This window comes from Enterococcus sp. DIV1411a (assembly GCF_050531945.1).
Classification (GTDB): Bacteria; Bacillota; Bacilli; order Lactobacillales; family Enterococcaceae; genus Enterococcus_B; species Enterococcus_B faecium.
In genome coordinates this window covers 1-230686 of record NZ_CP172892.1, presented here as the reverse complement: position 1 = coordinate 230686, position 230686 = coordinate 1, and the positions used below count along the sequence as shown (strand labels likewise).

The following is a 230686-nucleotide window of genomic DNA, read 5'->3' as shown; positions in this document are numbered from 1 at the left end:
TCTAAACTATTTGGGATAATCATTCTTTGTCCTCTACTTTCTGTTTATGTATTTTTCAATTAAATTATACACCTTTCTTTCGAACTAACAAACATTGATCCTCTTTTTATAAAAAAAATCTGGCAAAAGCAATCTTTTGCCAGATTTTATAGTTTCACTATCGCATTATTTTCCGTATACGATCGTATTCACTGTTGATTTATCCAAACCTTTCAGTGTTTGAATCAACATTTCTCGTGCAGCTTCAAAATCGCGAATACTGAACATCGTTTGATGCGTATGGATATAACGTCCCACTACGCCAATCACTGTACTTGGGATTCCTTCGTTTTGTGTATGAGCAGCACCTGCATCTGTACCGCCTTTTGAAACAAAGTATTGATAAGGGATATTGTTTGTTTCAGCGATATCCAGCAAGTACTCGCGCAAACGAGGAAGCATGATCAAACCTGGATCTTGGATACGCATCAATGTACCTTCTCCTAAATGTCCGAATGTGCCATTTTTCGTCACTGTATCATCTGCTGCAGAGCAGTCTACTGCAAAGAACAGATCTGGCTTGAATTTATTGACAGAAGCTTTAGAACCACGCAAGCCTACTTCTTCCTGGACATTCGCGCCTGCAATCAATGTATGACCTAATGTTTCATTTTGCAACGCTTCTAAAGCTTCTAATACCATTGTACAGCCATAGCGGTTGTCCCATGATTTGCTGATGATATTCTTTCCGTTGGCTGTTTTGATCGTTTCAGCGTAAGGAACGATTGTGTCTCCTGGAAGGACACCGTAACTCATTGCCTCTTCTCTTGATTCAAACCCAGCATCGAACAAAATATCGGTTACTTCTACTGATTTTTGTCCGCTTGTTCCTCGCAATAAATGCGGGGGAACGGAAGAAGAAATACATGGATAATTCTTACCAGTAGAGGTTTTAAGTGTAAAACGCTGTGCAGAAACAACGTAAGGATTCCAGCCGCCTAGAGGTACGACTTTAAAAAGCCCGTTTTCTTGGATTTGTGTCAGCATGAATCCGACTTCATCCATATGTGCTGCGACCATTACACGGGGTGCATCCGCTTCTTCATGATGGCGCAGACCAAAAATGCCGCCCAAACCATCTAACTGTAACTCATCTACCAGCGGTTCCATATGACTTTCCATATAAGCGCGAACATCTTGTTCAAAACCGCTTGTTCCTTGTAATTCTGTTAACTCTTTGATTCGTTGAAATGTTTTTTCTTCCATATGCTATTCGTCTAAATTTCAGACTAAACTCCTCTCAGACTTATATTGATCTGCGGATAAAATATGATTTTTTCTGCAGACCGATCGTATTTATTATAGCTTATTTTTTCTGGTAGCGGTTATTTATTTCAAAGAAAATATGAGAGTGTGGTAAAATAAGCACAAGGAGTAACAAGTGAGAAGAAGGAGGTATGTCCACATGTATGAAGAAAGCGAACTAAGCTATTTTAAAGGCGGGTTAGCAGTTGGAATCGGTCTAGGATTATTGAGCGGGGTAGCTTCAACGATTTGGTATCATCGCAAAAAAGTATTGTCAGCAGACCAAGTACTTGAAAATATCAAGTCATCTTTTCTAAAAGAAGGTGCAATCGAAGGTTCTTGGATCTCTTTTGAAAAGGAACCTATTAGGAAATTCGCCGTTCGGTCGAGTGCTTATCGGGGAGGTCTTTCTCGAATAGAAGATGGCGAAACTGTTTATTATGAATTTTTAGCAGATGCTCATACAGGAACCGTATTAGAAATTTCAAGAAAAAAAGGTGCAACAGATTAATACGTCAAAAAAGTGAGAGAACGAATACGCACCCACTATTCAAAAGAGAGGTATCATGTCCTTCTTTTGTAGTGGGTGGTTTTTTAGATAGAGCTTTCCAAACATATATTCCAGTATTTTCTTTTTAAATACGCGAATTGTAAAATTAAGTTAGAAAAATAAAAAGGCATTTATGGTACACTCAAATTGTATTTCCGACGAAAGAAAACAAAGGAGTGTAACCATAAATGACCTACAAACATCTTACCATAGACGAACTGACAATGATAGAATCATATTATCTTCAACATAATAAGCCGGTTGAAATCGCTAACCGAATGGGACGTGCTATACAAACTATTTATAATGTAGTCAATAAGTTCAAGCAAGGCAAGACTGCTCTTGATTATTGGCACCAGTATAAAGAAAATAAGAAAAAATGTGGTAGAAAAGTCATTCAATTACCTGCTCATGAAGTAGATTACATTAAAGAGAAAGTCACTCTTGGTTGGACGCCTGACGTCATTATCGGGCGAAAAGAAAGGTCTGTTTCATGCGGTATGAGAACACTTTATCGTTTATTTTCTAAAGGAATATTTGATATTGACACACTACCGATGAAAGGTAAAAGAAAACCCAATGGCCATCAGGAAAAACGGGGAAAACAACAGTATCAGCGCTCAATCCATGATCGACCTGATAATTATCCTGATTTCAATTCTGAGTTTGGTCACCTTGAAGGTGATACGATCGTTGGCATTCATCATAAAAGTGCCGTCATTACTTTAGTTGAAAGATTATCTAAAGTCATTATCACGATTAAACCCAACGGCCGTAAGGCATTAGATATTGAAACTGCCCTTAATCAATGGTTTTCTCGCTTCCCTAAAAACTTCTTTAAATCTATTACGTTTGACTGTGGAAAGGAATTTTCTAACTGGAAAGCCATTAGTAACCAACATGATATTGATATATATTTTGCGGACCCTGGAACACCTTCTCAACGCCCATTAAACGAGAATTCTAACGGGATTCTGCGTCGTAATGGACTGCCGAAATCAATGGATTTTAGAAAAGTGAATCAGACATTTATTTCCAGTGTCAGCAATCAACGTAATCATATTCCAAGAAAATCATTGAATTACAGAACACCAATCGAAATATTTTTGAGCTATGTACAAGAAGCATTTTATTCTAGCTTAATTTGACAAATCATAATAAATGATATTTAGCGGGAAAAACTAGCATTTCCTTTGATTATGAGGTATTTTTAATTTAGCTTTTGTTTTCTATAGTTAAGGAGAGTGAAAAATGGAACAACAAGAAAAAATTGCTGTTCTGATTCCTTGTTACAATGAGGAAGCAACAATTTCAACAGTCATTGCAGACTTTAAACGAGAATTACCAGAAGCAGATATTTATGTCTATGATAATAATTCGACCGATCGAACATACGAATTGGCCGTTCAAGGTGGAGCAATCGTAAAAAAAGAACCTCGTCAAGGAAAAGGAAATGTGATCCGCCAAATGTTCTTTGATATCGATGCCGACTATTATTTAATGGTAGATGGCGATGATACTTATCCTGCAGAAGCTGTACATGGTTTGCTCGAGAAATTACGTTCTGGTGAAGCAGATATGGTCATTGGTGATCGCCTATCAAATGGAACCTACTTTGATGAGAATAAGAGACCTTTCCACGATTTTGGAAATAACCTTGTTAGAAATACAATTACTAGAATGTATAAAACAAAAATTCTTGATGTCATGACCGGCTATCGAGGATTCAATCGTATCTTTGTCAAAAGTTTTCCTATTATGAGTTCTGGTTTTCAAATCGAAACGGAATTGACGATCCATGCTCTAGATAAAAAATTCAAGTTCGTTGAGATCCCAATCGATTATCGTGATCGTCCTGAAGGCAGCGAATCAAAATTGAATACATTCTCTGACGGATTCAAAGTGATCATGATGATTATTAAAATGTTTAAAGATTATAAACCTTTGCTTTTCTTTGGGATTTGGACCATCTTCTTCTTTTTATTTGGATTGGTCACGGGGATTCCTGTGATTCGCGAATATATGCTGACAAGCTTTATTACACGCATCCCTTCTGCGATTTTAAGTACTGGATTGATGACTTTAGCACTTCTTTCATTAGTAACAGGGTTGATTTTGGATACAGTCGTCACGAACGCTAAGAAAGAATATGAATTGAATCTATATCATGTTTATCATGAATACCACAGTAGAAAGTAAAAAAAGGATCAAGACTGCAAAAATAATTTGCAATTCTTGATCCTCTTTTTAATTAATTATTTTGCCAAACGATAGATGGCATCTGCATAGATTGCTGTTGCTCTGAACAAGTCATCAAGACTCATAAATTCGTTTGCTTGGTGCATTGTATCAGTATATCCTGGGAACATCGCTCCATAAGCAACGCCACGTTTCAACAAACGTCCGTAAGTTCCGCCACCGATGATTTGTTCGTAGCCTTTTTCTCCAGTGTGGTCTTCATAGACTTGCAATAATGTAGCCACCAATGGATCATCCATTGGTACGTAATGTGGTTCCATTACGCGAGCACCTCGAGTAACTGTTGCGCCTTCTTGCCCCACTGTTTGTTCGATGTCACTTTGCAATCCGTCTACTGTTACACCTTTTGGAAAACGGAAATTCATATTGATGAAGTTCGCTTCCTCTGTACCATTTTCTTCAAAAGCAAATAGTCCAGCATTCATTGTCAATTTGCCCATTTTTTCATCTTCATAAGCGACTCCTAGTTTTTCTCCATAAAAATCTTCATGGACATAAGCAGCTGCTACATGGATAAATTGTTTAGCAGATCCTAGGAATTCATAGTTATCTAAGAACAATGCCAAGAAAGAACCTGCATTGATACCAGATTGTGGGCTTGCACCATGTGCGCCTTTACCAACTAATTCGATTTTTACATACGTATTGTCTGCTTCAATCGTTCCGCTTACTGGATTTGCTTCGATGAATTGGTAAAATGCTTCTTCCATCGCGATAGCTGCATCTGCACTTGGTACTTGAAGTGCTGCAGTTGCTGTTCCTGGCACCATATTTTCGCGAAGTCCGGAAACAAAAGATTTCAAGACATAATCTCCTGCATTGTCGCCTTTGAAGCGTAAAGCTAAAGAAACATTTCCTTTTTCACCATTGATGATTGGGAATTCAGCATCTGGTGAGAAACCAAAATCTGGTTCTTCTTCATGTTCGAAATAATAAGCCATATCGCCCCAGCCGCTTTCTTCATCGCTGCCGACTACGAAGCGAACTTTTTTTGATAGTTTCAAGTCAAGTTCTTTAATGATCTTCATCGCATAGTAAGCTGCCATACTTGGACCTTTGTCATCGCTTGATCCGCGTGCAAAGATCTTTCCATCCTTGATTACTGGTTCATAAGGATCTGTGTCCCAGCCATCTCCTGCAGGAACGACATCCATGTGTCCAAATATCCCTAGCGTTTCGTCTCCTTCGCCAAGATCAATATGCCCTGCATAGTTATCGACATTTTTTACTTTAAATCCATCACGTTCGCCATAAGCTAACATATGTTTCAATGCGTCGCGAGGTCCAGGTCCAAATGGTGCATCTGGTGTTACTTTTGAGTCATCGCGCTCGCTGTTGACACGTAAAAGATTTTTCAAGTCTTCAAGCAAGTCTTCTTTACGTGCTTCTACTTCTTTTTGCCAATCAATTGTCATAAAGTTAATCCTCCACTTATTTAAGTCTTCGTGTTCATGATACCACAAATTACAGAAAAAAATAGTTCAAAAAATCTGACAATTCCTTTTCTTATCTGTTTTTCTCTAAAAAAAATATACGCTATAATGAGTAAAAGGAGGTTTTTCGATGCTGATAAACGAACAACTAGTGAAAAGAGTCATCACACCTCGTCCAAAAATTTCACATAAAGGAACATTTGGACGTATCGTTTTGATTGGCGGCAATGAACAATATGGCGGAGCAATCATTATGAGTGCTTTAGCTGCCGTACACAGCGGAGCGGGTCTCACGACTGTAGTAACTGATGAAAAAAATCGGAGTGCTCTTCACAGTCATCTGCCAGAAGCAATGATTGTAGATTGGACGGATACTGACCAGTTTCTTTCCGTAATAAAGCAAGCAGATGTACTCTTGATTGGTCCCGGATTGGGTACTTCTTCTAAGAGTTTGGAACGTTTCAAACAAGTACTAGAAAACCAATCAAAAGAACAATGGCTGGTGATTGATGGCTCTGCTTTAAGTTTACTTGCTGCTAATCATCTTTTGCTACCCTATCCCGAACAAACTGTACTTACACCTCATCAAATGGAGTGGCAACGGTTGAGTTCTCTACCGATACAAGAACAACGGGATAAAGAAAACAAAAAGAAGCAACAGGAAATCGGTGCTGTGCTCGTTTTGAAAAGTCATGAGACAAAAATTTATGGTCACCAGCACTTCTACACCAATCCTTTAGGTTCTGCTGCTATGGCAACAGGCGGCATGGGTGACACTTTAGCTGGGATGATCACAGGATTTTTAGCCCAGTTTCCTCAAAATGACCAAACGATTGCAGCAGCTGTTTATCTTCATAGTTTCATTGGAGACCAGCTGGCAAAAGAACAATATATTGTTTTGCCGACACAAATCAGCGAAGCACTTCCGAAATGGATGAATTATTTTTGTAAAAAATCAATGGAAAACGAGGCATGAGTCATGGAGAAATTTACAGGTTATGTGCGAGAACCTTTTTATTATGAAACAGATCAAATGGGGATTATTCATCACAGCAATTATATCCGCTGGTTTGAAGAGGCTCGGGTAGCCTTATTGGTACATCTAGGGTTTCCCTATAAAAAAATCGAAGAATCTGGGATCATCATCCCCGTTCTGGAAGTAAATTGTAGCTATAAAGAAATGATCCATTACGGAGAAAAAGTGAGCATCCATCCAACTATCCAAAAGTATACGGGGACACGGTTGGATTTTAGCTACGAAATTGTGGGAACTGAAGACAAAAAATTAAAAACTACTGGCAGTAGTAAACACTGTTTTTTACTTTCTGATTCGCAGCGATTAGTGAAGCTGAGCAAAGTCAATCCGGAGTTAGATCAGTTATTCCAAGCGTACGCTTCTTTGGATGATGTAAATTCTTAATAAAGACCGTCTAAGCATTTTTCTTGTATTGTGTCGAGTAGTTCGTATAATGAAAAGAAAAAAGCAGGTGATCCCCATGTATGTCGTTAAAGTAATGCACGGTTACATCGATAAAACTGGCTGTCGCACTCGGGAAAAAAACTTAGACAATCTGCTCATTTTCAAAGACAAAAAAGAATCCGAAGCTTTTGCTAAAAGAATCGGCGGTCGTGTCAAACCGATCCAAGAGGTACGACCAGATTGATTCAATATTTTTCTTTTCGAGGCTCTAATAGGCATGCCTATCAGGGCTTTTTTTGCAGACTGTGTTTTTATGCCCACACGATTTGTAAGCGATTTATGTTATAATAGATTATATCTGCATAGAAAGGAAGGTTAAATGGTTATCAATAATTTGCAACAGCAAGCTTATGAATCTATACGTAAACAAATCATTTATTCCGAGTTAGCACCTGGAAGTAAAATCTCCGATAAAGTGTTAGAAGAACAACTAGCTATCGGGCGTACACCGATTCGAGAAGCACTGATCCAACTGCGCAATCAAGAGCTTGTAAAAACCATTCCACAGTCCGGCACTTATGTTTCAAAAATCGATATCCGATCTGCTTCATTAGCCCGTTATACGCGGGAAAAGTTGGAAAAACCGATCCTGCAAGAATGCAGTGCGAAAATGACCAAGCAAGATCAAGCTAAACTAGAAAAAATACTAGAACAAACCGATCAGGCAGTGATCGCTCAAAATAAAAAAGCTTTTTTTGATTTGGATACTGATTTTCACCGAACTTGTTATGAAATTGCTGGAAAACGAGAAATTTGGGATTGGCTAGAAAGTTATAGTACGCACTTGAACCGTTTCAGATGGTTACGTTTGACGATTTCAGAATTAGACTGGGGTCGAGTATTAGATGAACATCAGACAATGCTTCAATCAATGATTGATCATAACTTTGATGAAGTCGGATTTCTTTGCACGATGCATTTACATATGATTATCGAGGAGCAAGAATACGTGATTCATAATTACCCCGATTATTTTGAAGATATTCAGGACAGACCCATCAAATAAGAGGTTTTGGAATCAGCGTTTTGACCTGAGTATTAGAGAAAGAAACGGCAAAATAGTTCCTCATATTTTGCCGTTTTTTTTGAGCTAATACCGAGGGTCAGCTGATTGCACACCGTTTATTGAGAGGTTGTGAAAAAGCTGCCCTGCATCAAGTAATAAGAACAGCCAAGTAAAAATAGCTTCTTATGTTTTTAACTTGGCTGGACTTACTACCGCAGATGCAAGCTTTTGAACACCGTTTTCCAAGAGGTCGTGAGCCTGCCGTTCATCTCCGAGTCACAAGGAACAATTTCAAAAAACAGCTTCTCATGTTTGTTGAATATTTTGACTTGTGACCGAGGAGTTGACAGGAGAACACCGTTTATTCGGAAAAAAAGGACTGTGACACGACTTTTGTCACAGTCTCTTTATTTGTAATCTAAATCATACTCCGTACATCTTTTTTCTATTTTTTTTATTTCTTCTAAGATCCCTTGGCTACGAATTTCATTATATGGCCAAAGTAAGACTGCCTCTAATACATAAGGCGAAAAATCGCTTTGATTCATCTCTTTTGAAAAACTCATCGCTGCTATCTCGCTCAATGCACGAATGTTTGATTGATGTGTATAAAAAGGCAACCGCCACAGCACAATTTTTTCGCTTTGCGTATAAATTCCCTTAACAGAAGCTTCGATGTGGTGAAATAGTTCATGTCCAATAATCAAAGCTTGCGCTGTTTCTTTAGAGATCGAAGCTAGTCCTGAACATTTTAATTTTTCTAACGGCTCCGTCATCAATCGGATCCCTTCATCTTCTGCATAAGTTGCAAAAGTGATTCGTTCGTTTATTTGCTCTGATTCACAGGAAACGATTGGAACAGCCATTTGTTCACAAATTTCTCCTACATCGGCAAAAGGGTACTTTTTTTTGATGCTACATGCCGTTTCGATACCACAATCGATTGATTGTTGTATAAGAATTTTCTGCTTGGACAAAGGAATCTTTTTCCAAAATAAATCTCGCCGAAACTGGTAGAATCCCCAAATTTCTTCGGGGATCTGTTGTAATTCGTTTAGTAACTCTTCTAACTTATGTTTGTTTGATATTTCCGGCAACGACGATCACTTCTTCCTCCGGTTCCATAGTAGATACTTCCAGATCCATCAAAAGCTGTAGTTGTTCCAGATCCGTCGCTGTAAAATCAGAGACTCTTGCTCCTAAGCAGAGATAAAATTCTGGTCGGGCAATCAATTCAGTTTGATAAACTGCCATATCTTCCCAAAGTTGTTCGACAGCTGTCATATAATTGGCTGCAGTTGTTTTCATACATGAAGCATGTCCACGTTGGACCTTGATAAATCCTTTTTGATCGATGATCCGAAGACTTCCAGCATTTTTTGAACGATTCTGTTCGCCACATACATAAAAGAAAGGTGTATTTTCCAATAAGCAAACTTCATTTTTATTTAATCGCATATCCTCTGCAGCAAGCTCTAGTGCTTCTTCTGTTGTGATCTCCTTGGTTAGATCGGTTGCTTTCACTTCCGTAGAACCAGTAGCGATAGCCGTTACTTTTGAAGTCTGTGGATCGATTTCTACGTGGACTTCGATCGATTCTGGTGTAGCGCCTGATTCAATCGCTTTATTCATTGCTTCATTTTTCAACGATCGTATATCTTCTTTACTTGGCGAAGGGATGATACGTTCTACAACATCTCAGACCATTGCAAGTGCTACACCAATAGAAGAAATCACTTCGGCGTTTTCAGGAATCGAATATTTCACACCCATTTTATTACTAAAGTAAGTAATCAATGAGGCAGCGCCGCCCCCTACACCTACAAGAGAAATCTGATCTTTCTCCAAGTGATACTTGTCTGCCAATTCTAAAATCACCGGTTCAATCTTAGCATAGGATTTTTCCATGATCTGCTCTGCGATGTCTTCAACCGTCGTATGACAATAGTCTGCTAATGCCTGTATGGCTTTTCGTGCAGATGGGACATTTCCATAAGAAAAATGTTCTTCTTGCACTAATCCAAGGACATTGGCTGCACATGTATTTGTAATAGTCACTTCTTCTCCGTCTTCCATCACTACCTTGACGTAATCAGCAGGGTCTCCTTCTTTAGGAGAGAAAAATTCAACCTTAGGACCTTTGATTTTTTCTGTCTCCGCAAATACTGCATAATCTAGACCGGCAATATGTGCAGAACGTGGACCGACATCGATGATTCCTGACTGATTAGCCCGTACCATCGAACCGCCTGCCACACCTAGAACCCGAACATCTAATGAAGAGATATATGTTGGGTGGCCACCTACAATTGAATAATCGATTGCTGGACGTCCATTTTTAATGACCCCGATATTGGTTGTTGTTCCGCCTACTTCAAAATAAACACCATTAGACGCTCTCAAGTACATCAAAGAGCCCATGACTGATGCAGCAGTACCGGAAAGCATGGTTAAAACAGGTCGTTTTTTCATTTCATTGATTTCCATTACTCCGCCGTCTCCGCGCATAATCATCAAAGAAACATTGACCCCTGCTTCTCGTACGGAATCTTCTGTAGAGGTTGCCGTATCTAGCATTTTTGGTAAAATAGATGCATTGATTGCTGCTGTCCGAGTTCTTCTTGTCAATCCATATAATTTCGTAATGTCAGAAGCCATCGTTGTAGGGATCGCTTTCACAGATGCTGCTTCATAAACAACTCGTTCTGGTTCCCCATTATCTACTCCAAATGCCATAGAAAAAACCAAGACCTCCGCTCTTTCTCTTTCTAAAGAAGAAATCGTTTCTGAAACACGGTCTACATTTAAGTGTTTGACAGGTAAGAATGCATTGACAATCTCTATTTTTTTCTTATTCCCTAAATCGATATCGTTCAATCTAGTTTGTCGTTTTGCTAAAAAACCTTCTAATCCACCTTTTGCCATCCCGATTACGCCGACTTTTGCTACGTCTCCTTCAATCAGTGCATTAGTCGCTTGTGTGGTAGAATGTGCAACAAACACAACATCTTCTGGACTGATATTATTTTCCCGCAAACAATTTTGAAAAGACTGAACGACACCTGCGGCTACTCCACGGACATCATCGTGGGTTGTTTTCACTGAAGATTTTCCGATGATTTCGTGCGTCGCATTATCGATTGCGACTGCTTTCGTATGTGTACCGCCAACATCAATTCCCATTCGCACAAAACGTTTCATTTTCTTTTCCTCCATTCATCTAATCGTTTTTATCGACGTTTTGTTTACTAGGCGTTTCCGTACAATAAGAACGTGATCAGGCATAAGATCGCACCGATGATCCAACCAGTTGGGATGGATTTCTTCATATCTTCTCGAGAAGTTACTTTTGTATAACCTAATCCCCAAGCAACCCAAGATTGTGTAATATCTAAATGCTGAGGAGCAATCGTTGTGATTGCAAATAACGGGAACAAAAAGGCTGGCGACATCGTTGGATTAACAGCTAACACGACAGCTAAAATAGCTGAGCCTGAACCGACTAGATTCATTGGACCGCGGAAAAATCCTAGTGGTGTCAATATAGCAAATACGATTGCCAAGACTAATGGTGATTGCGGTATCCAATCTCCAAAAATAGCTGAAAAATAAGGAGAAGCATACGCAGCTGAATTATTGAACATCGCTAAGGTCATCAAGAAACCAACCATTGGTGCAACATCTACTGCGCCATCTGTAAATAATTTCGCAAACTGACGACAGATTTCTTTATAACCTCCGCGCAATTTTCCAGTAAACAGCAATGCCCAGATACCTGCTAGAATAAAACCTAAGATGATTGGAAGATCTAAAAGAACGACCCCTAAAACTGGTAATAATACGGCTAACCATGAGATCATTGGTGCGTCGCCACCTTCAGCTGGTACGTTTGCTGCCATTGCATAGCGTTTCTTTTTGTTCATTGATATATTAGCGACCGTTAGTAACACAACTAAGCTTACAATCATCCCAATCATACCAATTTGGAAATAGTCATTATAAGTATAGCTTTCAGCCGCTGGATTGAAACCAGCATAAATCGTTTGATATTGTTTGAAATTGACGATATTAGCAAATATTCCAGCCATAATCGAGCCCACAAATGAGAACAGTGCAACCGGTACTGAAATACCTAATGACATCAAGATCGGCAATACAATAACTGCAATAGAAATCACTGGTCCGATTCCTGTCATCGACATGAATATAACAGCGGTTACAATACATAGTAAGCTCATCGTGATTCTTGGCTTGTCCCCTCCAAGTTCAACTACCTTTCGAATCAGGGTAGCTGCGATTCCGCTATCTACTAGAACACGCCCGAAAAAGGCACCAAAGAAGACATTTACCAAGATCGATTTGGCGTACTCAGCTGGCCCCGTCGTATAGATATGCGTCAACACATCAATTACTCCTTGCCCTTCCATCGCCGGGTTTGGTGAAAACGTGTTTCCGACTAGCGCTAATCCCATCCATACAGTAGCCATGATGGCAAAGCCGACCATCAAGTTATAGCCTTTTACACAGTACCAGACCATGAAAAAGAATGAGATAACTAACAAAATACCAATAATAATATCACTCATGTTATTCCTCCGTCCATTTTGTTTTTCTGATAAGCAAACTAATATATCAGTCGAACTCATTCTAACTTATGTAGTTAGCGCTTTCATTAAAGGATGACCATAAATGTTCGGATTTCAATTAAAAAACCTTAATTATGTTATTTTAGACTTATACGTTGTTATCCCGTTTTATATGGTGAAGAATTGTAAACAAAAAAAGGGATCTGTGACAACAGTCGTGTCACAGTCCCCTTTTTCCGAATAAACGGTGTTCAAAAGGAAACAAACTTATGAAAAGATGTCTCAGTAACCTTATCTTAATAAAGTTACTTCTTCATTAACTATGCCAATGTTTACAGAATCCAAGATCTTTCCATCATTAGATAGAACAACTATATTGATTCCAGGTTTATTCCGTGAAATTGCTATCCCGTCAATGTTAATATATCCAAACTGCTGATCTTCGTAAGCCGTATAGCTAGTTCGAACAGTAATTTCTTTTCTAGCCACATCTTTACTGAAAATATTGTAATTTTGTTTTTGTGATAAAATTGCTTCTTTTTTATCTAGAATCATTCCTGAAAAGTTCCAGTGTTGTTTAAAAATCTCTGGATCTAAGCTAGGGAAAAATTTTATCATGTCATTTATCAACGTTTCATTTATCTGTGTGACATCACCAAATCCAGCAACAATGAGTGGATTTTCAGAGTCCGCTAGTTTTTTTAGATAATCCTGAGCATTCCATATATTCATCAGTTTAGAATCGCCGTTTTTATAGATATTTTTCCAGTCCTCTTCAGTTATAGAACGGACACTTTGTAAATCAAAATACTTTGCGTTAGCTCTGTTTACTTGCGCATCAACATCCCCTTTTATATGCGAAAGTGCGCTGGAATAGGCAGGATAACTCGTATTATTATACGAATGGAATTCACTTACAACAGGATTCAAATTACCTTGTTGCTTTTGAGCTTTCAAGTAATCGTATTGTTCTTCAATATTACGATATGAACGTGCAATATCAATGGATCCTAAGGCAAACGAAAATAGAAATTGGACTAGCAAAATAGAGCTGATTACACTGTAAACAATCTTTGGCGCAATTTTTTCAATTTTATCGGGCCATTCTATCATCATTGCAATAAGAATATATAATACTCCGCCAAAAAAAGAACGCCCCCATCCAAGACCTGCAGGTGATATTGCTAATACATAAATAGTTGCCAATCCTGCTATTATATAAATATAAGATAGACGTAACCACTCTTTTCTGTGATCAAAAATTATTCCCAATGACAGTAATATTGCACATAAAATAAATAACTGTAATCCATTTTCTTGTAGAGTTTGGGTAATATCTACAATTCCTGAAAACAATTTATGAGGTAAAGACCATGTACTACGTTCAAAGTAAGTTGCTCTAATCGCATTTCCTGGAGCTGATGCCATCATAAACAACCCAAAAATAGTACCAACCAAGCCTGAGAACATCCATAATTGTAATGGCTTTTTCTTACGGTAAGTTATATAGATATAACCTAAAATAATTAAAACAGCACCTCCAGATGTGTTCTCATTACACCAACCTGCGGCGACACCTAAAATTGCCATAATTATAAGGTTTCCTACTGATTTAAAAGGGAGTAATCTATCGGCATAACAATAACGATGGTAAATAAACAGAACGCTAGTTATAATTATTCCCCCCCATAAATAATTTGCAGCGCCTGTTTCCCACAAAATCGTCTGTCCAAATGTGGGAATGAATAGCCATATAACGACATTTATCATCAAATATTTAAAAGCATGAAACTCTGTTTTATCTTTTGTCGTTATCTTGTAAATCAAAATGGTTAACAACACATAAATTAATGGATTGACTAAATTGAAAACCATTTTAGGCATCAATAAAAACACACGAGCGATGATATGCACCACGGATCTTCCAGTCCACGTCATATACTGATGATATTCGTCTTGTAGTATAGTTGAAAAATCCGTAGTTTTATACATGTATTCAATATCATCAGCAATTAAAGGTGTTAAAAAATTTAATACAACCATTATTAAATAAGTACATAACAACATGGCTATTCTTTTATTCTTGTCTATATTTTCTTTTAACCAATTCACTTTTTTCCCTCTTTCGTTATATTTTGTTTAAGAAAAGTTAGCTAAATAATATCCTTTTCTCTTAAAAATTATAGCATCTATTCTATTTTAATGCGCGATGAATCCAATAATCTGCAGGATGAAATAATGATTACTAAATTTCTCTTACTGTTTTGTTTAATTATGTATATTACAACACTAAAAAAGAGGAAAGAACATAACTTTTCGTTATCTTCTTTCCTCTTTATAATTGTTTAGCTTATTTAGCCAAAGCGTCTTTTGCTTGGTCAGCCAATGCAGTAAATGCTGCTGCATCGTTTACAGCCAAGTCAGCTAACATTTTGCGGTTGATGTCGATTTCAGCAACTTTCAAACCGTGCATTAATTTTGAGTAGCTCAAGCCATTCATACGAGCTGCTGCGTTGATACGAGCAATCCACAATTTACGGAAGTCGCGTTTCTTTTGACGACGATCGCGATATGCGTAGTTGTATGAATTCATTACTTGTTCTTTTGCTGTTTTAAATAAAGTGTGTTTTGAACCGTAGTAACCTTTTGCTAATTTTAGCACTCTTTTACGACGTTTACGAGTTACTGTTCCACCTTTAACACGTGCCATGTATAATTCCTCCTAATAAAAATAAATCTTCAAATTCTGTTATTTGTACTTCTTATTTCATTTTTGCTAGTTGTTGGCGAATACGTTTGAAGTCGCCACTAGAAACCATGCTTGCTTTACGCAATTGACGGCGTTGTTTTTTTGTTTTGCCGTGGAAACGGTGACTTGTAAACGCGCGGAAGCGTTTCAATCCGCCTTTACCAGTACGTTTGAAACGTTTTGCTGATCCGCGGTGTGTTTTTTGTTTTGGCATGACTATATTTCCTCCTCAAAATCTTTCGTTATCCGACTATCGGCTGTCCAACAGCCAGTTAGTCATTCAAATTACTTACTGTCGTTTTTCGGTGCCAGCGTCAAGAACATGCTGCGTCCGTCCATTTTCGCTTTTTGTTCCACTGTTGCAATATCCGCAGTTTCTTCAGCTAAGCGATTCAAGACTTTTTGACCAATTTCTTTATGGGTAATGGCACGGCCTTTGAAACGGATAGAAGCTTTCACTTTATCGCCCTTTTCCAAGAACTTACGTGCATTACGAAGTTTTGTATTGAAGTCATTCAAGTCGATCGTAGGACTTAAGCGAACTTCTTTTACATTGATCACTTTTTGTTTTTTACGCGCTTCGCGGTCTTTCTTTTGTTGTTCGAAACGGTATTTACCGTAGTCCATGATTCGCGCAACTGGTGGTTTCGCACCAGGGGCAACTAACACAAGATCCAAGTTTGCTTGTTCTGCAATATTCAATGCTTCTGCTTTTGACTTAACTCCTAATTGCTCACCATCTGAACCGATCAATCGTAACTCTCGTGCACGAATGCCGTCGTTAACCATCATATCCTTTGCTATGGTCATTCACCTCCAAATATTATGAGAGAAAGAAAAGCTTACCGAATAAACGGCAATAAAAAAACGAGTTCTCTTACAGAACCCGCGCGTACTTCACCTAATAGAACCAGTGAAAACTATCTAGCCCAGTGACATTATCAACTAAGGCGAGAAGCGGGTGCTTCTGCTTTTATTTCTCAACCATCATAGTATAGCAAAAACTAATCTTTTTGTCAATGTTTTTCATACAGTTTGTCTTCCTTTTCTGAAAATGATTAGATTAGCAGACTTTCTAGCAGTGATTCCCGTTTCTTTGCTATACTAAAGAAAAACGAGGTGAACCCACATGAAAAAAATCGAACCTATTCCACCTTCTCTTCCTCTTCTTACAAAGGGAGAGTTTTATTTAGAAGATGAGGAGATCTTCTCTGGTCTTCTGATCAACGGGGGTGACCAAAGCTATCTCGATGCCAAAAATATGGTATTAAGAGAGAGTCATATCCAAAAACTTACGATGCAAAAAACAGTTTTACGTCATTTTGAATGCAGTAATGTCATTTTTGAAAAATGTGATTTTTCCAATCTGGAGTGGATTGGTGGCAGTTTCCACCAAGTCGTGTTTCATCAATGTAAATTAACAGGTACGAATTTTGCCGAAAGTTATCTTCGAGACTGTACTTTCACTGATTGTATTGCTTCGATGGCTTCCTTTAGTAGTACAAACTTGAAAGCTGTCTCCTTCGATCATTGTCAATTAGAAGACAGCGAATTTTATGAGGTCACTTGGAAAAACCTTTTTTTGTCTGACAATCAGTTAACCGGTTCGAACTGGTTTCGAACTTCTCTGAAGGGATTAGACTTTACGACTAATTTCTTCACAGCAATCGCTTTATCTCAAGATTCTTTGGCGGGACTAATCGTCAACCAAGAGCAAGCACTTGTGATCGCCCAAGCCCTTGGTTTGCAGATCAAAGACTAGATCAACGAATCCGCCGCCACAGTGCAATAAGCATCCAAATAGATAAGACCAAACTGATGATCAAGGCGATTCCCCATCCGAAAACGGAATGGGTAAAGGGTAACTGGAGATTCATTCCGAAGAATCCTGTCACAATAGTTGGAACGGTCAAGATCAGCGACCAGACCGTCAAAAATTTCATCGTGTCATTCAAGTTGTTATTCAGCAAATTATTATAAGTGCCAGAGAGCTGGTCTAAAATCTGCGAAGCTAAGTTCGTCATTTCAACTGCTTGTCGTGCTTCGATCAGTGCATCGTCCAACTCTTCTTTTTGCTTTTCTGACAACTTGCGATAAATAGCCAATGCCTTGATTTGTTCTAAAAGTACTACATTTTGTTTTGTTCCTGTAACTAAGTAAACCAAACCGATCTCTAAATCTGAAAGTTGCAGCAGATTCTTGTTCGTTGTTTTTTCTCTTAATTTCAGATTAAGCCGCTGACGTTCACTATTCACTTCCTCGATTAAAGGAAAAAAGGAATCAGAAATCAAAAACAATGTACGAAACAATAAACTGTATACACTCATGTCTGGCATTCGTTCCAAAAGCGATCTAATTAGTCGAATCACGTACTCGGTATTCGGCGTGGTAAATGTAAACAAACCGTCTTCTTTTAAAATAAAAGCGATAGGACTAGTTTCATAATGATTATCGACTTTTTGCTGGTGCGGAACATTTGATACAAGCAGTAACGCTTCATCAAAAGAATCGTACTCTACGCGCGCCCGTTCATTTTTATCTAGAGAATAAGTCAGCATCTCGTCACTAATGCCATATTCTTCTTTTAAGTTTTTAACAGCTAGCACATCGTTTTGCTGTACATTGATCCAAAAATTACGGTCTTGATTAAAATAGTGTTTTTCCCGCATACTCTATCCTCCTGACATTTGTTTCCAGTATAAAGAAAAAAGTCGCTCAAATAAAGGTTTACCCTTTATTTGAGCAACTGTAAATCAAATGGCTACTTTGGTTTGGCGAATCTCTGCTAATTTTTCTTCGATCATTTTCAAGACTTCTTCTTTTGCTTGAGGATCTTCCACAAAATTATAGCGGTCTCCATCGATTTGGATTTTTGGACTTTCTTTGTATTCTTCATACCATTGATCGTAACGTCTGTTCAATTCTTTGTAATAATCGTATAGACTTGGATCAAAGGACAATTGTTCATACGAACGTCCACGTTTTTCGATACGCTCCAACATCGTATCAAAAGATACACGAATATGAACTAATAAATCCGGGTGTTTTTTATGGGCAGCATAGGGCAGTTCTTCCATCATGTTTTCCAGCAGTTCATCATACACACGAACTTCTGTTTCTGTTGCTCTTCCTAGATCTGCATTTAGATGGAAAAGCAGTGAATCTTCATAAATCGAACGGTCCAATACATTATTGTCATCTTTCATTGCTTGTTTGATGCTTGCAAAACGTTTATTCAAAAAATAAATTTGCAGCAAAAAAGCATACTGTTCAGGGTTTGCATAAAATAAGGGCAAGACTTCATTATCATCAATCGATTCATAAAATGCCTGACTATCAAAGTGTTCAGCCATCATTTCTGTTAAACTTGATTTTCCGGCACCAATTGTACCTGCTAAAACGATCACGCTCATTTACCTCCAGCTCACTTCATCACTAAATATTGTGTTTAACTCCAACCTTTTTAAATATACCCCCAATATCTAGTAGTGTCAATTGTATTTTTTTCTAGTCAAAGAAGAAAAAAAGTCAAAAAATTCTTAAGAAAAAAGTGTTTTTTCTTTAGAAAACGTATTCTTAGTTTTACTTCTGAGATGGTTTTAGTAAAATAAAGGAGGAATGTTTTTTGAGACCCTTAGTGGACAAAAAAATTCGTGAAGCAGCGCAACTCGTTTTGGGCGCTTTATTTTTTGCTTAAAAATCACTTTTACGTGAGAAGGAGTTAGATTATGGCAAACTATGGCCAAGGAGAATCAAGCGGAAAGATCATATTGATGGGCGAGCACGCGGTTGTTTATGGAGAACCAGCGATTGCCTTTCCTTTCTATGCAACAAAAGTCACCGCATTCCTTGAAGAGCTGGATGCAATGGACGATCAACTGGTTTCTTCCTACTATTCAGGAAATTTAGCCGAAGCTCCTCATGCATTAAAAAATATCAAAAAATTATTCATTCACTTAAAAAAACAGCATGACATCCAAAAAAACTTGCAACTGACCATTGAAAGCACGATTCCTGCTGAACGTGGAATGGGATCAAGCGCTGCAGTCGCCACAGCAGTCACTCGTGCTTTTTATGATTACTTAGCATTTCCTTTGTCTCGTGAAATACTATTAGAAAATGTCCAGCTTTCGGAAAAAATCGCCCACGGTAATCCTAGTGGAATCGATGCAGCCGCTACTAGCAGCTTGCAGCCGATTTATTTTACAAAAGGGCATCCTTTTGACTACTTTTCTTTGAACATCGATGCTTTTTTGATTGTCGCTGATACAGGAATCAAAGGACAAACAAGAGAAGCCGTCAAAGATGTCGCTCACCTCTTTGAAACCCAGCCTCATGAAACTGGACAAATGATCCAAAAATTAGGATACTTGACGAAGCAAGCAAAACAAGCAATCATTGAAAATTCACCAGAAACGTTGGCACAGACAATGGATGAATCACAATCACTTCTGGAAAAGCTGACAATCAGCAATGATTTTCTTAATCTATTGATCCAAACAGCAAAAGATACCGGGGCATTGGGTGCCAAATTAACTGGCGGTGGACGCGGTGGCTGTATGATTGCATTAGCACAAACAAAAACAAAAGCCCAAGAAATCAGTCAAGCACTTGAAGATGCGGGTGCTGCTGAAACTTGGATACAAGGATTAGGAGTACATACCTATGTTTAAAGGCAAAGCACGCGCATATACCAACATTGCTCTAATCAAATATTGGGGTAAGAAAAATGAAGAACTCATCCTTCCAATGAACAACAGCCTTTCGTTAACATTGGATGCATTTTATACAGAGACAGAAGTCATCTTTTCTGATAGCTATATGGTAGATGAATTTTATCTAGATGGCACCTTGCAAGACGAAAAAGCAACAAAAAAAGTCAGTCAGTTTCTTGACCTTTTTCGTAAAGAAGCCGGCCTCTCACTAAAAGCTTCAGTAATCAGTCAGAATTTCGTTCCTACCGCAGCTGGATTAGCCTCCTCTGCCAGCGGGCTAGCTGCTTTAGCAGGAGCTTGCAATACTGCTCTTAAGCTTGGATTAGATGATCTCTCTCTTTCAAGATTTGCTCGACGCGGGTCTGGTTCAGCTTGCCGAAGTATTTTCGGTGGTTTCGTCGAATGGGAAAAAGGCCATGACGACTTAAGTTCTTACGCTAAGCCAGTCCCTTCCGATTCTTTCGAAGACGATTTAGCAATGGTTTTCGTTTTGATCAACGACCAGAAAAAAGAAGTGTCCAGCAGAAATGGGATGCGTCGGACAGTCGAAACATCCAGTTTTTATCAAGGCTGGTTAGATTCCGTTGAAGGGGATCTATATCAATTGAAACAAGCAATCAAAACAAAAGATTTCCAACTTCTCGGAGAAACGATGGAAAGAAACGGACTAAAAATGCATGGAACGACTTTAGCTGCCCAGCCTCCATTCACTTACTGGTCTCCTGACAGCTTAAAAGCGATGGATGCGGTGCGGCAATTGAGAAAAAAAGGCATTCCATGCTACTTTACGATGGATGCTGGCCCTAATGTCAAAGTTTTAGTGGAAAACAGCCATTTATCTGAGGTACAAGAAACATTTACCAAATTATTTAGCAAAGAACAAGTAATTACTGCCCATGCTGGTCCAGGAATTGCGATTATTGAATAAAGGGAGATTTTTATGATTGAAGTATCTGCACCAGGCAAACTCTATATTGCCGGAGAATATGCAGTTGTTGAAACAGGCCATCCAGCAGTTATCGCTGCAGTCGATCAATTCGTAACAGTCACTGTAGAATCCGCACGAAAAGTCGGAAGTATCCAATCTGCACAATATAGTGGGATGCCTGTACGTTGGACAAGACGCAACGGAGAATTAGTTTTAGATATTCGGGAAAATCCTTTTCATTATATCCTTGCTGCTATTCGTTTGACTGAAAAGTATGCACAAGAAAAAAACATTCTTTTATCCTTTTATGATCTGAAAGTAACAAGTGAGTTAGACAGTTCAAATGGCCGGAAATATGGATTGGGTTCTAGCGGTGCCGTGACCGTTGCAACGGTCAAAGCCTTGAATGTTTTTTACGCGTTGAATTTATCTCAGTTGGAGATTTTCAAGATTGCAGCACTAGCCAATTTAGCAGTTCAAGATAATGGTTCCTGCGGCGACATCGCTGCTAGCTGTTATGGTGGCTGGATCGCTTTCTCAACCTTCGACCATCCTTGGCTCCAAGAACAAGAAACTCAGCATTCTATCAGTGAGTTACTTGCCCTGGATTGGCCAGGTCTATCCATTGAGCCATTGATTGCTCCTGAAGATTTACGTTTATTGATTGGTTGGACGGGTAGCCCTGCCTCTACTTCTGATTTGGTCGATCAAGTTCACCGTTCGAGAGAAGACAAAATGGTGGCTTATCAGCTTTTCTTAAAAAACAGTACAGAATGTGTCAACGAAATGATCAAAGGGTTTAAAGAAAATAATGTAACGTTGATCCAACAGATGATTCGAAAAAACCGACAATTACTGCATGATTTATCTGCAATCACTGGGGTCGTCATCGAAACGCCTGCTTTGAACAAATTGTGTAATTTAGCTGAACAGTATGAAGGAGCCGCAAAATCTTCTGGTGCAGGTGGTGGCGATTGCGGAATCGTAATTGTTGACCAGAAATCTGGCATCCTTCCTTTAATGAGTGCATGGGAAAAAGCAGAAATCACTCCACTGCCGTTACATGTCTATAGCGATCAAAGAAAGGAAAACCGATGAATCGAAAAGACGAACATGTTTCACTAGCTAAAGCCTTTCATGATAAACAAAAAAACGAATTTGACTTCGTACGGATCATCCATAACCCTTTGCCGCAAATAGCAGTTTCTGATGTCGATCTAAGTACACAGGCAGTTGGGTTTACACTAAGCAGCCCATTTTATATCAATGCGATGACTGGCGGAAGCGAAAAAACAAAAAAAATCAACCAAGATCTTGCAATCGTCGCAAGAGAAGCAGATTTGATGATTGCCACTGGTTCAGTCAGCGCTGCCTTGAAAGACCCTTCTTTAGCCGATACTTATACGATTATGCGACAAGAATATCCTCACGGGAAAATCATTGCCAACATCGGTGCAGGGACTTCTGTCGAAAGAGCCCAAGAAGCTATCCGATTGTTTCACGCAGATGCCTTACAGATTCATTTGAATGCACCTCAAGAGTTGGTTATGCCTGAGGGAGACCGTGATTTTACCAATTGGAAAGTACTTATTCAAGAGACTCAAACAGCCATTGACGTCCCCCTCATCGTAAAAGAAGTCGGTTTTGGCATGACAAGAGAAACGCTCAATGATCTAGCTGCTTTAGGAGTTCATACAGTTGATATCAGCGGTCGAAGCGGAACAAGCTTCACCCAGATCGAAAACGCCCGTCGCTCCAAGCGGGAACTGAGTTATTTAGCTGACTGGGGGCAATCGACAGTCTCTTCATTGCTTGAAGCAAATGAAGCAGACACTTCTATGGAAATCCTAGCCTCCGGAGGTATCCGCAATGCCTATGACATATTTAAAGCCCTTTGTCTCGGCGCAAATGCAGTGGGTACTTCAGGAACCGTACTGACGCATCTGATGAATCACGGCGTAGAAGAAACTATTATACTGATGAAGCAATGGCAAGAAGAGCTTCGTCTGCTTTATACTATGGTCGGCGCAACGAATACCGCGGCCCTACACCAACAATCACTGATCTTTTCCGGACCAGTGAAGGATTGGTGCGAAGCAAGAGGGATCGACTTAGTGAAGTATGGAAGACGCACAGAAAAGAGCGTGGGACAAAAGTAAAGAACACTTTTGTCCCACGCTCTAAACACGTATAAACGGCGGAAGCAAAAGCAACTCCTTCGGAAATAAGCTGAAATTCACAAAAATTTGAAAAGCAATTTTCGTGAATTCCTTCTTATTTCTTGGAGTTAAACGCTTCTGTCCCAGCCTCTTTTTTCGAATAAATGATGTTTAATCAGCTGTCCTTCGGTATTCGTTCAAGCCGCTGATTTCACAACCTCTCCACTAAACGGTGTACTAAAGCTCTTTTAAGGTTGTTTTCCGATATAGGCAAGTATGCCTCCGTCCACATACAAGACATGGCCGTTAACGAAATCAGATGCGCTAGAAGCCAAGAAGACAGATGGTCCAGCCAAATCGATTGGCTCGCCCCAGCGTGCTGCTGGCGTACGTCCAACGATAAATTGATCGAATGGATGACGTTCACCGTTTTCTTGTGTTTCGCGTAATGGAGCAGTTTGCGGTGTAGCAATATAACCTGGTCCAATTCCATTACATTGGATATTGTATTGACCGTATTCAGAAGCGATGTTTTTCGTCAGCATTTTTAATCCGCCTTTTGCCGCAGCATAAGCACTGACCGTTTCGCGTCCTAATTCACTCATCATGGAGCAGATATTGATGATTTTACCGCCGCCTTTTTCGATCATATCCGGAATAACTGCTTTTGAAACGATGAATGGGGCATTTAAATCCACGTCGATTACTTGGCGGAAGTCTGCCGCATCCATTTCGATCATCGGTGTCCGTTTGATGATCCCTGCATTGTTGACTAGAATATCAACTGAACCTACATCTTCTTTGATCTGTTGAACCATCGCTTGAACCGCTTCTTCATCGGTCACATCGCAGACATAACCTTTTGCATCGATGCCTGCTTCTTTATAATGCGCTATACCTTCATCAACTGATTCTTGATTCAAGTTATTAAATACGATTTTTGCTCCTGCTGTAGCTAAAGAGCGTGCAATCTCAAATCCAATACCATAGACAGCACCGGTGACTAATGCTACTTTTCCATCTAAACGAAACATATCCATACTAAATTCCATCATTTTCTCTCCCTTATGCTTATTTTAATTGATCCATTTGCACCATATCCATGTCTGTATAGGTGATATTTTCTCCGCACATTGCCCAGATGAATGAGTAATTGCTTGTACCTACACCTGAATGGATCGACCAGCTTGGCGAAATAATGGCTTGTTCATTGTCTACGACTAAATGTTTTGTTTCATCTGGTTTGCCCATCATATGGAACACACGTGTATCTTCATTGGCATAATCAAAATAGACATAAGCTTCCATACGACGTTCATGTGTATGACAAGGCATCGTATTCCAAGCACTTCCTGGTTCTAAAATCGTATAACCCATTTGTAAATGACAGCTATCGCTGAAGCTTCTACTGCTGTAAATATCCCCGTCAAGATACCACCGATAATGATGACAATCAATAGAAGGCTAGGAATCGCCTCTTTTATTATTTTTCCAGCATGAGCCATCTGTCCTTTTTCGACAACAGGGTATTTATTCTTTTTAGCAACGATGAATGCTACTAGCATGATTCCTAGCGCCCACAAAGCGCCTACGAGATAACCTCCCATAAACAAAGCAGAGATCGAAGCACCACCAGCAACAAGTGAATACATGATAAAAGCAGTACTTGGAGGAATGACCATACCTGTCGGAGCTGACGCGATATTGACCGCTGTCGCAAACTTCCGGTCATATCCTTCTTCCACTTGCTGAGGGATCAACACTCCACCAATCGCGGTAGAAGCGGCAATGGCCGAGCTAGAGATGGAACCAAATAAAGCATTCCCTAACACATTCGTATGAGCCAAAGCCCCCGGCACGCGCCCGACGAACAACATCGCAAAATCCACTAGTTTCTTAGCTATCCCTCCATTATTCATGATAATGCCCGAGAGAACGAAAAACGGAATAGCGATCAGCGAAAAACTATTGATACTTCCCACCATTTTTTGAGCTGAACTAAAAGCAGAAACATCAAACGGTATAACTAACAATAAAGTCATCATCGATGAGAATGCAATACTTATAGCAATCGGCATCCCTAATACAAGCAACACAACAAATACAAAAAATAACACTAATCCGGCTTCTATTGCCATTTTATTCCTCCATTTTTATATTTTTTCTTGAATTGCTGGCTTGTTGCTTAATGTATCGATTAGATTGATCAGGCTATAGATAATGATGAGTACCCCCGATACAGGTACTGACAGATAAACATATCCCATAGGAATACTTAAAGAAGGCGAGATCTGCCCCATTGTCAATGTGACAGCATTCCATCCGCCATACACCATGATCATCGCAGCAAATACCAGAAATAAACTTTGAACAACAACTTCTAAAATTTTACTTTTTTTGCCAGTTAATTTTTCACTTAAAACCGTTACGGCTAAATGTGCTTTTTGTCCCACAACATACGCGGAAGACAACATGGCAAACCAGACAAGACCGAATCGAACAAGCTCTTCCGTGACCGTATTTGGATTTCCTAAAACCGTTCTGGAAAATACTTGCCATAAAACAACAGCGACCATCCCAACAAGCAAAACAGCTCCCAGGATCTCTAATACCTTGTTTAAAATCATTTTCATCACAGCTACGCTCCTTGCTCTTGGATCTTTTGATAAAGGTCTTTGTAGGTAGGATCGTTTTTGAATATATCATGAAGTGGGGCAACTGCCTCTCGAAACGGTGTATTATCTACATCATTGAATTGGACTCCATGTTCTTCTTGTGCTAAAGCTTTTTCTTCTTCAATTGCTTTTGCAAAAGCTTCAATTTCAAAAACCGTTGATTCTTTCGCTGCTTCTTCAATGGCTTTTTCCTGTTCATCAGTTAGCTGTTCTTTGATGGCATCATTCATGATGATGATATCTGGCACACGTGTATGCTCATCATAGGAATAGTATTTAGCTACCCCGCCATGTCCAGCTGTATACAAGACAAATTCATTGTTTTCTGATCCGTTGATCAAATTGGATTGAAGAGACGTGTACACTTCATCACTTCCCATAGGTACGGGCGAACCGCCTAAAAGCTCTACCATTTTGATAGCGGTTTCGCTTTGCATCACACGGATCTTCTTTCCCTTCAAATCTTCCGGCGTATGGATCGGACCGTCTACCATATAAAAGCTGCGCTGACCAGAATCATAATAGGTCAATCCGGTAAATCCTAAATTTTTGGTCGATTGGTAGATTGGCTCCATTATTTCTTCATTATCCATCACCTTAAAGAAATGTTCTTCATCATTGAATAGATAAGGAACGGAAAAAATCGAATAATCTTTAGAGAAACTTTCCAACGCTGAGGCACTTACTTTTGTGAAATCTACTGCTCCTGACTGTGTCAATTCGATCAGTTCACGTTCTCCACCCAGTTGTCCATCTGGGAAATACTGGATCTGTACGGAACCATCTGTTTTTTCTTTTACTAAACGCCCAAATTCATTCATTGCATCAATTACTGGCTGGCTGTTGCTTGCATAAGCAAAGCGCAAGGTAACTATCTCATTTACGTCTGCATCTGCGACAGTTGCCACACTAGAATTATTTCCGCAGCCGCTTAGACCTAGCAGACCTAGGCTAAGCGAACTTGCTGCAAACAGCAGTGATGTTTTTTTCATATGGGTTTCCTTTCTTTTAACAATAAGAGACGAGCAATTCTGTCAAACAAAGCACCGTTAACGACTGTCCATAAGGCATTGCTGTGATTCCGATATTCCGATAAAAATCTAAACTGTCCCCCATTCCTGTCCCGATTGAAACGTTTTGAACTTCTCCTTTTTCATCGATTTGTTCAAGCAATCCTTGGATAGCACGATAAGCGACTTCTTTATATTCTTGTGGTAAATAACGTTTATGGACCGCTTTCAAAATACCGTAAGCAAATCCTGCAGTTGCAGAAGATTCTACGTAAGAAGAAGGATCATCCAACAACGTATGCCATAAACCGCTTTCAGACTGATAAGTTTTTAATGCACGCACTTGTGCTTCAAGTGTTTCGATCAATAATTTGCGCAATGCATCTTCTTTCGATAATTCTAAGATTTCAATGATCTCTGGAATAGCAATCGTCAACCAGCAGTTTCCACGAGCCCAAAATGCTTCGGCATAGTTATGATTTCCTTCAAACGTCCAGCCGTGATACCACAATCCTGTTCGTTTATCCATCAAGTATTTGATATGGATCATAAACTGGTAACGAGCTTCTTCTAAATATTCTGGGCGATTCAACAGTTTCCCGATTTTTGCCAAAGGAAGCACTGTCATCATCAATGTATCGTCCCACAACTGATTCTTATTTTCCGGTCCATATGTGGCATGCTGTAACCCGTCTTCATTTGTCCGAGGCATGTCATTCATGACCCATTCTGCCCATTGTTCTAAATAAGGCAAATAGCGTGAATCTTTCGTGTCTTCATACAAGTAAGCCATAGTCAATAGCGGTGCCATTGTATTGACGTTTTTGGGCGGAGCGCCTTCTTCCATACGATCCTCAAACCATTCATTGACCACTTGATAAGCGCGAGGATTTTTTGTCATCTGGTAATTTTTATAAATACCATATAGACCGACACCTTGTGGCCAATTCCACACTGTCCAGCTCTTGTCATCTACTTTCAGTCCATCAAAGCCCAACAAAAATTCACCATTATCGTCTTTGATCGTTGTCAGGTTTTCAACGAGCAGGTCAATTTTTTCTTTCACTAATTCTTTAGGTACAAAAATCTCTTCTTTAATAATCATCTTTACGCCACCTTTTTAAACGCTTTCATTTTATATCCTTAATATATCAGTAATACCGTCCACTATAAATATCGCTTTTTGAACAAAAACTGTCTAAAATTGACCTAAATGTTAAATAACAAAAGTAACTTTCAGTTACTTGGAAATTAAAAAAAGAACTTGGAGAAACAACGTTTTCCAAGTTCTTTTTCATCTATTTTCTTATCTTTTTTCTACGCTTTCTTTTGCTTATCCGTTGTAAGCATCAATGATGATCTGTTTCAATTCAGAGATCAATGGTTCTTTCGGATTAGCTGTCGTACATTGGTCTTCGTAAGCTAATTCAGCCATACGGTCTACGGTTGTATCTAGTGTTTCTTGTGTGACTCCTTGAGCTTTTAGACTCATGTTGATGCCGACAGATTTTCCTAATTCATAAACAGCCGTTGCTAAAGCTTCGACTAATTCCTCTGTTGTTTCGCCTTTCAGACCTAAGAATTTTGCAATATCTGCGTAATCTGTATCTGCACGAAAATAGTCATATTTAGGGAACATCGCATGTTTTTGTGGATCTTTTGCATTATAGCGGATAATATGCGGTAAAAGAATCGCATTTGTCCGTCCATGAGGGATCCCGTATTCCCCGCCGATTTTATGTGCGACTGAGTGACAAATACCTAGGAATGCGTTAGCAAACGCCATACCAGCCATTGTAGAAGCGTTGTGCATTTTTTCACGTGATTCCATATCAGGTGTTTTTACTGATTTTTCTAAATAGTCAAAGACTAACTTGATTGCTTGTAGGCTCAATCCACGTGTATAATCTGAAGCCATGACTGAAACATAGGATTCGATTGCATGTGTTAACACATCCATCCCGGTATCTGCTGTGACAGATGCTGGAACTGACATGACGAATTGAGGATCGACGATTGCGACATCTGGCGTCAATGCATAATCTGCTAACGGATATTTCACATGTGTTTCACTGTCAGTGATGACCGCAAATGGCGTTACTTCAGAACCAGTCCCTGATGTTGTCGGGATACATATGAATTGTGTTTTTTCTGGTTTGTCGATCTTATATGTCCGTTTACGGATATCCAAGAATTTTTGTTTTGCACCAAAGAAAGATGTGTCTGGGTGTTCATAGAACATCCACATTCCCTTAGCTGCGTCCATTGCAGAACCACCTCCAAGAGCGATTACTGTATCTGGCTTGAAGTCTGCCATCAGTTTCGTTCCTGCGTATACGGTATTTGTCGATGGGTTCGGTTCAACATCTGAGAAGACTTCGATCTTCACATCATTTTTACGTCGTGCCAATACTTCACGAACTGTATCGCAGTAACCGAATTGGACCATACCAGGGTCACAAACGATCATGACACGTTCAACGTTTTCCATTTTCTCTAAGTACAATAGAGAGTTCTTTTCAAAGAAGATTTTTGGCGGTAATTTGAACCATTGCATGTTATTTCTCCGTTTCGCTACAGTTTTGACATTGATTAAGTTTACAGCAGAGACGTTACGAGAAACAGAGTTCTTACCATAAGAACCGCATCCCAAAGTCAATGACGGAATCATTTCGTTATAGATATCACCGATGCCGCCTTCTGCAGATGGTGTATTCACTAAAATACGACAAGCTTTCATTCGAAGACCGAATTTGACATGCAACTCTTCGTTTTCTGAATGGATAACTGCTGTATGTCCTAATCCTCCAAGATTCAACATACCTTCACACAAATCAAACGCATGGTCCGTGTTGTTAGCTTTGATCATGGCAAGAACTGGAGAAAGTTTTTCTCTTGATAGCGGATAATCTGGGCCTACGCCTTCCAATTCAGCAATCAGCATTTTCGTTCCTTTTGGTACACTGATTCCTGCCAATTTTGCGATTTCCATCGCAGAATGTCCAACGATTGATGGATTGACCGCATATTTTCCTTCGTTCATCACTGCATCTTCTAATTTTTGCAATTCATCTGGTTTTACGATATAAACTTGGTGTGCTTGGAATTCTGCTTTTACTGCTGCATAGATTTCTTTATCCACGATCACAGCTTGTTCAGAAGCACAAATCATTCCATTATCAAATGTTTTCGAAACGATCAAATCGTTCACTGCACGTTTAATTTTTGCTGTTTTTTCAATATAAGCTGGTACGTTACCTGGACCTACACCTAAAGCTGGTTTTCCTGTAGAGTAAGCAGACTTGACCATTCCAGCTCCACCTGTCGCTAAGACGATCGCGATACCTGGATGGTTCATTAGCATAGAAGTCGCTTCGATCGAAGGATGTTCGATCCATTGGATACAATTTTCAGGAGCTCCGGCAGCGATAGCAGCATCACGTACTACTCGTGCTGCTTCTGCAGAAGATTTTTGGGCACTTGGATGGAAAGCAAAAACGATCGGATTTCTTGTTTTCAACGCGATCATTGATTTGAAAATCGTTGTGGAAGTCGGATTCGTTGTTGGAGTTACTCCGCAAACCACACCGACTGGTTCAGCAATTTCAATCAATCCTTTTTGGACATCTTCATTGATCACACCAACTGTTTTATCATGTTTGATATTATGCCAAATATATTCGGACGCATACATATTTTTGATTGCTTTATCTTCGTAAACACCGCGGCCTGTTTCCTCTACAGCCATCTTCGCTAATGGCATATGTTGATCTAAAGCTGCCATTGCCATTTCATGCACGATATGGTCCACTTTTTCTTGATCAAAGCTTTCCATTTCTTTCAATGCTGCATTTGCTTTTTCTGCCAAATCATCAATCATTGCTTGTACGTCAATTGTCTTCGTTTTTTCTTTTTCCATTACTTTAGCCATCATTATCCTCCTAATGGGTCATGGTTATTTGTTAAATCATTCACATGTATATCATACAATATTTGTTTTTCTATGTAAACACTTTTTTGTGATTTTTTTCACAGTTATTTTTAAATATAAAATTGCTTTATTTACAGGTGTTTGTATAGAAAAATATATAAAGTTATTTATTATTATTTATATGACACACCCGATTATTCAATATTGAGCAATATATCCTATACTCTTATCTCTTTCTTTTTTGAATAAAAAATGAGGTAGGACATCTTTCTGCCCTACCTCGTCTTTAAATAAGCTTTGATACTTATTTTTCTTTCTTCTCTTCTGTCTCTTCCAGCGTTTCTGTTGTTTCAGTTTTTACTTCAACTGTCTCAGCTGGTTCTTCTGTTGTTTCAACAGTAGTCGTTGCATCATTTGTTACGACAGTCCCTGGTTTGACCGTTTTGATTGCTGCACGATCGTACTCAAGGAAGATCCCTTCGCAGTCTAAAACAACTGTCCGTTTGTCATTGTCGATTTCTGAAACAACTCCATGTAATCCGCCGATAGTTACGACTGAATCACCTGGTTTCATGCTATCCAACAAGTTTTGACGTTCTTGCTGTTGTTTTTTTTGCGAACGTGACATAAAAAACCACATTGCTAATAGCGCGATAAACATCACAAGCATTGGTAATGTTCCCATTTTTTTCACCTCACTAATTCTGTATCTACAAAAAACACTTTAGCAGAAAAATGCTGCTAACACTAGTTTTTTACTTAATTTTTAAAAGATTTTCCTTTAGAAGCTTTTTGCGTTTTCTTTATTAAACCCGTATTCTTCAAAAAAGGCTTCTCTAAATTCAAGCAAATTATCATCCATGATTGCTTGACGTACTTGTTTCATTAGATTCAACAAGAAGTATAAATTGTGGTAAGAAGTCAAACGAATCCCAAATGTTTCATCACATTTGATCAAATGGCGGATATAGGCACGTGTATAGTTTTTACATGTATAACAATCACATTTCTCATCAATTGGACGGAAATCATGGGCATATTTCGCATTTTTCACTACTAGACGGCCTTGAGAAGTCATACATGTGCCATTTCGAGCGATTCGAGTAGGCAAGACACAGTCAAACATGTCTACTCCACGGATAACACCATCGATCAATGAATCAGCAGCACCGACACCCATCAAGTAACGTGGTTTGTTTTCGGGGATCAACGGTGTAGTGAATTCTAATACACGATTCATTTCTGATTTAGGTTCCCCGACAGATAACCCGCCGATTGAGTAACCAGGGAAATCCATCCCGACTAGATCTTTCGCGCTTTGACGACGAAGATCTTCAAATCCTGCTCCTTGGATGATTCCAAATAATCCTTGACGGTCTGGGTTAGCATGAGCTTTCAATCCTCGTTCTGCCCATCGAGACGTACGTTCTACTGATTTTTTCACGTAGTCGTAACTTTCATCGAATGGTGGACATTCGTCAAAACTCATCATGATATCAGAGCCCAATTTATTTTGGATGTTGATTGCTTTTTCTGGTGATAAAAACATACGCGAACCGTTCAAGTGATTTTTGAAATGCACGCCTTCTTCTTCGATATTCCGCATATCACTTAATGAAAAAACTTGAAAGCCGCCTGAATCTGTTAAAATCGGTTGATCCCAGTTCATAAATTTATGCAGTCCGCCAGCTTCTTCTACTAAGTCTTCACCAGGGCGTAGCCATAAATGATATGTATTACTTAAAATAACGCCAGCACCCATTTCTTTCAACTCTTCTGGGGACATTGTTTTTACTGTAGCTAATGTTCCTACTGGCATGAACATTGGTGTGGGGAAAGTTCCGTGTGGCGTGATCAATTCCCCTAAACGCGCGCCAGTATGTTTTTCTTTCTTGATTAAACGATAGCGAATGGCAGGTTGCGTCATTCATTTCCCTACTTTCTATATAAAATATCTTGACAACTCCCACCATCATAATCGTTTCAAGTGCTTTTTGCAAGTTCCCTCGGCTTCCTTCTATTTTATTTAATATTCTTTTTTTTATCCTTTTTTTATGAATAACAAAAAAAGAAAAACATTATGACAGAAATATTTTTTGATACATGGTATATTGGTGTTATTAAAGAAAAGGAGGGAAAAATCATGCAATCTTCTGCAGAATTAAAACGCCAAGCAAAAGAGAGTCTAAAAGGACGTTGGGGACAAGCTGTTTTACTAAATCTAATCCCTACATTGATTGGTATTGCTGCTATTCTTCTTATTATGATTCCTATTATCTTATTTGCCACCACCATATATGATGGATCAGCGAGCGTCTCAGATGCGACAACTTCAGGAGGCGGTAGTTCAGGAGGCGGTGGCGGAATTATTTCCAGCATCATTAGCGCTTTGTTCATGAGCGGTATTTCTTGGACTTATCTTGATATTTTACGTGGACAAAAAGATCAGATCGAACCATTCAAAGATGCATTTCGTGGATTCAAAGGTTTGTTTATCGGCGGAGTGATCGGCTTAGCTGTGCTGATCTCGATCTTTACAACATTATGGGGTTTGCTATTAGTTATTCCTGGAATCATTAAAAGCTATTCTTATTCTCAAAGCTATTTTATCTACTACGATATCGTCCAAGAAACAGGACAAACACCTAAAGTACTGGATACGATCACTGCAAGTCGAAAATTGATGGATGGTTATAAAGGACAACTTTTCTGGTTAGATCTTTCATTTATCGGCTGGCATATCTTAGCATTAGCAACTGCTGGTATTGGTTATCTATGGCTCAGCCCATACATTTCTGCAACAAAAGCAGCATTTTATGAACAATTGCCAAAAGATATTTAAAAGAGAGTGTGACTTGTGACCGAGGGGTTGGCAGGAGAACACCGTTTATCGAGAGGCAGTAAAAGAAACATTCAGCCCATTAGCAAAAAGGAGGTGTGACAACATTCATGTCACACCTCCTTTTTGTATAGTTCCAGTAAAAAGAAAATCAACTTAGAAACAGTTAATCATTCCTCTTCTTCTGCTTCCGGTAATCGATGGAACTTGATCAGTTCATTCACCGCGATTGGTACGATAGACAAAATCCCTACCAAGAACCAGTGATTCAAACTGATGTGTACTAGGCCGAATAGTTCTTGCGTAAACGGCAGCAAAGCAACAGCCGTTGTAATAGCTAATGCCAGTAACGCCATTTCTACCAAAGCTTTATTGGTTGCTAAATTGACTTTGAAGATCGATTGGCTGCTGCGTACATTGAACACATGCAAAATCGATGAATAAGCTAAGATCAAGAATGCAACAGTTTGACCGACATGCTGACTTGCATCTACCCATGGGCTAATAGTATCGACATAACTACCTAAATAGTAACCAAACAGCGTTACGATGGTGAAGACTCCTGCGTTTATGGCGATTTTTTGCAACAAGCCTCGAGCAAAGATCCCTTCGTTTTTCGGAATAGGAGGCTGATCCATGATGCCGTGTTCTGCTGGTTCTCTTCCCAAAGCAAATCCTGGAAGACCATCGGCAACTACATTGACAAACAGTAGTTGCACAGCTGTGAATGGCGCTCCCCAGCCTAACAGCATCGCAATCAAAACAATAAAGATCTCCGAAATATTACAGCTTAGCAAAAAGTTGATAGCTTTACGAATATTCTGATAAACCGAACGTCCTTGACTGACAGCGTCTACGATCGTCGCAAAGTTGTCATCCGTCAAAATCATATCTGCGGCACTTTGCGCCACATCTGTCCCTGTGATCCCCATGGCACACCCAACGTTACTTGCTTTCAACGCTGGTGCATCATTCACACCATCCCCAGTCATCGCTACGACTGCACCCGTACGTTGCCAAGATTTGACGATCCGGATCTTGTCTTCTGGCGTTACCCGAGCATAGACAGAGAGAGCTTTGACACGCGCATCTAATTCTTCATCTGATAATTGATGCAGTTCTGATCCTGAGAGTGCTTCTGACGGATCATTCAAGATACCTAATTCTTTCGCTATGGCACTGGCAGTTACCACATGATCTCCAGTGATCATGACTGTTTTGATGCCAGCCTTTTTCGCTCGCTTGATTGCTCCTTTACTTTCTGGACGTGGTGGATCGATCATTCCGATCAGACCAATCAAACGTAAGTCTTTTTCCAGTGCTTCAGAAGAAATATCTTGCGGTTCTTCGTCATAAGTAACATAACCAACAGCAATCACTCTCAGTGCCCGTTTACCAAAGCGATCATTGACGATAGCTGCTTGTTCTACATCGCCTGAACTAAAGCGCGGAGCCAGAACATCGAATGCTCCTTTGGTGATTGAGATGTATTTTTCGCCCATTTGGTGAACTGTTGTCATCATTTTTCGTTCAGAATCAAAAGGAAGCTCGTTTACTCGTGGATATTTTTCTTCTAATTCTGCTTTTGTATGATAATTCTCTTCAACAGCCCTAACGATGGCTACTTCTGTTGGATTACCTTTGATAACAAGGTCGTCATCTTCTTGCTCGACCGTCACATCTGTACATAGTGCAGCCATTTTCAATATTTCCATCGCGCTGTTCGTCATTGAGTCTTCGATATTCGTTACTTCATCTTCTTTGCTCCATACCCGGCGGACGCGCATTTCATTTTGTGTCAGCGTTCCTGTTTTGTCTGAGCAGATAACATTAGCGGTTCCTAGCGTTTCAACTGCTGGCAACTGTCGGATGATCGCATGTTTCCTCGCCATCTTCTGCACACCGTATGCAAGTGTCAACGTAACAATAACAGTCAAGGTTTCCGGTACAGCTGCAACAGCCAAGGAAATCGAAGTCATGAACATCTCAAGGAGTGGTTCTCCTTGCAGTTCACCAATCACAAATACTAAAGCCGCAGCCGCTAAAGCGATCATACTGATTCGTTTGCCTAGCTGATTCAATCGGACCTGTAAAGGTGTTTTTTGCATAGTATTTTCGTTCAAAAGATCCGCGATCTTACCCATTTCTGTAGCCATACCAATGGCAGTGACGATCGCTTTCCCACGACCTGCAGCAACCGTACATCCTTTAAATACCATATTAAGTTGGTCACCTAATGACTCATCTTCTTCAGCAATAAATGCTGCATCTTTTTCAACTGCTTCACTTTCTCCAGTCAACGCCGATTCTTCTACACGTAATTGTGATGCTTCGATCAAACGGGCATCGGCAGAAATAGCATCACCGGACTCTAAAACAAGAATATCACCCACTACCAGTTGCTCTGACTCAACAGTGGTCACTTTGCCGTCTCGTATGACAGTTGCCGTTTGTTTATTCATATCTTGCAAGGATTCCAGTGCTTTTTCTGCGTTTCCTTCTTGGACAATCGCCAATACCGAGTTGATCACAACGATAGCGATGATCAGCAGTCCTTCAAATAAATCCCCATGTTCTGTAGCAAATGCGGTATAAAAGGAAATCACCGCTGCTACAAGAAGGATGATCGTTGTAAAATCGGACAAGCTTCGAAAGAATTTTTTGATCATCGATTCTTTCGGCGCCTCATCGAATTTATTCAATCCCTGCTTTTTTCGCCGTTCATCCACTTCTTGTGAAGACAACCCAGTATCTGGATCTGCTTCTGTTACCTTCTTTACTTCTTCTATTGTCTGCTTGTATTCTTCCATCCTATTCCTCCTTTAAAATCTTCGTACAAAAAAAGGTACTTCTTTTACTATAACATCCTTTTTTTATTTACTTCAAATAAAGGGCTTATCGATTATTTGTTAAGAAAGCGTAAAATTTAAAGTGCTTATATTTGCAAACGCTACCAAAGAATGCTATTATATAGATGTAAGGAAGGAGGATACCATCAAATAGACAGAAGAATTTCTCGATAGAACAGTGTAAGCAAATAAAGTTGTTAGAAGTACAGGTTTCACCCAGACATGCGTGTAGAGTACAAACCTATAAATAGTGAATGCGTATGGATGTTTGGATCACGAAGTATCCGAAACAAGAAGTAATGCGATACGTAACAATTGAATAACGTAAACGTCTGAAAATTGAATAGGAACAAGAGATGTTTCAAATGTTGAAGATGTAACGAAAACAAAATTTTTGTTTAACATGAAGAAATTCAACACCGTGCTTTGCATGTATGATGGAAAGTTACAATCATTTCTGTTTATTTGAATCCTTCCGAGGTACAAGAAAGCCGAGCTTATCGAGAGCTCGGCTTTTTCTTTGTCATAAAATCTTTGTAAAGCTTTTTTGTTATTCAAAACTAGCGGCTTTTCATAACCTTATTTCACGAACATCGCATCTCCAAAACTAAAGAAACGATAGCGCTCTTCAATCGCATGCTGGTAAGCAGATAAAGTCAATTCTCTTCCTGCAAAGGCACTAACTAACATGACTAAAGTCGATTTTGGCAAATGGAAATTAGTTGAGAAAGCTTCTACCACTTTGAATTCATAGCCAGGCGTAATGAAAATATCAGTCCATCCGCTGTCTGCTTTGATTTCTCCATTAAATTTCGTTCCAATCGTTTCTAATGTTCGAATTGAAGTTGTTCCGACAGCCACGATTTTCCCGCCATTTTTACGTACTTGGTTCAATCGCTCAGCTGCTTCTTCCGTCAAACGGTAGAATTCACTATGCATATGGTGTTCTTCAATTTTATCTACGCTGACAGGTCGGAATGTACCTAACCCTACATGTAGTGTCAGATAGACTAATTCAACACCCTTTGCTTCGATCTCATCAAGTAATTCTTTCGTAAAATGCAATCCAGCTGTTGGCGCTGCAGCAGAACCATTTTCTTTCGCATAGACAGTTTGATAGCGATCTGGGTCTTCCAGACGTTCTTTGATATATGGAGGCAATGGCATTTCTCCCAATGATTCAAGAATCTCTAGAAAAATTCCTTCATACTCAAAGTCAATGATCCGTCCGCCGTGTTCCAATTCTTCTTTCACTACCGCTTGCAATCTGCCATCACCAAAAGAGATTCTTGTCCCAACTTTGGCACGTTTCGCAGGTTTTATCAATGTCTCCCACGTATCTCCTTGTGTATTCGTTAGAAGAAGGACTTCTAAATGCGCACCAGTATCTGGTTTTTCTCCATATAAACGAGCAGGCAGAACTCGTGTATTATTCATAACTAGCGCATCACCAGGCTGTAACTCTTCAATGATTTCATGGAAATGTTTATCTTCCATCTCTCCAGTTTTCCGATCCAAAACAAGTAAACGAGAATGATCGCGGTCTTTTAATGGTGTTTGTGCGATCAACTCTTCCGGCAAGTCAAAATCAAAATCTTCTGTTGTTAACATATCGTCACTCACTTTCTATCATGTGCTTCATCATTCTATCATGTTTTTCATTCTGTTGGCAAAATCAGCACTTTTTCACTTCTATTTTTTGTTTTCCTAAATAAAAAAACTACCCTATTTGTATTTTTTCATTGTTTTAGGCATACTAGTAATAGATAGTTCTTCATTGAAAATAGAAAAAGAGGTGGCACCATGATTGAATTTCAAAATGTGTCAAAAATTTATAAAGGTGGAAAAGTCGCTGTAGAGGACGTCAATCTTTCATTTGAAAAGGGTGAGTTCATTTGTTTTATCGGTACGAGCGGAAGCGGAAAAACGACGACGATGCGGATGATCAACCGAATGACTGATCCAACACAAGGGAAAATTTTGATTGATGGAAAATCCATCCAAGAAATTGATCCAGTGGAATTGCGACGTCAGATCGGCTATGTTATCCAAAGTATTGGATTGATGCCTCACATGACGATCCGTGAAAATATCACTCTTGTCCAAAAATTGTTGAAAGTCAGTCAAGAAGAACGGAATAAAACAGCTGAAAAAATGATTGATCTTGTGGAATTGCCCCGTGAGATGTTAGATCGCTACCCACATGAATTATCTGGTGGGCAGCAGCAGCGTATTGGAGTCGTTCGTGCCCTTGCAGCGAATCAAGATATCATCTTGATGGACGAGCCATTCGGTGCGCTTGATCCCATCACTCGTGATTCTTTGCAAGACCTTGTCAAAGATTTACAAGAGCGCTTGGGAAAAACGATCGTATTTGTAACCCATGACATGGATGAAGCGATTAAGCTAGCAAGCCGTATCGCCATCATGAGTGAAGGCCGTGTGATCCAATTTGATACACCAGAAAATATCTTACGTCATCCTGCAAACGATTTCGTAGAAGAGTTGATTGGAGAAGATCGCCTACTACAAGCCAAGCCAAATGCGACAAGAGTCGGAGAAGTTATGCTAAATACAGCAATCACGATTACACCGGAAAAATCATTACAAGAAGCAATCAAACTGATGAGGGAAAAACGTGTAGATACGTTGTTAGTTACCGATAATTCGAATGTATTAAAAGGATTTATCGATGTAGAAACGTTGAATAAAAAGCGAGGAAAAGTATCCAGTGTCGGCGACATATTAAATAAACATGTTTTTTACGTAAAAGAATCCGCCTATCTTCGTGATACCTTGCAACGCATTTTAAAACGCGGACTGAAATACGTGCCGGTCGTTGATGAACAGAACAAAGTCGTAGGTATCCTGACTCGTGCATCATTAGTGGATATCGTCTACGATGTGATTTGGGGAGAAGATCCCGCAACTACTGATGTTGCAGAGTCAGCTACTCCTGAAGAATCTAAGGAGGTCTGACCTATGCAGCAGTTTTTTCATCAGCACGGTTCAGAAATTCTCTCAAAAGGTTTTGAACATCTTTATATTTCGGGACTTGCTTTGATCATTGGTATCATCATTGCTGTACCGCTTGGTGTCTTACTGACACGTTTTCCAAAAGCTGCCACGATTGTGATTGGCTTAACCAGTGCCTTGCAGACAATCCCTTCTCTTGCTTTATTGGCATTGATGATCCCGCTATTTGGCGTAGGTAAATTACCTGCGATTATCGCACTCTTTATTTATTCATTATTGCCGATTTTACGTAATACGTACATTGGGATGAAAAATGTCGATTGGAATTATCGGGATGTGGCAAAAGGCATGGGGATGACTGAGTTCCAATCCATTTTTTCCGTTGAATTGCCCATTGCTATGCCAACGATCATGGCTGGTATTCGTTTAGCTGCCGTTTACGTGATTGCATGGGCTACACTTGCCTCTTATATCGGCGCTGGTGGTTTAGGCGATTTGATTTTTAGTGGACTGAATAATTACCAACCAGATCTCATTTTGGCAGGTACGATCCCTGTAACGATTTTAGCACTATTGGCTGATTGGCTTCTAGGTCTCTTGGAACACCGGCTGACACCGATCGCACTTAGAGAGGAGAATGAAGAATGAAACGTATACTAAAAATGACCATGGTTCTTTTCTCTCTTCTTATACTTGCGAGTTGTTCTTTCCCTGGTCTTGCCAGCAATACAGATGAAGACACCATTTCGATCACAGGTGGAATCACTTCAGAAGCACAGATCTTAGCAAGCCTAGTTGCCGGAATGGTTGAACATTATACAGATAAAAATACCGCAATCATCAACAATCTGGCTACCACAACTATCAACCATCAAGCGATGATGAACGGAGATGCTTCAATTTCAGCGGCTCGCTACACAGGAACAGATTTAACGACTACATTGAACCTTCCTCCTGAAAAAGATCCGAAAAAAGCGTTTGCTACCGTGAAAGATGAATTTGAGAAAAGATACGATCAAACGTGGTTCCCGTCCTATGGTTTTGAAAATACGTATGTCTTTCTTGTTCGAAAAGACACCGCACAAAAATACCATTTATCTAAAGTCAGCGATCTGAAAAATGTAGCGGATGAATTAGTAGCTGGTGTAGATACTTCTTGGATCAATCGTAAAGGAGACGGTTATGACGGCTTCCAAGAAACTTATGGCTTCTCCTTCAATTCGATATTACCTATGCAGATTGGACTTGTTTATGACGCAGTCGAAGCAGGAAAAATGGATATTGTTCTTGGCTACTCTACGGATGGACGGATCGCCAGTTATGATCTAGTCATGTTGGAAGATGATCGTCAATTCTTCCCACCATATGATGCTGCTCCAGTTGTAAACAACAAAATATTAGCTGATACGCCTCATTTAAAAGAAGCCTTAAATAAGTTAGGTCATACCATCAGTACGGAAAAAATGCAGGAATTGAACTACGAAGCAGATAATAATCTAGTGGAACCATCAGTAGTAGCACAACGTTTCTTACAAGAAAACCACTATTTTGAAGGGAAGTGAAGCAATTGGATAAAATGAATGTCTTTCAACAATTTTTCTATTATTTCCAGGAAAATGGCTCCTATATCTTTGCACAATTTATCCGTCACTTCCTGATTTCTATCTATGGTGTCCTCTTTGCAGCAGTTGTCGGGATTCCGGTTGGGATCATGATTTCTAGGAGACGTAAATTAGCAAACTGGGTGATTCGTTTGGCGAATATCATCCAGACGATCCCTTCTCTAGCCATGATCTCCATTTTAATCATTGGATTAGGCCTGGGAGTCAATGTCGTGATTGTTACTGTATTTTTGTATTCCCTCTTACCGATCATCAAGAATACGTATACCGGGATGATCCAAGTAGACAAAAACATCCTTGATGTCGGCAAAGGCATGGGGATGACTGCTAGACAACGACTATTCATGGTAGAGTTACCACTCTCTGTTTCTGTTATCATGGCAGGCATAAGAAACGCGTTAGTTGTTGCCATCGGGATAACCGCGATCGGTGCATTCGTCGGTGCTGGTGGTCTTGGAGATATCATTATCCGAGGAACCAATGCAACAGATGGCACATCGATTATTTTAGCAGGTGCATTGCCAACTGCATTAATGGCGATTATCACGGACTGGCTTTTAGGTATTTTGGAAAGACGGCTAGATCCAGCCAGCCGTACATCACGCTGATGTTATTGTAAAAAACAAAAGCTTCTGCGACCATTTGTTGGTCGCAAAGGCTTTTTTAGTTCTGTCATTTTTTAAGGCAATAATCCACTCTGATTCTTCCCTCCTTATGGGCAAAGAGTTGCTTTTCTTAGCTATTTATCCATTCCGTATACTCCAACTTCATACTGCCAACGGGTTCATCTCTGCATCCACCGACTAAGTTTTTTTCTTATCCGCTAAGGCATTTTGCCAATCCATTTTCCCATCACTCGTCATGGAATTCATACCACATGATCTCTAAATACTCGTCTGCTTGTTCTTTGAATTGGGCATCAATTCTTACATCCTTTGGCGTGGCTTTCATTTAAGCCTTTTCCATCAGTCCTCGATTGTTCGATGCCTTCAGCTACATCATCAAAACTGGTGACTGCCGTATCGGTAACTTCGATCATCTTTTATACAATCGGGAACTTGCCATCCTCATCCTTGGCTAAAAACATATCTAGCCATTCCAGCTTCTCGCCATGGGAGGTTTGCGGTTCCTAAAACCGGTACACGATTCTTATGGACTGCATCCGTCGCAACTAGACTTGGCGGTACGATGATCCTTCACCAGAAGAGCACCCCCGTAAACCAATTGATCGATATATTGCCAATAAGAAAAGACATTGGCGTAAAAGATATCGATCCCTCGTGATGCATTGCCGTTGATACTGCTATTCATGGCCGAAAGCGCCACGACTTTGACTTCTTCCGTTTGAGTGACATTCATGTTCGGCAATGTCGCTTTGGATACCCGCTCTGCTAAAGAAACGACACTGGTATTGTATTTCGTATCTGTATCTTTTCCAAAAGACCATGCCAACGAATCCTCTGGGAACCAATAAGACGACTCCGGTTGATTGTCCATTGCTTTTTTCAACATACTTTTGGCTGTTTCTCGATAAACGACATTTCCAATTGTCTTCGCCTCACTTTGGCGATAATCGATGGTCGTTGCCACTGCCAACACTAACAACGATGCTCCAATTTTACTGATTTTCCTTGTCACACTTCTTCCTCCTTGTTTTACATAAACCCGTCAACATTCCATTCCTAAACTCAAACAATGACCCTTCAAAGGTGGAGATATAGGAACAAATTAAAGAAATCATGCAATAAATCCAAGAAGGTTGGTTTTAGAACAAAAAAAGAGTCTCCTTTTTGGGGAGACTCTTTGTTAACTATCTAAAAAGGTTGGCTCTTCTCACTTCACTCATAATGTGTCCAGGCAGAATAAATTTCCACAACTTTATTTTCCTCATCAACTTTGTAAACCACTCGGTGCTGTCTATTCAGCCTGCGTGAGTATCTGCCTTCATGTGTAGGTCTCAGCTTTTCAAAAGACTGCGTGGGCATATATGGATCTTCCTTCAATGTCTGAATCACTTCTTCAAATTGTTTCTTTAAATTCGATTGCTTGATTTTTCTTAAATCCACTTTCGCAGAGTTTTTGATTGCGACTGTATAGTTACTCATCAAAGAGCTTCCCAATCAATATTATCGATATTCGTAAAGCCACTGTCGTCTTTTTCGCGGTCTCGTACTTTATCTAAAGTACCTGTTTGCTCAAGAAAAAGGGTTTCTTGAATCGCTCTCCAGTCTTCTAGCCCAATCAATACAGCATTGTTTCCACTACGATCACTAATAATCTCGATTTCAGTATGATTTTCATTTACCTCTTTCAATAACTGATAAAAATTTTTACGAGCTGTGCTAGGATTCATCGTTGTATTAGCCATTGTCTCTCCTCCTTTTTCTGATATAATTATAACGTACTTGATTAAGTACGTCAAAAAATACAATAAAGCACTTAAATTCAGCAAACTTTTCCTCTTTTTTACATAGAGAAAAAGACCCCTTTTTAGGGAGGATCTTTGTCCACGCTCACTTCTTACTCCTTTACGACTAGCGGTAGCCAAACGTAAAGTAATTGGTAACAACGTATCATCTTTAGCAAAGGTCAAATCCAAAGCCTGTGAGTCTATGCAACAACACCAATACACGAAGGTTCCTCGTTGCAGTGTGACTTGATTGATATCTTGAATAACCTGAGGATACGCACGAAAGATTTGTAACGGTTATTCAAAACTGATTTTGGCCGTCAAGTCTTCTACTGCCTCAAAAATGATTGCCTCTTTCGTCTCCTGTCATTCATGTTCACTATCGATTTGATACTTGCTTAGACCGTTGGGTTTGTGAATCACCAATTAAAAATGGCACTGAGTTATGGTAACAAAAAATGGTCACTTGACGAGGCTGAGATTTCTACTTATGAAGACACATGGCACTTAAGAGTCGAGGTAAAGGAAGAAGCTGAAAATATAGGAGGCTGTACATTATTTGGCAAAGGATTCGGAAATTATGATCAAGACATCAAAATCAAAATGTTTTACAGCTAAATAGGAAGAATAATAACATTTCATACGCTGTTCCCATCTTTAATGGCTTATAGAGGGCACCTTTAGCTGAGAATAAGACAAAACAGACCCTCTAGCTTCAATTAAGAGCTAGAGGGTCTGTTTTTGATTTTAAAACTTGGTTTATTTCTTCAAATGGTAGCTATAGGTGCTGACAACGATATTTTCACGCCAAGACAATCGCAATCTTAACCGCAAACTTGTTTGGTTATGGAGAATATTCTGCCAGCGTCTGTTTGGTACAAATTGAGGAATCAACACAGTAGTTGTATAGTTTTGTTTCGCTGCATTTTTACTTACGATATCTACATAACGGATAATTGGATTTTCAATCGAGCGATAAGAAGAGTGGACGATTGAAAAACGGACATCTGGGAAATGCTTTTTAAATTCTGCTTCGATTTCTTTTTCTTTTTCGACATCTTCGTCTAGCGAAACATGCATCGCAACGACATAATCACCGATCGAACGTGCGTAATTCAACGCACCGATATTTACCCGTGTCACATTCCCGACTAATACAAGAACGGTATTCCCGTCATAATCATGTAGTTTTGCATCATTTTCTAAACGAAGCTGTTCTGCTACTTTTTTATAATGATCATGGATCTTATAAAAAATGAACATAACGATTGGCATAATGATGAAGAAAGGCCAAATGTCCCCTAACCGATAGACAAACAAAATCGCAATGATTGCATATGAGATGAACGCACCTGTAATATTGGCAATCGATTTGCTTAACCATCTTTTTCCTTCTTTTTTCCATTTGACGACCATCCCTGTTTGAGATAAAGCAAATGGAATGAACACGCCGATAGAGTATAACGGAATCAAGCGTTCTGTTGAGCCATGGAAAATAAACAGCAATACGATCGAACCTAGCGCTAGTGTGATAATCCCATTGGAATAGCCTAGTCGATCCCCACGATCTTGATACATGTGAGGCATGAATTTATCTTTTGCCAGATTGTATGCAAGAACTGGAAAAGCAGAAAAACCGGTGTTAGCAGCAACTGCTAAAATCAGCGCTGTAGCAAATTGAAGGACGTAATACAAAATACCATGTCCAAAGACAGCTTTACCAATTTGAGACAAAACAGTGACTTCTTTTTCAGGAACGATCCCATACCAATAGTTGATAAATGTGATCCCCACGAAGAAGAAACCTAAGATCAATGCCATCATCGTCAATGTAGCAGCGGCATTTTTTGCTCTTGGCTTCTTAAAGAATGGTACAGCATTACTAATCGCCTCCACCCCAGTTAAAGAGGAAGAACCAGAAGAAAATGCTCGTAAAATCAAAGCGATAGAAACACCCGGCACAGCCGCTCCTGGAAGTGCAGTAGCTTGCAATGGCACAGCACCTGTCACGATATTATATAAACCAACAACGATCAGTAACGAGATCACAAGGATAAATGTGTACACCGGAAATAATAGGAACGATGCAGATTCCCTCAGCCCACGAAGATTCAGCATCATCAGTAGCAAAACGATTGTCACAGAAATAGCGACTTGATGACCGTAGAGTGCTGGCACCGCTGATGTGATCGCTTCAGCACCTGCTGAGACAGATACTGCTACTGTCAACATGTAGTCGATCAATAAAGAGCCACCGGAAATCAAGCCAGCATTCTTTCCAAGATTCTCACTGCTGACGACATATGCTCCCCCGCCATGAGGATAAGCATGGATGATTTGACGATATGATAGCGTTAATGAAATCAATAAAATAATAACAAAAGCGGCAATGGGTAGCGAATACCAGATGGCTGCAGCAGACAAAGCGACTAAAACGACAACGATTTGTTCCGTACCATATGCAATAGATGATAACGCATCAGACGACAATAATGCCAAAGCAGCAAATCGGGTTAATTTGTGCTCATCATTTTCAGCAGATTTTAAAGGCTTACCTACTAACAACCTTTTTAAGTAATCCAATTTCTAAACTCCTTTACACACAATTTTACTTCAAGTTTTATAGTCGAAAATTTATAGTAAACAAGATGTTATAGTACGCTCACTGACCTTAAAAGTCAATAAACTTTAAGAAAATAATTGGAAAAAAACAGAAAAATATCAAGCGCTTTTTCAAACGCTTTAATACAGCAAAAATCTAACATTTTTTTATGGGCTTTTTCTTTGAATTCTATAATAAAAGGATAGAACTTGACTTAGAAAATCAAGTTCTATCCTTTTTGATATCTTAACTTTTGAAAGAGAGATGTAAGGTTGCTTTCTACCCATCATTCTTACTACTCGAAGCATAGCGCAGTTGTCACAACCTCTTGATAAACGGTGTTTAAAAGCTTGCATCTGCGGTAATAAGCCCAACCAAATTAAAAACATAAGAAGCTGTTTTTATTTGGTCGTTCTTATTACTTGATGCAGAGCAGATTTTTTACAACCTCTTGGTACACGGTGTTCAATCAGCTGACCCTCGGCATTAGCTCAAAAAACGGCAAAATATGAGGAACTATTTTTCCATTTTTTCTCTAATACTCAGGTCAAAACGCTGATTTCACAACCTCTTTTTTTAATGAAAAATATGGCTCTCATGCGCCGCTTCTTTGAATTTCGTCATTTTTTCTTCGATGAACGGATAGATTGCCGTTCCTACGATTCCAAAGACAACAAACAAACCGATCATGATCCAGATTGCTTTCGTAGCATTTGGCCAGTAAATGCCTCCTGCAGATTCCCGCAACAAGTTTACCGCATGCGTAAATGGCAAGAACGGATTGATCATTTGGAAGAATTTCCCTGAGACTTGGATCGGATAGTTCCCGCCTCCGCCAGAGATCGACAGTACTAAGATGATAATAGCGATCCCTTTACCGACATTATCGAATAATGCAGCCAAGACATAGACGATCATCATGAACGCTAAGGCGATCAAGACAGCAAATGACACGCTGTAGACCGGATTTTGGACATCTACTCCTAGTAAGAAAATATTCCCTAATGTAACGATCAAGCTTTGCGCAATCGCCATTGTCAAAAATGTCAGCATACGAGCAACGAATTGTTCTCGTTTCGTAAAATTGTTTCGGTCTTTCTTTCCTAAATAGTATTCTGTCGTAGCAACACTTGAAAGAAGAACAGCGCCGACCCACAGACATAGTGCAGTATAAAACGGGGTGCTAGCTGAACCGTTATTTGCGATTGGATAAAGCGCATTGGTTTGTAGCTCAACAGGTTGTGTAAAGAAGTCACTTTCTTTTGTTGCATCTAGTTTCAATAATTTGATGACTTCGCCTAGATCGACTTCTTGTTCGCCTTTTCGGATCGCGTCTGCTGCTTTTTGGATGCCAGCTTTGATATTTGGCCAGTCATTGTTGATCAAGTCCGCAGCAGCGTTCACAGCTGTTTCGACCTCTGGCATTTTTTCATTTACTGTTGTCAATGTACCGGTGATTTCATTTTTTAGTGTTGGCCAATCATTTTGGATAAAATCAGCGGCCAATCCTAATTTTTGCTGAAGGATCGGTAATTCATTGTTGTATAGGTCTGCCCCTTCATTGATGCCATTGACGATGGTATCCATATTTCCATTCAGCATTGTATTGGCATCATGGATTTCTTGTCCAATTGCAGGCATTTCTTTTTGATATTTTTCTAAAATTGCCACTGCATTCGTTACAGTTGCTTTCGTTGAGCTTAGCAGAGATTCAAAATCGATCTGGTCCGCTTTGCTTAGCACCCCTTGTGCAGTCCCAATCGTATCGATGACTTGGTCTAGTAGAGAAGTGACAGTGGAACTGATTTGACCTGTATTGATACCAGCAATGATGCCATTGATATTATTAACAACGGCCTCAATTTGATCTAGCAATTCATCAATAGCCTTCGTGTCTTCATTTTGAACAGCTGTGTTCAAAGCAGATAGGCGGTTTTGCAGATTGCTTAGCAAGGGTTTTAATTGATTTAGCTGATCAATAATTGGCTGCAATTTCGTATTTCCAGCACTTGTTTGCAATTTAGTCAGGAACTCGACCAGTTTATCGATTGCATTTTGTTGTTGAGATATTCCGTCAATAAAGCCGTTCAATACATTGCTGATGTTTTTCTTTTCATCATCAGTCAGCTTACCATCTTCAATAGCTGTTCTTACAGTATCTATTAACGAACCTGTCGTTGTTGCCACTTGTCCAATTGACTTCAATGTAACATCTACACTGTTTGTGATGCTTGGTATCGCATCTTTCAGCTGAGAGGCACCTGATTTTGTTTGGTTTGCTAGATCACTTGCCTGATTTTCTAAATTTTTCACATCTGGCAAGATATCTTGTACTTGTTGGATGATCGTCAAGCCTTGTTTTGCTTCATCGATTCCTTGGTTCATTGTCTCTTGGATCGAAGCAAAATCGCCGTCGATCTCTGCTAGTTGCTTACCGGCATTTTGGATCTCTGGGATTTTTTCTTGCAAATCAAGGATGATTTTTGCTTGATCTTTCAACTCAGGCATTTTGTCATTCAATGCAACGACTTTTTCACCCATCTCATCTACTTTAGGGATGTAATCCACGAATTCATTTGCTTTATTCAGTTTTTCCTTGATTTCAGGTAGTTGACTTTGTAATTCGAGGACTTGTTTTGTGTAGCCGTCGATCGTGTCCAAATTTTCATCTGTTGATAAAATCATATCTTTAACTTTATTGATACTTACTAGGTTCGTATCGATGTCGTAACCTATCTCATTGAATACTTTCAATAAAGTCGAACTGGCTGTTTTGATAAATTCATTTGTGATTTGCGATTGGATCGAACTTGCTCCTTTATCGGTGATTTTCGGTGCAATCGCATTGATTTTTTCATTTACCGTATATTCGATTTTTGGTTTCTTGATATCACCACTAGTAAAACTCAGCAGATTTTCTGAGAAATCCTTTGGCAAGTAAATACCTGCGTAATACTTTCCGGAACGGACTCCGTCTTCTAATTGTTCTTTTGAATCAACGAATTGCCATCCTAATTGTTTATTTTTATGAAGCGATTCGATGACTTGCTCCCCAATGGCCACTTCTTTACCTTGAAACTCTGCTGGCTTGTCTGCACTGTAAACAGCAATTGGCAGCTCTCCAGTATTTCCATATGGATCCCATAATGCTTTGATGTTAAACCACGCATATAGCGAAGGGATGATCATGATCGCGATGATCAGAAGTGTTGCAATCGGGTTTTTGAAAATCCGTTTCCAGTCAAGCAAATATAATCGAAGCGTATTTTTGATTGACTGCATAGTTCTCCCCCTTCTTCTTTTTTCAGCTGAATTACTTTACCATGTATTTCATACTTTTTTCAATCGGCTTTTTTCAAAAAAGTCGAATTTTTGGACATATCACGGCAATTGTCTCATTGTAATCTCTTACATATTGAGAAATAATTAAGGATTACAGCCTTTACTTTATCATGAAATAAAAGGGAAAGATAATTTTATGCCAAAGTTTTTATCTATTATACGTATACGCAAAAAAGCTAAAGCATTTTTTGTCTTTGCCCCTACAAAAATGTTTCAGCTTTTTTCGTTTTTTATTCCTGTATTTCTTATTTTTCGAATGACAGGATGATTTTCCCAGCAGGAGGATGTCCTTCAACTAGCTGATGTGCTTGGATGACATGCTTAAGTGAAGCAGACAGATTCATTGAAATAAAAACATGAAAGGCTCCTTTTTGGTAGGCTTTGATTATGCCAGCAAAGGCTTCTGCATCTAGATATTCCTTTCTTGGAACAAACGATTCATAAAAGCCTTCCTTTTTTTGCCGCAAATCTAGATCTGGGAGGTCATTTAATGCAACATACCTGCCGCCTGGTTTCATGATCTGGATGCCGGTTTCTCCTTTGATACTTCCTTTCGTCGCATCGATTACAAGGTCTGCCTGATCAGCAAATTGCAGACCTGGATTTGTTTTATCATAAGCAGCAAATGCTGAAGCTCCTAATTTTTTTACCTTTTCCTCATTTTTACTGGATGCACTGGTTAAGATTCGGATTCCCTTTTCATGGAGAAGCTGGATCAGACTTGACCCGACCGCACCTGATGCTCCTAGTATCATTACAGTATCTGTCGGCTGGATTTCCGTCAAATGGTTGATTAGATTATAAGCCGTAATTCCTGGCGTGACCATTCCGGCTGCTTCTTCCCAACTCATTTTATCTGGAATTTTTGCTACTTTTGCTGATGGCAACACGACTTCTTCTCCGTAAGTCCCGCCGACTGCATGGACAGCTACTCGATCACCTACATGAACAGTTGTGACATCTGAACCAATCTCTGTCACAATACCAGCGCCATCATTACCTGGTACATAAGGGAATTTCAATGTTCGTATCTCTTTCATTTCTCCTAAACGCAAGGCAACATCATAAGGATTCACACTGAATGCTTTTATTTCTACACGAACATGTCCAGAACCGACTTCTCTGGGATGAGCATCGATTTCTTCAAAAACATCTTGTGCTTCTCCGTAACCTTTAATTGCAAATCTTCGCATGGTCACCATCTCCCTTTTTCTTTAAGTTTACGTTTATGCCTTTATTTTGACAAAAAAAATGTCTTTTCGTTTTGGCGCATGATTCAAAACAAAATAATTGTCTTTTTTCGCGAAACGTGTTAAATTATTTATCTAAAAGCGTAAAGATTACGATTTACGCTAATAAAAAATAATTGGAGGAATTTGTTGATGGCTAAAAAATCAAAGATTGCCAAAGCAAAAAAACAGCAAGAAACGATTGAACGCTATGCTGCTTTACGCCAGGAATTAAAAGCGCAAAAAGATTACGAAGGCTTGCGCAAACTTCCTTTAGATGCTCGTCCAGAACGATTGAAAAATCGTGATTTAATCGATGGACGCCCTCGCGGATACATGCGTAAATTCGGGATGTCCCGTATAAAATTCCGTGAATTAGCACATAAAGGTTTGATTCCAGGAGTAAAAAAAGCCAGCTGGTAATCCAAGTCTGGCTGTAATGTAAAGGAGGAGGGCGCATGGACCACTCCTTGGATCATCAAAAAAGATACGTTCGCTTCTTCTAGCAGAAATGCTGGTACTAGAAGCAGACGTATCTTTTTTTACGCACAGCTGGTCCTTTTTTATATGTAAAGGCTGCATGGTTACTTCGCTATATTTATTTAGTAACAGGAGTCAGTGCTTCGATACCCACACTAATTTTCAATGCTCGGTCAACTTCTGCCATAATGGGTCGATCCAAATGGCAGACCTTTTCTTTCAATCTTGATTTATCGATCGTTCTGATCTGCTCCAACAGGATAACGGAGTCTCTTTCTATTCCTGTTCCAGTAGCTTTGATCCCAATGTGAGTCGGAAGCTTAGGTTTAGCCATTTTTGCCGTTATGGCCGCAACAATGATCGTCGGGCTAAAATGGTTACCTAGATTATTTTGAATAACCAAAACTGGGCGTGTTCCGCCTTGCTCCGATCCCACGACTGGAGAAAGATCAGCAAAATAAATATCTCCTCTTTTTACCATAGGATCCTCCTTATTCTTGATATTCTCTTGGTATCCGCTGTCCTAATCCGCAAGCCACTTCATAGTGGATCGTACCTAATTGATCTGCTATATCCTGCATAGTGATTTCTTTGTCTGCATTTTTGCCGATAAGCGTCACTTTTGTTCCGACAGGAAATTCTTGAGGCAATCGGATCATCAGTTGATCCATACATACACGCCCAATCGTTTCACAGTAGTTCCCTTCTACCAATAGAGAAAAACCCTGCATCTTTCGTGGCCAGCCATCTGCATAACCGATCGGTATCGTTCCGATCCACTCTGCTTCAGAAGTGATATATGTTTCTCCATAGCCGATTCCTTCACCTGCTGGGAGTTTTTTGATTTGAATCAATTCAGAAACCAGCTCAAGTGCTGGCTGCAATGGATAAACTTCCGGTAGTGCGTGCCCAGAGGGATTCAGTCCGTACATTGCTACTCCATAACGAATCATATTGCCGATTGTTTCATCATGCCATAAAGCCGTTGCACTATTGCTGACATGTACATATCGAGGAAGTTCGGGAAGTTTTTTTAGCACTTCTATAAAGCGTTCTTTTTGCAGATTCCAATATGTATCATCTGCCTGATCTGCTGTAGAAAAATGGGTAAATAAACCTTCCCATTCTAATACACGACTTTCTTTGATGAATGCAGCTGCCTCTTTTACTTCTTCAGGTGTACAAAATCCGATACGACCCATCCCAGTGTCTGCTTTTAGATGAATCGAAAGAGGCGTCTCTAGCTTACTTTTCTCTAAAACAGCAGCTGCTGCCTGCAACCATTCCCGTGTACCTGCAGTTACTGATAAATCATGAGCAACAGCTACAGTCAGTGCGTCGTAAGGAACCATATTCAAGATAAGGATGGGCTGAGTAAATCCAGCTTCTCTCAACTCGACTCCTTCATCTAAATTTGAAACACAAAAGCCCGAAGCTCCACCTGCAACTGCTGCCTCAGCTGTTTCAATAGCTCCATGACCGTATCCGTTTGCTTTTACTACTGCAAACAATTCTTTTCCTTGCGGAAGTCTTGCAACTTCATTTGCTACATTTTCAGTTATAGCTTTTTTATGTATCACTGCTTTCGTTGGGCGGTGCCAAGCGACAACCATCGTTTTTCCTTCTTTCTAGTCTTCCAAAATAATTTGTGCAAAAGCTGTTTCATTTGTATGAGTAATACTGACCCATACATTGCCTTCATGAGGTGAACGCGTCACAACAGGCTGACCGTTTTCATTTTTTAAAATCTCGACATCTTGAAAGGTAACTTTTCCGATCCCAGTTCCCCAAGCTTTAGAGAAAGCCTCTTTGCAAGCGTAACGCCCGCCTAAAAATTCTACTTGGCGATGAAAAGGCAAGGACTGGAATAGTTTCATTTCATCAGAGGTCAAGATTCGTGCAATGAATTTTGGTTTTTCTTCGATCAGCCGAGTGATCCTAGGAAGTTCGACTGCATCGATCCCAATTCCTTTTATCATATGCTTTTCTCTTTTCAATAAATTTAGAACACTCTCATTCTACCAAATTATAACCATTTTGCCACAAATAAGTCCACAAATAACAAAAATGAAAGTTTCTCTTAAAAAAGAGAAACTTTCATTTTATGTTTAATCGTTATTTGAACGGATTACAAATCCGCGTTTTTTATCATTGTGACGTTTACCGCCATCTTTTTGGCTGTTATTATTTTTGCTATAACCGCCTTTTGATTTGTTTCCACGATAATTACCGCCGTCACGACGATTACGGTTGTTTCCGCCACCACGTTTGCCATTTTTATTGTATCCTTTTTTCTGCATTGGCAATGGGCGTTCTGGTGTGATCTTCACTGGCACTGCATCAGCTGGATCTTTTGCTGTCGTTTTTAGCAAAAGTGCAACTAAATCTTGTGCAGAATATTCTTCTAATAATTTATCTGCTGTTTGCAGGTATTTATCTAGACCATTTTCTGCAAGTTTTGTTTCGATTTGTTCAACTGCAGCACCTAATTGACCTTTGAATGCTTCTTTTTCGGTTGGTGGACGTAAAGTCGTCATCCGTTTTTTCGTCAAGTTTTCAATCACATGCAAGTAGTCCATTTCATTTGGTGTAACGAAAGTCACAGACATACCGCCTTTTCCGGCACGGCCTGTACGTCCGATACGGTGAACGTAGCTTTCTGGATCTTGAGGGATATCATAGTTGTACACATGAGTGACACCTGAAATATCTAATCCACGTGCAGCAACGTCTGTCGCTACAAGGATATCTAAATGACCGCTCTTAAATGAACGCAATACGCTCATTCGTTTTTGTTGAGACAAATCGCCATGGATTCCTTCTGCACGGTAACCGCGTGCTTCTAATCCGCGTGCCAATTCGTCTACACGGCGTTTTGTACGTCCGAAGACGATTGTTAGTTCAGGTGTTTGAACATCAAACAAGCGAGTCATGATATCGAATTTTTCGTATTCTTTTGCGCGGACATAGTATTGATCGATCAAGTCAGCTGTCATTTCTTTCGCTTTGATCTTCACATGATGTGGATTTTTCATGAATTTAACGCCAATATTCTTGATAGCTGGCGGCATCGTTGCTGAGAAAAGTAATGTTTGTCTTTGATCAGGAACTTGTGAAATGATTTTTTCGATATCTTCCAAGAAGCCCATATTCAACATTTCATCTGCTTCATCCAAAACTAATGTTTGAACGGTTCCAAGTTTCAATGTGTGGCGGTTGATGTGGTCAAGCATACGTCCTGGTGTACCCACAACGATATGTGGACGATCTTTCAAGCCACGGATCTGACGGCCAATATCTGCTCCGCCGTAAACGGCTTGTACACGTACTTTTTTGTCGCGCCCTAAACGATATAATTCTTCTTGTGTTTGGATAGCTAACTCACGTGTTGGTGCGATAACTAAACCTTGTAATTCGTGACGATCTGGATCGATTTTTTCTAACATCGGTAATCCAAATGCAGCTGTTTTCCCTGTACCTGTCTGTGCTTGTCCAATAACGTCTTTTCCAGCTAATGCTAGTGGAATCGTTTCTGATTGGATAGGTGTTGCTTCTTCAAAACCAGCGCGTTCGACTGATTTCAACAATTCTGGTGATAATTCTAGTTCTTTAAATTTCAAATGAATCCTCCTATATGGTTGTTAACTGAGGATGTAGCTTTTTTGCTACCCCGTCGATTTGTTCGGTCAAAGTGTATTGTTTCTTTTTGACAGTGGCCACGCACGTTTTTATCCATTCTTAGCCCCTGTGGCACCACCGAAAAATCACTTTGCGAAGTTTAGGCATTAGAAAAGCCAAACGGGTCGCGTTCAGCTTTATCATTATTATGACATCTGGCTTCAACAAGTTGTTTCTATGGCAAAACCAGTCCAATTTCTCTTCATCTTTCGGCAATAGGTTATTCTAACATAGTTTTTCGTTTTCTGCAAGTTTACAGATTTTTATTTCATTTGCTGAAGCTGTTCTACCACTTCAAATAAGCCCATGCTGTTGCTGCCTTTTAGCATAATACTATCTGTTGCTTCAAGATTTTGTTTTACAGCATCAATCAATTTATTCTTTTCTTTTTCAAAATAGAACACAGGTAGTTGGGGGTATTTTTGGTTCAATTCTTCTTTTAGTGCATGCATTTGTTCCCCATAAAGGAAAATCATGGCGAATTTCTCAGGATCGATATGTTCACTCATTTGCGCATGCATATTTAAAGACTCTTTCCCTAATTCCAGCATATCTGCTAACACAGCGATTCTGCGTCCTTTTGTTGGTAGATTTTTAAAAGTATCTAATACCAGTCCCATGGCTGTTGGATTTGCATTATAGACATCGCTCAAAATAGCTGCACCATTTCCTGCCGTTAGCCATTCGGTTCTGTTTTGAGTGATAGAAACATGGGCGAGCCCTTGGCGTATCTCAGGTATGGACAGTCCAAAGAAGCGCCCGATCGTATACGCAATCAAAGCATTCGTTACATTATAACTTCCAGGCAGCGGGATCGTAAATGTTTCTCCTTCTACTACAAAATCGGTTTGTGCTTTTCCTTTTGCTGTCACTTCCGCATGAACATCGCCATTTCCAATACCGAATGTTGTGACTGTTTGTACTAATGTTGCCGTTAAAGGTGTCAGCAACGGTTCATCTGCGGGCACAACGAGTAATCCGTCTGGTACAAGTCCGTCAGTGATTTCCATTTTGGCTTTAGCGATTCCTTCTCGCGACCCAAGATTTTCTATGTGTGCTTCACCGATCATTGTGATTGCTGCAGCTTTTGGTTGAGCCATAAGTGAAAGTTCCGTGATTTCATTGGCGTGATCCATGCCCATTTCCAAGACGATCTTTTCTGTATCTTGGGGCATGTGCAAAATCGTGTAAGGAAGACCAATATTATTGTTGTAATTTCCTTGCGTCTTATATGTTTTGTATTTTTCAGACAAGACAGACGCGGTTAGATCTTTCGTGGTGGTTTTACCATTGCTTCCTGTAATTGCAACGACTTCTGCGCCTACTTTTTCCAAGTAATAGGTTGCCAATTGCTGCATGGCTTTCAAAGGATCTGCTACAGGAATAACTGGAAAATCTTTTGGAGCTTGTTCAACAGGCAAGCTCCAAAATGAAGCAGATGCTCCGTTTGTGATCGCTTGCTGGATAAATTCATGTCCATCTCGCGTACCAGCAAGAGGAACGAATAAACTTCCTTCGGTTATCTTCCGGCTGTCAAATTCGACATTGGTAATCTTTGTCAGTGCAGAGCATTCGCTGCCCACGGCTTGTGCAATTTCTTGTATTGTTAGATTCATTGAGATCTCTCCTAAAAAAGGTTGTGAAAAAAGCGTTTGGCCTAAACGGCGGGTTCGCATGACTCTCACTTCCAAGTAAATTTCTCTATTCGTATTTAGAAGCTAGAATGAACGCGGTTACGCAATCACTCCAGCTTCTTCTTTATTTCTCTTTATTCATTTTTTTCAAAAAAAGATTGACGCTGATGGTATCGATTCATTCCTAATTGAATCAGTTCTTCAATCAAATCACCGTATTTCAAGCCCATATTTTCCCATAAGAGTGGGTACATACTGAACTCCGTAAATCCTGGCATAGAATTTAATTCATTCAGGAATAATTCATTTTTATTTGTCAAAAAGAAATCACACCGGCTCAATCCGCTTCCGCCTAACATCGTGTAAGCTAACTTCGCGTACTCTTGTGCTTTTTGATAAACTTCTTCTGGCACTTCGGCTGGAATCTGCATTTCGATTTTATTATTGATATATTTTGCTTCATAATCATAGAATGCTACGTCTTTTACGACTTCACCAGGCAAAGTCGTCCGAACGTCTTCATTTCCTAATACAGCAACTTCGATTTCGCGCGCTTCAATTCCTTGTTCAACGATTGCTCGAGAATCATACTGATAGGCTGTTGCTAAAGCATTTTGCAGCTCTTCTCGGTTTTCTGCTTTTGTAATGCCGACACTAGAACCCATATTCGCCGGTTTGACAAACATCGGATAAAGCAAAGAACCTTCACATTGATCAAATACTTTTTTAGGATTTTCTTTCCATTGATTCTTAAGTACTGGTACATAAGGAACTTGCGGCACACCAGCAGCTTGTAAAATATACTTGGTCATGATTTTATCCATGGCACATGCACTGGTCAATACGCCTGCGCCGACATAAGGCATATTCAATGTCTCTAAGAAGCCTTGGATCGTTCCATCTTCCCCGTTTGGCCCATGTAAAACTGGAAAAACGATGGCTCCTTCTTCTTTGATTTCGCCCGGATTGATCACTTTTCCTGTAAAGCCTTCCTCCGTCTGTCCACTTGGGTCCCATGAAAGATGCAAGACATCTTTGCTTGCAGGTTTTTCTGTTAGTAATGGACCTTTGACCCATTGTCCTTCTTTTGTAATAAATATGAGTTGAACTTGGTAATAATTATAATAAATGGCATTTAAAACTGAAAATGCGGAAAGAATGGACACTTCATGCTCTGCGCTGCGTCCGCCATATAGTAAAGTAATCTTCAAAAGATTGTCCTCCTGTATTCTAAATCGTTCAGTGATTTACTCTCATATTTTAGCACAAAACAAAAATAAACGAATAACTTATTTATAAAAAAACGAGTTGGTTTCTAAAAGAACAAACGTCATTTATTTTTTATCAGCTAGATTATTTGTCCCGTTTTTTATAAAAAGTTATGATAAAGAAAAGGAGGGATGATGATGGCGCAAACAAATCCACGCAGCCGCTTGGCAGAAATCATTCGAGTGTTCATCAATTACAATGTAGTACCAAACTTTGTACAGCAAAAAAATCCCGAACAGGTAAAAAAAGCCTTTGAAGAACTAGGCCCCACCTTCATCAAGATAGGACAGATGCTTTCTGTTCGAGAAGATTTGCTTTCTTCTGCCTTCACTCAAACATTCAAAACATTACAAGATAGTGTACCTAGCGACACATTTTCAACGGTCAAAAAGACGATCGAAACAGAACTTTCTCTTTCATTATCAGATATATTCGATGATTTTTCCAAATCGCCTTTTGCCTCTGCTTCTATGGGGCAGGCTCATCGTGCCAAGCTGAAGAACGGTGACTCGGTCGTCGTTAAGATCCAACACCCTAACATCGCCGAAGAGATTCGACTTGATCTTCAACTATTTGAACGAGCGATCCCTTTGATCAAATACATTCCTGAAACTAGCGTAGTTGATCTAAAAGGGGTACTCCAAGAAGTGAAACGTTCCTTGATCAATGAAATGGACTTCTTAAAAGAAAGTCAAAATGGCGAACAATTCTATCAAAAGAACAATGGCTGGAAAGAGATCCGCATCCCCAAAATTTATGACGCTTTTTGTTCGAAAAAAGTGATCGTGATGGAAGAAATGTCTGGTAAAAACTTGAATCATTTGATGAATGCCAAAAACGGAACAGAAACTTTTATCACCGGTATTCAAAACAAGCAGCTGAAACAAGAAGTTGCAAAGCTTTTAGTTGAGAACTTTATGAAACAGGTATTTGATGATGGTTTTTTCCATGCTGATCCTCATCCAGGGAATCTGCTATTCCATGTACTAACAAAAGAAGAACAGACACGAGCTAGCCAAAAAACTGAAACAGTCCATGAAAAAGAGTTCGGTTCCTTTACTTTTCGAGCCTCTACTTCTACAGAAGACCCTGTTGCGCCATATACCGTCAACTACATCGATTTTGGTATGATGGGGCATCTTTCTGCAGGGCTTAGGCAAAAACTCACACAAGCCGTTTTAGCGCTGTATACGAAAGATGCTTATCGAATCGAAAAAGCGGTCTTGCGACTTTGTCAGCAAGAAGGCGTGTTTGATGAAAGTCGGTTCCACCAAGAACTGACAAGTTTTCTTGAACAGTATTATGATTCTCCTATTGATGAAATCAACTTGCAAGAAGTATTCACACACGTCGTGACGATTTGTCATCAAAATAATCTGCAGTTCGATCGTGATATCACGCTTTTGCTGAAAGCATTCGGGACATTAGAAGGGGTGATCCGTGTCCTTGACCCTGAAGTTTCCCTCATGGAAGTCGCTTCGCCTTTTGCCCAACATTATTTTCTCACTCATCTGGATGTAGAAGATACATTGAAACAAAGCGGATTAGACTTATTGGAAGGGATGAAGGCTGCGCCTAAGATCCCTCAACAGCTCCACCATCTATTAGAAATGTGGTCTTCGGGACAAGGAAAAGTCAATTTGGAATTGAAAAAGCAAGACAAATTATTGAGCAGGATCGAAAGTATGATCAATCGGCTTGTTTTCGGTATGATTTTAGCTGCATTGATCGTAGGGTCCTCCCTGCTTGTCCAAGCAGCACCTGTAGAAAACGCAGAGGTCGTTTCCTTATTAGGGATATTTACGTATGCTATTGCCGCATTCGTCATTATTTTTTTGGCAATCGATGCATTGATCCAAATGTATAAGAAGAGGAAAAAGTAGAAAAAGGTTGTGACAGAAAGAATCAGCTTCAAGAAATAAGAAGGGGTTTTACATAAATTATTTCTCAAATTTTTGTGAAAATTCGGCTTATTTTTCGAAGAGGCTACTTCTGAAACACCGAGAATAAAAAATGTGAAAAAGCTGTTCTGCACCCAGTAATAAGAACAATCAAAAAGGAACAAGGAATCCATTTATCCTGTTTCCCTGTTCCTTTTTTGGTGTATTCGAGCATAAATAAAATACCTTCGTTACCTACTATCTTCTGTACTTGGTAAACCTTGGTCAATTGCCTTTTTTAACGCTTGACGAAAAGACATATGATCTTTCTCCGTAAAGGGTTTTGGACCCTTTGTCCTTATGCCAGCTTTTCTTAACTTTCCACTATGATAACGTTGTTCTAGAAGCGTGCCGATATTCGCTTCGTCAAATTCTTTTCCAGAGTGATGGAACACTCGGAGGCCCTTCGGCAATACAAGTGAAGCTAAACCATAATCTTGCGTGATCAAAAAGTCATTCTTCTTAACCATACCGACGATTTTATAATCCGCACTATCAGCTCCGCGGTCTACGTAGACGATTTGGACATGATTAGCGTATTCTTTGGTCGTATAATGGTCCACACTGGTTACGATAATCACGTCGAGACCATAGGATTCTCCTAATTTTATGACATCTTCTTTTACTGGAGAACCATCTCCATCAATGAATAGCCTCATTCTTTTTCGCCTTCTTCCATAAATGATAAACAGTTACTAATCCGCTCAGTAAAAGACCAACATTGATCCATTTTGCCAAGATAAGCAGTTGTACACTTTCTATCGGCACTGATTCACGGTTCAGCGTGATCAATAATAGATGGATTGGCTCTCCCATTTCTTTTGCTAAAATAAACAAAAGCGTCATCAATAAAAACTGGTGGATCACACTCCCTTTATTTTGAGTAGTATACTTGACAACGATCCGGCGATCCATTGGAATAGCTGCATCAGTTTGATAATATTCCTTATTTAGCCAGCTGCCTGTTACTACGTGCCAGAAACTAAGCAGAAAGACACCTATCGCAAAACCATTTGGAATCAAGAGGACCAATAAAGAAGAACTCAGTCCAAGCAATTGCATAGCCAATGGAGACCATGATAAACGTTTCAAAATCCATGGTCCGACTATTTTTGCTGCAATCAAGCCTGCTGCATAAGGCAAATACATAAAAATCGAAAGTTTTTCTAATCCGTACAGTATGCCAACATAAAAACTGCTAAACAAAAAAAGGAAATTCCCTAGCATTCCATTTAGAAAAGTAAACAAATTTAGCCAGCTTGGCAACTTCCATTCCTTCTTCTGGTGTCCTAAAACAAACACGAACAAGATGAACAGCAGCAAGAAACCATAAATAGCAAGATCAAAAAGCCTTTCATCGAATAACAATCGGGCATTTCTCAAAAGAAACAATAAGCCAAAGAATATCAAAAATAAAACAAGCTCTCGCGTAGCTACCAGATTTCTTTTGATGTCTTTGAAATCCAGTTCGTAACGCGGATAATGACTAACCGTATGGTAGGCCATAACGTAAAAAAGTGTATAAATAGTAAAGCTTGCTGCAATCTGAGTCGGTGCAGGCAACTCAATCGCTTGATACAGGAGAAATAGCCAGATAGCTGCAAATAAGTACTTTTTCCCATCCATATTGATAAAACCTTGCGTCTTTTCGTGAAAATTGACCGTGGTATTAGCAGGTACAAGCCATGCTGCACTCAGCCCTAGCAAAACACTTGAAAAATAAAATAAAGGAAAATAAAATACGCCTAATATTCCAAGCAATGAACCCGCACCACCAATCAGCAGAGCGATCATCAGCAACGTGTAACTATCTAGACCAAATCGTAGACTGTTGACTAAAAATAGTCCAGTCATCCGAAAGGCATAAAACAGCGTAAATGGCAAAATCGTCAGCCAATTATGCGAGTCTGTTAGTCCCAAAAATAAAAGATAAGGAATAAAAATAACCGTGTTACTTAAGATAAAGGGCGTTGTTTGTGTAAAATTACGCCCAAATCGTTTGAGTTTTTCGAACATGACAATGGCTCCCTTAAACAGTCTTATAACTAATCTGCTCTTCGATTTTAGCATTAAAGGGGAAATAAACCAATTTTACAGAATATATTCTTGTAAAAAAAAAATACAGAAAGAAGCATAAGCTTCTTTCTGTATTTTTACGGTACTTGATTACTCAAGCAGACAAGCCCTTCTCCACAAAAGTCTTGTCCGACACCCCTGCATCCGGCAGGTGATAAAGATAGAAATCAATTATCCTGTGCCTCCAAAATCAATTAGGAACTCTGTAAACCAGAGTCCTTCTCGACCCGTCGCATAAATTTACTTTAACACAGTTCCTATGTTTATGCGAGAGCTTTTTTCATTTTATAATCAACCATCTGGAATCCTTGACCGATATCTGAAATAAGTTCTTCTGTAATCTCAAACCCTTCATGCTTATAAACCTCGATTGCTTGATGATTTCCCTGGTTCACTCGCAAAAAGATCTCTCTTTCCTTTGTTTGCGCAGCAAGTTCTTCATACCAGCGAAAAACCGAAGAAGTCAATCCTTGGCCACGTACTTTATTTAGCAAATATAATTTACTTAAATAAATTTTTCCATTTATCTCTTCATAAGCAGTGTAACCGACCGTCTTTTCTTCGCTTTTTAATAAAAAGTAGGACACACCTTCTGTCAGTTCTTTTTGAATCTGTTTTTTTGACTGATAAGTTTTCAGCATGTAATCCACTTGTTTTTGACCAATGATCGGCACAAAAGCTTCCGGCCATACTTCTTGTATGACTGCCATCAGCTCATCCAGTTCATTTTCTGTTACTTTTATTTTTTCCATACACCCACGTCCTTTTTTACATTATAAATGACCTTGCGCTTGATGGAATAAAAAGAGCATGATCATGCTATACACACCTACCGACCATGGTTTCAAGAAAATCACAATCTGCATAAATTCCCTAAAAGATAATTTCGTCAAACCAGCTACTAGACAGATCAAGTCGTCTGGCGCAAAGGGGAGCAGCAAGGTAACGACTAGTACTTTTTTGATATCTTTCGTTTTTCTTGTCAGCAATTCATCAAATTTCTGATACTTTTTTGGCGATAAAATAAGCTGGACAAAGGCTACGCCATAGTAACGGACAAGTAAAAATCCGATTGCTTCCCCAATCACTAGGCCAATACAACTATATAAAAGCCCAAATCCATTGCCAAACATCAGCATGCCCGCTACTGAGGAGATCCCTCCCGGCAAAATAGGAATGATCACTTGGATCACTTGCAGCAGAACAAATATCATCACTGCATACTTGCCAAATTGCTGGATAAACACTTGCAAAGACGTGCTCGATCGAAAAATCCCATGATGATAAGCATAAAGAATCAACACAAAGAAAAACAACAGACCAATAACGGGCATGATCTGAAGACATTTTTGTAAAACTGATCCTTTTTTAGACATCTATATTCCCCACATCTTTTTTCATTTATTAAAACTGCCTCCTTAGGGGGTGCGACAAAAGAGCTTCTTCAAAAAAATAAGTCGAAATCTCACACAAATTCGAGAAATAATTTTCGTAAGTTTCTTCTTATTTATTGGATCTGACCACTTCTGTTACAACCTCTCGTTAAACGGTGTTCAAAAGCTTGCATCTACGATAATAAGTCCAACCCAACGAAAAACGTGAGGAGCTGTTTTATTTGGATGCTCTTATCGCTTAATGCAAAGACAGCTTTTTTACAACCTCTACTTCACGGTGCTCAATCAGCTGACCTTCGGTATTAGCTCAAAAAACGGTAAAATATAAACAGCTATTTTCCGTTTCTTCTTTTAATACTCAGGTCAAGATGCTGTTTTCACAACCTCTTGTTATAAATAAAAAAACAGTTGGCTGGTGACTGTTCAAAAAGCAGAATCCTTGCTTTTCAAACGGTCGCAGTCCGTTCAACTGTTTCGCTGCGCACTATTTATGGTTTAAGAAACTAGCTACTTTTGTTGTAATCAAATCAATAGCAACGTGGTTTTCTCCGCCTTCTGGAACAATGATATCCGCATAGCGCTTCGTTGGTTCGATAAATTGATGATACATCGGTTTAACAACTGTCAAATATTGTTCGATCACGGAGTCCAATGTGCGTCCCCGTTCTTCCATATCCCGTTTGATACGACGAATGATACGAATGTCATCATCTGTATCTACGTATACTTTGATATCCATCAAGTCACGCAGACGTTCGTCTTCTAAAATCAGGATTCCTTCTAGAATGATCACTTCTTTTGGTTCCTGAATGATCGTTGCCTGACTTCTTGTATGCGCTACATAGTCATACACGGGTTTTTCAATGGCTTTATAGTTCAGTAAGTCGCCTACATGCTGAATCAGCAGATCATTATCAAAGGCAAATGGGTGATCGTAATTTGTGTTCAATCGTTCTTCAAAACTCAAATGGCTCTGATCCTTGTAATAAGAATCTTGTTCAAGCATCATGATGGAATGGTCCGGGAAGTTGTTGAAAATCGCACGGCTGACACTTGTCTTTCCGCTTCCGGATCCACCCGTCACACCAATGATAATTGGCTTGCTTTTTGTCATTGACTAAAACCTCTTTCGTATCCGTTTTTTCATTCTAATCTATTATAGCGAAAAAACACGAAAATGCTATATTTTTCTGAAAATTAATCCTTTTCAATTTCCAATAATGAATAAAGTTCCTCTAATGAATCGATTCGATAAGTAGGCTGGATTTCTTCGATTTCTGGTAATTTATTTCTATTGAACCAAATCGTATCGATCCCTGCCATATTTCCTCCTTTGATATCAGAAGTCAAAGAATCACCAATGATCACAGTTTGCTTTTTATCAAAATTAGGAATGTGGGAAAAGACATGATCAAAAAATTCTTTCATCGGCTTTTGCGCTCCGACAGCTTCTGAGACAAAGATATCCTTGAAGTAATCAAGCATTCCTGCATCTGTTAATCGCCGATGTTGCGTGTGCGACACACCGTTCGTCACAATATAAAGTTCAGCATGCGGATGGACCTTTTTCAGGATTTCTAGACTTCCTGGAACAAGATCATGACCTTGGTTCAAGTAGTGGCGGTAGCGTTTTTCCATTTGATCACTATCTACTGTTTTCCCAAATTGCTGGAAAAGTAACCCAAAACGACTGCCTATTATTTCTTCTCGTGATAGTCTGCCTTTTTCAAACTCCTGCCATAAATGATGATTCAAAGCCTTATAGCTGGTTTCGATTTCTGGTGTCAATGTGATTCCTTGTTCTGCAAACAAAGCACTTAAAGCATTGGCTTCAGTTAATTGAAAATCTAACAATGTATCATCTACATCGAACAATAAAGTTTTATATTTCATCTTTTTGACCTCCTATTTAAAATAAATACTTAACTTTTTCATCTCTGCTAATGTCAACGATCGATACTCGCCTACTCCTAGCTGTTCATCTAATTCCAATGGTCCCATGCTTAGCCGTTTCAATGCGGTCACTTTCTTTCCTTGGGCTAAGAACATCTTTTTGACTTGATGGAATTTTCCTTCTTGGATCGTCAATAAAACCGTACTTTGGTGCTTGTCTGCTTTGAGTATTTTTAAATCAGCCGGCTTACATTGATACCCATCAGCGAATACGATTCCATTTTCAAATGCTGTTACGTCTGCCGGTGTCACCCTTTCGTTCACAACTACTTGATAAGTCTTTGAAACCTTTTTTTCTGGAAGTAGCATTTCATATCCCAATTGTCCATTCGAAGTGATCAGCAATAGTCCTGTTGTATCTCTATCTAGTCTTCCCACTGGATATAATGGTTGGAAACGATCGGCACTTGCAATCAGATCGATTACTGTCGTCTTTTCTGGATCTGATACAGCTGTAACAGCTTTTTCAGGTTTATTGAGAAGATAATAGGACTCATTTGTTTCTAAGTGTTCACCTGCTACTTCGATTTGATGCAGTAAACTATCTACATTTCGATTTTGTCGAAATTCGACTGTGCCATCTATCATCACTTGCTTCAAAGCAAACAGCCGCTTCATTTCCTTGCGTGTCGTTTCTAATTTTTCTTCTATTAATTTATCTAAACGCATGCTGTTTCCTTTCTTATTACTACTAATTAATTATACCTTGAATATTCTTGCTTGCAAATACATCATCATAGTTATTCCTTGACTTAATTAACAGTTCACGTTACGGTTAAATAGTAAAGTGAATTGGATTTCTCATACACAGCGTAATGACCTGGTGGAGAAAAGTTGAATCCTGACTTTCTAAGGGGAGATGCGCGCATCTCTCCTTTTGCGCTTTTTTAAGCGCCCTGCCTTCGATGATGTGCACGAGATTAGCCTTTAGAATTCACTTAAATAAAATCTGTCCGTTACCAAAGCAGACAGTCACATTTTAAGGAGGAATTTTGGTTATGTCAGTATCATTAGAAGTAAGTAAAAGAGAAGTACGTCCCCGTTCATTAAGAAACAAACTTCGTCACGAAGGGAAAGTTCCAGCTGTTGTTTATGGGTATAAAGTAGAAAGTACCCCTATCTCATTCGATGGTTTGACACTAAGCAAATTGTTGCGTGAGCATGGAGCGAACACAGTCATCACGATGGACATCGATGGACAAAAAGTCAATACATTGGTTCACAAGATCCAAACGAACACTTTTACCAATCATTTCGAACATGCAGAATTTCTATCTGTAAACATGTCGGAAGAAACAGAAGTCGAAACAGAAGTCGTTCTTGTTGGCGAATCAGTGGGTGCTAAATCTGGTGGAGTGTTAGCTCAAAACTTGTATACAGTAGTCGTATCTGCTACACCAGACAAATTGCCTGAACGAATTGAAGTTGACGTGACAAACTTGGAATTAGGTGATTCTATTACAGTAGCCGATCTTCCAAAAAACGACGATTACAAATTCGTGACCGACAGTGAAGAGCAAATCGCTGCTGTAGTCGCTCAAAGTGAAGAAGAAGAAAGCACAGGTGAAGGTGGCGAACCAGAAGTAATCGGTTCAACAGAAGAATAATACTGAAACAATCAGGTGGTGTTAGAAGCGGCGGGTCAGCAGCTTTTAACACGCCTTTTTTTCTTTCTAATCGTTTATTTTCATATGAGGCTTCCACTTTTACAAATAGCTTTGCAAACGAAAAATCCTAATTTACCAAGCTTTTCCTCGCATACTTTTATCGTACCTTTATAAAAATTTATACTTTGAAAAAAAGTATTCAATTATTGTTGCATTTTTCCTGATTCTTTATTAGAATGAACCCTCGTTGAAGTAAGTATTTCTAGTTTATCCTAGGATTAATTATAAAAATAAAACATTCGTTGATTCGAAGGAGGTTAAACAGATGTTTGAAAGTTTTGATAGCAGCCGCAACCGTTACGCTTCAGTTGGTGTAGTATCAAGTTTGCCAGATGAATTGATTGACAGTATATGGTTTATTATTGACCTAGATCTTAAGGGAGTCATTCCATTAGAAAATATATTAACCTTTGATTTGATCGAAAATCGTGGAAAAGTGACGATGCATTTTTCTCAAGCAGGAAGCAATGTGGAAATGGATATTGATTTGCCGTTTGCCTATTCGAACCAATTTCCTGCTCAAGTATACGCCTATGATGACGGTACGAGAGAAACGATCCTTTTACCAAGTGAGATCAGACAATATTAAGGTGATAGATAAACGTGGATGTCCCTTATTTTACAGACCAGGCCAAGTTGTTGATTCTTTGACTCAATTCTTGGCTTCTTTTTATGGAGTTTCATAAATTATCATTGATTTCTAATTGGTATTCTCAGGATAAACGCTATATACTACTAACTAAATTTTAAAGATATAAGGAGTTTAAAAGATGCGCGATTTAACAAAAGGAAGCCCCGCTAAACTGATTTTGATGTTCACTGTTCCTTTACTGATCGGAAATGTTTTTCAGCAGTTCTACAATATGATCGATATGATCATCGTGGGTCAGACGCTAGGTAAAAATGCGCTGGCAGCGGTTGGTGCAACTGGAAGCCTGACATTTTTGATCATTGGCTTTGCCCAAGGTTTAACAGCTGGTTTAGCCATTATTACCGCACAACGTTACGGTGCAAAAGATTATCGGGGTCTGAAGAAAAGTTTTGCTGCTAGTGTTGTCATTAGTCTTGTCGTCACTGTGATTTTAACTGTCCTAAGTCTCCTGTTTATTCGTCCGATGCTTCAATTGATGCAAACTCCTCCTGAAATACTTGATCAAGCACAAACATTTATTTCAATTATTTTATTAGGGATCTTTGCATCAGTCAGTTTCAATTTGCTTTCTAATGTCATTCGCGCACTTGGTGACAGCCGCACACCACTATTCTTTCTGATCATTGCGGTCATCATCAACGTCGTACTTGATTTGATCTTTATTATCTATTTTGGCATGGGTGTGGAAGGTGCAGCTATTGCTACAGTAATCGCACAAGTTTCTTCCAGCGTACTGTGTCTAGTGTATATCAAGAAAAAAATGCCTTTGTTACAGTTACGCAAAAAAGATTTCAAATTTGAAAAAGAAGAGTTTGCTGTACACCTAAACGCTGCTTTGCCAATGGCGTTTCAATCTTCGATCATCGCTGTTGGTGCTATCGTGTTACAAGCAGCACTAAATAGTCTAGGGACAGATGTCGTAGCTGCTCAAGCCGCTGCTGGTCGTATCGACCAATTTGCAAATCAGCCGATGATGTCATTTGGTATTGCAATGGCAACTTTCACTGCACAAAACTATGGTGCGAAAGAATATGGCCGAATCTTGCAAGGGGTACGTCAAACTTTATTGATGAGTGTCGGATTTAGTCTCTTAGCAGGTGCTATCGTCATTTTCTTCGGTCATTTCTTTGTTCAATTGTTTGTTAGCCCATCAGAAACACGTGTATTTGAATTAGCACAAACCTACTTCAATATCAATGGGTCTCTTTACTGGATCTTAGCAGTCCTGTTCATTTTACGTTACACACTTCAAGGGCTTGGACAAAGCAAGATCCCTACGATCGCCGGTATGATGGAATTGCTTATGCGTTCTTTTGCAGCTATCGTTCTTACAGGAATGTGGGGATACCCAGGAGCAGCAGCAGCTTCTCCTTTAGCTTGGATCGGTTCTGTTGCCGTGTTGCTTTACTCTTATATGCGTTCGATGAAACAATTGAAACACATGGGTGAAGAGGAACATTTCACATTAGAACATGCAGAAGCAAGATAGCCTTGATTAAAAGAAATCGTTGCGGCTAAAAATGAAAACTTTTATTGAAAATATCTTCTTCGTTTACCGAAAACAGGTTTTTTAGATAACAAAAAGGCTGTGACAAAAAATGTCACAGCCTTTTTTCTTTTATTCTGTTTTTCTTTCCGTGGACTCTACTTTGAAATAATCGATATGTGCATGCTGGTATTCTAATACCGTGAAACGGAATGATGCAATCTCAATGATTGTTCCTGCTTTTATTTCTTTATATCGGCTAGAAGCAAAGCCCGCAAGTGTAGTAAAATTCGTTTCTTCAAACTCTGGAATCTCTACATGAAAATAACGCTGGAAATCATCTAATGTTAGTTTGCCGGAGATGATATAAGAGCCATCTGACTGTTCCGCTATCAATGCTTCGTCCAAATCTGTCTCATCTCGGATTTCGCCGACGATTTCTTCTAAAATATCTTCAATCGTCACTAAGCCGCTTGTCCCTCCGTATTCATCTTTTAAGATAGCAATATGCTTTCCCTTTTTTCGCATGATCGTCAATAATTTTTTTATAGGGATCGTTTCAGTTGTTACGATCGGCTCTTCAATCAACTGTTCTACTGTCAGCTGGTCATCTTTATAAGATTGCTTGATCAAATCTGGCAAGGTGACATAACCTAAAACATTGTCTTTTGATTCTAAGATAACCGGATAGCGAGTATGTCCTTGTTCAATCGAAGCTTTTATCGCTTCTTTGACGGTTTCTGAAGCTTCGAATACTTGCATGGACGTACGGTCTACTTGTATATCTTTTGCCAAGGTATCATCAAATTCAAACACGTTTTCCAAATAATGATATTCTTCTTTGGTCAACTCTCCTTTTTCATAAGAATTCAATGCGACTAATGTCAGCTCTTCTTGAGACAATGTCTCTTCTCCTTCAGATACGAGACGCACACCTAATAGCTTCCCTAGCCCTGCAGCTGAATGATTCAATACCCAAATAAAAGGAAACATTACTTTATAAAAATAATGAAGTGGTTTAACTACGAACAAGACGACCTTCTCCGTATTGACGATACTATAGCTCTTAGGAAGCAGTTCGCCAATAACCACATCAATATACGTAACTAAAATAAATCCCAGCGCCACAGAGATTGTACTGCTAATAGCCGAACTAAAAGGTAGTTTACCGATCACTGGTTCTAGTAAAGCCGCGACAGATCCTTCACCGACCCACCCGATGATCAAACCGGTTAGCGTAATTCCTAATTGACTAGCTGATAAATAGTTATCTAAATGGTGTGTAACATGAAGAGCTAGCTTGGCGTTCTTTACATTTTCCTTTTCTAGTTGTTCCAATCTTGATCGTCTGATTTTCACTAAAGCAAATTCACTTGCTACAAAAAATGAAGTAATTGCAATCATCAAAAATAAAATAATGAAATTGATAACCATATTCTCCCGCCTTTCTCTTTTTCTATTGTACCCTTTTTCTACAAAAAGATTGAAAATAATGCGTATTCATATTTAGGAATAAAAAAGGAGATGCGGCATTTTTCAGCCACATCTCCTTATCACTTCAAAATCATTGCGTTACTTGTTGCTAAACAGCTTTTTCATGACCTCTGATAAAAACGGTATTCAAAAGCTTGCATCTGCGGCATTAAGCCCAAACAGATGAAAAACATGAGAAGTTGTTTTTATCTGCTCGTTCTTACTGCTTGTTGCAGTACAGCTTTTTCATGACCTCTGATAAACGGTGTTCAAGTAGCTGACATTCGACATTAATTCAGGTCAAAGCGCTACTTTCACAACCGCTCTTTCAACCATGTTTTCCGAGTATTTCCAATGATAAGCGGAACAGTTTCATGTTTTACTTCGCTGTACTCTAGCCCAAACCATGTTTCTGGCGAGGTAGCGATTTTTTTGATTGCCAGTTTTGCCTGCATGATTTGACGTTGCCATTTTCCTAGAGTTGTCACATTGGAAACTACTTCATCAATCAGGACAAATTGGAAATCGCCAACTTCTCGCCCTGGTGTCAGAGAGTATCTTTGTGGCTGTTTTGGCAAACGGCCTTGTTTCATCAAATCATGGATGACTTGGCGAACATATACGTTGATTTCCTGTTGGACCCTGAAACCTAAGAACAGATTCACTTGGACAATAAAATCAGTGTCCATCATATCTACTTGATATTCTTTCGTATATGGCTCATCCGTCACTTCCACATGAACAAACCAATAGACTCGTGCTCTTTTAGGCCGTTTATCTAAAATCGAATAGATGAACTGTCGGCCAACTTTATCTTCAGCCATATCAGGAACCAAGAAGACCACATTTGTCTGATAGATTGGTAAAGAAGTATCATCACGTAATTCTCTAAGCTGCGGGATATAATCTCTCAAAGACACATCCTCGGTTGACGATTCGCGAATAATGTTCCCTTGTTCCCAAATAAACATCACGACTAAGATGATCAAACCAATCAGAACGGCTACAAAACCGCCTCGGAAGAATTTGACAACACTTGAGATAAAGAAAACGACTTCTATCGCACCGAAGAAAAAGGTAACTAAATATGCAAGCCAACGAGAATGCCCATTTTGGATAAGATAAAAGTAAAGCAGTGCTGTTGTCATCAACATCGTCACAGTGATCGATAGACCGTAAGCAGCTTCCATATGATGAGACGTTCGGAATGTGACAACCACTAGAGAACAGGCGATCCATAAAATCAGATTGACTGCTGGGATATACATTTGCCCGATACTGTTCCCAGGATACATGATCTTTAACCGAGGCAGCAGTTTCAACTTGATTGCTTCTGAAACTAGCGTAAACGAACCTGTAATCAATGCTTGCGAAGCAATGACTGCAGCGACTGTTGCAAAAGCAACGCCGATCACGATCCAACTTTGAGGCATCATTTGGAAGAATGGATTCAGGTTCTTGATTTGCTGTGCTTCAGGGTTTTGATAAACATTCAACAACCACGCAGCCTGCCCAAAATAATTGATAACCAAACAAATTTTGACGTAAGGCCAGCTCAGACGAATATTTCGTTTGCCGACATGTCCAAGATCGGAATAAAGCGCCTCTGCACCTGTCGTAGCCAGGAAAATATTTCCAAGAATGAACAAGCCTAATTTGTTATCTGCACTAAAAAGCAGCTGGATAGCATAATAAGGATTCAGTGCACGGATAACTGTCCAGTCTTGACTGAAGTTCATTAATCCCATTACGCCTAAAAAAGTAAACCAAGCGAACATGATTGGTCCGAATGCTTTTCCGACAATATCTGTACCAAAGCGTTGGACCATGAATAAAACAAAAATAATAACTAAAGTGATAATGACGATCACGTTCTGGTTATTACCGAACCGGTCAAAAAACTGCGGAATTCCTCGCAAGCCTTCAATCGCAGTCGTTACCGTCACAGCAGGGGTCAATACCCCATCTGCTAGTAAGGCAGCTCCTCCGATCATTGCAGGAATGATCAAATATTTCCCACCTTTTCGGACAAGTGTGTAGAGTGAGAAAATTCCACCTTCACCATGGTTATCTGCATTCAATGCAATCACGACATATTTGATTGTTGTCAGTAGAGTCAATGTCCAAAAAATCAATGAGACTGATCCGATAACAAAATCAGGATTGATTCCTGACAATCCGCCATTATCTTCAACAATCGATTTCATAACGTAAAGCGGACTTGTCCCGATGTCTCCGTAGACGACTCCCATCGCTACAAGCAGGCCAGCCATTGATATCTTTTTGGTATTGTGCGTTGTTGCCACGTTTTTCCCTCATTTCTTGTTATATGGATATCCTTTAGGTAAGCTTGAATGATAGATGATATTCTTATCCATGACACCCGCTTTCCTAAATTGCTTCTAATTATCCAAGTAACACACTGAAGTGTCAACTTATTTGAATAAAATTATTCTTTCTTTGGACGTTCTCTGATACGTCTTGCCACAAATGAATAAAGAGCAAGGCAAAAAATTGCACCCAATAATGCTGGTATCAAATAAAAACCGCCGAGTTCCGGTCCCAGTGGTCCTAGTAAAAATTCGCCGAGCCAACTACCTAAAAAACCGATAATGATATTTCCAGATACGCCTCCCGGGACTTCCTTTCCTAAAATTGCGCCAGCTATCAAACCTAATATACCGCCGATAAATAACGACCATAAAAAATTCAGCATCTCCTTTCCCTCCTTTATCCATATTTCTCACTTTTATTTTACGCTTTATTCAGAAGGACTCCAAAAATATGCGCCAAGAAACTCCAGAAAAAAAGAAGTTGTAACAAAAGTGTTCAGCTTATTTCCGTAGAAGCTGCTTCTGGAACACCGTGAATCAGAGGTTGTGAAATCAGCGGTTTGACCTGAGTATTAGAGAAACAAACGGAAAAATAGTTCCTCATATTTTGCCGTTTTTTTTGAGCTAATATCGAGGGACAGCTGATTGAACATCGTTTATTGGAGAGGTTGTAAAAAAGCTGTTCTGCATCAAGTAATAAGAACAGCCAAGTAAAAACAGCTCCTAATGTTTTTAACTTGGCTGGACTTATTACTTGATGCAAGCTTTTGAACGCCGTTTATTCGAAAAAAAAGGACTGTGACACGGCTTTTGTCACAGTCCCCTTTTTTCGAATAATTATTGTCCCCCTGTCACCTTCACGATCACAAGTACATTATTCCTATGAATTAAATTATTTTTCTTCATTTTTCGTTGAACCATCTTCGTTCAACATTGCTTTTCTTGACAGATTTACGCGTCCTTGTTTATCGATTTCAGTTACTTTCACAAGGATCTCATCACCTAGTTTAACAACATCTTCGACTTTATTGACACGATCGTTTGCTAATTGGGAAATATGGACAAGTCCATCTTTTCCTTTGAACAAGTTGACGAATGCACCGAATTTTTCGATACGGACAACTTTCCCTAGATAAACTTCACCAACTTTGACTTCTTTGGTCAAATCTTCGATGATCTTGATAGCTTTTTTGATCATTTCTGCATCAGCTGAAGCAATACTTACTTTTCCATCTTGATCGATATCGATTTTCACACCAGTTTCATCGATGATTCCGTTGATCGTATCGCCGCCTTTACCGATAACATCTTTGATTTTAGCAGGTTCGATCTGGATCATTTCGATTTTTGGTGCATATTGGCTTAATTCTTCACGTGGAGCAGCAATCGTTGAAGTCAATTCTTCTAAGATTTCCATACGTGCTTGTTTTGCTTGAGTTAATGCTTCAGTTAGGATTTGTTCTGTGATTCCTTGAATCTTGATATCCATCTGTAAAGCAGTGATACCATCTTTTGTACCGGCAACTTTAAAGTCCATATCGCCAAGATGATCTTCCAGCCCTTGGATATCAGTTAGGATCGTATAGTTTTCACCATCAGAAACAAGTCCCATCGCAATACCGGCGACTGGTGCTTTGATTGGTACACCTGCATCCATCAATGCTAATGTGCCAGCACAGATACTTGCTTGGGAAGAAGAACCATTTGATTCCAATACTTCTGCTACTAAACGGATCGTATAAGGAAATTCTTCTTCTGAAGGGATTACTTGTGCTAACGCACGTTCACCTAATGCGCCATGTCCGATTTCCCGACGCCCTGGAGAGCCTGCACGTCCTGTAGAACCAACAGAAAATTGAGGGAAATTGTAGTGGTGGATGAATCGTTTGCTGACTTCCACCCCTAAACCATCAATGATTTGGTGCTCTCCTAGAGGTGCGAGTGTACAAGCTGATAAAGCTTGTGTTTGTCCTCGTGTGAACAAACCTGATCCATGTACACGTGGCAATAAGCTGACCTCTGATGACAATGGACGGATTTCATCCAATTTACGCCCGTCAGGACGGATCTTATCGATGGTGATCAATTCACGTACGACATCTTTTTCAAGATCTTCTGTGATTTGTTTAACTTCTTTCAACAAGTGATCTTCATCTTCATGACCTGCAAATTTCTCAGCATAAGCTTCGCGGATATCGATCTTCACTTGCTCGATATTATCTTCGCGAGCAAGTTTTTCTTCAGTCATTACTGCTGCTTTCATTGTAGCGTAAGAAGCATCAAAGATTTCTTTTTTCAATACTTCATCAACTTGCAGTAAAGTCACTTCCATTTTTTCTTTCCCTACTGCTTGAACGATTTCTTCTTGGAAAGCAACTAACTCTTTGATAGCGTCAAAACCAAACAGCAATGCACCAAGCATGTCTTCTTCTGAAACTTCTTTCGCGCCGCTTTCAACCATATTGATGGCTTGTTTCGTTCCGGCAACAGTCAATTCGATATCTGTTTGTTCTGCTTGTTCTACTGTTGGATTCAAGACGTACTCGCCATTTACACGACCAACTTCTACGCCTGCAATTGGGCCGTCAAATGGGATATCTGAGATTGATAGTGCTAAAGAAGAACCTAGCATTGCTGCCATAGCTGGCGAGCAGTCTGTTTCTACACTCATCACGATGTTCGTTACTTGGACTTCATTACGGAAGCCTTCTGCAAACATCGGGCGAATTGGACGGTCGATCAAACGGGCAGTCAATGTTGCTTCCGTACTTGGACGGCCTTCTCGTTTGATGAAACCTCCAGGGATTTTCCCTGCTGCATACATTTTTTCTTCATAATTGATCGTTAATGGGAAAAAGTCTGTATCTTTTGCTTCTTTAGAGGCCACAGCTGCACTTAAGACTACTGTATCTCCATAACGGACTAAAACGGCTCCGTTTGCTTGTTTTGCTAGCTGACCGACTTCGATTTGTAAGGGACGGCCGCCCCATGTCGTTTTGAATACTTGTTTTTCTGACATAACTTCTCCTTTTCCTTCTCGTGAAAGCAAGACGCTACTAAACAAATGAAAACTGCCGAAAGCCGTCTTTTGAGCAGCTTTCATTTGGTTAGTAGGAGTCCATCTAGCTTGATCACGGAATTTTACTTAATTGATATACGAGTAAAAAAAGTGAGATTCATGTGAATCCCACTCTTTTTGACTACAATTAACGACGCAAGCCTAAACGTTTGATCAATTCGCGGTAACGTTGAACGTCAGTTTTACGTAAGTAAGCTAACAAGTTACGGCGGTGACCAACTTTTTTCATTAGGCCGCGGTATGAATGATGGTCTTTTTTATGCACGCGTGCATGTTCATTCAAGTGGTTGATTTCTTCAGTTAATACAGCGATTTGTACTTCTGGAGAACCAGTATCCCCTTCATGGCGAGCGTATTCGTTGATGATTTCATTCTTGCGTTCTTTTGAAATTGCCATTTCTTTCACCTCTTTCGATTATTCCCCTGCGACTGAGTAAAACGTTGGTGATTCGCTTAACCAAGTGGCAGGTCATGTGCCTAGAGCACACAGCTATACTTTACCTGAAACCGGGTTGAAAATCAAGTAGTTAATCATTAAGAAAAGGTAGTTTTCAAACAATCTTACTACTACTTTTCCATTTTTGTGGTAAACTATAATGCGAAAATAGACTTGAAACACAGTCTTTTAAGAAAGGGGTACATATTCCATGATTACAATGGATGATATCATTCGTGAAGGAAATCCGACCTTACGCGAAGTTGCAAAAGAAGTTTCTCTTCCATTAAGCGAAGAAGATATCTCTTTAGGAAAAGAGATGCTTGAGTTCTTAAAAAACAGCCAAGATCCAATCAAAGCTGAAGAACTACACTTACGAGGCGGTGTTGGCTTAGCTGCTCCTCAATTAGATATTTCTAAAAGAATCATTGCTGTTCACGTACCAAGTCCTGACCCAGAGGCAGATGGACCTTCTCTAAGTACTGTTATGTATAATCCTAAAATTTTGAGCCATTCTGTTCAAGATGCTTGTTTAGGGGAAGGTGAAGGCTGTTTATCTGTTGATCGAGAAGTACCAGGATATGTTGTTCGCCATGCCAAAATCACTGTGTCTTATTATGATATGAATGGTGAAAAACACAAGATTCGTTTGAAGAATTATGAATCGATCGTCGTTCAACATGAAATCGACCATATCAACGGTGTGATGTTCTATGACCACATCAACGATCAAAATCCATTTGCACTAAAAGAAGGCGTATTGGTAATCGAGTAGAGAATTGGCAGGTTCCTTCGATACTATGCTACAAGAAAGCTTTATAAAAAAGGGGAGTGCTCAAAAGCTGCACTTCCCTTTTTTATGTTTCTCCACTAATCGAAATTTAGATAGACATCTAGAAATCGCAATTCCAAAAAATTCTGTGTATTGGATACGCATCTTTTCTTATTTTTTCCATATGGGTGTTTATCTCAGAGATGATAGAATAGTTTCTAGGATAAAAAGTAGCAGCTACGATGTTATCCTTCGTAGAGGATTCCTGCTTCAGCTAGTTTTTGTTTGATGTTTTTCAGCATATGCTTTTCTGGGTAGCGGATCGTATGCAGATGGATGCCGCCTGTTAATTCGGATAACAAAGTAGCATTACTTTTTTGATAACGTCTCATAAAGGAATCGATATCTTGTGGCGTTTTGATGTGCAAAGTTCCTGCTAACTCACCGTAAAGGGGATGTTCCACAATTACATCAATGATTTCTCCACCATTTTCAACGATTAGTCTCAGTTCTTCTTCTGTTTGATCTTTTCCATGCTGGACAGCGATTTTACTGATGTGCCCAGTATTGGTTTCTTCTGTTTCGAGGATATAACCTCTTGCTGTTGCCACGATACTTTTACCTGCAGCTCGTAGTAAAGCAATATCGCCTACAATGATCTGACGGCTGACTCCAAAAGTTTTCGCAAACTTGCTAGCACTCACTGGTTTTTCTGTATTTGCCAAGGTTTGCATGATTTGTTTTCGCCGTGTCTCTCCTTCGATCACACTTATTCCTCCTTCATTTTGTTTTGGTATTCGCGCGAGTGTTTCATCAAATCAACATACGTGTCTGTTATTGTTTCCTTATATCCCTTATTTTTCAGAAGACTAACAACTTTATCCAATACTTGCTGCTCTCTTTTTGCATCATAAACTGCTTGGTTTTCTTCTTTTTTCACTTGTCCTATTTTAGTTACCGTATCCATTCTTTTTTCTAATAAAGCAACCAACTCTCGATCGATCATATCGATCTTATGACGTAATGTTTCAAGAGACTCTTCTGTTAGTTCTTCCTCTACTGTCTTGATGATACGAGCAGGATTTCCTGCAATCACTACATTGTCGGGAAAAGATTTGGTCACAACCGAACCTGCGCCGACTACTACGTTGTCCCCTAGAGTGACACCCGGCGTGACGATAACTCCTCCGCCTAACCAAACATTATTACCGATTTTAATGGGTTTTGCGTACTCCAGACCGCTGTTACGTTTCACTGGATGTAGTGGATGCGTCGCCGTGTAAAGCTGGACATTCGGAGCGAACATGCAGTTATCACCGATTTCAATCGTGCTGACATCTAAAAATGTACAATTGAAATTTGCATAAAAATTCTCCCCAACAAATATATTATATCCGTAATCAAAATTGATAACTGGCTCCATATAGATTTTTTTCCCTGTACGGCCAAAAGTCTCTTTCAACAATTGGGATCGCAGTTCCGCTGATTCTGCTTGGTTGATGATTTGGCTTTGACTTCTTGCAAACATACGGTCGGCAACCAGCTCAGGATCATTGGCAAAATAAAGCTCGCCTGCAATCATTTTTTCTTTTTCGGTTTTGAATTCAGTCATAATCTGCTCCTAATTCTTGTATTTTTTTGAAAACAACCGCTCCGTCTTCTTGAATAAACGTATAAGGCTCCGCTAAATAAACAGGCGTTTGATTGATTACTAAGATTTTGGCTGACGGCTGGCGAAACTGTACCAGATCACAAAACGGATGAACTTGAAAACTCGTTCCAACAATGACGATCAGCTCTGCTTGGCTGACGGCATAAGCCGCCTGCTCCATGACTCCATCTTGAAACCCTTCACCATATAACACGATGTCTGGGCGTATTTGTCCTCCGCAAGCTTGATGTTTGTCGCTGTGAAGATATTCTTTCCAGTCTACCGTTTGTTGACACTTTCGACAATGACATTGATACAGACTCCCATGAAAATTGACGAGTTGCGGGCTTTTAGCCTTTGCGTGCAAACCGTCGATGTTTTGGGAAACAACCCAAACATTTTTTTCTTTCGCTAGATGTGCTATTTCCAAATGAATGATATTGGGTTTTGCTTCAGGATGATAAATCTTTTTGACAAATTGATAGAATTTATCCGGTTCATTCACCATTGCTTGATGACTCAGCAAGTATTCCGGCTGCTCCATCCCGTGGTAGATTCCTGACAAAGATCGATAGTCTGGCACTCCAGAAGGTGTGGATACCCCTGCACCGGTCAAAAATGTAATTTGCTGATAAGCTAATATCTCTTTTGCTGCTTCGTCTACTGTTAATTGTTTCATGTTTTGTCACCTCACTTTCCATTATAGCCCATACTCGAACAAATTTATTGTTGAAAAGTCAGAAAAATGGGAATAAAAAAGTGTTATGGGCATTTGAGCAATTCATCACAATGTTCACTGACAAAAGAATGAAAACGTGTTACAATACTGCTGTATAAAAGTGAGGTGAATCGATATGTTACCATTCTTTATTTATTGGGGCGTTATTCTGGCTTGTATCGCCTGGTTAGCGTTAAGCGTTTATTTCTCTGTTTTTTATCTTGTACGCAAAGAAAATGGAAATCTTTGGGCTTTTGCTTTATTCAACGTGATTGCCGCAATTGTTTTAGCCATTACATTAGCCGTATATCGAACATGGGGCTGGGGAATCACCCAATACTCAAGTTTGATTTATCTAATATTAGCCATTTATGGCGTCGTTGTTCTTTTGCAAGCGATCCTAGGACGTGAGCCAAAGAAAGCGGCAGCTTAAATGATCGAGATGGAACTGGACACAGGAAATTTTCTGTTCTAGTTCTTTTTTTATTGCATTACATACATTTTTGTGTATAATTATACTATCGTTTACAATGGATAGATGATTCACATTTTGATTGTTTTTTCGGTAAAAGTAAAGATTTCTATATTTATCAGTATTTTTTCAAAAAACAGCAGTTATAGATTGACAAAGCCTCTCGAGTATCGTAAACTTTTTTTGTATAAATAACTGAATACGAGATGCCTCAATCAATGAGGTAGAGGTCGCGAGAATCATTAACCCTGTGGAGTGAAGCAAACATGGAGAAGCAGGAATAGGGAGGATCGCCGAAATGTGCACTTTTTTGCTTGGAGTGTATGTTGGGACGCAAGTTAAGAGCTTGCGGACTGTCTTAGCAGTGATGCTAAGTTGCGCTATGTTTTGTGAGAGGTTTATCACCTTATGGAATTTTAGCGGCCTTTTTATATCTATAAATCGGTCGCTTTTTATTTTTTCAGATAAAGCTTTACCGCATTTCATCTAGACCGCTCGTGTATCATATAATCAGAAAGGGAGAAAAAAATGAAAAAAAATATGGTTTCAGTTGCCGTACTATTTGCTTTTGTCTTCTCACTATTCAGCGTGGGATCTCTGGCAAATGCAGATGAAAAAACACCGAGCGATGAGTTTCGCGTAGGTATGGAGGCTGGGTATGCACCCTTCAACTGGTCTCAACAAACAGATGAGAATAATGCCTTGCCAATTCAAGGCCAAAATAGTTACGCCGGCGGTTATGATGTTCAAATCGCTAAAAAAGTAGCAGATGGTTTAGGGAAAAAATTAGTCATCGTCCAAACGAAATGGGATGGTCTGGCTCCTGCCCTTCAATCAGGCAAGATCGACGCGATCATCGCCGGAATGAGCCCTACTGCTGAACGACGAAAAGAAATTGATTTTACCGATCCTTATTACGAATCACAATTAGTAGTAGTAGTTCAAAAAGATAGCAAATATGCAAAAGCAAAAAGTTTAGCAGATCTTTCTGGAGCAAAGATCACTGCTCAGTTAAATACATTCCACTATACTGTGATCGATCAGATACCAGATGTGCAGAAACAACAAGCAATGGATAATTTCTCAGCAATGAGAACAGCTTTAGCTTCTGGAATGATCGATGGTTATGTCAGCGAACGTCCGGAAGGTGTAACGGCAACTAGTGTGAACAAAGACTTGGAAATGCTTGAATTCAGCGGTGCAGATGGTTTCCAGACAAACCCGGAAGATGTTCAGATTTCTGTTGGTATGCGTAAAGGCGACCCGGATATCCAAAAAGTAAACCAGATTCTTTCTGGCATCTCTAACGATGAACGAACCAAAATTATGGACCAAGCAGTCAAAGATCAGCCTGCTGCAACTGATAGTGAAGAAAAACCTGGCATCATTTCTGATTTCACTACGATTTGGAAACAATACGGCAATATGTTCTTACGAGGTGCTGGACTTACCTTGTTCATCGCATTGATCGGGACAGTTGTCGGTACTACACTTGGATTACTGATTGGTGTCTTCCGTTCGGTACCTGAATCAGGAAATGCACTGACTCGCTTCTTCCAAAAAATCGGAAATGCACTTCTTTCTATCTATGTCGAAGTATTCCGCGGAACACCGATGATGGTACAAGCAATGGTCATCTTCTACGGTCTGGCACTCGCTTTTGGCATTTCATTGAACCGAACGATTGCCGCTTTGTTTATTGTCTCTCTCAATACTGGAGCTTACATGACAGAGATCGTTCGTGGGGGGATTTTTGCAGTAGATGAAGGGCAGTTCGAAGCTGCGCAAGCCATTGGTATGACCCATGGCCAAACGATGAGAAAAGTTGTTATTCCACAGGTTTTACGGAATATCTTGCCAGCAACAGGAAATGAGTTTGTTATCAATATCAAAGATACAGCAGTTTTAAGTGTAATCGGCGTAGCTGATTTGTTCTTCCAAGGAAACTCTGCTTCCGGTGCGAATTTCCAATTCTTCCAAACATTTACGATCGTCGGGATCATCTACTTAGTCATGACCTTTACGATCACCAGAATCCTGCGGGCGGTAGAAAAGAAAATCGATGGTCCTTCAGCTTATACCAAGCTTGAAGAAATCGACAATTCAAATTTGCAGGAATAAGGAGGAAGAATCATGAATGAAAAAATTATTGAAATCAATCATCTAAGAAAAAGCTTCGGTGAAAATGAAGTATTGAAAGATATCAGCGTAACAGTCAATAAAGGTGAAGTTGTGACGATCATCGGTTCTTCCGGTTCTGGTAAATCTACTTTCTTGCGCTGTATCAATTTACTGGAAAAACCAACAGGCGGCGAGATCATTTATAATGGAGAAAATGTATTAGCTCCTAAATATAATTTACCTAAATATCGAACGAATCTAGGTATGGTTTTCCAATCCTTCAACCTGTTCAACAATATGAATGTCTTGGAAAACTGTATGTCTGGTCAAACAACTGTCCTGAAACGTGATAAAGAAACTGCCAAAAAAGTAGCAATCGAAAATCTGGAAAAAGTTGGTATGGATCGTTATATTGAAGCCAAACCAGCACAATTATCTGGTGGACAGAAACAGCGTGTCGCAATTGCTCGGGCATTATCAATGAATCCAGATGTATTGCTATTCGACGAACCTACTTCGGCGTTAGACCCTGAAATGGTTGGTGAAGTGCTTAATACGATCAAAGACTTAGCACATACTGGCTTGACGATGCTTATTGTAACGCATGAAATGGAATTTGCAAAAGATGTATCTGACCGTGTCATTTTTATGGATAAAGGTGTGATTGCAGAAGAAGGTACACCAGAAGATATCTTTGTCCATCCGAAAGAAGAACGTACAAAAGAATTCCTTTCACGTATTTTAAATGCTTAGGATCAATAGCTGATCGAGACAGGGAGCTGCGGTGTTTACCGCAGTTCTTTTTTATGAATTACTCATAAAAGGTAAATTTCTGAAAATTTTGGAATCTTAGTTGTGTTTTTCAGAAAACTCTCTTAATATGGAAGTAATTAAACTTTTTTAGTTAGGATGATTTAAAAATGAATGAAGATCAAGAACTGCAGCGTGGACTGAAAAATAGACATGTCCAACTGATTTCTATTGGCGGAGCGATTGGAACGGGGTTGTTTTTAGGTTCCGGAAAGTCTATCCAGCTAGCTGGCCCTTCGATATTGCTCGCCTATCTTATTACTGGATGCATCTGTTTTTTCATTATGCGTGCGTTAGGCGAACTTCTGTTATCAAACACCAATAACCATTCTTTTCTGGATTTTGTTGCAGAATATCTTGGCAAAAAAGCGGCTTTCATCACTGGCTGGACGTATTGGTTCTGCTGGGTATCGATTGCAATGGCCGATTTAACAGCCATCGGAATGTATGTACGCTACTGGGCGCCTGGTGTTCCTCAGTGGCTTCCTGAACTGATTGCATTAGGTCTTCTTCTTTGCTTGAATATGGTGGCTGTCTCATTGTTTGGTGAGTTAGAGTTTTGGTTTGCATTGATCAAAGTTGTAGCGATCATTGCCTTTATCCTCGTAGGAGCTTATATGATCCTCACCCACTATACGACAGATATTGGCACAGCCAGTATCACGAATCTATGGTCTCATGGCGGATTCTTTCCAACTGGTGCAAAAGGATTTATCTTAGCTTTCCAAATGGTAACCTTTGCTTTTGCTGGGATAGAATTAGTTGGATTAGTCGCTGGAGAAACAGAAAATCCTGAAAAAGTGTTGCCGGAAGCTATCAATAATATTCCTATCAGGATCATCTTATTTTACTTAGGATCTCTTTTTGTCATTATGGCAATCTATCCATGGAACAGCTTGAATCCAGATAACAGTCCATTTGTAGAAGTATTTTCGGAAATTGGGATCACGATTGCTGCTTCCTTGATCAATTTAGTCGTATTAAGTGCAGCAGCTTCTGCCTGCAACAGTGCAATATATAGTACAGGACGTATGCTTCGTTCTTTAGCGCAAGAAGGCAGTGCCCCTAAAAAATTCAAAAAGTTAACAACACATCATGTGCCAGGGAATGCTTTGACATTTTCTACTATCGTCATTTTCATTTCTGTTATCTTGAATTACGTGATGCCTAGTGAAGTATTCACACTAGTAAGCAGTATTGCCACTACTTGTTTCTTGTTTATCTGGAGTATGCTTGTCTACACGCACATGAAATATCGTAAAAGTATCCTCGGCAAAAAAGCTCATTCATTTAAAATGCCGTTGTACCCATTTAGTAATTATCTGGTATTTCTTTACATGGCCTTTGTGTGTGTCGTCTTGTTCCTAGGAAAAGATACGAGAATCGCTTTATTACTAACACCTGTGTGGTTCTTGCTTCTATTACTGATCTATCATATGAAATATGAACGTAAGAAGTAAGAAAGTAGTTGTGACAGAAGTGGTCAGCTTCGAGAAATAAGAAGGAATTTACGAAAATTGCTTCTTAAATTTTTGTGAAATTTCGGCTTATTTCTTGGAGTTAAACGCTTCTGTCCCAGCCTCTTTTCTATTTCCCCGGAAACAACCGCTGATAATAGGCATCTGCTTTTTTATAGGAAAAAATCCAAATACCAGATACAAAAAAACGTCCGAATAACCCGATCAACGGTACAAAAAAGACACCGGCAATCAAGCATAAGTTAATCATCATGGAGATAAGACTTCGACGGTCCTTTGACAAAACTCTCACGACATGGGAATCTGGTTTATTTGCTTTCATGATTTGCCTCATCAAGATACCAAAAGAAAAACTCCACATCGTGTATACTAAGACATAAGCCATCTCAGGCCAAAAAGCTTCAGGGTTACGCCCGACCCAACTAGTAACAGAAGGACATAAAGTCAGCCAGAAGAGCCAAAAGATATTCGACCAGACCACTCGGTAATTAATTCGTTCTGCCATCTGAAATATACGATGATGGTTCACCCAGATCACCGCAACAAATATAAAGCTGATGGTATAAGCTAATAATGTATTTCGGATGACCCATAAAGAATGAAAGCTAGATGTATTAGGGATCTTGATCTCTAATACAAGAACTGTCAAAACAATGGCTACCACTCCATCAGTAAATGCTTCTAATCTCGACTTTGTCACGATGATTCCTCCTCAGATGATTCAGCGCTTTTATTTTATCACTTACGTTATTAAATAACCATCGTTTTATATAGGAAATTTTCTGAAAATTGTTGCATATTTTTCGAAATTTTGTTACTTTTAAAAAAACCGTAAAGGAGTTATGTATGACAAAAAAATTATCATTTAAAGACTATCTTTTTATAGGCTCCATGCTTTTCGGTCTATTTTTTGGTGCTGGAAATCTTATCTTTCCCGTTCATTTGGGTCAAGAAGCAGGCGCTGCTACCTTTTGGGCGAATCTAGGTTTCTTGGTTACCGGTATCGGTCTTCCCTTCTTAGGGGTGATTGCCATTGGTGTATCGAAAAGCTCAGGTGTATATGAATTAGCAAAACGGATAAATCAAACATATGCGATGGTTTTTACCATCTTGCTTTACTTAGTTATCGGACCGTTTTTTGCTTTACCTCGCCTTGCAACCACATCTTTCGAGATTGGTTTAGCACCATTTATCGATCCTAGCAGACAGACGCTATATCTAGCAATTTTCAGTATTGTATTTTTTGTGCTGGCTTGGTGGTTTTCAAGAAAACCGACAAAGATATTAGATTATGTTGGAAAGTTCCTGAATCCTGCATTTTTGGTTTTATTAGGTGCTTTGCTTCTCCTTGCTTTTTTGAATCCACTAGGTTCTGTAAATCAAGCGCCTATTCAGCCAAATTATCAAGAGCATGCTTTTTTCACAGGGTTTACTCAAGGATATAACACATTAGATGCGCTTGCTGCTTTAGCATTTGGGATCATCATTGTCACAACAATCCAAAACATGGGTGTAACAAAACCTGCTGAAATCGCTAAAGACACGATCAAATCTGGTGCGATCAGCATTATATTGATGGGAATCATTTATACTTTGCTCGCTTATTTAGGTGCTATGAGCTTAGGTAGCTTTGCTCTAAGTGAAAATGGCGGGATCACGCTGGCTCAGATTGCTGATCATTATTTAGGTACTTATGGCAGTATCTTATTAGCATTTATCGTTATATTAGCTTGTTTGAAGACCGGTATTGGTTTGATTACAGCTTTTGCAGAAACATTCACAGATTTGTTTCCGCAAAGAAATTACGCATTCTTTGTTGCACTTGCTAGTATCCTTCCTTGTTTAGCTGCAAACGTAGGCTTGACGAATATCATTCAATTTTCGTTGCCTGTTTTGATGTTCATCTATCCATTAGCAATGACACTGATTTTACTAGTGTTAGTTGGTCCTTTGTTTAAGCAGCGTACGGCTGTTTATCGAATGACTACTTATTTTACATTGATTGCTTCGATTTTTGATGGGTTGAACGCTTGCCCAGAAACTATCAAACAAACACCTATTGTTCAAAATCTTTTACATGTTGCGGAAAGCTACTTGCCGTTTTTCAAATTGGGGATGGGGTGGATCGTACCAGCAGTTATCGGTTTTGTTATCGGACTGATTTGGAGTTTCGCTAAGAAAGAAGAAGTAGCAGATTGATAAAAGAGGTTGTGAAAGAGACGTTCAGCCTTGAGCAATAAAAAGTAATTTTGAAAAATAGCTTCTCATATTTTACAAAATTGTGCCTTATTGCCGATAGGCTGTCTCTTGAACACCGTTTATTGAGCGTCTATAAACTGACCTGAGTATTAGAGAAACAAAACGGCAAAGTAGCTCCATATACTTTGCCGTTTTGTTTTGAACTAATACCGAAGAGAAGCTGATCAAACAACATTTCTTTTATAACGCCGTTTGTATAATTAAGCGAGACAAATAAAAAAGCCATTTATGTTACACTCAAATTGTAATACCCGCTAAAGCATACAAGGAGAGTGAACATAAATGACTTATACCCATCTTACACCAAACGAGCTTGTAATGATAGAAGCATATTTTCATCAAGAAACTCCGGTTGCTATCGTTGCGAAGCAGCTTAAACGTGGACGCCAAACAATTTACAATGTCTATAACTTTCTCAAATGTGGTGGAACAGCACTTGAATACTTTGAACAATACAAAGAAAATAAGCGACGTTGTGGGAGAACCGAAATCATTTTTCCTGCTGAGGAAAAAGAATACATTGCAAAAAGATCAACTGAAGGTTGGACCCCAGACGTCATTATTGGCCGTGCAGAGCGAACCTTCTCTTGTTCAGTAAGTACCCTCTATCGCCGGTTTAAGACGGGAGAATTCAATGTTTTACATTTACCGATGCAAGGAAAACGAAAACCAAATGGTTATAAGGAAAAACGTGGAAAACAGGCATTCAAAAGAAATATTTCTGAACGTAAAAAAGATTATGTCGTTTTCGAAGAAGAATTTGGACATTTAGAGGATGATACGATTGTCGGCATCCACCATAAAAGTGCCGTCATCACACTCGTTGAGCGACTTTCAAAAGCCATTATCGTCTTGAAACCAGAAGGCCGTAAGGCAGTTGATATTGAAAATTCGATTAATGAATGGCTTCAATCCGTACCCAAAAATCTTTTCAAATCAATTACCTTTGATTGTGGAAAAGAATTCTCTAATTGGAAAAGTATTAGTAATACGAATGATATTGATATTTATTTCGCAGACCCAGGAACGCCTTCCCAACGGGGATTAAATGAACATTCAAACGGACTCCTCCGAAAAGATGGACTACCAAAAGAAATGGACTTCAACCAAGTCAATCAAGGATTCATCTCATCCGTTGCGTCCAAAAGAAACCATATCCCTAGAAAATCACTAAATTACCAAACACCATTAGAAGTTTTTTTGAGTTACGTAAATGGAAAGTTTTGTCTCGCTTAATTTGACAAATAATATAATATAGATTTTAGACATATATATGATATGATTTGTCAAATTAAGCTAGAATAAAATGCTTCTTGTACATAGCTCAAAAATATTTCGATTGGTGTTCTGTAATTCAATGATTTTCTTGGAATATGATTACGTTGATTGCTGACACTGGAAATAAATGTCTGATTCACTTCTCTAAAATCCATTGATTTCGGCAGTCCATTACGACGCAGAATCCCGTTAGAATTCTCGTTTAATGGGCGTTGAGAAGGTGTTCCAGGGTCCGCAAAATATATATCAATATCATGTTGGTTACTAATGGCTTTCCAGTTAGAAAATTCTTTTCCACAGTCAAACGTAATAGATTTAAAGAAGTTTTTAGGGAAGCGAGAAAACCATTGATTAAGGGCAGTTTCAATATCTAATGCCTTACGGCCGTTGGGTTTAATCGTGATAATGACTTTAGATAATCTTTCAACTAAAGTAATGACGGCACTTTTATGATGAATGCCAACGATCGTATCACCTTCAAGGTGACCAAACTCAGAATTGAAATTAGGATAATTATCAGGTCGATCATGGATTGAGCGCTGATACTGTTGTTTTCCCCGTTTTTCCTGATGGCCATTGGGTTTTCTTTTACCTTTCATCGGTAGTGTGTCAATATCAAATATTCCTTTAGAAAATAAACGATAAAGTGTTCTCATACCGCATGAAACAGGCCTTTCTTTTCGCCCGATAATGACGTCAGGCGTCCAACCAAGAGTGACTTTCTCTTTAATGTAATCTACTTCATGAGCAGGTAATTGAATGACTTTTCTACCACATTTTTTCTTATTTTCTTTATACTGGTGCCAATAATCAAGAGCAGTCTTGCCTTGCTTGAACTTATTGACTACATTATAAATAGTTTGTATAGCACGTCCCATTCGGTTAGCGATTTCAACCGGCTTATTATGTTGAAGATAATATGATTCTATCATTGTCAGTTCGTCTATGGTAAGATGTTTGTAGGTCATTTATGGTTACACTCCTTTGTTTTCTTTCGTCGGAAATACAATTTGAGTGTACCATAAATGCCTTTTTATTTTTCTAACTTAATTTTACAATTCGCGTGATATAAAAATAGTTTTCGCAAAAAAACTTAACAACTTTCGAAAACTTTCGTCACAAAATATTCACAACTAATGACTATTATATAAGCATACCAACAAACAACCCTAACAACACTTTTTCATTTTTAACTCCTTATCCTGCTAGCTCCCCGGCTAGCAGGACCTTTTTTTATCAAAAAAACTTGTCCCATACAATCGATTCAACTAATCAACCGAATGCTGTCATGCTGTGATACTCATCTTAAAACGCTCCGTTTTACCGATATCCGTTTAAAGCATTCGGTTATTTTTGATTAGTAATGATTGATGGTACAAGCTCATACGTGCTTTTCTATCTGGTATACATTATTTTGATAACCGTTCCTGTTCTCCTGCTGGCGAAAGGATTGTTATTTTTTCAATTTGTTCTACGGGAACCATGCGGATCTGCTGCTCTTCGTTTTGTAGGCGGATCATTACTCGGTCTTTTTCGACCGTTTTTGTCGCCACCCAACCTGAGATTGTTTCATACTTGCTACTCAAACGATTCGCTCTTACTTGTAAGATAACTAAACTATGTTCAGTCGCAGCTTTTTTCAGCTCAAGAATAAACTTTCCTTGCAATCGTACATTCTTAGCATGTTCTTCAGTGTCATTTACAAAAGAATCAAAAAGTTGATACGAAGTATGAGTAACTAACTTCGTAAGCTTCTTCATTGGTGATACTGTCTCTTCGTTCATCGAATGCACTCCTCCTTTAGCTAAGAAAGTGTTACTTAATTAATTTTATTTTACCTAACATTTTACAAAAAAACAAGGAAATGCTCTAACATCGCCTTAAAAAGAAAGCGTTAACTTTACAAATTGTTCGTTATTTTATTTTCGTCAATCCAAATATTCCACCAATGATTCAGGCCTTCTGTGATCAAGTGATATGTCTCATCAAAGTTATTGGTATAGTATGGGTCGGGAACATTTTCTTTTTCTTTTCCAGGAATGCTACTTAAAAACAAATGGATTTTCCCCTGCGCTGAGCGTGGTGCTCTTCGTTTCAGTTCTTCTACATTTTCTTGATCCATGCCAATGATCCAATCAAAAGTTTCAAAATCGTGGGGTGTGATTTGCCGAGCAACCATATTCGTCATATCTACTTTTTCTTGGTTTAATATTTTTTTCGTTCCAGGGTGCGGTGTCTTTCCAACTTCATACGTGCTTGTAGCAGCAGAATCCACAAAAAATTCTGCTTCCCTTCCTTCTAATGCTATTCGTTTTCTCAGCAAGCCTTCTGCCATCGGTGAACGGCAAATATTTCCCAAACAAACAAATAAAATTTTTGTCATTTCCCCATCTCCTTTTAGCGATCATTGCTTTTCCAACAAAAAATTTTTCTATTACTGTTCTTCCAACTCTTCTTTTGCATAAAGACGATAAGAATATAATTCCGTATCCTTGGCTAAACGGAAAAGCTGCATAGCGATTTCCATCGGTGTTTCTTCATATTCATTCGTGATCCAATTGACTAATACACCACTGCAACCGTAAGAAAAAAAACGAGCATAAAATAGTTTGTCTCTTGCAGAAAGTTGTCTTTCTTCATCCATTTGTTCAAAAATCTTGATAAATGATTTTTGGATCAGTTGAGAAAACTCTTTTTGTAAAATTTCTGGGTCAGAAAGCACAGTATTTGCATAAAATTCTTTCTTCTCAGCAATTGCTTTCAGCATTTTCAATGCTTGCTCTTCCCAATTATCAAGTGAAAGACATTGTGGATCTAAATAATGCAATGCATCCTCACAATAGACCCAACGAAGCAAATCGTATTTATCTGTAAAATGATAATAAAATGTTTGTCGATTGATTTTTGCTTCATTTGCGATTTTTTGGACGCTGATTTTTCGAAAAGATTGCGTTTGGCACAAATCAATCAATACGTTTTTGATCAATTGTTTCGTACGTGTTGTATCACTCATTCATTTTCCTCCAATCTAAAAGCAAAAATCATATATGATAGTCGTAACCAAAATGTTCATAGGCATAAGCAGTAGCAATTCGCCCTCTAGGTGTACGCTTTAAAAATCCTTTTTGGATCAGATACGGTTCATACATATCTTCTACCGTCTCACGCTCTTCTCCTATGTTTACTGAAAGCGTACTTAACCCTACTGGTCCGCCGCCATATAACTCGATCATTGTTCGCAACAATTTCTGGTCAACATAATCCAATCCAGCCTGATCGACCTGTAGCAAAGTAAGTGCCTGATCCGCTATAGGACGATCGATTTTCCCGTCTCCTTGGACTTGCGCAAAATCACGAACCCGTTTGAGCAAGCGATTAGCAATTCTAGGCGTTCCTCGTGATCGGCGAGCAATTTCCAATGCCCCTTCTTCAATGATCTCTGTTTGAAAAATATCCGAAGAACGTAAAACGATCTCCTGCAGATCCTGTTCGTCATAATATTCCATATGAGAAATGATGCCAAATCGATCTCGTAAAGGTGCAGAAAGCATACCTGCCCGTGTCGTCGCGCCAATCAAAGTAAAGGGAGGAAGAGGGAAATGAACCGGATGTGCGGTTGGCCCTTGTCCTACCATGATATCTACATAGAAATCTTCCATAGCTGAATAAAGCATCTCTTCTACCACTCTAGGTAATCGATGGATCTCATCGATAAACAGGACATCCCCTGCTTCCAGTTCATTCAAGATTGCTACTAAGTCACCCGGACGTTCGATAGCAGGGCCACTCGTCGTACGAATATTTACGGTCATCTCATTAGCAATGACCATGGCCATCGTCGTTTTTCCTAATCCAGGAGGCCCGTACAACAGAACATGATCTAAAGGTTCTTCCCGATTTCTGGCAGCTTCGATGTAAATCTGAAGTTCTTGTTTGACTTTTCTCTGTCCGATATATTGAGAAAGCAGCTGTGGTCGAAGAGATTTTTCCAAACTCAGTTCATTTTCGCCAGATTCTGGTGATAACAAGTATTCATCTGTCATTTGGTCTCCTCCTTATTTTTTCATCATTAGCTTGAGTGCTTGGCGTAGATACTCATCCGTTGTCTGATTATCGACTTCTTTTAATTGTTTTTCTACACGTTTGATTTCTCGATCACTGTAACCAAGAGCCGAGAGAGCTTCCATTGCTTCAGATAGAGCTGTAGCGTCTTTTGTGTTTGCTTCATCAAATAGACTAAAAGGTGTATCGATACTCAGCTCACCGAATTTTCCTTTTAGATCCAAGATCATTTGTTGTGCTGTCTTCTTCCCTACTCCTGGAAATTTCGTCAAATAAGTGACATCACTGGATTCTACTGCTTGAATCAAACCGGAGTGGTCTTCGCTTGCCATGATTGCAAGGGCACTTTTCGGACCGATTCCTGAAACACTTACTAATCGCAAAAACAGTTGCTTTTCTTCTAGCGAATCAAATCCATACAGAAGATGCGCATCTTCACGTATCACCTGATGGACATAAATTTTTATTTTTTGATTTAGTTTGCTACTGTAGCGGTAAGGATTTCCTAGTGCGATTTGGTAGCCGATACTATTGGTTTCTACTACTATGTAATAGGGGTTGATAAAGGTAACCACACCTGTCAGATATTCATACATATTCTAGTCCTCTTTCTTTTGCACACATACGTTCCCTTTATTGTAGCACATTTCACCTTGTGAAAAAAGGAGTCTGGGGAGCGTTTCTTTCAAATAGCAATCGCTTGAATAAAAAAAGAGCGGACGATCGAGTAAATCCCCGTATTGTACCGCTCTTTGTGTATTTCCATTATTCTACAAGTGATTTGAATTCCCCATAACCTAATTCATCCATCTTTTCATATGGAATGAATTTCAGTGAGGCAGAATTGATGCAGTAACGTAGACCACCTTGACCTACTGGTCCATCGGTAAACACATGTCCGAGATGAGAATCTGCTTCTTTGCTTCGAACTTCTATTCGATGCATGCCATGAGAAAAATCGGCTTTTTCGCGCACTTGTCTTTTCGTTATTGGTTTGCTGAATGATGGCCAGCCACAACCTGCATCATATTTTTCTGCAGAGCTGAATAACGGTTCACCGCTGACGATATCTACATAGATCCCCTTTTCGTAAAAATCATCATATTTCCCGCTAAATGGTCGTTCTGTTGCATTTTCTTGTGTGACTGCATAAGCCATGGGTGATAACTTTTCTTTCAGTTCTTCTTTTTCTGGTCTTATTGGTTTATCCATTAAAAATGCCCCCTTTGTGATCCTATCATAGCGCCAAAGTGGACAGATGCCAACAATTTGCTTTCTTTTGAACTATTTACACTTTTCGGCGTCGGGCAAACTCAACGAAACGGAATTTATCTAATCGGTGAACCGACTCAGAATACTCGAAACAGCGGGTATCTTCCAGATGAACGAGGCTTCTGACTACTACTGCATAAGTGTCATCGTGAAGATCCATCGCTGTTTTCATGATTTCCGTTACTTCTTCTACTGTGATCTCCTTTTGCGCGTAAGCAATCGTCAAAGAAAGCTCATTTTCAAAATATTCATAGATCGATCCTTGTGCTTGTGCTGGAGTTAAAATAGGAACGATTTCCTTTAATAGATAATCGGTGTCTAATATAACTACTTCGCCATTGATTTTTCTTTCGCGTATCAAATGCCAAACAGGCGCACCGATCTCCCAGCCAGTGATCTCGTTCAATGCTTTTGTCACTTCTGTTTCTTCTAACGTATGGATGATCGTTTCACTTGGAATACGTTGGGTCTCCTGTAGCTCTTTATAGCTAGTCAATCCAGAAATAGGAAAGTCGAAGCGATTCCGATCCAGTACGATCGAACCTTTTCCTTGTTTTTTTTGAATATAACCTTCCGTAGTCAAAAGATTCAGCGCTTTTCTAATTGTTTCTCGTGAAACACCATAAATTTTGATCAATTGGTTCTCACTGGGTAAAAGCGAATGCGGAGGATATTCTTTCGCTAAAATTTTCTGTTCCAAATCTAAAAAAATTTCATTGAACTTATTCATGTTTTTTCCCTCACTCGTTCTTCCATCATTTCTTCACTATACTACAGCTCTTTTTGTATTTCAATGTTCCTATTTTTAAGAAAAGCTTATTTCCTGAATAATTCATACTTTGACTTCAAACCGTCTGAAACTGCCTAACAGCAGTCTTCATTTACTTTTTCATTTTCACCTGTTAAGTGATGCAAAAAGAACCCCATTCTGATATGGTAAAGGTGTCGAAACCAACCATAAGAAAGGAGTTCTTCTCATGACTAGCTTACACAAAAACCAGGTAAAATTCAATTCAAATTTGACTATTTCACATACAGGTGGTCGCTTATCGAGTGATTCGGGTTTGGTCTTAGTTAAAGAGGTGATGAATACCTTCGACTTTTCACACGTAGCTAAACAGTGGCTCCATATTAAAGACAAACGTGTTTACTTCACACATGATAACTTAGCGATATTAGAACAACTCATTATGCAGTTAATTGCTGGGTACTCGGCAGACTCATCAGCTAATCTATTAAGACAGGATCCAGTCTTTCAAGCTGTACTCGGTAAAAAAGAGTTGGCCTCACAATCGTCAATCTCACGGTTTTTAGATCGTTTCACCGAGGAGAACATGGATCAACTCCAAGCATTAAATCAGTCGCTGATTGATAAAGCGCGTTTGATTCGCAATGACACCGAGTTAATCATTGATGTCGATTCCACACATTTGGATACCTTTGGACGCCAAGAACAAACAGATTATAATGCCCATTATCAAACCTACGGCTATCACCCATTAGTTGCATTTGACGGATTGACCGGAGATTTCCTAAAAGCTGAACTGCGTTCAGGCAATCAGTACACGTCTAAAGGGGTAAAAGCCTTTATCGACCCGCTGTTACACCACTACAAGAGCACGTTACCTCATACCGAGATATTGGTTCGGGGTGACAGCGGCTTCGCCACACCAGAGGTGTATGAATCTTGTGAAGCAACTGAAAGCCAGTACGTTATCCGATTAAAGAGCAATCGGAGGTTAAGTCAGTTAGCTGAACACTCTGTTCTTTATGGGGATAATAAAAAATGGGAAGACCGAGAAATACAGTATTTTTCACTCCCTTATCAAGCACAATCCTGGTCAAAACCCCGTCGCGTTTGTATTCGATCAATCCGTGAAGCAGGAGAGCTTCTTTTTCACCACGCATTCATTGTGACGAATCTATCCGATAATGTCTCGCCTGAAGTCATATTCTCTCTTTACGGCAAGCGTGGAACAATGGAAAATTTCATCAAAGAAGCGAAATCAGGCTTTTATTTTGACAAAACAGATAGTCCGCGTTTCCTGGAAAATCATGTCAGAATGATGATCAGTGTCCTGGCTTACAACCTCGTCAATTTTTTAAAGACCATTGGATTTGAACAAGTGAATCGGGGGATGACGATTCATTCTATACGATTGACATTGCTTAAAGTTGCCGGAAAACTCGTTAAAACAGGTAGACAAGTCTATCTCAAACTGTCGAGTTATCATGTGTATCAAACTGAATTTTATAAGGTTTTTGAACGCCTACGGCGATCTAGGCAATGGATTTAGGCTAGTTATCGTAAAAATTTTTAACCTATTTTTCCAAGGGGTCAGTCTGCCCTTAAATAGACAAATAATTTTTATTATAGCCTTCTTCCGTATATATCCTGTTCGAAAACACATTATTTTGGAAGAATGTATCTGCCTAATTTAAATGTAGGCACTTTGTTCAAAAAAATAGCTTAAATTTAGAGCTATGAATTATTCAGGTATTTTAAGCTTTTTAAAACGATATCATTTTCTCTCGTACTTTTTAATAAAACGCTTGCAATTCTCTCCGAAAAAAAGTATAGTAAATGAAGAAACAACTTGCATAGACAAGTTAAGAGAAAGGGGTTTATTGATATGGCAAAATATCAAGCAGATGCCGAGAAGCTGTTACATGATATCGGCGGAAAAGAAAATATTGCTGCAGTTAGTCATTGTGCGACTCGTATGCGTTTTGTCCTGAATGATCCAGGAAAAGCGGACGAAAAAGCGATCGAAGATATACCTAGCGTAAAAGGGATGTTCACGAATGCAGGACAGTTCCAAGTCATCATAGGAAACGATGTTTCTACTTTTTATAACGACTTCGTTGCAGTATCTGGAGTTGAAGGGGTTTCCAAAGAACAAGGAAAAGCAGCTGCAAAACAAAACCTTCATCCCGTTCAACGTGCTATTGCCGTTTTAGCAGAAATCTTTACACCACTGATTCCTGCAATCATTGTCGGTGGATTGATCCTTGGATTCAGAAATGTACTTGAAGGTATCCAGTTTGAAAGTCTTGGTGGAACAATCGTTGAACACTCAAAGTTTTGGAATGGTGTCAATGCCTTTTTGTGGTTACCGGGTGAAGCAATTTTCCATTTTCTTCCAGTAGGTATCACTTGGAGTATTGCAAAAAAGATGGGTACTACACAAATATTAGGAATCGTTTTAGGAATTACGTTAGTTTCTCCGCAATTATTAAATGCTTATAGTGTAGCTTCCACAGCCGCAGCAGATATTCCATTTTGGGATTTTGGTTTTGCTCAAGTCCAGATGATTGGTTATCAAGCGCAAGTTATTCCAGCCATGCTGGCAGGGTTTATGTTAGCGTATCTAGAAATCTTCTTCCGCAAGTATATCCCTCAGTCGATCTCGATGATTTTTGTTCCATTGTTTTCATTGTTACCAACTGTTTTAGCTGCACACGTTATTTTAGGTCCTATCGGCTGGACAGTCGGAAGCTGGATCTCAAATATCGTAAATACTGGATTGACGTCTTCTATCAGCTGGTTGTTTAGTGCCGTATTCGGATTCCTGTATGCTCCTTTAGTGATTACTGGTCTCCACCATATGACCAATGCCATCGATATGCAGCTGATTGCAGATTTCGGATCAACGAATTTATGGCCGATGATTGCTTTATCAAATATCGCCCAAGGCTCTGCAGTCTTAGCCATCATCTTCTTACATCGTGGGAATAAAAAAGAAGAACAAATCTCGATTCCAGCAATGATTTCTTGTTACTTAGGCGTAACTGAACCTGCTATGTTCGGAATCAATTTGAAATACGTCTATCCTTTCGTCGCTGCAATGGTCGGCTCTGGATTAGCTGGCATGTTTGCTAACTTGATGGGTGTTCGAGCTAACGCGATCGGAGTAGGTGGTTTGCCAGGAATACTAGCTATCCAAGCAGAAACATGGGTACCTTTCATCATCGCAATGATCATTGCTGTCATCATTCCATTTGGTTTGACGATCATCTTTAGACGTCAGGGAATTTTGAATAAGATTGATCCTGCTGTTCCTGAAAATGCTGCTGATGTACAACTTCAAACAGCAAATGGCGCAACAGCAACGCCACAGTCTTTCGAACCTGTTTCAGCAACTGGTACGGCAGTTGCAACAAAAGAACCATTATTCGCAGTCGCTGCAGGGACCATCAAAGAAATAACGGAAGTAAATGACCCAGTTTTCTCACAAAAAATGATGGGTGACGGTTATGCTGTCGAACCGTCAAACGGCAAAGTCTATGCACCAGTAAACGGTAAAGTGACGAGTGTCTTTGAAACAAAACATGCCATTGGTATTCTTTCTAATGAGGGGCTGGAAGTACTTGTTCACATGGGATTAGATACTGTTGAACTAAAGGGTGTTCCTTTCAATGTATTCGTGAAAGAAGGAGACCTTGTCACACCAGAGACCCTGATTGCTGAAATGGATTTGCCAGAAATAGAACAAGCTGGCAAGAAAACTGACATTATTGTTGCTTTGACCAATAATGAAAAAGTTGCAGGGCTTTCTCTTGACCAATCAGGACTTGTTCGCCCGGGCGAAGCAGTCGGTAAAGCTGAAGTAAAATCTTAGTCAGAGTAGATAAGTAATCTTTTCAATAAAAAAAACGGGCTATCATGGATTTTCAATCGAAAATCAGATAGTCCGCTTTTTTGTTTAAATGAATGTTTTCAGTGCCTGATTGACAGCACCAATCGGAAATCCTACGATACTGTAATAATCTCCAGAAATTTCTTTGACGAATACACTCGCAGCATTTTGGATGCCGTATGCCCCTGCCTTATCCGCATAATCCCCCGTCTCCAAGTAGCGTTTGATCTCTTCGTCTGTCAAAGGATAAAAAGTGACATGTGCTTCTGCTAGTATCCGTTCTTCTCGTTCCTTTGTTTTTAAAACAACAGCTGTATATACAGTATGTGTTTCCCCGCTTAGTTTTTTCAGCATGAATTCAGCCTCAGCCAGATCTTCTGGTTTACCCATGATCTCTTGATTGAGAACAACAGTCGTGTCACTGGCAATCACTAAATGGTCTTCTTTTTCATCTTGTTCCCAGACAGTTCGTGCTTTTTCTTCAGCCATTCTACGAACATAATCGACGGGCTGTTCGTCTGGAAATGGCGTTTCATCGATATCAGCAGGTTCAATCTCGAATTCTGAAACGATATGAGCCAATAACTCTTTTCTTCTTGGTGATTGGGATGCTAATACAATCTTCATGTTTTCCCTCTTCTCTTTGACTTAATGCGGGTCTTGGATTCGTTTGAACATCCTTTCCATATCCGAATTGGTAAAGTGAATCAATACTGGACGGCCATGGGGACAATTGAAAGGATTTTCGCATCGTGCCAGATCCTTCAGCAGCACACGTGCTTGTGCTTCATTCAAATAATGGTTGGCTTTAATCGATCGTTTGCAACTCATCATGATTGCTGTTGCTTCACGGAATTTTTTTACACTCACACTTCCAGTTGTCAGCAGCATATCGATCATCTCCCGAATAATCGATTCTTCTTCTCCATTGGGATACCAAGTAGGATGGGCCCGTACAATAAAGCTGTTTTGACCAAATTCTTCTAAATAAATCCCTGCATCTTCTAGCAAGTGTTTTTGCTCTTTTAATTTCAAAGCATCACTGTTTGGATAGTCTAACACAAATGGAACAAGCAATTCTTGCAGATCATCAGATACTTCCCCAATTTTTTCCCGGAAATATTCATACTTAATGCGCTCTTGGGCAGCATGCTGATCGATGATGTACAATCCGTCGCTACTTTGGGCAAAAAGATACGTTCCGTGCATCTGTCCAAAATATTCCAATTGAGGAAAACGTTGAACTGGTTTTTCCGTTTCTAGTTTCTTGATCGCTTGTTCTAATGTTTTGTCGTTTCCTTGAGTGAAATCAAATTCAGGGTGGAGTGTCAATTCTTCCTCGTAAATCTTTTCATCCTCTTCTACGGATTTATCTGCTTGTTCTTCATTTGTTTTCTCCATGTTATCCACAATGGGAAATTCTTTCTTTTCAGATTTTTCCACTGTTTTTTCTACAAAGTTATCAACATTTTCACCAAGCTTATCCACCGTTTTCGCTGTTTTTTCTGGATAACTGGTGTTTTCTTCAGAAAAACCAGAAAAGTTTTCAACATTTTCCACAGACTTATCAACAATCCTGTCAACAAATGTGTTCTTTGGTTCTTCTACAAAAAAGGTTCCTGTCTCTCGGTCAAAATTCAAACTACTTGGCTTTTTAGGTTTTTCTTCTTCAAAAGCGTAGGACAAATCGATTTCGATTTGTTCTGTTTTAGGCTGATCGGGTACTTTTTTCTTAAACCGTAGATTATCCGCTGCACTTGGAATCAGATTTTCTTGAGACAATGCTTTTTGAATGGCGTTACTAATTAGCTCTGTTAGTTCTTTTTCCTTCGACAGCCGGACTTCCTGCTTCGTAGGATGAACATTTACATCTACTAAAAGCGGGTCCATTTTGATTTCCAATACAGCAATAGGGAAACGACCGACCATTAATTTTGACCCATAACCTGCAACGATTGCTTTATTCAAGGAAAAGTTCTTGATAAAACGTCCATTGATGATCGTCGATAAGTAATTCCTACTGGCACGAGTCACCTCAGGCAATGAAACATAGCCAAATAACTCAAAATCTAGATCTTTTCCTTCGATTTTCAGCATTTTTTTTGCGGTAGATAATCCGTAGATTCCCGCAATTGTTTGTTTCAGATCGCCATTTCCAGCAGTTGCCAGCATTTTGTTTCCATCATGTACTAAACGAAAAGCAATCGATGGATGACTCAATGCCAGTCGATTGACGATGTCCCCGATGTTCGCTAATTCTGTGTGCAGTGTTTTCACGTATTTCAAGCGGGCTGGCGTATTGAAAAACAGATTGCTGACGGTAATCTTCGTTCCTTGACGCAGTGGTGCTGGTCGATGCTCAATAACTTCTCCGCCTTTCAGCGACAGATAGGTGCCTTGTTTTTCTTCCTGATTTGCCGTTTCCAGAGTCATTTCAGAAACCGAGGCAATACTTGGCAAAGCTTCCCCGCGAAATCCAAGCGTTCGTATGCGGAAAAGATCGTCGCGATTATGGATCTTACTTGTCGCATGCCGCTTGAAGGCATTCTCTACGTCGTCTGCCAAAATGCCTTCTCCGTTATCAATCACTTGGATCGTCCGCAGTCCCGCTTCTTCAACTAAGATATCAATCTGAGTACTGCCGGCGTCAATTGCATTTTCCACTAATTCTTTCACAACGGAAGCTGGTCGCTCCACTACTTCTCCCGCAGCGATCTGATTAGCTAAACGTTCAGATAATTCTTGGATTTTGGCCATCGATATCCGCCTTCTTCCTACAGTTGTTTTTGTAATTCATATAATGTGTTTAGTGCATCCATTGGCGTCATTTCTAGTAAATTTATTTGCTTCAGTGATTCAATGACTTCTGTTTCATTTTCGGATAATTCACTGAATAAAGAAAGCTGTTGGTTTTCTTCTTTTACACGGTCTTGTATATGGTCTTGATTTACTTTTTCTGCAGGTGGTTTTATTTGCTCCTGTTTGGCTGTTTTAGTTTTCTCTTCTACTTCAGCTGGAACAGTATGGTGTCCGTTATCACCATTTTCTAGCGTATGCAGGATATCTGCTGCTCGTTCTAGTAGATTGGAAGGCAATCCTGCGATCTTTGCCACATGTATGCCATAGCTTTTATCCGCAGGTCCATCCATCATTTTATGCAAGAAGACAACTTCTCCGTCTTTTTCAACGGCTCCAACATGGACATTTTTAAGCTGCGGAAGTTCTTTCTCAAGTACCGTCAGTTCATGATAATGGGTAGAAAAGAGTGTTTTTGCTTGTACATGACGATGGATATACTCGATGATTGCTTGGGCCAATGCCATTCCGTCATATGTTGCTGTTCCTCGCCCGAGTTCGTCAAACAAAATCAAACTGTTTGGCGTAGCATAACGCAGGGCTTGATTGGCTTCCATCATTTCTACCATAAAAGTACTTTGTCCAGCGATTAAGTCGTCACTTGCACCGATTCGGGTAAAAATCCAATCAAAAATAGGTAAAACTGCTTGTTTTGCCGGAACGAAACAGCCCATTTGCGCCATCAGAACAGTTAATGCCAACTGTCGCATATACGTACTTTTACCAGACATATTCGGTCCTGTAATCAGCAAGATCATTTCGTCTTCTGCCATTTCTACGCTGTTAGGGATATATTCCTGATGTCCTAATACTTTTTCTACTACAGGATGTCGTCCGTCTTTGATCAGAAGCTGATGCTTGTCACTGACAAGTTCTGGCCGAACATACTGATAGCGTTCGCTGATCGTTGCAAAACTTTGTAGCACATCTGCTGCGCTGATTGCTTTTGCAAGTACTTGTAGCGGCTGGATAGCCTTTTTGACTTCTTCTCTCACAGCTAAAAACAACTGATATTCTAAATCAACAGATTTTTCTTCTGCTTCGAGGATTTGTGTCTCCAATTCTTTTAGTTCTGGTGTGATGAAACGCTCTGCATTTGCTAAAGTTTGTTTTCGTTCATACTTCTCCAGTTCTGCATTTCCAAGATTTGCTTTTGTAATTTCTATATAATAACCGAAAACGCGGTTAAATCCGATTTTTAAGTTCTTGATTCCTGTTTCTTGACGCTCTTTTGCTTCAAGTTCTGCCAACCATTTCTTTCCGTTTCTCATAGCAGAACGGTACATATCGAGCTGCTCATTGAATCCATCTTTGATGATGTTTCCTTCCGTTATTTGTAACGGCGGATCATCTTGGATAGCTTGGTCGATCAATTGGACGAGATGGTCCATCGGCTGCATTTCTGAAAGCAGACTTTGCCATTGACCTTGATCGATTCCTTCAATCAACCCTCTGATCATTGGCACTTGTTCTAAAGAAGTTTTCAGCTGGATCAAGTCTCGCCCATTGACATTACCGAAAGCTACTCGACCTGCTAGGCGTTCCAGATCATAGACTTTCGTTAATGCTGACTGCAAATCGATACGTTCAAAATAGCTGTCTAGCAAAGAAGCGACCATTTCTTGTCTTGCTTTAATTTGTTTTGCCTGGATAAGCGGACGGTCTAGCCATTGTTTTAGTAAACGGCCACCCATTGCTGTTTTTGTTTCATCTAACAACCATAGAAGAGTGCCGTGCTTTTTCCCAGTCCGAATAGATTGGCTTAATTCTAGGTTGAATTTTGAATAATAATCCATTTTCAAAAAATGATCTGGTTGGTATTCTACTGCTTTTTGGATATGAGCTAAACTCCGCTTTTGTGTCACCGATAAATAAGTCAATAGTTTGCCGGTTGCTTCTTTTTCCAGCGGATCGACTAGTTCGCTTGTCAAAAAGCTAAATTCCGCGTTTTCTTCCATCTCATTTTGTTGAGAAAAGACTAGCCCTAAACGCCCGCTTAGCTGTTCACGAAGGGTATCAGTGATCTCACTGCCTAATACGAGTTCTTTTGTCTGCAATGCAGAGGCTTCATTTAAAACAGCTTCTTCATCATGCAACCGAGCCGTCTTCAATTCTCCCGTACTTAAATCGGCATAAGCAAAGCCAAATTCATTTCCTTGACTAACTACAGCTGTTAAAAAATTGTTGTCTTTTGCCGACAATCCTTTGCTGTCCATGACTGTACCAGGAGTGACTAGCTGGATCACTTCGCGCTTGACCATCCCTTTAGTCGTCTTTGGATCTTCTACCTGCTCGCAAATCGCTACTTTATAGCCTTTTTCAATCAAGGCATCGATATATCCTTGTGCTGCATGGTGAGGTACACCGCACATAGGAATAGGTTCTTCTGCATTTCGATTTCTGCTCGTCAACGTTAATTCCAAAAGCTGTGACGCTTTGATCGCATCTTCGTAAAATAGTTCATAAAAGTCTCCTAAACGATAGAACAAAAAAGCATCTTGGTATTGGGCCTTGATGCTTAGATATTGTTCCATCATAGGAGTATTTTTAGTTTTTTGAGGCATGTTTTTCCTCCTCTATTTGTCCATTGATTTCTTCTTGTATCATAGTTGTTAAATGATGAAGCAGATCATCTGCTTCCAACAGCTGTTTTCTATAAGCTACAACAAGCGGATGCTGATCAAATTCTTGCATGAATTGATCCGCTTGTTTGATTGCTTCTTGTTCTGCTGCTGGTTTGTCATAGTGGGCAAAATGAACAGCATCTTTTTGCGCTTGTTTGATTTTTTCTCTCAACTCAGCTAAATACTGGTTTTGCTGGATCTTTTCTTCAAGTTCTTTGTAGCGAATGATCGTTTCATTCTCTCTTAAAAGTTTTGTCAGTTTCCTTACTTCTTTTTGAATTTCCGGCTCCTGCTGCAAAAAACTGCCTCTCTTTCTACTCCATGAACGGTCGATCATCGTTGATCTGAATCAGCTGGATCTCTTTTGCATGGCCTGTCGTATCATCCAATTCCAAGATACAGCCGCTTAAAATCGCTCGGCCTTGTTCCACAACTTCAAAACGTTTTGGTAATGCGGTCAGAAACTTTTCGATTACAGGTTCTCTGCGCATACCCAAAATACCATCATAGGGACCTGTCATCCCAACGTCTGTCAGATACGCTGTTCCTCTTGGCAAAATTCGCGCATCATTTGTCTGAACGTGTGTATGTGTACCGACCACTGCTGAAACTTTCCCATCTAAAAACCAGCCCATTGCTTGTTTTTCACTTGTTGTTTCTCCATGAAAATCTACAAAAATGATCGGCGTACGTTTTCTGGCTTCTTCTACCAGCTTATTCATTTTACGAAAAGGATCATCCAAGTCCACCATAAAAGAACGAGCCTGCATGTTGATCACTGCCAGTTCGACTTGGTTCACTTTGACAAAGACCATCCCTTGTCCAGGCGTCCCTTCCGGAAAATTTGCCGGACGAACCATCTTTTTAGCTTCATTTACAAACTCAAAGATTCCGCGGTTGTCCCACGTATGATTCCCCATCGTCACGACATCTACGCCGTCTTGCAAAAATTTTTTATAGATTTTTTCTGTGATTCCACGTCCAGAAGCGGCATTCTCACCATTTACAATCGTTACTTGCGGACGGTACTTCTTCTTCAATCTAGGAAGATATTCAGTAATCATCTCTCGTCCCATTGAACCTACTACATCACCAATAAACAATACCCGCACACTAAATTCCTCTTCTCTTTTAACATCACTCTATATTATAGTTGTTTTCAATAAGAAAGAAAAGGTCAAACAAAAGGAACTCTTTCCTGGTATTTCTTAGTTTTGAAAAATAAAATAAAAAAATGGGACTATGACAAACATCTTGTCACAGTCCCATTTCCCGAATAAACGTTGTTTCATCTACTTCTTCAGAAATAAGCCGTAATTTTACAAAAATTTGAGAAGCAATTTTCGTAAATCCCTTCTTATTTCTTGAAACTGACCACTTCTGTCACGACCTCTTCCTTAAACGGTGTTCAAAAGCTTGCATCTGCGGTAATAAGCCCAGAAAAACGAAAAATAGGAGGAGCTATTTTTGTTTGGCTGGGCTTATTACTTGATGCAGAACAGCTTTTTCACAACCTCTTTTAAATCACGCTTAACTCTTTCAATGCCTTCCAAATTCCATCCTGATCGTTTGTATCAGTGACCATCTTAGCTTCTGCTTGTACTTCTGGCACAGCATTCCCCATAGCTATCCCAATTCCTGACATGCGCAACATTTCACGGTCGTTTTGTCCATCGCCAAAGCTGATGATGTCTTTATGAGGGATGCCTACTTGTTCTGCTAAGTGCAGAATTGTCGCTGCTTTAGAACCATTTTTAGGTACGACATCTACACTGTTCTCATGCCAGCGGACAAATCGAATTTTATCATATGAAGAGAACTTCCCATCATATGTTTGATCGAAAAATGCTAACGCTTGGTATATTTCTTGTTCCTCTGCAAAAAACTGATCTAATTCAGGCAAGACAGCACCGAAAGAATGCATCGCTTCTTCCATCACCGTTACATCATTGGAAGAAGAACGCTTGATATTGTCTAAGCTGACAAAAGCTGTATCGATCTGCTCATGATGCGCTTCTTGAACGAACGCATCCAACTGGTCGCGATCTAGTAAATTCTTATATACTTGTTCATGGTCTAAAAAACCGGCCGCTCCATTACATAAAATGTAGTTCGTAAAATCAAGATCGCGAATGATCTCTTGCGCATGAAATCGGCTCCGCCCTGTAGCAATCGTGACCAGATGACCGGCTTTGCGTAATTTTTCCAATGCTTCTCTCGTGCTATCTAAAGCTTGTTTGTTTGAATCTAACAACGTTCCATCAATATCAAAAGCAAATAATTTGCGTCTCATCTCTTGTCGTCTCGCTTTCTTATAAATACTTACTTGCCTCTCGAACAGCTAACTTACTCAAATCTGTTGTCAGCTGTCTTTTTACCCAATCGGCATCGGTCTTACTGTAATCGCGTAATGCCCAACCAATTGCTTTTTGGATAAAGAATTCCTTTGTTTGACGATCTTCGTCTATTGCTCGGATCAATAGTCCTGTGTCTGTTTGCTGTTTATAACCTAATTGCAACGTGATTGCTATTCGACGTAGCCAAAAATCTTCCTTTTTTTCAAACAATTGAAAGACTTCTTCACGCTGCTCTGGGTAGGCTTTACACCATGTGCTGTATACTTTTCTCCAAGAGTCGATGCTGTCCCACCATTCTTTTTTCTGAACTAGTGGCAACAATACGACTAAGTCTTCAAATGTAAGCCGTTTGATGTTTTTCTGGACTAAATCGATCGCTACATACTGATACTCTCTTTCGATTTGTTCATAATAATAATGAACAAAAGCTAAAACTTCAGAAATAGATAAATTTTTGCTCTCATCCAGTAACGGTTGTTGTAAAAGAGCGCGTTCCGGCTTAGGTACTCCAGCAAAGGAAAAAAGATTTTTCATGTACTTTTCCATTTGTAACGCTTTTTCCTCATTTTTTGGAAAAACTAAAACTTCCATGGCACTTCCCCTTTAATGAACGACTTTTTAGTCCACATAGGATGATTTTGACTGATTCAGCCAAGCATATCCCAGTCCCATTACTAAACCGCCACCAATATAATTTCCTGCCAAAGCAAAAAACAAATTATGTAACACATTGCTGACTGTCATTCCATCCATCTGTCCTTGAGAAGCAAAGTAAGCAAGCGTAAAGGCAGGAAAATTCGCTATCACGTGTTCATATCCTAAAAAAGCAAAAATGAAAATGATGAATACGACTGTGATCACTTTCCCGGCATCCTCTTTCATCCGCATGCTGATCAGTACAGCGGTATTGACAACGATATTCGCAAACATCCCTTCCACCAAAATCGTTGCTGCAGGTTTTGCTAGTTTTACTGCTATTGATTCTAACATAAAGTTGTCCAACGTTAAATCTTGAAATGGCGTAGTCATAGAAATTAGAAATCCACATAATATACCGCCAATCATATTGAAAAAAATACAGGCAAATAGAATCTTGGCTGCCTTACTTAAAGCAAGTCTCTGCCGAAAAACACCCACGGTCATATAAAGCATATTCGATGTTCCTAATTCGGCGTTCATGTATAGAATCATGACCAGACCCCAGCTGAACATAAATGCGTATAAAATCTTTCCTAGACCATGCGCGATATCTTCCCCCTTCATCGCGATCGCAAATGCCACAGCCGTTCCTAAAGTCAAAAACAAACAGGCGAGAACCGCTCGAACAGCGTAACGTGAAAAGCTGTTTTCAAAAAGATTCGCCTTCTTTTCAATTGAAGCATCGATTTTCTCAAATAATGGTGATACCGGATTCATTGATTTTCTCCTTAAACTTCCTTCGCTTTTTTCCATTTGCACATACCCTCCCATTTTATAAAGACAGCCTAGGTTTGTAAAGCGTTTTTATGTACTAATTATCTTGACATTCATGGATGATCTATCATATACTGTAGTTTGTGTAAAATAATGCAGCAGAAAAATAATAACTCATCCCTAGTTTGTTGCCCCGTCTCGGGTTCGATTGTGTAACCGCGGCTGCAAAGGTGAAGATTGAAGAACAAACTATATGATTATGAATTTTTCAACGGATTATTTTACTCCAAAAACTTATATTCATTGGAGGAAATTTTAATGTCTCGTTATACAGGACCATCATGGAAAATTTCTCGTCGCTTAGGCATCTCATTGTCAGGCACAGGAAAAGAATTAGCACGTCGCCCTTACGCACCAGGTCAACATGGACCTAACAGCCGTGGCAAACAATCAGAATACGGCATGCAATTAACTGAAAAACAAAAACTTCGTCACATGTACGGAATGAACGAACGTCAATTCCGTAACTTGTTCGTAAAAGCTAGCAAAATCAAAGAAGGTAAACATGGTGTTAACTTCATGATCTTACTAGAACAACGTTTAGACAATGTTGTTTACCGTTTAGGACTTGCAACGACTCGTCGTCAAGCACGTCAATTAGTTAACCATGGTCACATTTTAGTTGATGGCAAACGCGTTGATATCCCTTCATACCACGTAGAAGTGGGTCAAGTGATCTCAGTTCGTGAAAAATCACAAAACATCGTAACAGTAAAAGAAGCTGTAGAAGCAACTGTTGGACGCCCAGCATTCGTAAGCTTTGACGCTGAAAAATTGGAAGGTTCATTGACTCGTTTACCAGAACGTGACGAACTATATCCAGAAATCGACGAAGCTCTTGTCGTTGAATACTACAACCAAAGCTTATAATTTCAAAAGCTTTCTTGAAAAAGACCGCTATCTATTGGATAGCTGGTCTTTTTTTATATTTTCTATTTACAAAGTAATCACTTTGTTTTACAATTTCGTTAACCAAATAAAAATATTAAGTTAACGAAAAGAGGGCGTTATGAACCGAACATTGAAAGAATTGATACTTGCTGCGGAATTTGCCGCGATTATTTCTGTCCTTTCTCAGATGACCATTCCTTTTGGTTTGGTTCCTTTGACAGGGCAAACATTTGCTATTGGATTAACAGCAACTTTTCTCGGAAGAAAACTAGGATTGATATCTGTTGGAGTTTATCTTTTACTTGGCTTGATTGGTCTTCCTGTATTTTCAGGGATGACTGGAGGTATAGCTGTTTTATTTGGGCCAACTGGCGGATATTTGATTGGATTTCTCTTACAAACGTGGATAACTGGTTGGATGATCGAAAGAACGGATGCTCATTACTTATATGCAATCTTTGCCAATCTAATGGGCTCTCTTGCTGCATTGATCTGCGGAACGATCTGGCTGAAAATAAGTGGTGATCTTACTTTTACAACTGCATTTGCCAGTGGACTACTGCCGTTTTTACTGCCGGAAGCAATCAAGGCAACTGGAGCAGCTTATATCGGTATCTTGATGAAAAAACGGCTAAATCGATTTCTTCATACAAATTAATCAAAAAAGCAGCATGGAAGAAGACTCAACATTCAGTCTCTTCCATGCTGCCCTATTTTAAATTAAACAGATCTTTATTTTGACAAATCCACTTTTTTACCGATCCAATAAATAATTATCCCACCGACAATCATTGATGCCAATTCTCCTAAAGCAATCACCCACCAATTCAAGAAAAAAGGTAGTTGATATAAAATCGTTAGCTGACCAGCTACTGTAAACATGGAAAAAGCAAATACGCATGCTGTCACGGCCATTTTGATTTTCATGTTTTTGATGCGACTAGTGATTTTATAGTTGATAAGCAATACAAGCAGCGTGCTGACGCTTCCTACTACAACATCTATCAGTCCAAGAGGAGAAGCAATATTAGCCAAAGCTACTCCCGCTGTTACCGCGACGATGTATCTTTTGTTATACAAGGACAGATAGTTGAACATCTCCGAGAGACGAATCTGAATCACTCCAAAGCTAAAGACAGACAAAACCAGCGTCACTGCCACATATAAACCAGTGACTAGCGCCATCCGAGTCACATCTGTCGTTGTCCAGCGTTTGGCTGAACGGGTATTATTTTTTTCCATGTTCTATTTCTCCTTTGCAAGATAATTTTATCTTGGTAATGACCGCGACCAAAGGATGGGAAGAAAATTCCAACTGAAGTGTCGCAGAAGGTAGTGAAAAAGCTGCCCTGCAACAAGTAATAAGAATGGTCAAATAAAAATAGCTCCTTATATTTTTCATTTGGCTGGACTTGTTACCGCAGTTGCAAGCTTTTGAATAACGTTTATATCAAGAGGTCGTGAAAAGCCGCTTAGTTTCGAATATTAACGATTAGTGAACTACTCACCACTTAGCTAAACCTGACGGTTCTTAACGCTTGAAGTGGGAGCTTCTTGGGAATAGAGCATACTTGATAGCGTATTTCTTTACTAACAGCGGTGTCTCTTATTTACCAAGCTATCCCCGTAGTTCCTACGGTTCTTGATGATTGGATCTAAGCCAATCCCATAGAATGTAGTCTTAGACCTTCGGTCAGAATATTGATACTAGCATTGATATCACGATCATGATGAGTATGACAAACAGGACAAGTCCATTCTCGAATTTCAAGAGATTTCTTGCCATCTTTATGTCCGCACTCTGAACAAATCTGACTAGACGGAAACCATTTATCTACTTTGATGATTTTTCGTCCATACCAGTCAGCCTTGTATTGTAATTTAGTCACAAACTTTGACCAAGAAACATCAGAAATACTTTTAGCTAATTTATGATTTCGCAACATACCTTTTGTGTTTAAGTCTTCAATACAGATAATATCGTGATTTTTGATCATTTCTGTACTCAACTTATTCAGAAAATCAGTACGTTGATTCATTACTTTTTCATGCAATCTAGCTACTTTGCGTTTTTGTTTTTGATAATTTTTAGCTTCAAATAGATTGGTACCTTTATTTTTAGCCAATAAAGCACGCCTAGACAATTTGCGTTGTTCACGCTTTAGTTTCTTTTCCATTTTGGACGTGAATTTATTATTATCAATTTTTTGTCCATCAGAAAGAATCGCAAAGTCCATAATACCTAAGTCAATACCAATTGTGGAATTAGTTTTAGGTAATTCGATAATTTCTTCTTTACACAACAAAGAAATATAGTATTTACCGCTAGAATGACGTGATATTGTAGCAGATTTGATAATCCCTTTTGGTTGTCTATGAAGCTTAATTCTTACTAATGACTTCAATTTAGGAACTTTGATGAATTTACTATCAATCAAAGCAACTGTACCATTTTGATTATTCGTTGTATAACTCTGAACAGGATTTTTCTTACTTTTGAAACGTGGAAATCCAACGGATTTATCCCGAAAAAAATTCTTGTATGCTTTATCTAAATTAAGTTGGGCATTGGCTAAAGCAAGGCTATCAATTTCTTTCAAAAACGGAAATTCTTTCTTGTATTTAGCTGGTGTCGGAAAAGTCATTTTTTTAGAAGAATCATTTTTAACTTCTTCATACGCCTTTTTTCGGTCATCAAGCATTAGATTGTAGACCTTACGGACACAACCAAAAGATTTGGCAAAGAAGATTTCTTGTTCCTCTGTTGGATAGATTCTGAATTTGTATGCTTTTAGTTGTTCCATAAAGTTCACCTACTTTCTATTTATGATTGTTTCCTTGATTTTGGATATACTTCTTAATCACATCAATTGGTGCGCCACCAGTTGTCAGAAGACAAAAGCTTTTAGACCAGAACATTTCTTTCCAAAGAAATTGTTTGACTCTTGGAAAGTCACGTTTTATCAATCTTGAGCTGGCACTTTTATAGGCATTGATGAATTTTGTCAATTCTGTTTTAGGTTGAGCTTTGAACATAATATGAACGTGGTCTTTATCATGATTCCACTCCACTAAAGTAATGTGATACGATTCTGAAATTCTTTCAAAAGTAGTTTTGGCATAATCAGATATTTCATCATCAATCACTTGTCTACGATATTTCGTTACTAAAACAAGGTGGTAATAAAGAAGAAATACTGAATGATTATTTGTATCTAATTCCATGTTATATCAACTCATTTCTTGTATAGACTGATTGTAACATGGGACAAAATAAAAAGGCAATACGCCTTAGTTGTCGGTCTTCGAGTTACCAACGGTAACCCTCATACCGAACGGCATTCATCACCCACCTATAGAGGATGGGCGACTTCTGCCTAATTCTGTTAAAAAGAATTTTTTGAACTGGCTGTTCGGCATCGAATGTCGGGAACAGTCATCGACTTTTTTTATCATCAACCGTTGTTTCTCTCTTTAGTTTTATCATACAGAAGCTTGAAAAAAACACAAGGTTATTTTAACAACCATCCGCCGTCGATTGGGATGATCGTTCCTTGTATGTAGCTTGCTTGAGGAGAGGCAAGAAATAACGTCAGCTCAGCTACTTCTTCCGGCTGTGCCCATCGCTTGACTGGTGTTTCATTTGCCACCCACTCTGCCATCTCACCTTTCCCTTCAAAATCAGCCGCATTCATTGGTGTTTGGATGGCTCCTGGAGCAATTCCTTTTACTCGGATACCCTGTCCTGCGTAATCCAGAGCGAGTTGTTTGGTAAATCCGACAATCGCATGTTTCGCGCTTGTATAAGCGATCCCACCTCCACCAGCAATCAAGCCAGCAATCGAAGCCATATTGATGATCGTTCCGCTTTTTTGGCGGATCATATCAGGAAGGATGATTTTTGTCAGCTGATACATGCTTTTCACATTCGTCTCATAAATAAGATCCCACAGCGATTCGTCAGTTTCCATCAAGGGTTTGTAGGCATCCAATATCCCCGCTGTATTCAGTAAAATCGTAACTTCACCAAAATGATTTTGGCATTTCGATACCGCTTGTTGGAGTTCTTTCATTTGTCGAACATCACCTAGTGCGTAGGCAAAAGTTTCAGGAAATCGCAAAGAAAGTTCTTCCATTTTACCGAACTTTTGATCTAATCCAAATACAAAAGCATCTTGTTCAAGAAACGCTCGGGCTTGCGCAGCACCAATTCCAGAAGCAGCTCCTGTGATAAATACAACCTGTTTAGCTAGATCTGGATACTGGTTTTTCATTCTACGATCGCCCAATCATCTGCTAAAATATCACAAACTGTAGGAGCGAAGCTGGAAAAACCTTCGTCACTTGTTTTGATCAATAAGTACGGCGTCACCGGACAGCCATCAAATTCATCATCGGATACGAGAACAACATAAAGTTCAAATCCACTCCATCCTTTACGAATAATCTTTGCACCTTTTTTCAATTCTGGTAAAATTTCTTCAAATGTCATCTTTTTTCTCCTTCTTTGTTATTGTTTTAATAGTTTTTGTTTTTGAATCATTTCAAATTTTTGAGATAGTTGGATGTAATCAATTAATTTTAGTTCTTCAGTCACAATAAAATAGTCAAGATCCGCCCATGGTTTGCGGTGGACTTTACTTGTCGAAATCAGAAGATCAACTTCTCTCCCCCGATAATCTGTTGGCAGAAAAATCAGCTGATACTCATTACGGAAAAATGTCCGTAATCCCTCCTCTAACAGTTGCTCTTCAAATAATGGGAAATCTGTCATTAAAAGGATCGTGATCTTTGGAAGCTGTGGAGTAAAGGCTCCTAATGTTTTAAACACAGTCAGATACCGACCCATCAAAAACGCATGATTTTTAAATGCCAGATGATTGGGATGTTTGTGTCTACTTTCAAAAAAATGTACGAGCCATTGTTTCAATTCCTTGTTTTCAATAACTAAATGATTAATAAAATCACTACTATTGCCATCAATCGTTTCTTTCGCATTAGGAAAAAGATAGGCGAAAAAATGACTGCTGAATAAATAGTTTTCTGCCTCGAAGGTTAGATTTTCTGCTAGCAGCCCCTGCTCTTCCTGATAAAGAGAAAGAGCGGCTTTTGCTTCTGAAAGGGCTGTAAAGGGCGGTGTTTTTGCTTGTTGATGAAAATCAAAAATTTTCTTCCGTATCTTAGGATCACTATAATATTCTTCACGAGTCATCAGTACAAGAAATAATGCGCCTAACTCGTCTTCTACTTGAAAATAATTAGGAAATACCGGCTCCATGACTTGGCAAAATCGCTGGAACAACAGATTGTCAGAAATCAGCCGTCTTTTTTTCTCATTCAATACAACATAATGCTTCTGTGATTTTCTTAAAAAAAAGGCACCTAGCATGTATTCCAATCGTCTTTTTTTGATCTCGTTCAGACGAACATTAAAAAAAGCCATGATATGTTCTGCCATATTCTTTACGTCCATTTGAGAAATCGTTTCAAATGGCCAGATTTTCCCTCGAAACAACTGCCAGAATGTCATATGCAAGTAAAGTCGAATGATTTCTTCTTCGCCTTGAGCGATATATGTACCTCGTTGCAGCCGAATTCCGTAAGTTTGCAGTTGCTGTTTCCATTCATTGATTTTTCGATGAGCAGTAGATTCACTAATGTAATGCTTTTGCGCAAATTGGTACATTGTATGGAATTCTTCAAAAAAAATGTCGTGCAGCAACTGGAATTTCAGCGTACTTTGCACGAGATAGATCAAAAAACGCTCATGTTCAATTGAATCGAGCGTATCATAAAAGTTATAACCAGAACGGTGATTTTTTGTAAACAAAGGGTGTGTCTTACCGCTAAACTGCTGATAGTTTTTAGACAGCTCGTTCAGATATTTCGACACGCTGCGGGCATCCAGCTGAACAACTTGCGCTAATTGTGCAGCGGTATGCCAAGCTTGATCCTCAAAACTTTCTAGGAGGAGAATCTTATAATATAGATCTTTATCAAATTGTTTAAGATACTCGGAAGACAAATACACGTCTTTCCCTCCTTTTTTATGCTCGAACGTTTTGGTTATTGTAGCATAAAATAGTGGTTTTCGCATCAAAACAAGCCAGCAAAAGGCTGAAAGAATAACGGTAGCAATAAAACGGTCAATATTCCGTTGACGCATATCGCAAGTCCGGAAATGATTCCTTCTATTTCGCCAATCTCGATTGCTTTTGCTGTACCAATAGCATGAGAAGTACTTCCTAACGCCACACCGCGAGCAACTGGACTTTCGATCTTGAATAGGCGGAAAATATGAGTGGCGATCAGCGAACCAAAAATACCTGTAGAGACAACAATAGCAAGTGTCACGGCATTCACCCCGCCCATCGTATGAGATAAATCGACAGAAATAGCCGTCGTTACAGATTTAGGTAGTAATGAGATCACCATCTCTTTATGAAGAGAGAAGAAGTAACCGAACCCTACACTAACCAAGCAATTTGCGACTATTCCTGCTAAAATCGCAGCCATTACAGGATAAAAATTCTCTTTCAGTAAACGGAAGTTTTTATAAAGAGGGATGGCAAGTGCCACTGTCGCAGGAGTAATCAGCATAGTCAAAAAATTGCCCCCGATATTATAGTCTTTATAGCTGATCCCAGAAAAATGCAAAAATAAGATAATAACAACAATCGATAATACGAGAGGATTCAAAACAGGCAGTTTATATTTCCGCAAAAATTTATCAGATAATACATACACTCCTAAAGTCAAACTTAAGCCAAATAGTGGATTCACAAAAAACTCAGTCAATTTGATTTTCCTCCATTTCGTTTACAGATACCCTTCCTGCTTTTTTCTTACGGACATAGCCCAGCAAAGCTTCTACACCTTCTGCCGTTTTTCCCGCTGCAACCATCGTGACGATGGAACACACGACGACTGCTCCCAGTAAAACAGGCCATATCGAAGCAATATCATCAAAATATTCCAATAAACCTACACCAGCAGGAACAAATAAAATAGCTAGATTATTCAATAAAAAATCACCAGTTGCTCCGATTTTTTCAGGATCAACAAGATGCATTTCAAATGCTAAAAATAAAAAAAGAATACCTAAGATACTTCCAGGAATAGGTAAATGAGCAAAAATCCGTATGCCTTCTCCTAATACAGAAAAGAAAATAATAATGAAAAACTCTTGAAAAAATTTCATCAAACAACACTCCTTACGTATAGCTTTCATTTTACTAACAAACCTTTTCTGAAAGTTTCAAAACATGCTGTTTCTAAGATACAATTTTTGAGAAAAAAAACGTTTTTTTTTTGGTATATTTATAGTTAAGCTTGGTGATTTGTGGAGAACTTTTAAAAAGAGTTGGAGTTTTACTGTTGGTCTGGTTTCTTATAAGTAATGGAATTCATTTTTTTATTCACATTTGTTAAGACTGCAGAAATCCTTCCGACACGAAACACTGCACCGATGCTTTTCGTGTTGATGTTTCTTTTTTTTTGCATTTTTATAACTTTTGGAGGTATTTATGGATTACTCACTAATGACCCGTCTTGCGGCGGAAATGATTGGTACAGCATTACTAATCGTTCTAGGTAACGGTGCTGTAGCAAACGTAGATTTAAAAGGTACAAAAGGATATGGCAGTGACTGGATGCTGATTGCTGTCGGGTATGGATTCGGGGTTATGATGCCAGCAATGATTTTTGGTGGAATCAGCGGTAACCACATCAACCCAGCATTTACAATTGCTTTAGCATCTAATGGTCTATTCCCTTGGGCTGAAGTTGTTCCTTATATCATTGCACAATTGATTGGTGCAGCGATTGGACAATTGATCGTAGTAGCTTGTTACAAACCTTACTACGACCAAACAGAAGACGTGAACCATGTGTTAGGTACATTCTCAACAATCAACAGCGTTGGTTCTAAATTCAATGGTTTCGTCAATGAATTCTTTGGTTCATTCGTTTTATTCTTTGGTGCCCTAGGTATTACAAAAGCACCATTCTTCCAAGATAATCTTGGTACAGCTCACTTAGCACTTGGTTTCCTTGTATGGACATTAGTTGCTTCACTTGGTGGTCCTACAGGTCCTGGACTAAACCCAGCCCGCGACTTTGCTCCACGTCTTGTACACGCACTTCTTCCATTGAAACATAAAGGTTCTTCTCAATGGGGATATGCATGGGTACCAGTTGTAGCACCTATCTGTGCTGGTGTCGTAGCAGTATTCTTATATAAATTATTATTTATGGCTTAATCAAAAGCTAAATAAAAAAACTTGGTACAGCGATTGCGTACCAAGTTTTTTTATTTTTAGAAAAAGCAGTCGGACTTTCTAAAAGAAGTTCACTATTCGATCCTGTCGATGATTTCTTCAGGAAAATCGTCTATTTGCTTGTCAATTTTGCTGTCTTTGTATTTCTCTTCTTGGATAGTCAACAAAATCTTTGTAAGATTCCCCCAGTCTACTGCTCTTGGCGGATCGAGCCAAACCACTACTTGAGATGCACTTTCTTCATATAGATTATTCCTATTCGTGATTATAACATCCGGGAACTCAGGCTTTCCTGCCTCTATCACTTCCGTGTTCAGATTAACGTACAAGCTTAAATTTTTCTTGATAAATTGATTATAGGCAGCACCATAAGAAAAATCGATGATGATCTTTACTGGTTCAGAAATCAGTTGAATGGGTATGTGATTGATCAATAATAATAAATAACTGAAAAAAAGAAAAAATTTATCTTGAAGCAACTCTTTGCGTTTTGACGTTAGATCATTTATATACTCTATCAAATAGCAATAAAATGCTGGATAGTTTTCTCTAAAAAAAGAAACATCAAGTGGAAATTCATCAGCTTTATTAATAGTGTAATGCAAAAGTTTAAAATGTATTTTGGTTAACTCTCTTCGGATCAATTGGCTCGTCTCTTCTCGCAACAGATTAAACTGATTTTCAAAACTTTCAATGAATCGTTCATTCAACCATTCGATTGTTTCATCTTCATTTTTTCTCAAGTATTTTTGATCCAATTTATCATGAAGATAAAGCCAAGAGAGTGTCTTATTGATAAAAATAACGGATTTTTCTCCTAATACTCCTTTTAAGTGGTAAAATCCTATATCCGAAAAAAATAGCGACTGATTGCTAGCAATATCTAAAGAATCAGCTTGTTCAGCCAACAGGTTGATTGCTAAAAAGTGGAATAATTTCTTTTTTTCATAAGCAGACAGAGGATAATACTGTTTTAAATCTTTTAACATTTTTTCTGTTTTTATAATTATAGGTAGCGTATACAATTCCACAAAACTGATAAAGTCCATATAATTGTGTAAAAGATAAAAGGCCATGTAACAGCCCTTTTACGGTACAATGTTTTTAACCACAAAAACATACCCAGGAGGACGTTACATGACCCAAGTACATTTTACACTGAACAACGAAGAGGTTCAAAGTATTATTGAACATTCGGTAAAAGATAATGTTTCTAAAAATATTTTAACCACTGTTTTCAACCAATTGATGGAAAATCAACGAACAGAATATATTCAAGCCGATGACTATGAACGTTCAGAAAGTCGTCAGAGTCAAAGAAATGGCTATTATGAGCGAGACTTTACGACTCGTGTGGGTACACTCGAATTAAAAGTGCCTAGAACACGTGATGGTGAATTTTCACCGACGGTGTTTGAGCGTTATCAGCGAAATGAAAAGGCACTGCTCGCTTCAATGCTTGAGATGTATGTTTCGGGCGTTTCGACACGTAAAGTTTCAAAGATTGTTGAAGAGCTATGTGGAAAATCTGTATCGAAATCTTTTGTTTCTAGCCTGACTGAGCAGTTAGACCCGATGGTCAACGAATGGCAGAACCGTTCACTCTCAGGTACGAATTATCCTTATCTGATGACTGATGTTCTCTACATAAAAGTCCGTGAGGACCATCGAGTGCTTTCTAAAAGCTGCCATATTGCGATCGGGATAACAGAAGGTGGCGACCGTGAAATCATTGGCTTCATGATTCAAAATGAAGAAAGTGATGACACATGGTCCATCTTCTTTGAATACTTAAAAGAACGCGGCCTAAAGGGGACAGAACTCATCATTTCTGATGCCCATAAAGGCCTAGTGTCTGCGATTCGTAAGTCATTTACCAACGCAAGTTGGCAGAGATGCCAGGTCCATTTTTTAAGAAACATCTTCAGTTCCATTCCAAAAAAGAATTCAAAACCGTTTAGAGAAGCAGTAAAAGCGATCTTTAAGTTTACGGATATTGAACTCGCTCGAACAGCTAAGAATGCCTTAGTCGGTGAATATATCGACCAGCCTAAATATACAAAAGCCTGCGAAATATTGGATAATGGCTTCGAAGATGCCTTTCAATACACGGTTATCGGAAATAGTCATAATCGGCTAAAAAGCACCAACCTTCTTGAACGACTGAACCAGGAAGTCCGCAGAAGAGAAAAGATTATTCGGATTTTTCCCAACCGAACGTCTGCCAATCGATTAATTGGAGCTGTCCTTATGGACCTTCATGACGAATGGCTCAGTTCTACAAGAAAATATATTAAGTTTGATCAATGAGAGACCGGTAAAACATTGTATAGTATTTTACACAGGATTATGGACTTGACTACAAAACTTATCTCTGTTGAGTTAAAAAGATTATATAAAAAAAGCCGAATGTTTTTAGGATTCCCTGTCAACTTTCTCTTTTCAAAAAAAATTTGATATTTTTTTAGATTTCTTTTTAGTCTTTGTAATACTTTATAAGCCACAGAATAACTCACGTGATGCTGTTTAGCAAAATTTTCTACTGAGATATATTTTTCCTGAAAGAAAGCCAATACCATTTTCATAGATAAAGAATCCGTTATATAACGAGATAACAGAGCTTTGCTAGAACATTTTCCATTAATTTCCAGACATATATCCAATTCACTGACGGTTACTCGCAAATTTTTCTCTAGATCGAACTTTTGTAAATCATGTTTCAGCTTATCGATCGTTTTTTTCAAGAGAAATGTCGATAGCGACAACTCTTCTTGAACATTCGATATTGACTCTGATAAATTTGAGCTTGCTTCTAAATATTTAAGTAATGAATAACTTCTGTGATCTTCTTTGCTTAAAAAAAACTCATAATTCATTAGTCATCAGCTCTTTCTACGTATATTACTTTCCATGCATTCACCAACTAGCTGGGGATAAAACTGATTTCCTGGATCCGAGTCACTGTTGTCAGCGATTCTTGTTTGTATAATATACATCGTCCTGTCTTTCTTTAACATTTTGGAGAGCGTTTTATTTGGCCTTTCTCGCGATCAAACCTGTTATAAGAATTATATCATTTACTAGTATGCATTTTTATTAATAAAATGGTATATTTTATATTATTATAAAAAGAGCCCAACAACCATAGTCAAGTCCATAATCCTGTGTAAAATACTATACAATGTTTTACCGGTCTCTCATTGATCAAACTTAATATATTTTCTTGTAGAACTGAGCCATTCGTCATGAAGGTCCATAAGGACAGCTCCAATTAATCGATTGGCAGACGTTCGGTTGGGAAAAATCCGAATAATCTTTTCTCTTCTGCGGACTTCCTGGTTCAGTCGTTCAAGAAGGTTGGTGCTTTTTAGCCGATTATGACTATTTCCGATAACCGTGTATTGAAAGGCATCTTCGAAGCCATTATCCAATATTTCGCAGGCTTTTGTATATTTAGGCTGGTCGATATATTCACCGACTAAGGCATTCTTAGCTGTTCGAGCGAGTTCAATATCCGTAAACTTAAAGATCGCTTTTACTGCTTCTCTAAACGGTTTTGAATTCTTTTTTGGAATGGAACTGAAGATGTTTCTTAAAAAATGGACCTGGCATCTCTGCCAACTTGCGTTGGTAAATGACTTACGAATCGCAGACACTAGGCCTTTATGGGCATCAGAAATGATGAGTTCTGTCCCCTTTAGGCCGCGTTCTTTTAAGTATTCAAAGAAGATGGACCATGTGTCATCACTTTCTTCATTTTGAATCATGAAGCCAATGATTTCACGGTCGCCACCTTCTGTTATCCCGATCGCAATATGGCAGCTTTTAGAAAGCACTCGATGGTCCTCACGGACTTTTATGTAGAGAACATCAGTCATCAGATAAGGATAATTCGTACCTGAGAGTGAACGGTTCTGCCATTCGTTGACCATCGGGTCTAACTGCTCAGTCAGGCTAGAAACAAAAGATTTCGATACAGATTTTCCACATAGCTCTTCAACAATCTTTGAAACTTTACGTGTCGAAACGCCCGAAACATACATCTCAAGCATTGAAGCGATCAGTGCCTTTTCATTTCGCTGATAACGCTCAAACACCGTCGGTGAAAATTCACCATCACGTGTTCTAGGCACTTTTAATTCGAGTGTACCCACACGAGTCGTAAAGTCTCGCTCATAATAGCCATTTCTTTGACTCTGACGACTTTCTGAACGTTCATAGTCATCGGCTTGAATATATTCTGTTCGTTGATTTTCCATCAATTGGTTGAAAACAGTGGTTAAAATATTTTTAGAAACATCATCTTTTACCGAATGTTCAATAATACTTTGAACCTCTTCGTTGTTCAGTGTAAAATGTACTTGGGTCATGTAACGTCCTCCTGGGTATGTTTTTGTGGTTAAAAACATTGTACCGTAAAAGGGCTGTTACATGGCCTTTTATCTTTTACACAATTATATGGACTTTATCTTCTAATGTCCAAACTAATTTAGTGGAATATTGTTGCGCTAACTTGACAGATTTACCGGGTACCGAAAGCTGTACCGCATCTTGATTTTCATTTTCATTTGCACCAAATCGATAGACCCAAGTCCCCACACCTGTTCCTGATTTAGCATTAATTGCTAACGTATTGTTTCCTCCCGGTGTCAACGTTAATTCAGAATTCACCGTTTGCGGCGTATATGTTGGATCAACCAAAGAAACAGCCTGCCCTTTCGTAAATTTCAGCTGTGCTCCAACTAGTTCATCCCCACTGGCAGTTTTAAACTGTTCTGGTTGAGAGACACTTAATTTCCACCCAGATAAGGTACCTCTCCTATCTGTCACTTGGACATATGTCGGTTTTCTAGACCCATCGTTCATCACATCAGCAGCTGCATAATACGTTTTATCCGCAGTAGAAATTTTTTGAGTCCCAAATTTGAATTTTGATCCATAATCAATCGATAATGCCCCTCCTGTTCCAGGGCTTGGAGGATCTGATGGATCGACAGGTTTATTGGGATCAGGATTCTCTGGATCAACAGGAGGAGTTACACCCTCATCTCCTGCTTCAAATGTAATCGTTCCTTCTGTGTTATATTCCTTTGGGTATACTTCAGTTGCAGAAACAAAAGTCGTACTTGCTACCATGCTGAATAACATCGTTGTTGCTGTTAATACGATTTCTTTTTTCATCATTGACATTCCTCTTTCTTTATTTACTAAACATATCAGTCGATTGGATTAATCCATAGCAAAATTCTGTTTTACGATACTTATGAAATAAAAGAACATAGACCTATATTTGGTCCTATGTATCGATTAGTTATAAATGATTATCAGCCCGATTTGATTTCTAGTTTTTATTGCAACTTGATGCAAACACAATCTAGAAATACAGCTGTCATAGCCTTTAAAATAATTCGTAAGTCCCCCTCCTATCTATCAAAATGTGACTTGACTGCCTAGACTTCAATCAATATTAATTATAATTAAATAAACCTGAATAATTCATAGCTCTAAATTTAAGCTATTTTTTTGAACAAAGTGCCTACATTTAAATTAGGCAGATACATTCTTCCAAAATAATGTGTTTTCGAACAGGATATATACGGAAGAAGGCTATAATAAAAATTATTTGTCTATTTAAGGGCAGACTGACCCCTTGGAAAAATAGGTTAAAAATTTTTACGATAACTAGCCTAAATCCATTGCCTAGATCGCCGTAGGCGTTCAAAAACCTTATAAAATTCAGTTTGATACACATGATAACTCGACAGTTTGAGATAGACTTGTCTACCTGTTTTAACGAGTTTTCCGGCAACTTTAAGCAATGTCAATCGTATAGAATGAATCGTCATCCCCCGATTCACTTGTTCAAATCCAATGGTCTTTAAAAAATTGACGAGGTTGTAAGCCAGGACACTGATCATCATTCTGACATGATTTTCCAGGAAACGCGGACTATCTGTTTTGTCAAAATAAAAGCCTGATTTCGCTTCTTTGATGAAATTTTCCATTGTTCCACGCTTGCCGTAAAGAGAGAATATGACTTCAGGCGAGACATTATCGGATAGATTCGTCACAATGAATGCGTGGTGAAAAAGAAGCTCTCCTGCTTCACGGATTGATCGAATACAAACGCGACGGGGTTTTGACCAGGATTGTGCTTGATAAGGGAGTGAAAAATACTGTATTTCTCGGTCTTCCCATTTTTTATTATCCCCATAAAGAACAGAGTGTTCAGCTAACTGACTTAACCTCCGATTGCTCTTTAATCGGATAACGTACTGGCTTTCAGTTGCTTCACAAGATTCATACACCTCTGGTGTGGCGAAGCCGCTGTCACCCCGAACCAATATCTCGGTATGAGGTAACGTGCTCTTGTAGTGGTGTAACAGCGGGTCGATAAAGGCTTTTACCCCTTTAGACGTGTACTGATTGCCTGAACGCAGTTCAGCTTTTAGGAAATCTCCGGTCAATCCGTCAAATGCAACTAATGGGTGATAGCCGTAGGTTTGATAATGGGCATTATAATCTGTTTGTTCTTGGCGTCCAAAGGTATCCAAATGTGTGGAATCGACATCAATGATTAACTCGGTGTCATTGCGAATCAAACGCGCTTTATCAATCAGCGACTGATTTAATGCTTGGAGTTGATCCATGTTCTCCTCGGTGAAACGATCTAAAAACCGTGAGATTGACGATTGTGAGGCCAACTCTTTTTTACCGAGTACAGCTTGAAAGACTGGATCCTGTCTTAATAGATTAGCTGATGAGTCTGCCGAGTACCCAGCAATTAACTGCATAATGAGTTGTTCTAATATCGCTAAGTTATCATGTGTGAAGTAAACACGTTTGTCTTTAATATGGAGCCACTGTTTAGCTACGTGTGAAAAGTCGAAGGTATTCATCACCTCTTTAACTAAGACCAAACCCGAATCACTCGATAAGCGACCACCTGTATGTGAAATAGTCAAATTTGAATTGAATTTTACCTGGTTTTTGTGTAAGCTAGTCATGAGAAGAACTCCTTTCTTATGGTTGGTTTCGACACCTTTACCATATCAGAATGGGGTTCTTTTTGCATCACTTAACAGGTGAAAATGAAAAAGTAAATGAAGACTGCTGTTAGGCAGTTTCAGACGGTTTGAAGTCAAAGTATGAATTATTCAGGAATAAAAAATGTATATTATATTTTTTTTTGTGATTATCGTTCAAAAAAAGAATAAACGCTTGCATCTAGTACTCTGCGAGTTACAAATCATCCGATCAAATAAACATTCGCTGATTATTTTCCACAAAAAAAGCAGCATATCCACGATAAATGGATCTACTGCTCTTACTTATCCTTATGTTTTACAAGGTATTTTCTTTTACACATTACTAATGCTGTCTCAATACGGAACGATTGTCATCGCCTGTTCAAATTCCTCTTGCAAATGTTGTGTTTGATAGCCTTGAAAGGCCGGACGATGGGCACGCAAGAGTACACGTAATTTCATAGGATCATAGCTGTCTAACAACTGTTCTTTCAAAACAAAATCACGAGTCAGTTGCCATTCATAATAATAACCGAATGGTCGACAACTATAAATTGCTCCATGGATCAACTGATCTTCGAACCGCCGATGCGTATGACCAAAAACTACTTGTTTGATATTTGAGTAATGATCTAGTAATTTTCCGAATGATTCTGATCCTAAAAACGCATTTAATTTGTTCCAACGCTCATAAGGAGCAGATTGATACATGATAAATGCCCGTTTAGGAACGAAATGAGTGGATAAAATCACCTCAAGTTTTTTTGCTTCCAGCTGGTCTAGCAAATTTTTTGCAGCTGCAAGCATTTCTGCATTGACCTCGAGATCTGTTTTCCCACGCTGGATGAACCGATCATACCAATACAAACGCTTCATTCGTACGATTGCCTCGTAATCTTTCAATTCGGAAAACTGATAGTCGTACCAGCCATTCATCCCTAAAAGAACGGTCTGCTCATTTAAAGCAATATACCGTTCATTTAAAAAATGTGGGTCTGGAAAATGGTCCATCATCTGTTCATTGGGCACATCTGCCAACTCGTGATTGCCGAAATGAAATGTCGTAGATAATCCTTTATTGACGAAAAATTCGACAACAGCTAGGCAACGGTCTACTTTATTAGCCGTATCTCCGGCTAGATGAAGCCGAGTGATCTTGTGCTTTTGCAAAACTTGCCAAAGCTGCATCAGCTCTGATTCGCCGAATTTATTGATGTCCACATGTAGGTCGCTGATGATCGCCAATTTTCCCATTTTATCCCTCTAGTCTTTTCGAACAACTTGCAAGTTGCCTTTTCTCAAGCCGCTTGGTCCTTTTAATTGTAAACTATTATAAGTTGGTTCTAAAGCAAGTGTGGATGGATCATCCATGTAAAGTATTGCACTGTCTTTGATTTTGATTGGTCCAACTGGTGTATCAGCCACTACAGAATAAAGACTTAGATCTGTTTGTGTATCTTTTTTGACAATGATCAATCGAAATGCCGTGTCCAATTGGCAACTGACTTGGCTTTCTGCAAATGGACCGTCACCGTTTTCGATATCTAATAAAAGTTGATCGTCTGCTTCTAATTTATTCTTCAATACTTCTTGTGCTTCTTTTGTCACTTCTAATTTCATCTGTATCACCTCATGTCATAGAATAATCACTTTATTCATCAGATGCAACTAATTTGTCTGGTTCTGACTGTTCTCAATTTATTGGAAAGTAAGTCATTCGTTTATTATGATTTCTCTTATCACAAAAGAGACAACTTTCCCTTTTCTTCGTTCAGTTTCTTGAACGGAAAAAGACCCAAAAAGCAACCTGTTATTTGTTTAACCTTATTCCTTTCTTAAATAACAAAAAATACTATAAAAAATAAAAAACCTTTAACAACTATTGGAAAAAGAATTACTTTTTGTTCACGGATTATTAACAACTCTTCGGTAGAGTAAACTTATCAAATAAAAAGACTTCTTTGGAGGAATCACTATGAAGGAATATATAAAAAACATCTATTTTATCGAAGAAACACAAAATATCGAGGGTTCTTATATTGAAGTAAAAACACTCTTTGTCAATGAAGATAAAACCAAAGCATTGGATATTTATAAAAAATTAGCTTCAAAAAAAACGAATAGTTTTGGATTGATATTAAGCGAGTATAAAATCAAAGCAGAAGAGAGTTATTTCTATCAATTATTAAAACGGTGGAGTAAGCTTCCCGCCGATTTTTATCGAAAAATGCAGATCATCAACTATCAACCGCTTGCTGAGACACATGCCTAAATAGAGGTTGTGAAATCAGTGCTTTGAGCTAATACCGAAGGTCAGCTGATGGAACATCGTTTAGAAGAGATTGTGACAACTACGATTTGCTTTAAGTAATAAGAACGCTGGACAGAAAATAGCTTCTCATATTTTCTAGTCTAGTGGACTTATTGCCGAGAAGCAGCAGATGGAACATCGTTTAGAAGAGATTGTGACAACTGCGATTTGCTTTGAGTAATAAGAACGCTGGACAGAAAATAGCTTCTCATATTTTCTAGTCTAGTGGACTTATTGCCGAGAAGCAGCAGATGGAACATCGTTTAAAGAAGAGATCGGTACAAAATAAAAATATCTAAATTTAAGTTTTATCTAAGTTTCGCTTTGTACCTTTGATTCAAATCAAAGGAGGCGATCTTGATGCTGAAAAAATGGATCACACTATTTTTTGCCACTCCCCATTCTAGAATCAACCCGTATGATGTAGAGAATGAATTCACGTTGAAAAAAGATTTCCCAAATAAATAAAAACCATCCGTAAAATCATCAATACGATTTTACGGATGGTTTTTGATAACTTCTTTGAGGACAGGCTCTTGCTATTTAAGAATGTAAGAAACATTATTGTTACATAGTATGAGAGTTTAATCCTCTGTTATTTATGCTATTTAAATGCTTGATTCACATCTTCGATCATCAGTTTCATTGATTCTAAACCGCCCCCGCTTAAATACCAGACATCTGGTTCAAGGGAGATGATCTGCTGATTTTTACCAGCATTCGTTTGTGCTACCAGTTCATTGGCAGAAATATCATCTTTGCTGTCGTCTCCACCAATAGCTTTTGTTCTGTCTACTACAAATAAGATATCCGGATTTTTTTCCAGCACATATTCATAAGAAACACTTTGACCGTGAGTGGATGCTTCGATTTGATCATCTGCTTGTTCAAAGCCAAATAAATCATGGATGAAACCGAATCTAGAACCAGATCCGTAGGCTGATAATTGCCCTTCATTCACAAGTGTGACTAGTGCTTTTTTGTCAGTAGCTTCTGCTTTCTTTTTCGTCTGATCGATTGCACTAGATAATTCCTCTAATTGAGTTTTAGCTTCTTCTTGCTTACCAAAGATCTCCCCTAAAGCAGTGACATTTTGCTGGAAAGATTCCCATGGATTTTTCGCATCTAAAGAAAGGAAAATGGTCGGAGCAATTTGACTTAGATCTTTTTGAAAATCTCTTTGCCGGCCAGAAATGATGATCAGGTCTGGCTGAAGCTGATTGATTTTTTCTAAGTCTGGTTCTTTGATCCCACCTGCTGATTCCACTTTTTTATAGGATGAAAGATACTCAGGAAGGCTGCTTGTAGCTGCTCCAACTACCTTATCTCCAACACCAAGAGCATCCATCGTATCTAAAGAACCATTGTCGAATACGACGACTTTTTCAGGATTCTTTGGCACCTCGATTTGATCGCCATTACTGTCTTTTATCGTTAATGCCGTTTCAGCTTGCGTACTGCTTTTCTTTGTATCTGCCTGACTGGTGTTGTCACTATTTCCACATGCTGCTAAACCAAATGATGCTAGAATCAAGATACCTACTACTAATTTTTTCATCTCTTCTCTCCTAATGTTAGTTTTAGAAATAAAGACAGAATCTGCGACCTTCAATCTCACAAATTCGTATGTCCATTTCGTACAATTCGTCCAGTACATCTTTTTTTATCATTTCTTGGGTCGTTCCTTGCGTGAATAACTGCCCATCTTTCATTGCAATAATTTCGTCTGCATAACTTGCAGCAAAGTTGATATCATGAAGAACAATAACAATTGTTTTCCCGATTTCTTGTACTAATTTTTTTAAGATCTGCATGATTTGAACCGCAAAATTCATATCTAGATTGTTCAAAGGTTCATCCAGTAAAATATAATCCGTGTCTTGCGCTAGCACCATTGCAATATACGCACGTTGGAGTTGACCGCCTGAAAGAGTGTCAATCGATTGATCCGCTATTTCTTCTAACCCAAGGTGTTCCAGTGATTCCTGAACGATTTCCTCGTCTTTTGTCGTCAATTTTCCTTTCGTATAAGGAAATCGTCCAAATTCTACTAATTCTTTCACGGTGATTTGGACATTTATTTCATTCGATTGTCGTAGGATCGATAATTTTTTGGCTAATTCATTGGATTTCCAAGCCTTTACTTCGTTATGGTCTAAATAGATTTCACCTGTATCTTTTGGTATCAAACGACTGATCATCGACAACACCGTTGACTTTCCAGCACCATTTGGACCGATAAAAGCAGTCAACTTCTTTTCAGGAATCGTTAACTGTACATCTTTAACCACTGATTTTCCATGGTACAGTTTATTGACCTTTTGTAAATCAATCATAGGATACTCTTCCTTTCGCGAATCAATTTTGTGACAAAATAAATTCCTCCGACAAATTCAACGACGACACTCACTGTTGTATTCCAGCCGAAAATCTGCTCTACTGCGAGCTGTCCTCCTGTCAGAAACAGCATAGCTACCAGAAAGCTTCCGATAAATAGCTGACCATGACGATAAGTAGAAAAGACACGATAACTGATATTTGCGACAATAAACCCTAAAAAAGTAACTGGACCCACAAGAGCCGTTGATGTCCCTGTCAAAAGACTGACACAACATAAAATCAAAAATTCAAAACGATCTGTGTCTATCCCGAGGTTTACTGCTTGTTCATTTCCGAGATGGAAAACGTCTAGCACATGTCGATATCGAAATAACAGGTACCAGCAGCCGATAATGATCAAAGAAGCAGGCAAAAGATACTGACTCTGGATATTGCCAAAGCTTGCAAATAATCTGCCTTGAAGCAAATCATATTCATTCGGATCCATGATGACTTGTAAAAAGGTACTGACACTACCAAAAAGCGTACCTAAAATCATCCCTGACATCAGTAATAAAAAAAGATTCGCTCTCATTTTTTTCAAAAGAAAGAAAAATAACAATAGACTCAGCCCGACCATCAGCCCAACGTTCAATAAGAAAAAAACTGTACCTGTCTGCTGAAGCATCGTCACTCCTCCGATAAAGAAGAAAAGGACCGTTTGGACAAGGACATATAACGACTCAAGTCCCAATACTGAAGGAGTCAAAAACTGGTTATGCGTAATTGTCTGAAAGCTGATTGTGGCACTGCTGACAGCTAGCGAGACAAGGATAAATGCAAAAATTTTCTTACTCCTCAATGCCCATGCAAAATGCCAGTTTCCATATGTATGGATCGTCAAGTACATTCCTGTAACAAATAAAACAAGAACAAGCATACCAATAAAAATAGATGGCTTTTTTTTAAGCATATCGTCGCCCCCTTATCAGAAGATAAAGGAAGATAGCCCCACCGATGATTCCAACGATCACACTGACTGGTATTTCATAAGGAAAAATCAACACGCGAGCGACAAGATCGCAAAATACTAAGAACAAACTACCTGCTAAAGCAGTTACGCCAATTGTTTTGTGCACTTGATCTCCATATATTCTAGAGACAAGATTCGGAATGATCACTCCGATAAAAGGAATGCTTCCTACCATGATCAACATGACTGCACTAGCCAATGATACTAAGCCAATGCCTAAAAACTGCATCTTCTGGTAATCTATTCCCAAATTTACTGCAAACGATTCGCCCAGACCAATGATCGTAAATCGGTAAGCAAATAGCCAAACCAAGAGCAACAATGGAACAACAGCATACAATAACTCATAATTTCCTCGTATCACAGTCGCAAAATTTCCTTGAAGCCATGAAGTCATATTTTGTACCAACTGGAATTGATAAGCAAAAAAAGTAGCAACTGAACCAATGATATTCCCTAACATGACTCCAATCAACGGAAGCATCAATTGATTTTTCTGGGGGAACAATCGCGTAAGGGATAAAAAAAGCAATGTTCCTGCAAAAGCAAAGCAAAATGCTGTCAAGGATCGGACAATCAAGGATGCACCAGGTAGGAAAATCATAGCCACTAAAATACCTAAACGCGCACTATCCATCGTGCCCGCAGTCGTTGGTGAAACAAATTTATTTTGGGTCAAATGTTGCATGATCAACCCACAAATACTACTGGTCGCTCCCACAAGGATCAAACAAATCGTTCGTGGCAAACGAGTCACTAGCAAGATTTGTAAGCTTTGCCCATCTAACTGGAGCAGTTCTGACAATTGTACATTCGATACTCCGATGAACAATGAAATACTACTTAAAATAACTAATAATGCTACTAGTCGTCCGTAGCGCATCCAATCCACCTTTCTAATTGAGAATGATTTTCATTCTTATTTTAAGTGAATCGTTGAACAAAAGCAACCGCTTTTTCATATGTTTTAGGTATTATTGGGAATATGCTATAATCGTAAGAAAGACAAAGAGAAGAAGGAGGGTATTTTTTATGGCACAAGATGATGTAAAAAGCCATTTGGATAAGGGACTTTATGGTACACCTTTAGTGAACCCTGAAGAACAGCATAAATATTTAGGGACATTCAGGGAACGCTGCTATCTTAGTATGACTGTTGCTGAAATGATCCAACCAAAAAACAAAGAAAACTTTTTAAAAGAACTCAAAAAACATCCAGATGCTTCCATACTCTTGAATGGGGCTCTACCCCTTTCTGTCCAAAACCAATATATCCAGCTAGCAACGAAAAACAATAGCCGATTTACTGTAGTCAACGATTACGTCACTGCAAATCCTGAGGAATTCGGATTGCTCTTAACAGCAAAAGAAGCAGTAAATGAACCTGTGATTGATATCGAAAAAAAATACCCAGAAGAAAACTCTTCGCCAGTTGAAAAAGAAAAACCAAAAAAGAAAAAAAGCTTCTGGGATCGTTTATTTTAAAACGAAAAAACACATAAATTTTTACATGCAAAAAAGCTTTTGATCAGATTGACATCAAATAGGACAATCTGTCAAAAGCTTTTTCTTTTAAAATACTTCAGGATATAACAATTTCAATACATTCATCGTCAATCTTCTGCCTTTTCCTGCAAAGGGATAAACATGCATATGCATGGCTGGATTGAAATTTGCTTCGATGATCCCATATGCTTTTTTATCAGTTGTAGGATCGATTTCTTTATCTGGTATAATCAAATCGATACCACTAATCTTAGCTCCTAGTGCTTCTACCGCAGAAACGGCGATTTTTTTGTAAGCTTCAGAAAATTCATCAGTCATATCGATCGAATCACCACCTGTACTGATATTTGAGTTCTCCCTTAGATAAACAATTTGATTGGCTTGGGGAACTGATTCGATCGTCAACCCTTGTTCTTTCAACATCAATTGTTCTAATTCACCTAATTGGATCAATTCTAAAGGTGCACGATGATTCGTTCCACGCAAAGGGTCACTATTTTTTTCTTCAACAAGTTCTTTCACTGTTCGGATACCGTCACCAATAACATTAGCAGGGACTCGCAACATGATGGCTTGGACTTCTCCGTCGATCACAAAGAAACGATATTCCGTTCCCGGCATAAATTCTTCTACTAAAACCGAACTGTCTTCACGAAAAGCAATGGCTAAACCTGCTTGATAATCTTCCAGACTAGCTCCTTCCTTGAAAATCGTGATACCTAACCCGTAATTGGTTGATTTAGGTTTGATCACAAATGCCTGCTCGGCAAATCTCGGATAAGCTTTTACCGCTTCTTCCATGGATGAAAATTCTGCGCCTCCTGGTACCCGGAACCCAGCTTCTTTTAAGACTTTTTTCGTTACTGTTTTGTTTTCCATGATAAGTGGGACGATATAGCTGTCCTTACTTGTCATGTTTGCATTTTTCACATATTCTACATGGTCTTGGAATTGCAGACGCAAAAATTGATCCGACTCATCTAATACTTTGACTTGGACACCTTTTTGGATGGCATCGAACATAAATATCTGAGTAGAAAGTTCCATTTCGCGAAAACCGGCCAACTGATAGGGACGTTCATGGCTTTCTTTATAATATTGATGTCCCAATGCCACAGCAACTTCTTGCTGACTCGATAGCTGTGCTTCTTGATAGAGTTTCGCTGCTAACGTTTGTTCAGGATGATCCATTTGAGTCAATGCTTCCTCTACTAAATAAAGAGAATCCAACCAATCCAATTCAACCAGCATTTGCTTCATCCCTTCAAGAATTTCTCTACCTTCTTGATGAAATTCTGTTTGATCTGATGGTTGTTCTAGTGCTACTTTGTTATTTCGAGTCGTACCTTCTGCTACCCATTGGTCACAGTCTTCTTTTTCTTCTGTCCATAACATGTACATCAGGAATAATTGTAAGAACCGAACTTGCTCTGGATTGATACCCAATCTTGCATAAGGATTCAAATCGATATTCCGCAATTCAATATAACGAACACCTGTTGTTGCTAAATCTGCGACTTTCTTTCCGCCTCGGAAACGAAGCGGTGTATAAAATTCTTTCTCCTCCGAAAGTTTCCCTTCTTCGATCATTCGCTCGATATCTGCTAAATACTGTTTCATAGAAGCATAGGAAACTTTCACATTTGGATGATTCGTATAGCCCAGCGCACTGTTACGAATACTGCGAACAGGTTCTTGCGGATGTGATTCATCTAAAAAGTAGTTCTTCTCACTCATTGGTGAAGCACCGAATAAATAAGTGATCATCCAGCGATAGCGCATAAAGTTTCTCGCCGTTTTCAAATAAAGTTCTGTTTTGAATTCGGAAAAATCTTGAAATTCTTCCTGATGGCTGAACAATGTTCTTAGCAACTCATCGCCAAATTCAAAATTGAAATGGATACCGCTTACCATCTGTTTTCGCTTCCCGTATTCTTTTGCTAAATAACGTCGATACAAGACATCTTCGAAATTTTTTAATTTTGCAATAATGATCGCTTCGTCTTTTTCCGGTAAGGCAGGTGGCATACTTAATGGCCAGATCATCTCTTCTTTCGGTATAGAACGAGCAGTCACATCATAAACAGCAGCGAGATACTGAAATAATTCGGGAATAGAATCGGTAACAGGAGTGATCATCTCTGTTTGTGTTTCGCTAAAATCTGTTTGGATATAGGGGTGATAGGATCGATCGCCAAAGATTGCTGGATGATCGGTTTTTGCTAGATTTCCTGCAAGATCAACCCGCTGTCCTTCCCGTTCTATACCAAATCGAGCTTGGTCGATAAAAGGGCGCGCATTGACATGCAATAATAATTGCTTAAAATTCATCATTAAGTGACCTCCAATTCATATGAATCTAATTATAATCAAAAAGTCTAAGAAAAAGAACGAAATTGTTTGAGAACCGCTTACAAATAAGTATAAAAATGAAGGCATCAAAAACACAGCTATGTTAAAAACAATCATTCAAACAAGGAGCCGCAACTTTTGTCACAGCTCCTGCTTTTTAGACATGGGTTATTCTTCTTTTAGTAATCCTTTGAACAATCCAACGACAAAATCATTTGGATCAAACGGCTCCAAGTCATCGATTCCTTCACCAAGACCGACCAATTTCACTGGTAAATGCAATTCATTACGGATAGCAAGTACGATACCGCCCTTTGCTGTACCATCTAATTTTGTCAAAACAAGACCGGTCACATCTGTTGTTTCTTTGAATTGTTTTGCTTGAACCATCGCGTTTTGACCAGTTGTTGCATCTAGTACAAGAAGTGTTTCTTGGGGTGCTTCTGGTAATTCCCGCTGGATTACTCGTTTTATTTTTTCTAATTCGTTCATCAAGTTCACTTTATTTTGCAGTCGGCCTGCAGTATCAACTAGTAAAACATCTGCCTGCTCTATCTTTGCTCTTTCCAAAGCATCGAATACGACAGCTGCTGGATCGCCGCCTGCATTGCCACGAACAACTTCAACACCAGCGCGTTCGCCCCAGACAACTAACTGGTCGATTGCTCCAGCGCGGAAGGTATCTGCTGCTGCCATCAATACTTTTTTACCTTCGTTTTTGAACTGATGGGCAAGTTTACCAATACTTGTTGTTTTCCCTACACCATTAACACCGACAAACAAAATAACTGTTAGTCCGTCTTCTTGGATATTTAGTTCATTTACTTCATTGATTCCTTCCGCTTCATAGAGATCCACAAGTTTCTCGATGATCGCATTTTGGACTTCTGCCGATTTTTTCGCATTTCTGAGTTTCACTTCTTGACGTAATGCTTCGGTGATTCGTATCGCTGTTTCAAAACCTACATCTGCACCGATAAGTGTTTCTTCTAATTCTTCAAAAAAGTCTTCATCGACTGTTCGAAAATTGGCAAACAACTCATTCATCCGTTCACCAAATGTTTTACGCGTCTTTTCTAAACCCTTGTCGTACTTCTCCTGTACTTCAACTTCTTCTGTTTTCTCTTCGCCAGTAAAAGCACGCTTGATTTTATCAAAAAATCCCATTTGACTCCCCCCTACTCTAATACAAATTTTTGGATCACTTTGGCTACGCCATTTTCTTCATTGCTGGCTGTCACGAAATCTGCTGCTTCTTTGACGAAAGGCACAGCATTCTCCATCGCTACGCCTAGTCCAGCGTATTGGATCATCGGTAAATCATTTTCTTCATCACCGATTGCCATGATTTCTTCTTGTTTCAAACCAAGATCTTTTGCCAATAAAGAAATACCATAAGCTTTTGTAACACCTTTTGGCATAAATTCCAAAAGCATACTTCTCGTTTTGATGATCTCATACATTTCATGGAATTCTGCTGGTATTTCTTTGATTTTAGGATCTAATTCTTCTTGGTCATAAGCGATTACTGCCTTATTAAGCACAAATTCATCTGTAATATCGCTTATATCCGCTGGTTGGAATTGCAGCAGCTTATTCAACACATTGTACAAGGATTGCTTCCTTGGGGCACTAGGCAGCTGTAAAACCACATTGTCAGACAAAACATCTAGTGGCAGATCCAATTGCTGAGCCAGTTTGTATAAGCGTTGGATATCTGATACTTCCATCACTTTCTTTTCCATGATTTCACCAGTATCATTTTTTTGTACCAAACCGCCGTTGAAAGTGATGCTGTAGTCACCTTCATCTACCAGTCCTAATTCTTGCAGATAATGCGCCATCGCAGCTAAGGGGCGTCCTGTACATAGAACGATCTTGACCCCTTGCTGTTTTGCTTGTGCTAATGCTTGTTTATTCTCATCTGAAATCAGCTTTTGTTCATTTAATAATGTACCGTCCAAATCGATTGCTACTAATTTGATCATTTTCGTTCCTACACTTTCGTTTCGTTGATTTTCGCCTCTTCATTGATATCTTCCATCCGTACAGAAACGATTTTTGATACACCGGATTCCTGCATCGTCACTCCGTACAGTACATCTGCTGCGACCATCGTTCCTTTGCGGTGTGTGACTACGATAAATTGTGTGTCATCTTGGAAATCGCTCAAGTAACGACCAAAACGTTTCACGTTGGCTTCATCTAACGCTGCTTCTACCTCATCTAAGATACAAAACGGAACAGGACAGACACGGATAATAGAAAAGAGCAACGCGATGGCTGTAAGTGCTCGTTCTCCTCCAGAAAGCAAACTTAAACTTTGCAGTTTTTTGCCAGGAGGTTGTACTTCAATCTCAATACCTGTTTTCAGCAAATCAGTTGGTTCTGTCAGTACTAATTCAGCTTTACCGCCGCCAAACATATTTGGAAAGACAATTTTGAATTCTTGACGGATAGCTTCAAATACTTCTTTGAATCTTGTCCGCACTTCATCATCCATCTCATCCATCGTTTCAAACAATTGGTTTTTCGCTGCTAACAGATCATCTCGCTGTGTTGCTAAGAATGTATGTCTTTCACTGACTTGTTCGTATTGTTCGATTGAATTTAAGTTTACTGGTCCCAGTTTTTCAATCTGTTCTTTTAAGGATGAAACCTTTGTTCTACTGTCTTCGATATCGGTTGTTTCTTGATAGTCTTGGGAAGCTTTCTCAAATGTCAGCTGATATTCTGACTGCAGATAGGTCAAATGATTATCTAAAATCATTTCAGCTCGGTCTTTTTGGACTTCTAATTTGGATTGTTCCGACAGTCGTGCTTTTTGCTCACGATTACGCTCTGCCAAGACTGCTTCAAGCTTATCGATCTCCTTTTGCCTTCTATCTCGCTGCTCTTTGGCTTTTGCCAACTCGGCTTTCAATGTTTCTCGCTGAGCAGATAATTCGTTAATTTGTTTTTCCAAACTTTCTTCTGTGACTTCATGATCAGAAAAGTCTGCTGTCAATGTCGCCAACTGCTTTTCTATCGCTTCTTGACGTTCGGTTGCCTCTGCTTTTTGGACTCGGGCACCGCGGAGCTGGATCTGCAGATGATTAAACTGCTCTTTCAAGACAGCAAGATCTGCTTGTTCTTGTGCTTTTTGACTTTGTACTTGTGCTCTTCTGGCTTCCATCTGGTCGCTTTCTTGACTTAACGATTTGATTTCTTCGTCGATTTTTTGTCGTTGCGATTCAAGATCTGTTTGTTTGTCTTTCAATTCGTTCGTTTGCTTTTCGTAATCTTCGATAAACTGCTGCAGTTCACGTGTCTCAAAAGTTGAGATTTGCTTTTCTTTTTCAAAACGTTCAAGTTCATTTATGATGTTTTGCAGCTGATTTGTCGCTTCTTGTTCTTCAAAACGTAATTGTTCGCCTCGTGTACGCAAAACTTCTTGTTCTTCGGCTAAACGAGCTGTTTCTTGTTGCAGCTCCTGAACTTTTTTTTCTTGTGCTTGGAGTTGTTTATCTGCTTCTTCAAATTCACTAGTCAACTGTTTCAATTCTTGATTTTGTACAAACAAACTGCCTTGGTTTCCTCGTTTATTCGCTCCACCTGTCATGGATCCTCCGGCATTCATCACATCACCTTCTAAGGAAACCACTCGATATTGATAGCGGATCGTTTGCGCGATTGCATTGGCACTAGTTAAGTCTTTGGCTAAAAGGATCGTTCCTAGCAGGTTTTGAACCACAGTTTGGATTTGATCGGGATAACTGACTTGTTCACTGGCAATCCCTATAAACCCTTCTACAGCTGCTGCTTGTGTCAATATATGAGCCGGTAATTGTCTTGGTTTGATTGTCGTCAGTGGAAGGAATGTTGCTCTTCCTCCTCTTTGCTGTTTCAAATACGTGATGGCTTGCCGAGCATCTTTTTCATTTTCAACGATGACATGCTGGGCTGCCCCACCTAAAGCTGTTTCGATAGCTAACGTGAAATCTGCAGGAACATCGATCAGTTCAGCCACTGCTCCGACAATACCCGAAAGCTGCTGTTTATGCTGCAAGACCAATCGAACCCCTTGGTAAAAACCAAAATAGTTTTCTTGGATTTCTTGAAGGCTTTTCTTACGAGCACGTAGCTGCTGGACTTGATTCATTAATTGATACATTTTAGGCTGTTCTTTTGCTAATGCTTCTTGGAACTTTTTCCCGTTTTGTTGGATCATTTCTAACTTCTCTTTTGTTTCAGTTAAAGATGATTTTAGCTGCGCCTGCTTTTGTGTCAATTCTTCTTTTTGTAAGATCAATCGGTCTACTGATGCCTCTACTTCCGATTGCTTGGCTAACGTCTGCTTACTTTTTGCTGTTTCTTGTACATATTGACGTTCTAGATACTTCAGTTCGTTTCCTACAGCTGCTTGCTCTTGCATCAAATCAACATATTGATCTCTTAGTTCTGCCAGTAATTCTTTCGTTGATTTTTGGTATTTTTCTAATTCTTGCTGTGTTTTTATGAGACTTGCTTCAGCTTTTTGGATTTCTGTTTCTTTTTCTGCTACTTCTTTCAACAAGCTTTCTTGAAGCTTTTCAAAATGTTTAACCTTTTTTTGTGCTTCTGCTAATGAAGTTTGATATTCTTGCGAGCTTTTTTGTGTATGCTTTGTCCGCTCCTGCAAAACATCTTTTTGTCCTTCTGTCTGCTTCAGTTTTTCCGAAAGATCTAATAATACTTGCTGATTTTTTTCGATCAGACGATCGGCTTGCGCATTTTCTTTACGCTGCTTCGCCAAAATGGATTCTTGTTCTTGGATCGACTCAGATAGTTTGCCTAATTCTAGATTGAATTTCGCAAGCTGTGCTTGTTTGTTGTCCCAATCTTTTTTTGCTGTCTTGATTTCGGCAACCATCAAAGAGACATCGGTTTGAGTCAGTGTTTCTTTTAGCCGTAAAAACTCCTTTGCTGCCTCACTCTGGGCGGCCAAAGGAGTTAACTGTTCTTCCAATTCGTGGATGATGTCTTGGACGCGGCTGAGGTTGTCTTCTGTTTCAAAAAGCTTCTGTTCTGCTTTCTTTTTCCGCTGCTTGTATTTCAAGACACCAGCTGCTTCTTCAAAGATCCCACGACGGTCTTCCGGTTTACTACTGAAAATCGCTTCTACTTTTCCTTGAGAAATGATTGAGAACGATTCTTTTCCTAATCCAGAGTCTAAGAACAATTCTTGGATATCTTTTAATCTGCAGCTTTGTTTATTGATGAAAAACTCGCTTTCCCCAGTCCGTCGATAACGGCGGGTTACACTGATCTCATTGTACTCCAATGGCAGATAATGATCACTATTGTCTAAAATCACTGTGACTTCTGCAATATTCAGCTGCTTACGGGTATCGGAACCGGCAAAGATGATATCCGGCATTTTTCCGCCTCGCAGACTTTTAGCAGATTGTTCTCCTAATACCCAGCGGATAGCTTCTGTAATATTGCTTTTTCCACTGCCATTTGGTCCAACCACTGCTGTGACGCTATTTTCAAAGTCAATGACTGTCTTGTCTGCAAATGATTTAAAACCGGCTATTTCAATTCGTTTCAAATACAAAGCTTTCCCTCACTTACTTTTACAGTGCTGCCAATGCATTTTCCGCCGCAGCTTGTTCTGCTAATTTTTTCGATTTTCCTTGTCCAGTGCCAATCAATTGATCATCTACATAAACTTCGATCCAAAATACTCGTTCATGAGCTGGACCTTCTTCATTGATCAATCGGTATTCGATTGATACATCACCTGATTTTTGCAAGACTTCTTGTAGTTTTGTTTTATGATCCATCTCATGTGAAAAAGCACCTGCTTTGACTTTAGGAAAAATCACTTTTTCGATGAATGCATGGGTCGTGTCGAATCCCTGGTCAAGATATAACGCGCCTAAAAAAGCTTCGAATAGGTCGCAAAGCAATGCTGGTCGCGTACGTCCTCCTGAATTCTCTTCTCCCTTGCCCAACAAAACATATTGATCAAAGTGACATTCTTTGGCAAATTTCGACAAGCTGTCTTCGCGAACGATCGCAGCTCGTGTTTTTGTCAATTTTCCTTCTGGCAAATGAGGATATAAACGGAATAAATACTGAGAAACCATCAGTTCTAAAACGGCATCTCCTAAAAATTCAAGTCGCTCATTATCCGATAATTGCAGATTGCGATGCTCATTCACATAGGATGAATGGGTAAAAGCTTGTTCAAGCAAATTTAGATCGTGAAAAACGATGTTATAGTTTTCTTTTAGTTCTTTTGTCAGCTGGTTGTCCATTTTCCACATTCCTTTTATGGATATTTTTTCGATACTTCCTTATTATACTGGTTTTTTGTCAAATTTGAAATGGTTCGGTCAAAAGGTAAGTAAAGCTTTAATAATCCTAGTGATTGACGAGAAGTTGTGAAAAATTCGTTTAGTTTCGAGTATGAAGAAAAAATTTTGTGAAAATGGCTTTCCATATTTTTGCATAAATTTGACTTAATACCGAGAAACTGGACTTTGAACACCGTTTATTGGAGAAGTCATGAAATCAGCGCCTTGACCTGAATATTAGAGAAATAAACAGAAAAATATCAAAAAACCGAAAAAGGACATCGCCCTTTTTCGGTCATTTTTAGTGATTATGAACGTGAATCTGCTGTAACAGAAACATTTGCCCATGGGTTTGGTACATCATAAGACCAATCCCAGTCTTTGACACGGTCGTTGACTGGCAATACTTCATTACGGAACAACGTTGGAATCGCAAATGCTTCTTCAAATGCATATTGTTGCCATTTTTGATATGCTTCTTTTTGGTACTCTTCATCAAATGCTTTGCTTGAACTGATATCGTTGATCAATTTTGTATTTTCTTCTGATTCATAACGAGTGTAGTTGAACGCAGCATTTGGTCCCCATAGTCCACTTGGATTTGGATCAGTTCCTGTATTCCAAGCAGCTTGGTAAACATCAATTTCAGGATCATCGTTTTCTAATTTATCATAGAAAGAATTGAATTCGATCAGACGACCTGTTGTGTATTGGACATCCAAACCGATTTCTTTCCACTGTTGGATATAGTAATCTGCCAATGGTTGCGCTGTTTCCCCACCGGACATCGAAGCAAAGTTGATTGTTAGTTTATTTCCATCTTTGTCTTCTCTTAAACCATCGTCATCCACATCTTTGTAGCCAGCATCATCTAATAGTTTTTTCGCTTTGTCTAGATCTTGTGTGAATCCTTTCATCTCATCATCATGGTATGACTGGAATACTGGAGGAATCAATGAAGTCGCATTGCTTCTCAAACCTGCATAGAAACGCTCACCTACTGCATTATTATCTAATGCATAGCCCATTGCTTGACGTAATGATTTATCAGCCATTTTTGAATCTGGATTGTATTCCACACTCTTTGTATCTGCATTCCATTTACCTAACTTGAATCCTAGATAAGTATAAGAAGTTTGTTCACGGCCTAAGTTTGTATAGCCAGCAATTTCTTTATAGGTATCGTAAGTATCTGTTGGCATTTGGAAAATCATATCATATAATTTAGAGTTCAATGCTTCAGTTGCACTTGCCATCGGTACAGATTTCATCGTGATCTTTTTCAATTTAGGCGTACCATTCCAGTAGTGCTCGTTTGGCAAGTATTCTACTGATTCTCCTGCAACGATATTACTCATGTAATAAGGGCCAAAAGTCACTGGATTTTTACGTACTTGATCGCTTGATTCCATATCTTTGATTGCTACACCTTCTAACGTATGTTTTGGTGCTGCATATGACCAAATACCACCACCCGATTGAAGCATGCTTGGGTTTACTTCTTTATATTCGATTTCAACTGTTTTGTCGTCTATTTTTTTGATTCCGGAGATTGTGTCGGCACTTCCATCATGATATTCTTCCATACCTACGATGTTACGGAAAGTGTCGTCATAACGGATACCAGTGTAATCTTTATTCCCAATGATTTCGTAAGGGAAAATCACATCGTCCGCCGTTACATCTTCACCATCTGACCATTTGACGTTGTCTTTTACTTTGATTGTCGCTTTTTTCGTATCTTCATCTAGATCAAGCGTTGCAGCTCCGTCGTCTGTGATTCTGAAATCGTCATCGTTTGCAAATAGCGGTTCATGAGAAGGAGCCATAAAAGCTGCATCATATGAATCTTGGTAAAACTCCCACTGGAACAATCCTTTAAACTGACTGTCCGTTGCGACCGCAGCTTCTAATTCGCCGTCTTCGATTGCATCATCATTATTTTTTGTTGCAATTGGAAAAGTTAATTCCTCTTTGTTATTGCCGTTGCCTCCAGAGTTGTTTCCAGAGGTATCTGTACCTCCGCCCCCGCATGCTGCAAGAACGACAGCAGACATCAGCGCTGCAAATCCAAAAATCGTTTTCTTCATTCCTATTTCCCCCTTCGCTTCTATACTAGCCTAACCGTTGGCGCGCATCTGCAGAACGCTTGAATGCTTGTCCAACATAATTGATACTCAACATCAAAACTAAAATAAGGATTGATGCGGGTAACCAGATCCATTGCCGATTCACTAAGACTTCTCCGTTACTTGCATAACCGATCAATGTACCTAAACTAGGTACATTTGCCGGCAAGCCGAAACCTAAGAAAGTCAAAGTTGTCTCGATACCGATGTTTGCCGCAAAGTTCATCGTCAAATTAGTAATGATTAATGAACTTAGATTCGGCATGATTTCGCGGAACATGATTTTAAAATCATTGGTTCCCATTGTTTTTGAGGCACTGACATAATCTCTTCTTGCTTCAGATAATGTCTTGCTTCGGAATAATCGGGCTTTAGCTACCCAATAAAATGCACTCATGATGAATATAAAGGACCAGACATTGTATCTGGAAATAATCGATACGAAGACGATAATGATCAGCATGATCGGTAGAATCATGATAAAATCAACGATCCGCATCAAGATGTTGTCAATGATCCCTCCGTAGTAGCCAGAGATGATCCCTAATCCAACCCCGATGATCGAAGTAAGGATCGTGATCGCAAATCCGATCGTAACAGAGTTTCTAGCACCTATGATCAATTGTCCTAATACATCACGTCCGCCTTCATCTGCTCCCAGAATGAACTTTTGTCCTTGTGTCGAAACTGTTCCTGGTGCAGCGTATTTGTCGAAGATACTAACATACATCACTTTGTCTTGATCGGTCAGCATCGCACCGATAAAGATCACTAATAATAAAACCACTAGCAAACCTAATGAAAAAATAGCAATTTTATCTTTTTTAAATTCTCGAGCAATCATTCGTATCCCCATAGGAGGAATACTTTCTTGAACTGCTGTATTGTTTTTTTCACTCATCGATCCATTCTCCTTTCTGATTGGTTTTATTGAATCCGAATACGCGGGTCAACGATACTCATGATGATATCTGAAAGTAATGTCCCCACTAGCGTCGCGATTCCTAAAATCAATACTAAGGATGTGATCACGGTATAGTCCCGTTGGCCGATGGAATCAATAAATAGTTTTCCGACTCCCGGATAACCAAAAATCTTTTCGATAACTACAGAACCAGCAATCAACGAAGTGATTTCATACCCCATTTGAGAAGCCATCGGCAACGCTGCATTTCGGAAAATATGTCGACTGAATACTTTATTCGTCGGTACCCCTTTGGAACGGGCTGTTCTGACAAAATCGAGCGATTTCGAATCGATTACTTCACTTCGCAGATATTGGATTGTGACGGCAGTCGCCAAAAATGCTTGGGTAATTGATGGTAACAGAATATATTTCAAACGGTCTATCCATTGAGTGATAAATCCACCTTGCAAACCTAGTGTTTGTGATCCACTTGTTGGGAACCAGCCTAAACGATAACCAAAAACAAATAGCATGATCAAGCCGAAGATAAATAAAGGAACAGCAAAACTAAAGAAGTTGTAGATTACGACAATCTTATCCAAGATTGAATTTTGATACCGGCCAGCAAGCATCCCCAGAGGCACAGCAATCAAATAAGTAAGGACAACTGTCAAGATCGATAGATATAAAGTGTTGATGATCCGTTCGCCGATCAAGTCAGCAACAGAGCGTTTGTATAAGAAACTTTGACCAAAATCGCCTTGCAAAGCATTTCCGATCCAACGGAAGTACTGGACATACCATGGGTCATTCAAGCCAGCTGCTTGTCGCATCTGTTCGATCACTGCCGGATCCTGATTTGGATTGATCAAACCGGTAAATGGATCCCCCGGCATCGCTTGGGCTAATAAGAAGATCAGAACACTTAAAATAATAACTTGCGGGATCATCAATAAAACACGTCGCAGAATCGTTTTCCACATTAGCTTGCACCTCCATCTTTCAACGCCACTTTGTGTGTAGTTGTGATCGTACGCAAATCGTAGACTCGACCAGTCGCATCATAGTATTCTTTTTGGTTTTGGATATACTCTTGTTCTACTCTTCGTCGATTTTCTTTGTGGCTTTCCCTATTTTCTACATCGATTTGCGGAATAGCTGAAAGCAGACGTTTCGTATAGATATGTCGCGGGTCATTATAAATGTCTTCTCTTGTACCGATTTCTACAAATCGACCTTTGTACATAATTGCGATATTGTCGCACATGTGTTTTACTACACCTAAATCATGTGAAATGAATAAATAGCTGAGGCCGTATTCTTGCTGGATTCGTTTCATGAAATTCAATACTTGCGCTTGAACAGATAGATCCAGAGCAGATACAGGTTCATCGGCTACGATCAGTTTTGGATTGGTAGCAACAGCACGGGCTACTCCTAGACGTTGACGTTGTCCGCCTGAAAATTCATGAGGATATTTATATAGCGCATCTTCCGGCATCCCAACGATATCTAGCAGTCCTTTTACCTTTTTCTTTTCTTCTTGATCGCTTAACCGTTCAAAATTTCGGATGGGTTCAGCAATGATATCCAACACTCGCTTTTTAGGATTCAAACTGGACATTGAATCTTGGAAGATCATCTGCACATCCTTGTTATAACCCATTTTTTTGCGGTTGCTTCGCTTCGTTACATCTTTTCCTTCATACATGATTTGTCCGGCTGTCACCTTTTCTAATCCCACAACGGCTTTTCCCGTAGTAGATTTTCCAGAGCCAGACTCTCCCACTAAACCATATGTCTTTCCTTTTTCGATAATAAAATCCACACCATCTACAGCATATACATGATCCGTTACTCGATTGAAGAATCCACTGCGAATAGGGTAATGAACTTTCAGGTCTTTGATTGTGATTAATTCTGTCATCTACACCTCTCCTTTTTCGTCTCTAAAGTGGAAATGCTTATAGCAGGAGCAACGTACCAAGTGGTTCGGTGCGACTTCATGAAGGATAGGCTCTTCTTCATGATCGCTTGCTGGTATCCATGGAATACGTGGTGCAAACCGACAACCTTTACGAGGCATGTTTTTCAGAGAAGGAACGACACCTTCGATCACATGGAGTTCTGCATCATGATTTCCTTCTTGTGGTATAGAGTTCAGTAAAGAGCGTGTATAAGGATGCTTAGGATGATCAAACAGTTCTTTTACACCTGCTACTTCAACGAACTGTCCGCCATACATCACTGCTACTCGATCAGCCATTTCTGCTACGACTCCTAAGTCATGAGTGATCAAGATGATCCCTGTTTTTGTTTCTTCCTGAAGGTCTTTCAGTAAATCAAGAATCTGTGCTTGGATGGTTACATCTAGGGCTGTCGTCGGTTCATCTGCAATGACGATTGGAGGTTTGCAGGCGATTGCGATTGCGATGATGACACGTTGTCTCATACCGCCTGATAGTTCATGGGGATATTGGCGTCCAACTCTCGCAGGATTAGGAATCCCTACTTGTTCTAGCAATTCTAGTGCACGAGCTTGACGCTGTTCTGCATTCATCTTTGTGTGATAGGAAAGTCCTTCTTTGATCTGGTCTTCGATTCTCATGAGAGGATTTAATGCAGACAACGGATCTTGGAAAATCATTCCGATATCATTTCCGCGGATTTTATTATAGAGCGTTTCGTTCAGGTCGATTAAATTCAGATCGTTATATAAAATCTCACCTGTAATTTTTGTGTTATTAGGATCAAGTAATCCCATAATCGTAGTAGCCAAGGTACTTTTCCCGCACCCAGATTCCCCAACGATTGCTAAAATCTCGTTTTTGTCTAAAGTAAATGAAACGTCATCTACTGCATCGTAATAGTCATCTTTGAGTCGGAATCCTGTATGTAGGTTCTGAACTTCTAATAATTGGTTATCGGACAATCGAATACCCCTCTCTGCTTCCTAAATGGAAGTTTTTCTTAATAAAAAAGGACATTACACAGAATAAAGCGTTTTATAACAAAGGTTATTCTTATCTTTGTGTAATGAATTATTAATAATTATATAGAAAATCGCTTTACTTTGCAACATAATTTCTGTTTATCGCCAGAATTATCAGAAAAATGACTTTTACGTGTCAAAAAGATTAAAAAAAGAAGGATAAAAAGCTGTATGCAGCTTTTTATCCTTCTTTGCTTTTATTTGAAATTATTTAAGATGGCTGCTGATATAATCTACTGCGCCACCGACTGTTTCAATTTGTTCAGCGTCTTCATCTGAAATTTCCGTACCGAATTCATCTTCAAGCTCTAAAACGAATTCCATAATACTAATTGAATCAGCTTTTAAATCATCTTTGATGTTCAATTCATCCGTCACTTTATCGGTATCTATCTCAAAATGATTTGAAATAATTTTCGCTACTTTGTTAAATACTTCTTCGCGAGTCAACTTTTTCACCTCCAAGAATCATACACTTGTCAATTACCTACACCATGGCTAATTTTACTGGCATTTTTCAGGAATGTCCACCTTTTTTTCAATGGAACGGATTGCTTCAGATATCCAAATACTATTCTTCGCTTTTTTCAAATTGTTCGACTAATTGTCCAACTACATCTGTCTCAAGCATTGTGTGGATTTGGCGGATCGTATAGCGAACAGCATCGGGGCCTGTTGCTCCATGAGTTTTAATGACTGGTGCTTTCAAGCCAAACAAAACGGCACCGCCATGTTTGGAATAATCCATTTCTGCTTTCAAAGAACGTAAGCCGTCTTTTAAAAGCATAGCGCCCATTTTTCCTTTGATCCCTTCATTTAGAATAGCAGATTTTAATAGATTCATCATATTCATTGCTGTTCCTTCAATAGATTTCAAAACAGCGTTGCCTGTAAATCCATCTGTGACCACTACATCAGCCACACCATTGAGTAGCTCACGAGCTTCTACGTTTCCAATAAAATTCAAGCTTGTTTCATTCTGAAGGAGTTCATAGGCTTTTTTCGTCACTTCACTACCTTTTGTTGCTTCTGTTCCGTTGTTTAAGAGTGCGACACGAGGACGTCCGATACCTCGGACTTTACGTGCATAAAAAGAACCTAAAATACCGTATTGCAACAAATGTTCTGGTTTGTTTTCTGCGTTAGCGCCAAGATCCAGCATATCGAAACCGGCACCTTCTTTCCCTACTACTGGCAAGGTAGACATCAAGCCAGGGCGTTCGATATTTTTGATACGTCCTACGATGAACAACCCTGCTGCTAGTAGCGCGCCTGTATTCCCTGCTGAAAATACAGCATCTGCTTCACCGTTTTTCACTGCTTGTGCAGCAAGGACCATTGATGCAGTCTTTTTTCGTCGAATTGCTTTTACTGGCTCATCATCACTATTGATTTTTTCGTCTGTATGGATAATCGTGATGTTTTTTTCATTTGTTAAGTATTTCTTGATTTCTGCTTCTTTTCCGTAAAGTAAGAATTCTACTTCTGGAAAATCTTGCTGCGCTAAAGCCACGCCTTCTACAATTGCTTGAGGTGCGTGATCTCCGCCCATTGCATCTACGGCAATTTTCATTGTTTCCACTCCTTTTTCCGTCATCAGTATAAAGTATAGCACAGTCTGCTAATCGAAATAACGATTATCCTGATTTTCTATTTGGAGGCTTTGCGCTAAAGGCTGATACTCAGGAAGCATCTGCCAATCCTTTATCTGCCAAAGGGCTGCAGCCTCTTCTCTGGCTACCTCCAAAACATTTCCATCCGTCACCAAGTCAGCAATCGCAAATTGAGGCAGACCAGATTGACGGAAGCCAAATACTTCACCAGGACCACGTAATTCCAGATCTTTTTCGCTTAGTACAAAACCATTGGTGGTCTCTGTCATGATTTTCATCCGTTCCACACCTAGTTCATTTTTAGGATTAGCAACTAAGATACAGTAGGAAGCATCACTTCCGCGTCCAACACGTCCACGAAGTTGATGCAGCTGTGCCAATCCAAATCGATCCGCATCCATGATCAGCATGACGGTCGCGTTCGGCACGTTTACCCCTACTTCAATTACAGTAGTCGAAACTAATATCTGCATCTGGTTGTCTTTGAAGGCTTCCATGATTACTTCTTTTTCCTGATTCTTCATTTTACCATGTAACAAGCCAACTTCATATTTTGGTGCAAATAGTTCACGAAGTTTTTCATAGATTTCCACTGCATTTTTTACATCTAATGCTTCTGATTCTTCAATCAGCGGACAGATGACATACATTTGATGTCCTCTTGCCAGTTCTTTTTTCGTCCAATCCAGTACACTGTCCAATTGAGGTGTTCTTACCCAGCGTGTTTCGATCGGGATACGTCCAGCTGGAAGTTCATCAATGATAGATACATCCATCTCACCATATGCTGTAATAGCTAATGTTCTAGGAATCGGAGTCGCTGTCATAAATAAGACATCTGGTCGCCAGCCTTTTTCACGAAGTACTTTCCGCTGGTTCACGCCAAAACGGTGCTGCTCATCCGTAATAACTAGACCTAAATTCTGAAATTCGACTCCATCTTGGATCAATGCATGTGTGCCGATCACGATGTTAATTTCCCCTTGCTCTAGTTTTTCAAGGAGCTCACGACGTTCTTTTGCTTTCGTTGACCCCGTAAGCAATGCGATGGTTACTTCATTGGGATCAAACAGCTGTTGCAAGCTTTCCATATGTTGTTGTGCCAAGATTTCTGTAGGCACCATCAACGCACCTTGGAAACCTGCTGTAACGGTAGCGTATAACGCAATCGCGGCAACCACTGTTTTTCCGCTACCTACATCTCCCTGCAAAAGTCGCTGCATATGCTGCGGACTGCGAAGATCCCGACAGATTTCATTCGTTACACGTTTTTGTGCATTTGTCAGTTCAAAAGGTAGCTTTTGAGTAAATTCTTTCAATTTTTGGACATCATAAAGGATCTCCAAACCATTCGTTTCTGCTTTTTCTGCTTTTTTCAATCCTTGAAGACGCATTTGAAATAAAAAGAACTCTTCAAAAACGACACGTCGTTTGGCTTGATGGTTTTCTTCGTGGTCTTTTGGAAAATGCATACTTCTTACAGCAGAAGCTCGGTCAAGCAGTCGATATTTCTCCACAAGGTTGTTTGGCAGATTTTCTTCAATCAATGTGCCGTATTCTTGAAACCCTTTTTTGATTAGATCAACTAATGTCGTTTGACGAATTGATTTGTTGACGTGATATATCGGCGAAAAGTCATCCATTGTTTGAGAACCTAAAATCTTCATCCCGTTCAATGCTTTACGCTTTGCATCCCATTTACCGTATACGGCGATTTCCTCCGATAAAATGACTTTTTCTTTTAGATAAGGTTGATTAAAAAAAGAAACGTTGAACACATCATGTTCTTGCATCATACGAAATTGCAATCGGCTTTTTTTATAACCAAATCGATTCATCACAGGAGGCGAGACTACGATTCCTTTCAAAGTAACCTTTTCTTGATCTTGGATCTCGTTTAGATTTCTTTCCTGAATATCTTCGTAGCGGAAAGGATAATAAGTCAGTAAGTCTTCAATCGTTTGGATGCCCAAGCTGGCAAGACTAGCTGCTCTTTTTTCTCCGACTCCTGCCAGCATAGTGATTGGATCATCTAAAGAACGCATAAATTTTTCCTCCCTCCTTTAACAAAAAAAGGACTTGGTCAGCGATCATACCTGATCACTAACCGAAGGCCTTTTATGAATGAATACTGTGTTAGAAAGATATTCTGACACAGAAATTATTCAGCAGAAAATAGATAAGGATAGACAGGCTGATCTCCTTGGTGGATCTCGATTTCCAAATCAGGATGTTTTTCTGTTAGTTTCTCAGCAAATTCATTTGCTTGTTCAACTGTTCCTTCATCACCTGCCAAGATCGTTACGATCTCTGTGTCCTCATTGATCATTTGTTCTAGTGTACTTAACGCTGTTGCTGTGATATCTGGGTTAGAGATCAGGATTTTTCCATCGATCATGCCCAAAAAGTCTCCTTCTTTGATCTCTACACCGTCAATTGAGGTATCTCTGATCGCGTGAGTGACTTGACCGCTCACAACGCTAGACAACATTTCTGTCATCGTTTCTTTGTTTTCTTCTAAAGAAGCTTGATCATTGAATGAAAGCATAGCTGTCAATCCTTGGGAAATCGTTCTTGAAGGAACAACTGCTACTGGGATATCTGCTACTTCTGCTGCTTGATCAGCTGCCATGAAGATGTTCTTATTGTTTGGCAAAACAATCACTTTATCTGCGTTTACTTCTTGAATCGCTTTAACAATGTCTTCCGTACTTGGATTCATTGTTTGCCCACCACTGATAACATAATTAGCGCCTAAACTTTCAAACAGCTCTTGGACGCCTTTACCAGCAGCGATCGCTACGATACCATACGGGATACGTGGTGTTTCTTTTTTCGCAAACTCGTTCACTTCTTCATCGTGTTCCAAAATCGTCTCATGCTGCAAGCGCATGTTGTCGACTTTGATTTTGACTAATGAACCGAATTTTTGTCCATAATTCAAGACTTCTCCTGGGTTTTCTGTATGCACGTGGACTTTGATGATCTCGTCATCATTGACCACAAGTAAAGAATCTCCTATACCATCTAAATAGTTACGGAATTCTTCGTAATCGAATGTACTATCGACTGTAGGTCCTTCTCCGATTTTTACCATGATTTCTGTACAGTAACCAAAATGGATATCTTCTGTCGCCATTTGACCTTGGACACTGCGATGATGTTCTGCATTGACCATATCATCCATTTCTGCTGGAGAAGGTTCATATGTTTCATCCGCTTGGAATTCTCCATTCAATGCACTTAAAAAGCCCTCATAAACAAACAGCAGTCCTTGCCCTCCACTGTCTACGACACCGACTTCTTTTAGGACTGGAAGCAAGTCTGGAGTTTTAGCTAAAGCACGCTTTGCCCCTTTTACAACAGCTGTCATTACTTCAACGACATCATCAGTACTTTTTGCTTTCTTTTCTCCAGCTTTCGCTGCTTCTCTAGCTACTGTCAAAATCGTTCCTTCTACTGGTTTCATTACTGCTTTATACGCAGTTTCAACTCCATGAGTGAAGGCTGCAGCAAGATCGGAAGCATTTAATGAGACAACATCTGGAATTTGCTTAGAAAATCCACGAAACAATTGAGACAAAATAACGCCGGAATTTCCGCGCGCACCCATCAGCAATCCTTTTGAAAGCATTGCTGCTAATTCTCCTACTTTTTCTGAGGTTGAATCTACTACTGCCTTAGCTCCACTAGTCATAGATAGATTCATATTTGTTCCCGTATCGCCATCTGGCACAGGGAATACATTTAATGAATTGACGTATTCTGCATTTACTTGCAGACGATTCGCACCTGCCTGGACCATTTCCTGGAACTGGCTTGCACTTATTTCTGTTACACTCACCTAGATAATCCTCCTTCAGATCGACTGCTGAGTTACCAGCCAGTCTCCTGCCTAGTCTGGCAGTACACGAACACCTTGTACAAAGACATTAACTGAATTGGCAGTTACGCCTAATAATGCCTCTAGATTGTATTTCACTTTTTCTTGGACGTTGCGGGAAACTTCAGAGATTTTCGTACCATAGCTGATAATCGTATAAACATCTACAGCAATACCATTATCTTCTTGGCGGACAACTACTCCTCTTGAGTAATTTTCTTTACGCAAAATCTCAGTAATATTATCTTTAATTTGATTTTTGCTGGCCATTCCTACAACACCGAACACATCTGTCGCGGCGCCACCAACAACTGTTGCAATTACATCATTGGTAATTTCAATGGTTCCAGCTGACGTTTGAATTTTTACAGCCATGAATGAGCCTCCTTAACGGGTAAAAAACTCCCATTTTTCTTCTATCATATTTTATCATAGCGCAACTTGAAATAAAAGGCAGTTACCCAAAGTACTCAAAAACCTTGCAAAATTTCAGGTATAACCTTGTTTAATTTACAATTATTCTTCTCAATTGTCAATTGTATCTATGAAAATGTACTTGCAAATTTCCATTCTATATGATATGTTAGTCTGGTATGAGCTGAATTATTCTATTGCTCCAAATCAAGGCAAAGGAGGAAATTACCATGGCAAAAGTTTGTTACTTTACAGGTCGCAAGACAAAAAGTGGAAACAACCGTTCACACGCTATGAACTCAACAAAACGTACTGTTAAACCTAACTTACAAAAAGTTCGCGTTATGGTCGACGGAAAACCTAAAAAAGTTTGGGTGTCAACTCGTGCTTTGAAATCAGGAAAAGTTGAACGCGTTTAATTGAATGATACTTGGACCGTTCAGATAGTGAACGGTTTTTTATTTAATAAAAATTTTTAAGGGTGGGACTTTTGATTCCTACCCTTTTTTTGCGTTTATTTTTGTTATACGAACAAATTATGAAGTTATTTATTCTAAATTTTATTTTTTTGTGAAAACTAGACTCTTTTTAAGCAGAGAAAAACAAGGATATGATAAACTGAATACAACTTCATAGAAATTTGGTGGAAAATAAATATGAAAAAAAATTTAAAGTCATTCTTTAGAGAAAACGGACGCTACGCAGCAGCTAGTTTCCTGATTCCGTTTTTGATTTTAGCACTTGTTTATCTAAGTATCGGGATCTATCCTGGAAGCAGCAGAAGTATTTTGGCAAGTGATGCCTTTTCACAGTTTTCTAATTTTCATGCCAGCTTCCGAAATGTTCTTCTTGGAAAGCAAAGTATTTTTTATACATGGAATGCTTCTCTAGGATTGAATTATTTATCTTTAATTTCTTACTATCTAGGCGGGATCTTCACGCCACTGGTGTTCTTTTTTCCAAACCAGATGATGCCAGATGCACTGTATGTTCTGACTTTGCTTAAGGTCGGCTGTGCCGGATTGGCTTTTTGGTTTCTTGCACGTACGTTCAAGATTCCTCGCTGGGGGCATGTTGCACTTAGCGTCAGTTACGCATTGATCTCATTTATCACTGCACACTCGGAGATCATCATGTGGCTGGATGCATTTGTTTATCTTCCATTAGTGATTTTGGGGATTCATCGTGTTATGGATCTTAAACGGCCGAAACTTTTATTTATCAGTTATTTACTCTTGTTTTTATCCAGTTTTTATATGGGTTTTATGATTGGCGTATTTTCTTTCTTATATTTTATCGCCCGTCTATTGACAAACTGGTCAGAATATAAAAAAACGATTGTTCCTTATGGTATCACTTCTTTACTGGCAGGCGGCGCTTCAATGATCATTGTATTGCCAGCAGTGCTGGATCTTCGGTCAAATGGCGAGGCACTGAGTCAGATCACTACGTTGAAAACAGAAGCGACTTCTTATCTGGATCTAATCATGAAAAATATGATTGGTGTTTATGACACGACAAAATACGGATCGATTCCGTTCGTTTACGCAGGTCTGCTACCATTAGTCCTCTGTCTGTTTTATTTTGCCAGTCGGAAAGTACCGTTGAAAAATAAATTTTTGTACGGCAGTCTTTTCGCCATACTTATCGCAAGTTTCTATCTTGTTCCATTGAATTTGTTCTGGCATGGTATGCATGCACCGAATATGTTTTTATTCCGTTATGCCTATCTGTTCTCTTTCTTAGTGCTCCTGCTTGCAGGAAAAGGATGGGAAAAGATAGAACAAGACGATCGTGGGCTGTTGTTAGGAATCATTTTGGTCGTAGCTGCTCTCTTTGCGGTGGCATGGGGCATCAAACCTGAAGGAAGCTACACCTATGTGACGATGACTTCCTTTGTATTGACAGTGGTTTTCTTAGGGATTTATGCTTTTGCTGTGGGATTTTATCAGCATAAAAAACTTTCATTCAATCATCTGAGTATATTGTTATTATTGATCATGTCTGCTGAAGCACTGGTCAATACGAACAGTATGATCCATGGCATTCTTGATGATTGGAATTATGCTTCCCGCAGTTTATATACTGATCCTTATCCTGACTTGAAAGCTCTTGTAAATGAAACAAAAAAAGATTCCGACTCGTTTTACCGCTTGGAAAATCTGGATCCAGTATCTGCAAACGATTCGATCAACTATGGTTACAGTGGTATCAGTTTGTTTTCTTCTATAAGAAATCGTAATTCTTCCTCTTACCTGGATAAATTAGGTTTCCGTTCAAGAGGGACAAATTTGAATATCCGTTATAACAATAATACTTTGCTAATGGATGGGTTTACAGGAATCAAATATAACATTTCTAAAAACGAAAGCACGTTCAGTAAATATGGCTTCCGCCAAGCTGGTCAAAGTGGCGACTATACACTGTATCAGAATGTCAATGCATTGCCACTAGCATTTACTGCACCGTTGTCCGTTAATGATGTTGAGCAGCCAGTGACAGATAATTTGACCAGTCAGACAAACTTGATCAATACATTGTCTGGTTTAAATGAACAGTATTTTACATTCTATACACCTACTTTGAAGAATCAGTTGAATACGACGATCACAAAGACAACGACTGGCGTCACTTACTCAGAAACAGCAGATAACCAGCCAAAAGAGCTCACTTGGAAAGTCCATGTGCCTGCAAATACACAAGCTTACTTAAGTTTGTTCCCAACCAATTTTGCACAATTAGAAAGTTCTAGTGCGACGATCACTGTCAATGGTACATCGCGAAAAACGCAAATCAACATTTCTGGTCAATACTATGATCTTGGCTATTATCCTCAAGAGACAACAGTGACATTTACTGCAAGTTTTTATGGAACGAAAGAAGTAAGTTTCATGGAGCCTAAAGTCGTTGGTCTAGATGTTGTAGCCTATCAAGCCGCAATGAATCAGATCAAAGAAAAAGGTGTCGAAATGGAAGCCACTGGCAGAAAAGCTTCTGGGACTGTAAATACCGCTGAAGATTCCATGTTGGTGACAACTATTCCTTATGACAAAGGATGGAAAGCTAAAATTGATGGGAAACCAGTCAAGGTCAGCAATTTCAAAGACGCATTCTTGATGATAAAAGTTCCAGCAGGTAAACATACTGTCACTTTCAGTTACTTGCCTGAAGGATTTACGATAGGTGCAATCCTTTTTGTCCTATGTATTGCATTGTTTATTCTTTATGTCTGGTACCTTGACCGCAATCGCCCCTTTTATGGCACGATTGATCCAGCAATAGAAGAAAAACCGCGAAATACACACAGAAGAAGACGAAGAAAATAAAGAAACGATGGAATCTGTGTCACTCTTCTATTTAAATGGCAAAAATTTCAATCTTTAAATGACAAAAACCACCTGATTTTTGGTGGTTTTTTATATACCTATGACTAAACTATCTCTTGCTGCTTCGACAACTTCTACAGTGATCTTATCCATTTGATTGATTCTTAAAATCCGATCAATCTGCGCAAATAAACGATGAATAAGCCTAAAATTTCCTTTTGTGATCTTAATGATAGTTGTGATAGCCTCATAATCAGAAAAATCTTCTAGCTTGATATCAATTCCTAAATCTGCCCATTTGTATTCCAAAATATGATGTGTTTCGTCCTTACTAAGGTTATCAAATTCATGTGCAAATCCTATGCGAGAGTAAAGCTGCGGATAACGAGACAATCTTTTTTCAATACCAGGCATACCGATAAGAACCATTGCCAGATCATTTCTATCGTAAATATCTCTTAGCTGTTCTAAATGCTGAAGCTTTAAACGATCAATTTCATCGACAATAATTAAGTCAATTGCTTCATAGGTTTTAGGCACAGGAGGATCTTCTTGATTGTATTTTAGTACCATATGCATTGCTTTAGTCAGACCTATTCTACTAGTTATTGTGTTAATATCCGAACTGACACGAGACATCTTTTCAGCTGGTACAGTATAAAAAACTTTATTTACACTTAATATTTCATCTGTTGCATTTATCAAGAACAAGAAAAAGTCTGAATATTCAAAAAAATAACGGTGTACATTTTTAAAAGGAGATGTATAATCGAGATTGAGAAAGCGTTTTCCTCAAAATTTAATGAATTAGGAAGTGATTACTATGAAAAAATTATTTAGCGCACTTTTTATTCTGTTATTTGGTTTTATTGGTATTGGGACTTCTGGAAATATAGTTAAAGCTAGCACGATGGTTGAACAAACAAGTGAAATGGCAAAAACTTTTAGTCAATTAACACCAGAAGAACAAAGTTACTTCAAATCCAAAGGATTTAGTGATAAAGATACTTTTTACACTCAAAAGATAGAGCCTCAAGATCCGAAAACACGTTTTTCTGCAAATGTATTGCGGTTAACCGCATCTACTAAAAAAATTACTAATACGCAGGGGCGGACAGAATATATTATAACAAGTCCCAATTCGGCGATGTATCGTATTTCTACACGCTTGAGTTTAGGTAGTGCAAAATCATATACTCAAACAGTAAATCTAGCTAATTCTTATGGTTATGGTGGAGGAATGTATTTTACATTTACTGGGAAAAGACAATATTACAGTGTAAAATTAGCTATGCAAGTTTATAATACATTTGGTGTAGGGTCAGTCTCTTGCACTGCGGGAGGATTGACAATAGGAAAATGATAATTTCTTACTATGTCTTAAATAGAAGTGATGATGAAGGACTCTTCGTTTTTCAATCATTACATGAGGATACGATGCTAAAAGAGTTTTATAATCGGATTAAGAATAAACAGATAGAAACAAATTTATATTTTTTAAGTGACTCTATCTTGCCTTTTATTAGCAACCCTAAAATTCTTAACTTGTTGCAGACAAAAGATTTGAAAAGTTTACCGATTATTGTCATTGATGAGGAAATTGTAAAATATGGCGCTTATCTAAGCGTAGAAGAATTAGAAAAATTAACTAACATTGGAATGAGTATTCAGGAGGATAATGGGGTACATGGAACATAGAATGAATATGCACAGTTGAGAACGGAATTTGACATTTATTTAGACCAACAGGGTATACCCTGTTGGTCTTTTTGTGCGTTCATGATATACTTGGTGTCATTTTTATATTTAAATGGCACAAATATTTCTAATTATTTGTCATTTAACGCTGAAAATTTTTGCTATTTATCTAAAAAAGTGACAGGATACTCATTTGGCCTTCATAGAATTTTCTAAATATGAATCATCAATGAATTTAATTAAAAAAATAAGTAGGGCAAAATATAAATGTTTTTGCCTTACTTGTTTCCATCAGTTTAGTTTTAAATTGATAAGTTATATAGTTATGGTTGAATGTGTGTCTCGCATATTAGTATTTTTACCATCTGCTAGTTTTATTATTAATCTATAACAATAGATAATTTATAATTCGCATATTCATTAAGCTGTTCCAAAAAGCTGTTCATTGATTTTTTTGAAGTAAATCTACATTCCAAAAGATAACAGCCCCCTCCACTAATCTTATAATTTCTAATCAAGAATTTTTCATGATTTTTAATAAATGATAAATAGGCCTGAATAATTCATAGCTTTAATTCTTTGGCACATTTTATTGAAATATGTATCACTAATATCCCTATCAACTGATTTTGACTAAAAAGTTACTTCAAACATTCACTGTTCAAAAATATTGAGGAATAAATTTTGGGTGTAAGGCATTTTGAGCATACTTCTCCCTGGATAACTTCCCAGTAAAAAAATCGTTAGATTGTTGGATTAGATCCATTGACTGGCTCGCCTCAGGCGAGCAAAGACCCTGTAGAATTCATTCTGATACACATGATAACTAGATAATTTGAGATAGACTCGTCTACCCGTTTGGACTAATTTCCCAGCAACTTTCAGAAACTTCAATCGAATAGAATGAATGGTCATTCCCTTTTGGACTTCTTCAAAGCCAATCGTTCTTAAGAAGTTGACTAAGTTGTAAGCTATCAAGCTGAGCATCATTCGGACATGATTCTCCAAAAAGCGAGGACTGTCTGTTTTGTCAAAGTAAAAGCCAGCTTTCGCTTCTTTAATGAAGTTCTCCATTGTGCCACGTTTGGCATAGATAGAAAAGATGGTATCAGGAGAAACATTTTCTGATAGATTCGTCACGATAAATTCATGTCGAAAGAGTAGTTCGCCCGCTTCACGTGTTGAGCGTATACACACGCGACGACTTTGTGACCAGGATTGTGCTTGATAAGTGATCGAGAAGTACTGAACTTCTCGTTCTTCCCACTTTTGATTATCGCCATAAAGTACTGATTTCTCAGCTATTTGACCTAGTCTACGATTATTCTTCAGTCGAATAACATAATGACTCTTTTTTGATTCACACGAATCATACACACCAGGTGTAGCGAACCCGCTGTCTCCACGAACCAAGATGTCAGTGTTTGGTAGAGAGTGATTATAGTGCTCTAATAAAGGTGTGAGAAACTCCTTTACGCCTTTTGATGTATATTGATTTCCTGAACGTAGTTCAGCTTTTAAGAAGTCACCAGTCAATCCGTCAAAAGCTACCAATGGATGGTAACCATAGGTTTGGTAGTGTGTATTATAATTCGTTTGTTCTTGGTGACCAAATGTATCTGAATGGGTCGAATCTAAATCAATGATTAATTCCGTATCATTACGGATGAGGCGTGCTTTATCGATAAGTTCTTGGTTCAAAGCTTGAAGTTCATGGATATTCTCCTCAGATAGTCGATCTAAAAATCGGGAAAGTGAAGATTGAGAAGCGAGTTCTTTCCTATCTAAAACAGCTTTAAACACAGGATCTTGTCTCAGGAGATTAGCTGCAGAATCAGCTGAGTAACCAGCAATTAATTGCATAATGAACTGCTCAAGTATGGATAAGTTGTCATGAGTAAAATACGCTCGTTCGTCTTCAATGTGAATGTGTTGCTTAGCCAGTTCAGAAAAACCAAAGATGTTCATCAGCTCTTTCACTAGGACGAGACCCGAATCACTCGATAATTGACCACCTGTATGAGAAATAGTGATATTTGAATTGAATTTTACTTGGTTTTTGTGTAAGCTAGTCATGAAAAGAACTCCTTTCTTTTGGTTGGTTTAGTCACTTTAACCATAGCAGAAAGGGGTTCTTTTTTCATCACTTAACGGGTGAAGATGAAAAAGTAATTGTAAGCTGCCGTGAGGCAGTTTCACATGGTTTTAATTAAAAGTATGAATTATTCAGGAATAGGGTTTATGATTTAAATTTTGCGTAATTATAATTAAAAAAGCGTGAATCGAAAACCCTAGCTTTTCCATATTTAATTTTACTGTATAATTTTCAATAACTCCACTTTCCTCTAGTTTTGTCACTCTCGCCGAGACAGCGGGTCCAGTCAAATGTACTTTTTCTCCAAGTTCTTTCATTGTGATTCGACTATTTTTTGATAGTTCCTCAATGATATTTATATCTGTTTGGTCTAACATGGTAAACAACCTTTCATAAATTAAGTAAAAATAGTAAAAGACTTTTTTTGTTCGGTTTATTTATTGTATGGAATTGAATTATACTAAAAATATTTCATATCAACAAAAAGGAGACAACGTTTATGAATATACATCACATTCGTAATGCAACAGCTATCTTAGACTATGGAGGTAAAAAATTTTTAATTGATCCAATGTTAGCGGAAAAAGGAACACTTCCACCATTTATTTCGAAAGGTCCTTTTCCATCACCAAGAAAAGATCAAATGAATCCTCTAGTTGATTTGCCAATGCCAGTCGAAGATATTATCAACGGTATTGATGCTGTTATTGTAACACATTTACATCTAGATCATTGGGACGATATAGCGAAAGAGGTCCTACCTAAAGAAATAAAATTATTTGTGCAAGATGAAAATGATGCGAATGAAATTCGACTATATGGTTTTAAAAATGTGGAGGTACTACGAGAAGACACAGTTTTTGAATCTATACAATTGGTTAAAACAAAAGGCAAACATGGCAGAGGAGAAATCTTGAATTATGTAGGTAATGTTTGCGGTATTGTTTTCAAACATTCGACTGAGAAGACACTATACTTTACAGGAGATACAGTTTGGTATGAAGCTGTTAAACAAACTATTGATCAGTATAATCCAGAAATCATAGTAGCAAATGCTGGAGATAATCATTTTTTAGTTGGAGAATCTCTTATTATGGGGAAAGACGATTTATATGAATTGCATAAAGCAATACCAGATTCCACAATTATTGCCGTTCATATGGAAGCTGTAAACCATTGGGGACTGTCAAGAGAAGAATTAAAGTCTTTCAATAAAGAAAAAGGAATTTCCGAAAAAGTTTTAGTGCCTGAAGATGGAGACAACATCTTTATTTAAAAAAATAAAAGATTATTAATAAAGGGATAGATGCTACTGTATCAATCCTAAAGAGTAAAATAAAGTACTTAGTTTAAGTACTTTAAGAATGTAGACAAAAGGATCAGTTTCCTCTTTACTAAGAGTGTAGACTGGTGCTTTTGCTATTTTTGTATAATAAAAGATATGAAGACATATGTTCCAACTGCCAAGTGGACAACTTTTTCAGATTCATTGCAGCAAAAACAATCAGCGTATACACCTGATTGTTTTCCAAGTCTCGATACTTGATGTAGCGCATTCCATGCTTTTCCTTTGCGACTGCAAAAACGCGTTCAATCGTTTTCTTTTTTTTATATTTTTCGCGGTTGTATGCCGTATGGCGTAAATATTCTGCTTCATCTTAAGTAGTTATCACTTTTTTAGATAAATAGCAAAAATTTTCAGCGCTAAATGACAAATAATTAGAAAAATTTGTGCCATTTAAATATAAAAATGACAAACCTGTTCCGACTGTCCTCATTAAGGGCAATCAAAACAACGTTCCATCGTTTTTTGGTTACAGAAAAAATAGGTAACAAAAAGATGATTCACTTATCAACGCCTCGTCCACAAGTCACGATATTCATCAAAGATGAGAAGCTGTTTTTTGAAATTGTTACTTGTGACTCAGAGTTAAATGACAGGCTCACGACCTCTTTCTTAAACGGTGTTCAATCAGCTGACCTTCGGTATTAGCTCAACAAACGGCAAAATATGAGGAACTATTTTTCCGTTTGTTTCTCTAATACTCAGGTCAAAACGCTGATTTCACAACCTCTTCCTTAAACGGTGTTCAAAAGCTTGCATCTGCGGTAATAAGCCCAACCAAACGAAAAATATGACGAGCTATTTTTGTTTGGTTGTTCTTATTACTTGATGCAGGGCAGCTTTTTCACAACCTCTGATTCACGGTGTTCCAGAAGTAGCTCCTTCGAAAATAAGCCGAAATTTTGCAAAATTTTGAGAAGTAATTTTCGTAAATTCCTTCTTATTTCTTGAAGCTGACCACTTCTGTCACAACCTCTTATTCATATTTCACTTCATACAAATAAAGTCCTTCAGGATGTGCTGTAGGTCCTGCTGCATTACGATCTTTTTTCGCAATAATATCTGGGATACTATCTTCAGGCAATCGGCCATTGCCAATTTTCAAAAGCGTTCCTACTAAGATCCGTATCATCTTATACAAGAAGCCATTTCCCCTAAATGTAAACAACAATTCGTCTTTTGTTTCATTTACCTCCATCTTAGCCTCGTAGATCGTACGTACTTTATCCTCTATCGAGCTTCCTGATGCACAAAAAGAGGTGAAATCGTGAGTCCCTAATAAATCAGGAAGCGCCCGCTGAATTTTTTCCAAATCAAGAGGGTAAGGAAAATAACTTGCATAATGGCGTCGAAAAGGACTGCGTGGTTTCCCTATATCCACTCGAAATTGATACGTCTTTTCTTTGACCAAATATCTTGCGTGGAAGTCTTCTGAAACAATTTCTACTTGTCTTACAGCAATATCCTCTGGTGACTGGGTATCTAGCGCGAAACGCATTCGTTCTAACGGACGCTCCTCTGGATAATCAAAATGGATTACTTGCCCAATCGCATGTACTCCGGCATCTGTCCTTCCCGAACCAAAGACCGTGATTTCTTTTCCATTTGCCATTTTTTGTAATGTTTTTTCTACTTCTTCTTGAACAGTACGCCCATTTGGCTGTTTTTGGAATCCATTAAAATTTGTTCCGTCGTATGCAATGATTGCTTTGTAACGTACCATGTTTTTCTCTCCTTTGTTCCTAAAAGGTTATCTGGAATAATGATTTTTTTATAAAATTTTTTCGTTCTTTCTTTTCAGATAAAAGAAAGAGGCCTGTGACCTTAGTCTGCCACAGACCCTAATATTTCTTGTCATACACTGCTCGCATCCTTTCTTGCAAACAGATCAGCAAGAAAAGAATAGATAGCGGCCCACTGAACGTTTATCCTCTTAAAAAGATCAGTAGCACAGTTAATAATACAAAAGCAATGATAACCATCGTGTCTCTATTATGCCAATGCAATACACGATATTTCGTTCTTCCTTCCCCACCTTTGTAGCCTCTTGCTTCCATAGCAGTCGCAAGATCTTCCGCACGGTTGAAGCTGCTGACAAATAAAGGAATCAGCAAAGGAATGACTGCTTTCATTTTCTGAACTAGGTTTCCTTCACCAAAATCAACACCGCGAGCGCGCTGAGCGTTCATGATCTTTTCTGTTTCGTCCATCAATGTAGGCACAAAACGAAGAGCAATCGACAGCATCAATGAAATTTCGTGGACTGGGAACCGTACGGCTTTCAATGGACGAAGCAAGTACTCAATCGCATCCGATAATTCCAAAGGCGGTGTAGTAAGCGTGAGTAGAGTCGACATAAAAATGATCAACACGAATCGACAGAAAATAAAGAGGCCGTTCATCACACCAAATTCAGTGATATGGAAAACACCCCAACTCCAATAAGTTTCTCCGCCACTTGTAAACAAGACCTGCAAAGCTACAGTGAAGAGGATTAGCCAGATCAATGGGCGAATGCCTCGGATAAAAAATTTCAAATCTACTTTTGACAAGAAGACAGAAAGTAATGTGAAAAATGCCAACAAAAGGTACGTTTCCCAATTATTTGCTAAAAAAATGATTCCGATAAAATAAAAACTGGCTAATAATTTAGCTCGGGGATCCAATCGATGGATCAAGGAATCTCCAGGCATATAACGACCAAATATCAATTTATTCATCATGGGCATTTCCTCCAGCATAATGGACGATAGCGTCTGCTAATTCTTCAGCTGTCAAAGGCAAGGTAGCAAAGTTCATCCCTTTAGCCATTAATTCTTCTGCAAACTCGGTGGCAGTAGGTACGCCTAGTTGTTTTTCTTTTAGCCATTCAATGTTTTGAAAGACCTCTTGCGGCTCCCCGCTATTAACGATTCGTCCCTTTTCCAACACATAGACATAATCTGCAAAATTGGCTACATCATCCATTAAATGCGTAACTAATACAATAGTGATCTGCTGTTCCTTATGAAGACGCCAAAACATCTCCATCATTTCTTTTCTACCCTGGGGATCAAGTCCTGCCGTTGGTTCATCCAATACAAGTACTTCCGGCCTCATGGCAAGCACACCAGCGATTGCTACTCTACGCATTTGCCCTCCTGAAAGTTCAAATGGCGAACGTTCCAAATAGCTTTCATCCAGCCCAACTTGTTCTAATGTTTCTTTTGCTAGGACTAGTGCTTCTTCTTCGCTGACACCAAAGTTTTTAGGACCGAAAGCAATGTCTTTTGCTACCGTTTCTTCGAATAGCTGTGCTTCTGGAAACTGAAAGACGATGCCAACTTTTTTTCGGATGGGCTTTAAATTCTTATTATCCGTATCCGGCTGAATATCTCGTTCTCCAATATGGACTGTACCGCTTGTTGGCTTAACAAGCGCATTCAAATGCTGAAGTAAGGTTGATTTCCCGCTTCCGGTATGCCCTACTAATGCAGTATAACTGTTTTCTTTGATCGTCATATTGATGTCAAATAAGGCTCTTTGTTCAAATGGTGTATTCGGCTGATAAGTGAAGTCTACTTGTTCAAAACGGATGTCCATAACCAATCCACCATCCTTTCTTCTGTCATATATTCACTGGGCACATCAACCCCACGTTCTTTCAGTGCGCTCTTCAGTTTTTCAGGAAATGGTAGATCTAGACCTAAGTCGATCAGTTCAGGACCAGCAGAAAAAATTTCTTTTGGTGTACCTTCACGGACAAGTTCGCCTTGTCTCATCACTAGTATCCGATTGGCATTAGCTGCTTCATCAATATCATGAGTGATAGATATAACGGTCAATTGACTTTCTTCTTTGATCTTCTTGATCGTAGAGATCACTTCTTCACGACCTTCTGGATCTAGCATACTGGTTGCTTCATCTAAAATAATGATATCAGGTCGTAAGGCAACCACGCCGGCAATGGCAACACGTTGTTTTTGCCCTCCTGATAAACGAGCAGGCTCGCGTGAAGCAAACTCAGCCATTCTAACTTTCTCAAGTGCATCTTTCACACGCACTAGCATTTCTTCTCTGGGAATCCCTTGATTTTCAAGACCAAAAGCAACGTCATCTTCTACTGTCGAACCAACAAACTGATTGTCTGGATTTTGAAAAACCATTCCAACCATCTGTCGGATCGCCCAAATATTTTCTTCATCCAATATTTGATTTCCCACTTTCACGATCCCTGATTCTGGCAGAAGCAATCCATTGATCGTTTTGGCAAGTGTCGATTTTCCTGAACCATTGTGTCCAATAATAGCGATCCACTCACCTTTATCAATTGTAAAGGAGACATCTTTCAATGCGGGGCGAAGATCATCTGGCTGGTATTTATAATTTATCTTTTCTAATTCAATAATTGGCTCCATGATTACTCCTTCTTCATCCTAAAGTTCCTACTAACACTATCAAAAAAAGACAAAATTTTCAATTATTTCTCGCTTAAAATGTTTTTTTATGCCTTCAAACATATCTGTCATGACAGGTAATTGAAGGTATAAAAAAACACTTTATGATGAGTGCTTACTCCCCAAGCGATATTCGCTTGAGGAGCAGCGCTGAGCTAGACTCGGAAAAATATCTTCCAACATCATAACACTCTAAAAGAATCATCTATAAAGTGATGTTATTAGTGTGATTTTAGACAAGTTCTAAGACAACCATTGGTGCACCATCACCGCGTCTTGGTTCTGTCTTCAAAATGCGTGTGTATCCGCCTTGACGTTCTGCGTAACGAGGTGCAATATCGTTGAACAGTTTTTGTAAAGCTGATTCAATGACGATGTCCTCATTTTCTTCACGCACGCTGGCAACTTCATTACGTACGAAAGCCGCAGCTTGACGACGTGCATGCAAATCTCCGCGTTTACCTAAAGTGATCATTTTTTCTGCAGTTGAGCGAACTTCTTTCGCACGAGCTTCAGTAGTCACAATACGTTCGTTGATTAATAAATCAGTTGTTAAATCACGCAACATCGCTTTACGTTGGCTAGATGTGCGTCCTAGTTTACGATAACTCACGTTGGTTTCCCTCCTTCGTAAAAGGTTTTAATCTTCTTTACGTAAACCTAAACCTAAGTCGTGCAATTTTGCTTTAACTTCTTCTAATGATTTACGTCCTAAGTTACGGACTTTGATCATTTCAGGCTCAGATTTATTTGTAAGTTCTTGTACAGTATTGATTCCTGCACGTTTCAAACAATTGTAAGAGCGAACAGACAAGTCTAACTCTTCGATCGTCATTTCCAACATTTTTTCTTTTTGTGTTTCTTCTTTTTCGACCATGATTTCAGCATTTTTTGCTTCATCAGTTAAGTTCACAAAAATATCCAAATGTTCAGTCATGATTTTCGCAGACAAACTCATTGCTTCCAACGGTTCAATTGAACCATCTGTCCAAATCTCCATCGTCAATTTATCAAAATCTTCACGGTGTCCAACACGTGTGTTCTCAACTTGATAGTTCACACGACGAACAGGTGTGTAGATTGAATCGACTGGAAGAACGCCAATTGGCATATCTTCTTTTTTATTTTCATCTGCTTGAACATAACCACGTCCAGGTTTCACTGTTAAGCGAGCATGGAACGTAGCTCCTTCAGAGACACTACAGATGTACATATCTTTGTTAAGAATTTCTACATCACTATCAACGATAATATCGCCAGCAGTTACTGTAGCAGGTCCGGTAATATCGATTTCAAGGGTTTTTTCTTCTTGGCCATACATTTTCAGCGCTAAGCCTTTAATGTTCAAGATGATTTGAGTGACGTCTTCTCTAACACCTTTGATGGTAGAGAATTCATGCAGTACACCATCGATTTGAATATTAGTGATGGCAGCACCTGGCAAAGAAGATAATAAAATACGACGTAGGGAATTCCCTAAAGTAGTCCCATACCCTCTTTCAAGAGGTTCAACGATGAACTTGCCATAATCTTTTTCTTCATCAATTTTTGCGATTCTTGGTTTTTCGAACTCAATCATTCTTATCTTTACCCCTTTCAAAACGAAAAGTGTCTTGTTCAATGACGTTACTGATAAAACTCAAAATGAGCGGCACTCATTAAACACGACGGCGTTTTGGAGGGCGGGCACCATTATGAGGAACTGGAGTCACGTCACGAATTGCAGTCACTTCTAAACCTGTAGCTTGTAATGAACGAATTGCTGCTTCACGTCCAGAACCAGGTCCTTTAACTGTTACTTCAACAGTCTTTAATCCGTGTTCCATTGCTGCTTTTGTAGCAGTTTCTGCTGCCATTTGAGCGGCAAAAGGAGTTGATTTTTTGCTTCCTTTGAAACCTAATGAACCAGCTGATGACCACGCTAATGCATTTCCGTGAGTATCAGTGATCATGATGATAGTGTTATTGAATGTAGAATGGATATGTGCAATACCTGCTTCTATATTCTTCTTCACACGGCGTTTACGATTCACTTTTTTTGCTGCCATGAAGTTTTAACCTCCTTCACTTAAGAATTATTTTTTCTTGCCAGCGATAGCGCGAGCTGGGCCTTTACGAGTACGTGCATTGTTTTTCGTGTTTTGTCCACGAACAGGCAATCCACGGCGATGACGGATTCCACGGTAAGAACCGATTTCCATCAAACGTTTGATGTTCAAGTTCACTTCACGACGAAGATCCCCTTCAACTTTTAATTTATCTACTTCTGCACGGATAGCATCTGTTTGTTCATTCGTTAATTCACGAACGCGAACATCTTCAGATACACCAGCATCAGCTAAGATCTTTTTAGCAGTAGTGTTACCAATACCATAGATATAAGTAAGTGAAACTACTACACGTTTATCACGAGGAATATCTACTCCTGCAATACGAGCCATATTTATAGCACCTCCAATTATCCTTGACGTTGTTTATGTTTTGGATTTGCTGGGCAAATCACCATAACGCGTCCTTTACGACGAATTACTTTACAATGTTCGCACATTGGTTTTACTGATGGTCTTACTTTCATGATAATACCTCCTGTAGTTTTACGGAGTACAATTATTTAAAGCGATAAGTAATACGGCCACGGTTAAGATCGTATGGAGACAATTCAACCGTTACTTTGTCACCAGGTAAGATACGGATGTAATGCATACGAATTTTACCTGAAACAGTAGCAAGAACTTGGTGTCCGTTTTCTAGTTCAACTTTAAACATTGCATTCGGCAAAGTTTCGACGACTGTACCTTCGACTTCAATCATATCTTCTTTTGCCACGCACAGTACCTCCTTGTACTTGTTTCGCATTTTCACACGATAAAATGGCGGAAACTGCAGTTCCCACCTCAAAATTCTCAAAATGGATCATCTAGAGGATTCTCTAGAAGTCGGACTGACATATTCTATCATAATTTATTGAACTTGACAAGAGTAACTGCATAATGCAAGTCGGCTACGGGCAATCGTGCTATTTTTCAATGATTTTTTGTACATCTGCAAATACAGCATCGATTTCACGAGCACCATCAATAGTGTTTAGCAAACCTTGTTCTTTATAATAAGCCAAGATTGGTTCACTATTTTTGATGTTGATAGCCAGACGATTTTTAACCGTCTCAGGTTTATCATCTTCTCTTTGATAGAATTCATGCCCACCGCAACGATCACATGTGTCTTCAACTTTTGTAGGGTTGAAAATTTTATGGTAAGTTGCTCCACAATTGCTGCAGATAAATCGGCCGGCTAGACGTTCGACCAAGATTTCTTCACCAACATGGATATCGATGACAGCATCAATTTTTTTATTCAAATCTTTTAGCATTGCGTCCAGAGCTTTTGCTTGATCTAGCGTACGTGGAAAGCCATCTAATAAGAAGCCTTTCTCTGTATCTGGTTCAGCTAGTCGCTCTTTCACGATTCCATTTGTTACTTCATCAGGAACTAATGCACCTTTATCCATATAAGACTTTGCTTCCAGGCCAAGAGCTGTTTCGTTTTGCATCGCTGCGCGGAACATATCTCCTGTTGAGATGTGCGGAATACCATAAGCATCAATGATTTTTTCAGCTTGTGTTCCTTTACCTGCGCCTGGCAGCCCCATTAAAATGAGGTTCATTGTTTTCCCTCCTAATAAATGTGTGAGAACGTGTGTTGAGGGGAAACCTCAACACGCTTTCTTACTCAATGAATCCAACATATTTACGTTTCAGCATTAAGCCTTCTAACTGTTTCGCAGTTTCTAAAGCTACACCGATAACGATCAGTAAGCTTGTACCGCCTAATCCGATTGATTGTGGAAGATCCCAAACCATTTGAGCAATGATTGGAAGCAATGCCACTAAACCAAGGAAGACTGCACCAACTGTACTTAAACGCATCAGTAATCTTGAGACATACTCTTCAGTCCCCTTACCAGGGCGTACGCTTGGTATATAACTTCCTTGCTTTTGCAAGTTTTCCGCTAATTTCTCAGGGTTTACTTGAACAAAGGCGTAGAAGAAAGTGAAGGCAACGATCAGAATCGTATAAATCGTAGCACCAGGTGCTGTATTATAGTTAAAGATCTCCATCATCACTTTGTACCAGTTTTCAGAACCGAATCTACCGCTCAATGCTTGTAAAACAGCATTTGGCGTAGCAATAAACGAACTAGCAAAGATAACTGGAATAACTCCAGCTGCATTTACTTTCAACGGCAGATAGCTGCTTGTAGGCGCGCCAGCTACGCGTTTCGTATATTGGATCGGGATCTTGCGTTCAGCTTGTTGGAAAAATGTTACGAATGTCACGATCAACAAGACCGCTACTAGTAAAATGGCCACAAAAATAGCAGATTTCCATATGTCTGAAGGATCAATATTTATAAAGTAATCTTCATAAATTTCTCTGATACTTTCAGGCAATCTAGAAATGATACCTGCAAAAATGATCATTGATACGCCATTTCCGATACCTTTTTCTGTGATCTGTTCTCCTAGCCAAGTAACAAACATCGTACCGGCTGTTAGAATCAAACCGATCGTTACGTAAGTTGCTACGTTAGGATTATTCACGAAACCTAATTGAGCGTATTGATTGAATCCAGCAGTGATACCGACAGATTGGATAAATGCCAATACTAATGTCAGATATCGAGTCGCTTGATTCAGTTTTTTACGACCAACTTCCCCTTGTTTCGACCATTCAACAAATCGAGGCACGATGTCCATTTGAAGAAGCTGAATGACGATAGAAGCAGTAATGTATGGTGAAACCCCCATTGAGAAAATGGAAAAGTTTTGCATCGCACTACCACTTACCAAGTTCAACATGTTGAAAAATGGCAAAGAAGAAAGGTTTTGCAATGAAGCAGCATTTACGCCTGGTACAGTAATATGTGCACCTAGGCGAAATACAAACAACACAAATACAGTAAATAGGATTTTCGATCTAATGTCTTTTACTTTAAAAGCATCTTTTAATAGTCTAAACATTAGATCACCTCGATTGATCCACCAGCCGCTTCAATTGCTTCTTGAGCTGCTTTAGAGAATTTTGCTGCTTTCACAGTTAATTTCTTGTTTAGTTCCCCATTAGCTAATACTTTGATTCCAGCTTTTTCGTTTTTCACGATTCCAGCTTCAACTAAAGCAACAGGAGTTACTTCAGCTCCGTCTTCAAAGCGGTTCAATACATCAAGATTAATGACTGCATAGTCTTTACGGTTCACGTTTGTGAATCCTCGTTTTGGTAAACGACGGAACAATGGTGTTTGTCCCCCTTCAAATCCTAAACGCACACCGCCGCCTGAACGAGCTTTTTGTCCTTTTTGTCCGCGTCCGGCAGTTTTTCCGTTACCAGATGAAGTACCACGACCAACACGGTTACGTACTTGGCGTGAACCTTCAGCAGGTTTTAATTCATGAAGTTTCATAGGTTTGGCACCTCCTTAATGTTCTAGTTATGATTTTTCTAAATTAAATTTCTTCAACGTCCACTAGGTGAGAAACAGTATTGATCATGCCTTTAATTGCTTCATTAGAAGGCTTAACCACTGAACTGTTAATCTTTGTAAGACCTAACGCTTTAACTGTATCGCGTTGGTTTTGAGGACGTCCGATAATACTGCGTTTTAAAGTAACTTTTAATTCAGCCATTATTGTTGTCCTCCTTATCCGATTAATTCTTCAACTGATTTGCCGCGAAGTTCTGCAACTTCTTCTGCACGTTTCAATTGTTTCAAACCTTCAACTGTTGCGCGAACAACGTTGATTGGTGTATTTGAGCCTAAAGATTTAGAAGTGATATCTGCTACCCCAGCTAATTCTAATACGGCACGAACTGGTCCACCAGCAGCAACCCCAGAACCTTCTACAGCAGGTTTCATTAGGATTCTACCACCACTAAAAGCACCGATTACTTCGTGTGGGATTGTTGAACCAACCATAGGTACTTCAACTAAGTTTTTCTTCGCATCTTCAATTGCTTTACGGATTGCTTCAGGAACTTCTTGAGCTTTACCTGTACCAAATCCTACGTGTCCGTTTTTGTCACCGACAACAACTAAAGCAGCAAAACGTAGACGACGTCCACCTTTAACAACTTTTGTTACACGGTTAATTGCAACAACGCGGTCTTCTAATTCCAAATGTTTTGGATCGATATAAACCATGAATGGTATTCCTCCTTCTTCTAAAATTCTAGTCCATTTTCGCGAGCAGCTTCAGCTAAAGCTTGCACACGGCCATGGTAAAGGTATCCACCACGGTCAAAGACTACTACTTTAATGCCTTTTTCAGCTGCACGTTCAGCAACTAGTTTACCGACAGCTTTTGCTGCTTCTGTTTTTGTTCCACCTGAAATTTCTTTATCCAAGGTAGAGGCACTTGCTAGCGTTACACCCGCTACGTCATCAATAATTTGAGCGTAGATGTTTTTGTTAGAACGAAAAACGTTCAAGCGTGGGCGCTCAGCAGTACCAGAGATATTGTTACGTACACGACGATGTCTCTTTTGACGTGTTTTGTTCTTATCTGGTTTTGTAATCACAATTGTCACCTCTTTATTTTTATTGTACTACTATTTCAAGCAGTAAATACGTTTCGAAAAATAGAAGCTGCGGCACAAGTAAAAATGTATTTTTTTGAAGGTAAACTTCAGCCAAATGCCTTTTTCCTGCTGCTGGCTTCTATGCAATTTTTCTAAACGATTATTTACCAGTTTTACCTTCTTTACGGCGTACATATTCGCCAACATAACGAATACCTTTACCTTTATAAGGTTCTGGAGGACGAGTTCCACGAATGTTTGCAGCTAATTCGCCAACTTCTTCTTTGTTCGCACCTTTAACAATTACTTGTGTGTTAGCTGGTACTTCAACAGTTACTCCAGCTGGTGGTGTGATTTCTACTGGATGTGAGTAACCAACGTTCAATACAAGTTTTGATCCTTGTAATTGTGCACGGTACCCAACCCCGATTAGTTCTAACGCTTTTTGGAAACCTTCGCTGACACCTACAACCATGTTGTTGAAGTTCGCACGAGTTGTTCCATGAATTGTTTTCATTTCTTTACTGTCGTTTGGACGAGTGAAAGTTACTTCGTTTCCTTCGATATTCATTTTGATATCTGCTGAAAAAGTACGAGTCAATTCACCTTTTGGTCCTTTAACTGTAACGTTGTTTCCGTCTTGAGTAACTGTTACTCCTTCAGGGATAACAACGACTTTATTTCCGATACGGCTCACTTAAAGACACCTCCTTGTAGATTCTACTTGATTACCATACGTAAGCGATAACTTCGCCGCCGATATTTTTTTCACGAGCTTCTTTATCAGTGACAACACCTTCAGAAGTCGAAATGATTGCGATACCTAAACCGTTCAATACTTTTGGTACTTCGTCAGCTTTGACATAAGCACGCAAACCTGGTTTAGAGATACGTTTTAAGTTTGTGATAACACGTTCGCCGTTTTTACCAAATTTTAGGAAAACACGGATCACGCCTTGTTTGTCATCTTCGATGTATTCAACATCACGAACGAAACCTTCACGTTTCAAGATTTCAGCGATGTCACGTTTAATTTTTGATGCAGGTACTTCTAAAGACTCATGTTTAACCATGTTTGCGTTACGGATACGAGTTAGAAAATCTGCAATTGGATCTGTCATGACCATTGATCTTTTACCTCCTTCTTATGCGAATTTACTTTTTACCAGCTAGCTTTCTTCACGCCGGGAATTTGACCTTTATAGGCAAGTTCGCGGAAGCAAATACGGCAAAGATGGAACTTACGATAAACTGAATGTGGACGTCCGCAACGTTCGCAACGAGTATAAGCTTGTGTTGAAAATTTTGCAGGACGTTTGTTTTTAGCAATCATTGATTTTTTAGCCACGTAGTTCGCCTCCTTTAATTATTTTTGGAATGGCATGCCTAATTGTGTCAACAACTCACGAGATTCTTCATCAGAGTTTGCTGTTGTTACAATAACGATGTCCATACCACGTACTTTATCTACTAAATCATAATCTACTTCTGGGAAGATCAATTGTTCTTTAATACCTAAAGTATAGTTTCCACGACCGTCAAAGGCTTTTTTACTTACACCATGGAAGTCACGTACACGTGGTAGTGAAACAGAAACCAATTTGTCTAAGAATTCGTACATTCTTTCTCCGCGCAATGTAACTTTTGCACCAATTGGCATTCCTTCACGTAAACGGAATCCAGCGATTGATTTTTTAGCTTTTGTAATCATTGGTTTTTGACCAGTGATCAAAGTTAATTCTTCAACTGCTTTATCTAAGTTTTTAGCGTTTGATACCGCATCACCAACACCCATGTTGATGACGATTTTTTCAACTTTAGGTGTTTGCATAACAGAGCTATAGTTAAATTTTTCCATCAATGATGGAGTTACTTCTTTAAGATATTTTTCTTTTAGGCGGTTCATTCAGTAAGACCCTCCTTCCTTAAACTTTTATTTATCTAAAACTTCACCGGTTTTTTTAGAAACACGGACTTTTTTGCCGTCTACTTCTTTGTAGCCAACTCGGCCAGCTACACCAGTAGAGTCAACCACCATCACGTTAGAAACATGAATTGGCGCTTCCATCTCAACAATTCCACCTTGAGGAGCAGCTTGAGAAGGTTTTTGGTGTTTTTTAACGACATTTACACCTTCGACAATAACTTTATCTTTTTTCGGGAACGCTGCTAGTACAACGCCTTCTTTGTTTTTGTCTTTTCCAGTGATAACTTTAACTTTATCGCCTTTTTTAACAAACATAACTGTTTCGCACCTCCTTTGATAAGTGTCTCAAGATTATAAAACTTCTGGTGCTAGTGAAACGATCTTCATGAAGTTGTTTTCACGTAGTTCACGTGCAACTGGCCCAAAGATACGTGTTCCACGAGGGCTTTTATCATCACGAATAATCACTGCAGCATTTTCATCAAATTTAATATATGAACCGTCTGTACGACGAGCTCCTGATTTTGTTCGAACGATAACGGCTTTAACGACGTCACCTTTTTTGACAACCCCACCTGGCGTTGCTTGTTTAACCGTAGCAACGATCACATCACCGATGTTAGCAGTTTTACGACCAGATCCACCAAGGACTTTGATCGTCAAAATTTCACGTGCGCCTGAGTTATCAGCGACTTTTAAACGACTTTCTGCTTGGATCACGTTGTGTATCCTCCTTTCAGATTTTGCATTCAATCTATATAGGAAAATCTCGTGTTATTAGATAATAACTGCTTCTTCGACTACTTCCAACAAACGGAAACGTTTTGTAGCTGATAATGGACGAGTTTCCATAATTCTCACGATGTCGCCAACTTTTGCTGTGTTGTTTTCATCATGCACTTTGTATTTCTTAGAATAGTTCATGCGTTTGCCATAGATAGGGTGGTTTTTCTTTGTTTCGACAGCAACGGTAATTGTTTTATCCATTTTGTCTGAAACCACGCGACCTTGATAAACTTTGCGTTGATTTCTTCCTTCAGTCATACGCTTAATGGCCTCCTTCCATAATTACTTAGCTTGTTCACGCAACACAGTTTTGATGCGTGCAATCGATTTACGTACTTCTTTAATACGTGCAGTGTTTTCTAATTGACCTGTTGCTAATTGGAATCTAAGATTAAACAATTCTTCTTTTAATTGTTTTTCTTGATCAAGCATTTCGGCAGTGGTTAATTCTCTGATTTCTTTAACCTTCATTCGATTCACCACCCATTTCCTCACGTTTTACGATCTTAGTTTTCATTGGTAATTTGTGAGAAGCTAGACGTAACGCTTCACGAGCTACTTCTTCAGGAACGCCTGCGATTTCAAACATGATTTTACCACGTTTTACTGGTGCAACCCATCCTTCAGGTGCCCCTTTACCAGAACCCATACGTACCCCAATTGCTTTGGCAGTATAAGATTTGTGAGGGAAAATTTTAATCCATACTTTCCCACCACGTTTCATGTAACGAGTCATTGCGATACGAGCAGCTTCGATTTGGCGGTTTGTGATCCAATGTGAATCAACAGCTTGCAAACCGTATTCACCGAATGCTACTTCTTTTCCGCCTTTAGCTTCCCCGCGCATTTTTCCGCGGAATTCACGACGGTGTTTTACACGTTTAGGTACTAACATGATTATTTCCCTCCTTTCTCAGTGTTTTTTTTAGTTGGAAGAATTTCTCCACGATAGATCCACACTTTAACTCCTAGTTTTCCGTATGTTGTATCTGCTTCTTCCCATGCGTAATCAATGTCCGCACGTAAAGTATGAAGAGGAACAGTTCCTTCTGAGTATCCTTCTGAACGAGCGATATCTGCTCCGTTTAGACGACCAGATACTTGAGTTTTGATCCCTTGAGCGCCAGCACGCATTGAGCGTTGGATGGCTTGTTTTTGAGCGCGACGGAAAGCAACACGGTTTTCTAATTGACGTGCGATTCCTTCACCTACTAATTTTGCATCTAGATCTGGTTTTTTGATTTCCACGATATTGATATGGATTCTTTTACCAGTTAATTTGTTTAATTCTTTTCTTAGGCTTTCGACTTCAGAACCGCCTTTACCAATAACCATACCTGGTTTAGCTGTGTGAATTGAAATGTTTACGCGACCTGTTGCGCGTTCGATTTCAACTGTTGATACAGCAGCATCAGCAAGTTTAGTTGAAATAAATTTACGGATTCTTAAATCTTCGTGTAAGAACTCAGCATACTCTTTTTCAGCATACCATTTAGCATCCCAGTCGCGGATGATGCCTACACGCATTCCAATTGGATGTACTTTTTGACCCACTGATTATCCCTCCTTATTTTTCTGATACGACTACCGTGATATGACTTGTACGTTTGTTGATTGGAGAAGCTGATCCTTTTGCACGAGGACGGAAACGTTTCATTGTAGGTCCTTCGTTAACAAAAGCTTCGCTTACTACCAAGTTTTCAACATCTAAGTCAAAGTTATTTTCTGCATTCGCAACTGCTGACATCAATACTTTTTCAATGATTCCAGCAGATTTGTTTGGTGTGAATTTCAAGATTGAAATTGCATCTGCGACACTTTTACCTCTGATAAGGTCAATTACTAAACGGGCTTTTCGAGGTGAAGTGCGAACTGTTTTTGCAGTTGCTTTAGCTGATGTGATTTGTTCTGCCATTTGGATTTATCCTCCCCTCAAATTAGCGTTTCGTTTTCTTATCGTCAGCAGCATGTCCACGATAAGTTCTTGTAGGTGCAAATTCACCTAATTTGTGTCCTACCATGTCTTCTTGGATGTAAACTGGTACATGTTTACGTCCATCATAAACTGCGATGGTATATCCAACAAAACTTGGGAAAACTGTTGAACGGCGTGACCAAGTTTTGATAACTTTTTTCTTTTCAACCCCTGCTTGAGCTTCAACTTTTTTCATTAAATGCTCATCGACAAAAGGTCCTTTCTTTAAACTACGACCCATGGTGAACCTCCTCTCAAAATGTGCGACACATGGTCAAAGTAATTATTTATTTTTGCGACGACGAACAATAAGTTTGTCTGATTTAGCTTTTTTGTTACGAGTTTTGTAACCAAGAGCTGGTTGACCCCAAGGAGAAACTGGTGCTTTACGTCCGATAGGAGCTTTACCTTCACCACCACCGTGTGGGTGATCATTAGGGTTCATTACGCTACCACGTACAGTTGGGCGTTTACGCATCCAACGAGAGCGTCCAGCTTTACCGATGTTGATTAATTCGTGTTGTTCGTTACCTACAGAACCGATTGTAGCACGGCATGCAGCTAAGATCATACGAACTTCACCAGAGTTCAAGCGGATCAATACGTATTTGCCTTCTTTACCAAGTACTTGAGCACTTGTACCAGCAGAACGGATCAATTGTCCACCTTTACCAGGTTTCATTTCAATGTTGTGGATAACAGTACCAACTGGAATGTTTTCTAATGGAAGAGCATTTCCGACTTTGATATCTGCTTCTGGACCTGAAACAAGTTTCATACCCACTTCTAGTCCTTTAGGTGCTAAGATGTAAGCTTTCACTCCATCTTCATAGTGTACTAACGCGATGTTAGCTGAACGGTTTGGATCATATTCGATCGTTTGAACAGTTGCAACAACGTTATCTTTGTTACGTTTGAAGTCGATCACGCGATATTGGCGTTTGTGTCCGCCACCTTGATGACGTACAGTGATGCGGCCGTTGTTGTTACGTCCAGCATGGTTTTTCAATGGTTGTAACAATGATTTTTCAGGTGTTGATGTTGTGATTTCAGCAAAATCAGAACCTGTCATGTTACGACGACCATTTGAGGTAGGTTTGTACTTTTTAATCGCCACGTTTTTCCCTCCTAATTTAATGAGTTATCTATTAGTGCTTATTCAGCAGCTTCGAATAATTGGATTTCTTTTGAATCTTCAGTCAATGTAACGATCGCTTTGCGACGTTTTTTTGTATATCCTGCATATTTGCCCATACGTTTGAATTTCGCACGTACGTTCACGATGTTCACGTTTTTGACTTTAACGTCAAAAGCAGCTTCTACCGCTTGTTTTACTAAAGTTTTGTTTGCGCGAGTGTCCACTTCAAAAGTGTATTTCTTGTCATCCATGGCAAGCATTGATTTTTCAGTGATCACTGGGCGTTTGATTACGTCTAGTAAGTTCATTATGCAAGCACCTCCTCAATTTGAGTAAGAGCAGTTTGTGTTGCTAACACTTTTGTATTTGATACAACGTCTAGCACACTCACATTATCAGAAGTTACTACAGAAACGTTTGGTAAGTTACGTGCTGATAAAGCAGCAAAGTCGTTACCTTTTTCTAGAACAACCAATACTTTAGAGTCGATAGATAAGTTAGCAAGAACTTGTTTGAATTCTTTTGTTTTTGGTGCGTCGAAGTTCAAGCCTTCGATTGCTACCAAGTTGTTTTCAGCAACTTTTTCTGACAATACAGATTTCATTGCTAAACGACGAACTTTTTTAGGAAGTTTGTAGCTGTAAGAACGTGGTGTTGGTCCAAAGACTACGCCACCTCCACGCCATTGTGGTGAGCGGATAGATCCTTGACGTGCACGACCTGTTCCTTTTTGACGCCATGGTTTACGTCCACCGCCACGAACAGCGCTACGGTTTTTAACCGCGTGTGTTCCTTGTCTTAATGACGCACGTTGCATTACGATTGCATCGTAAACAACACTTTCATTAGGTTCAATTCCGAAGATTTCTTCGTTAAGTGTGATTTCACCGTTTTGGCTTCCATCTTGTTTGAATAATGCTACATTCGGCATTCCTTAGTTCCTCCTTTCTTCCTACAATTATTTAGCTTTCACAGCTGATTTGATAGTGATTAAAGATTTTTTAGCTCCAGGAACATTACCTTTGATCAAGATAACATTTCTTTCTGCATCGACACGTACAACTTCCAAGTTTTGGATAGTTACGCGGTTGCCACCCATACGGCCAGCAAGACGTTTGTTTTTAAATACACGGTTAGGTGCAACTGGACCCATTGACCCAGGACGACGATGGTAACGAGAACCGTGAGCCATTGGTCCGCGGCTTTGTCCGTGGCGTTTGATAACCCCTTGGAATCCTTTACCTTTCGTAGTACCTGTTACATCAATAATGTCTCCTGCTTGGAAAACATCTACTGTAATTTCTTTTCCTACTTCATATTCTCCTAGCTCAACATTTTTGAATTCACGAATGAAGCGCTTAGGAGCCGTGTTTGCTTTTGCAACATGACCTTTCGCAGGTTTGTTTGATAAAACTTCACGCATATCTTGGTAACCAACTTGAATAGCTTCGTAGCCATCCGTTTCCATTGTTTTCACTTGTAGTACTACGTTTGGAGTAGCTTCTACAACAGTTACTGGAATTAATTCACCAGATTCAGTGAAGATTTGTGTCATTCCCACTTTTTTCCCTAAGATTCCTTTGGTCATGAGTACACCTCCATTATTTTTGTTTTAGTTTTATAATTTGATTTCGATGTTTACACCAGATGGTAAGTCTAGCTTCATCAAAGCATCAACAGTTTTTGGTGTTGGGTTCACAATGTCGATAAGACGTTTGTGTGTACGCATTTCGAATTGTTCGCGTGAATCTTTGTATTTATGAGTCGCACGGATGATTGTGTAAAGACTGCGTTCAGTTGGTAATGGAATTGGACCAGACACGCTAGCTCCAGTTCTTTTTGCAGTTTCCACGATTTTATCCGCTGATTGATCTAAAATACGGTGTTCATACGCTTTTAAACGGATACGAATTTTTTGTTTTGCCATCTTGTTCCCTCCTTCGCCTATTTTGAAAAGTAGACATAGCTCCACGAAAATTTCCGTCACGCTCGTTCGTGGCAAAGCGTCCGGGCGTGTCGCAACCTCTCGTTTCTTAGCCGACGAAATCATTCTGATTACGTCTGTGCAATTCACTAAAGTAAACGCACCTTTGTCATTATAATATATATAAACTCACAAAGCAAGGCTTTTTCTTGTAAAAAACATTTTGTTTTCATAAAGTTTCATTTAGAAAATACTGACTCTTTTATTTCGCGTTCCTTCTATTATAATACTCCTGTCTTTTTTCCTGATCCTGCAATAAATAAAAAAGCTCGGAACAAAGATCCTGAGACCTTCGTTCCGAGCGATTACGTCCGAATAAATGTTGCTTTACTTTAAAACTTAAGTGAATTAAGCTTTGATTTCTGTAACGACACCGGCACCAACTGTACGTCCGCCTTCACGGATTGAGAATTTAGTACCGTTTTCGATAGCGATTGGGTGGATTAATTCAACTTCCATTGTTACGTTGTCGCCAGGCATAACCATTTCAGTTCCTTCTGGTAATTCAACAACACCTGTTACGTCAGTTGTACGGAAGTAGAATTGTGGACGGTAGTTAGTGAAGAATGGAGTATGACGTCCACCTTCTTCTTTTGTCAACACGTATACTTCTGCAGAGAATTTTGTATGAGGTGTGATTGTACCTGGTTTAGCTAAAACTTGTCCACGTTGGATGTCTTCACGTGCAACACCACGTAGTAAAGCACCAATGTTGTCTCCAGCTTCAGCGTAGTCTAACAATTTACGGAACATTTCAACACCAGTAACTGTTGTTTTTGAAGTTTCTTCAGCAATACCAACAACTTCAACTTCGTCACCAACGCGAACTTGTCCACGTTCAACACGACCTGTAGCAACAGTACCACGTCCAGTAATTGAGAACACGTCTTCAACTGGCATCATGAATGGTTTGTCGTTGTCACGTTCTGGAGTTGGGATGTATTCGTCAACTGCAGCCATTAATTCAAGAATTTTTTCTTCGTATGAAGCGTCGCCTTCTAGAGCTTTCAAAGCTGATCCAGCAACTACAGGAACATCGTCACCAGGGAATTCGTATTCTGTTAATAGGTCACGAACTTCCATTTCAACTAATTCTAGTAATTCTTCGTCATCAACCATGTCTACTTTGTTCAAGAATACAACGATATAAGGAACACCAACTTGACGAGACAATAGGATGTGTTCACGAGTTTGAGGCATTGGGCCGTCAGCAGCAGAAACTACCAAGATAGCTCCGTCCATTTGAGCAGCACCAGTGATCATGTTTTTAACGTAATCCGCGTGTCCTGGGCAGTCAACGTGAGCGTAGTGGCGTGTATCTGTTTCATACTCAACGTGAGCTGTTGAGATTGTGATTCCGCGTTCGCGTTCTTCTGGAGCACCATCGATTTGATCGTAAGCCATAGCTTGGCCGCCGTTTTTCTTAGATAGTACAGTTGTGATTGCAGCTGTTAATGTAGTTTTACCATGGTCAACGTGTCCGATAGTACCAATGTTAACGTGTGGTTTAGAACGGTCAAATTTTTCTTTTGCCATTTTAAAATGTCCTCCTAAAAATACAATATATTTTTTATTTGTCTGATAGGTATATGATGTACACAAGGTACACCACATGCCCATATCATCGATAATTATTTTACACGAAACTATATTAAAAATATAGTCTCTTTGGATAATCTCTTTGCAGGACTATCCGGTTTTAAGAAATTATTCAGCTTTTCCGCCGTTTTTCTTAATGATTTCTTCTTGTACTGATTTTGGTACATCTTCGTAGTGGTCAAATGTCATTGTAAATGTACCACGACCTTGAGTAGCAGAACGAAGAGTTGTAGCATAACCAAACATTTCAGCAAGTGGAACCATCGCACGAACAACTTGTTGGCCGCCAGCGCGAGCTTCCATACCTTCAACACGTCCACGACGAGCAGTTACGTGACCCATAACATCACCTAAGTAATCTTCAGGGATAACAACTTCTACAGCCATGATTGGTTCAAGGATTACTGGATTAGCTTTCTTAGCTGCTGCACGTAATGCCATAGAAGCAGCAACACGGAAGGCAGTTTCATTTGAATCGACATCATGGTATGAACCATCGTAAAGTTTAGCTTTGATATCTACTAATGGATAGCCAGCTAAGACACCATTTTCCATAGCATCTTTCAAACCAGTTTCAACAGCTGGAATGTATTCACGAGGAACAACCCCACCGACGATCGCATTTTCAAATTCGAAACCAGCACCTTCTTCATTTGGTGTAAATTCAATCCATACGTGACCGTATTGACCTTTACCACCAGACTGACGTACAAACTTACCTTCGGCTTGAGTGCCAGCACGGAAAGTTTCACGGTAAGATACTTGAGGCGCACCTACGTTAGCTTCAACTTTGAATTCACGACGCATACGGTCAACGATGATATCTAAGTGAAGTTCACCCATACCAGCGATGATTGTTTCGCCTGTTTCCACGTTTGTTTCAGCACGGAAAGTAGGATCTTCTTCAGATAGTTTTTGTAAAGCCACACCCATTTTATCTTGGTCAGCTTTTGATTTAGGTTCAATAGCGACTTGGATAACTGGTTCTGGGAATTCCATGGATTCAAGAATAACTAGACTCTTTTCATCACATAGTGTGTCCCCAGTAGTTGTGTCTTTCAAACCAACAGCAGCAGCGATATCTCCAGCGTAAACTTCAGAGATTTCTGAACGAGAGTTGGCATGCATCTGTAGGATACGACCAACACGTTCACGTTTGCCTTTTGTTGCGTTTTGTACGTATGAACCTGATTGTAAAACACCAGAGTACACACGGAAGAAAGTTAAACGACCTACGAATGGGTCAGTCATAACTTTAAATGCTAAAGCTGAGAAAGGAGCGCTGTCGTCTGCAGGACGTTCTACTTCTTCATCAGTTTTAGGGTCAATTCCTTTGATAGCTGGGATATCTAACGGTGATGGCAAGTAATCAAGAACAGCGTCCAATAGTAATTGAACCCCTTTGTTCTTAAATGCTGAACCACATAGTACTGGGTAGAATTCTACGTTAACTGTTGCGCGGCGGATACCTTCTTTTAACTCAGCTTCAGTGATTTCTTCACCTTCTAAGTATTTCAAAGTAAGTTCTTCATCAGTTTCAGCTACAGCTTCAACCAATTTTTCGCGCCATTCTTCAGCTAATTCGCGGTATTCTTCAGGAATTTCTGTTTCTTCGATCTCTGTTCCAAGATCGTTTGTATACATTTCAGCCTTCATTGTTACAAGGTCGATAATTCCTGTGAAGTCGTCTTCCGCACCAATTGGTAATTGGATTGGGTGAGCGTTTGCTTGCAAACGATCATGTAAAGTTGATACTGAATATAAGAAGTCAGCACCGATCTTGTCCATTTTGTTTGCAAATACGATACGAGGTACACCATAAGTTGTTGCTTGACGCCAAACTGTTTCAGTTTGAGGTTCAACACCTGATTGTGCATCAAGAACAGTTACAGCACCATCAAGTACACGCAATGAACGTTCAACTTCAACTGTGAAGTCTACGTGTCCTGGTGTGTCGATGATGTTGATTCGGTGACCCTTCCATTGTGCTGTAGTAGCAGCAGAAGTGATCGTAATACCACGTTCTTGTTCTTGTTCCATCCAGTCCATTTGTGAAGCTCCTTCATGAGTTTCACCAATTTTATGGATTTTACCAGTGTAGTACAAGATACGTTCAGTAGCAGTCGTTTTACCAGCATCGATGTGGGCCATGATACCGATATTACGAGTGTTTTGTAAAGAAAATTCTCTGGTCATTCTCCTTGTTTCTCCTCTCTTTACTATCTAGTTGCTAAAAATAAGGACACTATCTGAGGTCGACTTATAAAAGCCGACCAAACAGAGAGAATCTTACCAGCGATAGTGAGCAAACGCACGGTTGGCATCAGCCATTTTATGAGTGTCTTCACGTTTTTTAACAGAAGCACCTGTGTTGTTTGCAGCATCCATAATTTCTTTTGCTAAGCGTTCTTCCATTGTGTGTTCACCGCGCAAGCGAGCGTAGTTTACTACCCAACGAAGACCTAGAGTAACGCGGCGTTCAGGGCGAACTTCAACTGGTACTTGGTAGTTTGAACCCCCAACACGACGTGCTTTAACTTCAAGAACAGGTTGAACGTTTTTCATTGCTTGTTCAAACACTTCTAATGGATCGTTACCTGTAGATTCTTTGATCAAGTCAAAGGCATTATAGATAATGTTAGCTGCAATCCCGCGTTTTCCGTCAACCATTACACGGTTGATCAAGCGAGTTACTAATTTTGAGTTATAAATAGGATCTGGTAAAACATCACGTTTTGCAACAGGACCTTTACGTGGCATCCGTAACTCCTCCTTCCGAAATATTGTTCATAGTAATTACTTCTATATAGTAGAAGCAAGTTTCATTTGTTTAATAATTAAAATTAAGCTTTAGGTTTTTTAGTTCCGTATTTAGAACGGCTTTGTTTACGGTCGTTAACACCAGCAGTATCTAAAGCACCGCGAACGATATGGTAACGTACCCCTGGTAAGTCTTTTACACGACCACCGCGTAATAATACAACACTGTGTTCTTGTAAGTTATGACCAATCCCTGGGATATAAGCAGTAACTTCAATTAAGTTTGACAAACGAACACGTGCATATTTACGTAAAGCTGAGTTCGGTTTTTTAGGTGTCATTGTACCCACACGAGTTGCTACCCCACGTTTTTGAGGTGAGTTTACGTTAGTTTGAGTTTTCTTAAAGCTGTTATATCCTTTGTTCAAAGCAGGTGAATTAGATTTTTCCACCTTTGATTTACGAGGTTTACGTACTAATTGGTTAATTGTAGGCATTCCTTGTTTCCTCCTTCCCACGATTTGCGTCTAGTTCCACACATCCAGGTGGTTCTTTTTTTGTGATAAAAAATAAATGCAATGTCTGCATCCTTATCAAATATGCTTTGATAAACAGTCAGCACGTTTCTTCACAGAAACCTGTAGATAAAGCACCTTTGTTAGAATATCACGAATGAAAAAACATGTCAACAAGGGATGCAATTTTTTTTGAAAAAGCTTTATTGGAATAAAAAAGAATGGTATCTTTTTACCGTAAATCACGCTAAAATAGTGAGGAAAGCACGATGCTCAAACTAAAAAAAGGTGGACGCAAAGATGAATTTAAAACAATTAGCTGGCATTGAAGCCGCGAAATTCGTAAAGGACGGGATGATCGTAGGTCTCGGGACCGGTTCAACCGCCTATTATATGGTAGAAGAGATTGGTCGCCGTATGCGTGAAGAAGGTTTACGTATCACAGGAGTTACTACTTCAAATGCGACAAAAGAACAAGCGGAAAAATTAGGAATACCGTTAAAGAGTATTGATGAAGTCCCCGTAGTCGATTTGACAATAGACGGTGCTGATGAAATCAGTGCTGATTTTCAAGGGATCAAAGGCGGCGGCGCTGCTTTGCTTTTCGAGAAAATAGTCGCTACGTACTCAAAAGAAACGATTTGGATCGTTGATTCTTCTAAATTAGTCGATAAACTTGGGAAGTTCCCACTCCCAGTTGAAGTGATCCCTTATGGCTCCCAACAGCTACTTCATATTTTTGAAGAAAAAGGATTCCAACCTGTCTTGCGTACAGACGAAAACGGAGAAGTCCTAACCACAGATGGTGGTCATTACATCATTGATCTGCATCTAGAAGTCATCGAACAGCCAGAAAGCTTAGCTACCTATTTAGATGAACTTGTTGGGGTAGTAGAACATGGGCTTTTCCTAAACATGGTTTCTAAAGTAGTTGTCGGCTCAGAAAAAGGCGTTGAGATTCTTGACGCAATCCGTCGTAAATAAAGAAAAACTGCTTGATCATCCAATAAAAAAAGACAGCGGAAAATTTGCGAAAAAACTATCTTTTTGACGTACTTTATGCTACATTTTTACTGTTATATCCAGTTAGAAAATCACTGCTAGAAAGGAATCACCATGAAAATTATTGGTTATGCACGCACAACCATAAATGACGTTGATTTAACAACTCAGGTTGATCAATTATCTGACTTTGGTTGTCAAGAAATTTTCCATGAGACATATGAAGTGGAACAAAATGATTCTACTGCTGTTCATTTGGAGTCAGTGATCGCTGACATGCAACAAGGCGATGCACTAGTCATTTGCCAACTTCATCGATTAGGCAAATCTACGCGGCAATTAACAGAACTCACGCAATTATTCAAAGATCGCGGGCTGCACTTGATTAGTCTTGATGAAGGAATCGATACGCGCGAAATGGGAAAAATCTATTTCCAATTAATGGAAAACCTAGCAAACATGGAGTGCGCATTGATCAAAGAACGTACATTAGTTGGATTAGATGAAGCTCGTAAAAAAGGAAAAATCGGCGGAAGACCAAAAATCGATGCAAAAACGATCAAAAAAATCCGACGTCTCTATTATGAAAAAAAAGAAACGATCCAATTTATTTCTTCAAAATGCGGTGTTTCAGTTGGAACATGTTATAAATATATCAATTTACCTGAAAAAGAAATCAAGCAATTATGCATCTAATACCTAAAAACGAACAGTTGCGTGGGCACTGTTCGTTTTTTTATATTCTCTACTTGTTTTCTCATAGAATCTTATCTAATTTTTCGATGGAAATCTCTTCCAAAAAATTGTACAATAAAACAGAACTGAAAATTTCAGAAATATAAACCTATCTTAAAAGGAGAGCTAAACATGCCAAAATTAGTTTTTTCTCGTCACGGTCTTAGTGAATGGAATGCATTGAACCAATTTACTGGTTGGGCTGATGTAAATCTAGCACCAGAAGGAATCGAAGAAGCAAAAGAAGGCGGACGCAAAATCAAAGAAGCTGGAATCGAATTTGATGTTGCTTACACTTCTGTTTTAACTCGTGCAATCAAAACATGTAACTTGATCTTAGAATATTCAGATCAACTTTGGGTACCACAAATCAAATCATGGCGCTTAAACGAACGTCACTATGGTAAATTACAAGGTTTGAACAAAAAAGAAACAGCTGAAAAATACGGCGACGAACAAGTACACATCTGGCGTCGTTCTTACGATACTCTTCCTCCATTAATGGAAGAAACTGACGAAGGTTCTGCAGCAAATGACCGTCGTTACGCAATGTTAGACAAACGCGATATTCCTGGTGGAGAAAACTTGAAAGTGACATTAGAACGCGCTTTGCCATTCTGGCAAGATGAAATTGCTCCAGCATTACTAGACAACAAAACTGTTTTAGTAGCTGCACATGGTAACTCATTACGCGCCCTAGCTAAACATATCGAAGGTATCTCTGACGAAGACATCATGGATCTTGAAATTCCAACAGGTCAACCACTTGTTTATGAATTAAATGATGACTTAACAGTTGCTAAAAAATACTACCTATAAAAAACACTATAAAAAAGGGACTGTGACACGATTTGTCACAGTCCCTTTTTTCGTATAAACGGTGTTCTCCTGCCAACTTCTCGGTCACAAGTCACAATATTCATCAAACATGAAAAGCTGTTTTTTGAAATTGTTCCTTGTGACTCAGAGTTAAACGGCAGATTCACAACCTCTTGGTAAACGGTGTTCAAAAGCTTACATTTGCAATAATAAGTCCAGCCAAGTCAAAAACATGAGGAGCTATTTTTGCTTGGATGTTCTTATTACTTAATGCAGGGCAGCTTTTTCATTTCCTTCTTATTCTGCTATCGCTGTTTCCAATCCTACTTCGATCATTTCATTGAACGTAGATTGACGTTCTGCAGCTGTTGTTTCTTCACCGGTGATCAAATGGTCGCTAACAGTCATCAAACTTAATGTCTGCACATGGTATTTCGCGCCTAAGTAATAAAGAGCCGCTGCTTCCATTTCCACTCCTAAAACGCCAAGTTCAGCTAATTGGAATGTCTCTGTCAAATCATCTTTGTAGAAAGAATCTTCCGAAAGAACATTTCCTACATGAACCGTATAGCCCTTTTCTTTAGCTATCTCATATGCTTTCAGTAATAGATTGAAATCACTAATTGGAGGAAAATGAAAGGCTTGGAAATTTTTTTCGATCATCGAAGAACTGGTCGCTGCACCTTGTGCTAGTACTAAATCACGAACATGGACGTCTTTTGACAATGCACCGCATGTACCTACTCGAATCAATTTCTTTACACCATACGACTGGATCAATTCATGGGCATAGATGGTGGCTGATGGCATTCCCATTCCTGTTCCTTGAACAGAAATACGTTCTCCTTTATATTTGCCGGTAAAGCCTAACATACCGCGTACCTGATTGTAACAAACTGGATCTTCCAAAAAAGTCTCCGCAATATATTTAGCTCGCAAAGGATCTCCCGGAAGTAAAATCTTATCGGCGATCTCGCCTTCTTTCGCTTCAATATGCACACTCATTTTATTGTTCCTCCTATTACAATAATGTCAATGTTTCTTTAACCAATGCTTTAAAAGATTGTTTGACTCTCTGAGTTGTTTCTACAACTTCTTCATGGCTCAGATTCGCTTGCATACCTGCTGCTAAGTTGGTAATACAAGAGATTCCTAACACTTTTAATCCGCTGTGAGCTGCTACGATGACTTCTGGAACAGTCGACATCCCTACTGCATCGGCTCCTATTGTCCGAGACATTCGGATCTCCGCAGGCGTTTCATAAGTTGGTCCAGAATAGCCCATATATACGCCTTCTTTAAGATCCAAACCTAGTTTTTCTGCTGCTGCTTTTGCTGTTGCTTGATAGTCAGGCGTATAAGCTTGACTCATATCTGGAAATCTAGGGCCCATTGCATCTTCATTCGGACCGATCAAAGGATTTTCACCAGTAAAATTGATATGATCGGTAATCAGCATCAAATCTCCTGGTACAAATGATTCGTTGACACCACCACATGCATTAGTCACAATGACTGAATGGGCTCCTAGCCCGGCCATCACACGTACTGGATAGGTCACTGTTTGCATGGAATGACCTTCATAGTAGTGGAATCTCCCTTGCATGGCTAACACTTTCTTGCCTGCCAGAGACCCATAAACTAGCTTTCCTGCATGCCCAACTACTGTCGAAACAGGAAAGAACGGGATCTCATCATAAGAAATCATTACAGCATCTTCGATTTCATCTGCTAATTCACCTAATCCTGAACCTAGAATCAAACCAAAATCAATTTCTTTTACTCCTTTATCAAGGATAAACTGGGTCGTTTCTTGTAACATCTCGCTTAACTTGGTCATTTGCTTTCTCCTATTTAAAAAGATTATTTTAATAATTTCAAGAAGCTTTCGCCATTTTCAGTCGAAGAAACACTAAAGTTCTCAGCAATCGTTGCTGAAATATCTGAATAATATCCTTGAGGCAATGCCCCTTGTTCTTTCATTTTTTTACTGTAAACCAATAACGGTACATATTCTCGCGTATGATCGGTACCAGTAAACGTCGGATCGTTTCCGTGATCGGCTGTAATCATTAGCAAGTCGTCTTCTTCCATCGCTTCAAGCAATTCTGGAATTCGTAAGTCAAATTCTTCAATCGCATGCGCATAGCCGACTACATCCCGACGATGACCGTATAATGCATCAAAATCTACTAAATTGGTAAAGCTGATTCCTGAAAAATCGTTTTTCATAACTTTCAGTAGCTGGTCAACGCCATCCATATTGCTTTTCGTGCGGACAGATTCAGTGATTCCTTGTCCGTTGAAAATATCGTTGATCTTTCCAACAGCAATCACGTCCTTTCCTGCTTCTTTCAAAGAATCAAGGACTGTGTGTCCGAATGGATTCAACGCATAATCATGGCGATTGCTTGTTCGTGTGAAGTCTCCTGGTTCACCCACGTACGGACGTGCAATGATTCGGCCAATCATATACGGATCATCTTTTGTTATATCACGAACGAATTGGCAAATCCGATATAATTCTTCTAAAGGAATGATTTCTTCATGTGCCGCGATCTGAAGGACAGGATCGGCAGAAGTATATACAATTAAATCGCCTGTTTTCATTTGGTGTTCACCGTAATCGTCAATAACAGCTGTTCCGCTATAAGGTTTGTTACATACGACTTTACGGCCAGAAAATTCTTCGATTTGTTTGATCAGATCATCAGGGAATCCGTTCGGAAACACACGAAATGGAGTTTTGATATTCAATCCCATGATTTCCCAGTGGCCTGTCATCGTATCTTTCCCTACAGAAACTTCTTCTAATTTCGTCGCATAGCCTTGATGATCTTTCACTGATTCCACACCTTCAAGAGGACGGATCGTTCCTAAACCAAGCTGCTCTAAATGTGGAACGTTCAATCCTGCTTCTTTCGCAATGTGTCCTAATGTATCAGAACCAACATCACCGAACTTATCGGCATCTGGTGCTTCTCCAATTCCTACTGAATCCATGACGATCAGATGTACGCGTTTAAACATGATTATTCCTTCTTTCTTTTTATTTTTATTGCCTTTAAAACAAAAAGGGCGAGACGAAAAACACTTCCCGTAACCCACCCTTTTTATTCGCTAAAAGATTATTTTGATTTGATATAGTTCTTCCCGTTTGCTTTTGGACCAGAAGCTTTCCCTAAGAAAACAACCAGCACAATGATTGTCAGCAAATATGGAGCAATTTGCAGCAATACTGGCGGAATCGAAGAAATAACTGGTAATTGTGCGCCAATGATACTCAAGCTTTGAGCAAAACCAAAGAACAATGAGGCACCCATTGCCCCTAAAGGATTCCACTTACCAAAGATCATAGCAGCCATGGAGATGAACCCTTGTCCAACGATCGTACCAGCTGAAAAGTTACCGGAAATCGACTGAGCAAAAACAGCACCGCCCATACCGCCTAACAAGCCAGAAATCAGTACGCCTGAATAACGCATAGCATATACATTGATACCTAATGTGTCGGCAGCTTGAGGATTTTCACCAACTGAACGGAGGCGCAAGCCGAATTTCGTCTTGAAGATGATCACCCAAGCTAGGACAGCAATCAAAATAGCACAATAAGCAGGTAAGAATGTATTTTTAAAGAAAATTGGTCCAATGACCGGAATATCTGCTAATCCTGGGAAAGAAAAATACCCCAGATTCTGCGTGATGTTATCAGTTTGACCTTTACCATACCATGCTTTGATCAAGAAAACACCTAAAGCAGGTGCCATCAGATTAATTACTGTCCCGCTGATGATATGGTCAGCACGCAAACTGACTGTTGCTACTGCGTGAATCAGAGAAAATAGGATACCTACGACGCCACCCACTAAAATAGCGATCCATGGTGTCATAGAACCAAGTGATGGACTCATCGTCAAGTTGAAAACGATGGAACTAAAAGCACCCATGACCATGATTCCCTCTAGCCCTACGTTTACGATCCCGCTTCGTTCAGAAAAAGTTCCGCCTAGTGACGTTAGAATTAGCGGTGTTGAATAAACCAGTGTAGAAGTAAGGATCAAGGCAATTAATTCGATAGTCGACATTATAGTTCGCCCCCTTCATGGTTTTGATTCGTTGGTTTCGATTCGATTGTCGCAACGATCTCTTCTTGTTTTTTCCCTTGGAAGACTTTAGCCATGACGAAACGAATCAGGAAGTTGATCCCGACAAAGAAGATAATCAAAGCAATCGATACATTGACGATCTCAAACGGAACACCTGCTCCTGTCTGCATGCCAAGTCCACCGATCTTCAAAATACTGAACAAGATCGCTGATAAAAGAATACCGATTGCTGATCCAGAACCAAGCAAGGAGACAGCCATTCCGTCAAATCCAATAGATAGCGAAGTCGTTTGAACAAAGAAGTTTTGATACGTTCCTAATCCTTCAACCACACCGCCAAGCCCTGCCAAAGCGCCAGAAATGACCATCGACAAAACGATCGTACGTTTACTACTCATTCCTGCATACTCAGAAGCAAAAGGATTCAATCCAACAGAACGGATTTCAAATCCTAAAGTCGTTTTCTTCATCAGCAGCCAAACGAAAATAAGCGCGATGATTGCTAAAAACAAACCTGAGTTTACGCGAGAGCCGCCAAAAGCTTGTGTTAACCATGGTAACCGCAGTGAGGCATTTTGACTGATCATATTGGAAGAGTCCAAACTTGAGCGATAGCTTTCAGGCATCACTTCATGTAAAGCAAATGTGCTTACGTATAATAAGATATAGTTCATCATGATTGTTACGATCACTTCACTTGTTCCAAAAAATGCTCGAAGTAAACCTGGAACAGCCGCTGCCATCGCACCAGCTAAGGCACCTAAGATCACGCATAACGGAAGCAAAACAACTTTTGGCAGATCTGGAAACGCAAGTGCCACCCAGACACTGACGATCCACCCGCAAAGTGCTTGTCCAGAAAGCCCAATATTGAAAAACCCAGCTGAGTTAGCTACAGAAAAACCTAATGCTGTAAAAATCAACGGCGTTGCTTGCCTTAACGTTTCACCTATCCCTCTTTGCGAACCAAGGGCTGCATCTAGCATAGAAGAATAACCTTGGATGGGCTGAAAACCAAAAGCAGCCATCAATATCGCGCCTAAGATCAATCCTAAAACAACTGAAAGTACAGGCACTAATAAATTACGGAATTTTTCGCTGCGATCATTCATGTGCGCCAGCCCCCTTTTCTAACTCTTTTCGTGCTTCTTCTAAGGTATAGCCCGCCATCAATAGACCTAATTCATTTTCAGATGTTTCTTTCGGATCAACGATACCGACAATTTCTCCTTCATGGATAACAGCAATACGATCCGAAACATTTAAAATTTCTTCTAATTCGAAACTGATCAGTAACACTGCTTTGTATTTGTCCCTTTGTTCGATCAGACGTTTATGAATAAATTCGATCGCACCTACATCCAGTCCACGAGTTGGATTTGCAACAATCAACAGATCAGGATCTCGGTCGACTTCACGAGCGATAATTGCTTTTTGCTGATTTCCGCCTGATAAAGCTTTTGCGGGAACAAGTTCATTCGTTGTTCGAACATCATATTCTTCGATCAATTCTCTGGCATGTTCATTCATTACTGAATAATTCAGCATGCCGTTTTTACTGTAAGGTTTTTGATGATAGGTTTGTAGTGCGATATTTTCAGATAATGTCATATCTAGGACTAACCCGTATTTATGACGGTCTTCTGGCACGTGTCCTACACCATGTTCAGTGATTTTTCGGGGTTTTTTATTAGTGATGTCTTCCCCTTTTAGCTTGATATGTCCGCTTTCTGCCTTTCGCAAACCAGTCAAAGCTTGGATCAACTCCGACTGCCCGTTTCCATCGATTCCAGCGATACCAAGTACTTCGCCAGCACGAACCTCTAAGTTCAAGTTTTTCACGGCTTCTAATCCACGATTTTCTTTCACCACTAGATTTTCAATAGACAAAACGACTTCTTGAGGCTTCGCTTCTTTTTTCATCGTTTTGAATGAAACCGTTCTTCCAACCATCATATCGGCTAATTGTTGTGAGGTTACGTCTTTAACGTTGACTGTACCGATTCCTTTTCCACGGCGGATAACTGTACAGCGGTCAGCTACTGCTTTGATTTCATCTAACTTATGCGTAATCAAAATGATCGACTTGCCTTCTTTGACTAATTCCTTCATGATCACGATTAATTCATCAATTTCTTGAGGGGTCAATACAGCTGTCGGCTCATCAAAAATCAGTACATCTGCTCCTCGGTAAAGTGTTTTTAAAATTTCTACCCGTTGTTCCATCCCAACTGAAATATCACGAACGTAAGCATCTGGGTTGACTGACAATCCATACTGTTCAGAAACTTTTTGGATCTCTTTTCGTGCTTTTTTATGGTCAAGCATCCCTGCGCGACTAGGCTCGCTTCCCAACACGATGTTTTCTGTTACAGTAAAGGCATCAACAAGCATAAAGTGCTGATGGACCATCCCAATCCCTAATTGGTTGGCTTTGGTCGGACTTGTGATCTTTACTTCTTTCCCACGCATCAAAATTTTCCCTGATGTCGGCTCTAATAATCCGGAAAGCACGTTCATCAATGTAGATTTGCCAGCACCGTTTTCTCCAAGCAACGCATGAATTTCTCCTGCCTTTACTTGTAAATTGATGTTGTCATTTGCCTTGAATGTTCCAAATTCTTTGGTAATATTCTGCATTTCTATGACAATATTTTCTTGAACCACCTTTTTTTCACATCCTAACGATTTCTATCTAGGGCAACGATTGACTAAGATTCACGCTTAGTGAGCGTTCTTCTTTTGAAACAAACATTACTTCAGGGAGTTGTTCCCTTATCCAAACTGTCACAAGGCAGCTTGGATAAATGAACAATTCTTGTTCTAATCAAACCATAGCCTTGTCAAACATGTGTCTAACAAGGCTATAGAAATGGTTTTAGTTTTCTTCAGGAGTTTCTGGAACTTTTACGTCACCTGAAATGATTTTTTCTTTTGCTTCATCAACTGCTTTTTTTGCTTCGTCAGAAAGTTGTCCTTCTGTTAGACCAACACCGTCTTCTTTCAATCCATAAACAGTGTGTTCGCCGCCAGGGAATTTACCGTCCGCTGATTTTTGTGCCAAATCTTCTACTACTGTTCCAACTGCTTTCAGTGTAGATGTCAATGTGAAGTTTTTCTTTTCGCCGTTTAATGTGTATTCGCCTTCGTCTGATTGGTCGCGGTCAACACCGATAACCCATACTTTTTTGTCGCCTGATTCGTTCAATGATTTTGCTTCTTGGAATACACCGTTACCTGTACCGCCTGAAGCATGGAAGATGATATCTGCGTTTTGTGCATACATACCTTGAGCAATTGAACGTCCTTTATCTGGAGCAGAGAAGTCACCAGCATATTGATTCAATACTTTGATTTCTTTTCCTAATTCTTTCGCACCTGCATCAACACCGGCTTTGAATCCAGCATCAAAACGATCGATTACTTCACCTTTTACACCGCCGATAAAGCCGACTACGTTTGTTTCAGTCGTATAAGCTGCTGCAACACCTGCAAGATAAGAAGCTTCGTTGTCTTTGAAAGTTGCAGATACAACGTTATCTAATCCATCGATGACATCATCGATAATAACAAAGTTCGTACCTGTATTGTTTGTTGCTTGTTCTTGGATCGCTGGTTTTAGTTTATAACCAATACCAAAAATCGTTTTGAATCCAGCATTCAATGCTTGGTCAATATTTGGGATGTAATCTGATTCATTTGAAGATTGGAAATATTGGAAGCCATCATTTCCTCGTGAAAGTCCTTGATCTTTCCCCCATTTTTCTAGTCCTTCCCAAGCTGACTGGTTGAATGAACGGTCGTCTACACCACCTGTGTCTGTGATCAATGCTGCAGTTGTTGTGTCTGATGAGCTTTTGCCACCGGATGAATCAGTAGAACCGTTGTTGCCGCATGCACCTAAAAATAACCCTGCTGCTAGTGCGACAGCACCTAAACCAAATAATTTTGCTTTTTTCATTTCTGTAAAGCCTCCTAAAATAATTGTTTTATTTTTCAACAGTCAGCTGACTGAATGAACATGAGTTATAGATCTTTTTCAGTAAATGCATAAGGCAGCAGTTCACGAACGGTCGTTGCCTTCGTCACACCATTATCTCCTACTAGCGTAACCGGCATATCAGGGGAACAGAATTCTGCCATTACTTGTCGACATGCACCACAAGGAGAGATAGGATCGGGGGTGTGCCCCGCTACGACTAGATGCGTAAATGTTTTTTCTCCTTCAGATACTGCTTTGAAAAAAGCTGTGCGCTCGGCACAATTCGTTAATCCAAATGATGCATTCTCAATGTTGATGCCTTGATAAATCTTGCCTGATTCCGTTACGAGACAAGCGCCTACCGGAAAATGGGAATAAGGAACATAGGCTTTATCTAACGCTTCAATAGCTGTGTTGATCCATTCTTGTTTGAGTTCTGCCATGAGCTTCTCCTTTGAAAAAATTAATAGCCTTCACCAGTTGAACCAGATACGATTGCTACTCCTGCGCTTGTTCCGATTCTTGTAGCACCAGCTTCGATCATTGCCATTGCTTCTTCTTCGTTATGGATACCGCCGGAAGCTTTGACACCCATTTCTGGTCCTACAGTTTCACGCATCAAACGGACATCCTCTACCTTTGCTCCGCCTGTTGAGAAACCAGTTGATGTTTTGACAAAATCAGCGCCTGCAGCTTTTGCTATTTCGCAAGCTCGGATGATTTCTTCTCTATCTAATAACGATGTTTCAATAATAACTTTGACAAGCGCACGATCTTTTGCTGCTTCAACAACTGCTTCGATATCTTTTTGGACTTGTTGATCATCCTTTGATTTCAAAGCACCGATATTGATGACCATATCGACTTCATCTGCACCGTTATTGATGGCATCTGTTGTTTCAAATGCTTTTGTCTCGGGTGTGTTTGCTCCTAGAGGAAACCCGATTACTGTACATACGGCTACTGGCTCACCTTGTAATTGTTCTTTCGCTAGCGCAACCCATGCTGGATTGATGCAGACAGAATAAAAATGGTATTTTTTTGCTTCTTCGATAATTTGCATCACAGCTTCTTTAGATGCGTCTGCTTTCAAAATAGTATGGTCGATCATTCGGTTTAGTTCCATTTCTTTTCCCCTTTTCTTTAAAACGGTAAAGTCCGCTTTTTTCCTTTATTCTGTGATGATGTCATGAATCAACGTTGGCTTCATTGCCGATTCACCAATTTCAATATTTTTATATAATAATTCAATGACAGAAGTGATTTCTTCGTCGTTACTATAGATCGTCAATAGTGACTCACCTTTTGTCACAGTGTCACCAATTTTTTTATGCAGTTTCAATCCAACAGCGTGATCAATATCTTCTTCTTTGGTTTTACGCCCAGCACCTAGCATCATTGCAGCAATTCCTAATTCATTTGCCACGATTTTTGACACAACTCCGCTTTGTTTAGCAGGAAGCTCCATTGTGTAGCGTGCAGTCAAAATTCGTTCTGGATGTTCCACGATCGCTGGGTCTCCCCCTTGATTTTGGATCATTTCTTTGAATTTTGCTAACGCTTTACCTGATTCCAGAGCTTCTTGAAGCAACGTTCTTGCTTCATCGGTTGTCTTAGCTTTGCCAGCAAGAACAACCATTTGGCTTCCTAAGGCGTAGCACATTTCTACTAGATCTTCTGGACCATTTCCTTGTAATGTTTCGATTGCCTCGACAACTTCTAGACTATTTCCGATAGCTTCGCCAAGAGGTTCTGACATATCTGAGATAACCGCCACTGTTTCTCGGTTAGCCAGTTTCCCAATGCTCGTCATGGTCTTTGCCAGACGTCTTGCATCTTCGATGTTCTTCATGAAAGCACCGTCTCCAGTGGTCACATCCAAAACGATTGCATCTGCTCCTGCCGCGATTTTTTTACTCATAATCGAACTGGCAATCAGCGGAAGAGAATCAACGGTCGCTGTGACGTCACGCAAGGCATACAATTTTTTGTCCGCCGGTGCCAAGTTTCCTGATTGACCAATTACCGCTACTTTACTTTCATTAACAATGCGTACAAATTCTTCATCCGAAAGCTCGATCTGAAATCCGGGAATTGCTTCTAGCTTGTCTAGTGTACCACCTGTGTAACCTAGACCGCGTCCAGACATTTTAGCCACTGTCACTCCGACACTAGCTACTAGGGGGGCTAAAATCAATGTGGTCGTGTCACCAACGCCACCTGTCGAATGCTTATCTACCTTTATTCCTTCAAGAGAACTCAAATCGATGACATCACCAGAATTAGCAATCGCCAATGTTAAGTTCGTGATTTCTTCATTTGTCATGTCTTGATAAAAAATTGCCATCAATAATGCACTGACTTGATAATCTGGAATCTTTCCATTCGTATAGTTCGTGACGATGTACTCGATTTCCTCTTTCGACAGCTCGTTTCCATCCCTCTTTTTTTCAATCAGATCCACCATTCGCATTGCCTGATCCTCCTTGTCTTCATTCGGTATTATACATTATTTTTAGGAAAGGTAAACCACTTTAGTAAACTGGTTTACTAAAAATAAAAAAAGCACTAACTCGCCTTTGTAAATGCTTACATAAGCAATATACCGCCGAGTTAGCCCTTTGTCAATACTTTTACGCTCTCACGAATAATTAATTTTGTTTCGAACACTTTGTTCGGAACTTTTCTTTGAGGAAATTCGATCGTATCGATCAGGAAACGTGCAGCATAAAATCCAATATCAAAACTTGGCTGCTGCACTGTCGTCAATTGCGGAATCATGTATTCTGACAGCTTTAATCCATCGAATCCTATGACTGAGATATCTTCTGGGATTTTTTTGCCCAATTCATCGATCGCCTGATAGCATCCGATCGCCATGGCATCATTCCCGCAAAAAATAGCCGTGATATCTTTATGTTTGAGTAATTTTTTTGATGCAGTATATCCACCTTGGACAGTCAACTCTCCATGTTCAACAAATTTCCCATTAAAAGGCAGGCCATGATCTTTCAGCGCATGACGATATCCGTTGAAACGTTCTTCTAATTGATAGTATCCAGTGGTTTCCTTCAGCATGCCGATCTTCGTATGGCCATTTTCAATAAACAGCGAAACAGCTTGATAGGCGCCCTCATATTCCTTTACGATAAGCCGTCCGTTATCCCGACGATTCAATCCGCGATCGATTAAAATGATTGGCATTTTTTGATAAAATCCGCTGTCTAATGCGTATTTCTCAGGTAAAATATTTGGTGTGGCCAGCAAGATTCCGTCCACTGAGCGGTGGGAAAGCTCTTGTAAATACTTGATCTCATTTTCTTGGCTATGACGAGAATTGCATAACATGATCACATAGCCCAAAGGATTCAAATAGCTCTCTACACCTTCGATCAGTTTGGAGAAGAAGAAATCAGTGACATCAGGGACGATCATTCCGATGGTCTTTGAATGTCGATTGATCACATTTGAAGCGAAATAATCGGGCTTATAATGATGTTCATTCACGATCGACAACACTTTTTTCCTTGTCTTATCACTAAATCTGCTTCCTTTGTTATTCAAAATCTGTGAGACAGTTGTTACTGATACGCCTGCCATTTCTGCGATATCTCTGATGGTCAGCTTCATCCTATTGGCTCCCTTCTATCTAAATTCCCTATCAGTGTACCAAAACCCCCAAGAAAAGAATAGAGAAAAAAGGAAAGTATGTTTTTTGATAAAAATCTCCTTTATCTACCGACTTGGCAGCCTTCTATACAAGTTCTGTATCTTATTTATTTTATCGTAAAAAAACATGATTCTGATTCTGCTACTTCTTTTTTAAGAAAAGATAGTTCCTTGATTAAAAAAGTCATCAATAAAAAAAGAACTGATGCGTACCATATATGTAATATGTACGCCCAGTTCCACTCTTTCGTCGCTCCACTATTTTTCAGCTAGTTATTCTTTCACACTTTTGATGATATAATATCCTTTATCTTTTGTGACGATTTCTGCATTGCCAAATGTTTCTTCCATTTTCTTTTGCGCACTCGGCGCTCCTTGTTTCTTCTGGATCACAATTGTCAGTGTACCGCCCTTCTTCAACCGATGATATGCGCCTGTCAAAATTTCATGTACAACTTTTTTTCCAGCACGGATCGGCGGATTGCTTACGATAGCTGCATAGGTTTCTTCATGAACTGCTTCATAGATATTCGATTGATGGATATCAACATGTTCGATTTGGTTACGCTTTGCGTTTCCTTGCGCTAGACTTACCGCTCGTTCATTAATGTCGACCATTTCAACAAACCGCTGTGTCGCAAATGCCAAAGCTAACCCAATCGGTCCATACCCGCATCCCACATCTAAGATCTTTCCTTCATCAGGTAACTCTTCCCAATCGAAAGCATCAATCAGGACACGTGAACCATAATCCACTGTTTCACGTGAAAATACACCAGAATCTGTTACAAATTGAAAGGTTCTGCCTTTTAACTCAAAAGCCCATTGTTCAAAATCGTGCGCCGTATCTGGGCGTTCAGAATAGTAATGATTTGTCATGTCTTCCATCCTTCTCATTTCTTTCATGACAACAGTCTATCCTTTTATGTATCCGTGCGCAAGTCAAGAATAAGACTCCGTTTCTTTCTATTATAAAGATTATACAAAAAGATCGGCAATCTCTCTTAAGTGGTGGGGTTTGCGTTTATTTTGTGTTAAAATAGTTCCATTGATGGGAGAACGCAGGAGGCTAATATGAATGATCCAATGAACTACTACCGTGTGGCAAGAGAAGAATGGCGAGAATTTTATCGTAATGGGCAAGCACCTTTGACACAAGATGAACTAGATAATATCAAAAGTTTGAATGACCGCATTTCCATGCAGGATGTTCGAGATATCTATGTACCTCTTGCTCATCTGATTTATCTTTATATGAAAGAATTTGAATCTTTGTTCTTGAGTAAAGGTTTATTTCTTCATAAATACGTAGAAGTACCGCCTTTTATTATCGGGATCGCCGGAAGTGTAGCCGTTGGAAAAAGTACAACAGCCAGACTGCTGCAGACGATTTTGTCTCGTACCTTCAAACGAAGAAACGTTCAGCTGATCACGACTGACGGATTTCTTTATCCAAATCGTATATTAAAAGAGCGTGGAATCATGGACCGTAAAGGATTTCCTGAAAGTTATGATATGGAGATGCTGATCGATTTCTTGAACCGTGTAAAATCTGGTCAGGAAGAGATAAAAGTACCTGTTTACTCACATGATGTGTATGATATCATTCCAGACAAGTACGAATTGATCCAGCAACCTGATATCTTGATCGTTGAGGGGATCAATACGCTTCAATTACCTGCGAATCAGCAAATCTACGTCAGCGACTTTTTTGATTTTTCTGTCTATGTCGATGCTGATTCCTTGCTGATCGAAAAATGGTATTTGGATCGTTTTGGTGCGTTACTGGATACGGCTTTCCAAAATCCAGAGAATTATTATTATCGTTTTGCTATCGGAGATCGTGAAGAAGCCTTTAAAATGGCAAAAGATGTATGGAAAAATGTGAATTTGAAAAATTTACAGGAATATATCTTGCCTACACGAGGAAGAGCCGATATAATTCTCCATAAAACTGAAAATCATATCATCGATTCGATTTTCATGCGAAAATATTAGCATTTTAAAATAGTTTGACTATTTTGAGATAAAATTTAAAGGGATAGGGGTAATAAATTTGACAAACGTTGCCGATATGACGAACGTTGAAAAGATTATCGTATTAGACTACGGTAGTCAGTATAACCAATTGATCACAAGACGTATTCGTGATCTTGGAGTCTTTTCCGAATTATTGAGCCACCGCATTACTGCAGAAGAAGTAAAAGCGATGAATCCAAAGGGAATCATTCTTTCTGGCGGACCAAACAGTGTATATGATGAGAATGCATTTGGGATCGATCCTGAGATCTTCAATTTAGGTATTCCTGTATTAGGGATTTGCTATGGTATGCAATTGATCACGTACAAACTTGGCGGTTCCGTAGAGCCTGCTAAAAACCGCGAATATGGGAAAGCCTTGTTAGAAGTAACAAGCGATCAAGCTGTCTTGTTTAAAGAAACACCAAAACAACAAACAGTATGGATGAGCCATGGTGACTTGGTAACTAAAGTTCCTGAAGGCTTTGAAACAGTCGGAACAAGCAAAGATTGTCCGATTGCTTCTATCCAAGACACAACACGTAATTTTTATGGTATCCAATTCCATGCAGAAGTACGTCATTCCGAATACGGAATCGAATTGCTGCGCCACTTTGCCTTTGATGTTTGTCACTGTGAAGGTAACTGGACAATGGATAACTTTATCGATATGCAAGTAGAAAAAATCCGTGAACAAGTTGGTGACAAAAAAGTCTTGCTTGGTCTTTCAGGTGGCGTTGATTCTAGTGTCGTTGGGGTTCTTTTACAAAAAGCGATCGGTGACCAATTGACATCTATCTTTGTTGACCACGGTCTGCTACGCAAAGGCGAAGCGGAACAAGTAATGGAAAGTCTAGGCGGAAAATTCGGCTTGAACATCATCAAAGTCGATGCAAGAGATCGCTTCTTAGACAAGTTGAAAGGTGTATCTGACCCAGAACAAAAACGTAAAATCATTGGGAATGAATTCGTATATGTTTTTGATGATGAAGCAACAAAACTTGCTGGTGAAGAAGGCGTCTCTTTCTTAGCACAAGGAACGTTGTATACTGACGTTATCGAATCTGGTACAGAAACAGCACAAACGATCAAATCTCACCATAATGTAGGTGGACTGCCAGAAGATATGCAATTTGAATTGATCGAACCATTAAACACATTATTCAAAGACGAAGTCCGTGAATTAGGGACTCAGTTAGGCATGCCTGATTCAATCGTTTGGCGTCAGCCATTCCCTGGTCCTGGTCTTGGTATTCGTGTTCTTGGCGAAATCACTGAAGACAAGCTAGAAATCGTACGCGAATCTGATGCTATCTTGCGTGAAGAAATCGCAGCTGCTGGACTTGACCGTGATATCTGGCAATATTTCACTGTTCTTCCAGGGATCCGCTCTGTCGGTGTTATGGGTGACGGACGTACTTACGACTACACAGTCGGTATCCGTGCTGTAACTTCAATCGACGGAATGACCGCTGACTTTGCCCGTATCCCATGGGAAGTCTTGCAAAAAATCTCTGTACGTATCGTAAACGAAGTAGCCCACGTCAACCGTATCGTGTATGACATCACTTCTAAACCACCAGCAACAGTGGAGTGGGAATAATAAAAGAAACCGTGAATCCTTTGATAATCAAGGGATTCGCGGTTCTTTTTTTATTTTTGTAACCAACCTTCTATCGTGACAGAATGGAACTAAAAATGTTTCCAAAACGAACAAAGGTGTTAAAAGGTAAAGTGATCAATACTACTGGTCAAAATAAGAGGTTGAAAGGGAATTGAAAAATAACTACAGATAATACTTTTATAAACATACGTGCTTTGTGGTTCTGTAGTTAACTATATAACTGGAATTAGGGAATGGTATCAAATTGAAAAGAAAGATTCTACCAATTTATCATATGTTAAAAATGGAAAATCAACAGCAGTTCTTTCGGAAACCTTACACAAAAACCGATTATTGAAAATAGCCGAAAAACGTTTTTCGGCTATTTTTTTAATTAAGTTTCCTTCTTCTTACCTTTTCCCACTATTCCGTTTCACATCTTTGATGATCTTCAGCGCACGTTTTCGTGTTTTGATATTTGGACTTTTCAAGCGGCGGTATGCACTTGAGATATCTGTTTTTTCCATATGGACGACCCACTTTCTTCTTTGATTGTAGTCATGCTAAAAAACACAAATCGAAACAATTGCGATTTGTGTTTTAAATGGTATCAAAAGTTAAAAAGAAAGTCAACTTGTTAAAACAGTCGATCAGACTAGCTGATTGACTCCTATCTCTAGAAATAAATTTTCATTATTACGTTTTAGCTACCTAAAAAAGGCCCTCTTGTCCGTTAACTTTAATATCTATTGTTATAGCTAGTTTACCTATTGAACGTACTGTTTGTTCGATAGAACACTAAAAAAGAGGCTGGGACAGAAGCGTTTAACTCCAAGAAATAAGAAGAAATTCACGAAAATTGCTTTTCAAATTTTTGTGAATTTCTTCTTATTTCCGAAGGAGTTGCTTCTGCTTCCGCCGTTTATACGTGTTTAGAGCGTGAGACAAAAGTGTTCTTTACTTTTGTCCCACGCTCTTTTAAACTATTTCGAAGTACTAAACTACTAAACTTATGAAGTAAGAATACCTAAGCCAGAGCCAATGTGCTCGCCTGCAAGCAATTGCTTTTTTGCTTGTCGCTGTAAACTCGTACTTTCTGGATAATCATGTATTTGGGCATCTACTCGTCCAAAGATCCAAGGGACTCCACTATCGTCCTGTTTATCAACTGATAATAATCGATAATCGGCTGCAAAAAGACAGATTTTTGACTCTTTTTTCAACCATTTAGTAAGATTGGGTGATAGTAACCAAGTATCTGTGTACATCACTTGGTAATGGTAATCAGGAAAATAAAGTTCAAAAAAACGAATGGCACTTTCGTAACTATCTCTTATCTTATTCTGAGATAAATCTGCATCGGAAGGAATATGAAGAGAAAGGCACTGCTTTCCTTCTAATCTTAGATCCGTGTACCCTTTCGGAAAATATGTCATTTCGTACTCCAATTCACCAATCCGAAAGATCAAGCCACTAGTGTAATGCCAAATCCAAAAACCACGGTCAAAGCGATAGCTTCCTGTTACTTGGAAATGTTCATGAATAAATCTAGTAAAAGCATTCATTGTTGCCAAATAGATAGTTCTTGGAATCTTCAATGGTTGATAAATTTTTTTCCAACTTTGAGAAGCTGCATATAGATAAATAGCTAATGCTGCAAAAGGTTCCTCTTCATAGACTTTGTCTATTTTCTTTGCAGTCGCCTTTGCTTTATTAGGATCCATTAGTTCATGACTATATTGCTCAAACACCTCATCAAGGATGTTTTTTGCTTGTACAATCATTTGCTCTATAACGACTTTGGGAAGAGTTAAATTTTCTGCCAGAATTTGGATTTCATTGCTTATTTTCTTCATCAAATTTCCCCTTTTCATATCTTTGAACCTCATTGTTTAAATGACTGATTATCCGGACACCATATGGTATAAACATACTTTTATTGTACACTAACTATAAAACTTAAACTTTCTATGAAGAAAGAATATCTGTAAGACTTTCAAGGAAAGCATTGACCATCTCAGGAAAGTTTATTCAGTTACCATCATAAACAAAATTTTTTGATAGAATAAATATAAAATTTTTTTGAAAGTTCCTTTCCACATTTTTGTGTGAATTTGACTTAATGCTGAGAATCTGGCTTTTGAACACCTTGAATTAGAGGTTGTAACAAAAATCTTGTCATAACCTCTTTTGGCACATATATTTGTCCTTCTATTCTAATTTTTGACGAACAACCGTTAAATAATGTTGCAAACCAACCGTCATTACCCACGCAACACCTAAACCGATGAAACTTCCTATGACGATCCCTAAAAAACGATATTCGATCAAAGAAATCAAGTATGCTCCACGAATAAGTGTAGATAGCATCAACGCCATCGGATTAAGAAAAATATTAGCAACTGCATAATTTCTAGCAACTAGAAATTGTGCGATTCCATATAGAAAAGTGATCAGAAAAATGGTCTGCAACTGCGTAAACGGCACAAATGACAAGAATGCCGACACACATAACCCACCCATCGATCCAATCAGATATTGGACTTGTCGATGCTTCATCGCATCCAAGTTTTCTGCTAGCAAAATCGATGCACATGACAAGGTCAACCAATAAGGATTATGCAGATTCAAGCCGTGACTGACATAAACGGAAAGAAATAAGGCAGCGCTGTAGAAAACAGAATCAATGATCACTAAAGGCTCTTCGTGAAATCTTTCTTTTAAAGTTGCTTTTTCAATTGTCTGCTCAGGCCGTGAATCCAGTAGTTTTGTAATCACTGCCGCAATCAGGGCAAAAACGACACCCATAAAAAAATAAAGCGAGACGATCGGTAATTGAGCGATTGGCAGCTGCATGCTCGTTCCCATGGCAGAAAGCATCGCAAAAAACAAGCCACCTGGTTTAGAGATATGGAATAATCGCAACACAAATCTGCTGGAAAAAGCAACCAAAGCTACGGCAAATGGTTCAAGCCATAAAACATAAGTCGATAAGATCCCCAAAACGAAAGCAACCAACAGTCCGCAACCGATCAGAAACATACGTTTCAGCAAATATTTCATCGGTATGTTTTGATAATAGAAAAAAGTAAAGATCCCTAATGATGAAAAACTTGAAATCAAAAAATCATGATTTATGTAACCTAACCATAATACAATAAAGATAAGTAGCATCAGATTCATGATACGAAAAGGATTATCTTGTATTTTATTGAAACGAAAATAAGTCTTGAACAATCTATCCCTCCTTCCTAGTAATTGGAAAAAAAGCTGAACCAAGATGAAATGCCAATCCCGTTTGTCAGCATTACCTAGTATAACAACTATTTCTTGATTTTTCATAAACTTAGTATCAAAAAGTAAACAACTTGGAGAAATTAGAACAAAAAACGAACATTCCGAGTCGTTTTGACAGAAAAAAGATAGCAACTTTTCCAAGCAACTCGCTATCTTAGCTTTGTTAAAGAAACCGGATTCCCAACAAAAAAAAAGCTTCTAATTTTCGTACGATAACTACGTTGGTCCTTAAACTTCATACTTTTTTATGATTTTTCAACGGTTTTCGATGGTATACTTTTTAAATGGAGGAGATGTCTATGCGGTATGTATCAAAATTTTTATTAGGGATTTATTTATTCTTTCTATTATGGTTGATTTTATTCAAGCTATCATTTAATCTTCCACAATTCCTCACTTATTCTTACAGCAATGTCAATCTCGTCCCTTTTTCTACTTTTTCTTTTGAAAATACGACGGTATTACGTGAGACCACTTATAACTTGATTGTCTTTTTTCCTTTTGGGGTGCTTTTGAATGTCAATTTCAAGAGACTTTCTTTTTCTAAAAAATTAGGGATTATTTTCCTTGTAAGCTTCTTGGCAGAATTGATTCAATTCCTATTCGGTATTGGCGTAGCGGATATCACTGATGTAATTACTAATACAACAGGAGGACTGATAGGTTTATGGGCCTATCAGCTTCTAAACAAACATCTATCGACAAATAAGTTAGACCGTCTAGCCATTATTTTGGGATACATTTTATTCTTATTTCTGATCGTAGCTTTTTTATTTTTGACCCGAACTGTCCGTCTTCAATAAAATCGTTCGTAAAAAAAGACCGTAATAGACACATTCCAATGTGTATCTATGACGGTCTTTTTATTCAGTCATTGGTTTAAAAAAATCTATTTTCATCTCTAATCTACTATATTATTGCAGCAGGACGACTTGCAGTTTGAAACTGACAGGCTATATTCCCCTTATTTAACAAAAAGGGTTTTTTTTAGCTTAAAGGCTTAAAATCTTAACATTCTCCCTAGTCAATATCTCAATCTAGAAAGGAATTCCGTCTTAATTTATACCCTACTCAGGTATATTATTTTTCTATAAAAAGCTTGTTTTATAAGTAATTACTTTATATTTTCTATGGTTTTTCTCCTTATTTAGGCTCCCTTTTCCTTGATTCTGCCAGTATATTCTGGCTGATCCTACTTTTTGAAGGCATTTCAAAGGAAAAAAACAGTAGTTTTTAGAAGTAGTAGAGAAATCTGAGACACGGTATTTTCTGTGTCGTTATTTTTTAAGTATAAAATAACAAAAATATAAAATGAGATGCGTTATTTTTTTTATTCCAAAAACCACACCGTTTTATACTGTTTGAAAACACGTTAATATTTATTCATTTCTGTTGTATATCTCCTATCAAAAGAAATCTATACGCCCTTCTTTGACTAGTTTTTTATTTTTATCTCTTACGAAGTTATCCACTGTGGAAAAACTAACTATCTATTTTTCGATACACTTTTCTAAAAATTAAATTTTCCACAAATAAAAACACGTTTACAACAGAATCATACTGCTGTAAACATGCTTTTCTTAAATAGATAGAACATCATATTACATAAAGATGTTTATTTTTTTATTGCTGTGAATAATGTCAAAAATCCTACGACACCAACTACTGTCCAAGTCAAATGACCTTGATCCAAATAAATAAGCATCGTGACAAAACTAGTAATCAGTCCTACACGAATTCTTTTTTGATCCATCTGCATCCCTCTTTGAATACTAGTATCACTCGGATATTTGATCGTTTATTTATTTTTTCTATATTTTTCTCTTAAATTTTAAACGCGGATCATTTTACCGATATTGTGATTCGATGGTACGACTTGGGATGATCCAAGCAGCTAGAATCACGATGTTTGCGATCAGCACGGCTACGGGCGCTACTAAATACCCTAAGACAATTCCTAACACATTCAAGCCAATCGATAAATACGATTTCTTGTAATTATTCAACATCGCCTTCAATGCTTTCTCGTGGCCTTTATTTGCTTTGACAAGTTCTTTTGCCAAGATATAATACGCAATATTAGCGGTCAAGGTAACAAAACCATAAGTCATTTCTGGAGCCAGGCTATTGATGTACTCACTGATCCATGAAGTTGCAAACGGAAAAAGCGAAAGCGCAAAAACAAAGAAACTGTTCGCCCATAAGACCCGTCCATTTATCTTATGTACAACTTGAAATAAATGATGATGATTGTTCCAATAAATCGCTAAAATGATAAAACTGACAATATAGATAAAAAATCGGTAACCTAATGCAGCGAGCGCCTCCCACGTATCTCCGTTAGGTTCATGAAGTTCTAAAACTAAAATAGTCATGATAATCGCGATTACAGCATCTGTAAATGCTTCAAGACGATTTTTAGGCATGATATTCTCCTCCTTTTCCGCTCTATTTTAGATGATAAACCAGAGAAAAAGCAATTGTTTGATCATTTAAGTAGATGAAGTAAAAATCAGTCTTCAGTTGGAGGTGTTTTTAAACAATCCCTGTTATACTTTTTCTATAGTAAAGAATGAACAAGAGGAGGGTTTTGTATGCGTCAAAAAAATATGTTCTTAAATATCTTCATGGTTCTTTTAGTGCTAATTGCAGCTAGCTTCGTCATCAGTCTTTTTGTCAGTGTCCTAAGCGGGCTTTTATGGTTTGCGGTCAAAGTTCTAATCCCAATCGCACTTATCATCTGGCTTGTTCGCTGGATCAAAGGAAATACACATAGAAAAAACTATTATTAATGTATGATACCATTCACTTCATTATGATATAACTTACTAAAAAAATAGGGTCGCGATATAAGTTCGCGGCCCTATTTGATATATCATATATATTTTTTTATTTATCCTAATGCCACATCCAAAATCATCATAATGATAAATCCACTCATGACGCCAAAAACTGCAAAATGACGTTTGCTGGACAATGTCTGCTGTGCTTCGGGGATCAATTCTTCCACCACGACATAAATCATTGCTCCTGCGGCAAAAGCAAGTGCATAAGGAAGCAGCAGCTCCACTTTCGTTACTAGTAGCGCTCCAATCACTCCAGCAATTGGTTCAACGATTCCAGAAGCTTGTCCGTAAACAAAGGCCTTTTTACGACTCAGACCTTCTTGTCGCAACGGGATTGATACAGCTGCTCCTTCTGGGAAGTTTTGGATACCAATACCTAGCGCCACCGAAACAGCGGCTAATATAGCGGCTGTCGGATTATCCGCAGTTGCTGCTGCACCGAATGCTACCCCCACGGCTAAACCTTCAGGAATGTTATGCAATGTAATAGAAAAAACAAGCAAGATCGTCCGTTTTAAATGGGTAGGCAATCCTTCTGCTTCATGTTGTGGTCCAAAATGCATATGGGGCAGTGTTTTATCTGCCATATATAAAAACACACCGCCTAAACCAAACCCAATACTTACAACTAGCCAAGCAATATCTCCATTTTCTTCTGCTTTTGTAATAGCCGGATCTAACAAAGACCAAAAACTTGCAGCAATCATGACACCAGAAGCAAATCCTAACATCAAGTTTAGCACTTCTTTTTTGATTTCTTTAAAGAAAAAAACCAACCCGGCACCAAGAGCTGTCATAAAATAAGTAAAAGCTGTCCCAGCAAGTGCTTGCTGCCAAGGTTCAAGTCTCAATAGCCATTCAACCATGCCATTCCCCTCTCTTGAATCTATCTATGTACTACTCTAGCATATTCCCAAAAACATGACTACATTTTTGTGAAAAGACGAATTAGTTGGGATTTTCGATAAAAAGTTCTATACTCTAGATACAAAAAATTTATGTATCATCATTGCTAAAGGAGTGAAACACCATGTCAAAAATCAATGCAGGAATCGCAATGGTAAAAGTTCTTGAAAGCTGGGGTATCGACCATATTTATGGCATTCCCGGAGGATCTTTCAATTCAATTATGGATGCGCTATATCAAGAAAAAACCGAAATCAACTACATTCAAGTTCGTCATGAAGAAGTCGGCGCACTCGCAGCCGCTGCAGATGCAAAATTAACGGGGAAAGTCGGCGCTGTCTTCGGCTCTGCAGGACCTGGTGCGACACATTTGATCAATGGTTTGTATGATGCACAGATGGACCATGTGCCTCTAGTAGCGTTCTTAGGACAAGTTGCTTCTACATCCATGAACTATAACTCTTTCCAGGAACTAAATGAAAATCCTATTTTCGCAGATGTCAGCGTATACAATCGTACAGTCATGACACCACAAAGTCTTCCGCATGTAGTAGATGAAGCCATTAAAGCCGCCTATGAGCATAAAGGCGTGGCTATCGTGACTATCCCTGTTGATCTTGGTTTTGAAGAAATTGACGAACAACCTTTCTCCACCGCTCACACTCACAAAACAAGTGTGATATTACCAGAAGAAAAAGATTTGCTAGCTGCTTTGCCTTATCTTGAAAAAGCAAAAAAACCAGTTCTTTATGTTGGTCAAGGAACGCGAAACGGATTTCCGCAAATCAAAGAATTCTCAGAACATTTTTCAGTTCCTATTGTCGCTTCCGTTCTAGCAAAAGGAATTATTCCTGATGATTATGAAAACTTTCTTGGTTTTGCTGGACGTGTCGCTACTAAACCCGGAAATGAAGCATTGGCAGAAGCCGATCTGATCTTATTTGTCGGTAGCGACTTCCCATTTGGACGTGCATTTTTTAATCCAACTGCTGAATTTATCCAAATCGATATCGATGCGTCAAAATTTGGACGACGCCATGAAACATCTTTGTCGATCCTCGGTGATGCAAACACAGCTTTGCAAAGACTTGTCGAGTTAGGGGATGCTCGCCCTGCTGATAGCTGGTACCTAGCAAATCAAGAAAATAAAGAAAAATGGGTAAATTGGTTGAAATCTTTTGAAGATCGAGAGGAAGAACCGATTCGTCCAGAGGCTGTCTATAAAGAAATCAATCGTATTGCTGAAGACGATGCGATTTTCGTCACAGATGTCGGTAACACGACTATCCATTCTATTCGTTTATTGAATATGAACGGTAAACAAAAACATACGACATCTGGATGGTTCGCAACTATGGGTAATGGTGTGCCAGGAGGAATTGCCGCACAACTAAGCTACCCAGAAAAACAAGTATTTACCTTAAGTGGTGATGGCGGATTTGCTATGGTCATGCAAGATATCATTACACAAGTCAAATATCAGCTTCCAATTATTAATGTTGTCTTTTCGAATGATTCTTTTGGTTTCATCGAAGCAGAACAAGAAGATACGGAACAAAAGAAATTTGGTGTATTTTTAGAAGATGCAGATTTCGGTAAAGTTGGAGAAGCGCTCGGGGCAAATAGCTTTACAGTCACAGAATACTCGCAACTTCGATTTGCCTTTGATGCAGCTGCAAAATCAGATCGTCCTGTAGTAATCGATGTGAAGATCAATAACAAACGCCCATTGCCAGTAGAAGATCTGCATTTAGATCCAAGAAAATATTCTGAAGAAGAAATCCAAGCATTCAAAGAAAAATATGAAGTCCATGATTTGCCAGTATTGAATGAATTATATGAAAAGAGGTTGTGACAACTGCGCTATACTTCGAGTATTAAGATACAATTTGTGTATATAGCTTCTCACATTTTTGCATAAATTTGTCTCGACACCTAAAAATCACCTCGTGCATATTTGTCCATGATAAAAAAGCCAGCTTCCAATTACAACAGTAAAACTGTAATCGGAAGCCGGCTTTTTTATTTGTTTGATTTTGCTTATCTAAATGCATAGACGATATGTGTGATACCAAATAACATAAAATAGAATCCAACTAAAAAGCTTAATGTCAACGCAGAAGAAATTGGATTAAACAATAAGAAAATACCTAATAAAATTCCTAAGATATTGACGATGACCGTAAACCAATAATATCCTTCGCTTACTCCTCTTGCCAAATCAGCAGTAAATAACGCTAAAACGGAATCAGCAATAAACCATACTGCAAAAACAAAAGGTAATGCTGCGACTCCTGCACCAATATTGAATAAGAAAAAGACGCCAACTAGAATATCGATGATCCCGATTATTAAGGGCATCTTTCCTTTATATCCTGTTAGCTCTTTTAATCTGTTCCGTACAAACAGTTCAAATATCCCTTTAATAAAGGCAAAAATCGCAAAGACTACTACAATTGCAACTAAATTTCCGACAGGGTCTTGAAATGATAACAATGAGACAAGTACAAATAAAATTCCCAAAATCAATGAGCCCCAGTCGATGGTTCTTTTTTCATCCATTTTCAATCCTTCTTTCATTTCTTTTACAGTTTTATAGTACTCCCTCTTATAAATAACGTCAAAAATTATGCTTTTGCAAACTAATAAATCCTATAGTAGCTATTTTCGCTCCTCTTTTATTTTTATTTTTTTCATTCTGTTTCACGTGAAACACAAAGAATGTTCGATTGCCTTGAATCTTTTACCTTTCCCCTATATAATTCTATAAGACTTGTCAAAACTAATAATGATAAAAGTGAGGAAAAAAATTGATTACTGTAAATGATGTGAGTTTGCACTTTTCAGACCGCAAACTATTTGATGATGTGAATATTAAATTTACCCCCGGAAACTGCTATGGCTTGATTGGTGCAAATGGTGCAGGTAAATCAACGTTCCTTAAAGTGTTATCAGGGGATCTGCAGCCTTCCACAGGTTCCGTTACTATGGGACCAGATGAACGGATGGCCGTATTGAAACAGAACCATTACGACTATGAAGACTATACTGTACTTGAAACAGTCATCATGGGACACAAGCGTCTGTATGAAGTGATGAAAGAAAAAGATGCGATTTACATGAAAGAGGATTTCACTGACGAAGATGGTATTCGAGCAGCTGAATTAGAAGGAGAATTTGCTGAGCTTAATGGATGGGAAGCTGAACCAGAAGCAGCTGTTTTACTGCAAGGTCTGAACATCCCTGAAGAATTGCACCATCAGCAAATGAGTGAATTAACTGGTGGACAAAAGGTAAAAGTGTTATTAGCACAAACACTATTTGGTAAACCTGATGTTCTTTTGCTAGACGAACCAACAAACGGTCTGGATATCCAATCGATCAATTGGCTGGAAGAATTTTTGATCAATTTTGAAAATACTGTGATCGTTGTATCCCATGACCGTCACTTTTTGAACAAAGTATGTACACATATGGCGGATCTAGATTTTGGTAAAATCAAACTTTATGTAGGAAATTATGATTTTTGGTTGGAATCTAGTCAACTAGCGGCTAAACTTCAAGCAAACGCAAATGCAAAAAAAGAAGAACAAATCAAAGAACTCCAAGAATTTATTGCCCGCTTTAGTGCGAATGCATCAAAATCAAAACAAGCAACTTCACGTAAAAAAATGCTTGAAAAAATTACTTTAGACGATATCCAACCTTCTTCTAGACGTTATCCATTCGTTGGATTCAAACCTGAACGTGAGATTGGAAACGACTTATTGCAGGTAGAAAATGTAAGTGTAACGATTGATGGAAAGAAAATTTTAGATGATATATCTTTTAATTTGAGCAAAGAAGACAAGGTCGCTTTCGTCGCAGAAAATGATATAACAACAACAACGCTATTCAAAGTTATCATGGGTGAAATTACGCCAGATACTGGAACAGTACGTTGGGGTGTGACAACAAGTCATTCTTATTTACCAAAGGATACAACGAAAGAATTCGATACTGATCTAACGATTTTAGACTGGTTGCGTCAATATGCAAGTAAAGAAGAAGATGATAACACCTTCTTAAGAAGCTTCTTAGGAAGAATGTTGTTTTCTGGTGAAGAAGTATTGAAACCAGTGAATGTTTTATCTGGTGGAGAGAAAGTCCGTTGCATGCTTTCAAAAATGATGCTTTCGAAAGCTAACGTACTTGTATTAGATGATCCAACGAACCATTTAGACTTAGAATCAATCACAGCATTGAATGACGGCTTGATGGCATTTACTGGCTCAATCTTATTTGCGTCACATGACCATCAATTTATCCAAACATTGGCAAACCGCATCATTGCCGTTTCGGATAAAGGTGTGATCGATCGAGCTGATACGACATATGATGAATTTTTGGAAAATGCAGATATTCAAAAACAATTGAACGAGTTATGGGCATAATGGCCTATTTAGCTTAAAAAATAAAAAAACAGCGACCTCTAAGAGATAGGATGCTCATCTATCTTTTAAGAGTCGCTGTTTTTGTTACAATCAATTTCTGGGCTTTTTTACAGAATGAGTTACTGTTTTTATCGACTGATCCCCATTGAAAAAATCGCGATACAGCCATAGCCTGTGTGGCTGGCAATCGTTGGGCCTAATGGATAAAGTTTCACATCTTTCATCTTTATCTGTTCTTCCAAAAGCCGTTTTGCCTTCTCCGCGCTCTCTAGGTCCCCAGCGTAAGCCACATAAACGATTTGATCAAGTGGTGCAACGATTGTTTTTACCGTCTCATTGACGATTGTCTGGATCGACTTGTTTCTTCCTCGAACTTTGTCAACATTCGTCAGCCTTCCTTCTTTATCCACCGTAATAATAGGCTTTACACTCAATAGACTGCCAAGAGTAGCACTTGCTTTGGAAATCCTACCGCCTCGTTCTAGATATTTCAGATCGTCTACTGTTACCCATGAATGGACTTTCAAATAATTACCTTCCAGCCACTCTAGGGTTTCTTCGATGCTTTTACCTTCTTTTTTCAATCTTACAGCTTCCAATACTAAAAGCCCTTCCCCAATACTTGCAGCTTTTGTATCAAAAACATAGATCTCAGGGTCTTCATATTCTTCCTTCAGCAATTCAACCGCTTGAAGCGCACTACTGTAAGAGCCGCTTAATCCACTGGAAAAAGCCACATATAAAACAGGAATCTGTTTTTCCGCATAAGAACGGAAAAATTCTAAATATCGGCCAACATTGATTTGTGATGTCGTAGGCATCGCACCATTTTTCAGCTGATTCATGTAGCGGTCATAATTGAATGTCTTTCCGAGGTCATCTACTAACTCTTGATCATTCAATTGGAGATTCATTGATAAAAAATCAACTTTTTCTTTTGCTAATACATGGTATGGCAGATCACAACAAGAATCTGTTACAATTTGATACACATTTTTCAACCCCTTCTCGTTACATTTTACCCTTATCGTCTATTATAGCAAATCTCTTGCGCTAGACACACTTTAACCGGTTTATTTTCGCAAGTTCTAATCAAAATAAGAGGTTGTGACAGAAGTGGTCAGCTTCAAGAAATAAGAAGGAATTTACGAAAATTGCTTCTCAAATTTTTGTGAAATTTCGGCTTATTTCCGTAGAAGCTACTTCTGGAACACCGTGAATCAGAGGTTGTGAAATCAGCGTTTTGACCTGAGTATTAGAGAAACAAACGGCAAAATAGTTCCTCATATTTTGCCGTTTTTTGAGCTAATACCGAGGGTCAGCTGATTGAACACCGTTTACCAAGAGGTTGTGAGCCTGCCGTTTAGCTCCGAGTCACAAGGAACAATTTCAAAAAACAGCTTCTCATGTTTGTTGAATATTGTGACTTGTGACCGAGGAGTTGGCAGGAGAACACCGTTTAGTGGAGAGGTTGTGAAAAAGCTGCTCTGCATCAAGCAGTAAAAACAATCAGATAAAAATAGCACTCCATATTTTTCATCTGATTGGGCTTAGTGCCGTAGATGCAAGCTTTTGAACACCGTTTGTTCGAAAAAAGGGACTGTGACACGGTTTTTGTCACAGTCCCTTATTCTGAATAAACAGTGTTCAAGAGACAGCCTATCGGCAATAAGGCTAAACGTCTCTTTCACTACCTCTTCAAGTTATTATTATCGTATAGATAAACACTTCGACTCGCTCTGGTAAGAACGTCCTGATTCAGTCGTCGTTTTTATCCTTAGATTTGCGCCCAGACGCTTTCTAAGATGTTTGTTTGTGTTCTATCAGGTCCGACAGAAAATGTTGAGATACGTACACCAACAAGCTCTGAGATACGACGTACATAGTTACGTGCGTTTTCTGGCAGTTCTGCAAGTGTTTTGCATCCTGTAATGTCTTCTGACCAGCCTGGCAATTCTTCATAGATTGGTTTGCAGCGGTTCAACTCTTTCAAGCTTGCTGGATAATGGTAGATTAGTTCCCCATCTAATTCATAAGCCGTACAAATTTTTACTGTTTCCAATCCACTTAATACATCGATCGAGTTTAAAGATAGGTTGGTAATACCTGAAACTCGTTTAGAATGGCGCATAACTACAGAATCAAACCAGCCGACACGACGCGGACGACCAGTTGTCGTACCGTATTCTCGTCCTACTTCGCGGATTTGTTCTCCTGTTTCATCAAATAATTCAGTTGGAAATGGTCCATCACCGACACGTGACGTATAGGCTTTGCAGACGCCGACAACTTTATTGATTTTTGAAGGCCCTACACCGCTTCCGATTGTTACCCCACCGGCTACTGGGTTAGAAGAAGTAACAAAAGGATAAGTTCCCTGGTCGATATCCAGCATTACACCTTGTGCGCCTTCAAACAACACGCGTTTGCCTGCATCCAAGGCATCATTCAAGATAACGGAAGTATCTGTGACGTATTGTTTGATTTGTTGTCCGTATTCATAATATTCTTCAAAAATATCGTCAAAATCAAGTGGTTCTGAATCAAACATTTTTACAAATTGACGGTTTTTGTCATCTAGATTCAAACGAAGACGTTCTTCAAAAATTTCTTTATCTAATAAGTCTGCAATACGGATACCTACACGAGCTGCTTTATCCATATAGGCAGGTCCGATTCCTTTAATCGTTGTACCAATCTTATTTTCGCCCTTAGCATCTTCTTGTAATTGGTCCAATTTGATATGATAAGGCAAGATTACGTGCGCGCGGTCAGAAATACGCAAATTACTTGTTTCTACACCTTTTTCATGTAAATAAGCTAATTCTTTAACCAATGATTTAGGATTGACTACAACGCCGTTTCCGATCACACTGATCTTATCTTTATAAAAAATCCCAGAAGGAATCAAATGCAGTTTATAAGTCACACCGTTAAACTTAATTGTGTGCCCTGCATTGTCGCCACCTTGGTACCGTGCAATCACTTCAGCATTTTCACTGAGAAAGTCTGTGATTTTTCCTTTCCCTTCATCGCCCCATTGCGTACCTACTACTACTACAGATGACATGTGAACACCTCGTTCTATATTATTTAATCCTGAACCATTGTATCAATAATAGATACATATTTCAAATAAAATCGAATGATTTTTATTTTTATTTTATAAAAACGCTTAAAAAACGAACTTTATCTTTTTAGAATGGTTATTAAAAAAGAGGTTGTAACAGAAGTGGTCAGCTTCAAGAAATAAGAAGGAATGTACGAAAATTGCTTCTCAAATTTTTGTGAAATTCCGACTTACTTTTCGAAGAAGCTACTTTTGGAACACCGTGAATCAGAGGTTGTGAAAAAGCTGTCCTGCATCAAGTAATAAGAACAGCCAAACAAAAATAGCTTCTCATATTTTTCGTTTGATTGGGCGTATTACCGCAGATGCAAGCTTTTGAACACCGTTTAAGAAAGAGGTTGTGAGCCTGCCGTTTAACTCTGAGTCACAAGGAGCAATTTCAAAAAACTGCTTCTCATGTTTGATGATATTGTGACTTGTGACCGAGGAGTTGGCAGGAGAACACCGTTTAAGGAAAAGAGGTCGTAAGATCAGCGTTTTGACCTGAGTATTAGAGAAACAAACGTCAAAATAGTTCCTCATATTTTGACGTTTGCTGAGCTAATACCAAGGGTCAGCTGATTGAACACCGTTTATTCGGAAAAAGGGACTGTGACAAGACTTTTGTCACAATCCCTTTGGAGATCTGTTTAAATTAAGTACTCTAGTCGTTCCTGCGGTTACTCCTCGCATCTTCTTACGAGTGCTCTCGGCATTGCTCAAGGCTCACAACCTCTTCTTTAAAATTCTTCTCTTGGCGAAAGCGACGAAAATTTATTGTATTCTTTGATAAACAGTAGTTCAACTGTTCCTCGTGCACCGCTTCGGTTCTTCTCGATGATGACTTCGATGACGTTGTCATTTTTTGGCTCGTTTCCATCATCGTCATCTCCGCCTTCTCTTTCATAATAATCATCTCGATACAAGAAGGCTACGATGTCCGCATCTTGTTCAATTGATCCGGATTCACGAATATCACTTAGCACTGGTCGTTTGTCTTGTCGCTGTTCTACTCCACGAGATAACTGTGAAAGAGCAATGACAGGTACTTTCAGCTCTTTCGCCAGTTTTTTCAGTTGGCGAGAGATATCTGATACTTCTTGTTGACGGTTCTCTTTACCGTTACCTTCAATCAACTGCAAATAATCGATCAATATCAAACCTAGATTGCCTTTTTCTTGCGCTAGTTTCCGACATTTCGCACGGATTTCAGAGATTTTGATCCCTGGTGTATCATCGATAAAAATATTTGCTCGAGAAAGACTCCCCATCGCAACGATCAGATTCGACCATTCTTCTTCCGAAAGCTGACCTGTACGTAAATGGCTGGCCTCAATCGAACCTTCTGCACAAAGCATCCGATTTACAAGAGATTCTGCCCCCATTTCCAGACTGAATATCGCAACAGAACGATCTGTTTTGGTTCCTACATTTTGAGCAATATTCAATGCGAACGCTGTTTTACCTACCGCAGGACGAGCAGCCAGAATGATTAGTTCTTCGGGCTGGAAACCTGCTGTCATTTTATCCAGACCTTGATAGCCAGTTGGTAGACCTGTGATTTCTTCATTGTTTTGAGCTAGTCGATCGATATTTTCAATCGTGGAGTTCAGTACTTCAGCAATAGATAAAAAGCCGCTTCGATTTCTTTTTTCCGAAACCTCCAAGATACTGCGTTCGGCATCATCTAAAATTGTTTGAACTTCTTCTCCTTGCTCGAATCCTTTCGTAACGATTCCTGTTGCTGTCTGGATCAATGTACGCAGCAATGATTTTTCTTCAACGATTTTCGCATAGTAGACGATATTTGCTGCTGTCGGAACTGCTAATGCCAAGTCTGAGAGATAACTTAAACCACCGGCATCTTCTAACAAATTGGCTTGTTCCAGCCGGTCTTTGACAGTAACCACGTCAATCGCTTCATTACGATCATTTAACTCGATCATTGTCTCAAAAATAATTTGATGGCCACGACGATAAAAGTCTTTTGGCTCTATGTACTCCATGGCATCAATGATCGTTTCTGCGTCAAGAAAAACAGAGCCTAAAACCGCTTGTTCAGCTTCAATATTTTGCGGTGGGATTCGATCCTGCCACACTTCATTCATACGTATCGCTCCTTGTCTTCAATTGCTTCATTTTACAAGAAAATGAGAGAAAAGTCATCATTCGTACCGAAAGTGTAATAAAAAAATAGTTCTCTTTTATTATACTCGTTTTCTTTATGCTATTTTGCTGTTCCCAAAAAAGAAACCGAAATCAATCTGAAATCGATTTGCAGCTTTTGCTTTCATTGCTGCAGCTGTTTTCTCAGATAAATTTCGGTTTTTCTTTTTTCCTTCTGGTTATACTTACCAGCTGAACATCGCTATCAAGATTTGTTATTCTTGTACGACATGAACTTTGATCGTAGCCGTCACCTCATGATGAAGCTTAACAGGTACGTTTGTGTAGCCTAGTGAACGGATCGGATTTTCTAATTCGATTTTTCGTTTATCTAATTTGATTTTGTATTGTTTGTTTAACCCTTCAGCAATTTGTTTTGAAGGGATCGAACCAAACAAACGGCTGTCTTCCCCTGCTTTCGCCTTCAATTCGACTACAGTATCTTCTTTTTCCAAGAATTCTTTTAACTTTTTAGCTTCTTCCAAGATTTCAGCTTCGTGTTTTTCTTGTGCTTTCTTTTGTCCTGCTAACTGACTGATACTGCTTTTCGTTGCTTCTTTTGCCAAGTTATTTTTGATTAGATAATTTTGTGCATAACCTGCTGGAACTTCTTTGATGTCCCCTTTTTTACCTTTTCCTTTTACATCTTGTAAAAAAATTACTTTCATTTGGATTACTCCTTATCATATATTTGATTCATATTTTCTTTGATTGCAGCAAATAGCTTCTGTTTTGTTTCCTCAACTGTCGTATTTTCCAGTTGAGTAGCTGCGTTTGTGAAGTGTCCTCCGCCACCTAAGGATTCCATGATGATTTGGACGTTGATCATGCCGGTACTTCTGGCACTGATCCCAATCAAGCCGTCTGTCCGCTTTGTAATGACGAAAGCTGCATTGATATTGATCATCGAAAGCAATGTATCTGCTGTTTTTGCTGCTATAACACTATTATACTCTTTTTCGTCTGTCCCTGCCGCCACAACAATATCAGAAGTCACATAGTCGCTTCCAGCAATCAAATTGCTGATCTCCAAGTATGTCGCTAAATCCGAGCTCAATAAATATTGTACTAAGGATGCGTCTGCTCCACAAGACCTTAAATAGCTGGCAACGTCAAAAGTTCGTGCAGTTGTACGGACATTGAAACTATTTGTATCTACAACCATCCCTGCAAGCAATAATGTGGCCTCAAAACGATCTAAGCGATTTGTTTTGCTGCTTTGGTATTGGATCAGCTCAGAAACTAGCTCTGAAGCTGAAGAAGCTGAAGATTCGATATAAGTCAGCAGAGGTTTACTTGGAAACTCTTCCCCACGACGATGGTGATCAATGATCACAATCTTATCAAATTGCTCATATAGGCCCTGAGAGATCGATAGAGAAGGTTTATGGTAATCCACCATCACGAGGAGGTCCTCTTCTTTTTTCAGCTCTATGGCACGTTCTGGAGAGATTAGTTGCATTTCTAATTCAGGATGCTTATGGATTTCTTCAAGACACCGTTCTACATCTGGAATGATCTCGTTCTCGTTGATAACGATGTAAGCTTTTTTCTGGTTGAAGCGTGCCAGACAACTGACACCAAAAGCAGAGCCTAAAGCATCCATATCCGGAAACTTGTGCCCCATGATAAACACATCGCCTGTTTCATCAAAAATCCGACGCAAAGCGGTACTCATCGCTCGAGAACGAACACGCGTGCGTTTGACATTCTTAGCAGATTTCCCCCCATAATAAACAGGTTTTGCTCCTTCTTTTACCTCTTTCACGACAACTTGGTCGCCTCCACGGACTAAAGCAACATCTAAATTATTCTGAGCTTCTCCACCGATTTCATCGAGGGTTCTTGAGCCATAAGCAATCCCCATACTAAGGGTGATAGGCGAGCTCTGTTTTTCAGCTTCTGCTCGAAAGCGATCCAGCAAATCAAATTTTTTATCCATCATCTTTTTCAGATCGATCATCTGTGCTACGAAGAAAAACCGTTCTGCGTTGATTCTTTTGAAAAAGACATGGTATTCATTCATCCAGTCAGAAACTAGTGTAGTGACGAAAGAGTTCAAATAAGAAATCTCTTTGTCATCCAATTTATCAATGGCATCTGCATAGTTATCAATAGATAAAATACCAATCACCGGCTGACTGTTCGTCTGATGGAGTTTTAACAACTGGTTTTGGGTAATATCATTAAAATAAACAACACCCTTTACTGTATCCATATCAAACTGAAATGTTTTATCTGCTAGATAGACTTGGTTTTTCTTTTTTTCTTTTGCAGTAAAAAAAGTATCTAGCAATTCTTCCTCTGTTAATCCACTTTGATCTTTGATTTTCAATGCTAATGGATTGAGCCATTCGATTTTTTGGCTTGATGGCTGATAAGCAATCACTCCTACAGGCATGACTTCTGAGACATAAGCTAGATTGGTTTCAGCTACAGTCGAAGCCTGCTGGATTTTTTCACGTTTATTTAAAATAAGCCAACGTTTCATTTTCAACCAATAGCGAACACCCCATAAATTCATCAATAGAATGACCGAAGCGCTAACAAAACGAAATGGTAAAATTAAGACTACCAATACTTCGATTAATATAAACAGGATAAGGAAGAGAGGTTTCGGGGATAAATGATTGTTTTTATTTTCCATAATTTTCCTCCCATATATGACTAATTTGATTTTACCATAACTTTCGTCATTCGAGCGACTAAACGAATAGAGGTTATTTTTACAGAAAAAAAGGAATTGAATAGCTGATCAAAAGGATCAGTCATTCAATTCCTAGGATTTATTAGTCTTCGCTAACGAAAGGTAGCAAGCCCATGATACGAGCGCGTTTGATTGCAACAGTAATTTTACGTTGGTTTTTAGCGCCTGTACCAGTTACACGACGTGGCAAGATTTTACCGCGTTCTGAAATAAATCTTTTTAGTAATTCGATATCTTTATAATCGATATATTCAATATGGTTAGCAGCAATGTAGTCTACTTTACGACGTTTACGTCCGCCTCTTCTTTGTTGTGCCATTCTATTTCCCTCCTATCAAATTCGTTTAGAATGGTAAATCATCGTCTGAAATGTCGATCGTTGAACTTGAGCCGAATGGGTCAGAAGTATCACGGTCGAAATCAGGCATACCGTTGGATGATTGAGATGTTTGATTAGAGTTATTGTTTCCGCCAAATCCGCCAGCTGATTGACCAGAACTTTGGAATCCGCCGCTTTGTTGGCGATTTTCAGATGCAGAACGACTTTCCAGCAATTGGAAGTTGTCAGCTACTACTTCTGTCACGTATACACGTTGTCCTTGCTGATTATCATAAGAACGAGTTTGGATACGTCCAGTAACACCTAAAAGTGTTCCTTTACGAGCATAGTTTGCTAAAGTTTCTGCTGATTTGCGCCAAATCACACAGTTGATAAAATCAGCCTCGCGATTGCCGCTTTGGTTTGTAAAATTACGATTCACAGCCAAAGTAAATGTTGCGACTGCCGTACCACTTGCTGTGTAACGCAAATCTGGATCTTTCGTCAGACGTCCAACTAATACAACATTATTAATCAAAATAGTCATCTCCTCTCATCGTTTTCTATTGTTTCACATGAAACAACAATTAAGCTTCTTCTTTAACAATCATGTGACGAATGATATCGTCGTTGATTTTAGCAAGACGGTCAAATTCATTGACAGCATTTGCTGATGATGGAGAAGATACTTTAACGATGTGATAGATACCTTCACGGTAACCGTTCATTTCATAAGCGAAACGGCGTTTTTCCCAATCTTTTGATTCGATAACTTCTGCTCCGTTATCTTTCAAGATTGCATCGAAACGTTCGATTAAAGCAGTTTTTGCTTCTTCATCAATGTTTGGACGAATAATGTACATGATTTCATATTTCGTGTTTTCCATTGATATTCACCTCCCTGTGGACTTTCGGCTCTTAGGTTCCTAAGAGCAAGGAGAGTTATCTAATTAATTAGACTACTCACAAGCTCTGATTATACACTCTATTTTGGTCAAAAGCAATACAGAATGAACAGTTTCGAATATTTTAAGAGAAATTCAACTAATCAAAAAAGCCAGCAGGAATAACCAGATTTTTTAATCGGTCATTCTTGCTAGCTTACACAATTAGTCTTGATGGCTATTCTTCTGATCCTTGTTCTTCAACTGTTTGTTCTGCAGCTTCTGGTTCGACTGCTGCCATCGTGACAACTTTCGTATCAGCTTCCATCTTCATCAAACGTACGCCTAATGTTGAACGTCCAGTTTGAGAAACAGTCGATACGTTGAAACGGATAATGACACCTTTATCTGTAATCAGCATGATGTCTTCATCTCCAGAAACAGTGGTCAATCCAGCTAGTGGACCATTTTTTTCAGTGATGTTCGCCGTTTTGATCCCTTTACCTCCGCGGCCTTTCACTGGATATTCCGATACTTTTGTCCGTTTTCCGTAACCTTTTTCTGTGATCACTAATACTTCTTGATCTTCCTTCATTAAGGCTGCCCCAACGACATAATCTTCCTCACGCAGGCGTATTCCTCTAACCCCGGAAGCTGTACGTCCCATATCGCGGACTGCTTCTTCTTTGAAAGTGACAGAGTAGCCGTTATGTGTTCCAATAATGATATTAGATTGACCATCTGTCAGTAGCACATTGACGAGCTCATCGTCTTCTTTCAAACCAATTGCGATCAGACCATTACTTCGGATGTTAGCAAAAGCAGTGACAGAAGTACGTTTTACTGTACCTTGACGCGTCGTAAAGAAGAGATAGTGGCCTTCTTCTGCTTCTCCCGTCACCGCAATGATTGCCTGGATGCTTTCACTCGAATCGATACCTAGTAAATTGATAATTGGTATTCCTTTGGCTGTGCGCCCGTATTCTGGAATTTCGTATCCTTTTGCCCGATACACTTTTCCGTTATTCGTAAAGAATAACAATGTATCATGGGTAGAACAAGAAACCAGATTTTTGACGAAGTCGTCATTGTGGATACCCATTCCTTGGACACCACGTCCACCCCTTCGTTGAGCTCTGAATTCATTATTTGCCAAACGTTTGATGTAACCATTGTTTGTCAATGTAATAACGATTTCTTCTTCTTCGATTAAATCTTCATCTTCCAGACTTAAGACCTCACCGACTAGTAATTCTGTGCGTCGTTTATCACCAAATCGTTGATTCAAGTCTGCTAATTCATTCTTGATGATTTCTGTAACACGTTCTGGTCTTGCCAGAATGTCAGTTAAATCTTCAATCAGTTTTAAGAGTTCTTGGTATTCATTTTCGATTTTTTCCCGTTCCAAACCGGTCAATCGGCGTAAACGCATATCTAAAATAGCTTGAGACTGGCGATCGGATAAATCGAACCGTTCGATCATCGTCGCTTTTGCTTCGTCATCTGATTTAGACCCGCGGATAATCGCAATGATTTCATCGATATGATCCAAAGCAATACGCAAACCTTCTAAAATGTGTGCCCTTGCTTCTGCTTTTTCTTTTTCAAAGACTGTCCGTCTTGTGATGACTTCGCGCTGATGTTCGATATAGTTTTCAAGAATTTGTTTCAAGCTCAAAACTTTCGGCACACCTTTTTCGATCGCCAACATATTGAATCCAAATGAATTTTGCAAGGATGTCAATTTATATAAGTTATTCAAGATAACAGATGCGCTGGCGTCACGACGGATGTCAATGACGATCCGCATACCTTCACGGGAAGATTCGTCCCGCAAATCTGTGATCCCTTCGATACGCTTGTCTCTGTGCAGTTCAGAAATCCGTTCGATCAATTTTGCTTTATTGACCATATAAGGCAATTCTGTCACGATGATCCGTTCTTTACCATTTGGCATCTCAGTAATCTCAACTTTTGCACGTACGGTAATAGAACCCTTACCTGTTTCATACGCTCTTCGGATTCCTGATTTTCCCATAACCAAACCACCTGTTGGAAAATCTGGTCCAGGTAATACTTCCATCAATTCATTGGTCGTCACATCAGGATTATCCATCAGCAAATCGATAGCCGCTACTACCTCAGACAAGTTATGAGGTGGGATATTCGTGGCCATACCTACGGCGATCCCCGTTGTTCCGTTCACTAAAAGATTCGGGAAGCGAGCAGGTAGTACAACTGGTTCTTTTTCTGTATCATCATAGTTGCTTTGGAAATCAACAGTGTTCTTATTGATATCACGCAGCATTTCTGTAGCGATTTTGCTCATCCGTGCTTCGGTATAACGCATAGCGGCGGCACCGTCACCGTCAACAGAACCAAAGTTTCCATGACCATCCACTAGCATATAACGGTAGCTGAATGGCTGTGCCATCCGTACCATTGACTCATAGATCGCACTGTCTCCATGAGGATGGTATTTACCCATGACATCTCCGACGATTCTGGCAGATTTTTTATGGGCTTTATCCGGTGTTACACCTAATTCGTTCATGCCGTATAAAATACGGCGATGAACGGGTTTCAGACCATCTCTGACATCAGGAAGTGCACGTGCGACAATAACACTCATCGCATAATCGATGAAGGAGTCTTTCATTTCGCTGGTTAGATTGACATCATGGATGTTTTCTCTGATTTCTTCACTCATTCTTTTTCCTCCTTCATGATTAAATATCTAAGTTCTTCACATAGTGTGCATTTTCCTCGATGAATGCACGACGGGGTTCTACTCGATCCCCCATCAACATTTCAAATATCTGATCTGCTGCAATAGCATCGTCCACACTGACGCGGGCCATCATCCGATTGCTTGGGTCCATAGTTGTTTCCCATAGTTGATGATCATCCATTTCTCCAAGTCCTTTATAACGCTGAACGCTTGGTTTTGGTGAGGCAGGAAGTGAAGCAACGACTTGTTTCAACTCTTCTTCTGCATTTTTTCCTGGTTGTACATACGTAATATTCTTCCCTTGTTTTACCCCGTATAAAGGTGGCTGAGCAATATAGACGTATCCAGCTTCAACAATAGGACGCATGTAACGATAAAAAAGAGTCAGCAGCAATGTACGGATATGCGCGCCGTCGACATCGGCATCAGTCATGATAACTAATTTGTGGTAGCGAGCTTTCGATACATCAAAATCTTCTCCAAACCCTGTACCCATAGCAGTAAATAAAGACCGGATCTCTTCATTTGCCAAGATCTTGTCCATGCTTGCTTTTTCAACATTCAAGATTTTCCCACGAATAGGCAAGATGGCTTGAAACTCTCGATTACGACCTTGCTTAGCTGATCCGCCGGCCGAATCTCCTTCGACGATGAACAATTCGCATTTTTCAGGATCGTTGCTAGAGCAGTCCGCTAATTTTCCTGGCAGATTACTAATCTCTAAAGCACCTTTACGTCTCGTTACTTCACGCGCACGTTTCGCTGCTAGACGAGCTCTGGAAGCTAGTAATCCTTTTTCAACAATTTGACGGCCCACACTTGGGTTTTCCAGCAAGAATTTCATGAAATGTTCGCTAAATAACCGATCAGTGACTGTCCGTACTTCGGAATTGCCCAATTTTGTTTTTGTTTGTCCTTCGAATTGAGGGTCAGGATGCTTGATAGAAATAACAGCTGTCAATCCTTCTCGCACGTCTTCACCGGTCAAGTTGTCGTCATTTTCTTTCATCAGCTTTTGTTTTCGGGCATAATCATTTATCACACGAGTTAAAGCAGTCTTGAATCCTGATTCATGTGTTCCGCCTTCATACGTATGGATATTGTTGGCAAAACTCATGATATTGGAATGGTAGCCGTCTGTATATTGCATAGAGACTTCAACTGCGATATCTTGCTGTTCACCTTCCAAATATACAGGTTCTGGAAAAATCACGGTTTTGTTTGCATTCAAGTATTCGACATAACTTTTAATCCCGCCGTCATAATGGTATTCATTGATGACTGGTTCTTCTTCTCGTTTGTCTTCAATCGATATACGCATCCCGCGGTTCAAGAAAGCAAGTTCACGGATCCGGGTAGCCAATTTTGAAAAATCAAACTCAGTTGTCTCTGTAAAAATTTCAGGGTCTGGCGTAAAGTGAACCGTTGTTCCATGGCGATCCGTTTGTTCGATAATCTTTAAGTCGTCCACTACAGCTCCACGACGATATTCTTGATAGTACACATTTCCTTCTTTGTATACTTTGACATCAAGCTGTGTAGAAAGCGCGTTAACAACAGAAGATCCTACTCCGTGAAGTCCACCAGAAACTTTGTACCCACCACCGCCGAATTTTCCTCCAGCATGTAAAACAGTAAAGACCGTTTCAACTGCAGGACGTCCAGTTTTTGCCTGGATATCTACAGGTATCCCCCGACCGTCGTCAATAACGGTGATACTGTTGTCTTTTTCAATAATCACATGGATTTTCGTTGCAAAACCTGCTAATACTTCATCGATCGAATTATCGACAATTTCCCAAACAAGGTGATGCAGACCCTCAGAACTAGTCGAACCGATATACATGCCAGGTCGTTTACGAACGGCTTCAAGTCCTTCAAGTACTTGAATCTGACTGGCATCATACTCTTTAGCGCGTTCTACTAAACTTCTTTCTTCTGTCATTCAGTTTCTTCTCCTTTTAGTTTCCCTTGTTGAACATAAAAAATCTCAGGTTCAACAGTCATTTTATTTTTTACATGGTCAAGTGTCGTTGTTGTTAAGAACGTTTGAACTTTTCCTTCGATTGTTTCTAGCAGATGGAGTTGACGACTATCATCCAGCTCGCTCATCACATCATCTAACAAAAGGATTGGATATTCCCCCGTCTCTTCTTTAATCAAATCGATTTCTGCTAATTTGACACTTAGTGCAGTTGTTCTTTGCTGTCCTTGCGATCCATAAGTCTGCACATTTTTCTGATTAATAAAAAAGGAAAGATCGTCACGATGAGGACCAACTGTCGTTGTTCCCCGAAAAAGGTCTTTCTTTTTATTTTGGTTCAAAAGTGCGAGAAATTGTTCTTGGATTTGCTCTTGCGTATGTGTTTCTAAAGAATCGACTGCGGTGAGATACTCGATTTCCAGCTGCTCTTTTTGATGGGTGATTTGCTGATGCAAAGAATTAGCCCAAAACTCCAATCGCTTGACGAACTGTGCTCTTGCTTTCAATACTTTGCTGCCAAACGCTGCTAGTTGTTCGGACAAAATATCCAAATAAAGCAAATCAGTTTGTTTTTTTTCATTCAATTGCTTTAAATACTGGTTTCTTTGTTTCAAAATTGCTTGGTATTGGACAAGATCATAAAGATAGATTGGATTGATCTGGCCTAATTCCATATCTAAAAATTTCCGCCTGATCTGCGGGCTGCCTTTTACTAAAGAAAGATCTTCTGGTGCAAATAAAATGACATTCATTTGTCCCACGTAAGTACTTAACTTTTTTTGTTCGATATGGTTGATCTTGGTTTTTCGGCCTTTTTTAGATAATAAGATTTCTAATGGAAGAGTGGATGAACCTTTTGTGATCTCTCCTTGAATCATCGCCTGATCGTCAGTCCAGCCAATCAATTCCTGCTCACTACTTGTCCGATGACTTCGCGTCATAGCTAATACGTAGATACTTTCCAAAAGATTCGTTTTTCCTTGCGCATTTTCTCCTAAAAAGATGACGAGGTTCTTGGAAAATTCGATGTTCAGCTCTTCGTAATTTCGATAATTTTTTAAATACAGCTTATTCAGCCTCATTATCGTCGTTTCCTTTTTTTACCATAAAAAAAGTTCCTACTTCTGGAACTTCAACCATCATGCCGGGATAAAGTTTGCGTCCACGACGATTTTCTGGTTCGCCATCGACTAACACAGTGTTTTCTGCCAAATACCATTTTGCTTGTCCGCCACTACCGATAACTGTGACTTCTTTCAACATTTGGCCCAACGTCATGAATTCCGTATTTAGAATGACTTGTTGTTTCAATGCCCATCCCTCATTTTCATTATTAAAAGTATACTCTATTATACCTTTTTTTTCGCAATAAAACAAATTTATCCATATATTTTTCCATATAAGACGATTTAATCTAAAAAAGGTGATTTAAACAAAAATAAACAGAAAGCCTTAAAAGAGATTTTAGGGCCTTCTGTTTAAAATTTTATTTTTTCTATTTCTTTTCAATTAAATTTTCAAGAACAATGAAAATCATCGTTAATTTGTACGTACAGGAGTAATCAGCTGAATAAATTGAACGCCATCTTCCGTTGGTTCCAATGTAAATGGACGAATAGCAGAGATAAATTTCACTTTGATGCTCATATCTCCAAATGCACGCAACGCTGCTTTCATATAATCCGGATTGAAAGAAATATCTAATGGATCGCCACTGCTTGCTGTATAACTCAAGCTTTCTTCTACTTTCCCGATTTCTGGCGAATTTCCGTATAAAACAACCGCATCTGGACGAATAGATAAACGAACGATGTTGTTACGGCCTTCATGAGAAAGTAAAGAAGCCCGTTCGATCGCCGCTAAAAAGCTAGGAACAGAAAATTCAACCTCTGTATTAAAACTTGAAGGAATCAAACGATTGGTATCAGGATAGTTTCCTTCTAGCAAACGGGAATAGAAATACATCGTTTCTGTTTTGAACAACACTTGGTTTTCCATAATGCTGATTTCGACGATTTCTTCTTCATTTGTTAATGAGCGAGATAATTCGATCAAACTTTTTCCAGGAATAACAATATCAAAATGATCAGCCGCTTGTTCTACTGGAATCACGCGTTGACTTAGACGGTGAGAATCAGTAGCTACAGCCAATAAAGAATTATCAGATAAAATGAAATGCACACCTGTCAAGATTGGACGACTCTCATGTTGTGAGACAGCAAAAACTGTTTCGTTGATTAGTTTAGTCAATACGTGTACAGGTAATTTCATCTGGTTATGGCTTTCGACAACAGGAAGATGAGGATAGTTATCTGCATCTAATCCATTTACGATAAAATTCGCTTTTCCAGAAGTAATCGCTACTTGTTTATTTTCTAAAACTTCTAAAGTAAATGTTTCTTCAGGAAGTCTCCGAATGATTTCGCTAAAGAAACGTGCTTGTAAAACAATGGAACCAGTAGATTCGATTTGCATATTTGCTTTTTCGTTTTCAACAGACAAAAAAGTTTCAATTGATATATCAGCGTTGCTCCCCGTCAAAGTCAAACCTTCTTGTGTCAGTGTGATTTTTACACCTGTCAAAATAGGGATCGTGGTTTTGCTTGAAATAGCTCGTTGAACAGTTTGCAATTCCTGCATAAAGCTAGCTCGGTTTAAAGTAACTTTCATGATGTATCTCCTTTGAATGTTTGTTTATTTATTATTAGTTAAAAAGAATAATAAAAGTAATAGGGCATGTTGATTCTGTGGAAAACTCAAAAAACGTAAGAGAGAAACGAAAAAACAGCTGTGGAAAAAGTGTGCATAACTTTTGAACGTTTTTTTCTTTTATCCACATGCTATTTTCAGTTGATAGAATCGACAAATTAATTTAGTAAAAAGTTTTTGATTTCTGATACTTCATTTTGCATACTGACACTAGAATCCATCAGCTGCTGGATTTTTTCATGAGCATGGATAACCGTTGTATGATCCTTGCCACCGAATTCAGCTCCGATTTTCGGTAAAGAATTATCTGTGAGCTCACGTGCCAAATACATAGCGATTTGTCTAGGAACAACAATAGATTTGACGCGTTTCTTTCCTTTGAGATCTTTCAATTGGATGTGATAATACTTTGCCACTTCTTCTTGGATCTGCAGGATTGACAATTGAGGATGTCCTTTTCCTGATTTTAACGTTTTCAGTGCGTCTGCAGCTAGACTAGTCGAAATATCTTCACTATTCATCGCAGCAAAAGCTTGCACTCGAACAAGCGCACCTTCTAATTCACGAATGTTAGAATCAATTTGTCCTGCGATGTAGCTTAGTGTGTCATCTGGGATCTCTAGACGTTCAGCCGCCGCTTTTTTACGTAAAATCGCTGTTCTTGTTTCAAGATCCGGCGGTGTAATATCAACAGACAGCCCCCATGCAAAGCGAGAAACGAGGCGTTCTTGCAGTTTCGGAATCTCGTTTGGCAACCGATCACTGGTTAGTACGATTTGTTTCCCTTCATTGTACAAGGCATTGAAAGTATGGAAAAACTCTTCTTGCGTAGCTTCTTTTTCTGCAAAAAATTGAATGTCATCCACTAGCAGTAAATCAACATTTCGATATTCTTGACGGAACTCTTCTGCTGTTTTGTTTTGGATCGAATTGATGAAATCATTAGCAAAAGTTTCACTGCTTACATATTTTACTTTGGCATTAGGCTGACTTTGCAGCATTTGATGACCAATTGCATGCATCAAGTGAGTCTTACCAAGTCCCACGCCTCCATAAAAGAAGAGCGGGTTATAAATAGAACCTGGATCTTCTGCTACAACGAGCGCTGCTGCATGAGCCATCTGGTTTCCTTTACCAATGACAAACGTATCAAAGGTATATTTAGGGTTCAGCATGGCTTTTTTTAGCGGACTAGGTGCCACAACTTTTGGATTTTTTTCTTCTATAACTTCTTCTTGCTCTGCTTCTTCGCCAGTAATAAAGCGAGGGATAATCTCATTTCCTGATAACATATAACCGACTTCAACGATTTTTGTCGCCAGGTTTTTTTCCCAATATTCTTTATGAATCTTGCTAGGAACCTCAACAACGAGCTGGTTTTGATCAAGGGTTCGAGGGTTCGCTGTTTCGATCCATGTATTATAGCTAGCAGGCGATAAATCCTTTTGGTATGTTGCTTTTAATTCATTCCATAAAGCATCGAGGGATACCAT

222 protein-coding genes, 7 pseudogenes, 1 riboswitch and 1 other annotated feature (1 of these 231 cut by a window edge) are annotated in these 230686 nt (G+C 39.1%); of the genes and pseudogenes, 52 read left to right on the top strand and 177 right to left on the bottom strand.

The window, feature by feature from the left end; all coding sequences use genetic code 11:
- Both IGJ87_RS01145 and pepA read right to left on the bottom strand, forming a co-directional pair.
- Nucleotides 1–23 carry the 5' portion of a thioredoxin family protein gene (locus IGJ87_RS01145; RefSeq protein WP_002287837.1) on the bottom strand. Its footprint begins 298 nt before the window's first position, so the window shows 23 of its 321 coding nt (coding positions 1–23); its start codon is at nucleotides 21–23; the stop codon falls past the left edge of the window.
- Between the two features lie 142 nt (nucleotides 24–165).
- Nucleotides 166–1245 carry a glutamyl aminopeptidase gene (pepA, locus tag IGJ87_RS01140; protein ID WP_002294156.1) on the bottom strand — a complete coding sequence of 360 codons (1080 nt, stop codon included), beginning with the start codon at nucleotides 1243–1245 and terminating at the stop codon, nucleotides 166–168.
- 199 nt (nucleotides 1246–1444) lie between these two features.
- Between pepA and IGJ87_RS01135 the strand changes: the two genes are divergently transcribed.
- From IGJ87_RS01135 to IGJ87_RS01125, 3 genes are all read left to right on the top strand, one after another.
- Entirely contained in the window at nucleotides 1445–1795 is a 351-nt protein-coding gene (locus IGJ87_RS01135; protein ID WP_002289862.1) for a PepSY domain-containing protein, read from the top strand.
- Nucleotides 1796–2022: 227 nt separating this feature from the next.
- The gene (locus tag IGJ87_RS01130) at nucleotides 2023–2982 is read left to right on the top strand and encodes an IS30-like element IS6770 family transposase (protein ID WP_002303791.1); all 960 of its coding nucleotides are present in this window, start codon (nucleotides 2023–2025) and stop codon (nucleotides 2980–2982) included.
- A gap of 103 nt (nucleotides 2983–3085) precedes the next feature.
- On the top strand, nucleotides 3086–4033 hold the full coding sequence (locus tag IGJ87_RS01125) for a glycosyltransferase family 2 protein (protein ID WP_002289860.1): 948 nt from the start codon (nucleotides 3086–3088) through the stop codon (nucleotides 4031–4033).
- A 56-nt stretch (nucleotides 4034–4089) separates the two neighbouring features.
- Here the strand turns inward: IGJ87_RS01125 and pepV are convergent, their stop codons facing one another.
- The gene (pepV, locus tag IGJ87_RS01120; protein ID WP_002294157.1) at nucleotides 4090–5508 is read right to left on the bottom strand and encodes a dipeptidase PepV; all 1419 of its coding nucleotides are present in this window, start codon (nucleotides 5506–5508) and stop codon (nucleotides 4090–4092) included.
- A 148-nt stretch (nucleotides 5509–5656) separates the two neighbouring features.
- Between pepV and IGJ87_RS01115 the strand changes: the two genes are divergently transcribed.
- The 4 genes from IGJ87_RS01115 (at nucleotide 5657) to IGJ87_RS01100 (ending at nucleotide 8012) form a co-directional block, all read left to right on the top strand.
- Nucleotides 5657–6502, top strand: a complete 846-nt coding sequence (locus IGJ87_RS01115; protein WP_002319484.1) for an NAD(P)H-hydrate dehydratase — start codon at nucleotides 5657–5659, stop codon at nucleotides 6500–6502.
- 3 nt (nucleotides 6503–6505) lie between these two features.
- Nucleotides 6506–6946 carry an acyl-CoA thioesterase gene (locus tag IGJ87_RS01110; protein WP_002289317.1) on the top strand — a complete coding sequence of 147 codons (441 nt, stop codon included), beginning with the start codon at nucleotides 6506–6508 and terminating at the stop codon, nucleotides 6944–6946.
- Nucleotides 6947–6995: 49 nt separating this feature from the next.
- Nucleotides 6996–7190: a hypothetical protein gene (locus tag IGJ87_RS01105; protein ID WP_002315615.1), complete on the top strand. Its 195-nt coding sequence runs from the start codon at nucleotides 6996–6998 to the stop codon at nucleotides 7188–7190.
- 135 nt (nucleotides 7191–7325) lie between these two features.
- Nucleotides 7326–8012, top strand: coding sequence for a GntR family transcriptional regulator (locus tag IGJ87_RS01100; RefSeq protein ID WP_002289316.1), 687 nt, complete (start codon nucleotides 7326–7328; stop codon nucleotides 8010–8012).
- Between the two features lie 407 nt (nucleotides 8013–8419).
- On the opposite strand, the gene IGJ87_RS01095 is transcribed toward IGJ87_RS01100, so the two are convergent.
- The 7 genes and pseudogenes from IGJ87_RS01095 to infC form a co-directional block, all read right to left on the bottom strand.
- Entirely contained in the window at nucleotides 8420–9109 is a 690-nt protein-coding gene (locus tag IGJ87_RS01095; RefSeq protein WP_002289315.1) for a hypothetical protein, read from the bottom strand.
- Nucleotides 9084–11213, bottom strand: a pseudogene (locus IGJ87_RS01090) (hydantoinase/oxoprolinase family protein). Before IGJ87_RS01090 ends, IGJ87_RS01095 begins: the two are co-directional and overlap by 26 nt.
- A gap of 47 nt (nucleotides 11214–11260) precedes the next feature.
- Nucleotides 11261–12598, bottom strand: coding sequence for a citrate transporter (locus IGJ87_RS01085; RefSeq protein ID WP_104770856.1), 1338 nt, complete (start codon nucleotides 12596–12598; stop codon nucleotides 11261–11263).
- 291 nt (nucleotides 12599–12889) lie between these two features.
- A complete protein-coding gene (locus IGJ87_RS01080; RefSeq protein WP_002319480.1) occupies nucleotides 12890–14710 on the bottom strand; it encodes a DUF3329 domain-containing protein in 1821 nt (606 codons plus the stop codon).
- Between the two features lie 238 nt (nucleotides 14711–14948).
- Entirely contained in the window at nucleotides 14949–15308 is a 360-nt protein-coding gene (gene rplT, locus IGJ87_RS01075; protein ID WP_002293355.1) for a 50S ribosomal protein L20, read from the bottom strand.
- A gap of 52 nt (nucleotides 15309–15360) precedes the next feature.
- The gene (gene rpmI / locus IGJ87_RS01070) at nucleotides 15361–15561 is read right to left on the bottom strand and encodes a 50S ribosomal protein L35 (RefSeq protein ID WP_002289309.1); all 201 of its coding nucleotides are present in this window, start codon (nucleotides 15559–15561) and stop codon (nucleotides 15361–15363) included.
- Nucleotides 15562–15632: 71 nt separating this feature from the next.
- On the bottom strand, nucleotides 15633–16157 hold the full coding sequence (gene infC / locus IGJ87_RS01065) for a translation initiation factor IF-3 (RefSeq protein ID WP_002319479.1): 525 nt from the start codon (nucleotides 16155–16157) through the stop codon (nucleotides 15633–15635).
- Nucleotides 16158–16200: 43 nt separating this feature from the next.
- Nucleotides 16201–16326: a sequence feature (ribosomal protein L20 leader region), on the bottom strand.
- Nucleotides 16327–16476: 150 nt separating this feature from the next.
- On the opposite strand from infC, the gene IGJ87_RS01060 reads away from it, so the two are divergent.
- Complete coding sequence (locus IGJ87_RS01060; protein WP_002294161.1) at nucleotides 16477–17109, top strand: pentapeptide repeat-containing protein; 633 nt, start codon at nucleotides 16477–16479, stop codon at nucleotides 17107–17109.
- A gap of 1 nt (nucleotide 17110) precedes the next feature.
- Here the strand turns inward: IGJ87_RS01060 and IGJ87_RS01055 are convergent, their stop codons facing one another.
- Together IGJ87_RS01055 and IGJ87_RS01050 are read right to left on the bottom strand one after the other, a co-directional pair.
- On the bottom strand, nucleotides 17111–18016 hold the full coding sequence (locus IGJ87_RS01055) for a magnesium transporter CorA family protein (RefSeq protein WP_002319478.1): 906 nt from the start codon (nucleotides 18014–18016) through the stop codon (nucleotides 17111–17113).
- Nucleotides 18017–18100: 84 nt separating this feature from the next.
- A complete protein-coding gene (locus IGJ87_RS01050) occupies nucleotides 18101–18760 on the bottom strand; it encodes a deoxynucleoside kinase (protein ID WP_002294164.1) in 660 nt (219 codons plus the stop codon).
- Nucleotides 18761–19075: 315 nt separating this feature from the next.
- Between IGJ87_RS01050 and mvk the strand changes: the two genes are divergently transcribed.
- The 4 genes from mvk to fni are packed head-to-tail and all read left to right on the top strand — an operon-like array spanning nucleotide 19076 to nucleotide 23149.
- On the top strand, nucleotides 19076–20020 hold the full coding sequence (gene mvk, locus IGJ87_RS01045) for a mevalonate kinase (RefSeq protein ID WP_002288231.1): 945 nt from the start codon (nucleotides 19076–19078) through the stop codon (nucleotides 20018–20020).
- Nucleotides 20013–20990 carry a diphosphomevalonate decarboxylase gene (mvaD, locus tag IGJ87_RS01040; RefSeq protein ID WP_002300050.1) on the top strand — a complete coding sequence of 326 codons (978 nt, stop codon included), beginning with the start codon at nucleotides 20013–20015 and terminating at the stop codon, nucleotides 20988–20990. The genes mvk and mvaD overlap by 8 nt, the downstream gene beginning before the upstream one ends.
- A gap of 12 nt (nucleotides 20991–21002) precedes the next feature.
- Nucleotides 21003–22088 carry a phosphomevalonate kinase gene (locus IGJ87_RS01035; RefSeq protein WP_002288233.1) on the top strand — a complete coding sequence of 362 codons (1086 nt, stop codon included), beginning with the start codon at nucleotides 21003–21005 and terminating at the stop codon, nucleotides 22086–22088.
- Nucleotides 22085–23149, top strand: coding sequence for a type 2 isopentenyl-diphosphate Delta-isomerase (gene fni / locus IGJ87_RS01030; protein ID WP_002300048.1), 1065 nt, complete (start codon nucleotides 22085–22087; stop codon nucleotides 23147–23149). The genes IGJ87_RS01035 and fni overlap by 4 nt, the downstream gene beginning before the upstream one ends.
- A gap of 248 nt (nucleotides 23150–23397) precedes the next feature.
- On the opposite strand, the gene IGJ87_RS01025 is transcribed toward fni, so the two are convergent.
- From IGJ87_RS01025 to tgt, 9 genes and pseudogenes are all read right to left on the bottom strand, one after another.
- A complete protein-coding gene (locus IGJ87_RS01025; RefSeq protein WP_002294167.1) occupies nucleotides 23398–24201 on the bottom strand; it encodes a gluconate 5-dehydrogenase in 804 nt (267 codons plus the stop codon).
- A 19-nt stretch (nucleotides 24202–24220) separates the two neighbouring features.
- A pseudogene (locus IGJ87_RS01020) lies at nucleotides 24221–24541 on the bottom strand (5-deoxy-glucuronate isomerase); the annotation flags it as partial.
- A pseudogene (locus tag IGJ87_RS01015) lies at nucleotides 24517–25287 on the bottom strand (TRAP transporter large permease subunit); the annotation flags it as partial. The pseudogenes IGJ87_RS01020 and IGJ87_RS01015, both read right to left, overlap by 25 nt.
- Before the next feature lie 15 nt (nucleotides 25288–25302).
- The gene (locus IGJ87_RS01010) at nucleotides 25303–25782 is read right to left on the bottom strand and encodes a TRAP transporter small permease (RefSeq protein ID WP_002288258.1); all 480 of its coding nucleotides are present in this window, start codon (nucleotides 25780–25782) and stop codon (nucleotides 25303–25305) included.
- A gap of 5 nt (nucleotides 25783–25787) precedes the next feature.
- Complete coding sequence (locus tag IGJ87_RS01005) at nucleotides 25788–26816, bottom strand: TRAP transporter substrate-binding protein (protein ID WP_002294179.1); 1029 nt, start codon at nucleotides 26814–26816, stop codon at nucleotides 25788–25790.
- A gap of 16 nt (nucleotides 26817–26832) precedes the next feature.
- A complete protein-coding gene (locus tag IGJ87_RS01000) occupies nucleotides 26833–27939 on the bottom strand; it encodes a glycoside hydrolase family 88/105 protein (RefSeq protein ID WP_002319473.1) in 1107 nt (368 codons plus the stop codon).
- Nucleotides 27940–28167: 228 nt separating this feature from the next.
- A complete protein-coding gene (gene adhE, locus IGJ87_RS00995; protein ID WP_104770854.1) occupies nucleotides 28168–30765 on the bottom strand; it encodes a bifunctional acetaldehyde-CoA/alcohol dehydrogenase in 2598 nt (865 codons plus the stop codon).
- 304 nt (nucleotides 30766–31069) lie between these two features.
- A complete protein-coding gene (yajC, locus tag IGJ87_RS00990; RefSeq protein WP_002300794.1) occupies nucleotides 31070–31450 on the bottom strand; it encodes a preprotein translocase subunit YajC in 381 nt (126 codons plus the stop codon).
- Nucleotides 31451–31546: 96 nt separating this feature from the next.
- Entirely contained in the window at nucleotides 31547–32692 is a 1146-nt protein-coding gene (tgt, locus tag IGJ87_RS00985) for a tRNA guanosine(34) transglycosylase Tgt (protein ID WP_002294183.1), read from the bottom strand.
- Between the two features lie 216 nt (nucleotides 32693–32908).
- On the opposite strand from tgt, the gene IGJ87_RS00980 reads away from it, so the two are divergent.
- Nucleotides 32909–33607, top strand: coding sequence for a DUF975 family protein (locus IGJ87_RS00980; RefSeq protein ID WP_002294185.1), 699 nt, complete (start codon nucleotides 32909–32911; stop codon nucleotides 33605–33607).
- Between the two features lie 167 nt (nucleotides 33608–33774).
- Here IGJ87_RS00980 and IGJ87_RS00975 read toward each other — a convergent pair whose 3' ends face one another.
- Nucleotides 33775–36414 carry a cation-translocating P-type ATPase gene (locus IGJ87_RS00975; protein ID WP_002319472.1) on the bottom strand — a complete coding sequence of 880 codons (2640 nt, stop codon included), beginning with the start codon at nucleotides 36412–36414 and terminating at the stop codon, nucleotides 33775–33777.
- A 618-nt stretch (nucleotides 36415–37032) separates the two neighbouring features.
- Nucleotides 37033–38064 carry a tRNA preQ1(34) S-adenosylmethionine ribosyltransferase-isomerase QueA gene (gene queA, locus IGJ87_RS00970; RefSeq protein ID WP_002296565.1) on the bottom strand — a complete coding sequence of 344 codons (1032 nt, stop codon included), beginning with the start codon at nucleotides 38062–38064 and terminating at the stop codon, nucleotides 37033–37035.
- A 192-nt stretch (nucleotides 38065–38256) separates the two neighbouring features.
- Here queA and IGJ87_RS00965 point away from each other — a divergent pair, with 192 nt between their 5' ends.
- Genes IGJ87_RS00965 through IGJ87_RS00950 form a run of 4 tightly spaced genes read left to right on the top strand, consistent with a single transcriptional unit; the run spans nucleotide 38257 to nucleotide 41659 of the window.
- A complete protein-coding gene (locus IGJ87_RS00965; protein WP_002294192.1) occupies nucleotides 38257–39432 on the top strand; it encodes a betaine/proline/choline family ABC transporter ATP-binding protein in 1176 nt (391 codons plus the stop codon).
- A gap of 3 nt (nucleotides 39433–39435) precedes the next feature.
- Nucleotides 39436–40077: an ABC transporter permease gene (locus IGJ87_RS00960; RefSeq protein ID WP_002293405.1), complete on the top strand. Its 642-nt coding sequence runs from the start codon at nucleotides 39436–39438 to the stop codon at nucleotides 40075–40077.
- On the top strand, nucleotides 40074–40991 hold the full coding sequence (locus IGJ87_RS00955; protein ID WP_002301114.1) for an osmoprotectant ABC transporter substrate-binding protein: 918 nt from the start codon (nucleotides 40074–40076) through the stop codon (nucleotides 40989–40991). Before IGJ87_RS00960 ends, IGJ87_RS00955 begins: the two co-directional genes overlap by 4 nt.
- The gene (locus IGJ87_RS00950) at nucleotides 40988–41659 is read left to right on the top strand and encodes an ABC transporter permease (RefSeq protein WP_002319469.1); all 672 of its coding nucleotides are present in this window, start codon (nucleotides 40988–40990) and stop codon (nucleotides 41657–41659) included. The genes IGJ87_RS00955 and IGJ87_RS00950 overlap by 4 nt, the downstream gene beginning before the upstream one ends.
- A 459-nt stretch (nucleotides 41660–42118) precedes the next feature.
- Here IGJ87_RS00950 and IGJ87_RS00945 read toward each other — a convergent pair whose 3' ends face one another.
- The 4 genes from IGJ87_RS00945 to IGJ87_RS00930 form a co-directional block, all read right to left on the bottom strand.
- Entirely contained in the window at nucleotides 42119–42241 is a 123-nt protein-coding gene (locus IGJ87_RS00945) for a hypothetical protein (protein ID WP_323133616.1), read from the bottom strand.
- Nucleotides 42201–42689: a mannosyl-glycoprotein endo-beta-N-acetylglucosamidase gene (locus IGJ87_RS00940; RefSeq protein WP_002301120.1), complete on the bottom strand. Its 489-nt coding sequence runs from the start codon at nucleotides 42687–42689 to the stop codon at nucleotides 42201–42203. Before IGJ87_RS00940 ends, IGJ87_RS00945 begins: the two co-directional genes overlap by 41 nt.
- A gap of 200 nt (nucleotides 42690–42889) precedes the next feature.
- Nucleotides 42890–43156, bottom strand: coding sequence for a Txe/YoeB family addiction module toxin (locus IGJ87_RS00935; RefSeq protein WP_002294198.1), 267 nt, complete (start codon nucleotides 43154–43156; stop codon nucleotides 42890–42892).
- Nucleotides 43156–43419, bottom strand: coding sequence for a type II toxin-antitoxin system Phd/YefM family antitoxin (locus IGJ87_RS00930; protein WP_002317080.1), 264 nt, complete (start codon nucleotides 43417–43419; stop codon nucleotides 43156–43158). Before IGJ87_RS00930 ends, IGJ87_RS00935 begins: the two co-directional genes overlap by 1 nt.
- Nucleotides 43420–43938: 519 nt before the next feature.
- Between IGJ87_RS00930 and IGJ87_RS00925 the strand changes: the two are divergent.
- A pseudogene (locus IGJ87_RS00925) lies at nucleotides 43939–44079 on the top strand (transcriptional regulator); the annotation flags it as partial.
- A gap of 141 nt (nucleotides 44080–44220) precedes the next feature.
- On the opposite strand, the gene IGJ87_RS00920 reads toward IGJ87_RS00925, so the two are convergent.
- The 3 genes from IGJ87_RS00920 to IGJ87_RS00910 all read right to left on the bottom strand — a co-directional run bounded on the left by IGJ87_RS00920 (nucleotide 44221) and on the right by IGJ87_RS00910 (nucleotide 50598).
- Nucleotides 44221–46044 (bottom strand): APC family permease, encoded by a 1824-nt coding sequence (locus IGJ87_RS00920; protein ID WP_002294202.1) that lies wholly within the window; start codon nucleotides 46042–46044, stop codon nucleotides 44221–44223.
- Nucleotides 46045–46639: 595 nt separating this feature from the next.
- The gene (locus IGJ87_RS00915) at nucleotides 46640–49345 is read right to left on the bottom strand and encodes a YhgE/Pip domain-containing protein (RefSeq protein ID WP_002317077.1); all 2706 of its coding nucleotides are present in this window, start codon (nucleotides 49343–49345) and stop codon (nucleotides 46640–46642) included.
- Nucleotides 49346–49650: 305 nt separating this feature from the next.
- Nucleotides 49651–50598 carry an NADP-dependent oxidoreductase gene (locus IGJ87_RS00910; protein ID WP_002317076.1) on the bottom strand — a complete coding sequence of 316 codons (948 nt, stop codon included), beginning with the start codon at nucleotides 50596–50598 and terminating at the stop codon, nucleotides 49651–49653.
- Nucleotides 50599–50787: 189 nt separating this feature from the next.
- Between IGJ87_RS00910 and rpsN the strand changes: the two genes are divergently transcribed.
- Complete coding sequence (gene rpsN, locus IGJ87_RS00905) at nucleotides 50788–51057, top strand: 30S ribosomal protein S14 (protein WP_002293413.1); 270 nt, start codon at nucleotides 50788–50790, stop codon at nucleotides 51055–51057.
- 175 nt (nucleotides 51058–51232) lie between these two features.
- On the opposite strand, the gene IGJ87_RS00900 is transcribed toward rpsN, so the two are convergent.
- The 6 genes from IGJ87_RS00900 to IGJ87_RS00875 form a co-directional block, all read right to left on the bottom strand.
- Nucleotides 51233–51595, bottom strand: a complete 363-nt coding sequence (locus tag IGJ87_RS00900; RefSeq protein WP_002289874.1) for a type II toxin-antitoxin system PemK/MazF family toxin — start codon at nucleotides 51593–51595, stop codon at nucleotides 51233–51235.
- A gap of 10 nt (nucleotides 51596–51605) precedes the next feature.
- Complete coding sequence (alr, locus tag IGJ87_RS00895) at nucleotides 51606–52727, bottom strand: alanine racemase (RefSeq protein ID WP_002317075.1); 1122 nt, start codon at nucleotides 52725–52727, stop codon at nucleotides 51606–51608.
- A 15-nt stretch (nucleotides 52728–52742) separates the two neighbouring features.
- A complete protein-coding gene (acpS, locus tag IGJ87_RS00890; protein ID WP_002296554.1) occupies nucleotides 52743–53093 on the bottom strand; it encodes a holo-ACP synthase in 351 nt (116 codons plus the stop codon).
- 129 nt (nucleotides 53094–53222) lie between these two features.
- Nucleotides 53223–54734 (bottom strand): degradosome RNA helicase CshA, encoded by a 1512-nt coding sequence (cshA, locus tag IGJ87_RS00885; RefSeq protein ID WP_002294211.1) that lies wholly within the window; start codon nucleotides 54732–54734, stop codon nucleotides 53223–53225.
- Nucleotides 54735–55055: 321 nt separating this feature from the next.
- Nucleotides 55056–56408 (bottom strand): UDP-N-acetylmuramoyl-tripeptide--D-alanyl-D-alanine ligase, encoded by a 1353-nt coding sequence (locus IGJ87_RS00880; protein WP_002317074.1) that lies wholly within the window; start codon nucleotides 56406–56408, stop codon nucleotides 55056–55058.
- A 152-nt stretch (nucleotides 56409–56560) separates the two neighbouring features.
- The gene (locus tag IGJ87_RS00875; protein ID WP_002307390.1) at nucleotides 56561–57637 is read right to left on the bottom strand and encodes a D-alanine--D-alanine ligase; all 1077 of its coding nucleotides are present in this window, start codon (nucleotides 57635–57637) and stop codon (nucleotides 56561–56563) included.
- 195 nt (nucleotides 57638–57832) lie between these two features.
- On the opposite strand from IGJ87_RS00875, the gene IGJ87_RS00870 reads away from it, so the two are divergent.
- Complete coding sequence (locus tag IGJ87_RS00870) at nucleotides 57833–59578, top strand: ABC1 kinase family protein (protein WP_002317073.1); 1746 nt, start codon at nucleotides 57833–57835, stop codon at nucleotides 59576–59578.
- Between the two features lie 248 nt (nucleotides 59579–59826).
- Here IGJ87_RS00870 and IGJ87_RS00865 read toward each other — a convergent pair whose 3' ends face one another.
- The 7 genes from IGJ87_RS00865 to IGJ87_RS00835 form a co-directional block, all read right to left on the bottom strand.
- Entirely contained in the window at nucleotides 59827–60294 is a 468-nt protein-coding gene (locus IGJ87_RS00865; protein WP_002317072.1) for a YaiI/YqxD family protein, read from the bottom strand.
- On the bottom strand, nucleotides 60278–61651 hold the full coding sequence (locus tag IGJ87_RS00860) for a hypothetical protein (protein WP_002317071.1): 1374 nt from the start codon (nucleotides 61649–61651) through the stop codon (nucleotides 60278–60280). The genes IGJ87_RS00865 and IGJ87_RS00860 overlap by 17 nt, the downstream gene beginning before the upstream one ends.
- A gap of 323 nt (nucleotides 61652–61974) precedes the next feature.
- Complete coding sequence (locus IGJ87_RS00855) at nucleotides 61975–62463, bottom strand: GNAT family N-acetyltransferase (protein ID WP_002296548.1); 489 nt, start codon at nucleotides 62461–62463, stop codon at nucleotides 61975–61977.
- A gap of 21 nt (nucleotides 62464–62484) precedes the next feature.
- Nucleotides 62485–63087 (bottom strand): TVP38/TMEM64 family protein, encoded by a 603-nt coding sequence (locus IGJ87_RS00850; RefSeq protein ID WP_104770839.1) that lies wholly within the window; start codon nucleotides 63085–63087, stop codon nucleotides 62485–62487.
- A gap of 502 nt (nucleotides 63088–63589) precedes the next feature.
- Entirely contained in the window at nucleotides 63590–64219 is a 630-nt protein-coding gene (gene udk / locus IGJ87_RS00845; RefSeq protein WP_002289751.1) for a uridine kinase, read from the bottom strand.
- A gap of 83 nt (nucleotides 64220–64302) precedes the next feature.
- Nucleotides 64303–64998: a YjjG family noncanonical pyrimidine nucleotidase gene (locus IGJ87_RS00840; protein ID WP_002317068.1), complete on the bottom strand. Its 696-nt coding sequence runs from the start codon at nucleotides 64996–64998 to the stop codon at nucleotides 64303–64305.
- A gap of 12 nt (nucleotides 64999–65010) precedes the next feature.
- Nucleotides 65011–65727, bottom strand: coding sequence for a 16S rRNA pseudouridine(516) synthase (locus tag IGJ87_RS00835; protein WP_002289747.1), 717 nt, complete (start codon nucleotides 65725–65727; stop codon nucleotides 65011–65013).
- Nucleotides 65728–66056: 329 nt separating this feature from the next.
- On the opposite strand from IGJ87_RS00835, the gene IGJ87_RS00830 reads away from it, so the two are divergent.
- From IGJ87_RS00830 to IGJ87_RS00820, 3 genes are all read left to right on the top strand, one after another.
- Nucleotides 66057–66665: a 50S ribosomal protein L25/general stress protein Ctc gene (locus tag IGJ87_RS00830; protein WP_002299254.1), complete on the top strand. Its 609-nt coding sequence runs from the start codon at nucleotides 66057–66059 to the stop codon at nucleotides 66663–66665.
- A gap of 325 nt (nucleotides 66666–66990) precedes the next feature.
- Nucleotides 66991–67314, top strand: coding sequence for a DUF960 domain-containing protein (locus tag IGJ87_RS00825; protein ID WP_002289744.1), 324 nt, complete (start codon nucleotides 66991–66993; stop codon nucleotides 67312–67314).
- Nucleotides 67315–67495: 181 nt separating this feature from the next.
- Nucleotides 67496–68866, top strand: coding sequence for an MATE family efflux transporter (locus IGJ87_RS00820; RefSeq protein WP_002289277.1), 1371 nt, complete (start codon nucleotides 67496–67498; stop codon nucleotides 68864–68866).
- A gap of 129 nt (nucleotides 68867–68995) precedes the next feature.
- Here the strand turns inward: IGJ87_RS00820 and IGJ87_RS00815 are convergent, their stop codons facing one another.
- The 5 genes from IGJ87_RS00815 to rpsO form a co-directional block, all read right to left on the bottom strand.
- On the bottom strand, nucleotides 68996–70297 hold the full coding sequence (locus IGJ87_RS00815; protein WP_002294228.1) for a hemolysin family protein: 1302 nt from the start codon (nucleotides 70295–70297) through the stop codon (nucleotides 68996–68998).
- A 353-nt stretch (nucleotides 70298–70650) separates the two neighbouring features.
- Nucleotides 70651–72642, bottom strand: a complete 1992-nt coding sequence (locus IGJ87_RS00810; RefSeq protein WP_002289279.1) for a KUP/HAK/KT family potassium transporter — start codon at nucleotides 72640–72642, stop codon at nucleotides 70651–70653.
- 143 nt (nucleotides 72643–72785) lie between these two features.
- Entirely contained in the window at nucleotides 72786–73052 is a 267-nt protein-coding gene (locus IGJ87_RS00805; RefSeq protein ID WP_002289280.1) for a GlsB/YeaQ/YmgE family stress response membrane protein, read from the bottom strand.
- 509 nt (nucleotides 73053–73561) lie between these two features.
- Nucleotides 73562–75688 (bottom strand): polyribonucleotide nucleotidyltransferase, encoded by a 2127-nt coding sequence (gene pnp / locus IGJ87_RS00800; RefSeq protein ID WP_002317067.1) that lies wholly within the window; start codon nucleotides 75686–75688, stop codon nucleotides 73562–73564.
- 187 nt (nucleotides 75689–75875) lie between these two features.
- Nucleotides 75876–76145: a 30S ribosomal protein S15 gene (rpsO, locus tag IGJ87_RS00795; protein ID WP_002289282.1), complete on the bottom strand. Its 270-nt coding sequence runs from the start codon at nucleotides 76143–76145 to the stop codon at nucleotides 75876–75878.
- Nucleotides 76146–76395: 250 nt separating this feature from the next.
- Between rpsO and def the strand changes: the two genes are divergently transcribed.
- Nucleotides 76396–76959 carry a peptide deformylase gene (gene def, locus IGJ87_RS00790; protein ID WP_002289284.1) on the top strand — a complete coding sequence of 188 codons (564 nt, stop codon included), beginning with the start codon at nucleotides 76396–76398 and terminating at the stop codon, nucleotides 76957–76959.
- Nucleotides 76960–77201: 242 nt separating this feature from the next.
- Here the strand turns inward: def and IGJ87_RS00785 are convergent, their stop codons facing one another.
- The 3 genes from IGJ87_RS00785 to IGJ87_RS00775 are packed head-to-tail and all read right to left on the bottom strand — an operon-like array spanning nucleotide 77202 to nucleotide 79286.
- Nucleotides 77202–77723 (bottom strand): transcription repressor NadR, encoded by a 522-nt coding sequence (locus IGJ87_RS00785; protein WP_002294232.1) that lies wholly within the window; start codon nucleotides 77721–77723, stop codon nucleotides 77202–77204.
- 2 nt (nucleotides 77724–77725) lie between these two features.
- Entirely contained in the window at nucleotides 77726–78568 is an 843-nt protein-coding gene (locus tag IGJ87_RS00780; RefSeq protein ID WP_002294234.1) for a chorismate mutase, read from the bottom strand.
- Nucleotides 78561–79286: an NAD-dependent protein deacylase gene (locus IGJ87_RS00775; protein ID WP_002297083.1), complete on the bottom strand. Its 726-nt coding sequence runs from the start codon at nucleotides 79284–79286 to the stop codon at nucleotides 78561–78563. Before IGJ87_RS00775 ends, IGJ87_RS00780 begins: the two co-directional genes overlap by 8 nt.
- 175 nt (nucleotides 79287–79461) lie before the next feature.
- Here IGJ87_RS00775 and IGJ87_RS00770 point away from each other — a divergent pair, with 175 nt between their 5' ends.
- From IGJ87_RS00770 to IGJ87_RS00755, 4 genes are all read left to right on the top strand, one after another.
- The gene (locus tag IGJ87_RS00770; protein ID WP_002293448.1) at nucleotides 79462–79758 is read left to right on the top strand and encodes a hypothetical protein; all 297 of its coding nucleotides are present in this window, start codon (nucleotides 79462–79464) and stop codon (nucleotides 79756–79758) included.
- A 255-nt stretch (nucleotides 79759–80013) separates the two neighbouring features.
- Nucleotides 80014–80188: riboswitch (Lysine riboswitch) on the top strand.
- A 137-nt stretch (nucleotides 80189–80325) separates the two neighbouring features.
- The gene (locus IGJ87_RS00765) at nucleotides 80326–81918 is read left to right on the top strand and encodes an ABC transporter permease subunit (protein ID WP_002297081.1); all 1593 of its coding nucleotides are present in this window, start codon (nucleotides 80326–80328) and stop codon (nucleotides 81916–81918) included.
- 12 nt (nucleotides 81919–81930) lie between these two features.
- A complete protein-coding gene (locus IGJ87_RS00760) occupies nucleotides 81931–82671 on the top strand; it encodes an amino acid ABC transporter ATP-binding protein (RefSeq protein ID WP_002317066.1) in 741 nt (246 codons plus the stop codon).
- A gap of 167 nt (nucleotides 82672–82838) precedes the next feature.
- Nucleotides 82839–84188, top strand: coding sequence for an amino acid permease (locus IGJ87_RS00755; RefSeq protein ID WP_002317065.1), 1350 nt, complete (start codon nucleotides 82839–82841; stop codon nucleotides 84186–84188).
- Nucleotides 84189–84315: 127 nt separating this feature from the next.
- On the opposite strand, the gene IGJ87_RS00750 is transcribed toward IGJ87_RS00755, so the two are convergent.
- On the bottom strand, nucleotides 84316–84906 hold the full coding sequence (locus IGJ87_RS00750; RefSeq protein ID WP_002307369.1) for a TMEM175 family protein: 591 nt from the start codon (nucleotides 84904–84906) through the stop codon (nucleotides 84316–84318).
- Between the two features lie 146 nt (nucleotides 84907–85052).
- Here IGJ87_RS00750 and brnQ point away from each other — a divergent pair, with 146 nt between their 5' ends.
- Nucleotides 85053–86405, top strand: a complete 1353-nt coding sequence (gene brnQ, locus IGJ87_RS00745; RefSeq protein WP_002307366.1) for a branched-chain amino acid transport system II carrier protein — start codon at nucleotides 85053–85055, stop codon at nucleotides 86403–86405.
- Nucleotides 86406–86747: 342 nt separating this feature from the next.
- Nucleotides 86748–87701: an IS30 family transposase gene (locus IGJ87_RS00740; protein WP_002333846.1), complete on the top strand. Its 954-nt coding sequence runs from the start codon at nucleotides 86748–86750 to the stop codon at nucleotides 87699–87701.
- 50 nt (nucleotides 87702–87751) lie between these two features.
- On the opposite strand, the gene IGJ87_RS00735 is transcribed toward IGJ87_RS00740, so the two are convergent.
- From IGJ87_RS00735 to treR, 8 genes are all read right to left on the bottom strand, one after another.
- A complete protein-coding gene (locus IGJ87_RS00735) occupies nucleotides 87752–88711 on the bottom strand; it encodes an IS30-like element IS6770 family transposase (RefSeq protein WP_430609631.1) in 960 nt (319 codons plus the stop codon).
- A gap of 441 nt (nucleotides 88712–89152) precedes the next feature.
- Nucleotides 89153–89527 carry a hypothetical protein gene (locus IGJ87_RS00730; protein WP_002317064.1) on the bottom strand — a complete coding sequence of 125 codons (375 nt, stop codon included), beginning with the start codon at nucleotides 89525–89527 and terminating at the stop codon, nucleotides 89153–89155.
- A gap of 116 nt (nucleotides 89528–89643) precedes the next feature.
- Nucleotides 89644–90126, bottom strand: coding sequence for a low molecular weight protein-tyrosine-phosphatase (locus IGJ87_RS00725; RefSeq protein ID WP_002289814.1), 483 nt, complete (start codon nucleotides 90124–90126; stop codon nucleotides 89644–89646).
- Nucleotides 90127–90177: 51 nt separating this feature from the next.
- On the bottom strand, nucleotides 90178–90756 hold the full coding sequence (locus IGJ87_RS00720; protein ID WP_002289813.1) for a TetR/AcrR family transcriptional regulator: 579 nt from the start codon (nucleotides 90754–90756) through the stop codon (nucleotides 90178–90180).
- 28 nt (nucleotides 90757–90784) lie between these two features.
- Nucleotides 90785–91786: a Holliday junction branch migration DNA helicase RuvB gene (gene ruvB, locus IGJ87_RS00715; RefSeq protein ID WP_002289812.1), complete on the bottom strand. Its 1002-nt coding sequence runs from the start codon at nucleotides 91784–91786 to the stop codon at nucleotides 90785–90787.
- Between the two features lie 12 nt (nucleotides 91787–91798).
- Nucleotides 91799–92401: a Holliday junction branch migration protein RuvA gene (ruvA, locus tag IGJ87_RS00710; protein WP_002317062.1), complete on the bottom strand. Its 603-nt coding sequence runs from the start codon at nucleotides 92399–92401 to the stop codon at nucleotides 91799–91801.
- 169 nt (nucleotides 92402–92570) lie between these two features.
- Entirely contained in the window at nucleotides 92571–93017 is a 447-nt protein-coding gene (gene msrB / locus IGJ87_RS00705; RefSeq protein ID WP_002317061.1) for a peptide-methionine (R)-S-oxide reductase MsrB, read from the bottom strand.
- A 76-nt stretch (nucleotides 93018–93093) separates the two neighbouring features.
- A complete protein-coding gene (gene treR / locus IGJ87_RS00700) occupies nucleotides 93094–93807 on the bottom strand; it encodes a trehalose operon repressor (protein WP_002294254.1) in 714 nt (237 codons plus the stop codon).
- A gap of 247 nt (nucleotides 93808–94054) precedes the next feature.
- Between treR and IGJ87_RS00695 the strand changes: the two genes are divergently transcribed.
- Nucleotides 94055–95374, top strand: coding sequence for an IS1380 family transposase (locus tag IGJ87_RS00695; RefSeq protein WP_002292716.1), 1320 nt, complete (start codon nucleotides 94055–94057; stop codon nucleotides 95372–95374).
- A gap of 336 nt (nucleotides 95375–95710) precedes the next feature.
- A complete protein-coding gene (treP, locus tag IGJ87_RS00690; RefSeq protein ID WP_002317060.1) occupies nucleotides 95711–97699 on the top strand; it encodes a PTS system trehalose-specific EIIBC component in 1989 nt (662 codons plus the stop codon).
- Nucleotides 97700–97783: 84 nt separating this feature from the next.
- Here the strand turns inward: treP and IGJ87_RS00685 are convergent, their stop codons facing one another.
- The 8 genes from IGJ87_RS00685 to IGJ87_RS00650 all read right to left on the bottom strand — a co-directional run bounded on the left by IGJ87_RS00685 (nucleotide 97784) and on the right by IGJ87_RS00650 (nucleotide 107024).
- Nucleotides 97784–98344, bottom strand: a complete 561-nt coding sequence (locus tag IGJ87_RS00685; RefSeq protein WP_002294256.1) for a Maf family protein — start codon at nucleotides 98342–98344, stop codon at nucleotides 97784–97786.
- 21 nt (nucleotides 98345–98365) lie between these two features.
- On the bottom strand, nucleotides 98366–100474 hold the full coding sequence (gene mutL / locus IGJ87_RS00680; RefSeq protein ID WP_002325936.1) for a DNA mismatch repair endonuclease MutL: 2109 nt from the start codon (nucleotides 100472–100474) through the stop codon (nucleotides 98366–98368).
- 17 nt (nucleotides 100475–100491) lie between these two features.
- Entirely contained in the window at nucleotides 100492–103137 is a 2646-nt protein-coding gene (gene mutS, locus IGJ87_RS00675; RefSeq protein WP_071243159.1) for a DNA mismatch repair protein MutS, read from the bottom strand.
- Nucleotides 103121–103534 (bottom strand): YlbF family regulator, encoded by a 414-nt coding sequence (locus tag IGJ87_RS00670; protein ID WP_002297923.1) that lies wholly within the window; start codon nucleotides 103532–103534, stop codon nucleotides 103121–103123. The genes mutS and IGJ87_RS00670 overlap by 17 nt, the downstream gene beginning before the upstream one ends.
- Nucleotides 103512–104309 carry a TIGR00282 family metallophosphoesterase gene (locus tag IGJ87_RS00665; RefSeq protein ID WP_002327547.1) on the bottom strand — a complete coding sequence of 266 codons (798 nt, stop codon included), beginning with the start codon at nucleotides 104307–104309 and terminating at the stop codon, nucleotides 103512–103514. Before IGJ87_RS00665 ends, IGJ87_RS00670 begins: the two co-directional genes overlap by 23 nt.
- Nucleotides 104310–104716: 407 nt before the next feature.
- On the bottom strand, nucleotides 104717–105490 hold the full coding sequence (locus tag IGJ87_RS00660; RefSeq protein ID WP_002327548.1) for a Cof-type HAD-IIB family hydrolase: 774 nt from the start codon (nucleotides 105488–105490) through the stop codon (nucleotides 104717–104719).
- Between the two features lie 19 nt (nucleotides 105491–105509).
- Nucleotides 105510–106145, bottom strand: coding sequence for a DNA alkylation repair protein (locus IGJ87_RS00655; protein ID WP_002297142.1), 636 nt, complete (start codon nucleotides 106143–106145; stop codon nucleotides 105510–105512).
- A gap of 27 nt (nucleotides 106146–106172) precedes the next feature.
- Entirely contained in the window at nucleotides 106173–107024 is an 852-nt protein-coding gene (locus IGJ87_RS00650; protein ID WP_181042493.1) for a formate/nitrite transporter family protein, read from the bottom strand.
- A gap of 261 nt (nucleotides 107025–107285) precedes the next feature.
- Here IGJ87_RS00650 and rpsD point away from each other — a divergent pair, with 261 nt between their 5' ends.
- Both rpsD and IGJ87_RS00640 read left to right on the top strand, forming a co-directional pair.
- Nucleotides 107286–107897 (top strand): 30S ribosomal protein S4, encoded by a 612-nt coding sequence (gene rpsD / locus IGJ87_RS00645; RefSeq protein WP_002294265.1) that lies wholly within the window; start codon nucleotides 107286–107288, stop codon nucleotides 107895–107897.
- A gap of 139 nt (nucleotides 107898–108036) precedes the next feature.
- A complete protein-coding gene (locus tag IGJ87_RS00640) occupies nucleotides 108037–108576 on the top strand; it encodes a biotin transporter BioY (protein WP_002297145.1) in 540 nt (179 codons plus the stop codon).
- 74 nt (nucleotides 108577–108650) lie between these two features.
- On the opposite strand, the gene IGJ87_RS00635 is transcribed toward IGJ87_RS00640, so the two are convergent.
- The 8 genes from IGJ87_RS00635 to IGJ87_RS00600 form a co-directional block, all read right to left on the bottom strand.
- Nucleotides 108651–109160: a QueT transporter family protein gene (locus IGJ87_RS00635; protein ID WP_002319451.1), complete on the bottom strand. Its 510-nt coding sequence runs from the start codon at nucleotides 109158–109160 to the stop codon at nucleotides 108651–108653.
- A 413-nt stretch (nucleotides 109161–109573) separates the two neighbouring features.
- Complete coding sequence (gene tnpB / locus IGJ87_RS00630) at nucleotides 109574–110722, bottom strand: IS200/IS605 family element RNA-guided endonuclease TnpB (RefSeq protein WP_002287525.1); 1149 nt, start codon at nucleotides 110720–110722, stop codon at nucleotides 109574–109576.
- Nucleotides 110723–110738: 16 nt separating this feature from the next.
- On the bottom strand, nucleotides 110739–111143 hold the full coding sequence (gene tnpA, locus IGJ87_RS00625; RefSeq protein ID WP_002287522.1) for an IS200/IS605-like element ISEfa4 family transposase: 405 nt from the start codon (nucleotides 111141–111143) through the stop codon (nucleotides 110739–110741).
- Nucleotides 111144–111430: 287 nt separating this feature from the next.
- Nucleotides 111431–112192, bottom strand: a complete 762-nt coding sequence (locus IGJ87_RS00620) for a 3-oxoacyl-ACP reductase (RefSeq protein WP_002325191.1) — start codon at nucleotides 112190–112192, stop codon at nucleotides 111431–111433.
- Entirely contained in the window at nucleotides 112189–112410 is a 222-nt protein-coding gene (locus tag IGJ87_RS00615; RefSeq protein ID WP_002290506.1) for a DUF2829 domain-containing protein, read from the bottom strand. The genes IGJ87_RS00620 and IGJ87_RS00615 overlap by 4 nt, the downstream gene beginning before the upstream one ends.
- A gap of 18 nt (nucleotides 112411–112428) precedes the next feature.
- Nucleotides 112429–114015 (bottom strand): helix-turn-helix domain-containing protein, encoded by a 1587-nt coding sequence (locus IGJ87_RS00610; RefSeq protein ID WP_002327551.1) that lies wholly within the window; start codon nucleotides 114013–114015, stop codon nucleotides 112429–112431.
- The gene (locus tag IGJ87_RS00605) at nucleotides 114015–114716 is read right to left on the bottom strand and encodes an LrgB family protein (protein WP_002294273.1); all 702 of its coding nucleotides are present in this window, start codon (nucleotides 114714–114716) and stop codon (nucleotides 114015–114017) included. Before IGJ87_RS00605 ends, IGJ87_RS00610 begins: the two co-directional genes overlap by 1 nt.
- Complete coding sequence (locus IGJ87_RS00600; protein ID WP_002294274.1) at nucleotides 114709–115119, bottom strand: CidA/LrgA family protein; 411 nt, start codon at nucleotides 115117–115119, stop codon at nucleotides 114709–114711. The genes IGJ87_RS00605 and IGJ87_RS00600 overlap by 8 nt, the downstream gene beginning before the upstream one ends.
- 325 nt (nucleotides 115120–115444) lie before the next feature.
- Between IGJ87_RS00600 and IGJ87_RS00595 the strand changes: the two genes are divergently transcribed.
- A complete protein-coding gene (locus tag IGJ87_RS00595) occupies nucleotides 115445–116179 on the top strand; it encodes an MIP/aquaporin family protein (protein ID WP_002290500.1) in 735 nt (244 codons plus the stop codon).
- A gap of 92 nt (nucleotides 116180–116271) precedes the next feature.
- Here the strand turns inward: IGJ87_RS00595 and IGJ87_RS00590 are convergent, their stop codons facing one another.
- Complete coding sequence (locus IGJ87_RS00590) at nucleotides 116272–117186, bottom strand: hypothetical protein (RefSeq protein ID WP_353975129.1); 915 nt, start codon at nucleotides 117184–117186, stop codon at nucleotides 116272–116274.
- Between the two features lie 148 nt (nucleotides 117187–117334).
- Here IGJ87_RS00590 and IGJ87_RS00585 point away from each other — a divergent pair, with 148 nt between their 5' ends.
- Nucleotides 117335–118507 (top strand): IS256-like element IS1542 family transposase, encoded by a 1173-nt coding sequence (locus IGJ87_RS00585; RefSeq protein WP_104775442.1) that lies wholly within the window; start codon nucleotides 117335–117337, stop codon nucleotides 118505–118507.
- Here IGJ87_RS00585 and IGJ87_RS00580 read toward each other — a convergent pair.
- From IGJ87_RS00580 to IGJ87_RS00555, 6 genes are all read right to left on the bottom strand, one after another.
- Nucleotides 118501–119073: a helix-turn-helix domain-containing protein gene (locus tag IGJ87_RS00580; protein ID WP_353975137.1), complete on the bottom strand. Its 573-nt coding sequence runs from the start codon at nucleotides 119071–119073 to the stop codon at nucleotides 118501–118503. The genes IGJ87_RS00585 and IGJ87_RS00580 overlap by 7 nt on opposite strands.
- A 321-nt stretch (nucleotides 119074–119394) precedes the next feature.
- Nucleotides 119395–120567 (bottom strand): IS256-like element IS1542 family transposase, encoded by a 1173-nt coding sequence (locus IGJ87_RS00575; protein ID WP_430609613.1) that lies wholly within the window; start codon nucleotides 120565–120567, stop codon nucleotides 119395–119397.
- A 76-nt stretch (nucleotides 120568–120643) separates the two neighbouring features.
- Nucleotides 120644–121378 carry a WxL domain-containing protein gene (locus tag IGJ87_RS00570; RefSeq protein ID WP_317727405.1) on the bottom strand — a complete coding sequence of 245 codons (735 nt, stop codon included), beginning with the start codon at nucleotides 121376–121378 and terminating at the stop codon, nucleotides 120644–120646.
- A gap of 506 nt (nucleotides 121379–121884) precedes the next feature.
- Complete coding sequence (locus IGJ87_RS00565) at nucleotides 121885–123204, bottom strand: IS1380 family transposase (RefSeq protein ID WP_002292716.1); 1320 nt, start codon at nucleotides 123202–123204, stop codon at nucleotides 121885–121887.
- Nucleotides 123205–123579: 375 nt separating this feature from the next.
- Nucleotides 123580–124479 (bottom strand): metallophosphoesterase, encoded by a 900-nt coding sequence (locus tag IGJ87_RS00560; RefSeq protein WP_104876501.1) that lies wholly within the window; start codon nucleotides 124477–124479, stop codon nucleotides 123580–123582.
- A gap of 9 nt (nucleotides 124480–124488) precedes the next feature.
- Entirely contained in the window at nucleotides 124489–124845 is a 357-nt protein-coding gene (locus IGJ87_RS00555; protein ID WP_002287910.1) for an iron-sulfur cluster biosynthesis family protein, read from the bottom strand.
- Nucleotides 124846–125200: 355 nt separating this feature from the next.
- Between IGJ87_RS00555 and IGJ87_RS00550 the strand changes: the two genes are divergently transcribed.
- The gene (locus IGJ87_RS00550; RefSeq protein ID WP_002287909.1) at nucleotides 125201–125497 is read left to right on the top strand and encodes a phenylalanyl-tRNA synthetase subunit alpha; all 297 of its coding nucleotides are present in this window, start codon (nucleotides 125201–125203) and stop codon (nucleotides 125495–125497) included.
- 643 nt (nucleotides 125498–126140) lie between these two features.
- On the opposite strand, the gene IGJ87_RS00545 is transcribed toward IGJ87_RS00550, so the two are convergent.
- From IGJ87_RS00545 to IGJ87_RS00530, 4 genes are read right to left on the bottom strand one after another with little or no spacing between them, the layout of a single operon-like run.
- The gene (locus IGJ87_RS00545; protein WP_002301160.1) at nucleotides 126141–127094 is read right to left on the bottom strand and encodes a siderophore ABC transporter substrate-binding protein; all 954 of its coding nucleotides are present in this window, start codon (nucleotides 127092–127094) and stop codon (nucleotides 126141–126143) included.
- A 22-nt stretch (nucleotides 127095–127116) separates the two neighbouring features.
- Complete coding sequence (locus IGJ87_RS00540) at nucleotides 127117–127872, bottom strand: ABC transporter ATP-binding protein (RefSeq protein WP_002301162.1); 756 nt, start codon at nucleotides 127870–127872, stop codon at nucleotides 127117–127119.
- A complete protein-coding gene (locus tag IGJ87_RS00535; protein WP_002301163.1) occupies nucleotides 127869–128828 on the bottom strand; it encodes an iron chelate uptake ABC transporter family permease subunit in 960 nt (319 codons plus the stop codon). Before IGJ87_RS00535 ends, IGJ87_RS00540 begins: the two co-directional genes overlap by 4 nt.
- Entirely contained in the window at nucleotides 128821–129771 is a 951-nt protein-coding gene (locus tag IGJ87_RS00530) for an ABC transporter permease (protein WP_002294286.1), read from the bottom strand. The genes IGJ87_RS00535 and IGJ87_RS00530 overlap by 8 nt, the downstream gene beginning before the upstream one ends.
- 149 nt (nucleotides 129772–129920) lie before the next feature.
- On the opposite strand from IGJ87_RS00530, the gene IGJ87_RS00525 reads away from it, so the two are divergent.
- Entirely contained in the window at nucleotides 129921–130373 is a 453-nt protein-coding gene (locus IGJ87_RS00525) for a YueI family protein (RefSeq protein ID WP_002294287.1), read from the top strand.
- 87 nt (nucleotides 130374–130460) lie between these two features.
- Here IGJ87_RS00525 and gshAB read toward each other — a convergent pair whose 3' ends face one another.
- From gshAB to IGJ87_RS00450, 15 genes are all read right to left on the bottom strand, one after another.
- Nucleotides 130461–132728, bottom strand: coding sequence for a bifunctional glutamate--cysteine ligase GshA/glutathione synthetase GshB (gene gshAB / locus IGJ87_RS00520; RefSeq protein WP_002294288.1), 2268 nt, complete (start codon nucleotides 132726–132728; stop codon nucleotides 130461–130463).
- 186 nt (nucleotides 132729–132914) lie between these two features.
- Complete coding sequence (gene ftsY, locus IGJ87_RS00515) at nucleotides 132915–133913, bottom strand: signal recognition particle-docking protein FtsY (RefSeq protein ID WP_002301165.1); 999 nt, start codon at nucleotides 133911–133913, stop codon at nucleotides 132915–132917.
- Nucleotides 133914–133924: 11 nt separating this feature from the next.
- On the bottom strand, nucleotides 133925–134734 hold the full coding sequence (locus IGJ87_RS00510; RefSeq protein ID WP_002287898.1) for a Cof-type HAD-IIB family hydrolase: 810 nt from the start codon (nucleotides 134732–134734) through the stop codon (nucleotides 133925–133927).
- 8 nt (nucleotides 134735–134742) lie between these two features.
- Nucleotides 134743–138324 carry a chromosome segregation protein SMC gene (gene smc / locus IGJ87_RS00505; RefSeq protein WP_002301166.1) on the bottom strand — a complete coding sequence of 1194 codons (3582 nt, stop codon included), beginning with the start codon at nucleotides 138322–138324 and terminating at the stop codon, nucleotides 134743–134745.
- Nucleotides 138325–138343: 19 nt separating this feature from the next.
- Nucleotides 138344–139030 carry a ribonuclease III gene (rnc, locus tag IGJ87_RS00500; protein WP_002287896.1) on the bottom strand — a complete coding sequence of 229 codons (687 nt, stop codon included), beginning with the start codon at nucleotides 139028–139030 and terminating at the stop codon, nucleotides 138344–138346.
- 347 nt (nucleotides 139031–139377) lie between these two features.
- The gene (locus IGJ87_RS00495; protein ID WP_002287894.1) at nucleotides 139378–141159 is read right to left on the bottom strand and encodes an oligopeptide ABC transporter substrate-binding protein; all 1782 of its coding nucleotides are present in this window, start codon (nucleotides 141157–141159) and stop codon (nucleotides 139378–139380) included.
- Between the two features lie 25 nt (nucleotides 141160–141184).
- Nucleotides 141185–142099, bottom strand: a complete 915-nt coding sequence (locus IGJ87_RS00490) for an ABC transporter permease (protein WP_002287893.1) — start codon at nucleotides 142097–142099, stop codon at nucleotides 141185–141187.
- Between the two features lie 26 nt (nucleotides 142100–142125).
- Nucleotides 142126–143088 carry an oligopeptide ABC transporter permease gene (gene opp4B / locus IGJ87_RS00485; protein ID WP_002287892.1) on the bottom strand — a complete coding sequence of 321 codons (963 nt, stop codon included), beginning with the start codon at nucleotides 143086–143088 and terminating at the stop codon, nucleotides 142126–142128.
- The gene (locus IGJ87_RS00480; protein WP_002287891.1) at nucleotides 143088–144032 is read right to left on the bottom strand and encodes an ABC transporter ATP-binding protein; all 945 of its coding nucleotides are present in this window, start codon (nucleotides 144030–144032) and stop codon (nucleotides 143088–143090) included. Before IGJ87_RS00480 ends, opp4B begins: the two co-directional genes overlap by 1 nt.
- The gene (locus tag IGJ87_RS00475; protein WP_002287889.1) at nucleotides 144033–145037 is read right to left on the bottom strand and encodes an ABC transporter ATP-binding protein; all 1005 of its coding nucleotides are present in this window, start codon (nucleotides 145035–145037) and stop codon (nucleotides 144033–144035) included.
- Between the two features lie 267 nt (nucleotides 145038–145304).
- On the bottom strand, nucleotides 145305–145547 hold the full coding sequence (acpP, locus tag IGJ87_RS00470) for an acyl carrier protein (RefSeq protein WP_002294295.1): 243 nt from the start codon (nucleotides 145545–145547) through the stop codon (nucleotides 145305–145307).
- Nucleotides 145548–145668: 121 nt separating this feature from the next.
- Complete coding sequence (gene plsX, locus IGJ87_RS00465) at nucleotides 145669–146670, bottom strand: phosphate acyltransferase PlsX (protein WP_002289721.1); 1002 nt, start codon at nucleotides 146668–146670, stop codon at nucleotides 145669–145671.
- Nucleotides 146671–146718: 48 nt separating this feature from the next.
- Entirely contained in the window at nucleotides 146719–148755 is a 2037-nt protein-coding gene (recG, locus tag IGJ87_RS00460; RefSeq protein WP_002301167.1) for an ATP-dependent DNA helicase RecG, read from the bottom strand.
- A 116-nt stretch (nucleotides 148756–148871) separates the two neighbouring features.
- Nucleotides 148872–150554, bottom strand: a complete 1683-nt coding sequence (locus tag IGJ87_RS00455) for a DAK2 domain-containing protein (protein WP_002301169.1) — start codon at nucleotides 150552–150554, stop codon at nucleotides 148872–148874.
- A gap of 51 nt (nucleotides 150555–150605) precedes the next feature.
- Nucleotides 150606–150968 (bottom strand): Asp23/Gls24 family envelope stress response protein, encoded by a 363-nt coding sequence (locus IGJ87_RS00450; protein WP_002294298.1) that lies wholly within the window; start codon nucleotides 150966–150968, stop codon nucleotides 150606–150608.
- Between the two features lie 269 nt (nucleotides 150969–151237).
- Here IGJ87_RS00450 and rpmB point away from each other — a divergent pair, with 269 nt between their 5' ends.
- Nucleotides 151238–151426 (top strand): 50S ribosomal protein L28, encoded by a 189-nt coding sequence (gene rpmB, locus IGJ87_RS00445; RefSeq protein WP_002290463.1) that lies wholly within the window; start codon nucleotides 151238–151240, stop codon nucleotides 151424–151426.
- 237 nt (nucleotides 151427–151663) lie between these two features.
- The gene (locus IGJ87_RS00440) at nucleotides 151664–154333 is read left to right on the top strand and encodes a YfhO family protein (protein ID WP_104889235.1); all 2670 of its coding nucleotides are present in this window, start codon (nucleotides 151664–151666) and stop codon (nucleotides 154331–154333) included.
- Between the two features lie 90 nt (nucleotides 154334–154423).
- On the opposite strand, the gene IGJ87_RS00435 is transcribed toward IGJ87_RS00440, so the two are convergent.
- Nucleotides 154424–155044, bottom strand: coding sequence for an AAA family ATPase (locus IGJ87_RS00435; protein WP_002317547.1), 621 nt, complete (start codon nucleotides 155042–155044; stop codon nucleotides 154424–154426).
- A gap of 112 nt (nucleotides 155045–155156) precedes the next feature.
- Between IGJ87_RS00435 and IGJ87_RS00430 the strand changes: the two genes are divergently transcribed.
- On the top strand, nucleotides 155157–155696 hold the full coding sequence (locus IGJ87_RS00430; protein WP_002301170.1) for a hypothetical protein: 540 nt from the start codon (nucleotides 155157–155159) through the stop codon (nucleotides 155694–155696).
- Nucleotides 155693–156031, top strand: a complete 339-nt coding sequence (locus tag IGJ87_RS00425) for an arsenic metallochaperone ArsD family protein (protein ID WP_002317041.1) — start codon at nucleotides 155693–155695, stop codon at nucleotides 156029–156031. The genes IGJ87_RS00430 and IGJ87_RS00425 overlap by 4 nt, the downstream gene beginning before the upstream one ends.
- A gap of 380 nt (nucleotides 156032–156411) precedes the next feature.
- Here the strand turns inward: IGJ87_RS00425 and IGJ87_RS00420 are convergent.
- The 3 genes and pseudogenes from IGJ87_RS00420 to IGJ87_RS00410 all read right to left on the bottom strand — a co-directional run.
- Nucleotides 156412–156582: pseudogene (locus IGJ87_RS00420) on the bottom strand (Lrp/AsnC ligand binding domain-containing protein); the annotation flags it as partial.
- Nucleotides 156583–156787: 205 nt separating this feature from the next.
- Nucleotides 156788–158107 (bottom strand): IS1380-like element IS1678 family transposase, encoded by a 1320-nt coding sequence (locus tag IGJ87_RS00415; RefSeq protein WP_113848360.1) that lies wholly within the window; start codon nucleotides 158105–158107, stop codon nucleotides 156788–156790.
- A gap of 156 nt (nucleotides 158108–158263) precedes the next feature.
- Nucleotides 158264–158503 (bottom strand): annotated as a pseudogene (locus tag IGJ87_RS00410) (Lrp/AsnC family transcriptional regulator); the annotation flags it as partial.
- A gap of 122 nt (nucleotides 158504–158625) precedes the next feature.
- On the opposite strand from IGJ87_RS00410, the gene IGJ87_RS00405 reads away from it, so the two are divergent.
- Nucleotides 158626–159402: an MBL fold metallo-hydrolase gene (locus tag IGJ87_RS00405; protein WP_002301171.1), complete on the top strand. Its 777-nt coding sequence runs from the start codon at nucleotides 158626–158628 to the stop codon at nucleotides 159400–159402.
- Between the two features lie 187 nt (nucleotides 159403–159589).
- Here IGJ87_RS00405 and IGJ87_RS00400 read toward each other — a convergent pair.
- The 38 genes and pseudogenes from IGJ87_RS00400 to rpsL form a co-directional block, all read right to left on the bottom strand.
- Nucleotides 159590–159784 (bottom strand): annotated as a pseudogene (locus IGJ87_RS00400) (transposase); the annotation flags it as partial.
- A 663-nt stretch (nucleotides 159785–160447) separates the two neighbouring features.
- Nucleotides 160448–161194, bottom strand: a complete 747-nt coding sequence (truA, locus tag IGJ87_RS00395) for a tRNA pseudouridine(38-40) synthase TruA (RefSeq protein WP_002298563.1) — start codon at nucleotides 161192–161194, stop codon at nucleotides 160448–160450.
- A 202-nt stretch (nucleotides 161195–161396) separates the two neighbouring features.
- Entirely contained in the window at nucleotides 161397–162194 is a 798-nt protein-coding gene (locus IGJ87_RS00390) for an energy-coupling factor transporter transmembrane component T family protein (RefSeq protein WP_002288724.1), read from the bottom strand.
- Entirely contained in the window at nucleotides 162184–163053 is an 870-nt protein-coding gene (locus IGJ87_RS00385) for an energy-coupling factor ABC transporter ATP-binding protein (RefSeq protein WP_002288722.1), read from the bottom strand. Before IGJ87_RS00385 ends, IGJ87_RS00390 begins: the two co-directional genes overlap by 11 nt.
- Nucleotides 163029–163868: an energy-coupling factor ABC transporter ATP-binding protein gene (locus tag IGJ87_RS00380; RefSeq protein ID WP_104889181.1), complete on the bottom strand. Its 840-nt coding sequence runs from the start codon at nucleotides 163866–163868 to the stop codon at nucleotides 163029–163031. Before IGJ87_RS00380 ends, IGJ87_RS00385 begins: the two co-directional genes overlap by 25 nt.
- A gap of 271 nt (nucleotides 163869–164139) precedes the next feature.
- Nucleotides 164140–164520 carry a 50S ribosomal protein L17 gene (gene rplQ, locus IGJ87_RS00375; RefSeq protein ID WP_002288716.1) on the bottom strand — a complete coding sequence of 127 codons (381 nt, stop codon included), beginning with the start codon at nucleotides 164518–164520 and terminating at the stop codon, nucleotides 164140–164142.
- 27 nt (nucleotides 164521–164547) lie between these two features.
- A complete protein-coding gene (locus IGJ87_RS00370) occupies nucleotides 164548–165486 on the bottom strand; it encodes a DNA-directed RNA polymerase subunit alpha (protein WP_002288715.1) in 939 nt (312 codons plus the stop codon).
- A 79-nt stretch (nucleotides 165487–165565) separates the two neighbouring features.
- Nucleotides 165566–165955 carry a 30S ribosomal protein S11 gene (gene rpsK / locus IGJ87_RS00365; protein ID WP_002288714.1) on the bottom strand — a complete coding sequence of 130 codons (390 nt, stop codon included), beginning with the start codon at nucleotides 165953–165955 and terminating at the stop codon, nucleotides 165566–165568.
- Between the two features lie 27 nt (nucleotides 165956–165982).
- Nucleotides 165983–166348: a 30S ribosomal protein S13 gene (gene rpsM / locus IGJ87_RS00360; protein ID WP_002288713.1), complete on the bottom strand. Its 366-nt coding sequence runs from the start codon at nucleotides 166346–166348 to the stop codon at nucleotides 165983–165985.
- 17 nt (nucleotides 166349–166365) lie between these two features.
- Nucleotides 166366–166482 (bottom strand): 50S ribosomal protein L36, encoded by a 117-nt coding sequence (rpmJ, locus tag IGJ87_RS00355; protein ID WP_002288710.1) that lies wholly within the window; start codon nucleotides 166480–166482, stop codon nucleotides 166366–166368.
- Nucleotides 166483–166514: 32 nt separating this feature from the next.
- The gene (infA, locus tag IGJ87_RS00350; RefSeq protein WP_002288695.1) at nucleotides 166515–166733 is read right to left on the bottom strand and encodes a translation initiation factor IF-1; all 219 of its coding nucleotides are present in this window, start codon (nucleotides 166731–166733) and stop codon (nucleotides 166515–166517) included.
- 190 nt (nucleotides 166734–166923) lie between these two features.
- Entirely contained in the window at nucleotides 166924–167571 is a 648-nt protein-coding gene (locus IGJ87_RS00345; RefSeq protein ID WP_002288690.1) for an adenylate kinase, read from the bottom strand.
- 61 nt (nucleotides 167572–167632) lie between these two features.
- Complete coding sequence (gene secY / locus IGJ87_RS00340; protein ID WP_002288688.1) at nucleotides 167633–168928, bottom strand: preprotein translocase subunit SecY; 1296 nt, start codon at nucleotides 168926–168928, stop codon at nucleotides 167633–167635.
- Complete coding sequence (gene rplO / locus IGJ87_RS00335; RefSeq protein WP_002288687.1) at nucleotides 168928–169368, bottom strand: 50S ribosomal protein L15; 441 nt, start codon at nucleotides 169366–169368, stop codon at nucleotides 168928–168930. Before rplO ends, secY begins: the two co-directional genes overlap by 1 nt.
- A gap of 43 nt (nucleotides 169369–169411) precedes the next feature.
- Nucleotides 169412–169591, bottom strand: coding sequence for a 50S ribosomal protein L30 (gene rpmD / locus IGJ87_RS00330; RefSeq protein ID WP_002288686.1), 180 nt, complete (start codon nucleotides 169589–169591; stop codon nucleotides 169412–169414).
- 14 nt (nucleotides 169592–169605) lie between these two features.
- Nucleotides 169606–170106, bottom strand: a complete 501-nt coding sequence (rpsE, locus tag IGJ87_RS00325; protein WP_002288681.1) for a 30S ribosomal protein S5 — start codon at nucleotides 170104–170106, stop codon at nucleotides 169606–169608.
- A gap of 20 nt (nucleotides 170107–170126) precedes the next feature.
- Entirely contained in the window at nucleotides 170127–170483 is a 357-nt protein-coding gene (rplR, locus tag IGJ87_RS00320) for a 50S ribosomal protein L18 (protein WP_002301025.1), read from the bottom strand.
- A gap of 160 nt (nucleotides 170484–170643) precedes the next feature.
- A complete protein-coding gene (gene rplF, locus IGJ87_RS00315; RefSeq protein ID WP_002288677.1) occupies nucleotides 170644–171180 on the bottom strand; it encodes a 50S ribosomal protein L6 in 537 nt (178 codons plus the stop codon).
- A 31-nt stretch (nucleotides 171181–171211) separates the two neighbouring features.
- On the bottom strand, nucleotides 171212–171610 hold the full coding sequence (gene rpsH, locus IGJ87_RS00310) for a 30S ribosomal protein S8 (protein ID WP_002288675.1): 399 nt from the start codon (nucleotides 171608–171610) through the stop codon (nucleotides 171212–171214).
- A 35-nt stretch (nucleotides 171611–171645) separates the two neighbouring features.
- On the bottom strand, nucleotides 171646–171831 hold the full coding sequence (locus IGJ87_RS00305; RefSeq protein ID WP_002288673.1) for a type Z 30S ribosomal protein S14: 186 nt from the start codon (nucleotides 171829–171831) through the stop codon (nucleotides 171646–171648).
- An 18-nt stretch (nucleotides 171832–171849) separates the two neighbouring features.
- On the bottom strand, nucleotides 171850–172389 hold the full coding sequence (gene rplE / locus IGJ87_RS00300; protein ID WP_002288671.1) for a 50S ribosomal protein L5: 540 nt from the start codon (nucleotides 172387–172389) through the stop codon (nucleotides 171850–171852).
- A gap of 27 nt (nucleotides 172390–172416) precedes the next feature.
- Complete coding sequence (gene rplX, locus IGJ87_RS00295) at nucleotides 172417–172725, bottom strand: 50S ribosomal protein L24 (RefSeq protein WP_002288670.1); 309 nt, start codon at nucleotides 172723–172725, stop codon at nucleotides 172417–172419.
- Nucleotides 172726–172761: 36 nt separating this feature from the next.
- On the bottom strand, nucleotides 172762–173130 hold the full coding sequence (gene rplN / locus IGJ87_RS00290) for a 50S ribosomal protein L14 (RefSeq protein WP_002288669.1): 369 nt from the start codon (nucleotides 173128–173130) through the stop codon (nucleotides 172762–172764).
- 57 nt (nucleotides 173131–173187) lie between these two features.
- The gene (rpsQ, locus tag IGJ87_RS00285) at nucleotides 173188–173454 is read right to left on the bottom strand and encodes a 30S ribosomal protein S17 (RefSeq protein WP_002288668.1); all 267 of its coding nucleotides are present in this window, start codon (nucleotides 173452–173454) and stop codon (nucleotides 173188–173190) included.
- A 24-nt stretch (nucleotides 173455–173478) separates the two neighbouring features.
- Nucleotides 173479–173667, bottom strand: coding sequence for a 50S ribosomal protein L29 (gene rpmC, locus IGJ87_RS00280; RefSeq protein WP_002288664.1), 189 nt, complete (start codon nucleotides 173665–173667; stop codon nucleotides 173479–173481).
- Complete coding sequence (gene rplP / locus IGJ87_RS00275; RefSeq protein WP_002288661.1) at nucleotides 173657–174091, bottom strand: 50S ribosomal protein L16; 435 nt, start codon at nucleotides 174089–174091, stop codon at nucleotides 173657–173659. Before rplP ends, rpmC begins: the two co-directional genes overlap by 11 nt.
- A 2-nt stretch (nucleotides 174092–174093) precedes the next feature.
- A complete protein-coding gene (rpsC, locus tag IGJ87_RS00270) occupies nucleotides 174094–174750 on the bottom strand; it encodes a 30S ribosomal protein S3 (protein ID WP_002288659.1) in 657 nt (218 codons plus the stop codon).
- A gap of 13 nt (nucleotides 174751–174763) precedes the next feature.
- Complete coding sequence (gene rplV / locus IGJ87_RS00265) at nucleotides 174764–175111, bottom strand: 50S ribosomal protein L22 (RefSeq protein WP_002288657.1); 348 nt, start codon at nucleotides 175109–175111, stop codon at nucleotides 174764–174766.
- A gap of 22 nt (nucleotides 175112–175133) precedes the next feature.
- Nucleotides 175134–175412 (bottom strand): 30S ribosomal protein S19, encoded by a 279-nt coding sequence (gene rpsS, locus IGJ87_RS00260; RefSeq protein ID WP_002288655.1) that lies wholly within the window; start codon nucleotides 175410–175412, stop codon nucleotides 175134–175136.
- Between the two features lie 42 nt (nucleotides 175413–175454).
- Complete coding sequence (gene rplB, locus IGJ87_RS00255; RefSeq protein WP_002290451.1) at nucleotides 175455–176288, bottom strand: 50S ribosomal protein L2; 834 nt, start codon at nucleotides 176286–176288, stop codon at nucleotides 175455–175457.
- A gap of 38 nt (nucleotides 176289–176326) precedes the next feature.
- Entirely contained in the window at nucleotides 176327–176617 is a 291-nt protein-coding gene (gene rplW, locus IGJ87_RS00250; RefSeq protein WP_002290449.1) for a 50S ribosomal protein L23, read from the bottom strand.
- Nucleotides 176617–177240 carry a 50S ribosomal protein L4 gene (gene rplD, locus IGJ87_RS00245; protein ID WP_002290446.1) on the bottom strand — a complete coding sequence of 208 codons (624 nt, stop codon included), beginning with the start codon at nucleotides 177238–177240 and terminating at the stop codon, nucleotides 176617–176619. Before rplD ends, rplW begins: the two co-directional genes overlap by 1 nt.
- A 27-nt stretch (nucleotides 177241–177267) precedes the next feature.
- Nucleotides 177268–177897 carry a 50S ribosomal protein L3 gene (rplC, locus tag IGJ87_RS00240; RefSeq protein WP_002290445.1) on the bottom strand — a complete coding sequence of 210 codons (630 nt, stop codon included), beginning with the start codon at nucleotides 177895–177897 and terminating at the stop codon, nucleotides 177268–177270.
- Between the two features lie 30 nt (nucleotides 177898–177927).
- The gene (gene rpsJ, locus IGJ87_RS00235) at nucleotides 177928–178236 is read right to left on the bottom strand and encodes a 30S ribosomal protein S10 (protein WP_002290443.1); all 309 of its coding nucleotides are present in this window, start codon (nucleotides 178234–178236) and stop codon (nucleotides 177928–177930) included.
- 405 nt (nucleotides 178237–178641) lie between these two features.
- Entirely contained in the window at nucleotides 178642–179829 is a 1188-nt protein-coding gene (gene tuf / locus IGJ87_RS00230) for an elongation factor Tu (protein WP_002290442.1), read from the bottom strand.
- A gap of 171 nt (nucleotides 179830–180000) precedes the next feature.
- Nucleotides 180001–182088, bottom strand: coding sequence for an elongation factor G (gene fusA, locus IGJ87_RS00225; RefSeq protein ID WP_002294317.1), 2088 nt, complete (start codon nucleotides 182086–182088; stop codon nucleotides 180001–180003).
- Between the two features lie 93 nt (nucleotides 182089–182181).
- A complete protein-coding gene (gene rpsG, locus IGJ87_RS00220) occupies nucleotides 182182–182652 on the bottom strand; it encodes a 30S ribosomal protein S7 (RefSeq protein WP_002290440.1) in 471 nt (156 codons plus the stop codon).
- Between the two features lie 83 nt (nucleotides 182653–182735).
- Entirely contained in the window at nucleotides 182736–183149 is a 414-nt protein-coding gene (gene rpsL / locus IGJ87_RS00215) for a 30S ribosomal protein S12 (protein WP_002294318.1), read from the bottom strand.
- Nucleotides 183150–183467: 318 nt separating this feature from the next.
- Between rpsL and rpiA the strand changes: the two genes are divergently transcribed.
- From rpiA to gpmA, 3 genes are all read left to right on the top strand, one after another.
- A complete protein-coding gene (gene rpiA / locus IGJ87_RS00210; RefSeq protein WP_002294319.1) occupies nucleotides 183468–184151 on the top strand; it encodes a ribose-5-phosphate isomerase RpiA in 684 nt (227 codons plus the stop codon).
- 132 nt (nucleotides 184152–184283) lie between these two features.
- Nucleotides 184284–184865, top strand: coding sequence for a recombinase family protein (locus IGJ87_RS00205; protein ID WP_104889182.1), 582 nt, complete (start codon nucleotides 184284–184286; stop codon nucleotides 184863–184865).
- Between the two features lie 171 nt (nucleotides 184866–185036).
- A complete protein-coding gene (gene gpmA / locus IGJ87_RS00200; protein ID WP_002294321.1) occupies nucleotides 185037–185723 on the top strand; it encodes a 2,3-diphosphoglycerate-dependent phosphoglycerate mutase in 687 nt (228 codons plus the stop codon).
- A 297-nt stretch (nucleotides 185724–186020) separates the two neighbouring features.
- On the opposite strand, the gene deoD is transcribed toward gpmA, so the two are convergent.
- From deoD to IGJ87_RS00140, 12 genes are all read right to left on the bottom strand, one after another.
- Nucleotides 186021–186728, bottom strand: a complete 708-nt coding sequence (deoD, locus tag IGJ87_RS00195) for a purine-nucleoside phosphorylase (RefSeq protein WP_002289197.1) — start codon at nucleotides 186726–186728, stop codon at nucleotides 186021–186023.
- A 16-nt stretch (nucleotides 186729–186744) separates the two neighbouring features.
- Nucleotides 186745–187563 carry a purine-nucleoside phosphorylase gene (locus IGJ87_RS00190; protein ID WP_002289198.1) on the bottom strand — a complete coding sequence of 273 codons (819 nt, stop codon included), beginning with the start codon at nucleotides 187561–187563 and terminating at the stop codon, nucleotides 186745–186747.
- Between the two features lie 23 nt (nucleotides 187564–187586).
- The gene (deoB, locus tag IGJ87_RS00185; protein ID WP_002289199.1) at nucleotides 187587–188753 is read right to left on the bottom strand and encodes a phosphopentomutase; all 1167 of its coding nucleotides are present in this window, start codon (nucleotides 188751–188753) and stop codon (nucleotides 187587–187589) included.
- 98 nt (nucleotides 188754–188851) lie between these two features.
- On the bottom strand, nucleotides 188852–189808 hold the full coding sequence (locus IGJ87_RS00180) for an ABC transporter permease (RefSeq protein WP_002289200.1): 957 nt from the start codon (nucleotides 189806–189808) through the stop codon (nucleotides 188852–188854).
- Nucleotides 189808–190941 carry an ABC transporter permease gene (locus IGJ87_RS00175; RefSeq protein ID WP_002289201.1) on the bottom strand — a complete coding sequence of 378 codons (1134 nt, stop codon included), beginning with the start codon at nucleotides 190939–190941 and terminating at the stop codon, nucleotides 189808–189810. The genes IGJ87_RS00180 and IGJ87_RS00175 overlap by 1 nt, the downstream gene beginning before the upstream one ends.
- Nucleotides 190934–192496 (bottom strand): ABC transporter ATP-binding protein, encoded by a 1563-nt coding sequence (locus tag IGJ87_RS00170; RefSeq protein WP_002289202.1) that lies wholly within the window; start codon nucleotides 192494–192496, stop codon nucleotides 190934–190936. Before IGJ87_RS00170 ends, IGJ87_RS00175 begins: the two co-directional genes overlap by 8 nt.
- A 211-nt stretch (nucleotides 192497–192707) precedes the next feature.
- Nucleotides 192708–193790 carry a BMP family lipoprotein gene (locus IGJ87_RS00165; RefSeq protein ID WP_002289203.1) on the bottom strand — a complete coding sequence of 361 codons (1083 nt, stop codon included), beginning with the start codon at nucleotides 193788–193790 and terminating at the stop codon, nucleotides 192708–192710.
- 65 nt (nucleotides 193791–193855) lie between these two features.
- A complete protein-coding gene (locus IGJ87_RS00160; protein WP_002298572.1) occupies nucleotides 193856–194254 on the bottom strand; it encodes a cytidine deaminase in 399 nt (132 codons plus the stop codon).
- A gap of 20 nt (nucleotides 194255–194274) precedes the next feature.
- Complete coding sequence (gene deoC, locus IGJ87_RS00155) at nucleotides 194275–194937, bottom strand: deoxyribose-phosphate aldolase (protein WP_002289206.1); 663 nt, start codon at nucleotides 194935–194937, stop codon at nucleotides 194275–194277.
- Nucleotides 194938–194982: 45 nt separating this feature from the next.
- Nucleotides 194983–196284, bottom strand: a complete 1302-nt coding sequence (locus IGJ87_RS00150) for a pyrimidine-nucleoside phosphorylase (protein ID WP_002289207.1) — start codon at nucleotides 196282–196284, stop codon at nucleotides 194983–194985.
- A gap of 140 nt (nucleotides 196285–196424) precedes the next feature.
- Nucleotides 196425–197441 carry a LacI family DNA-binding transcriptional regulator gene (locus IGJ87_RS00145; RefSeq protein ID WP_002294322.1) on the bottom strand — a complete coding sequence of 339 codons (1017 nt, stop codon included), beginning with the start codon at nucleotides 197439–197441 and terminating at the stop codon, nucleotides 196425–196427.
- A 312-nt stretch (nucleotides 197442–197753) separates the two neighbouring features.
- Nucleotides 197754–198359, bottom strand: coding sequence for a class I SAM-dependent methyltransferase (locus IGJ87_RS00140; RefSeq protein WP_002325169.1), 606 nt, complete (start codon nucleotides 198357–198359; stop codon nucleotides 197754–197756).
- Between the two features lie 195 nt (nucleotides 198360–198554).
- Between IGJ87_RS00140 and coaA the strand changes: the two genes are divergently transcribed.
- Both coaA and guaA read left to right on the top strand, forming a co-directional pair.
- Nucleotides 198555–199478, top strand: a complete 924-nt coding sequence (gene coaA / locus IGJ87_RS00135; RefSeq protein ID WP_002301036.1) for a type I pantothenate kinase — start codon at nucleotides 198555–198557, stop codon at nucleotides 199476–199478.
- 58 nt (nucleotides 199479–199536) lie between these two features.
- Complete coding sequence (guaA, locus tag IGJ87_RS00130; RefSeq protein ID WP_002298578.1) at nucleotides 199537–201102, top strand: glutamine-hydrolyzing GMP synthase; 1566 nt, start codon at nucleotides 199537–199539, stop codon at nucleotides 201100–201102.
- 410 nt (nucleotides 201103–201512) lie between these two features.
- Here guaA and IGJ87_RS00125 read toward each other — a convergent pair whose 3' ends face one another.
- The 3 genes from IGJ87_RS00125 to IGJ87_RS00115 form a co-directional block, all read right to left on the bottom strand.
- Nucleotides 201513–201629, bottom strand: a complete 117-nt coding sequence (locus IGJ87_RS00125; protein ID WP_002288644.1) for a putative metal homeostasis protein — start codon at nucleotides 201627–201629, stop codon at nucleotides 201513–201515.
- A 483-nt stretch (nucleotides 201630–202112) separates the two neighbouring features.
- The gene (locus IGJ87_RS00120; protein WP_104889183.1) at nucleotides 202113–202991 is read right to left on the bottom strand and encodes an acyltransferase domain-containing protein; all 879 of its coding nucleotides are present in this window, start codon (nucleotides 202989–202991) and stop codon (nucleotides 202113–202115) included.
- Between the two features lie 322 nt (nucleotides 202992–203313).
- Nucleotides 203314–204339 carry an FUSC family protein gene (locus IGJ87_RS00115; RefSeq protein ID WP_002288649.1) on the bottom strand — a complete coding sequence of 342 codons (1026 nt, stop codon included), beginning with the start codon at nucleotides 204337–204339 and terminating at the stop codon, nucleotides 203314–203316.
- Between the two features lie 359 nt (nucleotides 204340–204698).
- Between IGJ87_RS00115 and IGJ87_RS00110 the strand changes: the two genes are divergently transcribed.
- Nucleotides 204699–205202 carry a VanZ family protein gene (locus IGJ87_RS00110; protein WP_002301042.1) on the top strand — a complete coding sequence of 168 codons (504 nt, stop codon included), beginning with the start codon at nucleotides 204699–204701 and terminating at the stop codon, nucleotides 205200–205202.
- 812 nt (nucleotides 205203–206014) lie between these two features.
- Here the strand turns inward: IGJ87_RS00110 and IGJ87_RS00105 are convergent.
- Both IGJ87_RS00105 and IGJ87_RS00100 read right to left on the bottom strand, forming a co-directional pair.
- Nucleotides 206015–206152 (bottom strand): hypothetical protein, encoded by a 138-nt coding sequence (locus tag IGJ87_RS00105; protein ID WP_002327574.1) that lies wholly within the window; start codon nucleotides 206150–206152, stop codon nucleotides 206015–206017.
- A gap of 94 nt (nucleotides 206153–206246) precedes the next feature.
- Entirely contained in the window at nucleotides 206247–206825 is a 579-nt protein-coding gene (locus tag IGJ87_RS00100; protein ID WP_002288651.1) for a TMEM175 family protein, read from the bottom strand.
- Nucleotides 206826–206993: 168 nt separating this feature from the next.
- On the opposite strand from IGJ87_RS00100, the gene IGJ87_RS00095 reads away from it, so the two are divergent.
- Nucleotides 206994–207191 carry a hypothetical protein gene (locus IGJ87_RS00095; RefSeq protein WP_002294340.1) on the top strand — a complete coding sequence of 66 codons (198 nt, stop codon included), beginning with the start codon at nucleotides 206994–206996 and terminating at the stop codon, nucleotides 207189–207191.
- 101 nt (nucleotides 207192–207292) lie between these two features.
- Here the strand turns inward: IGJ87_RS00095 and IGJ87_RS00090 are convergent, their stop codons facing one another.
- Nucleotides 207293–208111, bottom strand: coding sequence for a ZIP family metal transporter (locus IGJ87_RS00090; protein WP_002294342.1), 819 nt, complete (start codon nucleotides 208109–208111; stop codon nucleotides 207293–207295).
- Nucleotides 208112–208275: 164 nt separating this feature from the next.
- On the opposite strand from IGJ87_RS00090, the gene spxB reads away from it, so the two are divergent.
- The gene (gene spxB, locus IGJ87_RS00085; protein WP_002301048.1) at nucleotides 208276–210006 is read left to right on the top strand and encodes a pyruvate oxidase; all 1731 of its coding nucleotides are present in this window, start codon (nucleotides 208276–208278) and stop codon (nucleotides 210004–210006) included.
- Between the two features lie 185 nt (nucleotides 210007–210191).
- Here spxB and IGJ87_RS00080 read toward each other — a convergent pair whose 3' ends face one another.
- Nucleotides 210192–210713 (bottom strand): HdeD family acid-resistance protein, encoded by a 522-nt coding sequence (locus tag IGJ87_RS00080; protein ID WP_002328013.1) that lies wholly within the window; start codon nucleotides 210711–210713, stop codon nucleotides 210192–210194.
- A gap of 248 nt (nucleotides 210714–210961) precedes the next feature.
- Between IGJ87_RS00080 and IGJ87_RS00075 the strand changes: the two genes are divergently transcribed.
- Nucleotides 210962–212584 (top strand): ABC-F family ATP-binding cassette domain-containing protein, encoded by a 1623-nt coding sequence (locus IGJ87_RS00075; protein ID WP_002301052.1) that lies wholly within the window; start codon nucleotides 210962–210964, stop codon nucleotides 212582–212584.
- 128 nt (nucleotides 212585–212712) lie between these two features.
- On the opposite strand, the gene IGJ87_RS00070 is transcribed toward IGJ87_RS00075, so the two are convergent.
- The 14 genes from IGJ87_RS00070 to dnaA all read right to left on the bottom strand — a co-directional run bounded on the left by IGJ87_RS00070 (nucleotide 212713) and on the right by dnaA (nucleotide 230686).
- Nucleotides 212713–213576, bottom strand: coding sequence for a DegV family protein (locus IGJ87_RS00070; protein ID WP_002301054.1), 864 nt, complete (start codon nucleotides 213574–213576; stop codon nucleotides 212713–212715).
- Between the two features lie 785 nt (nucleotides 213577–214361).
- Nucleotides 214362–215654 carry an adenylosuccinate synthase gene (locus IGJ87_RS00065; protein WP_002288375.1) on the bottom strand — a complete coding sequence of 431 codons (1293 nt, stop codon included), beginning with the start codon at nucleotides 215652–215654 and terminating at the stop codon, nucleotides 214362–214364.
- Between the two features lie 779 nt (nucleotides 215655–216433).
- A complete protein-coding gene (dnaB, locus tag IGJ87_RS00060) occupies nucleotides 216434–217801 on the bottom strand; it encodes a replicative DNA helicase (RefSeq protein WP_002288373.1) in 1368 nt (455 codons plus the stop codon).
- 273 nt (nucleotides 217802–218074) lie between these two features.
- On the bottom strand, nucleotides 218075–218527 hold the full coding sequence (gene rplI, locus IGJ87_RS00055; protein ID WP_002288372.1) for a 50S ribosomal protein L9: 453 nt from the start codon (nucleotides 218525–218527) through the stop codon (nucleotides 218075–218077).
- A 5-nt stretch (nucleotides 218528–218532) separates the two neighbouring features.
- Nucleotides 218533–220506, bottom strand: coding sequence for a DHH family phosphoesterase (locus tag IGJ87_RS00050; protein ID WP_104889237.1), 1974 nt, complete (start codon nucleotides 220504–220506; stop codon nucleotides 218533–218535).
- A gap of 142 nt (nucleotides 220507–220648) precedes the next feature.
- The gene (gene rpsR, locus IGJ87_RS00045) at nucleotides 220649–220885 is read right to left on the bottom strand and encodes a 30S ribosomal protein S18 (RefSeq protein ID WP_002288370.1); all 237 of its coding nucleotides are present in this window, start codon (nucleotides 220883–220885) and stop codon (nucleotides 220649–220651) included.
- Nucleotides 220886–220910: 25 nt separating this feature from the next.
- Nucleotides 220911–221423, bottom strand: a complete 513-nt coding sequence (gene ssb / locus IGJ87_RS00040; RefSeq protein ID WP_002288368.1) for a single-stranded DNA-binding protein — start codon at nucleotides 221421–221423, stop codon at nucleotides 220911–220913.
- A 49-nt stretch (nucleotides 221424–221472) separates the two neighbouring features.
- Nucleotides 221473–221772, bottom strand: coding sequence for a 30S ribosomal protein S6 (gene rpsF / locus IGJ87_RS00035; protein ID WP_002288366.1), 300 nt, complete (start codon nucleotides 221770–221772; stop codon nucleotides 221473–221475).
- Between the two features lie 235 nt (nucleotides 221773–222007).
- Nucleotides 222008–224479, bottom strand: coding sequence for a DNA gyrase subunit A (gyrA, locus tag IGJ87_RS00030; RefSeq protein ID WP_002325156.1), 2472 nt, complete (start codon nucleotides 224477–224479; stop codon nucleotides 222008–222010).
- A gap of 19 nt (nucleotides 224480–224498) precedes the next feature.
- Nucleotides 224499–226445 carry a DNA topoisomerase (ATP-hydrolyzing) subunit B gene (gyrB, locus tag IGJ87_RS00025; RefSeq protein WP_002288364.1) on the bottom strand — a complete coding sequence of 649 codons (1947 nt, stop codon included), beginning with the start codon at nucleotides 226443–226445 and terminating at the stop codon, nucleotides 224499–224501.
- Complete coding sequence (recF, locus tag IGJ87_RS00020) at nucleotides 226442–227566, bottom strand: DNA replication/repair protein RecF (protein WP_002301794.1); 1125 nt, start codon at nucleotides 227564–227566, stop codon at nucleotides 226442–226444. Before recF ends, gyrB begins: the two co-directional genes overlap by 4 nt.
- Entirely contained in the window at nucleotides 227553–227795 is a 243-nt protein-coding gene (yaaA, locus tag IGJ87_RS00015; protein ID WP_002295251.1) for a S4 domain-containing protein YaaA, read from the bottom strand. Before yaaA ends, recF begins: the two co-directional genes overlap by 14 nt.
- A 228-nt stretch (nucleotides 227796–228023) precedes the next feature.
- Complete coding sequence (gene dnaN, locus IGJ87_RS00010) at nucleotides 228024–229154, bottom strand: DNA polymerase III subunit beta (RefSeq protein WP_002288361.1); 1131 nt, start codon at nucleotides 229152–229154, stop codon at nucleotides 228024–228026.
- A gap of 197 nt (nucleotides 229155–229351) precedes the next feature.
- Entirely contained in the window at nucleotides 229352–230686 is a 1335-nt protein-coding gene (dnaA, locus tag IGJ87_RS00005; protein ID WP_002288360.1) for a chromosomal replication initiator protein DnaA, read from the bottom strand.

Coding starts and splice junctions, on each gene's coding strand:
- pepA (WP_002294156.1), bottom strand. CDS start 1,245: ATGGAAGAAAAAACATTTCAACGAATCAAAGAGTTAACAGAATTACAA.
- IGJ87_RS01135 (WP_002289862.1), top strand. CDS start 1,445: ATGTATGAAGAAAGCGAACTAAGCTATTTTAAAGGCGGGTTAGCAGTT.
- IGJ87_RS01130 (WP_002303791.1), top strand. CDS start 2,023: ATGACCTACAAACATCTTACCATAGACGAACTGACAATGATAGAATCA.
- IGJ87_RS01125 (WP_002289860.1), top strand. CDS start 3,086: ATGGAACAACAAGAAAAAATTGCTGTTCTGATTCCTTGTTACAATGAG.
- pepV (WP_002294157.1), bottom strand. CDS start 5,508: ATGACAATTGATTGGCAAAAAGAAGTAGAAGCACGTAAAGAAGACTTG.
- IGJ87_RS01115 (WP_002319484.1), top strand. CDS start 5,657: ATGCTGATAAACGAACAACTAGTGAAAAGAGTCATCACACCTCGTCCA.
- IGJ87_RS01110 (WP_002289317.1), top strand. CDS start 6,506: ATGGAGAAATTTACAGGTTATGTGCGAGAACCTTTTTATTATGAAACA.
- IGJ87_RS01105 (WP_002315615.1), top strand. CDS start 6,996: ATGAAAAGAAAAAAGCAGGTGATCCCCATGTATGTCGTTAAAGTAATG.
- IGJ87_RS01100 (WP_002289316.1), top strand. CDS start 7,326: ATGGTTATCAATAATTTGCAACAGCAAGCTTATGAATCTATACGTAAA.
- IGJ87_RS01085 (WP_104770856.1), bottom strand. CDS start 12,598: ATGAGTGATATTATTATTGGTATTTTGTTAGTTATCTCATTCTTTTTC.
- rplT (WP_002293355.1), bottom strand. CDS start 15,308: ATGGCACGTGTTAAAGGTGGAACAGTAACTCGTAAACGTCGTAAAAGA.
- rpmI (WP_002289309.1), bottom strand. CDS start 15,561: ATGCCAAAACAAAAAACACACCGCGGATCAGCAAAACGTTTCAAACGT.
- infC (WP_002319479.1), bottom strand. CDS start 16,157: ATGACCATAGCAAAGGATATGATGGTTAACGACGGCATTCGTGCACGA.
- IGJ87_RS01060 (WP_002294161.1), top strand. CDS start 16,477: ATGAAAAAAATCGAACCTATTCCACCTTCTCTTCCTCTTCTTACAAAG.
- IGJ87_RS01055 (WP_002319478.1), bottom strand. CDS start 18,016: ATGCGGGAAAAACACTATTTTAATCAAGACCGTAATTTTTGGATCAAT.
- IGJ87_RS01050 (WP_002294164.1), bottom strand. CDS start 18,760: ATGAGCGTGATCGTTTTAGCAGGTACAATTGGTGCCGGAAAATCAAGT.
- mvk (WP_002288231.1), top strand. CDS start 19,076: ATGGCAAACTATGGCCAAGGAGAATCAAGCGGAAAGATCATATTGATG.
- mvaD (WP_002300050.1), top strand. CDS start 20,013: ATGTTTAAAGGCAAAGCACGCGCATATACCAACATTGCTCTAATCAAA.
- IGJ87_RS01035 (WP_002288233.1), top strand. CDS start 21,003: ATGATTGAAGTATCTGCACCAGGCAAACTCTATATTGCCGGAGAATAT.
- fni (WP_002300048.1), top strand. CDS start 22,085: ATGAATCGAAAAGACGAACATGTTTCACTAGCTAAAGCCTTTCATGAT.
- IGJ87_RS01025 (WP_002294167.1), bottom strand. CDS start 24,201: ATGGAATTTAGTATGGATATGTTTCGTTTAGATGGAAAAGTAGCATTA.
- IGJ87_RS01010 (WP_002288258.1), bottom strand. CDS start 25,782: ATGAAAATGATTTTAAACAAGGTATTAGAGATCCTGGGAGCTGTTTTG.
- IGJ87_RS01005 (WP_002294179.1), bottom strand. CDS start 26,816: ATGAAAAAAACATCACTGCTGTTTGCAGCAAGTTCGCTTAGCCTAGGT.
- IGJ87_RS01000 (WP_002319473.1), bottom strand. CDS start 27,939: ATGATTATTAAAGAAGAGATTTTTGTACCTAAAGAATTAGTGAAAGAA.
- adhE (WP_104770854.1), bottom strand. CDS start 30,765: ATGGCTAAAGTAATGGAAAAAGAAAAAACGAAGACAATTGACGTACAA.
- yajC (WP_002300794.1), bottom strand. CDS start 31,450: ATGGGAACATTACCAATGCTTGTGATGTTTATCGCGCTATTAGCAATG.
- tgt (WP_002294183.1), bottom strand. CDS start 32,692: ATGACGCAACCTGCCATTCGCTATCGTTTAATCAAGAAAGAAAAACAT.
- IGJ87_RS00980 (WP_002294185.1), top strand. CDS start 32,909: ATGCAATCTTCTGCAGAATTAAAACGCCAAGCAAAAGAGAGTCTAAAA.
- IGJ87_RS00975 (WP_002319472.1), bottom strand. CDS start 36,414: ATGGAAGAATACAAGCAGACAATAGAAGAAGTAAAGAAGGTAACAGAA.
- queA (WP_002296565.1), bottom strand. CDS start 38,064: ATGTTAACAACAGAAGATTTTGATTTTGACTTGCCGGAAGAGTTGATC.
- IGJ87_RS00965 (WP_002294192.1), top strand. CDS start 38,257: ATGATTGAATTTCAAAATGTGTCAAAAATTTATAAAGGTGGAAAAGTC.
- IGJ87_RS00960 (WP_002293405.1), top strand. CDS start 39,436: ATGCAGCAGTTTTTTCATCAGCACGGTTCAGAAATTCTCTCAAAAGGT.
- IGJ87_RS00955 (WP_002301114.1), top strand. CDS start 40,074: ATGAAACGTATACTAAAAATGACCATGGTTCTTTTCTCTCTTCTTATA.
- IGJ87_RS00935 (WP_002294198.1), bottom strand. CDS start 43,156: ATGAGTAACTATACAGTCGCAATCAAAAACTCTGCGAAAGTGGATTTA.
- IGJ87_RS00930 (WP_002317080.1), bottom strand. CDS start 43,419: ATGGCTAATACAACGATGAATCCTAGCACAGCTCGTAAAAATTTTTAT.
- IGJ87_RS00915 (WP_002317077.1), bottom strand. CDS start 49,345: ATGCAGTCAATCAAAAATACGCTTCGATTATATTTGCTTGACTGGAAA.
- IGJ87_RS00910 (WP_002317076.1), bottom strand. CDS start 50,598: ATGCGAAGATTTGCAATTAAAGGTTACGGAGAAGCACAAGATGTTTTT.
- rpsN (WP_002293413.1), top strand. CDS start 50,788: ATGGCTAAAAAATCAAAGATTGCCAAAGCAAAAAAACAGCAAGAAACG.
- IGJ87_RS00900 (WP_002289874.1), bottom strand. CDS start 51,595: ATGGTAAAAAGAGGAGATATTTATTTTGCTGATCTTTCTCCAGTCGTG.
- alr (WP_002317075.1), bottom strand. CDS start 52,727: ATGGTTGTCGCTTGGCACCGCCCAACGAAAGCAGTGATACATAAAAAA.
- acpS (WP_002296554.1), bottom strand. CDS start 53,093: ATGATAAAAGGAATTGGGATCGATGCAGTCGAACTTCCTAGGATCACT.
- IGJ87_RS00880 (WP_002317074.1), bottom strand. CDS start 56,408: ATGAATCTAACAATACAAGAAATTGCACAAGCCGTGGGCAGCGAATGC.
- IGJ87_RS00870 (WP_002317073.1), top strand. CDS start 57,833: ATGGCGCAAACAAATCCACGCAGCCGCTTGGCAGAAATCATTCGAGTG.
- IGJ87_RS00865 (WP_002317072.1), bottom strand. CDS start 60,294: ATGAGGCTATTCATTGATGGAGATGGTTCTCCAGTAAAAGAAGATGTC.
- IGJ87_RS00860 (WP_002317071.1), bottom strand. CDS start 61,651: ATGTTCGAAAAACTCAAACGATTTGGGCGTAATTTTACACAAACAACG.
- IGJ87_RS00855 (WP_002296548.1), bottom strand. CDS start 62,463: ATGGAAAAAATAAAAGTAACAGAAAATGAACTGGATGAGCTGATGGCA.
- IGJ87_RS00850 (WP_104770839.1), bottom strand. CDS start 63,087: ATGTCTAAAAAAGGATCAGTTTTACAAAAATGTCTTCAGATCATGCCC.
- udk (WP_002289751.1), bottom strand. CDS start 64,219: ATGACAAAAAGCAAGCCAATTATCATTGGTGTGACGGGTGGATCCGGA.
- IGJ87_RS00840 (WP_002317068.1), bottom strand. CDS start 64,998: ATGAAATATAAAACTTTATTGTTCGATGTAGATGATACATTGTTAGAT.
- IGJ87_RS00835 (WP_002289747.1), bottom strand. CDS start 65,727: ATGCGTTTAGATAAATTAATAGAAGAAAAATTAGAAACGACACGCAAG.
- IGJ87_RS00830 (WP_002299254.1), top strand. CDS start 66,057: ATGTCAGTATCATTAGAAGTAAGTAAAAGAGAAGTACGTCCCCGTTCA.
- IGJ87_RS00825 (WP_002289744.1), top strand. CDS start 66,991: ATGTTTGAAAGTTTTGATAGCAGCCGCAACCGTTACGCTTCAGTTGGT.
- IGJ87_RS00820 (WP_002289277.1), top strand. CDS start 67,496: ATGCGCGATTTAACAAAAGGAAGCCCCGCTAAACTGATTTTGATGTTC.
- IGJ87_RS00815 (WP_002294228.1), bottom strand. CDS start 70,297: ATGGTTATCAATTTCATTATTTTATTTTTGATGATTGCAATTACTTCA.
- IGJ87_RS00805 (WP_002289280.1), bottom strand. CDS start 73,052: ATGCTGAATTTTTTATGGTCGTTATTTATCGGCGGTATATTAGGTTTG.
- pnp (WP_002317067.1), bottom strand. CDS start 75,688: ATGTCAGAAAAACAAGTATTCAAAACGACATGGGGCGGCCGTCCCTTA.
- rpsO (WP_002289282.1), bottom strand. CDS start 76,145: ATGGCAATTTCAAAAGAACGCAAGAATGAAATCATCAACGAATACGCT.
- def (WP_002289284.1), top strand. CDS start 76,396: ATGATTACAATGGATGATATCATTCGTGAAGGAAATCCGACCTTACGC.
- IGJ87_RS00780 (WP_002294234.1), bottom strand. CDS start 78,568: ATGACTGAATTCAAAACCGAAAAAGAAAAAATGATTGCAGGCGAGCTT.
- IGJ87_RS00775 (WP_002297083.1), bottom strand. CDS start 79,286: ATGAAACAATTAACAGTAGACGAAGCAGCAAAAGAGATATTAGCTTAT.
- IGJ87_RS00770 (WP_002293448.1), top strand. CDS start 79,462: ATGTTACCATTCTTTATTTATTGGGGCGTTATTCTGGCTTGTATCGCC.
- IGJ87_RS00765 (WP_002297081.1), top strand. CDS start 80,326: ATGAAAAAAAATATGGTTTCAGTTGCCGTACTATTTGCTTTTGTCTTC.
- IGJ87_RS00760 (WP_002317066.1), top strand. CDS start 81,931: ATGAATGAAAAAATTATTGAAATCAATCATCTAAGAAAAAGCTTCGGT.
- IGJ87_RS00755 (WP_002317065.1), top strand. CDS start 82,839: ATGAATGAAGATCAAGAACTGCAGCGTGGACTGAAAAATAGACATGTC.
- brnQ (WP_002307366.1), top strand. CDS start 85,053: ATGACAAAAAAATTATCATTTAAAGACTATCTTTTTATAGGCTCCATG.
- IGJ87_RS00740 (WP_002333846.1), top strand. CDS start 86,748: ATGACTTATACCCATCTTACACCAAACGAGCTTGTAATGATAGAAGCA.
- IGJ87_RS00735 (WP_430609631.1), bottom strand. CDS start 88,711: ATGACCTACAAACATCTTACCATAGACGAACTGACAATGATAGAATCA.
- IGJ87_RS00730 (WP_002317064.1), bottom strand. CDS start 89,527: ATGAACGAAGAGACAGTATCACCAATGAAGAAGCTTACGAAGTTAGTT.
- IGJ87_RS00725 (WP_002289814.1), bottom strand. CDS start 90,126: ATGACAAAAATTTTATTTGTTTGTTTGGGAAATATTTGCCGTTCACCG.
- IGJ87_RS00720 (WP_002289813.1), bottom strand. CDS start 90,756: ATGAGTGATACAACACGTACGAAACAATTGATCAAAAACGTATTGATT.
- ruvB (WP_002289812.1), bottom strand. CDS start 91,786: ATGACAGATGAATACTTGTTATCACCAGAATCTGGCGAAAATGAACTG.
- ruvA (WP_002317062.1), bottom strand. CDS start 92,401: ATGTATGAATATCTGACAGGTGTGGTTACCTTTATCAACCCCTATTAC.
- msrB (WP_002317061.1), bottom strand. CDS start 93,017: ATGGATAAACCAATAAGACCAGAAAAAGAAGAACTGAAAGAAAAGTTA.
- treR (WP_002294254.1), bottom strand. CDS start 93,807: ATGAATAAGTTCAATGAAATTTTTTTAGATTTGGAACAGAAAATTTTA.
- IGJ87_RS00695 (WP_002292716.1), top strand. CDS start 94,055: ATGACTAGCTTACACAAAAACCAGGTAAAATTCAATTCAAATTTGACT.
- treP (WP_002317060.1), top strand. CDS start 95,711: ATGGCAAAATATCAAGCAGATGCCGAGAAGCTGTTACATGATATCGGC.
- IGJ87_RS00685 (WP_002294256.1), bottom strand. CDS start 98,344: ATGAAGATTGTATTAGCATCCCAATCACCAAGAAGAAAAGAGTTATTG.
- mutL (WP_002325936.1), bottom strand. CDS start 100,474: ATGGCCAAAATCCAAGAATTATCTGAACGTTTAGCTAATCAGATCGCT.
- mutS (WP_071243159.1), bottom strand. CDS start 103,137: ATGCCTCAAAAAACTAAAAATACTCCTATGATGGAACAATATCTAAGC.
- IGJ87_RS00670 (WP_002297923.1), bottom strand. CDS start 103,534: ATGATCGACCGTTCATGGAGTAGAAAGAGAGGCAGTTTTTTGCAGCAG.
- IGJ87_RS00660 (WP_002327548.1), bottom strand. CDS start 105,490: ATGAGACGCAAATTATTTGCTTTTGATATTGATGGAACGTTGTTAGAT.
- IGJ87_RS00655 (WP_002297142.1), bottom strand. CDS start 106,145: ATGGAAGTTTTAGTTTTTCCAAAAAATGAGGAAAAAGCGTTACAAATG.
- IGJ87_RS00650 (WP_181042493.1), bottom strand. CDS start 107,024: ATGGGAGGGTATGTGCAAATGGAAAAAAGCGAAGGAAGTTTAAGGAGA.
- rpsD (WP_002294265.1), top strand. CDS start 107,286: ATGTCTCGTTATACAGGACCATCATGGAAAATTTCTCGTCGCTTAGGC.
- IGJ87_RS00640 (WP_002297145.1), top strand. CDS start 108,037: ATGAACCGAACATTGAAAGAATTGATACTTGCTGCGGAATTTGCCGCG.
- IGJ87_RS00635 (WP_002319451.1), bottom strand. CDS start 109,160: ATGGAAAAAAATAATACCCGTTCAGCCAAACGCTGGACAACGACAGAT.
- tnpB (WP_002287525.1), bottom strand. CDS start 110,722: ATGGAACAACTAAAAGCATACAAATTCAGAATCTATCCAACAGAGGAA.
- tnpA (WP_002287522.1), bottom strand. CDS start 111,143: ATGGAATTAGATACAAATAATCATTCAGTATTTCTTCTTTATTACCAC.
- IGJ87_RS00620 (WP_002325191.1), bottom strand. CDS start 112,192: ATGAAAAACCAGTATCCAGATCTAGCTAAACAGGTTGTATTTATCACA.
- IGJ87_RS00615 (WP_002290506.1), bottom strand. CDS start 112,410: ATGACATTTGAAGAAATTTTACCAGAATTGAAAAAAGGTGCAAAGATT.
- IGJ87_RS00610 (WP_002327551.1), bottom strand. CDS start 114,015: ATGCGAAAACCACTATTTTATGCTACAATAACCAAAACGTTCGAGCAT.
- IGJ87_RS00600 (WP_002294274.1), bottom strand. CDS start 115,119: ATGAAATTTTTTCAAGAGTTTTTCATTATTATTTTCTTTTCTGTATTA.
- IGJ87_RS00595 (WP_002290500.1), top strand. CDS start 115,445: ATGGATTACTCACTAATGACCCGTCTTGCGGCGGAAATGATTGGTACA.
- IGJ87_RS00590 (WP_353975129.1), bottom strand. CDS start 117,186: ATGTTAAAAGATTTAAAACAGTATTATCCTCTGTCTGCTTATGAAAAA.
- IGJ87_RS00585 (WP_104775442.1), top strand. CDS start 117,335: ATGACCCAAGTACATTTTACACTGAACAACGAAGAGGTTCAAAGTATT.
- IGJ87_RS00580 (WP_353975137.1), bottom strand. CDS start 119,073: ATGAATTATGAGTTTTTTTTAAGCAAAGAAGATCACAGAAGTTATTCA.
- IGJ87_RS00575 (WP_430609613.1), bottom strand. CDS start 120,567: ATGACCCAAGTACATTTTACACTGAACAACGAAGAGGTTCAAAGTATT.
- IGJ87_RS00570 (WP_317727405.1), bottom strand. CDS start 121,378: ATGAAAAAAGAAATCGTATTAACAGCAACAACGATGTTATTCAGCATG.
- IGJ87_RS00565 (WP_002292716.1), bottom strand. CDS start 123,204: ATGACTAGCTTACACAAAAACCAGGTAAAATTCAATTCAAATTTGACT.
- IGJ87_RS00560 (WP_104876501.1), bottom strand. CDS start 124,479: ATGGGAAAATTGGCGATCATCAGCGACCTACATGTGGACATCAATAAA.
- IGJ87_RS00555 (WP_002287910.1), bottom strand. CDS start 124,845: ATGAAATTAGAAGTGACAAAAGAAGCACAAGAAGTATTGAAGAATAAA.
- IGJ87_RS00550 (WP_002287909.1), top strand. CDS start 125,201: ATGAAGGAATATATAAAAAACATCTATTTTATCGAAGAAACACAAAAT.
- IGJ87_RS00545 (WP_002301160.1), bottom strand. CDS start 127,094: ATGAAAAAATTAGTAGTAGGTATCTTGATTCTAGCATCATTTGGTTTA.
- IGJ87_RS00540 (WP_002301162.1), bottom strand. CDS start 127,872: ATGATTGATTTACAAAAGGTCAATAAACTGTACCATGGAAAATCAGTG.
- IGJ87_RS00535 (WP_002301163.1), bottom strand. CDS start 128,828: ATGCTTAAAAAAAAGCCATCTATTTTTATTGGTATGCTTGTTCTTGTT.
- IGJ87_RS00530 (WP_002294286.1), bottom strand. CDS start 129,771: ATGCGCTACGGACGACTAGTAGCATTATTAGTTATTTTAAGTAGTATT.
- IGJ87_RS00525 (WP_002294287.1), top strand. CDS start 129,921: ATGGCACAAGATGATGTAAAAAGCCATTTGGATAAGGGACTTTATGGT.
- gshAB (WP_002294288.1), bottom strand. CDS start 132,728: ATGATGAATTTTAAGCAATTATTATTGCATGTCAATGCGCGCCCTTTT.
- ftsY (WP_002301165.1), bottom strand. CDS start 133,913: ATGGGATTTTTTGATAAAATCAAGCGTGCTTTTACTGGCGAAGAGAAA.
- IGJ87_RS00510 (WP_002287898.1), bottom strand. CDS start 134,734: ATGATCAAATTAGTAGCAATCGATTTGGACGGTACATTATTAAATGAA.
- rnc (WP_002287896.1), bottom strand. CDS start 139,030: ATGGACAACCAGCTGACAAAAGAACTAAAAGAAAACTATAACATCGTT.
- IGJ87_RS00495 (WP_002287894.1), bottom strand. CDS start 141,159: ATGAAGAAAACGATTTTTGGATTTGCAGCGCTGATGTCTGCTGTCGTT.
- IGJ87_RS00490 (WP_002287893.1), bottom strand. CDS start 142,099: ATGAGTGAAAAAAACAATACAGCAGTTCAAGAAAGTATTCCTCCTATG.
- opp4B (WP_002287892.1), bottom strand. CDS start 143,088: ATGTGGAAAACGATTCTGCGACGTGTTTTATTGATGATCCCGCAAGTT.
- IGJ87_RS00480 (WP_002287891.1), bottom strand. CDS start 144,032: ATGACAGAATTAATCACAATCAAAGACCTGAAAGTTCATTACCCTATT.
- plsX (WP_002289721.1), bottom strand. CDS start 146,670: ATGAAAATTGCCGTAGATGCAATGGGCGGAGATCACGCACCTCAAGCA.
- recG (WP_002301167.1), bottom strand. CDS start 148,755: ATGCGTTCTTTAGATGATCCAATCACTATGCTGGCAGGAGTCGGAGAA.
- IGJ87_RS00450 (WP_002294298.1), bottom strand. CDS start 150,968: ATGGCTGTAAAAATTCAAACGTCAGCTGGAACCATTGAAATTACCAAT.
- rpmB (WP_002290463.1), top strand. CDS start 151,238: ATGGCAAAAGTTTGTTACTTTACAGGTCGCAAGACAAAAAGTGGAAAC.
- IGJ87_RS00440 (WP_104889235.1), top strand. CDS start 151,664: ATGAAAAAAAATTTAAAGTCATTCTTTAGAGAAAACGGACGCTACGCA.
- IGJ87_RS00430 (WP_002301170.1), top strand. CDS start 155,157: ATGAAAAAATTATTTAGCGCACTTTTTATTCTGTTATTTGGTTTTATT.
- IGJ87_RS00425 (WP_002317041.1), top strand. CDS start 155,693: ATGATAATTTCTTACTATGTCTTAAATAGAAGTGATGATGAAGGACTC.
- IGJ87_RS00415 (WP_113848360.1), bottom strand. CDS start 158,107: ATGACTAGCTTACACAAAAACCAAGTAAAATTCAATTCAAATATCACT.
- IGJ87_RS00405 (WP_002301171.1), top strand. CDS start 158,626: ATGAATATACATCACATTCGTAATGCAACAGCTATCTTAGACTATGGA.
- truA (WP_002298563.1), bottom strand. CDS start 161,194: ATGGTACGTTACAAAGCAATCATTGCATACGACGGAACAAATTTTAAT.
- IGJ87_RS00390 (WP_002288724.1), bottom strand. CDS start 162,194: ATGATGAATAAATTGATATTTGGTCGTTATATGCCTGGAGATTCCTTG.
- IGJ87_RS00385 (WP_002288722.1), bottom strand. CDS start 163,053: ATGGACATCCGTTTTGAACAAGTAGACTTCACTTATCAGCCGAATACA.
- IGJ87_RS00380 (WP_104889181.1), bottom strand. CDS start 163,868: ATGGAGCCAATTATTGAATTAGAAAAGATAAATTATAAATACCAGCCA.
- IGJ87_RS00370 (WP_002288715.1), bottom strand. CDS start 165,486: ATGATTGAGTTCGAAAAACCAAGAATCGCAAAAATTGATGAAGAAAAA.
- rpsK (WP_002288714.1), bottom strand. CDS start 165,955: ATGGCAGCAAAAAAAGTGAATCGTAAACGCCGTGTGAAGAAGAATATA.
- rpsM (WP_002288713.1), bottom strand. CDS start 166,348: ATGGCTCGTATTGCAGGAGTAGATATTCCTCGTGATAAACGTGTAGTA.
- rpmJ (WP_002288710.1), bottom strand. CDS start 166,482: ATGAAAGTAAGACCATCAGTAAAACCAATGTGCGAACATTGTAAAGTA.
- IGJ87_RS00345 (WP_002288690.1), bottom strand. CDS start 167,571: ATGAACCTCATTTTAATGGGGCTGCCAGGCGCAGGTAAAGGAACACAA.
- secY (WP_002288688.1), bottom strand. CDS start 168,928: ATGTTTAGACTATTAAAAGATGCTTTTAAAGTAAAAGACATTAGATCG.
- rplO (WP_002288687.1), bottom strand. CDS start 169,368: ATGAAACTTCATGAATTAAAACCTGCTGAAGGTTCACGCCAAGTACGT.
- rpmD (WP_002288686.1), bottom strand. CDS start 169,591: ATGGCTGAATTAAAAGTTACTTTAAAACGCAGTATTATCGGACGTCCT.
- rpsE (WP_002288681.1), bottom strand. CDS start 170,106: ATGGTTTATATCGATCCAAAACATTTGGAATTAGAAGACCGCGTTGTT.
- rpsH (WP_002288675.1), bottom strand. CDS start 171,610: ATGGTCATGACAGATCCAATTGCAGATTTTCTAACTCGTATCCGTAAC.
- rplE (WP_002288671.1), bottom strand. CDS start 172,389: ATGAACCGCCTAAAAGAAAAATATCTTAAAGAAGTAACTCCATCATTG.
- rplX (WP_002288670.1), bottom strand. CDS start 172,725: ATGTTTGTTAAAAAAGGCGATAAAGTTAAAGTTATCACTGGAAAAGAC.
- rpsQ (WP_002288668.1), bottom strand. CDS start 173,454: ATGACTGAAGGAAGAAATCAACGCAAAGTTTATCAAGGTCGCGTGGTT.
- rpmC (WP_002288664.1), bottom strand. CDS start 173,667: ATGAAGGTTAAAGAAATCAGAGAATTAACCACTGCCGAAATGCTTGAT.
- rplP (WP_002288661.1), bottom strand. CDS start 174,091: ATGTTAGTACCTAAACGTGTAAAACACCGTCGTGAATTCCGCGGAAAA.
- rplV (WP_002288657.1), bottom strand. CDS start 175,111: ATGGCAGAACAAATCACATCAGCTAAAGCAACTGCAAAAACAGTTCGC.
- rpsS (WP_002288655.1), bottom strand. CDS start 175,412: ATGGGTCGTAGTTTAAAGAAAGGACCTTTTGTCGATGAGCATTTAATG.
- rplW (WP_002290449.1), bottom strand. CDS start 176,617: ATGAACTTACTAGACGTAATCAAACGCCCAGTGATCACTGAAAAATCA.
- rplD (WP_002290446.1), bottom strand. CDS start 177,240: ATGCCGAATGTAGCATTATTCAAACAAGATGGAAGCCAAAACGGTGAA.
- rplC (WP_002290445.1), bottom strand. CDS start 177,897: ATGACCAAAGGAATCTTAGGGAAAAAAGTGGGAATGACACAAATCTTC.
- rpsJ (WP_002290443.1), bottom strand. CDS start 178,236: ATGGCAAAACAAAAAATTCGTATCCGTTTAAAAGCGTATGAACACCGT.
- tuf (WP_002290442.1), bottom strand. CDS start 179,829: ATGGCAAAAGAAAAATTTGACCGTTCTAAACCACACGTTAACATTGGT.
- fusA (WP_002294317.1), bottom strand. CDS start 182,088: ATGACCAGAGAATTTTCTTTACAAAACACTCGTAATATCGGTATCATG.
- rpsG (WP_002290440.1), bottom strand. CDS start 182,652: ATGCCACGTAAAGGTCCTGTTGCAAAACGTGATGTTTTACCAGATCCT.
- rpsL (WP_002294318.1), bottom strand. CDS start 183,149: ATGCCTACAATTAACCAATTAGTACGTAAACCTCGTAAATCAAAGGTG.
- rpiA (WP_002294319.1), top strand. CDS start 183,468: ATGAATTTAAAACAATTAGCTGGCATTGAAGCCGCGAAATTCGTAAAG.
- IGJ87_RS00205 (WP_104889182.1), top strand. CDS start 184,284: ATGAAAATTATTGGTTATGCACGCACAACCATAAATGACGTTGATTTA.
- gpmA (WP_002294321.1), top strand. CDS start 185,037: ATGCCAAAATTAGTTTTTTCTCGTCACGGTCTTAGTGAATGGAATGCA.
- deoD (WP_002289197.1), bottom strand. CDS start 186,728: ATGAGTGTGCATATTGAAGCGAAAGAAGGCGAGATCGCCGATAAGATT.
- IGJ87_RS00190 (WP_002289198.1), bottom strand. CDS start 187,563: ATGACCAAGTTAAGCGAGATGTTACAAGAAACGACCCAGTTTATCCTT.
- deoB (WP_002289199.1), bottom strand. CDS start 188,753: ATGTTTAAACGCGTACATCTGATCGTCATGGATTCAGTAGGAATTGGA.
- IGJ87_RS00180 (WP_002289200.1), bottom strand. CDS start 189,808: ATGTCGACTATCGAATTAATTGCCTTGATCCTTACTTCTACACTGGTT.
- IGJ87_RS00175 (WP_002289201.1), bottom strand. CDS start 190,941: ATGAATGATCGCAGCGAAAAATTCCGTAATTTATTAGTGCCTGTACTT.
- IGJ87_RS00165 (WP_002289203.1), bottom strand. CDS start 193,790: ATGAAAAAAGCAAAATTATTTGGTTTAGGTGCTGTCGCACTAGCAGCA.
- IGJ87_RS00160 (WP_002298572.1), bottom strand. CDS start 194,254: ATGGCAGAACTCAAACAAGAATGGATCAACACAGCTATTGAAGCGTTA.
- deoC (WP_002289206.1), bottom strand. CDS start 194,937: ATGGAACTAAACCGAATGATCGACCATACTATTTTGAAAGCAGACGCA.
- IGJ87_RS00150 (WP_002289207.1), bottom strand. CDS start 196,284: ATGCGAATGGTGGATCTGATTGAAAAAAAGAGGGATGGAAACGAGCTG.
- IGJ87_RS00145 (WP_002294322.1), bottom strand. CDS start 197,441: ATGAAGCTGACCATCAGAGATATCGCAGAAATGGCAGGCGTATCAGTA.
- IGJ87_RS00140 (WP_002325169.1), bottom strand. CDS start 198,359: ATGACAAATCATTACTATTCTGAACGCCCAGATACGGCGCACGATTTT.
- coaA (WP_002301036.1), top strand. CDS start 198,555: ATGAATGATCCAATGAACTACTACCGTGTGGCAAGAGAAGAATGGCGA.
- IGJ87_RS00125 (WP_002288644.1), bottom strand. CDS start 201,629: ATGGAAAAAACAGATATCTCAAGTGCATACCGCCGCTTGAAAAGTCCA.
- IGJ87_RS00120 (WP_104889183.1), bottom strand. CDS start 202,991: ATGAGGTTCAAAGATATGAAAAGGGGAAATTTGATGAAGAAAATAAGC.
- IGJ87_RS00110 (WP_002301042.1), top strand. CDS start 204,699: ATGCGGTATGTATCAAAATTTTTATTAGGGATTTATTTATTCTTTCTA.
- IGJ87_RS00105 (WP_002327574.1), bottom strand. CDS start 206,152: ATGGATCAAAAAAGAATTCGTGTAGGACTGATTACTAGTTTTGTCACG.
- IGJ87_RS00100 (WP_002288651.1), bottom strand. CDS start 206,825: ATGCCTAAAAATCGTCTTGAAGCATTTACAGATGCTGTAATCGCGATT.
- IGJ87_RS00095 (WP_002294340.1), top strand. CDS start 206,994: ATGCGTCAAAAAAATATGTTCTTAAATATCTTCATGGTTCTTTTAGTG.
- IGJ87_RS00090 (WP_002294342.1), bottom strand. CDS start 208,111: ATGGTTGAATGGCTATTGAGACTTGAACCTTGGCAGCAAGCACTTGCT.
- spxB (WP_002301048.1), top strand. CDS start 208,276: ATGTCAAAAATCAATGCAGGAATCGCAATGGTAAAAGTTCTTGAAAGC.
- IGJ87_RS00080 (WP_002328013.1), bottom strand. CDS start 210,713: ATGGATGAAAAAAGAACCATCGACTGGGGCTCATTGATTTTGGGAATT.
- IGJ87_RS00065 (WP_002288375.1), bottom strand. CDS start 215,654: ATGTCATCTGTAGTAGTAGTAGGTACGCAATGGGGCGATGAAGGGAAA.
- dnaB (WP_002288373.1), bottom strand. CDS start 217,801: ATGAATGAAGTGTGGCAGGATCGAATCCCACCGCAAAATATTGAAGCT.
- rplI (WP_002288372.1), bottom strand. CDS start 218,527: ATGAAAGTAATTTTTTTACAAGATGTAAAAGGAAAAGGTAAAAAAGGG.
- IGJ87_RS00050 (WP_104889237.1), bottom strand. CDS start 220,506: ATGGAAAATAAAAACAATCATTTATCCCCGAAACCTCTCTTCCTTATC.
- rpsR (WP_002288370.1), bottom strand. CDS start 220,885: ATGGCACAACAAAGAAGAGGCGGACGTAAACGTCGTAAAGTAGACTAC.
- rpsF (WP_002288366.1), bottom strand. CDS start 221,772: ATGGAAAACACGAAATATGAAATCATGTACATTATTCGTCCAAACATT.
- gyrA (WP_002325156.1), bottom strand. CDS start 224,479: ATGAGTGAAGAAATCAGAGAAAACATCCATGATGTCAATCTAACCAGC.
- gyrB (WP_002288364.1), bottom strand. CDS start 226,445: ATGACAGAAGAAAGAAGTTTAGTAGAACGCGCTAAAGAGTATGATGCC.
- recF (WP_002301794.1), bottom strand. CDS start 227,566: ATGAGGCTGAATAAGCTGTATTTAAAAAATTATCGAAATTACGAAGAG.
- dnaN (WP_002288361.1), bottom strand. CDS start 229,154: ATGAAAGTTACTTTAAACCGAGCTAGCTTTATGCAGGAATTGCAAACT.
- dnaA (WP_002288360.1), bottom strand. CDS start 230,686: ATGGTATCCCTCGATGCTTTATGGAATGAATTAAAAGCAACATACCAA.